The organism is Halobacterium sp. R2-5, assembly GCF_011734195.1.
GTDB lineage: Archaea > Halobacteriota > Halobacteria > Halobacteriales > Halobacteriaceae > Halobacterium.
The window spans coordinates 816,500-1,031,748 of the sequence record NZ_JAANTH010000002.1; the positions used below are offsets into that span (position 1 = coordinate 816,500).

The window sequence follows — 215,249 nt, forward strand, 5'->3', positions numbered from 1 at the left end:
CGAAGGACGTGTCGACGTTCGTCGCGCCGTACGCGCCCGCGGCGGTCACGAGCAGCGTGACGACGAGCACGATGGCGGGCGCCTTCCGGGCGGCCTTCGAGCCGACGGACAGCACCTGACTGAAGCGGCCGCCGCCGGTACCGAACGCGCGCTTCTTGCGGTCCCAGCCGCGGGACTCGAGGAACCCGTCGATTTCGACCTTCAGCGCGGGAATCAGCACGCCGAACACGAGCAGCGCGGCGACGATGCCGACGCTGGAGACGACGCCGAAGTCCCCGATCGGGGGCACCGGGCTCGTGAGGTTCGAGAGGAACCCGATGACGGTGGTGGCGGTCACCCAGACGAGCGCGACGCCGACGCCCGCGAGCGCGACCCGCATCGAGCCGCGGGGGCCGGCGGGCGTGTCGGGGTCGTCGACGGCCGCGAGGCGCTCCTCGCGGTGCCGCATGAAGATGTGGATCGCGTAGTCGATGGAGAGCCCGATGAGGAGCACGGGCACCGCGATCATGATCTGGTTGAACGAGATGTCCGCCCAGCCCATGAACCCGAACGTCCACGTCAGGACGGCGCCGATGCCGAACAGCCCGAGCAGGATGTCGAGCGCGTCGCGGTACGCGACCGCGAGCGCCACGAGCACGAACAGGATGGCCATCGGCCCGACGATGATGAGGCTGTCGGCCATCGAGGAGTCGATCTCGTGGCTGATGATGCCGCTCCCGAACACGAGGTAGTCCTGGGAGCGGTCCTCGCCGATGTCCTGCATCGCGAGCTGGGCGTCGATGATCTCGTCGCTGGTGACCTGCCCGCCCGCGGGCACCTCGCTGTCGGTGTCCTGGGTGACGACGAGCATCGTCGCCTCGGCGGACGTCGACCCGGGCTCGTAGCTCGTCGGCATGAACCCGTAGACGCCGTTGCCGCCGTTCCCGTCGTCGAGGACGGTGCCGACGAGCTCCTCGACCTCGGAGTCGTTCAGCGACTCCAGTTCGGCGAGCTGCTCGTCGAGGCCGGCGTCACTGGCGTTCTCGAACTCGGCCTGCTGGGTCTCGACGTCCTCGCCGAGTTCCTGCAGCCGGTCGGCCTGTGCTTCGAGCTCGCTGGAGCGCTGTTGGAGTGCGCTGTACTCGGCTTCGAGGACGCCCCGTGTGCCGAGCCGGTAGGCGGCCTCGACCTCGGACTCGCTCTGCGCGTTCCGGAGGTCGCTGGCGGCCCGCTCGAACGTCGCGTAGTGGCTGTCGTTCAGTTCCACGGAGGAGTTCGCGCGCACCCGGTCGAAGGCCTCGCCGACGCTCGCGGACGGGTTCTCGCGGAGGTACGTGAGCTCGCCGCGGAGCGCCTCGCTGGTCGCGTTCAGCTCCGCCGAGCGCTGCTCGACGGCCGCGCGCTCGGATTGGACGGTCCGGTTGAGCTGCTCGAACTCCTCGACGGCCGCCTGGAGGTCCGCGCCCTCCTCCTGCTGGAGGGAAGCGGTGGCGACGACGTTCGCGATGCCCGTCGTAGCGCTGTCGCCGGACAGCGTCCCCTCGATCGTCTCGTTCTCGTAGAGGGCTCGCTGGTACTCCAGCGTGTCGACGAGCGCGTCCTTCGTGAGGACGTTGTCGCCGCGCACGACCACCTGGACGGTCGTCGTGTTCTCGTCGCCGGCGGTGAAGTTCTGTTCGATGTAGTCGAGCTTCTGGGACTCGTCGCTCTCGGACTGGAACTGGTCGAGCGACGAGGACTGCTCGACCATCGGCGCGCCGGCGCCGACCAGCACGGTCAACACCAGCATGACGGCGATGGCGGCCTTGCTGTGCTCGGTGACGAGGGCGGCGACGTCGCCGATGCGGCTCACGCCAGCCACCCCTGCGTCGTTGTTGGTAGGATCATACTGACAGTGTGGTTCTCGGGTGGTACTGACAGCTACTGCTTACATAAACACGTCGAAAGGAGCGGACTACTCGCGGCGCTCGCGGTAGTCCGGGAGCGCGTCGTCCTGCATCACGGCCGTCCGTCCACCGTCCACGAGCAGGGACGCGCCCGTCACGAACGCCGCCTCGTCGCTCGCGAGGAACGCCACCGCCGCCGCGACGTCCTCCGGGTCGCCGATGCGGCCCACGGGGTGGATGGACGCGAGGTGCTCTCGGTACTCGTCGTCCATCTCCGCCGTCGTCCGCTCGACGGCGACCCACCCCGGGTTCACCGTGTTCACGCGCACCGACGGCCCGAAGTCCAGCGCCATCGCGCGCGTCATCCCGTCGATGCCCGCCTTCACCGCGTTGTACGGGAACTGTTCGGGCATCGTGAGGCGCGCGTGATTCGAGGACACGTTCACGATTGCCCCGCCGTCCATCGCCGCTACCGCGTGCTTGGCGGCCAGCCAGTACGCCCGGAAGTCCGTCTCGACGACGAACTCCCACTCTTCGGTCGTCGCCTCGTCGGCGGCCGTCTCAGTCTGCACGCCCGCGTTGTTCACGAGCACGTCCAGCCCCCCGAAGCGCTCGACGGCCGCCTCCACGAGCGCCGCTACGTCGTCGGGCTCGCGCACGTCCGCCCGCACGAACACCGCCGAGCCCGCCGCCTCGTCCTCGATGCGCTCCGCGACCGCCTCGCCGTCCGCGGCGGTGCGGCCGGTGACGACGACGTCCGCTCCCTCTGCGGCGAGCCGCCGCGCCACGCCCGCGCCGATGCCCCGCGTCGACCCCGTGACGAGCGCCGCCTCCCCGTCGAAGCGCTCGACTACCACTCCGCGACCCCTCCGTCCTCGTGGCGCCACACGGGGTTGTGCCAGTCCGGCTCCTCGGCGGCGCGAATCGCGTCCTCGTCGACGTCGACGCCGAGTCCCGGCCTGTCCGGGAGTTCGACGTAGCCGTCGTCGTACTCGAAGACCGAGGGGTCCGCGAGGTAGTCCAGCACGTCGCCGCCCTCGTTGTAGTGGATGTCGAGGCTCTGCTCCTGAATCAGCGCGTTCGGCGCCGCCGCGTCCACCTGCACGCAGGCCGCCAGCGCCACCGGCCCGAGCGGGCAGTGCGGCGCCAGCGCCACGTCGTAGGCCTCCGCCATCGACGCGATCTTGTTCACTTCGGTGATGCCGCCGGCGTGCGAGACGTCGGGCTGAACGACGTCCACGCTCCCCTGCTCGAAGACCTCCTTGTAGTCCCACCGCGAGTACATGCGCTCCCCGGTCGCGATGGGCGTCGTCGTCTTCGCTGCGATTTCGGGGAGCACGTCGTTGTGCTCGGGGAGCACGGGCTCCTCCACGAAGAACGGGTCGTACGGTTCGAGGGCCGCCACGAGACGCTTCGCCATCGGCTTCGAGACGCGCCCGTGGAAGTCCACGCCGACGTCCACCTCGTCGCCGACTGCCTCGCGGACCGCCGCGATGCGGTCGACGGCCGCCGCGACGGCCTTCGGGTTGTCCACGCGGCGCAACTCCGGCGTGGCGTTCATCTTCAGCGCCGTAAAGCCCGCCTCGACTTTCTCCGCGGCGGCCTCGCCGACGTCCGCGGGCCGGTCGCCGCCGATCCACTGGTAGACTCGAATCCGGTCCCGCGCCGGGCCGCCCAGCAGCTCGTAGACGGGCGCACCGAGCGTCTTCCCCTTGATGTCCCAGAGCGCCTGGTCGACGCCCGCGATGGCGGACAGCAGGATTGGACCGCCGCGGTAGAACCCGCCGCGGTACATCGCCTGCCAGTGGTCCTCGATTCGCGTCGGGTCCTCCCCCAGGAGGTAGTTCTCGAACAGCTCCTCGACGGCGGTCTCGACCGTCCGCGCGCGCCCCTCGACGACCGGCTCCCCCCAGCCGACGGTGCCGTCGCTGGTCGTGACCTTCAAGAACAGCCACCGCGGCGCCGCGTGGAACAGCTCGTAGTCGGTGACGTGCATTGCCACAACCACGGACCGCGCGTCCGATAGTGGTTCGGGTGACCTGCCGTTCGAACTCCACATCATCTTCGCCACCGACGGCGACGCGCCCGTCACGAACGCCGTCGACCACCTCACCGCCGCGCTGCTCCCGGAGGACGGCGAAGGTCTCTCCGAGGCCACCAGGATTCGAAGGTATCTGCCGCAGGCTGTCAGTCGAGCCGTTCGGCGTACTCGTAGTCCGCGGGGTAGGCGGTCGGCGCGGCGCCGTCGATGGTGATGCGCCAGCCGTCGAGCGCGGACGGGTCCTCAAGCGCGGCTCGCAGCGTCGCGCGGACGTCGTCGACGTCTACGCCGTAGTAGTCGCCCGGAATGCCGTCGAGGTACTGGAGCGCCGTCCGGAAGAGGCTCCGCATGCCGTCGTCGCCGCCGGACTCCGTCCGGCTGCCCGAGGCGTCTCGCGCCTCGCTGTTCTCGAAGTCGTAGTGCTTGTACGCGCCCGCCGCCACCTGCACCATCCCGTGGAGGAACGCCGACTCCGTCTTACCGCTGCCGTAGTTGTACCACTCGTCCTCGAAGCAGTCGTGGGACTCGTGAAACTCGCCGCTGTTGTAGAGGCGGACGCCGTGTTCGGTCGCGCGCCGCAGCGTCGCGTGCTCCCACACCCGGCGCTCCGAATGCCAGCCCGTCGGGTCGCCGAGCGGCGGCGCCACGCTCGGGTCTCGGGTATGGTCGTCCATCACTCCCCAGTTCGGGCTCCCGAGTCGTAACCTCGTCGGCTGCGTCGGCCCGCCGGAACGACAACCCCTATGCATCCGCGTGCGCTACGACGTGACGATGCGAGTCGAACAGCTAGGTGACGGCGAGCCCGAAGTCGCAATCGTCGGGAGCGTCCACGGCGACGAGCCCTGCGGCGCCCGCGCCATCGAGCGGCTGCTCGACGCCGACCTCGACGTCCTCGAACCCGTGAAACTCGTCGTCGCGAACGAGCGCGCGCTCGAAGCGGGCGTGCGCTACCTCGACGCCGACCTCAACCGCTCGTTCGGCGAGGACGTCCCCGAGGACGCCCACGAGGTGGAGCTCGCGCGCCGCCTCGCCGACGAGATCCGCGGCTGCACGGTGCTGTCGATTCACTCCACGCAGTCCCACGCCGACCCGTTCGCCATCACCGCCGGCTTCGACGGCCCCGTCCCGGACGTCGTCACCCGCCTCCCCGTGGTCGCCACCGTCGACACCCACGGGTTCGGCGAGGGGCGGCTGTTCGTCTCGGACGCGGACATCGTCGAAGTCGAGGCCGGCCTCCAGGGCACCGAGACCGCCGCGGAGAACGCGTTCCGGCTCGCCCGCGCGTTCCTCACCGCGGTCGACGTGCTCCCCGGCAGCGCCGTCGAGCGCGAGATCCCCGTCTTCGAGATGGGCGAAGCGATTCCGAAGCCGCCCGCCGACGAGTACGAGGTGTTCGTCGAGAACTTCGAGCGCGTCGAGCGCGGCGAGACGTTCGCCGCCGCCGACGGCGAGAAACTCGTCGCGGACGACCCGTTCTGGCCCGTGCTGCTCTCCCCGTACGGCTACGCCGGCCAGTTCGGCTACCGCGGCCAGCACCGCGGCACGGCCGGTCAGTCCTCCGACGACGCGAACTCCACGAGCGTCAGCTCCCTGTCGAGCGCGCAGTAGTCGTGGGGCGGATCGCCGAGAATCTCCTGAATCTGGTACTCCTCGTCGAACTCCGCACCAGCGGGTTCGCAGTACTCGTGGCTCGGGCACTCCGTGTGCGGACACGGCCCCGCGAGTTTCCCCTTGCTCCCCGCGTACGCGCCCTTCGACGGCACGTTCGCCGTCACTGACGTCGGCTCCACGTCCACAGCCAGCACGCCCTCGTCGTGGACCGCGCAGTCCAGGACCTGCCCGCCCTCCCGGACTTCGGTGACCTCGTAGCGGACCCCTTCCTCCAGCGTCAGGCACTGCTTCCGGTACGGACACCCCTCGCAGGCGGACGCCTCGCCGCGGTAGACGAACTCGGTGCCCGGCTCCGCCAGCCGCGACCCGAGCAACGTGATAGACATACTCGGAGGTTCGGCGCGCGCGTGGTTAAGCCTCCCGCCAGCAGGACGAACTGAGGCCGGAGCAGTTGGCGCTTCTTCTCGCGACACAGCGACATCTGAGAACCCCTCGAAAGCCCCGGCTGGCTTCGGTCGCGCGGCTCGCTGCGCGCTTCGCTCCCTCACTTCGTTCGGTCACTCCAGTGCTTACATCGCCGTGCTTCCCGAAGCCAGCCGCCCCTTTCAATCCGCCCAGATACCGGCTGACCAACCGACTACGGGCAGGATTGAAACGGACGAGGCTGTAGACGAAGGCAGGCGACGGTGAGCCGAACGCAGTGAGGCGAACGTCGGGAGAGCTTGCTCTCCCGGAACAAGCACCGCAGCGATCGTAGTGAGCGAGGCGCGTAGCGAGGCCCGGGAGTCGAGCGAGCAGGGGATTTCTGGGTGTTCTCGGTGCTATCGGCAGAAGCCACTCCTCCAGAACCGAATCCCGTACACCAGAGTAGCAGGACACTTGACGGTCGCCACACTCCACTCGGGTATGCAACTGAAGGAGCGCCGGCAGGTCGAGGGCGGCGGCGAGCGCATCACGCTCGTGCCGGAGAGCCTCGACGACCTCTGGCACCTCGCGTACGTCCTGGAGCCGGGGGACCTCGTGGCGGGGGACACGCACCGCCGCATCCAGCGCAACGACGACCAGATGCGGGACACGGGCGGGGAGCGCGAGCACATGCACGTCACCATCGACGTGGAGGACGTGGAGTTCCACAAGTTCTCGAACCGCCTGCGGGTGGCTGGCACCATCACGGACTGCTCGCGGGAGGACCAGCTCGGGCTCCACCACACGCTGAACGTCGAGGAGCGCGAGGAGATCGAGGTCGAGAAGCACTGGAAACCCGACCAGTTAGAGCGGCTGAACGAGGCCGTGGAGGCGACCGACCAGCCGGACGTCGCCATCGCGACCGTCGAGGAGGGCGAAGCGTACATCCACGTCGTCCAGCAGTACGGCGTCGACGAGTACGGGTCGTTCACGGGCACCACGGGGAAAGGCGAGTACGCGCGCTCTCGCGAGGAGCTGTTCGAGGACGTCGCGAGCGCGCTCTCGCACCTCGACGCGGACGCGATCATCCTCGCGGGTCCCGGGTTCACGAAGCAGGACGCCCTCGACTACATCGAGGAGGAGTACCGGAGCCTCGCCGAGAAAATCACGACCGTGGACACCAGCGCAGTGGGCGGTCGCGGCGTCCACGAAGTCCTCAAGCGCGGCGCCGTCGAGGACGTACAGGAGGAGACGCGCATCGCCGAGGAGTCCGAGCTCATCGACGAGCTCACCGACCAGATAGCGACCGACGGGAAGGCCGCGTACGGCGTCGAGGAAGTCCAGAAGGCCGTGGACTTCGGTGCCGTGGAGACGCTGCTGATTCTCGACGAGCGCCTGCGCAAGGAGCGCGCGGGCGAGGGCGACTGGGACGTCGACGTCAACGACCTCGTCACGCAGGTCGAACAGCAGGGCGGCGACGTCACCGTGTTCAGCCACGAGTTCGCGCCCGGCGAACAGCTCCGGAACCTCGGCGGCGTCGCCGCCGTGCTCCGCTACCGGATGGAGTAGGCCGACTCTCAAATCTTGGAATCGCGGCCAACGCATAAGTAACCGAGTGCGAAACGGCACCTCGATGGCTACTGATAAATCCCCTCGCGTAACCGAAGACGTTCGCGGCGGGGTTGATGGGGACGCGCTCGCAGACCGCATCGGACTGGACGACGACGAGATCGCGTGGCGCAAGGAGTTCACGGGTCTCGACGGCGCGGACGAGGCGGCGCTGGCGGGCGAGTCCGAGCTGTTCGAGGAAGTCGCCGAAGACCTCGTGGACGACTTCTACGACCACCTCCAGGAGTTCGACCGCACGCTCGAGATCTTCGGGCGGTCGACGAAGACCGTCGACCGGCTCAAGCGGACGCAGACGCAGTACCTCGTCGGCCTCGGTAGCGGCGAGTACGACCGCGACTACGTCGAGCAGCGCGCCCGAATCGGGAAAATTCACGACCTCCTCGACCTCGGCCCGGAGGTCTACCTCGGCGCGTACACGCGCTACTACGAGGGCCTGCTGGACGCCCTCGTCGACGACGTCACCGAGGACCGCGGCGAGGAGGCAGCCGACGCCGTCGGCGAACTCGTCGAGCGGTTCCTCCCGATGCTGAAGCTGTTGACGTTCGACCAGCAGGTGGCGATGGACACGTACATCGACTCGTACGCCCAGCGCCTCCAGTCGGAGGTCGAGCGCCGCAGCGAGCTGGCGAACGCGGTCGCGGACGACGTCGAGGAGCCGCTCGCGGACCTCGCGGAGAGCGCCCGGGACGTCGCCGAGCGCGCCGACGAGATGCAGGCGTTCACCGACGAACAGGTCGACCGCACGGAGAGCGTCGCCCGCGAGGTGTCGAGCGTCTCCGCGAGCATCGAGGAGGTCGCCGCGACAGCCGCGGACGTCCGCGAGACCAGCGAGAACGCCGAGGAGCTGGCGGGTCGCGGGGAGGAGGCGGCCGACGACGCCCTCGACGTGATGGCGGACATCGAGGCGGCGACGGACGGCGTCGCCGAGGACGTCGACCAGCTCCGCGAGCGCGCGGGCGACATCGAGGAGGTCACCGCGGTCATCGACGACATCGCCGAGCAGACGAACCTGCTCGCGCTGAACGCGTCGATCGAGGCCGCACGCGCGGGCGAGGCCGGCGACGGGTTCGCGGTGGTCGCCGACGAAGTGAAGGCGCTCGCCGAGGAGTCCCGCGAGCAGTCCACGCGCGTCGAGGAACTCGTCGAGCACATGCAGACGGACACGGAGGCCGCGGTCGAGCGCCTCGACGGGATGAACCGCCAGATCGAGGACGGCGTCGAGCGCGTCGAGGAAGCGATGGAGACGCTCCGGGAGATCACGGAAGCCGTCTCGGAGGCGGCCAGCGGCGTCCAAGAGGTGTCGAAGGCGACCGACGAGCAGGCGACGAGCGTCGAGGAGGTCGCGGAGATGGTCGACGAGGTCGACGACCGCACGGGCGAGGTCGCCGACGCGCTCGACGACATCGCGGACGCCACCGAGCAGCAGCGCCAGACAGTCAACGACGTCCGCGAGACCGTCTCCCGGCTCACCTGACGGCTCTCGACGAGAGGGAGCCGAGCGCCCTACTCGGCTTCGACGACGAGGCCGTCCCGAGCGAACGCGACGTGGCCGTCGAAGTGCTCCTCGATGGACGCCTGCATCTCGCGGTGCTCGCCGTCCGTGTGCGGGTAGAGGTGCGTCAGGTAGAGTTCCTCGACGTCCACGTCCGCGAGTGACTCGCCGAGCTGTGTCGGCGTCGGGTGATTCGAGACGTCCACCTCGTCCGGGAACGAGCAGTCGTGGACGAGCACGGAGCAGCCGTCCGCGAACTCGCCCATCCCCGCGAACGCCTCCGTGTCCGCACTGAACGCGAGTTCGTCGTCGAATCGGTAGGCCAGCCCCTGCATCGAGTGCCGCGTCTCGATGGCGTCCACGTCGAACCCCGCGACCTCGAAGCTCCCCGCCTCCACGTCCCGGAGCGTGAGGTCCACGCGGCCCTGTAGGTAGTCGTGGACCTCCAGCAGGTCGGTCACGAGCTCCTCCGTCCCTGTCGGACCGACCACTGTGAGGTGCTCCTCCCCCGCGAGCCACCGCGCCTTCAACACCGCCAGCAGGTCGCTCACGTGGTCGAGGTGGTGGTGGGTCAGCAGGACGGTGTCCACGCCCTCGTACCCGACGTCGGTGCGCGCGAGCGTGTGCACCACGCCGCTCCCGCAGTCCACGAGCAAGCGGCTGTCGGGCTTTTCGAGCAGCAGGCCGGTCTGCATCCGGTCGCCCGTCGGCATCGCGCTCCCCGTCCCGAGGAACGTCAGTTGCATACCCGAACGCGCGACTGCGAGGCGGTTAACGATTCGGGGTCCGTGTTCGTTGTTTCGTGGACTCGTCTCTCTCGCGAACGCCCGTGACTACGCCTCGAAAGCCCCGAGGCTGTAGACTCGGTGCGCTCGCTGCGCGACCGAAGCCAGCCGGGGCTTTCGAGGTCACGTCGCCAACGCTACTCGCGGAAACTCAGGGACCGCCTGACGTGCGTAGCGGCGTCAGACACTTGACGTGCGTAGCGGCGTCAGACACTTGACGTGCGGGCTCCAAGCGGAGGCGTAGATGGGACCGGAGTCGGAGACGGCGACGCGGTCGGCCGACGGAGAGCCGGGGGCGTCCGACCGGGAGATTCTGGGCGCGCTCGACCCCGCGGTCCGCGAGTGGTGGGTCGACAAGTTCGGGAGTCCCAAGCGAGATGGGGGCTGTCTGACGCCGCCCCAGCGCGAGGCGATTCCGCTCATCCACGAGGGGAGAAACGCGCTCGTGGCGGCGCCGACGGGGTCGGGAAAGACGCTGGCGTCCTTCACGGCGATTCTGAACGAGCTGTTCGAGCGCGAGCAGGCGGGAGGTCTCGACAACGCGGTGTACTGCCTGTACGTGTCGCCGCTGAAGTCGCTCGCGAACGACATCGAGCGCAACCTCGCGGAGCCGCTTTCCGGCATCGCCGACCGGCTCGCCGAGCGCGGCGTGGAGACGGACGTCCGGCAGGCGATCCGCCACGGCGACACCTCCGACTACGAGCGCCAGCAGATGCTCGAAGAGGCCCCGCACATCCTGAACACGACGCCGGAGACGCTCGCGATTCTGCTGAACTCCCCGAAGTTCCGCGAGAAACTCCGGAGCGTCGAGTACGTGGTCGTCGACGAGATTCACAGCCTCGCTGACTCCAAGCGCGGCACCCACCTCTCGGTGAGTCTGGAGCGCCTCCAGCGACTCGCGGGCGAGTTCACGCGAATCGGGTGTTCGGCGACCGTGGAGCCGCTGTCGGACATCGCGCGCTACCTCGTCGGATTTTCGGGGGGAGAAGCTCGCGCGTGTGAAATCGTCGACGCGCGGTTCGCGCGGGACTACGACCTCCAGCTGTCGTGTCCGACGCCGGACCTCGTGAACGCCTCGAAGGGCGCCGTCAACGACGCGTTCTACGAGGAACTCGGCCAGCTCGTCGACGAGAACGACAGCACGCTCGTGTTCACGAACACGCGCTCTGGCGCCGAGCGCGTGCTGGAGAACCTCCGCGAGCGCGGCGTCGTCGGCGACGAGGAGTCAGCGTGCCACCACGGCAGCCTCTCGAAGGAGCGCCGACAGGAGGTCGAACAGCAGCTGAAAGCGGGGTCGCTGTCGGTGACGACGACCTCCACGAGCCTCGAACTCGGCATCGACATGCCGCACATCGACCTCGTGGTGCAGGTGGGGTCGCCGAAGTCCGTCGCGAGCCTGCTCCAGCGCGTCGGCCGCGCGGGCCACCGGCCCGGCAGGACCGTGACGGGCCGCGTCATCGCGCTCGACCGCGACGAGCTCGTGGAGTGTGCAGTGATGCTGCGGCAGGCCGAGCGCGGGTTCGTCGACCGCGTGCACATCCCCGAGCGCGCCCACGACGTCGCCGCACAGCACGTCTACGGGATGGCCATCGAGGGGCCGCTCCCCGAAGCGGAGGTCCGGGAGACGCTGCGGTCGGCGTACCCCTACCGCGAGTACACGGACGACGACTTCGAGTCGCTGTTCCGCTACCTCACGGCGGACTACGACGGCCTCGAAGACCGGAACGTCTACGCGAAGGTCTGGCGCGACGAGAACGACCCGCCGGGCGGCGACGACGGCGACCCCGACGACCCGACGTCGGGCACTCACCACTACCCGGACTTCGCGGTGGGCGAGCGCCTCGTCGGGAAGCGCGGGCGGCTCGCGCGTCCGATTCTCCTCCAGAACCTCGGGACGATTCCGGACTCGTTCACCGTGAACGTCTACGTGCGCGGCGACGACGAGTGGGTCGGCCAGCTCGACGAGGACTACCTCGACACCCTGGAGGCCGGAGACGTGTTCGTGCTCGGCGGCGACCGGTTCGCGTACCGCTACCGGCGCGGGTCGAAGGTGTACGTCGACCGGACGAGCGAGCGCGCGACCGTGCCGTCGTGGTACTCCGAGCGCCTCCCGCTCTCGTACGACCTCGGCCGGGAAATCGCGCGCTTCCAGTCCGAGCTGGTCGCGAAGTACGACGAGGGCGGCGCGGCCGCGGTGCGGCGCTGGCTCCGGGAGTTCCCCGTGGATGCGAACGCCGTGAGAGCGCTCGCGCGAATGTACGACGACCAGATTCAGTACGCGGGCGCGGACAGCGTCAGCACGACCGACCGAATCGCCATCGAGGAGGTCAAAGACCGCGACGAGTACCGGCGCCGCTTCCACGTGCGCACGCCGTACGGCCGCCGGTTCAACGACGGGCTGTCGCGGCTGCTGGCGTACCGCTGCGCGAACGAGGCGAACGCGAACGTCGCCGTCTCCGTCGCGGACAACGGCTTCACGCTCGCGATGCCGCTGAACAGGAAAGTCGACGTCGCGGAGCTGCTCCGGAAGACCGACCCCGGCGACGCCCGGGAGACGCTCCGAGACGCCCTCGACGGCACCGACCTCCTGCAGCGGTACTTCCGCATCGACGCGACGCGCGCGCTGCTCGTGCTGAAGCGGTACAAGGGCCGCGAGAAGTCCGCGAGCAAGCAGCAGGTCGCCAGCGAGATGCTGCTCGGCTTCGCCGAGGACCTGGAGGACTTCGCAGTGCTCGACGAGACCTACCGCGAGCTCGTCGAGGACAAACTCGACCTCGCGGGCGTCCGCGAGGTGCTCGCGGAGGTCCAGTCCGGGGACGTGGCGGTGACGGAGACGACCCTGCAGTCGCCGTCGCCGCTGTCGTTCGGGCTGGCGACGCTGTCGGCGAGCGACGTCGTGCTCGCGGACGACGAGGACGCGGTGCTGCGGGCGTTCCACGAGCGCGTCCGCGAGCAGGTCGACGACTAGCGCCGGGCGTCCGGCGGCCCGGCAGCCGGGTGAGTTTCCTCGCGCGGGCGCTCGCAGCGGTTTCGGGGCCGACGCATTAACGAAGGGGCACCCGAAAGAGCCGGCATGTCGCGGCGCGCTCGCGAGCAGTCGGCCGACGCCGGTGTGCGCGTCTCGGCGTCCGTGAGAGATCTGCCGGGCGACGACGTCGTCATCGAAGTCGCGGACACGGGCGCCGGCATCCCGGACTACGAGCGCCGCATCCTCGACCAGCCGGCGGAGACCACGCTCTCGCACGCCAGCGGGCTGGGGCTGTGGCTCGTCTACTGGACGGCCCGCGAGTCGGGCGGCACCGTCGAGTTCGGGGCGGACTCGGACGGGACGACGGTCCGGTTCAGGCTGCCGGACGCCGACCGACGGGCGAGCCGCTGGGAGCGGCTCGTCGGCCGCCACCGGTGACGCGTCAGCCGAGGTACGGCTTCAGGACGGCGCCGCCCGCGAGCCCCTGCCCGAAGGTGACGTCGACGTCGAAGCCCGCCCCGGGCTGGGCCACCAGTACCGCGGCCGCGACTGCGAGATGCTGCATCGTCGCGGGATTCGGCGCGCGCCGGGATAAGTGCGACCCGTACCACTTTCCGGCCGTCGGCCGAACGTCGACGCGATGCGCGCCGCAGCATTCACCGACCTCGTCGGACCGGACGGCGTCGGCCTCGTCGACAGGCCGGACCCCGAACCGGGCGCCGGCGAGGCCGTCGTCGACGTGGAAGCGTGCGCACTCAACCGCCACGACCTCTGGATTCTGGAGGGCGACTCCGCGATGGTCGCCGCCGACGACCTGCCGTTCGTCAGCGGCCTCGACGTCGCCGGCACCGTGCGCGACGTCGGGGACGGCGTGACGGGCGTCCAGCCCGGGGACCGCGTCGTGCTCTGCCCGAACGAGACGTGCGGGACGTGCCGGTTCTGCCGGGAGGGCCCGGAGAATCTCTGCGAGGAGTTCTCGCTGTTCCACGGCGGCCTCGCCGAGAGAGCGCGGGTGGACGCCAGCCGACTCGTCGCGCTCCCGGACTCAGTGGACGCGACGACCGCGGCAGCCATTCCGACGGCGTACATGACCGCCTACCACATGCTCCGACGCGCCGAGGTCGGCCCCGGCGACCTCGTGTTCGTGCCGGGCGCGACCGGCGGCGTCGGCGTCGCCGCCGTCCAGCTCGCGAGTGTTTTCGGCGCCGAGACGGTCGGTACGTCGTCCTCGCGGGAGAAGCTCGACCGCGTGACCGAGCTCGGGCTCGACCACGCGATTCGGGGGACCGACCCCGCCGACCTCCGGGAGGAAGTGGGCGCGGTCGGTACGCCGGACGCCGTGCTCAACCACCTCGGCGGAGAGTACACGGCGCTCGGGCAGGACGTGCTCCGGCGCGGCGGCCGGATGGTCGTCTGCGGCCGGACCGCGGGCGGGCGCTCGGAAATCGATATTCCGGACCTCTTCCTCGGGCACAAGCGCATCGTCGGCTCCACGATGGGGACGCAGACCGACCTGGAGACGATCGTCGACCTCGTGGCGGCCGGCGACGTCGCGCCCGAGGTCGAGGACACCTACCCGCTCGCGGAGACCGGCGACGCGTTCGCCGCGATGCAGGACCGGGACACGGTCGGGAAGCTCGTCGTCACGCCCTGAGGAATCAGCCGAGCGTCGCCCAGTCGACCATCCGGTCGTACAGCGGCTCCGAGCGCAGCGCCGCCTCGTCGCCGACGAGCACGAGGCTCTTCTTGGCGCGGGTGAGCGCGACGTTCACGCGCCGGTGGTCTTCGAAGATGGGGCCGTCGAGGTCGCCGGTCGCGACGAACGACACGACGACGACCTCCTTCGAGGAGCCCTGGAAGCGGTCGACGGTGTCTACGGCGACGCCGTCCGGGACGCACCGGCCGACTTCCGCGACCTGCGCGCGGAACGGCGCGATGACGCCGATTTCAGCGGGGTCGACGCCCGCGTCGACGTACTCGCGCACGATTTCGCCGACCCGTTCTGCTTCTTCGGGGTCGACGTGCGCGTCGCCGGTGCCCGGGACGTCGTGGAACGTCACGCCGTCGCGGACGACGTTCGCCCGCGACGAGCCCCCGCTCGCGTCGCTCGCGGGGACGCCGTTCTGGACCGAACCTCCGGTTTCGACGCCGAGGTCCGCGAGCGTCTGGCCCGCGACCTCGCCCGCCGCGGGACGGAGCTGGCCGCCGTAGAACTCCGTCGAGGAGAACGCCTGGATGCGCTGGCTCATCCGGTACTGCTGGTCGAGCATCACGGACGCCTCCGGGTGGGTGTCGTGGAGGCGCTCGAACAGCGACGTCGCGAGCCGGCCGCCGGAGCGCACGACCGGCGGGAGCTGTTCGTGGTCGCCGACGAGCACGAACGTGTCGCCGCGGTTGATGGCGGCGAGCGAGTCCGGTTCCGTGAGCTGGCTCGCCTCGTCGACGAGCACCACGTCGAACTCCTGTTCGCGCATCACGCGGGAGCCGCAGGTCGCCGTCGTCGCGGCGACGACGTCGGCGGTCTGGAGCGCCCGCGCGCACTCCGCGGGATCCCCGGACTGGTTCAGCCGGAGGTCCTGCATGTCCTCGCGGACGCCCGTCGAGGTCCCGACGCGCACGATGTCCTCGTGTCCCTGCTCCCGCAGCGCTTCGAGCGCGTTGTCGACGGCGCGGTTCGTGAACGCCGACAGCAGCACGCGGTCGCCGCGGTCGACGAACTCCCGGATCAGCGTCGCGATGGTGTACGTCTTCCCGGTGCCGGGCGGGCCGTGCACGAGCGCGAAGTCCTCGGCGTTCAGCGCCTTGCTGACGGCCTCGTTCTGCGCGTCGTTGTTCTCGATGACCGTATGGTCGTCGTCCGCGAACTCGGGGCTCGCGCGGTCGAAGAGCACGTCCTTGCGGCGCGGCTCGCCCTTCAGCACGGCGTCGTGGAGCGCGGTGAGCATCCGGTCGACGCTCAGCTCCGAGGGGTAGACGTCGAGCCGCCGGAGTTCCACGGGCTCGTCGGTTGTGACGACGACGTGGTCGGGCGCGAGCGTCTCCACGCGTGCCATCTCCGCGGTCCCCGTCACGGGGTCGCCGTCGGAGGCGAGCACGCGGTCCCCCTGCCGAATCTTGGAGGCCGCCGCAGAGGGGCGCTCGGCGGTCAGCCGCCACCGGCCGTCCGGCAGCTCCTCGCGGCCCGCGGGCTCGAGGTCCACGACCGCGCGGTCGTCGTCCGCGCGCTCCTCGGCGGTCTGCTCCCAGAGCTTGCGGTACTCGTCGTGGACCGCCGCGCGCTCGCGCTCGACCGCGGCGTAGATCTCGTCGAAGTACGCGCGCTCCTCCTCGGGGAGCGGCTCGCCGAGCTGGCCGGCCTTCGACTCCTGGTCGAGGCGGCCGGACACCACCATGCAGGTGTCCTGCTCGAAGCAGTACTCGCACTTCGCGTCAGCCTCGAACCCCGTCGGCGGCTCTCCCCGGTGTTCGATGGCGGCGAGGTGGTTGCGCTGGCGGACGACGAAGTCGAGGAAGCCCTTCCCGATGGAGAACTCCTTGGCGGGCGAGAGGTCGCCGGACGCCTCGCTGCGGTCGACGGCAGCGTTCTTCGTGTACAGGAGCGTGCCGGTGTCGGCGTTCACGCCGCGGTCTTCGAGCATTAGCGCGTAGCACGCCGCCTGCACTTTGTCGTGGAAGCGCGGGTCGCGGTTCGTGTTCTTCCCCGTCTTCAGTTCGACGGGCATCCCGCGCCGGATGGCGTCGCAGCGGCCCTTGATGCCGAACGTCTCCGAGATGAGAGTGTACTCCGAGCGCCAGTCGTCGCCCGCGCGCCAGCCCTCCGCCGCCTCGTCGGCCGCAGCATCGGGCGTGCCGCCGTCGCTGGAGAAGTGGCCCTGCCGGAGCCAGCCCTCGATGGCCGAGGCGTTCGCGCGCACGTCCGCCTCGACTTCCTCGCGGTCCTTCCCGAGCAAGCCGAGTTCGAGGCCGGCCTCGTCGACGCGCTCGGCGACTGCGTCGTCGAGGTCCCGGCCGCGGAGCAGGTCGCCGAACACCTCGTGGACGATGGTCCCCTTCGTCACCGGATATTTGAGGGGGAGCCCGGAGAGCTTGTTCAGGTAGTAGAGCCGCGGACACTGCACGAACGACCGGATGTTCGTCACGTCAACGAGGAAGTCCGGCTCCACGACGACCGAGGACTCCTTGCTCGTGGAGTACTGAGTCTCGCCGTTCCACTCGTCCGCTTCGGCGTCCGTGACGAGTAGCTCCATCCCGGGGTCGAGGTAGTCGGCGGTCTCCGTCCACTTTCCCCAGAGCGTCACGCGCACGGACTCCCCGGGGTCGTCGGCGGCCGCGTCGCTGTCCGCGTTCGGCCGGACGTGGACGTCGAGGACGTCGCGGTCGCCGTACTGCGTGTTCACGGACCGCACCTCGTCGACGTCGGTCACCTCGCCCCGTACGTTCACGGGAGACGTGTGGAGCGCACCGCGAAAAACACTGTCGCTCGCCGCGGCCATCCGGACATTCGGTACGTTCTTTCCCGTCACCTGTGAACGCGTAGTCATGAGCGACGACGGCGACGACACCGTGCGCGTGTGGCTGGTCGAGCGCACGTACTCCGACGACGAACAGAACATCATCATCCTCACGTACGCCACGCCGGACGGCGAGCAGTACTTCCGGAAGGAGCGCGCGCTCACCAGCTTCTCGGACGTCCGGGACACGACCGCGGCCGTCGACGCCGACGCGGGCAACCTCGGGCAGACCGGCGACCCCGAACTCGAAGCACAGTACGCCGCTGAAGCCCAGCGGATGCGCGAAGAGCACGACCCCGACGACGTCATCTGAACCGGCGTCGGCGTCAGTCGTCGGCAGGGGCCGCCCGCTCGCTCCCTACTTCGACCCAGACGCCGTCGCCGAGGTCGAGCGCGTCGTTCCACTTCCCGACGACCGTCGACACCGCGAGGTCGCCGGTGACGTTGTTCATCGTGGCGATGCGGCCGAGAATCGGGTCGACGCCCGCGACGAACCCGACGACTTCCAGCGGCAGCCCGACCTGGTTCAGGACGACGGTCAGCATCACGAGGCCGGCGCCCGGCACGCCCGCGGTGCCGATGCTGATGAGGACGGCGACCACGAGCACGAGCACCTGCTCGGCCGGCGCGAGCGGCACCCCGACCACGTTCGCGGCGAAGACGACGGTGATGGCTTGCCGGATCGCCGCGCCGTCCATGTTCGCGGTGGCGCCGACGGGGAGCGCGAACGAGTACACGCGCTCGGAGATTCGGAGGTCCTCCTCGGCGTTGCGCATCGTCACGGGGAGCGTGCCGCTGGACGACCGGGTGGCGAACGCGGTGAGCATCGCGTCCTTCGCGCCCGAGAGGAACGAGAGCGGGGAGACGCCGACGACCAGCCGCATCAGCACGAACAGGTACGTGAACGCGATGTGGACGACCACGGCGATCGCCACCGCGAGCACGAGCTCGCCGAGCGAGGAGAACACGCCGACGCCCTCCGTGCCGATACCCGCGGCCATCAGCGCGAACACGCCGACGACGCCGAACTCGAGGACGCCGCGGACGACGACGAACATCGCCTCCGCGCCGACCTCGAACGCCTCGAACACGGAGTCGACGGTGTCCGAGAGGTCGTCGTCCCGGGCGCGGACGTACGTCAGCGCGATGCCGAAGACGATGACGAAGAAGACGGTCGCGAGGAGGTTGCCGTCGGCCATCGCCGCGACGGGGTTGTTCGGGACGATGCCGAGGACCACGTCGGTCAGCGACGGCGGCGCCTGCGACTGCGCCTCGCCGCCCGTGAACTCGACGCCGCGGCCGGGCTGGAGGACGTTCGCGACGGCCAGCCCGATGAGTCCCGCGAGGGTGGTGGTGACGGCGTACAGGCCGACGGTCACGCCGCCGATTCGCCCGAGTCGTGCGGGCGACAGCTGGCGTATCCCCGTCAGGAGCGTGAACACGATGATGGGGACGACGAGCATGTTGAGCAGCCGCAGGAAGAGGTCGCCGAGCGGCTGCACCACTACCATCCGCTCCCCGAACGCGACGCCCGCCGCGGAGCCGACCACGAACGCGACGAAGATGCGCGCGATGAGCGGAATCGAACGGTACCGGTGCCACGCAGTGCTAACGAGTCCGGTCATACCAGCCGCGAGACGCCCCACTGTCAAAAGGGGGCGACTTCGAGCCCATTTCTGCGGGCATCTGGGAGGGGCGCCAGCCGACGCGTCGCAGACACCGGCAATCAGTTCCGGTTTCTGGCCGGGGGAGCGCCGGTCCGCCCAACGGACAGACCTAACTCGCGGGCGGCCGACGCTCCGAGCATGAGCGACGACAGCGACGAGCACTTCGAGACGCGGGCCATCCACGCCGGGCAGGAGCCCGACGAGGAGACGGGCGCGCTGATGACGCCCATCTACGCGAACTCCACGTACGAGCAGGACGCGCCCGGCGACCACCGCGGCTACGAGTACAGTCGGACCGGGAACCCCACGCGGACCGACCTCGAAGCCAACCTCGCGAGCCTCGAAGGCGGGGAGTACGGCCGGTGTTTCTCCTCGGGGATGGGCGCCATCAACACCGTCCTGAACCTCCTCGAAGCCGGCGACCACGTCGTCGCGGGCAACGACGTCTACGGCGGCACGCACCGCATCTTCACGCAGGTCTACGAGGAGTACGACCTCGAATTCGACTTCGTGGACACCACCGACCACGACGAGGTCCGGGCGGCGATGCGGGACTCCACCGCACTCGTCTGGGTGGAGACGCCGACGAACCCCCTGATGAACGTCAACGACATCGACGCGCTCGCGGACGTCGCCCACGACTACGACGCGCTGTGCGCCGTCGACAACACGTTCGCGACGCCGTACCTCCAGCGCCCGCTCGAACACGGCGCCGATATCGTCTGTCACAGCCTCACGAAGTACCTCGGCGGGCACTCCGACCTCGTCGCCGGCGCGCTCGTCACGGACGACGAGGACCTCGACGAGCGCCTCGCGTTCTACCAGAACTCCGTCGGCGCGACCCCGAGCCCGTTCGACTGCTTCCTCGTGCTGCGCGGGACGAAGAGCCTCGGCGTGCGCATGGACCGCCACTGCGCGAACGCCCAGGAGCTCGCCGAGTGGCTGGACGCCCACGACCGCGTCGAGCACGTCTTCTATCCCGGGCTGGAGAGCCACCCGGACCACGACCTCGCGGCCGAGCAGATGGACGACTTCGGCGGGATGCTCTCCTTCGAGCTGGACGCCAGCCTCGACGAGGCCAGCGAGTTCGTCGCCGAGACGGAGGTGTTCACGCTCGCGGAGTCGCTGGGCGGCGTCGAGTCGCTCATCGAGCAGCCCGCGGCGATGACCCACGCCGCCATCCCCAGAGAAGAACGCGAGGCCGCGGGCCTGACGGACCCGCTCATCCGCGCGAGCATCGGCATCGAGCACGTCGACGACCTGAAAGCCGACCTCCAGCAGGCGCTGGACGCCGTCCTCTAGCGCCTCGGGCGAACACGCTCGAACCGAGCACTCAAGTCGTTCTTTGAGCGCCGAGAAAGCGTTTAACGAGCCCGTCCGTCTGGCCCCGTATGAAGCGACGGACGTACCTCGCCGCGCTGTCGGCCGCAGCGGTCGCTGGCTGTACCGGTGCTCCCGTGACCGGCGGCGGTGACGGCGAGACGACGGCCGGTCCCACCACGACGACAAAGTCCCGGACGTCCAACGGGCCGACGACCGGCGACAGAACGACGAACGAACGCCCGTGGTTCCGGTACGCCATCGACGGCGTTCGCACCGCCGACGCTCCCTTGGAGGAGGTCACGATGGACGCCCGGGTAACGCGTGAGTTCTCGGTCGACCACCCTGCGAGGCTCGAAGTCTCGTTCACGAACACTGCCGACGAGGAACGGACGTTCGTGTTCGGATCGCTCGTCCCGTGGGACGGCCTCTGGGGCCAGCACCAGTCGGCGGACGCGACGATGCTCCTGGCGCCGGACGACGGCGTCGTGCCGGACGGAACGTCCGACGACTGTTGGCAGGCCACCGACGGCGTTGCTCTCCCCGAGGTGATGCGCGAGGAGACAGTCGACCCAGGCGCGACCGTCCGCGGGGAGTTTGCCGTACTCGCCGCCCACGACAGCGACCAGTGCCACCCACACGGCACCTACCGGTTCGAGAAGGACAACTACCTGGAGAGCGGCTGGTGGTTCGAACTGGACCTCGTACCGCTCGTCGAGGGCTGAGCGCATCTAGCGGACGAAAAAACGACTACGAGCATTCGGCGCGCGTGCGGTTCGGACGAACCCGAGCGCGCCGATTCACTGCGCGAGCGTAGCGATCGCAGGCCGACGAGCGACTAAGCGCCGAAGCGCGCTGGAACGGGGAGTGCTCTTTCCGCAAGTTTTTGCCCGAGCGAGACCGGAGGTCTCGCTGGCCGTGCGAACGGGCGTTTCGCGCCCCTGAGCAGACGAGGGCGGCCGCAGGCGCCCCGCAGCGCAAAAAAGTGCCTAGATGCGACCGACTTCTTCGACGGCGACGCTCTCGACGTCGTCGACGTTGGAGAAGGCCTCCTCGACGGCTTCCGTGCCGCCCGCGTCGTCGGGGACGATGACGGTGGTGAGGAGCGCGGTGAGGCCGAACGCGACTTCCTCGGTCTCGACGCCGTTGATCTTCGCGCCCTCGGGGAGGGACTCCGAGAGACGGGACTCGAGGTCGTCGAGGTCGACGTCGGGGCTCTGCGGCATGACCTTGAGGACGGCGGCGACCTTCCCCATTGTTAGGGCCCCCGGAACCCGCAGTCGGGGCACTCGTAGAGGTTGCTCTGCTTGCGGCACTTCGCGCAGCGGTAGATCTGCTGACCGCAGTCCGGGCACTTGAACGCGGCGGCGGTGGTGCCGGAGATGTTGATGCCACAGGACACGCACTTGCGCGCCCGTTTGGCTTCGGATTCGCTCATACACCGTCTTGCGCCCGCACGCGGTTTAACCATTTTCTTTCGGCGGCGCCGGCCGGAACCCTAGCTCCCGGGGAGGATGTCGCCGAGCGCGGCGCCGATGGCCATCGGGAGGACCGCGACGGAGACGGTGGCGACGGCGAGCGCCGGGTCGGTCCACGCGACGCGGCCCCACGCGGTCAGCAGGAGGGTGGCGGTGACGGTGGACGCCGCGAGGACGCCGACGAGCCGTCGGGGAATCACGCCGAAGAACGGGTCGGCGACGCGGACGTCCTGGAACTCCGCGACGTACAGGAGGCCGTAGACGATGGCGACGATGGCGGCGGCGTTCGCGGCGAGTAGCGGGAGGTGGCCGGCGAGGAACTCGCCGGCTTCGTTGGTGCCGCCTTCGACGGCCATCGGGATGCCGAACAGGAGGCTGCCGAGCGCGGCTTCCGCGAGGTCGTTGGCGTCGAACCCGTAGATGACGCGGCCGAACGTGCCGTCGGGCTGCATGTCGGTGGCGAGCTCCTTCACCTCGCGGAGCTGTGCGCGGGCCTCGTCGTCGTCGACGTGGTCGTCGAGGTCTTCGAGCTCGTCGAAGAGGTCCGAGAAGTTCTTCCGGTCCTCTGCGGGCGGAGCGCTCATGGACGGACGGAACCCCGCCGGCACCATAAACGGCCAGCACTGTCTGGAGCCGCGAGCGCGACCAGTCGAGTATGTCCGAGGAACCACCGGAGTACCCCGACCCGGACGAGCTCAAGAAGGGACTGCACGTGTTCATCGAGCAGGGCCACGGGAAGGCGCCGGTCGAGGGCGACATCGACGCAGTGCTCGGCGAGGCGGACCCGAAGGGGGAGCGCGTGAAACTGAAGTCGGGCACGGAGGGCGTCGTCCGGCGCATCGAGCCGAGCGGGGGCGGCGGCCCGCAGCCGACGTAGTCGACCAGCGGAGCGCGGACGCCGACCGCGTGGGTTTAACCCGGCGCGGCGGGTACGCTGGCACATGACCGAACAGGGGTGGTTCGCCGCCGCGGAGGCCGGCGACGCCGACGCGATGGGCGAGGCCGTCCGCGAGGGCGAGGCGGACGCGCCCGCGGACTGGCCGGAGCGAGCGGTCGACGCGGGGTTCGCCGCGGACACCGACGAGTACTACGACTTGCTGCACGAGGCGACGCTCGCGGGGACGCGAGCGGCCGTCCGGGAGCGCGAGGGCGCCGACGACCAGCAGCTGATTCACGCGGTCCGGGCGGCCGCGGACCTCGCTGACGCCGCGAACGAGCTCGCCGAGCGCGGCACGGAGTGGGCGGGCAGCGTCTTCGATGACGTGGACAGCGGCGTCGAGGGCGCGCGAGCGGTCGCGGAGCGCGAGCCCGAGACCATCACCGAGGAGCGCGCGGTCGCGCTCTGCGAGCGCGTCGCGGACCTCGCCGATGAGCGGGACGCGGTCCGCGAGTACGTCGAGCAGCAGGCGCCGACGGTGGCGCCGACCCTCTCGAACCTCGCGGGCGCGATGCTCGCGGCGCGCCTGATCGCGCTCGCGGGCGGGCTGGAGAACCTCGCGAAGCAGCCCAGCGGGACGGTGCAGGTGCTCGGCGCCGAGGACGCGCTGTTCGCGCACCTCCGCGGGCACGCCTCGTCGCCGAAACACGGCGCCATCTACACGCACGACTACGTGCGGAACACCCACCCCGAGCACCGGGGGTCGGCGGCACGCGCGCTCGCCGGGAAGCTCTCCATCGCCGCGCGCATCGACCACTACTCGGGAGACCTGCGGCCCGAACTGGCCGAGGAGCTGGACGAGCGAATCGAGCGCATCCGCGCTCGTGATACGGAATGAGTCTCCCCGACGGCGTCGAGCGCCGGGAGTTCGAGGGCGACGAGGCGCTCGCGACGCGGGGGGAGCCGGTGTACGGCGAGCCGGTAGTCGACGGCTGGCGGCGCTGGGAGCCCCACCGCTCGAAGCTCGGCGCGACGCTCGAAGCCGGCCTCGACACGGGGCTGGCGGGCGGTGACGGCGTGCTCTACCTCGGCGCGGCGAACGGCACGACGGTGAGCCACGTCGCCGACTTCGCGGGACCGACGTACGCCGTCGAGTTCGCGCCGCGGCCGGTCCGCGACCTGCTCGACGTCGCCGAAGTCCGGCCGAACCTCTTCCCGCTGCTGAAGGACGCGCGCAAGCCCGAGACGTACGCGCACGTCGTCGAGAGCGGCTTGGACGCCATCGTGCAGGACGTGGCGACGCGCGGGCAGGCCGACGTGGCGCTCGCGAACCGCGAGTTCCTGCGCGGGGACGGCCGGTTTGTGGGTGCGATCAAGGCGCGCAGCGAGGACGTCACGCGCGAGCCGGCGGCCGTCTTCGAGGACGTGCTGGAGCGACTGCGCGAGGGGTACGAGGTGCTGGAGACGGCGCGGCTGGAGCCGTACCACGACGACCACCTCGCCGTGGTCGCGACGCCGAAATAGGCGCGATAGGTTCGATCGACGGCCGGCTCCCGAGACCCCCGGGAAGTCCGCCGACTTCCAGAACTATTTACGGCCGCCGCGGGAAACTCCCGCCAGCAATGGACGTGGGCTCGCGGGAGGCGTTCACGGAACTGGGGACGCTCGGCGTCGAGGAGGAGTTCTTCGTCGTCGACGACGCGGGCGTCCCGACTGCGGGGACCGACGAGCTGGTCTACGAGGCGGAGCCGCCCGAACTCCTGGAGGGCCGCCTCGACCACGAGCTGTTCAAGTTCGTCGTGGAGACGCAGACGCCGAAGCTCGACGGTCCCGGGGACGCCGCCGAGGCGGTCCGCGACGTGCGCGCGGCGCTGGTCGCGCACGCCGAAGCCAACGGCTACCGCATCGCCGCGGCGGGCCTCCACCCGGGGGCGCGCTGGCGCGAACACGAGCACGCCGAGAAGCCGCGGTACCGCTCCCAGCTGGAGCGTATCCAGTACCCACAGCACCGGAACACGACCGCCGGCCTGCACGTCCACGTCGGCGTCGACGACGCGGACAAGGCCGTGTGGGTGGCGAACCAGCTGCGCTGGCACGTGCCCGTGATGCTGGCGCTGTCGGCGAACTCGCCGTTCTGGAACGGCTTCGACACGGGGCTGGCGTCGGCGCGCGCGAAAATCTTCGAAGGACTGCCCAACACGGGGATTCCGACGGCGTTCGACTCCTACGAGGCGTTCGACCGCTTCGAGCGCCTGATGGTGGAGAACGGCGCCATCGAGGACCGCGGCGAACTCTGGTACGACGTCCGCCCGCACTCCGGGCACGGCACCGTGGAGGTCCGCGCGCCGGACGGCCAGGCCGACCCGGCGACGGTGCTGGCGTTCGTGGAGTACACGCACGCGCTCGTCGTCGACTACGCGGAGCGCTACGAGGACGCCGCCGACCCCGCGGCGGGCGTCTTCGGCGGCGGGGACGCGACGGGCCCGCTCCGCCGGGAAGTCTTGGACGAGAACAAGTGGCGGGCGATGCGGCGCGGCCACGACGCGTCGTTCGTCCTGCGGGACGCCGCCGGCGAGGTGTCGCTGGGCGAGGCGGTCGACCGGGAGTGCGAGCGCCTCGGCGTCTCGGGCATCCGAGACGTCTACGACGCGGAGTCGGGCGCGGCCGCCCAGCGCCGCCGCCTCGACGAAGACGGGGAGCGCGCGCTCTACGAGTCGCTGGTGCTCTGAGGCAGAACCGGGTGAGACCGCGGGGTGCGAAGCCTTTTTCACCCGTTCCGCGCTTTTGACCTGAACGAGACGACGCATGTCAGAGGACACAACCGACGACGTCGAGGGGGACGACCAGTCACCGCGGGAGCGACTCGGGGAGGAGAAAGAGCGCGCGGTCGCCGGCTTCGACCAGGGCGTCGTCGACATACTCTCGTGGGTGCTCGACACGGAGACGCGGGCGCGCATCTTCGTCTACCTGCGCCAGCACCCGTGGAGCACCAGCGAGGAAGTCGCCGACGGCACCGGCCTCTACCCCTCGACCGTGCGGGAGGCGCTCGCCGAGCTCGCCGACGAGGACGTCGTCGAGCGCCGGAAGCGCCAGAGCGAGGGCGCCGGCAACAACCCCTACGAGTACACCGCCATCGCGCCGAGCGAGCTCGTCGGCGGCGTCGTCGGGCGCGTCCAGGACGAACTGAACACCGTGTTCAACCTCGACGCCCACCTCGGCGACGACAGCGAGCCCGAGAACACCGACCAGCCGGTCCGCATCGAAGTCGAGGAAGCCGACGACGGCGGCGACGAGCGGTAGGTCACGAATCCAAACTGGTAAACGCCAAGCGCGCCTCCGCTGGCGTATGAACGTCGCCCTCGGTGGGACGTTCGACCCGATCCACGACGGCCACCGGAAGCTCTTCGAGCGCGCGTTCGAACTCGGTGACGTCACGGTCGGGTTGACCAGCGACGAACTCGCCGCACAGACCCGCAGCGTCGACCGCGAGGTCAGGCCGTTCGAGGCCCGCGAGCGCGACCTGGAGGACGAGCTCGCGGCTATCGCAGAGGGCTACGGCAGCGAGTTCGAGGTCCGGAAGCTGGAGGAGCCCACCGGCATCGCCACGGAACCCAAATTCGACGTGCTCGTGGTCTCGCCCGAGACGAAGGCGACCGGCGAGCGCATCAACGACATCCGCGCCGAGCGCGGCGTCGACCCCCTCGACATCGAGGTCGTCGACCACGTCCGCGCCGACGACGGCGACATCATCTCCTCGACGCGCATCGTCAACGGCGAAATCGACGAGCACGGCAACCTCGTCGAGAGCGACTGAGTGCTACCACGTCGGCGGCTCGAAGCCCGCCTCGTCGAGTAAGTCCTTCCAGCGCTGCTGGATGGCGAGCCGGGAGACGCCGGCGGCGTCCGCGACCGCGGTCTGGGAGCGCTGGTCGCCCGCGATGAGCGCGCCCGCGTAGGCGCTCGCGGCGACCGCCGCGGGCTTCGAGCGCTCGTCGGTGGGGACCGCGGACAGGAAGAGGTCTTTCGCGGTGGTCCGCGCCTCGGCGTCGAGGTCGAGCGCGTCAGCCACGCCGTCGAGGGTCTCCAGCCACTGTTGCTGGTCCAGCTCGTCGCCCGCGCGGTACATACCCGTACGTTCGGCGCGCCGCACGTAAACCTTCGGCGGGCCCCGGAGGAACTCGCGCAAATTCGCGTGAATCCGGCGCGACGGTGTCGACGCTTCAAGGCCGGACGGGCCCTCGAGTCGCGTGCTATGACACCGCTGACGCTCGCAGTCGTGCTCGTGGAACTGCTCGGTGTAGCCGGACCGCCCGCGCAGGCGTCCCCGCTCGGGGACTCGATTATCGTGTTCGCGGGGAGCCTGCTGGTCGGCGGCGTCGCCATCCACGTCGCCGCGAGCTACGTCGCCGGCGCGGGAGAGTACGGGGACGCCGTCATCACCGCGCTGCTGGGCGCGGTCGTGTGGGCGCTCCTCGACGGCGTGCCGCTGGTCGGCGGCCTGCTCGCGCTCGTCGCGTGGGTCGGCGTCATCAAGTGGCGCTACCCCGTCGGCTGGACGCGCGCGGCCATCATCGGCGTCGCCGCGTGGGCCGTCGCGACCGTCGTGCTCGCGGCGCTCGCGCTCCTCGGCGTCGGGTCGCTGAACGCGCTCGGCGTCCCCGGGACGTAACGCAATTCTCATTTGCCTGCCTCGGGTACGTCGGAGTGCGCGCGGGTAGCCAAGCCAGGAAACGGCGCAGCGCTTAGGACGCTGTCCCGTAGGGGTCCGCCGGTTCAAATCCGGTCCCGCGCACGTACCTTTTTGCGCCTCGGGTGTCCTCGCTCACTGCGTTCGCTGCGGGCACCGCTCGGCGCAAAAATCTACGCTAAAAAGGCTGAACGCTCGGCTTCGCCTCGCGTTCAGTGAATCGCGCTCACTGCGTTCGCGCGAATGCTCAACCGCTCTCCTTCTGAGGTGAGCGAGCAATTCTCGCAACGGTTCAAATCCGGTCCCGGGCACTGACTGAGTTTTCGAGCGCAGCGAGAAAACGAAGAAAGGAGCAGGACCGATTTGAACCCGAGGAGTCGCGGCCCGGGAAGCGACCGGAGGGAGCGACCCGGAACGTCTCCGCTCGGTTCAAATCCGGTCCTCCCGTGATACCACCCCGTTCCACTTTCACTCCGGTTGGGTCGCCTTTTTGCGACTACGGGCCGTGGAGTCTGTACGCGCGCTCCAGACCATGTCGTCTAAAACCCAGTTACTCGGCGTTTGCCCGGAGTGTGACGCAGACATACCCCCGGGGGCGGTGCTCGTGGAGTACGAGCGGAACGGCCAGCGGGTGGCGTACGCGGAGTGCCCGGACTGCGTGGAGCCGGTCCGTCCGAAGTAGGCGCTTTTCGAGGTTCTACCGGAGGACGCGTTCGGCGTTCCGAACGCTTTTGACTGACTGGTCAGTAAGTTCTCGTAACGACCAGCATGGGAGAGCCAACTGACGAGATTCTGGAGGCGACGTATCGCGCGCTCTGCGAGCACGGGTTCGCGGACCTCACCGTGCAGGACATCGCGGACCACTCCGAGAAGAGCAAGGCGACGATTCACTACCACTACGACAGCAAGCACGACCTCTTCACGGCGTTCCTGGAGTACCTCTACGACGACTACACCGAGCACGTCGATGCCGTCGACGGCGACACCCATCGCGAGCGCCTGCTCGCGCTCGTGGAGTTCTCGCTGGCGGAGGGCGGCGACGTCCCCGGCATCGACTTCCGGACGGCGATGCTCGAAATCAAGGCCCAGGCGCCCTACGACGACGCGTTCCGCGAGCAGCTCACGCGCTTCGACCGCTACCTCGCAGACCGCATCCGCGAGGTGATCGAAGCGGGCGTCGACGCCGGCGAGTTCCGCGAGGACGTCGACCCGGAGACCACCGCGGAGTTCCTCCTGACGACCATCAAGGGCGCGTACACGCGCCACGTCTCCGTCGACCACCCGCTGGATAGGATCCGGGAGACGCTCGCCGAGTACGTCGAGACGCGGCTCGTCGCGGACCGAGCAGAGGTGGACGCCTGATGGGGCTGCGGAGCCGACTCGACGCGGTGTTCAAGGGCCCCGAGCAGTTCGATTTGACGTCCGGCGGCGTCGGGAAGCCGCTGTTCTTCCTGGCGCTGCCCATCGTCGTGACGAACCTCTTCCAGACCGCGTACAACCTCGCGGACACGTTCTGGCTCGGCCAGTACAGCACGGACTCGCTCGCCGCCATCAGCTTCGGGTTCCCGCTGGTCTTCCTGCTCATTTCCCTCGGGATGGGCGTCTCGGTCGCGGGGAGCGTGCTCGTCGCCCAGCACACGGGCGCGGGCGAAGAGCGCGAGACGGAGTACGCGGCCTCCCAGACGGTGACGTTCGCAGCCATCGCGTCTCTCCTCCTCGGCGGCGTCGGCTACGTCTTCGTCGAGGACCTGCTCCGCCTGCTCGGCGCGTCGACGGACGTCCTCCCGCTGGCCACCAGCTACCTCGAAGTCATCACGCTCGGGCTGGTGTTCATGTTCGGGTTCTTCGTGTTCATCGCGCTGATGCGGGGGTACGGCGACACCATCACGCCGATGCTCGTGATGTTCGGCTCCGTCGTCCTCAACATCGTCATCGACCCGTTCCTCATCTTCGGGTGGTGGGTGTTCCCCGAGATGGGGATTCGGGGCGCGGCCGTCGCGACGGTGTTCTCGCGGGCGCTCGCGCTCGTCGTCGGCCTCGCCATCATGTTCGAGGGGTCCCGTGGCGTCCAGATCAACATCCGCGACATGACCCCGGACCTCGGGTACCTGCGGCGGCTCGCGCGCATCGGCCTCCCGGCGACCGTCGAGGGAACGGGGCGCGCGCTCTCGATGAACCTCCTGCTGGTGGTCGTGGCGCTGTTCCCGGACACCGTGGTCGCGGCGTACGGCATCGGCACGCGGGTGTTCTCGGTCGTCTTCCTGCCCGCCATCGCGGTGGCGCGCGGCGTGGAGACGATGACCGGCCAGAACATCGGCGCCGGCGAGCCCGACCGCGCGGAGGCCGCCGCCGCGCTCGCCGCGAAAGTGCTGTTCGGCGTGCTCTCCGTGCTCGGCGTCGTCGTCTTCGTCGCGCCGGAGCCCATCGTCTCGGTGTTCGTCGGCGCCGGCCAGGAGAACGCCGACCAGGTGGTCTCCGTGGGCGCGGAGTTCCTGCGGTACGTCGCGCTCACGTTCGGGTTCATCGGCATCATGCGGGCGTACACCGGGAGCTTCCGGGGCGCCGGCAAGACGCTCACCGCGGCCGCCATCTCCGTGCTGATGCTCGGCGTCGTCCGGCTCCCGGTCGCGTGGTTCTCCGCGCAGGCCGTCGGCGAGACCGGCATCTGGGTGGCGTTCGCGGTCTCGAACGTGATCGGTGCGGTCGTCGCGTACGCGTGGTACCAGCGCGGCACGTGGCGGGACGCCGACCTCACGGACTCCGAGACCGTCGGTGCGGACGCCGCGGCGACCGACGACTGACGCCCGCAACTACTTGTGGGCACGGGCGGCCGCCGTCCGGACGGCAGAGGGCTGGCCGCCGGGCCGCTAACCTTTTTGCGCGAGGGGTGAGTCTATCCGGCAAATGGCCAGGCCACCGGAACTCCTCGAGGACGTGCTCGACGGCATCGACGCGTTGCTCGTGTTCTCGCCGAGCGGGGCGTACTACGACCGCGTGAAGGACGTCGAGGGCGCGGACGTGGTGGTCGTCGCCACGGAGAACAGCGTCGGTGCGGACACGTTCGTCGAACTGCCGCTGGCGTTCGAGGACGTCAAGGAACGAATCCGGTTCGGCATCGAGGGCGCGCTCACCGAGGGCGTCGTCGACGACGGCGACGAACTCGGGTGTGCCGCGCCACTGTTCGGCGACGACGTCGACATGGTCGCGCGCACGAAAGTCGACGAGTCGCGCCACTCCGGCATCTACGACCTGTTCGCGAACTCGCGAGCGGAGCCCAGCGTCATCCGGGACGTCTTCGAAGTCGCCATCGAGCTCGGGAAGAAGGGCCAGAAGGGCAAGCCCGTCGGCGCGCTGTTCGTCGTCGGGGACGCCGGGAAGGTGATGAACAAGTCCCGGCCGCTGTCGTACAACCCCTTCGAGAAGAGCCACGTCCACGTCGGCGACCCCATCGTGAACGTGATGCTGAAGGAGTTCTCGCGGCTCGACGGCGCGTTCGTCATCAGCGACTCCGGGAAGATCGTCTCCGCGTACCGCTACCTCGAACCCGGCGCTGAGGGCACCGACATCCCGAAGGGACTGGGCGCCCGGCACATGGCCGCCGGCGCGATTACGCGGGACACGACCGCGGTCGCCATCGTCCTCTCGGAGTCCGACGGCCTCGTCCGGGCGTTCAAGAGCGGCGAGCTCGTCCTCGAACTCGACCCCGAGGAGTACTGAGATGCAGATAGACATCAGCCCGCTGCTCAACCCCGAGTTCCGGTACGTGCTCGCCGTCGGCGTACTGATTGCGGGGCTCGTGCTCGGCTACCTCGTCGGCCGCGTGAACGAGCGCCTGCTCGTCGCGCTGGACGTCGACGACGCCGTCGAGGGGACGAGCGTCGAGCGGATGGCCCGCGACATCGGGTTCTCGACGGTGGCGCTCGTGGCGCGGCTGACGTCGTGGATAATCTACGCGTTCGCGGTGCTGGTGGCCCTCGAGGTCGCGCGGCTCACCGTCCAGGACGCCGTCTGGTACCCCGTTGTCAGCTTCCTGCCGTCGGCCGTCGTCGCGCTCGCCGTGCTGTTCGTCGGCGTGCTCGCCGGCGACAAGGCCGAGCTGTACGTCGGCGAGCGCCTGCGCAGCGTGAAGGTGCCGGAGCTCACCGTGCTGCCGAAGGTCGTGAAGTACAGCGTGCTGTTCGTCGCGGTGCTGGTCGCGCTCTCGCAGGTGGGCGTCGCCATCGACGCGCTGCTCGTCCTCCTGCTGGCGTACGTCGGGGCGCTCATCGTGTTCACGGCGGTGGCGACCCATCAGCTGTTGACGTCGGGCGCGGCGGGCGTCTACTTGCTGTTGCGCCAGCCGTACGGCATCGGCGACCGGGTCGCCATCGGTGAGCACGAGGGAATCGTGCAGGAAGTGGACGTGTTCGTGACGCGCATCGAGGACGAGGGCCGCGAGCTCGTGCTCCCGAACCACCTCGTGTTCCGGCGCGGCGTCGTCGTGGTGCGCGAATGACCGTCGCCTCGTCGCTGCTGTCGGTCGCCGGCTGGGTCGCACTGACGGCGGCGGGAAGCGCAACGCTCGCAGACGCGGACCGTCGGGCGCAGGCGCGGGAGCGCAGCACGCGGTGGACGCTCGTGCTCGGCGTGCTCGCGGGTCTCATGGTGGCCGCGGCCGCGGGGCTGTTCTCCGTCTGGGAGCAGGCCGGCGTCTACGTGCTCGCCGTCGCGGGCGTCGTCGCGTACGCGGCCGGCGTGGTTTCGGCGCTCGGCGCGGCGGGGCTGGCGGACGCCGCGACCGGACCGGACGCGTCATTGGCGGGGCGTCTGCAGGCGTTCTGGTGTGCGTCGTCGGTGTACTTCCGCGGGACCCGCGTGGCGTTCGCGGAGGCGTTCCTGGCGTTCGCGCTGGCGGCTATCGTCGCGGGCGTCTCCGTCGACCCGCTGTTGGGCGCGGTCGGCGCGCTCGCGGTCGGCGGCGCGGTCGCGAGCCTCACGGCGCTGGCGGCGGTCGGCGTGTTCGTGCCGGGCGGGTACGGCGACCGGGCGGCCGAGCGCGTCCGCGCGGCGACTCACTCCTCGTAGTCGAGCGGTTCGGCGGGGACGCCCGCGACCGTCTCGCCGGGCGGCACGTCTTCGACGACCAGCGAGTTCGCGGCGACCTGCGCGTCCTCGCCGATGGTGACCCCGGGGAGGACGACGGCGCCCGCGCCGATCATCGCGCGGTCGCCGACGACGACTTCGCCGGTGCGGTACTCCTCCTGGAGGAACTCGTGGCAGAGCAGGGTGGCGTCGTAGCCGACGATGGCGTCTTCGCCGACCGTAATCAGCTCGGGCCAGAAGACGTCCGGCGTGGATTCGAGGCCCCACGAGGCGCCCTCGCCGACGGTGACACCGAGCAGCCCGAGCAGCCAGTTCTTCGCGCGGAGGCTCGGGCAGACGCGGGCGAGCACGACGACGACGTAGTTGAACGCGACCCGCAGCGGGCGCTTGGCGTCCGGCCAGTGGCGCAGCGAGTTCCGGGGGCCGGGCGTCGGGTGACGGTCGAGGCGGTCGTGGCGCGACACGCTCGCCCGTTCGCCGGCGAGCGCCATCAAGCTACGTGTTCCCGGACGTTCGACTACCGTCGAAGGTAGGATTTATTATCGTCGAAGTTCAGTCGGCAAACGACGAATGTCTGCTCGACAACTGCCGACCGGGGTGGAGTCGCCGCGCGGGAAGCTGGTCTACCTCTACCTCTCCACGAACGAGAGCGCCTCGCTGGACGAGCTCCACGGCGAACTCGACGTGCCGAGAATAACGCTGTACAGCGTGCTCAAGACGCTGCGCGGACGGGGCCTGGTCGAACAGGACGGCGACGAGTACGTCGCCGCGCGCCCGCTCTAGGGCTCCTCCACCGGGGCGAACGTGCCGGTGACGTCCCAGGAGTGGACGCAGTAGACGTCACCGACCTCCTCGTCGACGCGCCACGCGCCGGCGTCGTCGTCCCAGCGCTCGGAGCGCCCGCAGTCCGTGCAGGTCCGCTCCTCGGGGGCTCGAATTTCGGCCATCACGCCGACACAGGTGGCCCGCCGGCTTGAGTGTTCTGTCCCCGACACCGCTTCGACGGACGTCGGTCCAAACAGTTACGGCGACGGCGCGTCCCGTCTCTGTCATGCAGTTCGGCATCCTCTCGACGGCGAACATCGGCGACGAATCCGTCGTTCCTGCAATCGAAGCCACCGACCACGAGGTCCGCGCTGTCGCCTCCCGCGACGCGGACGCCGCGGCCGACTACGCCGAGCGCCACGGCATCCCCGAATCCTACGACAGCTACGACGCCCTGCTGGACGCGGACGTCGACGCCGTCTACGTCCCGCTTCCGAACGCCCTCCACGCCGAGTGGACGAAGCGCGCGGCCGACGCCGGCCTCCACGTCCTCTGCGAGAAGCCCCTCGCCGCGGACGCCGAGGAAGCGGTCGACGTGGTCGAGCACTGCGCTGACGCCGGCGTCACCCTCATGGAGGCGTTCATGTACCGCTACCACCCGCGGACGGTGCGCGCGCTCGACGTCGCTCGCGACGAGCTCGGCGACCTCCGGCACGTCCACGCCGCGTTCTCATTCCCGCTCCCGCAGGGCCCGGACGTCCGCGTCGACCCCGACCTCGCTGGCGGCGCGCTGATGGACGTCGGCTGTTACGCCGTCTCCGCCGCCCGCCAGTTCCTCGGCGAACCCGCGCTCGCGGCCGCGACTACCCACGACGGCCGGGACTGCGGCGTCGACACTCAGGTCTCGGGCACCTTCGAGTTCGAGGACGGCGCCACCGCCACGATCGAAGCGGGCTTCGAGACGCGCGTCCACCAGACGTACCGCGTCGAGGGCACGAACGGCTGGCTGGAGGCCGAGAACGCCTACAACCCCGGCGTCGAGGAGACGGTGCTGCGCTGGGGGACCGACGAGAAGACCGTCGAGGAGCGCTTCGACGCCGTCGACGCCTACCGCCTCGAAGTCGAGGAGTTCGCTGCCGCGGTCGACGCCGGTCGCGACCCGCTCACGGACGGCGAGGAAGCCGTCGCGAACATGCGCGCCATCGACGCGCTCTACGAGTCCGACGCGACCGGCGAGACGGTGCCGCTGTAGGGCGTCGCGAGACGGGGATCGTCAGTCGTCGGTAACGGGAACGTCTACGACGACCGGTCCCTCGCGTTCGAGGGCGGTTTCGAGCGTTTCGTCCACCGCCTCGGCCGAATCAGGGCGCATTCCCGTCGCGCCGTGGGCCTCGGCGCTCGCCACCAGGTCGACGGGCGGGTCGAAGTCGAAGCCGACGTACTCGTAGTCGTCGGCGTCGCCGCCCATCAACGCCGCGGTGTTCTCCTTGAGGATACGATAGTTGCCGTTGTCGGGCACGACGACCGTCAGGTCGAGATCGTACCGCGCCGCCGTGTAGAGCGTCTGGGGGTAGTACAGGTACGACCCGTCGCCGATATAGCCGAGGACAGAACGTCCCTCGCCGGTCTGACGTTCGGCCACAGCTGCGCCGACACTGGCCGGGAGGCCGTAGCCGAGGCTGCCGCCTTTGGACCCGAGGAGTTGCGTCGCGTCGAACTCGAACTCGTCGAAGAGCGACGGCGCCGCCGTGACTGACTCGCTGACGACGAGGGCGTCTGGTGCGACTCGGCGGAGCGACCGCGCGAGCCCCGTCTTCGTGAGGGAGCCGTCTTCCGTCTCCACCGGTTCGCGGCCGTGCGCGTCCTCCCACTCGCGTACCTCGCCGAGTCGGCGCTCGCGTTCGTCCTCGTCGACGCGCTCGGCGACCCGGTCTGCGAGCTCGGCGAGGACTTGCCCCGGGTCGCCGAGGACGGCCACGTCGGCCGGGGCGTGCTTGCCGAGCTCCCACGCGTCGTTGGTCACGTGAACGCAGGTCGCGTGCTCGGGGACTAACGTCGTCGACGGGCGGGTGACCGTCGTGTTCGTCGAACAGCCGACGAAGACGAGCGTATCCGTGTCCATCGCACTCGCGGCGCCGGCCGCTTTCGTCGAGAGGACGCCCTGCCACTGGTCGTGCTCCGTCGGAATGTTCACCTCGTACGAGAGGATCTCACCGTGGACCCTCGCGCCGGCGGCCTCCGCGAAACGAACCGCTTCGTCGACGGCCTCCGCCCCGCTCCGAGCGACCTCGTCGCCGAGAACGACGACCGGCTCGTCGGCGTTGGCCACGGCTGCCGCGGCGTCGTCGATGGCCCGTGCATCGCCGCGGCCCGCAGTCGGGATCTGACCGAGCCGAGCCGGTGACTGGTCCGTTTCGGCCTGCTGGACGTCGACGGGGATGGAGAGGAAGACGGGACCCGTCGGCGGTGTTAGCGCAGTGCGAACGGCGCGGCGGAGCATGTCGGGGAGCGCGTCGACGTCTTTGACCTCCGCGCTCCACTTGGTGAACTGGTCGGCCATCGTGACGAGGTCGCCGCCGAGAATCGGCTCCTCGTGTTGGAAGTCGAGACTGTGTGTGCCGGCGGTGAGGAGCAGCGGTGCGCCGGAGACGTCTGCGTTGTAGAGGTTACCGAGACCGTGGGCGAGACCACCGGCGACGTGGACGTTCGCGACGCCCAGTGGAAGCACGTCTGGGTCCTCGTGGCTGTGATACCGCCGTCGCATGGCGTACCCTGCCGCGGCCCCGACGGCGACGTCCTCGTGCAGACCGAGCACGTACTCCAGGTCGCTCTCGACGAGAGACTGCATGAGCGGCAGTTCCGTCGTCCCTGGGTTCCCAAACAGGTGCGTGACGCCGTACGATTCGAGACTGTCGACGAACAGGTCCGCCCCCGAGCGAGTCATAACGCACCTCCTTGTTCGGGGCATTTAAAATTTCATGTGAATTCAAGAAGACTACGTTCTATGGGATTTGCTCCAATACTAATCCACCAATTCGGATTCGAACCGATTCTGTGGGTGTTAGACGGGCGGTCTGCCCGTGACGCCCGGAGAACACTCTATGGTCTCCGGTGACTGAATCGCACCGAATGTCACTCCTCGGCGTGCCCGCTCCAGAACTCGTCTAGCTGGTCGCCGAGGAACTCCGGGGTCATGCGCGTGAACTCCGCCTGCTCGCCGGGGCCGAGGTACTCGAAGACGGAGTGGCGCGCGCCTTCGACGTATCGCCGGCCGACGAGCGCGCGCACGCCGACTTCCTCGGGGCCGCGAATCACGCGCCCGATGGCCTGCCGCGCGCGCCGCACCGCGGGCACCGTGAGCGCGTACTCGAAGGCGTGGTCCTCGCCGAACGCGTCCGCGTACGCCCGCCGGACTGCCCGCACGCGCGGCGACCCGACGTTCACGAGCGGGACGCCGACCACCGCGCACGCCGCGAGTTTCTCGCCGTCGTAGTCGACGCCCTCCGTGAGCGTGCCCCGCGTGCTCGTCACCAGGACTTTGCCGTCGCCGCGGAAGAACCGCCGCTTCAGGTCGTCGGTGGCCTCGTTCGAGGAAGACTCGTCGACGAGCACGTCCTTCTCGACGGCGTCCTCGAGGTAGTCGCCCGCCCACGCGGCCTCCCGGTAGTTCGGCATGCAGACGAGGACGTTCCCCGGCGACCGCGCGATCGTGCGGAGGACGTAGCGGTACTGCTCGCGGGTCCGGTTGTCGTTCTCGCCGGTCGGGTCGCCGCGGTTGTGCGCCGTGAACGGCGTCGCGTCCACGGTGAAGCTCGCGCGGTTCTCCGCGGGGAACCGGAGGTCGTAGCGGCGCTCGACGACGGGCCGCGCTTCGGCGTCGCCGGCGCCCGCTTCGAGCCTGTCGAGGCCCGTCACCTCGCGGAAGACGTCCAGCGGTTCGAGGGTCGCGCTCATCAGCACGCCGCCGCCCAGTCCGGCGAACGTCTCACGGAGCGCCCGCGCCGGCATGCAGTTGTACGTCGTAAGCGCGGGCGTGTACGCCGCCGCCCACGCCGCGCCCGCCCGCCCGGAGTCCTTGGGCGCGTGCTCCAGTTCGATCTCCCGGAAGTACGTCGCGTGGTCGCGCTCCCACCACTGCTGGAGGGTGACGCCGACCGCGCCGCAGACCGCCGAGCGGTCGCCGTCCGCTTCGAGGACGGCCTCGGCGGCGGTGCCGATATCCGCGAGCGACCGCCACAGGCCGCCCGTGTAGCCGTGCTGTTCGGCCCACCGCGTGAGGTCGTCGGGCTCGTCGGTTTCCGGGTCACGGAGCGGAATCTCGTGGTCGTACTCCGGGAGCCCGCGCGGGTTCCGGGGGTCGTGGCCCTCCGTCGCGAGGTACTCCGCGACCCGGTCGTCGAGCCAGTCGAGGACGTCACCGAGGAAGTCGACGGCCTCCTCGACGGCGTCCAGGGAGACCTCGTAGCTCTGCAGTTCGTCCCTGACCTGCTGGCGGTTCGCCTCGCTCTGTTTCGCGGTCGTGAGCAGCTGTCGGAGGTCGTTGCGGGCGCGAGCGAGCGTGTGTCGGCCCACGCGGTCCGAGAGCAGGTCGCGGACGCGCTCCTCCAGGCGGTGGGCCTCGTCGACGACGACGAACGTGCGCTCGTCGAGCAGGTGTTCGGTGAGCCCGCGCGTCTTCGGGTCGAAGAGGTGGTTGTAGTTCCCGACGACGACGTCCGCGTGGTCGAGCAGCACCTGCTGGACGCGGTGCGGGCAGGTGCCGTACTCGACAGCCGCGGGCAGGAAGTCCTCGCTCGTGACGACGCCGTAGTCGCCGACGTCGAAGTCGACCGGCGAGCCCTTGTTCCGGCCGTACCAGTCGGCCTCGAACGGGCAGAACAGCGGCGGGTCGCCGTCCGCGAAGTCCTCCGGCGCGCTCGGCTGCACGGGCACGTACGGCGAGTCCGCGCCGTCCGTCCGAAGCGGGTTCTCGGAGAGCGTGTGGCTGGCGTCCGCGCGAGCGGAGCGCGCGAGGTCGCGGGCCTTCGCGGGGTCCCACCACGGGTCGTCGAGCGCGTCCGCGGCGCGCAGGTCCACGAGCTCCCCGGCGTCCTGCCCGTCGAAACTGCCGCCCTCGCCGTCGGCCTCGACGAGGCCAGCGGTGGACTCGCGGAGGTCCTCGCAGCGGTCGTGGACGCTCGCGTCTCGCGGGAACACGTCCTCGCGGCCGTACGGGCAGAGGTCGCGCTTCCCGACGAGTGCGACGCCGTTCAGGGGGTCGTCGAGCCCCGCGTTCATCTGCCGGAGGTCCGCGACGAACTGCTGGAGCTGCTGTTTCACGGGGGTGACGACGAACACGCGGTCGTAGTCGTCCGTGCGGCGGACGAGCTGGGCGGCCGCGGTGAGCGCGGCCATCGTCTTTCCCGTCCCGCAGGGCCCCTCCATCGCGAGGTAGCCGCCGCGCTCGCCGGCGTCGATTGCCGCCTCGACGGCGTCGGCCTGCTGGTCGTAGGGCCGATCGAACCCGAAGAAGTCGCGCCAGTCGTCGTCGCCCATTCGGTAGACGGTGGGGCGTCACGCGGTATGAACGTACGGATTGCCAGTCGGTGCGCGAGCGCGACGCGGCTAGAACTGCGGGAGCGACAGCGGCACCGACCCCTTCGCGTAGCCGTCGACGGAGCCGTCGGGCCGCACGCGGAAGACGACCGCGGGCCGGTGGCCGACGTCGGGCCGCTCGCCCCGGATGCGGCGCCACTCGTCGTCGGGGAACGACGAGCAGTCCACGAACAGGACCGCGCCGCCGCCGTGGGCCTCCAGCTGGCCGCTGGTCTTCGTCTCCGCGGTCTCCTTGATTGCCCTGACGGGGGTGTTGGCGGCGCGGTCGTTCGTGGGAACGGGGCGCGTGACCTCGACGAGCGTGCCGTGCTCGCCGTCGCGGTCCGCGCGGAAGTCCAGGGAGTGCCCCGTGGTCACCTCGATTTCCGGGGTGATATCGTAGCCGGCCTCGTGGAGCAGCCACGCCGCGTGGAACTCGCTCATCGCGGCGCTCGCGCGCGCCAGGTCGAGGTACTCGGAGGTCCCGAGCTTTCCGGCCATCACGTGCCGCTCGTCGTCGAGGACGCCCGTGTCGAGGAACGACTCGTAGAACGCGAGCGCGTCCTCGCTGTCGGCGTCCGGGAAGCCCGCGGCGTGCTCGCTGAAGAACGCGCGGGTCGTCTCGCGGCCGTCCTTCGACGCGAACACGGGCAGGAAGAACCACGACAGCGTCGGGTAGTCCGCGAGCCACGGGTCCTCGTCGTGGAGCTCCGCGAGGAACTCGCGCTGGGCCCACTCGGAGACGGCTTCGGGGGCCTCGGAGAACGACTGCTTGTCGGTGCGCCAGAGCGCTTCCGGCGTCTCCGTGTTGCCGAGCCACCAGCCGCCGTCGCCGTTCCAGCAGAACAGCGCGGTGTCCCCGTTGTCCATGTCGAAGCGCTGCGCCTCGAAGCCGTCGGGGGGTTTGAACCACGGCGTCGAGGAGCGCGCGCCGAGGTTGTCGTCGAGGTCGCGGTACAGCAGATCGCGGACGCGGTCGGCACTCCAGGATTCGGTCGACCGCCGGAACCGCAACGGTTTCGCCACACTCGGAGTAGGGCCGCCGAACTGATGAGTCTATCGTCGCCGCGTCAGCGGGTTAGCTCCAGTTCTTCGGGGCGGTAGGTGACGGCGTCCCGGCCGTAGTCGTCGAACCGGACGACGACGCGTTCGCCGTCGCTGCCCGGTCGCACGTCGGTCACGACGCCGTCATCGCCGTAGTGGGCGTGGTGTTCGTAGCCGTGGACCGCGAGCTTCGCCTTGTCCGCCGACTGCCTGACGACCCGGACGGGCTGCCCGAGCCTGAGCTTCGACCGCGATTGTGACATACGTTATCATACATCACTATTCGGCAAGTAGCTTTCGGTGGTCTGACGGGAACGAGTTCCCCGTTCGGCGACCGGAATGCGAAGATGTTCGGGGTAGGACACTCCCGGTGTGGCCGCCAAGCCACGCCTGCAATGGCAGCGAAGACTCTGGACCTGCGCGAGGTACCGCCGCCCGAGCGCCACCCGAAGATACACGACGCGTTCGCGGAACTGGACAGCGGCGAGGCGCTCGAACTCGTCAACGACCACGAGCCCAAGCCGCTGTTCTACGAGATGCAGGCGGAAGTCGACTCCTTCGACGCGGACGCCTACGAGGTCGAACAGCGCGGCCCCAGCGAGTTTGTCGCCAAACTCCCAAAAGCGTGAGGTAGGGCATCTTCCCGTCGTTCGTCGTGCCCATTCCCGGCCGGTGCGTTCGCACTGGCACTCCCCTGCCGGCGCATCTGCACCGGTACTCCCGTTCCCATCACCACGCGGCGTCTCTCCCCGCCATCCGCCGCGCTCGACTTCGTTCACCGCGCCGCACACGCTTCGCTATTCGTCTGCGTCCGCCGTGGACTCGTCATCCCCCACCTGTTTCTCCATCGTGACGCGGTGCGGTTCGTAGCCGCGGCGCTCGTAGAGGCGGCGCGCGGCCTCGTTGTCCCACAGTGCTTCGAGCGCGAGCACGTCCGCGCCATCGTCGCGGAGCGCGCGCTCGGCGTAGTCCAAGAGGGCGGAGCCGACGCCCTCGCCGCGAGCCTCGGGTAGCACGTAGACGTTGTCGACGACGCCGCGGGTCGCGTCCGTCTGGAAAAACCCGGATTCGACGTGGAACATCACGAAGCCGACGGGCTGGCCCGCCGCGGCCGCGACGGCACACGCGTCGCTGTGGACGTACTGCGCCACGAGGTCCTGGGCGCGCTGGCGGTTCTCCTCCGCGCGCAGGTGCGAGCCGTGGCCGCGCTGCTCGCGCGCCAGCGACACCCACAGCTCCGCGACGGCCGCGACGTCGTCCCCGGTCGCCGCCGTCACCTCCATCAGTCTCGCCCCGGTCCGGTCACCGCAGCGCCTCCACTGCGGGGAGCGACTCGCCCGTCAGCAGGCGGAGCGCCGCGCCGCCGCCCGTGCTCACGTGGTCGAACCCGGAGAGCCCGAACTTCCGGATCGCCGCCGCCGTGTCGCCGCCGCCGACGATGGTGTAGTCCGCCTCGGTGGCCGCCGAGAACACGCCGCGCGTCCCGTCCGCGAACGTGTCGTCCTCGAAGACGCCCGCCGGCCCGTTCAGGACCGCCGTGCCGCTGTCCGCGAGGACGTCGGCGTACGCCTCCACGGTGTCGCGACCGACGTCCTGGATGGGCTCGTTGCGCTCCGGCGGGAGGGCCGCGACGTCGAGTTCGACGCGCTCGCCGTCCCGCTCGACGGCCACGTCAACGGGCAGGTGGATGCTCTCGCCGTGTGCGTCGAGGAGGTCGCTCGCGCGCTCGATTTCGGTCTCGTAGCCGCGGTCGTGGACGAACTCCGTGCTCGCGCGGCCGATGTCCACGCCGTCCGCCGCAAGGAAGACGTTCGCGACCACGCCGGTCACGAGCACGTCCTCGGCGAGGCCGTTGTTCAGGGCGTGCTCGATGACGGTCACCGAGTCGGGGACTTTCGCGCCGCCGACCGCGTACGTCCGCGGCGTCGGCGTCTCCCCGATGGCGCCGAGCACGTCCAGTTCCGTCTCCATCACGCGGCCCGCGTACGAGTCCAGGAGCTCCGGGAAGCCGACGAGCGACGGCTGCGAGCGGTGCGCGGCCGCGAACGCGTCGTTGACGTACGCGTCCAACACCGGGGAGAGCCGGGAGACGAGGTACGTCTCCGCGGCGCGGTCGGCGTCGAACTCCATGTACTCCTCGCTGTAGAACCGCGTGTTCTCGAGGAGGACCGCCGTGCCGGCGTCGAGCGCGTCGACGGCGTCCCGTGCGTCCTGGGAGAACGTCGCGTCGCAGTACTCGACCGGGAAGTCCAGCAGGTCGCCGAGGCGGTCGGCGTGTGGTTCGAGGCGCGCGAACTCGTCGCCGCCGGGACGCCCCTGGTGGGCGAGAATCGCGACCCGCGCGCCGCGGTCGAGCAGTTCCGAGAGCGTGTCCACGTGCGCTCGCAGTCGCGCGTCGTCCGCGAGCGCGCCGTCGTCGGCCAGCGGGCTGTTGATGTCGACCCGCACCCCGACCGCGGTGTCCGTCGCGTCGAGGTCGTCGAGGGTCCGTATCGCCATGTGGTGGGACCGAAAGACGGCCCGTGCATAGGCGTTTCTGTCCATTCCGGCGAATTACGTGGGGTTCGTGTCCGGCGACGAGCGGCCGCGAGCCCCGGAAATTTGGCGTGGGACCGCCGAATGCGGCGGATAACCGCTCGAAAAGCGACGGGTAACTGGAACGAACCGGCCGCGCACTCGGGGTGCGCGGCCGGGGTTCGCGCTCAGAGACGACTGGCTCGCCGCTGCGCGTCGAGCCGCGTGTGCGTGATTCGTTCAGACCGGCTGGCACTCGGGGCAGAGCAGCTGGCCGTTCACGTCGACGAGCTCGTGGGCGAGTCCGCCGCAGCTCTCGCAGACGCCCTGCTCGGCGTAGCTGTCCGCGGCGTCCGCCTGACCGCTCTCGGTCGGCGGCGCCGACGGTGCGGTGGGGGCGCCGCGGAGCTGCTTCTCGACGGTCGGCGCGACGTCGCGGGCCTCGACGACGCCGTGGACGGCGTCGTCGTCCGAGACGAGCACGTGCGGGTCACCGGTGCGGCCCATCAGGTCGGCGGCGTCCGCGACCGAGGCGTCCAGCGACAGCGACTCCGGCGGGTCGTCCATCACGTCTCCGGCGGTGACCGAGTCGGGGTTGCGGCCGTCGAGCAGGACGTCGAAGACGGTGCCCGCGGTGACGACGCCGACCGGCGCGCTCCCGCGGAGGACGACCGCGCTGTTCGTGTGCTCCTCGCGCATCAGCTCCACCGCGTCGAGGAGTTCGTCGGACTCGCTGACGCCGACGAACTCCCGGGAGAGCACGTCTCTGAGCGATAGCTGTGCCATGAACTCACATAGCACGCTGTCCTGCTAAAAGGTATCCCCAAAACGCGTATGGCGGCCGCGCACCAACTTCTCTGGGGCGAACGCTCCGTGCGTCTCACGGCGGACGGGCCGACACCGACCAGTTCCGTCGCTAGCGTTCCGCTGGCAGCGAGAACCGCCGGGAACGCGGCCGGCAGCGCCCGCGAAACGCTGCATTCAACAACGCTCGCTCCATCCCGTGTAGCAATGACCATCCCGTCGTTCGCTATCGGCATCGCCGGCGGAACGGGCGCCGGCAAGACGACGGTAGCACGCGAGATCACCGACAACGTCGAGGAGGCCGCGACGCTCATCCCCCTCGACAACTACTACAAGGACCTCAGTCACATGGACTTCGAGGAGCGCGAGAGCGTCAACTACGACCACCCCTCCGCGTTCGAGTGGGAGCTCCTCCGCGAGCACCTCGACGCGCTGCTCTCCGGGCAGCCCGTCGAGATGCCCCAGTACGACTTCAACGAACACCTCCGCGAGGAGGAGCGCGTCACCGTCGAACCCACCGACGTCATCGTCCTCGAGGGGATTCTCGCGCTCTACGACGAGGACGTCAACGACATGCTCGACCTCCACATCTACGTCGAGACCGACGCCGACGTCCGCATCCTCCGGCGCATCGAGCGCGACGTCGTCGAGCGCGGCCGCGAACTGGAGGGCGTGATGGACCAGTACCTCTCGACGGTGAAGCCGATGCACGAGCAGTTCATCGAGCCCACGAAGAAGGACGCCGACATCATCATCCCCGAGGGCGCCAACGCCGTCGCGGTCAACCTCCTCGAGGAGAAAGTGCAGGCCGAGAGCTCCGAGATGGCCGCGTGGGCCGCCCGCGGCGACGACGAACGCTACGAGAGCGAGTTCGCGGACTCCGACGAGGGGGTCGTGAGCACGGAGCCCGAACCCCCCCGCGAGTCGGAGTGAGTGCGACGGGAGCAGGCGTCAGTACTGGCTCTTTTTCGGGGGTGTCGCGAATACGGGACGACACCCAGCGCTCGCAGCGTGAGGATTCATCCGTCTCCGGAGCGTCCACTTGTCCGTACAGTTCGAACGACGCTGCGGACGACACCCTCGACACATGGTATCCTCGAACTCAGAGACGGCCGACGCCGAGGCGACGCACGGGAGCGGTGGAACTGACCGAGCGGCCGGCCTGACGGCGTCACTCTCGGAACGCGCGCGGGACGGGACGCTCGCAGCGCTGGTCGGCGGCGTCCTGTTCGCGAACGCCCTTCGAGCGGCGAGGCGGGACAGGCGCCGTGCGGGGCTGTTCGCTCTCGGCGGCGCCGTTCTGGTCGCGCTCGGACTCCGACAGCGGGGGCTACTGCCGACACAGTCTGGCGGAAGCGGCGGCGACGAGGGGGATACGGAGTCCGCAGAGGCCCGCGCGCACCGCGAGCGGGCCGACGTCGAGCACCAGGCGGAGGCGAATCCGCGCGGGGTGTCCGGGGAGCCCGACGTCGAGACGGAGACCGACCCCGACGAGGGCGGCGTCCAGTTCACGACCGAGCGGGACGTCGACGAGGCCGAGCCGAAACCGCACCTCGACGAGGAAGCGGAGGACCCGCGACTCCACGACGAGGACGACCCGGACGTGGACGACGAACACGTCGCCGTCGACCTCTCGGACGCCGGGATGGCCGACGAGGCCAGCGAAGCGACGGGCCCGACCGACGAGCAGGCGTACCCGGCCAGCGAAGGCACCGACCCAGAGCCGATGTCCGACAAGTCTCCCCAGCGGTACGGCGAGGGGGAGCCGCCGGACGAGGGTTCGGACTCCTCGCCGACGGATCGGGACGACGAGGAAACCGAGACTGGCGGGGAAACGCAGGACGACGGGGACGACGAGCAGGAGACCGAGAACGACCGCGAGTAGGCCCCGGACACTTCTTTCGGGGGCACACGCAAGGTCCGGATTCGTACCCCTGGTCGTCGTATGTCAGTACATGGTCGACGTGAGCGGGCACTTCGCGATGGCACTGCTGTTCGCCGCACCGGCGTGGTTCCTGTGGGGGTACCGCGGCGCGCTCGGGTTCACCGGGTTCACGCTCGTCACCGCGATGCTGCCGGACGCCGACCTCGTCCTCCAGCACTACCTCCCCGTAACCCACCACGGCGTGACGCACACGTTCCTGTTCGGCGCCGTCGTGAGCCTCCTCGGGGCCGTCGTCGCCGCGCGCTGGCTCACCGGACCGCTCAACGCCAGCCGGTGGGTCGAGAGCACGGCAATCCCCCGGGAGACGGTGTTCGTCTTCGCGGCGTCCGGGCTGTTCGTCGGCGGCGTGAGCCACATCTTCGCGGACCTGCTGTCCGCGCCGGACATCGCCGCGCCGCTCGCGCCGTTCTGGCCGGTGTACCGGGAGCACGTCGTCGTCGACGTCATCTACTACAACTCGCCCGTCTGGAACTTCGGCCTGCTCGCGGTCGCCGTCGCGCTCCACGTCACGCTCGCGCGCTACGAGAGCTATCCGCTGGACACGCGCTTCCGAATCGGCGAGCGGGACGACCCGCGGACGTGAGAGTCAGCGAGAGAACGCTTCACCCGTCCTGGTAGGGGACGAACTCGTCGTTCCCGCAGGAGCACTGGGCGCCGACGCCGATCGGTCGGAGCCCGCCGTCGCCGTCCGTCTGCGCGGGGTAGACGCCGCCACAGTCCGTACACCGGATGAGGCGCTCGGGCGCGCCCCCAGTGCGGCGGCGTTCACTCATCGCGGCCTCCGGTCGGTGCGTACATGATCAGGGCCAGTCAGCGGGGAGTTCCTCCTGGTTCTCCGCCAGGAGGTCGATGACGGGGCGGATCTCCTCGTAGTTGGGGCCGCGGGAGACGGTGTCGGTCTCGCGGTCCCAGTCGACGAACCCGGCGCTGTCGAGTTTCGGGAGGTGGCCGTGGTAGAGGTGGACGTGAGGGGGTTCGCGCTCGTCGGCGCTCTCGTGGAACGCTTCGTACTCCAGTTCGACGAGCGGCTGTGGCGTGTGCCGGCGGAGCTTCGAGAGGATGTGCCGCCGCGTCGGGTCGCTGAGCGTCCGGAACACGGTCGCCAGCGCGATACCGCTTCCCGTCTCGCCGCGTGTGAGTGTCGACATTCGTGTGCACCCCGGTGTGTTACCCGCAACCTCAGAAACGGCGAGATAGCGAGTAAGCGTTCGGGGTAAACGATTAGGTCAGCGGAGATGGACAGAGACCAGCGAGCGCCATTAGTTCCGACACCACCCCGCCCGAATCGGCGTCCGAACGCCCGGCCCGCGAGCACGCCACCCCTCGTCGTTCGTTCCCGGAGTCGGAACGGCGCCTGTGGCAAAGAATCTACACGTCGCCTCTCGTACGAGCGGCCATGAGCAAGGTGAACGAGAGCGACCTCGGCTGGACGGAAATCGACGACGGCGGGATGCGCGTGCGGCGGAAACAGCTGGGCGAGGCGGCGGCGGGCGAACAGCTCGGCTGCAGCCTCTACGAGCTCCCGCCGGGCGAGCGGTCGTGGCCGTACCACTACCACACCGCCAACGAGGAGGCGTTGTACGTCCTCGCCGGCAAGGGGACGCTCCGGCTCGACGGCGAGACGACGCCGCTCCGGGCGGGCGACTACGTCGCGCTCCCGGCCGACGAGTCCGGCGGCCACAGGGTCGTCAACGACGCCGAGACGACGCTGCGCTACCTCGCCGTCTCCACGATGCGCGAGCCCGACGTGACGGTGTACCCGGACTCGGGGAAGGTCGGCGTGTTCGTCGGCGCGCCGCCGGGCGGACGCGGCGAACGCACGCACCACGGCTACTACGCGACCGAGGACGCCGTCGACTACTGGGACGGCGAGTAGCGGCGCCCGGATTTTACTACGAGGGCGCCGTACACTGCCGTATGGAGTTCACCGTCGTTCAGGGCGACATCGCGGGGATGGCGGCGGACGCGCTCGTGAACGCGGCCGGGACGAGCCTCCAGATGGGGAGCGGGGTCGCCGGCGCGCTGCGCCGCGGCGCGGAGGGCCCCATCAACGAGGAAGCCGTCTCGGAGGGCCCGGTCGACCTCGGCGAGGTCGCGGTCACGGACGCCTACGCGCTCGACGCCGAGTACGTGATTCACGCGGCCGCGATGCCGCACTACGGGGACGGCCGCGCGAGCGAAGCGAGCATCCGGGACGCGACGCGGAACGCGCTGGAGAAGGCCGACGAACTGGGCTGCGAGTCCGTCGTCGTCCCGGTTCTCGGCACCGGGGCCGCGGGCTTCGACTTCGAGACGGGTGCGCGGCTCGTCTGCGAGGCGGTCCGGGACTACGAGCCCGAGACGCTGACCGACGTGCGCGTCGTCGCGTACTCCGACCGCGACTACCGGACGGGCACGGACGTCGCGGACGACGTCCGTTCGGCGTGAGTCGACCGAATACGGCGCGCCGATACGGGCCTACGGCTTGTGCGTGAAGATGAGCGCGCGGTCGTCATCGACGCCGACGCAGAAGTCGAGCTGCCGGGAGAGGTTGAGGCTGGTTGGGTTCTGCTTGCAGACGACGAGGTCGTCGAACGGCTCGTCGCAGGCCGGGCACGCGACCGAGACCGTGTTCTGGTAGGTCTTCAGCGCCTGATTCTCCTCGCGGGGCGTCAGCGACGAGACGAGCTCGTCGAGGTCGACGTCCTCCATACGTGCGGACTGGTGTACTTCCCCATAGTACTAGCGCCGGACGCGGTCCGGGACGCGCGACTCGTCGCCCGCGAAGCGCCGTCGGTGGAACGTCGAACAGTAAAGTGGCTCTGTCGCGGACGTGGTGGTATGAGCGACGCGGACATCGACGACGTGGACACGGCCATCCTGTACGCGCTGCAGGAGGACGCCCGGAACCGGTCGTCCGGAGACATCGCGGAGCGGACCGGGACCTCCGACAGCACCGTCCGCAAGCGCATCGGGCGGCTGGAGTCCGAGGGCGTCATCAAGGGGTACAGCGCCCACGTCGACTACCAGAAGTCGGGGTACCCGCTCCGGATGCTGTTGTTCTGCACGGCGTCGATCGCGGAGCGCGGCGACCTGGTGCCGGACATTCTGGCCATCGACGGCGTCGTCTCCGTCCAGGAGCTGGTGACCGGGGAGTCGAACCTGCTGGTGACCGTGGTGGGGGAGGACGACGACGACATCACGCCGGTCGCCCAGGAGCTCCTGGACATGGGGTTGACGGTCACCGACGAAGTGCTGGTGCGGAGCCACGAGACGACGCCGTTCGGCGAGTTCGCCACCGAGGCGTAGACGCGCGACGACGCCGGTGACGGCGTTGGCGGCCGAAACAGCGCCGTCGCGGTAGCTAGCGGAGTGGTTCTTCCGTCGTTGGTTCCCGTCTCGCGTAGCCGCTGGGACGACTCCGTAAACATAATGTTCTATAATTGGGGTTTAGCCGAACAATTTGGTAATTCAGGCAGACTTAACAACCAAGGCGTTCGATATGGTGGTAGATGCGACCGGGGCGTTGGTCCGGGTGGCGAGTTCCCGGAACGGCGCCGGTCGTGGACAGACAAACGATGGCAGGGAACGAGCAGGCGACGGGCGTGGGACAGCTCCCGAATCCACAGGCGGACGAATCGCGCGCGGCGGCGACGCTGACGCGACTCGCGTGGGCTCTGTGGGTCGCGAGCCTGGGCGTACTCGCAGCCCACGTCTGGACCGGCGAGACGTGGAGTGTCGCGGGCGCCCTCCGTGTCGACGGCCTGACCGTCGTGATGTGGACTGCGGTCACCTTCTTCAGTGGCGTCGTCCACAGCTACTCGCGGCGGTACATGGCCGGGAGCAGGACCATCGACCGGTTCTTCTCCCGCGTGTTCGGATTCACGCTGGCCGTGATGGTGCTGGTCGCCGCCGACAGCCTCGCGCTGTTCGCGGCCGCGTGGCTCCTGATGGGGCTCGCGATGGCCGACCTCGTCGGCACCGCCGAGGAGTGGCCGCAGGCGCAGGCCGCCGCGTCGGTCGCCCGGCGGTACTTCCTCGCGGGGAGCGCGCTGGTCGCCCTCGCGCTCGCGGCGCTGTGGTGGCAGACCGGCGCGACGACCGTCTCCGGCGTCGCGGCCAGCATCAGTGCGCCCGCTTCGCTCGTCGTCCTGCTGGCCGCGGGCGCGCTCCTGCTGGCGGCGATGGTGCAGTCCGCGCTCCTCCCGTTCCACCGGTGGCTGCTCTCGTCGATGACCGCGCCGACGCCCGCGTCGGCGCTGATGCACGCCGGCTTCGTCAACGCCGGCGGCGTGCTGCTCGTGCGGTTCGCGCCTGTCGTGACCGTCGACGCGGCGTTCATGCTCGCGGTCGTCCTCGTCGGCGCGGCGAGCGCGCTCGGCGGGAAGCTCCTGAAGACCGTCCAGACGGACGTCAAGAGCACGCTCGGCTGCTCGACGGTCGGCCAGATGGGGTTCATGATCATGCAGGCCGGCCTCGGGTTCTTCGGCGCCGCCATCACCCACCTCGTCCTCCACGGCTTCTACAAGGCCTACCGGTTCCTCGCGTCGGGCAGCCAGGTCGCCCGCGAGGTCCCGTCGAAGTCGAAGCGAACCGGCGGGATGAGCGCCGCTGACGCGGTCGTCGTCGCCGCCACCGGGCTCGCGGCCGGCGGCCTCTTCGCCGTGCTCACGGGCGAGGGGCTGCACGGCGAGACCGGGCTGCTGCTGGCGGGGCTCGTGGCGCTGACCGCGCTCCACGCCGCCCGCGAGTTCGTCGCGCACGCCTCGCTCCCGACGCCGCTCCGGTACGGCGCCGTGCCGCTCGCGACGCTGGTGGCGGTCGCGATCTACGCCGCCGCCTACGGCGCGATTTCCGGGCTGCTCGCGGGCCTCCCGGCGGTCGGCGACCCGGCGGAGCTGACGGCCGTCCACGGCGTCGTCGCCGCGGCGTTCCTCGCGGCCTACGTCGCCGTCGAGACCGGCGCCTACCGGCGCAGCGAGCGCCTCTACGTGGCGCTGCTGAACGCGAGCCGGCCGGCGTCCGAGACGCTGCTGACCTCCACGGAGGAATACAATGAGTACTGACCACGCAGTCGAGGAGAGCATCGACGCGGCGGCCGACGCGGTCGGCGCGGCCTGGCCGCTGCACTCGTTCGTGACCGCGAACCCGCTGGCCGGCTTCGAGGACCGGCCGTTCCACGAGGCCGTCGCGGACGCCGAGCGAGCGGTCGGCGGCGACGGCTATCCGAGCGCGGACGTGTTCCGCCGCGCGTGGGAGGACGGCCGCATCGACTCCGACGAGCTGCGGAGCCGGCTGCGCGAGCACGGCTACGCTGCCGACCCGGCGGTGACCCTCGACCAGATGGCCGACGCGGAGTCGACCGAGGCCGACGGCGAGGAGACGACGGTCACCGACCGCGTCGATGCCATCGTCTCGAAGTGGCTCGCCGCGTTCCTCGACGAGGGGCGGGCGAAGTGGCCGATGCCGAACCGCGAGAAGGGGTTCTACCGGGCGTTCCAGTCTATCGCTCCCCACGACGGCGACGTGCCGGCCGGTGACGAGATTGCGACGCTCCCGGACGAGCCCGTCGACGCGCTCCGCGAGCTCCTCTCCGAGCGCCCTGTCGGCGAGTGGCGGGACGTCTTCGAGTTCCACCTCACCGCGCTCCCGGGCTGGACGGGCCTCGTGAAGCACCGGGCCGAGGCCGACGACATCTGGCAGTCGACGTACCCCGTCACGCTTGCGGGCTACCTGGCGGTCCGGCTGGCGGTCGCGGACGCCCTCGACGCGCCCGTCGCGCCCGACGGCGAGGAGAACGACGCCGGAGACGGCGTTCCGCTGGCCGAGGTCTGGCTGTCCGCGTGGGAGGCGTCCTACCGGTCGGCGCTGGTCGACGAGCTCACGGCCGCGAGCGCGTCACTTGCCGACGCGGACGAGGACGACGGGCGGCCGGACGCCCAGCTCGTCTTCTGCATCGACACGCGCTCGGAAGTCCTCCGCCGGCACGTCGAGGCCGCCGGCGACTACGAGACCCACGGGTACGCCGGGTTCTTCGGCGTCCCGATGCGCTACACGGGCTACGGCGACGACCGGCCGGTGGACGCGTGTCCGCCGATCGTCGGCGCCGCCCACCGCGTCACGGACCGCCCGACTGCAGCGGCGGCCGACGAGCGCGACCGCCACGACCGCTGGCGCGACGTCCTCGGCGCCGGGACGTCGGTCGTGAAGGCGCTGAAGTCCAACGCCGCGACGGCGTTCAGCTTCGTCGAGGGCACGGGCGTCGGGTACGGCGCGGCGCTGGCCGCCCGGACGCTGCTCCCGGCGCGCGTCCACGACGCCCTCGACGCCGCCGACGACCGCGTGCCCGACGACCACGAGTTCTGCGAGCCCGCGCTCGACCACGGGCCGGGCGCCGACGGCGACCTCCCGGCGGGGCTCACGCTCGAGGAGCAGGTCGAGTACGCCGCGAACGCCTTCGAGCTGATGGGCGTCGAGCAGTTCGCGCGCGTCGTCGTCTTCGCCGGGCACGCCAGCGAGACCGCGAACAACCCCTTCGACGCGAGCCTCGACTGCGGCGCCTGCGCTGGCAACCCCGGCGGTCCGAACGCCCGCGTGCTCGCCGCCATCTGTAACGACGACGCGGTGCAGGCGGAACTCCGCGAGCGCGGCATCGACGTTCCGGAGGACACCGTCTTCCTCGCGGGCGAGCACAACACGACGACCGACGAAGTAGAACTGTACGGGGACGTCCCCGAATCCCACGAGGCCGACGTCGAGCAGTTGCGCGCCGACCTCGAAGTCGCGCGCGCCGGCGCCGCCGCGGAGCGGGCCGGGGACATGGGCGCCGACGTGGACGCCGACGCGGCCGTCCGGGAGACCGAGCGCCGCGCGGCCGACTGGGCGGAGACCCGCCCCGAGTGGGGGCTTGCGGGCAACGCCGGGTTCGTAATCGGGCCGCGCGCGCTCACCGACGACCTCGACCTCGACGCGCGGGCGTTCCTCCACTCCTACGACTGGACGACCGACCCGGACGGCGACGCGATCGAAGCCGTCCTGACCGGGCCGATGGTCGTCACGCAGTGGATCAACGCCCAGTACTACTTCGCGACCGTGGACAACGCGGTCTACGGGAGCGGGTCGAAGGTGACGCACAACCCCGTCGGGAACGTCGGCGTCTACCAGGGGAACGGCGGCGACCTGATGACCGGCCTCCCGCTGCAGTCGCTGACGAGCGCGGACGACCGCCCGTACCACAAGCCGCTCCGGCTCTCGACGGTCGTCCATGCGCCCGTCGACCGGGTCGCCGGCGTCCTCGCCGACCACGACGAACTGACCGAACTGCTGGACAACGACTGGCTGTCGCTGACGGTCGTCGACCCCCAGCAGGACCACCGCGCGTTCCACTACGAGCGCGGCGGCGAGTGGACGGTGATCGCGAACCCGGACGACGAGCTCGCCGCGTCGGCAGTCGCGCCCTCGGTCGCGGACGACTGAGGCGGGAGACGTGACTTCTCAGAGGTACCGCGACATCCGGTGGGCGGCGCCCATCGGGTTCACCGTCGAGAAGCCGGCGCGCTGGTAGAGCCGCTGGGCGTCGCGCTTCCACGCCTCGACGGAGAGCCAGACGTACTCGACGCCCTCGCTGCGGGCGTGGTCGAGGCCGACCGCGAGGAGGTTGGTGCCGATGCCCGCGCGCTGGTACTCCTGGTGGACGAAGATGGCGAGTTCGTGGCGGTCGGTGTCGTCCGGGACGAACATCACGTGCCCGACGACGTCGCCGTCGGCGCGCGCGACCACGTTCGGACCGTCGAGGACGTTCTCGAGCCAGTTCCGGATAGCGTCCTCGGCGAGCGGCGGCGTCCCTTGCGCGCGCTGGGCGGGGTCGAAGTCGTCGTACATCGCGACCAGTCCCTCGAAGTCCCGGTCCTCGTACGGACGGACGTGGACCTCGCGACCCTCGCCGTCCGTGAACGTCAGCGGCGGCGGGGTGAGCGCGATCTGCTGCGGGCGGAACCGGGAGACGAGCCGCCGCGCGAACCCCTTGACGCGCGGCAGCACTCCGCGGGGCGACGACATCGAGCGTGGTATTCACACCCGTCCCACTAATAGGTGGCTGCGAGGGGTAACGAGGAATATTAGTCGTACGACTCCGCGAGCGCGTCGAGGGCCTCGTGGCGTTCGGTGGTATGCGGCGCGGTGAGCGGGGAGACAGAGATGTGGCCGTCGACGACCGCGCGCCGGTCCGTCCCGGTCGGATCCGGGATGTCGCCCTCGTCCATCCGGTCCCACATCCGGTCGTGGAGTGTGACCGTGTCGCCGTTCCGCTCGGCGGTCATGTCGTAGCCGTGCGACGGCCGCGTGACGACCATCTCGCCCGAGGCTTCGGCGTCGGGGTGGGGCGCGTTCACGTTCAGGTAGTCCGCGTGCTCGAAGACGCCCTGGCCGACGGCGTGCTCGACGAGGTAGGCGGTGGCGTCGACGGCCGCCTCGTAGTCCGCGGGCTCCGTGGGGCTCCCGAACGCCTCCGAGGTGAGGAACAGCGACGTCGCGATGGCGGGCACGCCGAAGAACGCCGCCTCGACGGCCGCGCTGACGGTGCCCGAGCGCCCGAGCACGTACATCCCGAGATTCGCGCCCTCGTTCACGCCGGAGACGACGACGTCCGGGTACGGTCCGAGCGCCTCCAGGCCCGCCACCACGCAGTCCGACGGCGTGCCGTCGACGGCGTACCCGAGTTCGTGCTCCTCGACGCCGACCTCCCTGGACATCGCGCGCCCGGTCGCGCTCTTGTCGCTCGCGGGCGCGACCACCGTCACGTTCCCGACTTCCTCGAGGCCCTCGGCGAGCGCGCGAATCCCGGGCGCATCGATACCGTCGTCGTTCGTCACGATGATCTCGGGTTCGTCGCTCACCGCCGACCGACCTCCGGCGCTGTCATTGAGCGAATCGTCGTCGCGGCCCGGAAAAAGCGTGTCGCCGTCAGAACACGAGGCGCTCGACGAGCCGGCGGACGAACCCGGGCTGGCGGGTCTCGTGAGGGTAGACGGTCAGCTCCGTGCAGTCGACGGCAGTCGGCGTGTGCGACCCGCGGCCACCTCTGATGCGGCTGTGGGCGCCCGTCCGAACCACGAGGTCGGGGTCCAGGTCCTCTCCGCCGTCGGTCTGGATCGGTCGGCTGCGCACGGGCGCGGACAGCAGGCCCGCGAGCTCGTCCTGGTAGGCCTGAATCGTCTCCCGGCGCGTCTCCGGCGGGTCGTCCGCGAGCGGGAACAGCAGCGTGACGTAGCCGTCGGTCTCCCCCGCGACCGTGTCGGCGAGCGCGACCGTCGACGGGTCGAACGGCCCGCCGTCGCTCTCCAGGACGACGTGCTGGGGGTCGTCGTAGCCGCGGTTCTCCACGAGCAGCACGTCGCAGTGGGCGTGCCGGACTACCCAGTCGATGGGGTCGCCGAGGACGCGCGAGCGCAGGCGGAGGCGCTCGTGCTCGGCGACGATGGCGTCGACGTCGCGGTGTTTCGAGAAGTTCACGATGGCGTGTTTCGTGTCGTGGCTGACGATCTCGCCGTACTCGACGTCGACGGCGAACTCCTCGGCGAGATCGCCGGTCTGCTCCTCGAAGCGGACGTCCGCGGGCGACTGCACCTCCGCGGCGTGGTCCAGGGGCGCCTGGTCGGGCACCTCGTCGAAGCGCACGGCGACGACGCGGCCGTCCCGGGGCCGCACGAGGTCGGCGGCCATCGACAGCAGCGCGCGCTCTCGCTCGCGGCTCGTGTCCCGGGTGAACGCCACCAGCACCTCGGGGCCGTCGCCGTCGGCGAACTCGACGTCGACGACGTCCTCGGTCTCGGTGAGCACGTCGCGACCGAGCCGGCGGCGGATGACGTCCGTGGCGGCGCCCTCGCGGCGGATGCGCGAGCGCGCGTAGACGAAGTACCAGAGGACGCTCCCGACGGTGATGACGACGGCGCCGACCAGCGGCACCCACCCCATCTGCGTGAGCAACAGGATGCCGCTGACGACGCCGAACGCCTGCATCCACGGGTACAGCGGCGACTCGAAGACGGGGTCGTAGTTCTCGGTCGACCCCTCGCGGAACGCCACTAGCGCGAGATTGATGAGCACGAACACGAGAATCTGGAACGCGCTCGCGAGCTTCGCGATGTCGAGGATGGGGACGAACGCGATGAGCACGAGCACGACGGCGCCCGTGAGCGTGATGGACGTCGTCGGCGTGCCGAAGCGCTCGTGTATCTCCGCGAACGTCGGCGGCGCGAGCTGGTCGCGGCTCATCGCGAACGGGTACCGCGACGAGGAGAGGATGCCGGCGTTCGCCGTGGAGACGAGCGCGAGCAGCGCCGCCGCGATGACCGCGTAGACGCCCCAGTTGCCCAGCGTGACCTCCGCGGCGACCGCGACCGGGGTGGCCGAGCCGGCGACGCTGCCGGCCTCCGTGACGCCGACCATCACGGCGACGATGCCGACGTACAAGAGCGTCGTGAACGCCAGCGACCCGAGGATGCCGATGGGGATGTTCCGGCCGGGGTCCTCGACCTCCTCGGCGACGCTGGCGACCTTCGTGACGCCGGCGTAGGAGACGAACACGAGCCCGGTCGCGGCGAGCAGGCCCTCGACGCCGCCCGCGAAGAAGTTCTCGTAGTTCGCGGCCTGGGTCTTGGTGGCGCTGCCGGCGACGAACCACCCCAGCGCCGCGAGCATCACGGAGACGATGACGACCTGCAGGCGGCCGGTCTGTTTCGCGCCGAGCAAGTTCACGAGGATGAGGAACGCGGCGAGGCCGAGCGCCACGGGCTTCACGGGGAGGTCGAACAGCAACACGAGGTAGGGGACGCCGCCGACGAGCGCGAGCGCGCTCTTGAACGACAGCGAGAACCACGTACCGACGCCCGCGATCGTTCCCAGCACGGGCCCCATGCCGCGCTCGATGTAGAGGTAGGTGCCGCCGGCTTCCGGCATCGCGGTCGCCATCTCGGACTTCGAGAGGGCGGCCGGGACGACGAGCACGCCGGCGAGCAGGTACGCCACGATCACTGCGGGGCCGGCGATGCCGAGCGCGAGCGCCGGGAGGATGAAGATGCCGCTGCCGATCATGGCGCCGACGCTGATGGCGAAGACGGCGCCGAGGCCGAGGTCTCGTTCGAGCGTTTTCATTGGGTCGGTGGTCACAGAGGGGTCGGTCGTCGCGCTACGCTACCGGTCGCTGGCGGGGTCGTCACCACGTCGCGGCCCAACTGGCCGAGGAACGCGACTGCGGTTTACGGTGCGTCCACGGGACGATGCACCGGCTACGCGGACGGCGCGGCCCACCGTGGACGCGGCTCCACGGGGAGTTTTACAGGACGGGAGAGCATAAAGACACGGGGTTTTCTGCGGAGTCGTCAGAATACGGCGCCGATAATCACGAGTCGTCAGTGCCGTCGGCGTCGAAGCGCTCGAACGGCCCGCAGTGGACGCTCCGGATGAGGTCCTCGTCGGCGACTTCCAGCCCGAGGTCGTCGAGGTCGCGGCCGATGCGGCTCAAATCGTCGCTGTCGGTGCCGACAGCGAACACGTGGACGTTCTCCTCGCCGGTCATCACCTCCTCGACGCGGACGACCCCGGGCACGTCGACGGCGGCCTCCGCGAGCTCCTCGCGGCGCGGCACGGGCGCGGTGCAGACGATGAGCGTGTACAGCTGGTGGCCGGCGCGCTCGTAGTCGACGTCCACGTGGTAGCCGCGGATGATGCCGCGCTCCTCGAGGCGCTGAATCCGGTTGCGGACCGTGCTCGGGGAGACGCCGGCCTCGTCGGCGATGGTCTGCGAGGACGTCCGCCGCGCGTCCTGCTGGAGCGCGTAGAGAATCTGTCTGTCCAGGTCGTCGAGCCCCGTCAACGTCATGGGGTGCCCTTGCTGGCCGACCCGCATAAGTACAACTCTCCGCTCGCGGCGACCCCCGAGTCAGACCCGGTCGACGACCGTCTCCTCGTCCACGACGAGGTTGTACGCCTCCTCGTCGTCGTTCCAGAGCACGAGCGCGGACTCCAGGGAGAGCAGGTCGCCGTAGTCCGCTTCGCGGAGGTCGCGGTTGAGGCTCGTCGGCCGGACGAGCACCGCGTAACACTCCTCGCGCTCGCTGCCGTCGCTCACCTTGAACAGGGGGTTCCCGTCTTCGGCGAGGTTCCGGGAGAGCTTCGCGAGCACCGCGTCGACGCGGTCCGTGACGCGGTCGTCGGCGTCCGCGAGCTTCAGCAGCCGGTCGGCGGACAGCGAGACCTCGTGCTGGCGGGCCCCGTCGGTACGCAGCAGCGAGTACGAGAACCGGACGTCGGTGTGCGAGAACTCGGAGGGGCGCTGGCTGGCGTCCGCGAGCCGCTTTTGGAACCCCGGCTGTTCGACCGCGGGACGCTCGTCGAACGTCCAGCCGCGGTCGCTCGGGCGTTCGCCCGGCCACAGCCGCGGCGTCGGGCCGTAGACGGTCGCGCCCCGGGATTCGAGGTCGCGTTCGACCTCGCGGAGGTGCGTGCTCGTGTGCTTGTCCGCGGGTGCGAGCGCGAGGAACGTGCCATCGTCGGCGAGCGCGTCGACGTACCGCTGGGCGGTCTCGACCGGCTCGTCGAGTTCGCTGAGCACGCTGCACGCCATCACGAGGTCGTACTCGCCGTCGGGGTCGAAGTCCTCGGCGGTCTCGCGGTGAATCGTCGGGTGGACGTTCCGCCCGGTCTCGTCGAGCAGTTCGTCGAGGACGTCCGCGGCGTCGCTCGGCTCGACGGCGTGGTACTCCACGAGCGCGTCGTCGGGCAGGAAGTCGAAGAGGCCGAGCGCGGGGCCGCCGACGCCCGCGCCGACGTCCAGCACGCGCAGGTCGTCGGTCAGAAGGCCGCCCTCGGCGAGGTCGTCGAGGACGTACTGGGCCGCGGCGTAGTACGTCGCGAGGTGGTAGACGGCGTACCCGAGCGCGACCTCGTAGTCGTACTCGACGGGGTGCTGGCGGTAGTAGTCCTCCTTGAACCGCCGAATCGTCTCCCGGAGCTCCTTCCCGGAGTCGCCGGTGTGCCAGTCCGCGCCCCAGCGCTCGATCAGCAGGTCCTCGACGACGCGCTCGTACCGCTCGGGGAGCGCGTCCACGCCGTCCCCAGAACGCTCTGCGTTCTGGCGGGCTACGGAAGACGGCTGTGCCGTCTTCCGAACGTCGAACTCGGGGCGTACCGGCTCGCCGCTCGCCGGGACGAAGATGCCGTCCTCGCGCTCCACGAGGCCGAGGTCGGCGGCGTGCTCGCGTAACACCTGCCGCACGACCGCCTCGTGGGGCTGGCTCTCGACGTACTCGCGGAGCTCACCGGGGTCAAGCGGCCGCACGCCCCGGAGGTACTTCGCGGCGTCGAGGACCGCGTCCCTATCGACCGGCATCCTCGTACACCTCCTCGAAGGCCTCGCGGTCGGCGTCGGCGAGCCGCCGGGCGGCCGCCGCGACGTCGTCGGCGCCGCCGAACGCGGCCTGGATGTCGGCGTACACGCGGGCGTTCCCGCCGGTCACGCGGTCGGCGAGCGCCGCGAGGTCCTCGTAGACGGGGGTCGCCAGTTCGTCGGGCACGTCCTCGGCGGCGAGCGCGAACGCCAGCACTGCGGCGTGCGCGCGTCCCTGAATCGTCACCATCGCGTCGTCGTGCTCGCTCGCGCCCACGTCCACGAGGTCGTTGCCGGCGGCTTCGAGCCACTCGCGGACGTGGCCGGTCGCCGGCCCGGGCGCGCTCTCGGAGACCGCGACCCGGCCGGGAGCGTGCTCGGGCGCGAACAGCGGGTGGAAGCTCACGCGCTCGCGGGCCGGCGCGTGCTCGGCCATCGCGGTCAGCGGCGCCACCATCTCCCCCGTGAAGTCCACGACGGCCTGCTCGGCGCTCGCGGCGTGCGCTTCGACGGCGGCGACGGCGGCACCCATCGGCACCGCCACCGCGACGACGCCGAACGACTCCTCGGTGTCCAGCGGGACCGCCCTCGCGCGGCCGTCGTGGGCCGCCGCAGCGGCCTCTGCGCGGCTCTCGTCGACGTCCGCGAACGCCACCGGCGCGTCCGCGAGGTCCGCGAACCAGCGGCCGACGTCGCCGGCGCCCACCACGAGTACGTCCATCGAGTCCGGATAGCGTCCGCCCCGGCAAAAACGTTCGCTCACGGGACTGTCGCGCCGGCCGCGATTTCCGTCGTTGATAACGCCGGACGCAGATTTTTGTACCCCGACGCGAACCCCGCGGTGTATGCCGACGCTCGCGACTCGGTCGGCCGACCGACGCCCCCGCCGCGACTGGCTGGTCGCGGCGCTCGGAGCCGCGCTCACGGCGGCCGCCGTCGCCCACTTCGGCAGCCACGGCCACGCCGAGCCGATGGTCGTCGCGACGACGGTGCTGCCCGCGGTCGCGGTGTTCGGCTACGGCGCGTGGTTCTGGACCCGCGGCCCGGACGCGGTCCGCGGCGACGCCGTCTTCGCGTGGGCGGTCGCGGGCGCCGGCGTCGTGCTCGCGCTCGACCTCTGGGCGATACGGGCGGGGGCGTACGGTACCGGCGCGGCGGTCGACCACGTGTTCGTCCAGCACACGAGCGTCGGCGCGCTCGGCGCGGCGCTCGCCGGCACGTACAGCGAGCAGGGCCGCGAGCACGCTCGCGCGCAGACTCGACTCAAGCACGCCCTCGACGCCGCGATGGACGGGGTCGCTGTCCTCGACGCCGAGCGCCAGGTGGTGTACGCGAACGCCGCGTTCCGCGAGGACTACCGGGCCGACGGCGGCGTCCTCGGCACGCACTGGGGAGAGTACTACCCCCCGGACGTCGAGAACCGGCTCTCGAACGTGCTCGACGACCTGGACGGGAACGGCGACAGCGACGACTACTGGCACGGACAGGTGCTCGCGCGCCGCGGTGGCGGCCACACGTACCCCCAGGAGCTGTCCGTGACGGCGCTGGCGAACGGCGGCTACGTCTGGGTGTCCCGGGACGTGACGCGCCGCGAGGAGCGCGACCAGCGGCTGCGCGTGCTGAACCGCGTGCTCCGGCACAACGTGCGGAACTCGCTGAACGTCGTGCTCGGGCGCGCCGAGCGCTTCGAGGAGCGCAACGACGAGGACATCGACAACATCGTCACCGCTGCGGAGGACCTGCTCGCGGTCAGCGAGAAGGCCCGCGTCGTCGAGCGCGTGCTCGACGAGACCGACGCCGCGTCCGCGCCGCTGGCCGACCTCGTCCGCGCGGAGGTCGAGCAGGCGCGCTCCCAGTACCCCGACGCGGTCTTCGACGTGTCCGTCGATGTCCGTCGGGGCATCGAGGTGGACTCGCGGCTGCGGCTGGCCGTCCGGGAGCTGCTGGCGAACGCCGTCGAGCACAACGACGCCGAGACGCCGTACGTGTCCGTCACTGCCACCGGCGGCGGCCCCGCGGAAGTCAGGGTCGCCGACGACGGTCCCGGCATCCCCGAGCACGAGCGCCGCGCGCTCGACGGCGTCGCCGAGCAGTCCCTCGAACACGGCTCCGGCATCGGCCTGTGGGCGGTCTACTGGCTCACCCGCCACTGCGAGGCCGAGGTCGCCGTCCCCGACGGGAACACCGTCGTCGTGCGCGTGTCAACCGACAGTAATTAATATCGCGCCGGGAAAGAGTTAAACGAACTGACTGACTTGGTCAGACCGAAATGAGGGAGCCGGCGACCGTCCTCGTCGTCGAGGACGAGCGCGAACTCGCGGCCCTGTTCGCGGACTGGCTGTCCGACAGCTACGACGTCCGGACGGCGTACAGCGCCGCGGCCGCGCTGGACGAGCTCGACGAGGACGTGAACGTGGTGTTGCTCGACCGCCGGCTCCCCGAGCAGTCCGGGGACGACGTGCTCGCGGAGGTCCGCGAGCGGGACCTCGACTGCCAGGTGGCGATGGTGACCGCCGTCGACCCCGACTTCGACGCGCTCGAACTCGGCTTCGACACGTACGTCGTCAAGCCCGTCGAGCGCGACGAGCTCGAAGACCTCGTGAAACAGCTGCTCGCGCGGTCGCTGTACAACGACGACGTCCAGGAGTACTTCGCGCTCGCGTCGAAGCGCGCGACCATCGAGACCACGAAGAGCGCGGCGGAGCTCGCCGACGACGACCGCTACCAGCGGCTCTGCGACGAAATCCGCGAGCTCCGGTCGCGGCTCGACCAGCGCGTCGCCGACCTCGACGAGGAGGACTTCCTGGCCGTGTTCCACGACCTCCAGACCGGAGACGGGGCCACAAGTAACTAACCGGAGCACGGACCTATCCCCGAGTAGCTTCTCGACATGGGCGACCAGATGCACGTCCTGTTCGTCGGCGAGGACGCGCGAACACGCGCCGCAGTCGAGCGCGCGCTCTCCGAGTACGCGGCGCTGACGGTGACGCCGCTGTCGACGGCCGCGGACGCCCTCGACGTGCTCTCCCGGCAGACCGTCGACTGCATCGCGACCGAGCACGCCGCCGACGGCACCGACGGCCTGCAGGTGCTCCGGCTCGTCCGAGACACCGACCCCGCGGTCCCGGTCGTCGTCTACGAGGCCGCGGGCGCCGACTCCATCGCGAGCGAGGCCGTCTCCCTCGACGTAACCGAGTACGTCCGCCACGGCGACGAGGCCGACCCGCTCGCGGCGCTCGCGGAAGCGTGTCGGGACGCTGCGAGGTCGTACCGCGCCGAGCAGGACGTCGCGATGCTGAACGACCTCGCGCGCAACGTCTACGAGCGCATCACGGACGGCTTCTTCGCGCTCGACCGCGACTGGCGGTTCACGTACCTGAACGAGGCCGCCGAGGAGATTCTGGACGTCGAGGCCGAGGAAGTCATCGGGCGGAACGTCTGGGACGCGTTCCCCGAGGCCGTCGGTACCGAGTTCTACACGGAGTACCACCGCGCGATGGCCGCCCAGGAGCCGGTGACGTTCCGCGAGCACTTCCAGCCCCTGGAGAAGACCTTCGAGGTGCGCGCGTTCCCCTCCGAGGACGGACTCTCCGTGCACTTCCGGACGGTCGTCGACGGCGAGGACGCCCAGCGCAGCGACCACCTCCTCGAACTCACGAACGTGCTATCCTCGGACCTCGTCGAGTCCATCGACGTGCTCCGCGAGGACCTCGAGGCCACGCGGGAGACCGCCGGCGACAGCCCAGAGATAGCGGAGGCGCTGGAGTCCCTCGACCGGATGGAGGCGCTCGTGAACTACTCGATTCGGCTGGCGAGCGAGCGCCCGACCCGGCAGACACCGCCCGAGACGTGAAGACGGTCAGCCGGTCAGCGAGATCTCGTAGTCGGTGAGGTTCTCGTACCCGTCCTCGGTGACGACGACGATGTCCTCGATGCGGACGCCGCCAACGTCGGGGTCGTAGAGCCCGGGCTCGACGGTGACGACGTGGCCGGGACGGAGCTCCGGGCCGCCGTGGGAGAGCGCGGGCTGCTCGTGGACGTCGAGGCCGACGCCGTGGCCGGTCGAGTGGATGAACCCGGTCTCGGTCTCCGGGTCGGTGTAGATGGTCGGATAACCGTGGTCGTCGTAGACGTCGACGACCGCCTGATTGACCGCTTCGCCCGTCGCACCGGGTTCGACGACGTCGAGCGCCGCGTGGAGGGCCTCCTCGGTGACGTCGTACCACTCGCGCTGGGTGTCGCTGGGCTCGCCGTTGAGGAACGTCCGCGTCATGTCCGCGTGGTACTTCGAGTCCTTGTCCCGCGGGAAGATGTCCACGATGACGAACTCGCCGGCCGAGAGCGGGCCGCTGCCGCGGTCGTGGGGGTCGGCGGCGTCCTGCCCGCACGCGACGATGGTCTCGTCGAGCGCGCAGCCGTGCCGCAGCAGCTCGATTTCGATCTCCTGCTTGACGGCCTCGCTGGTGAGCACGTCGCCGTCGGAGACGAGCTCGCCGGCGTCGTTCGGCTCGGCGCCTCGAATCAGCTCCTCGGCGCGCGCCATCGCGGCCTCGTTGGCCTTCTGGGCGTCGCGGACGTGCTCGATCTCCGTGTCGGTCTTGGTCGCGCGCACGTCCGTGACGACGCCGTCGGCGTCGGGCTCGACGGTGACGCCCTGCTCGCGGAGCACGTCCGCGAGCCCGACCGGGAACTCGTCCTGGACGGCGACCCGCTCGCAGCCGAGGTCCGCGAGGAACTCCGCCGCCATGCGCGCCCGCGCTCCCGTCAGGCCGTGCGCCTCGCGTTTCTCCCGGAAGTCGTAGTCGGTGTGTCGCTTCACGACGTCCGCGCGGCTCTCCTTGTTCGCGCGGCCGTACTCCATCGAGGAGACGAGCACTCCCGTCCGCTCGGGCGTGTAGACGGCGAAGAAGGCGTCCGGCGCCGAGAACTGGGTGACGTAGTAGAGGTCGCTGTTCGAGGCGTCGTCCTCGAAGGCGTACCCGTCGAGCCCGTTCTCGTCGAGGTACTCGTCGAGCCGCGAGAAGTCGGGGTCCATGCACGCGACTCCGCGCGGCCGCCGCAAAGTCCTACCGCCACCGGTCGTTCGGCACGGGTACTGGGTGGCCGGACAACCTGCTGATTTGGCGAACAGGTGTTTCCCCCACCTACGCAACCGGCTCGCCTGGTGGATTGAAAGGGAGAGGGCGTCTGCGGGAACCCCGGCGAAGCAAGCACCGCAGGAGCGAGCGCTGCGAGCGACGAGGAGCACAGCGAGTCGCGGGACCGCAGACGCCCGAGGGCTTTCGAGGGGAAGTACCAACTACGTCCACGGAAGCACGCTCAGAAACAACTCGTACTAGTCGCCGTCGTCGGAACCCTGATGCCGGGCCCCGCCGTCGCCGTACGCATGGACGTCACTGTCGCGAATTCGCGGGTCGCGGGCGCCGCTCGCGCCCCGCCGTCGAAGAGCTACACGCACCGCGCGCTCCTCGCTGCGGGCTACGCCGGGGGTGCGCTCGTGCGGAACCCGCTGGTGAGCGCGGACACGAAGGCGACCGCTCGCGCCGTCGAGCACTTCGGCGGGGACGCCGAGCGAGCGGGCGAAGACTGGGAGATTACGGGGTTCCGCGGCGAGCCCGCCGTGCCAGCGGACGTCGTGGACTGCGCGAACTCCGGGACGACGATGCGGTTGGTCTCCGGGGCCGCCGCGCTCGCGGACGGGACGACCGTACTCACTGGGGACGAGTCGCTGCGCTCGCGGCCGCAGGGACCGCTGCTGGACGCCATCGCGGACCTCGGCGGCGCGGCGCGCTCGACCCGCGGGAACGGGCAGGCGCCCCTCATCGTCGACGGCCCGATCGAGGGCGGGCGCGTGGAGATGCCGGGGGACGTCTCCTCGCAGTTCGTCACGTCGCTGTTGATGGCGGGCGCGCTCACCGACGACGGCGTCGAAATCGAGCTCACGACGGAGCTGAAGTCCGCGCCGTACGTCGACATCACGCTCGACGTGCTGGAGTCGTTCGGCGTCGACGCCGCGGAGCAGTCGAACGGGTACCGCGTGCCGGGCGGCCAGACGTACGAACCGGAAGGCGGCGAGTACGCGGTGCCCGGGGACTTCTCGTCGGCGTCGTACCTGCTGGCGGCGGGCGCGCTCGCGGGCGGCGACGAGGTCGTCGTGGAGGGCGCGCACCCGAGCGCGCAGGGCGACGCTGCAATCGTGGACGTGCTCCGCGAGATGGGCGCCGAAATCGAGTGGCGGAAAGACGTCGGGGAAATCGTCGTCGGGCAGTCCTCGCTCGACGGTATCACGGTCGGCGTCGCGGACACCCCGGACCTCCTGCCGACGATTGCGGTGCTGGGGGCGGCGGCGGACGGCACGACGACGATCACGGACGCCGAGCACGTCCGCTACAAGGAGACCGACCGCGTCGCCGCGATGGCCGAAGAACTCGCGAAATTCGGGGTGTCTGTCGAGGAGCGCCCCGACGAACTCGTCGTGCACGGCGGTGACAGCGACCTCTCGGGGGCGCGCGTGGACGGTCGCGGCGACCACCGCATCGTGATGTCGCTCGCGGTCGCCGCGCTCGTCGCGGACGGCGAGACCGTCATCGAGGGCGGCGAGCACGTCGACGTCTCCTTCCCGGAGTTCTTCGACTCGCTGGCAGCCCTCGGCGCGGCCGTCGAGCGGTAGGCGTCAGAACGGCGCGTCGACGTCGCCGGGGTCGGCGGACTGCGGGTCGTCTGTGCCGGCACGGCCGACGAGCACACGGAACTCGCCCGGGTCGCGGGCGCGGTACTTCCAGCGGAACTCGGGGCCGGCCTCGGCCTCGAACTGGTGGTACAGCGGCTTCGGGTCGTGGTCGTTGACGAGCACGAATCCCTCCCCCGATTCGAGGCCGTCGTAGGCGTCGAAGATGGCCTCGTGGCGCTCCGCGATGCAGCGTGACCGGTCCCCGTTGCGTGGACTGCAAGTCATAAGCCCCTCGGGACGTATGCTCCGGTAATGAACGGCAATCGGTTCGGACGGTTGTTCCAGGTGACGACGTACGGCGAGAGCCACGGTCCGGGGATGGGCGTCGTCGTCTCGGGCTGTCCCGCGGGACTGGAACTGGACGAGGAGACGATTCAGCGTGAACTCGACCGCCGGAAGCCCGGCCAGTCGATGATCACGACCTCGCGAGGTGAGCCCGACGAGGTGACTATCAACTCCGGGATTCAGGACGGCTACACGACGGGCACTCCCATCGGGATGACCATCCAGAACAAGGACGCCCAGTCCGGGAAGTACGAGCCGTTCGTCACCGCGCCGCGACCGTCGCACGGCGACTTCACGTACTCCGCGAAGTTCGGCACGCGCAACTGGGGCGGCGGCGGGCGCTCCTCCGCGCGCGAGACCGTGAACTGGGTCGCCGCGGGCGCAATCGCGCAGGAGATTCTCGAGCGGGAGGGCGTGCAGGTGAAAGCCCACGTGAACCAGATCGGCGACGTCGAGGCGCCCGAGGTGTCCTTCGAGGAGATGCTCGAGCACACCGAGGACAACGACGTGCGCTGCGCGCACCCCGAGACCGCCGAAGAGATGCAGGAACTCATCGAGGACTACCAGGAGCGCGGCGACTCCATCGGCGGGTCCATCTACTTCGAGGTGCGGGGGGCGCCCCGCGGACTCGGCGCGCCGCGGTTCGACTCCGTGGAGTCCCGCCTCGGTCAGGCGATGATGTCGGTGCCCGCGAGCACGGCCTTCGAATTCGGGCTGGGGAAGGAGGCGCGCACCTACGCCGGGAAGGAGCGCAACGACGACTGGGAGTTCGACGACGAGGGGGAGCCGGTCCCCGCCGAGAACGACCACGGCGGCCTGCAGGGCGGTATCACCACCGGCGAGCCGATCTACGGCGAGCTCACGCTACACGCGCCCACGTCGATTCCGAAGAAACAGCAGACGGTCGACTGGGAGACCGGCGAGGAGAAGGAAGCCCAGGTCGTCGGTCGCCACGACCCCGTGCTGCCGCCGCGTGGCGTCCCGGTCGTCGAGGCGATGCTGAGCGTCACCATCCTTGACTTCATGCTGCTCGGTGGTCGCATCAACCCGGACCGGCTGGACGGCCAGCCCGGCGAGTACGACACGGATTACCACCCGAGCAGCCCGCGCAACGAGTGAGCGCGCTCCGAGTGGCGGGGTAGGGACGGACACAAGGGCCGTCGCTGCCTACGATTCCACGATGGACGCACACCAGCAGGGAACAAAGAATCCCTACGGGATGGACGAGGACTGCCGGAACTGTCCCGGCCTCTGCGACGTCCGCGAGCGCGTCGTCCACGGCTACGGCGACGTCGGCGCGGACTTCGTGTTCGTCGGCGAGGCGCCGAGTCTGGGCGCCGAAGAGACCGGAGTTCCGTTCACGGGCGACGAGGCCGGCGAGCGCTTCCAGCACATCCTCGGGAGCGTCGGCCTGAACTACTCGCTGCCGGACAGCGACGAGCCAGAACTCGACAACGCCTACCTGACGTACCTGACGCGCTGCCGGCACCCCGACCGCGCGCCCACCGACGAGGAAGTCGTGACCTGCGAGCCGTACCTGAACGCCGACGTGCGCATGATCAACCCCGAGATTCTCGTGCCCGTCGGGCAGCGCGCGCTCACCGAGCTCGGCGAGGAGTACACGACGACGCCCGCCGACGACCTCGACGTCGACGACCTCCACGCGTCGACGGTTCGCGGCCGGGGGTTCGAACTCGCGCCGATGGTCCACCCCGCCGGCCAGACGGACGAGCAGACCGAGGCGTACGTCGAGTTCTTCCTCGACCTGCTCGACACCGATTACCGGCAGACGAAGGGGCGGCGCGGTCGGTGACGGTTCGTCGGAGAGACCGAGGAGCGTCGGTGGCGTGTTACCAGTACGGCGTCCGCGTGCCGCCGCGTCCGCTGCCGCCGTCGACGCCGGCGCCGACGACGGCGAGCACCACGAGCGCGACGAGGAGTGCTGCGGCCACGCCGACGATGTCTTCGAACCCCGACGCCAGTGAGGCGACGGAGCCGACCGCTACGACTGCGACGACCGCGAGCGCGAGGCCCGCGAGTGGCTTCAACACGTCCATGGGGACACACTCGTAGGGACGCGTTCGACTTAGGCGGTTCGGCGGTGTGCCAAGTTTAGGACGAGGACTGCGGGCGCCGTATCGCGGCGTTCAAGCGTCCCGCGGACACACGCTCACGTATGACTGTCGTCGCCGTCATGGTCGACCCGCCGCGGGAGGGCCTCGTGCTCCCCGAGCTCGCCGCCACGTCGCCGCTGACCGAGGCCGAAGCCGCGACCCTCTACGAGGCGATGGCCGCCGACGCGTTCCACGCGGCCGCCGACAGCGGCGGTGACCTCCTCGTGAACTACCGCCCGGACGACGAACTCCCGGACGAGCACGTCCCCGAGGGTGCGGACGCGGAGCGGGAGGTTCGGGATCTCGTCGAGGACGCCCTCGACGAGGACCAGGTCGAGGAGGCCCGCGTCGAGGTGCAGGTCGGGTCCTCGAAGCACGCGCGCGTCGGGAACACGGTCACGCACCTGCTCGACAACGAGGAGGTGGCGTCGGTCGGCGTGCTCGAACCGGACGCGCCGCTGGTCGCGCGGAAGGACGTCGACAGCGCCGCGATGAAGCTCCGGCGGAACCCCGTCGTTCTCGGGCCGTCCCGGGGCGGGCGCGTCTACTTCGCGGGGTTCCGCGAGCCCGTCGACTTCGAGGGTGCGTGGGACGCGCCGGAAGTCGAGAGCGTGACCGCGCGCGGCGTGGACGCGGGCTGGGACGTCGACTTCCTCCCACAGCAGGTCCGCGTCCGGACCGGCGACGACCTCGTCTCACTGGTCGCCGAGTTGCGCGCGCGGCGCGCGGCGGGCCGGTTCGTCCCGGCGTACACGACCGCGTACGTCGAAGACCTCGGCCTGCACGTCGTCGGAGAAGACGGCGAGCGCGTGCTCGCCCGGGACTGACTTCGCAGAGTCGCACCCGGAACGACAGACGGGCACCCCTGTTTGCAAGTGTTGTGAACGCGCCAATGGGAGTGTGTGGCGGTCGAAGGCCCCCACCCCGGTTTTCAAATGAAACCGATCGAGGTGAGCGAGAGGAGACAGCCGAGGGTTGTGAGACAGCACCCCACCCCGAATTTCGAGTGTTCTGACTATAGCTGCCGGTCCGTTCCGGACGCCCGAATGCGGATTACTCGGTCTCGTCGGCCATCGCTTCCTCGACCATCTGGGCGTCGACATCGAGCTCGTACTCGAAGAACTGGCCGCCGCCGCGGCCGTAGTTGCGGTCGTGCTGGCGGAGGAATCCGAGCATCGAGAGGTCGTTGAGGTGGTCGTGGACGCTGCGCTGGCTGAGCGGCTCGGAGGCGTACTCCGCAGCGACCTCCTCGTAGACCTCGTAGAGCTCCTTCGCGCGGGCCGGCGTCTCGCCACTGACCGCCATCTCCGTCACCGCGAGGAGGACGTACTGGCCGTGGGTCGTGAGGTCCTTGATGGAGTCCTTGATGCGGCCGCGCTCGACGCGCTCGACGGCCGTGTCGACGTCCTCCTCGGAGACGACCTCGCGGCCGTCCTCGACGGCGACGTTGACGGCCTCCCGGAGGAGGTCGATGGCTTGGCGCGCGCTCCCGCGGTCGCGGGCGGCGAGCGCCGCGCACTGCGGAATGACGCCGTCTTCGAGGACGTCCCCGCGGAGCCCGCGCTCCGCGCGGTCCGTGAGAATCGTGACGAGCTCGTTGGCGTCGTACGGCGGGAACTTGATCTCGCGCTCGCAGAGTGTGTCCTGGACCTTCGGCGAGAGGTCGTTCCGGAACGTGTAGTCGTTCGAGATGCCGACGACCGCGACCTGCGAGTCCTCGATGTTGCCGTTCGTCTTCGCGCGCGGCAGCTGGTAGAGGAGCATGTCGTCGTCGCCGAGGTTGTCGATCTCGTCGAGCACGATGAGCACGGTGCCCTCGCGCGCCTCGATCTCGTCGAACAGGGCGTTCAGGACGTCCGACGTCGACAGCCCCGTCGTGAGCGGATCGCGATCGGTGTCCGAGCGGAGCTCGTTCACGAGCGCGATCGCCGCCTGGTACGAGGACGGGTGGTGGTGGCAGTTGACCTCGACGCTCACCACGTCGTCGACGCCCTCACGCTCCTCGGCCTCGAACTCGAGGGCGTCCATCATGTACCGCGTCACCGCGGTCTTCCCGACGCCAGTCTTCCCGTAGACGAAGACGTTGTCCGGCTCCCAGCCGTCGACAACGTCCTGGAGGGCGTTGGCGTACTGGTCGATCTCCTCGTCGCGTTCGAGAATCTCCTCGGGCTCGTAGTGGTCCTTGAGGACGTCCTTGTTGGTGAACAGCTCGACGCGGTCGCGGAACGGCGTCTTCATCGCTGCTGGCATCGTTTCGACTCCCCCGACATAATACCTCTGGTTCTTCTGTTTCCAGAGTTTCGTGTGTTCGCTCGGTTCGACCGCCCCCACCCGTCCTCGAGGCGTCCCCAATCGTCGTCTAGGGTGTTCTCCTCTGCCGCGCGGTAAACGCTCCGATACTCACGCGGGAACACTTGCAAAACGGGGTGGGAGTGTACGGTGAACCGTGTCCCGATAATCACCGCTAGCTCGTCTCGTTTCTTCGACGGCCTGGAACCACTTCCACCGTCGTTATCACTGACGCTCCACATCTCCTGCAGAACACTCGAAAATCGGGGTCGGGGGTGCGCACTCGCCCGACAACGACAGTTTCAACCGTCCACTCGTCGTACGACCGTCCGCGCGGTGAGGTGGCAGAGCGGCCCAATGCGCCGGTCTTGAAAACCGGTGGCGTCACGCCTCATGGGTTCAAATCCCATCCTCACCGTAGACCTTTTGCGCTGTGGGCCGGCTTCGCCAGCCCGCGGCAAAAGCTCCGTCAAAAGCCCCGTCGGACCCCCTCAGGGTCCTCGGGGCCAGCGCGCGTGGCGTGCTGTGAATCGCGGACCTCGGACCCATTCGAGCCATTCGGTCCGCGAACGCTCGGTACCAACTTTCAGGTTTACTCGCTCGGCCCCCCGAAATTCCGGCGCCGATTGAGAAACGGTTTTGGGGCCCGCGCGGAACAGTCCCAGTATGGCAGAGATGGAAGACCCCTCGGGGCGGGACTGGGTCCACGACCCCGACGGCGAGAAGGGCAGCGAGGGCGGCCGCAACTACGACATGGCGGTCCTCTCGAAGATGACCGACGAGGACGACGACTTCCCGCTGGAGGCGTCCGAGTTCCTCGACGAGTTCGGCGACTGGCCTGTCCGCGTCAACCACGAGAAGGTGCTGTCCGTCTCGGAGATCTTCGAGCACGTCGAGGAGGACAGCTTCGAGACGAAAGTCGACTTCCACAAGGCCGTCGGCGACGGCCTGCGGCGCGCGAACGTCTGGGACTACCACCCGCCGGAGAAGTAGCTCTCCGTCAGTCGGCGTCTGCTACTCCGCTACTGATTCTGCTCTCTCATCGGCGCCCGCGCACGTCCCGAACCGCTTCGACGGAACCAACATCGACGTCTGCCAGCCACCCCGATCGGACGTCCCCGTGTTTGGCCGTCGCGTCGTCAGCCTCGTCGCCGGAATCGGCCCAGTCCGGTGGCGTCGCGTCACATCCACATCGCTTGCTCTGGGGCGGAGTAGTCACAAACATCTTCACCGGTCGTCAGTTTTTGTTCGTATGGTTGACCGCCCTCGTGGTTCCCTCCATGCTGTACTACTGGCCGCGGTCGTACTGCTAGCTGGCTGTTCGGGTCTGCCTTCCACAGACCAACAGAGTTCCACTCCTCAACCGACCGTGGAGAACTTTTCGTACCCTTCGGGGTGGTCTCAAGCGGGGATTACCGACGCTCGAAACCTTACTGTCGTGATGCGGACGCACGACGAGACTCTGAAAAACGCCTCTCGGACGAGTCGGTTAGTCACCACTGGCGGGGACTCGAATCGCACGATGGTCAGAACAGTAGACACCGATGCTGGCACCGGTTCGCTACGCTTCATCGACACGGCGCTCGGCATCGATATTCACGTCTACTACAGTCCCGAGGGCGTGTTCGAGTACAATCGGATAACAGGGGAACTGAGTCGGATGCCCGACGAAAACTGGACAACAGCAGGTGTAGCCACACAGCCGGAACTGGACCGACCACTCCGGAATCTCGAGATGAACGCGACTGAGACTGTGACCGTCGGAGGTGAGACGGCCGTCAGATACACCGTGACTGGAATCAGGGACCCTGACTCCGTCCCGTCGGATACCGCGACCGGACACGTCACTGTCGCCGAAGCAGGATTCATCGCGGAGTACGACGTCACGAGAGGCAACGACGAGTTCACGCGCCAGACGCGGTACAACCTCTCCGCGTTGGAGACTGCGACGGTTACACGGCCAGCGTGGCTGCCCGACGAGTAGCCACACTCGCCTGTCGGATCTGCCGTGTCGACAGCTGTGCGAACACGCTGAGATCTGTGACTACGAACGTCCTGTGTGACAAGCAGCGGTGCTGAGTGGACCGCTCAACAGATATCTCGCCCACTCACCAAACCAGCTGTGCAGCTGTACGCAGCGAGATTTGGTCGTCCCCTCTGAATTCGGGATATTGCACGAAATCCTCGCGGCTGCGTGTACAACGTACACAGAGTGTCGCTGGAGGCTCTGAAGCAGCCCTTCCCCGTCTACCGGTTCTCCCGCTGCTCGACCTCGTTCAGATAGGCGAATTCTACCATACAACGTGTTGAATCGAGACGCTACCGAACTGCCAGTCCTTGACGACAATCTACACTGGTCGTCGTTCTCGTAAAACCAGAAGCCTCGTCTCTACGCGATGAGGTCGCTCGGTTCGACTGCTCCGTTGTCGAGGAGTTCGCCGTCGAACGTAGCGAGCGTGGCATCGAGGTCGTCGGCCAGAGCGAGGAGGACGCAATCGAGCGTGTACAGCAACGTGTCCTGTTGGAGGCTGTACGCCGAAATCTGGTCGCTGATCTCCGGTGCGTAAATATCGACCTGCGCGTAGATGTCGGCGAGTACGTCCTCGACTCTGTCCTGTTCGACTCGTTTCTTCTTCGTCATCACCGACCGGAGCTCCATGAGGTTCAGGATGGACGTACAGAAGTCGTGATCCTGGTTCAGCAGCTCTGTTGCAATGTCTCCACGGGCAGGTTCGTCGGTCAAACTGGCGACGAAGACGTTCGTATCGACCAGAACTTTCATCGGCGCTCGCGCACGTCCCGTACCGCTTCGACGGAGTCGATATCGACATCCGCCAGCCGCCCCGAGAGGAGGTCCCCGAGTTTAGCCGTTGTGTCATCAGCCTCGTCGCCGGAGTCAGTCCAGTCCGGCGGCGTTGCGTAGCTTCCCATGCGTTAGAATAGAGATGACTGACGTAAATTCCTTCGGACGAGTACGGGGGTGGAACTGGTCGTCTCTGCTGAATTCGGGTTGCTTGAACCGGTGGTCGTGGCCCATGCAGCAGACTACCATCAAATATTCCGGCTGCTCATCAAGCCCTGAACAATTGATGGATGACGTTATCCCTCTACTGGCAACTAACCGGCCCCTAGACGTCCTGTAATGGCTGTTTTTGACTACCTGTTCTCCCGCTGTTCGACCTTGTTCAACTCGATGAGCAGCCGGAAGATGGCCTTCACGAGGTTCGGCTCGACGCCGAACGACTCGGCGTTCCGGCCGGCGCGGTCCATCACCGCTTGCTCCTGGCTCTCGTCGGTCGTGGCCATGCCGCGCTCGTCTTTGACCTCCGCGATGGTCTCGGCGACGTACGTGCGTCGCGCGATGAGGTCGACGATCTCGCGGTCGATGGATTCGATTTCCTCGCGCAGTTCCTCCAGGTTCATATCGTCCGGGCCCCGTCCGGCTGTGTCGTCGTCAGCCGGACCGTCCCCGGGTTCTCGTCCCATAGTGGTTTCACCTCTTGTAGTGCGTCTTCCTCGCCGACGGCGACGTAGCTCGGTCCGGTGCCCGAGAGAGACGCCCCGTCGGCGTGCGGGAGCGCGTCCACGATCGGCTCGGTCGGGTGACCGAGCGCCGCCGCGAACGCCAGTCCGTTGACCGTCATCGCGGTACCGTACTCGCCGTCGGCGGCGAGGTCCGCGACGTGCTCGGCGAGCGGCGCCACCTGCCGACAGCGCTCGACGTCCGCGTCCGCGGAGAACGACTGCTCGGGCGGCGTCCACACGAGCGCCGTCCACTCGACTTCCTCGCGGAACAGCAGCTCGTCCTCGCGGTTGTCCGTCATCGTCAGTCCGCCGAGCATGCTCGCCGAGGCATCGTCGAACGCGCCCGTGACGGTGACTCCGACTTCGCGGGCGGCCTCGACGCCGAGCCGCGCCGCGTCCTCGCGAGCGACCTCGTCGGCCAACTCGAGCGCGTCCAGCGTCGCGAGCACGGTCGCGTTCGCCGCCGCGCTCGAACTCTTCAGCCCCGAGGCCAGCGGCACCTCGCTGTCCGTGCGGACTGAGCCGCCCTCGCCGTCGCCGTACCGCTCGGTCACCAGCGACACGCAGCGCTCCACGAGCGCGGTGTCCGCGTCGGGATGGTCGGTGATCTCGCCGGCGACGCCGTCGGCGGCCGCGTCCAGCGTCACCGCTGCTGTCACGTCGAAATCGAGCGCGAACGCCGACCCGATGCCGGTCGCGAGCGCGTTCAACACCGTGCCCGCGGCCGGCGCTGCTGCGCGGCCGTCCATGTGTTCACCTGCCACGGCCCGTACTTACGACTGGCGCTTCTGGCAACCGTAGCGTGACCTCCCTTCGGTTGACCACGCTGCTCACGGCTCCCGCTGGTCGCCGTTCGCGTTAACGTGGCCTCCCTGCGGTCGGCCACGCAAACGGCGGCCTTTTCCACCCCCGCCTGCAACGCTGGAGTATGAGCGGCCGCAACGACGTCCCGCCGAGCACCATCGGCGTCGAACTCGCCGAGGAGGGCGTCTACGTCGAGTACGAGGACGACCGTCGAGCGTTCTACAACGGCGTCCCGGAGAAGGTCTACGGGACGGTGCGGTGTCGTCCCGGGAAGGACGTCCACGTCCTCGTCACGGACCCGACGGAGACCGAGGGCGTCCTCGTCTACGTGAACGACCTGAAGACCGACGACGAGATTCTGGAGTCGACCGGCGTCGGCCGCGTGCTGCTCGACCCGGACGAAGAAGAGGAGCTGTTCCCCGGCGTGACGGTACGAGCGGACGGCTACGCGGTCGAAGTCGAGGCCGACCCCGAGGAGGCGCGCGGTCGCGTGTTCGTCTTCGAGGAGGACGAACTCGGCGAACGCTCGTTCGAACTGTTCGCCGAGTCCGAGGCGTGACGCCGGCTCCGGTAGGCTACTGGAGGTAGGAGGGGTCCTCGGCGTCGCAGTTCTGTTCGTGCTGGGTCGCGTCCCCCTGGTCGTCGAACATCAGCCCGCACTCTTCGCAGCGGTACCAGACCATGTCGTCCCGCTCAGTCTCCTCGACCATGGGAGAGACTGCGTCGCCCGAGCTAAAAACCGTTGCCCCGCTTGAACGACCCCTCCTCATAATGCCTGCCCGCGAGCCGACGGCACTGCGTGTTGCCTTCCGGAGTGCGTGTTCGCTGCACTCGACGACTAGGGGCGCACGCAGCGCTCCGGGTCGAACGGGAGCCCGAGGTGGTCGAAGGCGTTCCGCCACCTCCCGATGTCTCTGTCTTCGATGATGCAGGGCGCGTAGCCGGCGTTCAAGTAGAGCGCGAGCGCGGGGTACCGTTCGGGCCCGACGCCCACCCGGACGCTGTCGTAGCCCGCGTCGAGCAGCCGGCGAGTCGCCGCGGCGGTGAGCGCGCGACCCAGCCCCTCGCGGCGGTGCTCCGGGTCGACGACGAGGTACGCGAGCGCGCCCCCGAACGGGAAGCGGTGCTCGCCCGCGTTCGGCCTGTGGACGGCCGAACACGTCCCCAGGACGGCGTTCGTCGCGCGCTCGACGGCGACGAAGCAGCCGTTCGGGAGCACGCTGTCGCGGAACTCCTCGAAGGAGCCCTCGTCGACTGTCCACCCGCCCGCGTCGAGCAGCGACGCGACGGCCTCGCGGTCCCGGCCCGTCAGCCGGCCGGTGCGGAGCGCGTACCCGTCGGGGGCGTCGACGTCCGGCGGCCGCAGGCCGTCCGGCCAGCAGAGGTAGAGCGTTTCGTCGGTCACGCGTCCGCGTTCGCACCGGGGCGTGGAACGCGTTGCGGTGTGCGGGCGACGCGAGCAGTCACCAGAACGCCTTCGTGCGGGCGTACTCGCGCTCGCGTTCGAGGATGTCCCGGTAGAAGTCCGCCTCGTCCTCGCGGTGGCGGTTGATAACGCGGGCGGCGTTCCGCGGGCCGACGCCGCGCGCGGACAGCGCGACGACGGCCTTCCTGCCGTGGCTCTGGACGAGGCTCGCGTTCCGGAACACGCGCTCCGTGCGGTCCTCCTGCTCGTCGTCCTTCTCGCTGGTCTTGACCGCTGTCACGGCGTCGTCGGCCCACGGCGACAGCGCGGCGATTCGCGTCGACCCGCAGAGCGGGCACTCCGGCTGGTCGCTGACCCTCCGCACTTTCGTCTCGTGTTCCCAGTCCCGACAGTGCGTGCAGAACAGCTTCACGCGGTCGTCCCGGATGCGGTCCCGGACCGCCTGCACGACGCTCGCGTCCGCGTTCTCCGGGGTGAGGAGTTCCGTCCCAGAGGACCGCCCGCCGACGCCGATGGCGGTGCGCTCGCCGACGATGGCGACGTCGAGGTCCCCGGACTGGATGCCGTCGAGCACTTCGCTGGCGCGCTCGACGTCGAGGTCCGTGTGGAACACCTCGCGGATGGCCTCGTCGTAGACCGGCGTGTCTTCGAGCGCGCCCAGCAGCCGGGAGAGCCCGACGCCGTCCCTGCCTTTCCAGCGCTTGAGCGCGCCGAACTTCGCGGCGACCTGCGCGAGCGTGAACTTCAGCGTCTCGGACTGCTTGAGGCTGAGCTCCAGCAGCGGCTCGACGTGGTCGGGGTCCGTATCCCGGAGCAGGTCCACGACGTCGTTCGCGCTGATGCGCGCCGGCACGTCCAGCTCGACGCGGTACGGGCCGACGTCCAGCCCCACGGAGGAGCCGGTGCGCTGGCCGAGTAGGGCCGACAGCAGCCGGCCGATGGTCTCGTTGGCCTCGTGACCGAGCGCCGCGTTCACGACGATCGTCCGGCCCTCCTGCTCGACGACGATGCGATCGTCGCTCGGCACCGGGTTCCCGGAGTCGACGTGGTACTCGACCTGTTCGAGCGCCTCGCTCGCGGTGTAGTCGTCCGTCGGGTAGCGGCCCGTGAACTCCCGTGCGACGCTCTCACGCAGCGCGTGAGAACTCGACGAGCTCTGCTCGTCGGTGGCCTCGCGGGTCGCGCCGGCCTCGAACTGGTCGGCGGCGACCTCGCGCATCTCGCCGACTTCCTGTGCGACGTCGTAGGGCACGGGAATCTCCTGACCCGTCCACGACGGCACCTCGCCGGCGGGGTCCTCGATGGGGGAGACGTTGACCTCCTCCTCCTCCTCGTCGATGTTCGTGATGCGCCACATCTCGCCGCGCTGGACGAACGTCGCGCCGGGTTCGGCGAAGTTCACGACGAAGCGCTCGTCCAGCGTCCCGACCTGCCGGCCCCCGGCCATGTCGTAGACGGCGTACGTCTCCTCGTCGGGAATCATCGAGAGGTTCGCGTAGTAGTACTGCCACGTCCCCCCGGACTTCGAGAGCGTGTCGTCGTCCTCGTCGACGTACACCACGCGGTTGTTGTGCAGTTCCATCGCGACCTCGCGGAACGTCTCCTCGTCGAGGTCCCGGAACGGGTACGCTCGCGTCACGATCTGGTAGGCGTGCCGGGCGCTCGTCTCCCCGAAGTCCATCACCACGCCGACGATCTGGTTCGCGACCGTGTCGAGACTGCCGTGGTGAATCTGCGTGACCTCTACTTCCCCGGCTGCTGCCCGCCGGGCGATGGCGAGCGCCTCGAACGTGTCGTCCGGGCTGCCCGTGATGACCGTGCCGTGGCTGACCTCGTCGCGGCGGTGGCCGGCGCGCCCGACACGCTGCAAGAGCCGAGCGACCTCCCGCGGCGACGAGTACTGCACGACGTGGTCGATGCGGCCCACGTCGATGCCGAGCTCCATCGACGACGTGCAGAGCAGGCCGTCGATTTCTCCGGCTTTGAACCGGTCCTCGACCTCGATGCGCGCGTCCTTCGACAGCGACCCGTGGTGGACGCCGATGTTCGCGTCCAGTTCCTTGAACCGCGACCCCAGCGCCTCCGCGGTCTGGCGGGTGTTCACGAAGATCAGCGTGGAGTCGTGCTCGTCGACGATCTCCTGAATAGCGCGCACGTGGCTCGCCATCGACGGCGACGTCATCAGCTCGTTGCTCAGGCGCTCGTCGCCGTCGGTGACCTCGGGCTCGCGCACCGAGAACTCCACTTTCGACGTGACGTCCACCTCGATGATCTCGCAGCCGCGGCCGCCGGTGAGGAACGCCCCCACCTCCTTCGGGTCGCCGACCGTCGCCGACAGTCCGATGCGCTGGAAGTCCCCCGCGAGTTCCACGAGTCGCTCCATTCCAATCGAGAGCTGGGCGCCGCGCTTCGCGCCCGCGAGCTCGTGGACCTCGTCGACGACGACGTGCTCGACGTCCGTGAGACCGTCCCGGAGCTTCTCCCCGGTGAGCATCGCCTGCAAGGTTTCGGGCGTCGTCACGAGCACGTCCGGCGGGTCGTCGGCCTGCTTCCCGCGCTGGTACTGGGTCGTGTCGCCGTGCCGGACGTCCACGTCGAGGCCGAGCGTCTCCCCCCACCAGTCGAGGCGCTCGCGCATGTCGCGGTTCAGCGCGCGCAGCGGCGTCACGTACAGCGCCGCGAACCCCTCGGGCGCGCCCTCTTCGACGATGCTGTTCAGCACCGGGAGCATCGCCGTCTCCGTCTTCCCCGTGCCCGTGGGCGCGACCACGAGCCCGTTCCTGCCGTCCGCGAGCGCGGGAATCGCGCGGCGCTGTGGCTCCGTCGGCGTCGTGAACCCGCGCTCGGAGAGCGCCGCCCGCACCTCGCTGCCGAGGTGGGCAAACGCGTCCATCCCCCGCGTCTCACTCATCCTCTCGACGTAGGCCCGCGACCCGAATAAGCACGTTGCCGGGAGAAGTCGCCGCCCGGAACGCGACCGTTCAGACGTCGCTGTACCGCCCGAGCCGCGTCCCGTCGAGCAGGTAGAGTTCGGCGTCCGGACACGCCTCGGGGAGGAACGGCGCGAGGAATCCCTGCCCCTCGACGTTCACCCACGTCCCCCCGGAGAGGTCGTTGAACGCCGGGAACACCGCGAGGTCTCCCCTCACGTCCAGCTCCTCACCGTGATACTTCTCGAACGGCGCGGCGTCCAGCGGGCCGCGCAGCCACGCGCGCTCGACGCGCGCCCCGCCGACTTCGTCCTCCAGCCGGACTGTCGGATGCTCGTGACCCACGCAAATCGTCTCCGCTTCCAGCACATCGGGCGCGGGCCACGTGTGGCCGTGCGCGAACCCCACGTCGCCGATGCGCGCGCCCTCCGGCGGCGTCGCGTCGACGTCGAACTCGTCGGCGAGCCCGCCGTCGTGGTTTCCCACCACGAGCGTCACGGGCACGTCGAGCGCGTCGAACAGCGCCGCGAGTTCGTCGTGCTCGTTGCCCTCCGGCGTGCCGATGGCGTGCCCGAGGTCCCCGAGGAAGATGACGCGGTCCGCCCGCGTCTCCCGGACGAGGTCGAGCGCGCGCTCGCGGCGCGCGTCCGCGCGACTCTGGACTTCCAGCCCCTCGCGGCGCAGCGACCGCTCGATGCCCGCGTGGTAGTCCGCCACGACGAGCGCGTGTTCGTCGCCGCTCCCGCCGGAAATATCGGCGACCGCGGCGGGCTCGTCGAGCACCGGCTCGACCAGCGCCATCTAGATGGCTTTCAGGTGGTCGTCGCCGGACTCGTAGCAGCGCCCGCTCATCAGCGCCTCCTGGATGGCGTCCTCGATCTCGCCCTCGTCGGCGTCGCGTTCGTCGGCCGCCGTCGCGACGACGTTCTCGCGGAGCGCGCCGTCGCCGTCGTCGAGCTCGTCCATCAGCTCCACGACGTAGTCCTCGAGGTCGAGGTCCATCGACGCGGCCTCTGAGTCCTCGCTGTCCGACTCGGGCTCGTCGTACTCCTCGGCCGTGAAGTCGTCGAGGTCGTCGGCGTCCTCGTCCTGGGCCTCGTCGAACGCCTCGTCCTCGGCGTCGAAGTCCCCAAGGTCGTCACCGGCTTCGGATTCGGAGTCCGCAGCAGGCTCTTCGTCCGGTTCGGGCGCGTCGATGTCCGACTCGCCCGCGTCCGGCACTTCCGAGCCCGTGGAGAAGCCGACGTCGTAGTTCTCCTTGACCTCCTCGCGCTCCTCCTCGGAGAGCTCGTACATCTCGCCGTCGCCGGCCGCCTCTTCGCCCTCCGGTGCGGCCTCCGCGGCCACTTCGTCGGGTTCGGGGGTCTCCGCCGCCGGACCGGGTTCGGTCTCCGTCTCCGCCTCGGATTCGGACCCTCCGGTCTCGGACTCGGTTTCCGCTCCTGTTCCCGCGGACTCGTCGCCGAATCCCTGCGCTTCGGGTTCGTTCAGCTCCTCGTCGTCAGCGGCGGGCGAGTCGGGCTGCTCGGCGCCGAACCCCTCTGCCTCGGGCTCCGTGGCCGGCTCGGGTTCGCTCTCAGCAGCTGATTCCGCTTCGGCTTCCGCTTCGAGGTCGTCCTCCAGGTCGGCTTCGTCGCCCGCCGGTTCCTCGGGGGACTCGATCTCGACGTCCTCAGACCGCTCTGCGTTCTGATGGGTTGCGGAAGACGACTGCGTCGTCTTCCGAACGCCGAGGTCGGTCGCGAAGTCGAGGGGCGCGTCGCCCTCGTCGGTCGGGGCGACGGAGAGCTCGCCGACCTCGTCGCGCTCGCCGGCGACGACGCGCGCGGCGTCCAGCGCGAGTTCGCGTACCGCGTCGAGGTACGCCGGCGTCGTGCCGTAGTGGTCGAGCGCGAGCGGGATGCCCGCAGCGAGTCCGGGCTGGACGCCCCCGCGTTCGAGCACCTCGCGGAGGGTGTCGCCGCGCTCGACGCGCTCGTGGGCGGCCGCCATCGTCGCCACGCGGTCGACGGTCTGCTCGGCGGTCGACACCACCCAGCGGTCGCGGGTCTCGGCGTCCACCTCGCTGACCTCCTCCGGGCGAATCGACGTGTAGACGACGTCCGCGTCGTCCGGCTGGAACGTTCGGGCCTTCCCCGTCACCGCGACGAACGACGGCGTGTCCGCGGATTCGAGCGCCGCCAGCGCCTCCGGCTGGTACTGGCCGGCGTAGACGACGAACGCGCCCGTCGGGTCGACGACGCGCGCCCGCACCACGTCCTCGCTGACCTGCTCGACCTCCGTGAGCACGCCCACGACGAACACGCGGTTGACGCGCGCGCCGGTCGGCGTCACCACGTAGTTCGGCGCGCGTTCCTCGTCGCTCTCCGCGTAGCTGTAGTCCGCGTCCTCGAACTCCGCCGCGAACAGTCGGTAGGCGACCTCGCGGCGGTTGACCTCCTCGGAGTCGGACGAACTCATGCGTCCACCTCCGCGAGGAAGGCCTGCGCACGCTCGGCGGGGTCGTCGCCGGACTCGCGGAACTCGGTCGTTTCGAGGTTCGCGCCGTAGTCGTCCACGGAGAGGTGGCCGCGGACCGTGTACTCCGCGCCCACGAGCGCCTCCGCGATGGTGTCCGCGACGACCTCCTGGTCCATCGCGTCCCGCGCCTGCTGGCGCGCGTCCTCGATGCCGCCGCCGTACACTTCCTCGGTGAGGTCGCGGTCGAGGATGACCGTGACGGTGTCCGTGCCGTCGTCGAGAATCGCCTTCACGCGCAGGTCGTCCTCGCCCTCGACGTCGCCGTGCTGGCGGCACTGCCCCTTCTGGACGACGCGCCCGCACTCGGGGCAGCGCTGGATGAGCCCGGAGCCGTCCCGGACCTCGATGACGTTCCCGACGAGCTCGACGTCGTACGCGCCGCCGCGCTCGACGGCCTCCCGAATCGCCATCCGCGTCGGCCCGCCGACCTCCACGGGCTCGTCGAGGCTCGCGACCGTCGAGAACTCCGAGACGTTCACCGACGGCACGCCGCGGAACTCGCGGACGTAGACGTCTTCGAGTCGGACGGACGCGCCCTCCGCGAGTTCGGCGTGGGGGTCCCAGTCCGTGAACGGGAGGCGCGCGCTCTCGTCGCCGAGCACGCCGCTCAGAATCTCGGTCTCGCCGTCCCGGCCGTCGATGGTCCGGGTCTCGACCTCGGTCACGCGCACCTCGACGTTCCGCCCCCGGTCGCCCGGCGCGAGGTCGGCGAGGCTGCGGTCGCCGCCCACGTCGTAGGGCACGTCGATGCCCTCGGCCTCGCTCACGGTGGAAGACTCCCCGAAGTTGAGCTCGGGTTCGCCCTCGTACTCGCGCACGCTCGCGTTCCCGATGGTGACCGTGTCGCCGGGTTCGAGCCCGAAGTCCTCCCACGCCGTGTACGAGATCTTCCCGGTCTCGTCGGCGAGTTCGCCCTCGCCGATGACGTGGTCGTCGCCCTGGTAGCGAATCGAGCGCTTCCCCGCGGTCAGCACCTTCGCGGTCACCGTGACGTTCCCCGAGTCGGGGCCGACGTCGGCGATGTCCGCTGCGGTCGGGCCGCCCGAGTCGCCGCCCGAGTCGTCGCCGTACTTCCGACGGAGGCTGCGTTTGGCCTCCTCGACGGGAACGCTGTACTCCACGAGGTTCTGCAGGTTCTCTTTGACCTCCGCTTTGTCTACACCGAGGTCGGAGGCGAGCTCCTCGGCGTGTTCGTCGACGTTCATGCGTCTACAACTCGGGCACCCTCCCCTAAAAGGGTTCCCGCGAGCGGGCGCGCGTGAGAGCGAAACGCGTTTCCCGCGGCCGCCCCGCTTGCCGCGTATGCACGTCGTCGTCAACGCAGCGATGAGCGCGGACGGCAAGCTCTCGACGCGCCGCCGCGAGCAGGTCGCGCTCAGCGGCGAGGCGGACTTCGAGCGCGTCGACGCGCTCCGTGCGAGTGTCGACGCCGTGATGGTCGGTGTCGGCACCGTCCTCGCGGACAACCCCTCGCTGACCGTCGACGACTCCGACCTCGTCGCCGAGCGCGACGCCCGCGGGAACTCCCCCCAGCCCGCCCGCGTCGTCGCCGACTCCCACGCCCGCACGCCACCGGGCGCCCGCGTGCTCGACGGCGCCGCCCAGACGTTCGTCCTCGTCGCCGAGGAGGAGCCGGTCGAGCACCGCCAGTCGCTCGAAGACGCCGGTGCCACCGTCGTCGTCGCGGGCGAAACCCGCGTCGCGCTCCCCGAAGCGTTCGCCGAACTGGAAGCGCACGGCGTCGAAGACCTCATGGTCGAGGGCGGCGGCGAGCTCATCTTCTCGCTGTTCGCCGACGACCTCGTCGACGAGCTCTCCGTCTTCGTCGCGCCGACCATCATCGGCGGCCGCGACGCCCCGACGCTCGCGGACGGTGACGGCTTCGTCTCCGAACTCCCCGAACTCGACCTGGTCGGCGTCGAGCGAGTCGACGACGGCGTCCTCCTCGAGTACGACTGCTAGCCCGGCTCCCTCGGCCGTCTCGACGCCGAAAGCGCTGTGACGCGGCGCGCCCGAAGCAAGAGTGATTTAGGCGGCAGGTGCGGAGACACGCGCCATGAGACGCCGCGTCGGGACGAGCCTCTACGCCGGCCTCCTGTTCACGGTGCTCGGCGTCGTCGCGTGGGCGAGCGGCCAGCCGTTCATCTTCCCGAGCCTCGGCCCCACTGCGTTCGTGCTCGCGTTCGACCGGCGCAGCGAGCGCACGCAGACGTACCGCGTCCTCGCCAGCCACCTCATCGGCGGCGTCGCGGGGCTGCTGGCGTGGTCGCTGATCGCGACCGGCGCGTCGATAACTGCGACCCCGCCGCCGCTCTCCGTCGAGGGGTTCCGGCTCACCGCGAGCGCGACCGCCTCCATCGTGCTGACGAGCTGGGCGATGATCGCGACCGACACGATTCACCCGCCGGCCTGCGCGACGACGCTCATCGTCTCGCTCGGCCTGCTGTCGACGCCGCTGCGCGTCGCCACTATCGTCGTCAGCGTCGCCATCCTCGTCGCGTTCCACGCCGGCGTCCTGCACGTGTTCAAGCGCATCGTCGGCGACTCCCACCCGCTGTATCGGGACGACTGAGCGAGCTGCCGCACAGCCGTCCGGTGCCCTGTCTGGGAGACGGCTCCGTCGCCGCGAATCGCGGCGTGCCCGCTGCCGACGAACAGCGACGACGTCGAAAAGCGTTCTGCGCGCTGTGGCGAGGGGTTAGTGCTGGTGGCCGGTCGCTTCCGCGTACGTCTGCCCGAAGCGCTCCTCGAACTGGTCGAGAGTCGCCTGCTCGACGTCCTGGAGCTCCTCGGTGGGCTCGCCCTGGCTGTGGTGGACGAGCGCGTGCGCTCGCTGCGCGAACGCCATCAGCGCGATGTCGCCGACGACCTGCGCCTCGCTCTCGTCGTCCTCCTCGCTGAAGATTTCGACGAGGCGAGCGGGAATCGTCACTTCGTCGGTGTCTCCGTTCGGGTCCTCGATGGTGAACGTGGCTTCGTCCATACCTCACAGACGGGACCCCGACTAAAAGAGATGTGGAAAGCGGGCTACGCCGCTTCGTCCGTCCACGACGGCTCCTCGACGGTCGTCTCGTTCACGCCCGTCGTCGACAACGACAGCGACGCCGTCGACTCGCCGTCGCCCTCGTCGACGGTCAGCGTCAGCGACAGCGTTCGGACGTACCCGTCGTCGTCGACGACGAGCGTCGCCGACGACTCGGTGACGTCGCTCGCGTCGAAGCTCGTGTCCTCCGAGGACGCGATGCTGTCAGCCTCGAAGCGGTACGCGCCGTCCTCGGTCCCGACGTACTCGAACTCCAGAGCGTCGAAGACGCCACCGGTCGTCCGCAGCCGGGACTGCTGGTCGACGAGCTGTTCGAACTCCCCGCTGGTCACGTTCTGGCTGCCGTACCGGTACTCGCCGTCCGTCCCGGACTGCGAGTACGCCACGCCGTCGGCGACGTACGTGTTCTGGGTCTGCTCGGTCCCGCCACGCGTGGTCGCGATCTGCAGTAGCACGGTCTCCGCGTCCCGGTCCACGAGGACTCTGGACGTCGACTCGGCGCCGCCGTCGCTGGACGTGTTCTGCGCGTACTCGAAGCTAGACGCGTTCGCGATGACGTTCGCGTGGCTCTCCTGGAGCCGCTCGTACGCCACGCTCTCGTTGTCGTCGACCCAGGTCTGTTCGGCGACCGGCGGGAGGTCACTCGTCGCGTCCGAGGACGCGCCGTCGTCGCCGGGAACGCCCCCCGTACAGCCGGCGAGCGCGACGAGCGCGACCACTGCCACTGCAAGTATGCGATTCGACATACTCCCACAGGTGTCACCGCGAAGAAAAACGCACCGACACGCGGTTACGACGCGGCCGTCCGGTCAGTCGTCGGCGGGCGCGGCCTCGGTGCCTTCCGCGGCGCTCGCGCTCGCCTCGCTCTCCAGGTACTCGTCGGCGTCCAGCGCGGCCTTACAGCCCATGCCGGCAGCGGTGACAGCCTGCTGGTAGTGGTAGTCGACGACGTCGCCCGCGCCGAAGATACCGCCGACGTCCGTTCGCGTCTGGCCGCCTCCCTTGCCGCCGCGCGTTATGATGTACCCCTCGTCGTCGAGCTCGACGCCCGTGTCTTCGAGGTAGCCCGTGTTCGGCGTGTGGCCGATGGCGACGAAGAACGCGCCGACGGACAGCGCGAACTGCTCGGTCTCGTCGTCGTCGAGCTTCGCGGTCGGGTGACCCTCGGGGTGGCGCACCAGCGTCACGTCGTCGACGCCGGACTCGGGCGTCCCCTCGATCTCGACGGCCTCCGTGTTCCAGAGCACCTGCATGTCGCCGTTGTCGACGTGCTCCTGGACGCGCTCCTGCCAGTAGTCCTCCGCCCGGAGCTCGTCGCGGCGGTGGACGAGGTAGACTGTATCGGCGAACTTCGTGAGGAAGCTGGCCTCCTCGGCGGCCGCGTCGCCGCCACCGACGACGACCATGTCCTCGCCCTTGAAGAACGCGCCGTCGCAGGTCGCGCACGTCGAGACGCCGTACCCCATCAGCTCGTCCTCACCCGGGATGCCGAGCGTGCGCGCGCTCGCCCCGGACGCCGCGATGACGGCGTCCGCGGTGTAGACGTCGCCGTTCGCCAGCTCCACGCGGAACGGCCGCTGGGAGTCGTCGACGTGCTCCACGACGCCGTGTTCGAGTTCAGCGCCGAAGCGCTTGGCCTGCTCTTTCATGTTGTTGATGAGGTCCGGCCCCGAGATGCCCTCCGGGAACCCGGGGTAGTTCTCGACCTCCGTGGTGAGCGTGAGCTGGCCGCCGGGCTCGTCGCCCTCGAACAGCAGCGGGTCGTTGTTCGACCGCGCCGCGTAGATGCCCGCCGTCAGCGCCGCGATGCCCGTCCCCGTGATGACGAGCTTCCGGTGTTCGACGACGTCGTCGGTGCTGTCGTCCGCGATGCCGAGCTTCTCGTCGAGCTCGCCGCTCTGGTCGAGTTCGTGCGTGTCGTCCCAGCCGCCGATGAGCTCGTCGTCGATGAACACCTCGGGCGCGGTCTCGCGGCCGTCCGCGCGCGCTCTCATCTCCTCGAACAGCTCCTCGTCGCCCGTGACGTTGTACGTCACGTAGTCGACGCCCTTCTCGTCGAAGAGGCCCTTGGCTTTCTCGCAGTACGGACAGTCCGTCTTCGTGTAGATCTCCACCTTCGGGTCCGCGGTCATGCCTACTACTCGACGCCCGCGGCGCTTGTAGGTTGTGTTGACCGGGAAGCGTGCCGCCACCCCGTTCGACACCCCAGCGCTTACGCCGCACGTCCCCCACGTTCCCGTATGCCCGCCGACCTCCACGAGAAGATGGACCGCTACGAGGGCCTGCTGGCGGAGGCGCTCGCGGAAGCCGAAGCCGTTCCGCCCGCCGACACGCCGCTCGGCGAGGCCGCCGCCGAGTACGAGGAGATGGCGCAGTCGTACCTCGACGACGGCCGTCACTTCCGCGAGCACGACGACCCCGTGAACGCGCTCGCGGCGTTCTCCTACGGGCACGCGTGGCTGGACGCCGGTGCCCGTATCGGGCTCTTCGACGTGCCCGAGTCCGGCCACCTGTTCACCGTCTGAGCGCCCGGAAGCCGGCACGCGACGCGGGCTCGGGTGGTTTTACGGGCCTGCGCCGCGTCTCACGAGGCGATGGAGGCCGCGCTCTGGTACGTGTTGACTGGGACGCGCGGCGGCCCGAACCGCGTCCGCATCCTGCGTGCGGTCGCCGAGCGGCCGAGGAACGCGAACCAGCTCGCGGAGGACCTGGACCTCGACTACAAGACGGTCCGCCACCACCTGGACGTGCTCGTCGACAACGACATCGTCGAAGCCAGCGGCGACGACTACGGCGCGGTGTACCTGCCGACGGACGCCGTGAGAGACCACTGGGACACCGTCGAGGAGATCATGGAGGAAGTCGAGTGATGCGCGCTACGAACCGAATATCGGCGGAATTTGGGAAAGTGTATAACTACCGCTCCTCCCAACGGTGGTGTAGATGACCGTCTGGGCGGACGTCACGCGAGCCGCGATGGCGCTCAACGTCCTCGCGCTGCTCGCGCTCTGCAGCGTGTGGGCTCGCAACTACCGCCAGATGCATTCGAAGCACGCGCTCGGCCTCCTCCTGTTCGGCTTGCTGTTACTCGGCGAGAACCTCCTCGGGCTCTACTACTTCGCGATGCACGCCCAGCTGACGGCGTGGTTCAGCGGCCTGCCGTCGATCTCGGCGACGGCGATGATGGCGCTGCGGCTGCTGGAGACCGCTGCTATCGGGTTCCTGTTGTGGGTCACCTGGGACTGAACGGTCCCGAGCCGGCTGCTCGGGCGACGAGACTCGGTACGTTACCGGCAGATTACCCGAGAGTCCGACTGCGCGAGGACCGGCCTCAACCTTTTTCCCCGCAGCCGTCGCAGTTGCGGGCATGGCGCACGAGGCGTACGTGCAGTTATCCTGTCCTGAATGCCAGAAACGGTGGGAGAGCACGCCGAGCGAGCTGCCCACGCACGACAAGAACTTCAGTTGTCCGAACTGCCACGCGACGCGGCGGACCGCGGAGTTCATGCGGACCGACCGCGACCTGGAGAACCTGAAACGACTACAGTAGCTTCTACACCGCCGAACGGGCGCCACACGCCTCGCAGTGGAGGCGCTCGGTGTCGTCCTCGACTTCGAGGTTCGTGTCCGGCAGCCCGCACTCCGGGCAGAGGACGTACGTGTCGACGTACTCGTCGAGGACGTCCTCGACGCGGCGCTGGCGGAACTCGCCGGTGAGCCGGGCGCGCCCGCGCTCGTCGATCTGGGCGCTCGTCCCGAGCTCGTTCTGGATGAACTTCAGGACGTGGTCCTCCTCGCGGCCGAGGCGGTCGAGGGTGTCCTGGAAGTTCTCGTAGACGGTGACGTTGCCTTCCTCGCGGACGTTCGGCTCCGGCACCTCGAATCGGCTCTCGCTGCCCGCGACGTCGGACTTGTCCTGCATCGCGCGGTCGAGTTGCTCTTCGTAGTCCATACCGGTTCGAAGTGGCGGCCCGCACAAAAGCCTTTCAAAAACCCGGGTGAGATACGGCGGCCCACGGGAGAGAGAACCGTGGTAACAGGTCTCAGGATAATACTATAACCCCGTGACCGTTAGAATTGGCTGCCATGAAGAAGCAGGAGCTCATCCACCTTCACGGCCTCCTCGCAGAGGTCGGGAACTACTACGAGGAATGTGAATCCGACGAGATTTCCCTCGACGAGTACGAGGACCTCGGCGTACGACCCACATCCATTCACAAATCGAAAACTGACCACAAAGCAGCTGTTTTCGCGCTCGCGGGCGGCATCACTTCGGCGATGGAAGACACCGAAGAACAGGAAGCCGTCCCCGCCCAGGCCGACTAACGTAGCGAAACGCGACGTCTCCTCGCGCGACCCGGAACCGTCTAGCAGCGCCGCTACGCTCCGTCTCCGTCCTCGTCGTCCCTCGCTTCGCTCTCCTCGCCGTTCGCCGCTTCCGCGTTCTCCGCGTCGCTCTCGGCTTCGACTTCCTCCTCGACGTGCAGCACCTCTAGCGGGATGTTCTCCAGGCGCTGGCCGATCTCCTTGCGCGCGATCCGGGAGGCGTGCTCCTCGCGCTCGACGTTGAACACGCTCATCTCCAGTTCGAGCGCGACGAGGCTCTCGTCGGCGGCGACGAACGCGGGGTCGAGGGCTTCCCCGCAGTGCGGGCAGGAGCGCTCGCCCATGTTGATCTCGACGTAGTTCAGGTCCGGGTTCAGCATCTCGCCGGTCTTCGAGATGGCGATGCGGACCGCTTCGTCGGGTGTCTCGACGTCGTAGACGGGGACCGCTGCTTCGACGACCACCCTACAATCCATAGCTACGTGACGTGTTCGCGGGCGACGTAGAAGAAGGTTAGCCCGAAACCGATTGCGTCTTCCCACAGCGCCGCCAAGCCCGCCCGAGATGGAGCGCGGCGCCATTCCGACGGCCGACGTCCCGGGCGCTGTCGACGTGCAGTCGACCCTGGAGAGCGGACAGACGTACCTCTGGTGGCGTCCCGACGGCGCGACCTACGAGACCGACGGCGCGTACGGCGGCGACGCGTGGTACCGCACCGTCGTCGACGGCGACGTCGTCGAAGTCCGCCAGACCACGGACGCGGTCGAGTGGCAGTCCACGACCGACGCCGACCCGCTGGTGCGCGAACTGCTCGGGCTGAACGACGACCTCCACGAGATTCGCGCCGCCGCCGTCGACGACGACCTCACGGCGGCCGCGTGGGACGCCTACGACGGCCTCCGCATCGTCCGCGACCCGTTCTTCGGCTGCCTGGTATCGTTCATCTGCTCGGCGCAGATGCGCGTCGAGCGCATCTTCGCGATGCAGGAGTCCCTCCGCGAACACTACGGCGAGCCGATCGACTACGACGGCGAGACCGTCCACGCGTTCCCCGAGCCGGAAGCCCTCGCGGCCGCCACCGAGGACGACCTCCGCGAGCTGAAACTCGGCTACCGCGCGCCGTACGTCCAGCGGACCGCGGAGATGGTCGCGTCCGGCGAGCTCGCCGAGCGCGACGTCGACGGACGGGCGTACGAACTCGCCCGCGAGGAGCTCACGGGGTTCGTCGGCGTCGGCGACAAGGTCGCGGACTGCGTCCTGCTGTTCTCGCTGGGCTACCTCGAAGCGGTCCCGCTGGACACGTGGATTCGGTCGGCAATCGAGGACCACTACCCGGACTGCGACTGCGGCAACTACGCCGACACCTCCCGCGCTATCCGGCAGCGACTCGGCCCGTACGCCGGCTACACGCAGACCTACCTCTTCCACTACCTCCGTTCGGGCGGCGACGAGTGACCCGCGCGTAGCTTTTTGACGGACGCCGCCCCACTCGGTGACATGAGCGAGCGGACTCGCGCACGGGTGTTCGTCTCCGGGAAGGTACAGGGCGTCTACTACCGCGCGACCACCCGCGAGCAGGCGACCGACCGCGGCGTCGACGGCTGGGTACGGAACCTCCGGGACGGCCGCGTGGAGGCGGTCTTCGAGGGCCTCGAAGACGACGTCGAGGCGATGGTCGAGTGGTGCCACGAGGGCAGCCCCGCGGCGCGCGTCGACGACGTCGAGGTCGAGTACGGCGACCCGGAGGGCTTCGACGGGTTCGAGATCCGCCGGTGATCCCGCACGCGGAGTTTTTACGGCGGCCCCCGCCGAACGTCCGGACATGATCACCAGCGAGCGGATGGCCGCCGTCGACCGGAACGCGGCGGCGGTCGGCGTGCCGCGCAAGCAGCTGATGGAGTCCAGCGGGAACGCCGTCGCGTGTGCCGTCCGCGAGACCGCCGACGCGGGCGCGAGCGTCGCCGTCGTCGCGGGCCGCGGGAACAACGGCGGGGACGCGTTCGTCGCGGCACGCTTCCTCGGCGAGTACGACGTCACCGTCCACCTGCTCGGTCGGCCCGAGACAATCACGACGGACATCAGCCGCGAGAACTGGGCGGCGCTCCAGCAGGCCGAACTCCCCACGGAAGTCGTCAAAGACTCCGAGTCCCTCGACCTCGGCGACCCGGACGTCGTCGTGGACGCCGTGCTCGGCACCGGCGTCTCGGGTGCGCCCCGTGAGCCAGAAGCCACAGCAATCGAAGCGATCAACGGCGCCGACGCGCCGGTCGTCGCCGTCGACGTCCCCTCGGGGATGGACGCCGACACCGGCGAGACGCCCGGCGCCGCCGTCGACGCCGACCGCGTGGTGACGTTCCACGACGTGAAGCCCGCGCTCGCGGACCGCGAGGACGTCACCGTCGCGGACATCGGCATCCCCGACGCGGCGGAACTGTTCGTCGGGCCGGGCGACCTCCAGCAGCTCGAACGCGACCCGCAGGCCCACAAGGGCGACTTCGGGCGCGTGCTCGTCGTCGGCGGCGGTCCCTACACGGGTGCGCCAGCGTTGAGCGCGCGGGCGGCGCTGCGGGCGGGCGCGGACCTCGCGTACCTCGCGGTCCCCGACAGCATCGCGGACACCGTGAAGGGGTACAGCGAGAACCTCATCGTCGACTCGTACGTCGGCACGCGCCTGCTCCCCGAGCACGTCGACGAGATTCTCGACCGCGCCGCGGACGTCGACGTGGTCGTCCTCGGGCCGGGACTCGGCGACGCCAGCGACACGCTCGCAGCGGTCCGAGAGTTCCTCGCCTCGTACGACGGCCGCGCGGTCGTCGACGCCGACGCTCTCCAGGTCGTCCCCGACGTCGAGACGGACGCCGACCTCGTCTGCACGCCCCACCAGGGAGAACTCCGGAAGATGGGCGGTCCCGCGGAAGACGACTGGCGTGAGCGCGCGGACACCGTCGGAGCCTTCGCCGCCGACCTCGGGCAGACGGTCCTCGTGAAGGGCGCCTACGACGTAATTTCGGACGGCGAGACGACGCGCGTGAACCGCACCGGGAACCCGGGAATGACCGTCGGCGGCACCGGCGACGTGCTCGCGGGCGCGACGGCCGCGATGTTCTCGACGCTGGACGCGCTCCCCGCAGCGAGTGTCGGCGCGTACGCGAACGGCGCCGCCGGCGACTACGCCGTCGACGACCACGGCTACGGTCTGCTCGCGACCGACCTGGTGGACGCGCTTCCCGCGGCGCTGTGGGGTGGTTCTGATGACTAGCGACGATCCCGGAGACGACCTCACGCACACGACCGAGGACGGCGACGTGCAGATGGTGGACGTCGGCGACAAGCCCGACACGGCGCGCCGCGCGGTCGCGCGCGGCGAGATTCGCCTCTCGGCGTCGACTGTCGACGCGATTCGCGGCGACGAAATCGGGAAGGGCGACGTGCTCGCGACCGCGCGCGTCGGCGCCGTGCAGGCGGTCAAGCACACGTGGGAGACGATTCCGATGTGCCACCAGATCCCCATCACGAACGTCGAGACGGACTTCGACGTGCGCGAGGACCGCGTGATTCTCGAAGTCGCCGTCGAGACCACCGGGAAGACGGGCTGCGAGATGGAGGCCCTGGAGGGCGTGACGACCGGCCTGAACGTCGTCTGGGACATGGTGAAGGCCGCGGAGAAGGACGACGACGGCCAGTACCCCGGCACCGCTATCGAGGGCGTCGAGGTCGTCAGCAAGGAGAAGCGCGAACTCTAGGCTTCCGCGACGAGGTCGCTGGCCTTCGCGCGGGACTTCTCGACGACTGGGGGGCGCGCCTCGAAGTCGACGACGACCTGCTCGTCGCCGTAGTCGACGTCGCGGACGTGGGCGTGGTCGTGGACCCACGACACCACGCTCATCGTGTCCTCGGTCATCGGGAGGACGAGCGTCTCGCGTTCGCGGGGCGGCAGTTCGTCGTCGATGCGCTCGCGGAGCGCGTCGACGTCGATCCCTTCCCTCCCGCTGACCGCGATGGGGTTCGGCGCGAGCGCGGACAGCGCCTCCTGTTTCTCCGCGAGCTCGTCGTCGTCGACCTTGTCCACCTTGTTGAACACGGTGACGATGGGGGCCTCGTTGCGCTCGTAGAGCGTGTCGTGGCTGGTGACGAGCTTCTCGCGGATGTCGTCGAGGGGCTCGCTGGCGTCCACCACCAGCAGCACGAGGTCGGCCTGGTAGACGGACTCCAGGGTGGACTTGAACGACTCCACGAGCCAGTGCGGGAGGTCGCTGATGAACCCGACCGTGTCCGTCAGCAGGACGTCCCGGCGGTCCATCTCCAGCCGGCGGGTCGTCGTCCCCAGCGTCGTGAACAGCCTGTCCTGGGACTCGGCGGTGGTGTCGAGGTCGGGGTGGAGGTCGTCGTTCTCGTCGACGTCGAGGTCGTCGGCGAGCCGCCGCAGCAGCGTCGACTTCCCGGCGTTCGTGTACCCGGCGAGGGCCACCAGCTCGAAGCCGGACTCGCGGCGGGTCTCCCGGCGCTGCCGTTCGGTCTTCTCGATGCTCTCCAGTTCGTCCCGGATGCGGCTGATCTGGGCCTTGATGTCCTGCTCGCGACTCTCGTCGTACTCGCCGAGGCCCATGAACCCGGGGCGCTCGTCGCGCTTCGCGAGGCTGGTCTTCGCCTCCGCGCGCGGGAGCTCGTAGCGCAGCTCCGCGAGCTCGACCTGCAGCTGGGCCTTCCGCGTCCGAGCGCGCTGGCCGAAGATGTCGAGGATGAGCCGGAAGCGGTCGACGACTTCCGTGTTCTCGGGCAGCCGCTGGCCGAGGTTGTACGTCTGGTAGGGGCCGAGGCGGTTGTCGAAGACGACGCGCTCCGCGCCCGTCTCCGCGACGAGCGCCGCGAGCTCCTCGACTTTCCCCTCGCCGAGCTGGAGCGCGGGGTCGGCGGTACGGGTCTGGGTCACTTCGCCGCCGACCTCGTAGCCCGCGGCTCGGACGAGGTCCCTGATTTCGGCGGTGTCGGCCTCGCCGTCGTCGACGCGCTTGGCCACGACCGCCGTCTTGGTCGCTGTTCCTGTCACTCGACGCGTACTACGCCCCGGCGCTACTTAAGCCCCGGGCGCGGATAACGGCTCCCGGTATCGCCCGGTCAGAACGGGTACTCGCGGGGCTCGTGCTGGACGGAGATCCACTTCGTCTCGGTGATCTCCCGGAGGAACGCGTCGCTGTTGTACTCGCCGACGCCGGACGCGCCGATGCCGCTGAACGGCACGTGAGCCTCGTCGTTGATCGGCTGGTCGTTGATGTGGACGTTCCCGGTCTCCATGCGGTCGGCGATCTCCCGTGCGACCGAGAGGTCGCCCGAGTGCACGGCGCCGGAGAGGCCGTACTCGGTGTCGTTGGCGATTTCGACGGCCTCGTCGACGTCCGAGAACGGGATCACGGGCGCGATGGGACCGAAGTGCTCGTTGCAGGCGGCCGCCATGTCGTTGGTGACGTCCGAGAGCACCGTCGGCTCGACGACCAGCGAATCGTCGACACCGTCGATGTCGGCGGTTTCGCCGCCGGTTTCGAGGGTGGCGCCCGCCTCGACCGTCTCCTCGACGTATTCGAGCATCTCGTCGCGCTGGGACTCGTCGATGATCGGGCCGACGACGGTGCCGCCCTCGTGCGCGCTCCCGACGGCGAGTTCCTCGGCGCGCTCGGTGAGCTTCTCGACGTACTCGTCGTAGACGTCTTCGTGGACGACGTGGCGGTTGATGGAGATACAGACCTGTCCCTGATGGACGAACGAGCCGAACGTCGCCGCGTCGACGGCGCGGTCGAGGTCGGCGTCCTCGGTGACGACGAACGCGTTGTTGCCGCCGAGCTCCATCGCCGGCACCGCGAGGTTCTCGCCCGCGAGCCCGGCGACGTGCTGGCCGACCGACGTGGAGCCGGTGAACGAGACGACGTCGCTCTCGGGGTGGCTGGCGACGCGGTCACCGATCTCCGAGCCCCGGCCCGTCACCACGTTCAGTACGCCGCCGGGGAGGTCGGTCTCTTCGAACAGCTTCGCGAACAGCAGCCCGCCCGTGATGGGGGAGTTCGTCGAGGGCTTCAGCACGACGCTGTTGCCCGCGGCGATGGCGGGGAGGACGGCGCGAGCGCTGAGGTTCAGCGGGAAGTTCCACGGCGAGATGACCGTCACCACGCCCTTCGGCCCGCGCTCGACGATGTTCTCCTTGCCGGGGATGTTCGACTCGGCGTGCTCGCCTTTCATCCGCCGCGGCAGCGTCGCCGCCTCGCCAGCGTGGTCGCTGGCGATCTGGATGGACGTCTCGCCCATGATGGCGGAGCCGCCGACCTCGTGTGCGAGCAGGTCGACGACCTCGTCGCTGTGTGCCTGGAGCGCTTCCAGGAACTGCTGGACGACCGCCGCGCGCTGGGCTGGCGGCGCCTCCGCCCACTCCGTCTGGGCTTCCGCAGCGGCCTCGTAGGCTGCGTTCACGTCGGCTCCCGAAGCGGACGGTACCTCGGCGACGACCTCCCGCGTGGAGGGGTCCTCGACGTCGATTGTCTCGCCGCTCTCGGCGGGCGTCCACTCGCCGTCGACGTACAGTTCGCTCCAGTCGGCGTCTATCGAGAAGTCACTCATCCGTGTTTTACCAGACGGTACAAACACACTAAAGTGCGGAGGACGGGGAGAGTGCCACCGGTTGACGAACGACTCACACGTCCCTCGCCGGCCGCTCGACGCGGCGAGCGCCCCTTCCGACAGCCTTTACCGGCCGGTAAACGAAGTGCGGGGCATGAGACAGCCGCTCCGCCGACCCGACAGCCCCGAGGAGGGAGCCGACCGATGAGTTCGAGCGACCCGAGCCAGCCGGTTCCGGGCCAGACCGTCCGGCACGGCACCGGCGTCAACTCGAACCGCGCGTTCCCGACGAACAGCTTCCCCCGGCACCTCGACCCGTTCGTGCTGTTCGAGCGCTTCTACATCGAGCCCGACGAGGGGTTCCCGATGCACCCCCACGAGGGGTTCGAGATCGTCTCCTACATGCTCGACGGCGGGATGGCCCACGAGGACTCCCTCGGCGTCACCAACACCGCCCGCGAGGGCGAGGCGATGCGCATCACCGCCGGCAGCGGCATCCGTCACTCGGAGTTCCCGGCGGGCGGCCGGGGCTGCAACGGCCTCCAGCTCTGGGTGAACCTCCCGCGCGACCGGAAGGACGCCGACGCCGGCTACGAGGACGCGAGTACCGACGACCTCCCGACGGAGTCCCTCGACGGCGCGACCGTGACGACCGTCGTCGGCGAGGGGTCGCCGCTCTCGCTGTACACGCCGATGGAGTACCTCGACGCGACCGTCACGGACGCGTGGACGTGGTCGCCCCGGGAGGACTGGACCGGCTTCCTCTACGGCGTCGACGGCGAGGGCGCGGTGAACGGCCACGCGTTCGGTGTCGGCGACGTACTCCCCGTCGTCGAAGCCGAGGACGTCGCCGTCGAGAGCGAGGACGCCCTCCGCGCGGTCGCGGTCTCCGGCCGCCCGCACGGCGAGGAGATCCACCAGCGCGGCCCGTTCGTCCGCTGAACTCGTCAGCCGGCCGACTTTTACCGATTGGTAAACTACTTCTGCGAGCCGCTGCTCCACTCGCGTATGGCAGACGTAGCAGTCGTCGGCGGCGGCCCCGCCGGCCTGACCGCGGCACAGTACGCAGCGAAGAACGACCTCGACACCGTCGCCTTCGACACGGGCGAGTCCTGGATGGGGAAGGCCCACCTCTTCAACTACCCCGCGATTCGCAGCATCAGCGGCGACGAGTTCCTCACCATCGCCCGCGGACAGGCCGAGGCCCGCGGCGCGACGCTCCACGAGGCGGAAGTCACGGGCGTCGAGCAGAGCGACGACGGGTTCGTCGTCAGTACCGACGAGGACGAGTACGAGGCGGACTACGTCGTGCTCGCGACCGGCGGCAACCGCGAGCTCGCCGAGGACCTCGGCTGCGAGTTCACCGACGAGGACGTCGTCGACGTGAACGTCGACATGGAGACCAGCGTCGAGGGCGTGTACGCCACCGGCGCGATGGGCCGCGCGGAGAAGTGGCAGGCCGTCATCGCCGCGGGCGACGGCGCGGCCGCGATCCTCGACATCCTCTCGAAGGAGAAAGGCGAGTACTACCACGACTTCGACGTGCCCTCGGACGTCCCCGAGCTCTGAATTTCGGGCGTGTACGCCCGTAGCTCGCGCGTGTCCGCCGTAGTAACTGACTTCAACCTCGCGCGCGAACGGGCACTACGATGAGCGACTCCGACGGGAACGCCGGCTCCACGGACACGCGGGAGGCCATCATGGAGGCGACGTTCCGCGCGCTTCGCGAACACGGCTACAAGGACCTGCGGGTGCGGGACATCGGCGACGAGATGGAGCAGTCACGCCAGCTGATCCACTACCACTTCGACGGCAAGTACGACCTCATGTCGTCGTTTCTCGCGTACGTCATCGACCAGTACGAGGGCAGCGTCGAGGTGGACACGGACGCGGACCCGCGGACGGAACTCGACGCGCGCATCGACCAGTGCCTGTTCGGCCCGGAGCTCGAGGAGTTCGAGCACTGGGACCGCATGAAGGTGTACCACGAGCTGTACGCGTACGCCCAGCACGACGAGCGCCACCGCGAGCTGTTCGACGAGCACTACGACCGCATCCGCGGCAGCATCGTGGCCGTCGTCGAAGACGGCATCGAGGCGGGCGTCTTCCGCGACGTGGACGCCGAGCGCGTCGGCCAGCTCGTCACGGACCTGATTCACGCCGCCCGCGAGCGCCGGCTCTCGCTCGGCCACGAGGACGCGCCCGAGCAGGCGCGGCAAGCCATCGACGAACTCGTGCTGGACTCGCTGACCGCAGAGGACGCGGCCGACGCGTCCGCACTGCGCCAGTAGGGACGGCTTACCGCGTCAGTGCGACCGACAAAAGAGACTTACCGGTAGCCGACCGACGGGCGAGTATGGCAGACATTAATCTGACGACCCTCGGGCTGGAATTCGGGGGTGGCGCCGGCATCGGCGCCGTCATCGGGTTCGCGGCCAAGAAGGTCGCGAAGCTCATCGCGGTCATCGTCGGGCTGGAGCTCGCGCTGTTCAAGTTCCTGGAGTCCCGGGGCATCCTGACGGTCGACTGGGACCGCCTCACGGGCGGGATGCTCGACATCACGCAGGCCGCCAACGGCGCTGCGCCGCCGTCGTGGATGAACACCATCCTCTCGACGCTGTCGGTCAGCGCCGGATTCACGGGGGGGTTCCTGGTCGGCTTCCGGAAAGGATAGCTTACCGCGTGTCGAGTTCGCCTTTGTCCTTCACGATGGTCGTCTCGCCCTCCCCCTCCGAGACCTCGTTGACGAGGTCGTAGAAGTCGTTCTGCATCCCGGCCGGGAACGTCAACACGCCCACCCAGGAGCCGTCGGCCTGCCACTCCTCGCGGTCGAGTTCGCCGAACTCCCGGATCTTGGCCTGCCCGCTGCCCGCGTGGTCCGGCGGCAGATTCACCGCGACGGTGACCTCCTCGAAGCGGATCGGAATCACGGGCCGCAGCGCGTCCAGCGCCTCGTCGACCTGGCTCTCCGCGGGCTCCATCGGGTCCACCGTGAACCCCGCCTCTTCGAGCGCGTTCTCGATGCGCTCGGGCGGGTGGGGCGCGTTGTCCATCTGGGGGTTGACCGCGTTCCGCGTGATGGTGTTGACGAGCTTGCGGCGCTTCTGCTCCTGCATCTCCTCGCGCTGCTCGGCGGTGATCTGGATCTCCCCGCGCTCGATGACGTCGGGGATAATCTCCATCGGCTCGGTCGTCCCGAACACCTCTTCGAGGTCCTCCTCGGCGGGCCGGTCGCCCCGGGAGGCGTTCTCGAAGACGTCCCGCGCGGCGATGACGTCCTCCAGTTCGCCGTCGAACTCGCCGCGCTTCATCGCGAGCGCGGCGTCCGGGTCGACGAGCACTTCGAAGCGCTCCCCGTGGGTTTCGAGGCGAGCCGTCACCGCCTCGTCGAGTGATATCATGCGTGTTGCTTCGGGGAGTGTACTTAAAAGAGCTTTTCCCCGCCGTGGGAGCGGACTACTCCTCGTCTTCGTCGGGGTCCGCTTCGTCGCCGCTGGTCCCGTCGTCGAGCAGGTCGTGCTCGTCGAGGTACTCGCTGATCTCGTCGTTCGACAGCTCGATGAACGCGCCCGTCTCCGCGTCGATGGTGGCGACGCCGACGCCCTCGGGCGCCAGCGAGTCGCGAATCTGGCCGAGCGCGCGCAGCGCCAGCTCCACGCCCTCGTCGAGGGGCAGCGACTCGTCGTAGTTGTCCTCGAGGTACTCCTGGACAGTAGAGCGGTCCTCGCCGATGGCGATGGCCTTCCACTCGTACGGCGTCCCCGACGGGTCCGTCTCGAAGAGGCGGGGCTCGCCGTTCGTGACGCCGCCGATGAGGAGCGCGACGCCGAACGGCCGCGCGCCCCCGACCTGCGTGTACTGCTGGATGTGGTCGGTGATGTCTTTCGTCAGCGTCTCCACGCCGATGGCCTGGTCGTAGCGAAGGCGCTCGACCTGGGCGTCGCGGCGCGCGAAGTCGATGAGTTTCCGGGCGTCGGCGACGTGGCCCGCGCTCGCGATGCCGACGTGGTTGTCGGCCTTGTGTATCTTCTCGACGGACGCCTCCTCCATCAGCGGCGAGCTGATGCGCTTGTCCACGAGGAGGACGACGCCGCCGTCCGTGCGCACCCCGATGCTGGGCGTCCCTCGCTTGACGGCCTCCCGGGCGTACTCCACCTGGTAGAGGCGCCCGTCCGGCGAGAAGATCGTGATACCGCGGTCGTAGGCCTGCTGTTGGTTCTGTCCTTGCATGGTTAGCAGTCGAGGTCCGTCGCGCCCGCGAACCCGTCCTCGCAGTCGACGTCGACGAGGTCGCCCCGGCGGACGGCGCGACGGGTGCCGCCCGCGAACGCGACGCTGGCTTCGTCTCGGGATTCACTCGGCCGGCCTAAATACTTTTCTTCAGCCGCCCGCATCGTGCCCGAGACGCCGCGTACCGCCACCCTGACGGGGTCACCGCGGACCTCGTCGACGCACGCCAGCGCCGCCCGCCCGCGCTCCACTTCGCCGTGGCGAACCCGCACTAACGCCTCGCCGGTGCCGTCGCTGAAGGAGAACTCCAGCACGCGCAGGTCGGCGTCCGCGCTCCCGGCGTCACCGTAGAGGTTCTGCGCGGCGAACCAGACGCTGCGCTGGAAGTCCCCCTGCGAGACGTCGGCGTCCGGCCACGCCTCCAGCTCCACGGCGAGGTAGCGCCACCGCGGCCGGAGGTGCTTCGGGAGGTGTTTCACAGCCGCTCCGCGACGAGCACGCCGACCTGCTCGTGGACCATCTCGACGGCCGTGACCGCGTACCCCGCGTCCGTGAACGCGTCCGCGAGCACGCCCACCGTCGCCGGGTCGTCGACTTCGGGGCTGTAGAACGGCTCCTCGGGGTCCGGTTCCCCGAAGAACATCACGTCCCCGAGCACGATTTTCCGGGGCTCGAGGTCCGCGATGACCGAGACGGTCTCGCGTTTCTCCTCGTCGCTCAGGTGGTGCATCGCGAAGTTCGACGTGACAATGTCCACCTCGCCGTCGTAGTTCGGCTCGCGGAACTGGCCCTGTCCGAACTCGACGTTCTCGATGCCGCGTTCGTCGGCCTTCCGGCGCGCCTCGTCCATCATCCCCTCGCTGATGTCGCGGCCGACGACGCGGCCCGCCGCCTCGGCGAGCCCGAGCGCGATGGCGCCCGTCCCGCAGCCGAGGTCGAGGACCGTGTCGTCGCCGTCCGGGTTCGCGCGTTCGAGGACGAGCGCGACGCACTCGTTGTACTCCGGGGACTTCTCGTCGTCGTAGTCGGCCGCGAGGTCGTCGAAGCGCGCGGCGTGCTCGTCAAGCGTCTTCTTCATACCTGCCGCGTTCGACGCCCTCCGCAATGAACTCCTCGGACGTCCGGTGGCGGTTGCGCGCCGCGAGCTCACCCCACGCCTCCAGGCCCGCCCGGATCCGGTCGCGCTCGAAGCCGATCTCCTCGCCGACGGCGAGCAGTTCCCGGGGCGCGCGCAACTGGAGGTGCGACGTCGGGTCGGCGCTCACGACGTACGGCGCGTCGTAGTGGTCGACGAGCTCGCGGAGCTTCCGCAGGCCGCGCAGCGCCTGCACGCGCTCGCCGCCGCTCGCGCGCAGCACCCGCGAGAAGTCGAACTCCACGTGGACCGCGTTCCGCTTCGCGGCCTTCACGACGACGTGGTTGACGTCGCCGCCCCCCCGCATCGGCCCGGCGAGCACGTCCGCCCGCGCGGACTCCGCGACGAAGCGATTGAGGTCGGGCGTGCCGCCGCGCACCGCCAGCACCGTCGCGTCCTCGCGCAGGTCGCCGATGGCGCCGCTCGCGTGGGACGCGTCCTCGGCGTCGAGCTCTACGCCGGACACCACGTCGACGCCGTACTCCTCGCCGACGGCTTCGTAGTCCACTTCGGGTCGGGCGTCCGAGCGGCTCCGCACCACGACGCCGTCGTAGCCGACGCTCGCGGCCGTCGCGGCGAACCGCGCGACGGTGCTGTCGCCGTCCGGGTGGGCGTGAACGGCCTCGTACACGACTGCTCGTTCGCGGGCGGCCCGTAAAAACGCGTGCGTTCGCGCCGGCTCAGTACGCGAACACGTCCCACGCCCACTCGCCGAGGGAGCGCGACCCGAGCGCGTCCGGCCGGCGCGCGTCCACCGCAGCGCCGGTCTCGACGGTGTAGCTGACGTTCCGAACGAGCCGGGCGCCGTTCACCGTGGCGTTCAAGCGCGCTCGCCCCCCGAGCACGACGCCGCGGTCGGCGTCGACGCGCATCCGTACCCACGCTGTCTCCGCGCTCACGGCTCCGGCGTCAGTCCCCTGGACGGCCTCGAACACCGCCGCGTCGCCGTTCAGTTCGAGCGTCCGCGTGCCGTCGGCTGCGGCCACCGTCGTCCACGTTCCCGTTTGGGCAGCCGGGAGGCCGTACCCGGCGCCGAGGCCGTCCACGAGCGTGTAGTCGCCGCTGGCTTGCCAGTAGCCCGGGAGGGCGCGTGCGGTGTCATCGCCGACACGAGCCGTGCCGAGACTGAAGACGCCGGGAGAGTAGCCGCGGAAGCGGTAGGCGACGCCGCTGTCAGCGTACCCGACGTCGGTCCGGTCGTGACGGCGGAGCGACGCCCGGAACTGGCGCGCGGAGCGTTCGACGACCGTCGTGGCCACGACGCGGTCGCCGTCCAGTCGCTCGGTCGCGACCACCCGGTGGTCGGCCGCAGCCGTCCGGCCTAGCGCCGCCGCGTAGGCCGGGGTCGCGTCCTCGGGGAGCGGCGACGACGCGACGGCGGTCCCGGGGCGGGCGTCAGTGACGCGAACCGCGCTCGCACCGGCTACCAGTCCCGCGACGAGCAGGGCCGCGAGTGCGACACGCCGCACCGGAACGGCACGCGCTTCGGCCGAATCAGACGCGGCGAGTGCGACGTGCAGCGGGTAGACGACTGTCCCGACGAGGACGAGCGTTCCAGCGACCGCGCCGACGGTCGCGAGGAACGCGAGGCGCGCGGCGTCCTGTGTGGCGTAGCGCTCGCCCGCGAGCACCAGCGTAGCGGCGAAGATAGCGGTCACCGCGAGAACGCACGCGAGGTGCAGACCGAGCGCGGCGGCGGCGGTTCGCCGGCGGCCGCCGAGTGCGTGCAGCGGCGCAGCGGACGCCGCGCGGAGTCCGTCGCCGGCGACGACGCGTTCGACGGCCGGCGCGAGCACCGCCCACGCGACGAGTGTTCCGGCGGCGACACCAGCGAGCGGCGCGACCTGGACCGTCGTGGTCGAGAGCGTCGCGCCGGTCGCGTAGACTGCCGCACGGAGTGGCGTGTCGAGGAGGAGGAACGCGGCCGCGCCGAGCGCGAGCGCGACGAGGTGCCCGCCGACGGCGACCGCGAGAAGCCGCGGGCCGCGCTCGCGGAGTGTCGTGGCGACGGTCCACGGCGGTGTCGCGTCGGGACTGGCGACGGCGGCGTCGACTGACGGCGCGGCCGCGCCGAGCACGGGGATAGCGACGACGGGCGGGAACGCAACTGCGAGAACCGGGTGGACCACGGCGAGCGCGAGCCGGACGAGCGCCTCACAGAGGAGCGTCGCGCCGGCGAGTGCGAACACGCGCGGTCGGTTCAGGGCGACGTGGAGGGCGTCGCGGAGCGCGGGAGCCATCGTCCGCACGTGCTCACAGGGACCCCAAAAGACGGTCGGTGGGCGGCTACGACAGCGCTTCGCGGGCGTTCTCGACGGCGGCCTCCTTGTTCGCGGGGTAGGCCTCGACTTTCGCGCGGAGCGCGATGCCGTCGCCGAGCTGGGCGTCCCCGAGGAACGCCTCCTGTTTGTCGAGGTGGACGAACAGCGAGCAGTTGTCGTCGACGCGCTGGTCGAGCTCCTCGCGGATGCGTTCGATGTCCGCGCCGTCGCGGAGCTGGCCGAGCACGTGGCGCATCTCGTCGGCGCGCTCGACGCGCGCGGACAGCACGACGATTCGGTCGCCGAGGTGGCCTTCGCTCTCGGCGCGCTCGAGTTCGACGTCCTCGGGGAGGAAGTGCCGGAGCGCGTCGGCGACGCGGACCTCGTCCTCCGTGCCGTAGCAGAACGCCCGGAGGTCGACGTAGTGGAACGGAACCTCGCTCATTGCCGCGACGTAGCGGGCGCGGCGGTAAAAGCGTCGCCACTGGCGGACGGCGTTCGTTGCGGATCACCGACAGAACTACTTGGGGTGCCGTAGAAGCGCAACTGACAGATGCAGGACCAGCGCTTCCTCGAGTCCGACTGGGACTACTGCGTGGTGCTCGACGCGTGTCGCTACGACGTGTTCAGCGAGCTCTACGACGACTACCTCGACGGCGACCTCGAGAAGCGCTGGAGCACCGGCTCGTCGACCCCCGAGTGGGCGTACCGGACGTTCACGGGCGACCACGACATCGCGTACTTCTCCGGGAACCCGTTCATCAACAGCCTCGGCATCCCGCTGAACGAGCTCAAGTGGGGGGCGAGCTGCGACTACGAGTGGAGCGCCGACGACCACATCAGCGACGTGGTCGACGTCTGGAAGCACGGCTGGGACGACGACCTCGGGACGATTCCGCCGGAGAGCATGGCGGCGTCGTTCCGCGACAACCAGGACCTCGTCGCGGACGCCGAACGCACGGTCGTCCACTACATGCAGCCCCACGCGCCGTACCTCTCGCGGGGGAAGGGCCAGAAGCTCACGCAGATCCAGAAGGGCATCCAGCGACAGGGCGAGCGCGACGAGGACGACGGCGGGCTGCTCGCGAGCGTCGGGGACGCGGTGCGGCCGCGCGTCGAGAGCGTCCTCGACGACAGCAACCTCGCGATGAAGGTCGGGCTCTGGCTGGAGACCGGGCTCGGCGGCGTGGTCACCGACGGCACCCGCGAGACCGCGATGCAGTACTACGAGGAGAACCTCCGCATCGCGCTGGAGGGCGTCGCGGAGCTCACGGAATCGCTCGACGGCGACGTGGTGGTCACCGCCGACCACGGCGAGGCGTTCGGCGAGGAGGGCGTCTGGGAGCACCACATCGAGACCCACATCCCGGCGCTGATGGAAGTGCCGTGGCTGGAGCTCGACTAGTCGGCGCTGGCCGGCGAGTCACTCCCCGACGGGCCGGGCTCGGGGATGTACGACGCCGCGATCTCGGCGATGCGCTTCGCGCCGTTGGCGTGCGGTTCGGGCGCTTCGACGGAGTCGAGGAGCGCCTCCACGCCCGCGATGGAGTCCGCGGCGTAGAATCCGGGCGTGTCCGCGAGCGCGTCCACGACGCCGCGCTGTTCTGACGTCGCCGGCAGCACGATGCAGGGCGTGCCGGCGACGGCGGCCTCCATCACCGTGGAGTAGCCGCTACAGATGACGAGGTCGGCGCCCGCGATGAACGGCTGGAGGGACTCCTGGATCTCCCAGCCGTCGCCGCCGACGAGGGTCACGTCCCGTCCCTTCGCCGCTAAGGCTTCCGCGAGCCCGTCGGCGTCGACGCTGAACTCGCTCGGGACGACGAGCACGTCGACGTCCTCCTCGGGCGCCCCGCCGTCGGGCGCCATCGGCGGCACGTCGACGGCGCCCGGAATCGAGGGGTCGCCGCTCCACACCTTCGGCACGAGGAACTCCTCGGCGCCGCGGCGCGCGATGCGGTTGCGCAGCCACGCCCCAGCGCGCTCGACGGTCGTCGTGTAGAACTCCGCGGGGTCGTGGGAGACATAGACGAACCGCTGGCCGTGGAGGGTGGCGGCGACGGCCGCGGAGATGTCGTCGGTGACCAGAAGGTCTGGGGCTTCCGCGTCGAACCACTCGCGGTACTGGCTGACGCGCTCGTACACCGCGGGCCCGCTGTTCCGGAGGACGTCGAGGAGGCCGCCGCCCTGGAAGTCGCCGACGAAGTCGACGTCGAGGGGCTCGTACTCCGTGTAGCCGTTCGCCTCGACGAACTTCGTGCCGGGGCCACCGCCGGCGAGGACGGTCTCGTAGCCGGCGGCCTGGAGCTCTTCGACGACCGCTAGCATCCGGGTGGCGTGGCCGGCGCCCTCGCAGTAGTGGGCGACGGCGACTTTCGGGGGCTGCCCGCTCATGTCGCGGTCACGTTACGACCCTCTCGGAGCCCGAGCGGTATAAAACACTCCGAACCGGCCCGCTACGAGCGCACGCCGAGCGCGCTGGTGGCGGCGGCGCCGACGGTGCTCGTCAGCAGGTAGCCGCCGACGCTGTGAATCGTCACGACCGCCGCGATAGTCGGCGCGCTCACCGCCGTCAGCAGCGTCAGCAGCGTGACGTTGATGGCTTCCGTGCCGCCGAGGCCGCCGGGCGTCGGGAACACGGAGCCGACCTTCCCGAGCGGCAGCACGAAGAACGGCACGTACAGCGGGACGAACGAGTCGAGCGCGAGAAAGGTCACCCAGAGGCCGAGCGCCTGGAACGCCCACCCGAGCGCCGAGCAGCCGACGGCGGCGGCGAGGCGCTCCCGGGAGACGGCGACCCGGCCGAGCGCGTCCGCGAACCCGCTGACGCGGGCGGCGAGGTCGTCGGCGCTCGGCAGGCTGACGCGGGGAACCACGCTGACGACGCGCGCGAGCGCCGTCGTGGCCGTGGTGCCGAACCGCGCGCGGAGCGGCGCGCGGAACCGCCACGCGAGCAGCGCGGCGAGCGGCAGGGCGACAGCCGCCGTGATGACCGCGAGCGGGAGGACGCCGAGGGGACCGCCGGTCTCCGTGGTGACGTAGTAGAGCGAGCCGACCGCCGCGAACGTCAGCGACGGCACGACGTTGATGGCGTCGAGGCTGGTGATGGAGGCCAGTCCGACCTCGTACTCCGTGTCAGCGGTCTTCGAGAGCAGCCACGCGGTCACGGGCTCGCCGCCCGCCTGCCCGAACGGCGTGACGTGGTTGGCGAACGCGCCCGCGGCGTTCACGAGGACCGCGGTGTGGACGGGCAGCGGGATGTCGAGCGCGCGCACGACGTTCCAGAGCGCGAGCCCCCAGGACACGTTCCACAGCAGTATCGTGCCCGCGACCGCCGCGAGCAACACGGGGTCGGCGCCGCTGGCCGCCCGGAACACCTCGCGGGCGTCGACGATGTAGAACATCAACGCGAACACGAGCGCCGCGCTCGCGAGCCCCGCGACGGTCGCCAGCAGGTCGTCTCGCTGCACGCCTCCGAGTGGCGCGCGGGCGTGAATCAATCCATCGAATCCCGCGGCACGCGACCAGCGGCCGAATGGGAGGTTTTTTGCCCGGCTGGCACTACCGGGTCACCGAGTACCGCCCCGCAATGTTCGAGAAGACTCCGGTGTCCGCCGATGGTTGACGTGCCCGCTCAGGCGGCCAACGTCGCCCGCAACCTCCGCTACCGGGGCGTCGACGCCGTCCGCGAGTTCGCGTCGATGGTGACGCACTCGCTGCGGTCGACGACCGAACCGGACCCCGTGCTGGACGCCGACTGGGACGCCCTCGTGGTGCTTGACGCGTGCCGCGCGGACCTCTTCGCGGAGGTCGCCGCGGACGCCGCCTACGACTTCCTCCCCGAAGACCCGGGCTCGCGGACGTCGCCCGCGAGCTCCTCCGTGGAGTGGATGGAGTCCGTGTTCGGTGGCGCGCCGGAGGGCGCGCTCGCGGACGTCGCGTACGTCACCGGCAACCCCTACTCCGCGTCGAAGTTCGACCACGACCGCTGCCACTCCGTCGAGGAGGTGTGGCGGTACGCGTGGGAGGACGCCCTCGGGACGATTCCGCCCCGGCCCGTCACCGACGCCGCCGTTCGGACCGGCCGCGAGACCGACGCCGACCGGCTACTCGTCCACTACATGCAGCCGCACTTCCCCTCGGTCGCGGAGCGCGAGCGGCGCAGCGACGGCGTCGAACTCGACGAGTTCGGCGACCGGGAAATGTCCGTCTGGGACGACCTCCGGTTCGGCCGCCGCAGCGAGGCCGACGTCTGGCGGGCCTACCGCGGGAACCTGGAGTTGGTCCTCGACGACCTCGAACTACTCTTCGCGAACCTCGACGCCGACCGCGTCGTCGTCACCGCCGACCACGGGAACGCGTTCGGCGAGCACCACCTCTACGGCCACCCGGGCGGCGTCGACGTACCCGTCCTCCGGGAGGTGCCGTGGTGCGAGACGACCGCGGCCGACACCCGCAGCCACGAGCCCGAAGCGGCGGGCCGCGACGACACCGGCGACGACGGCGACGTCATCGAAGCGCGCCTCGAAGACCTCGGCTACCGGACCTGACCATGGACGACACTACCGACACTCCGAACCTCCTGCTGGTCGTGGTGGACTGCCTCCGACAGGACTTCCTGCGCCGGGACGCCGTCGACACGCCGTTCCTCGACGGCCTCCGCGAGCGCGGCGTGGAGTGCACCGAGCTGTACGCCACTGCGACCACGACCACGCCAGCGGTCGCGAGCCTGCTGACGGGCGCGTACGGCGAGCGCAACGGCGTCCAGTCGCTGCGCCGCGGCAGCCTCTCCGAGGACGTCGAGCCGATGGCCGAGATTCTCGGCGACGCCGGCTACCACACCGAAGCGATGGCGACCGGCCCGCTCGTCCCGGAGACCGGCCTCGACAGGGGGTTCGACCGCTACGAGTGCCGGGACCGCGACGAGTCGATGTTCAGCGACTGGCGCGAGGAGGGTCTCGACAGACTGGCGGGCCTGCCGGAGCCGTTCGCGGCGTTCGTCCACCTCTGGGAGATTCACGAGGACGTCCACGTCCCCCGCGAGTACGACAGCCCCGAGTACGGCGAGACGCCGTACGGCCGCGCGTTCTCCGCGCTCGACCGCGAAATCGAGGCGCTCGTCGACGCCGTCCCCGACGATACAGTGGTGGCGGTCGTCGGCGACCACGGCGAGAGCATCACCCACTGGAGCAACCCGATTCGGCTCGCCGTGAAGTCACTGCGGGACGCCGTGAAGTACTACGGCGGCGTCGACACCCGCGGCGTCGTCGAGCGCGTCAATCAGTACTGCGAGCGCTTCGGCCCGGACATCGACGACCACTTCGTCGAGAAGGGGCACGGCGAGAACGTCTTCGACTTCACCACGAACGTCCCGTTCGTGCTCGCGGGCCCCGGTATCGAGTCCGCCACAGTGGACGCCCAGGTCCGACAGATCGACGTGCTGCCGACGCTGCTGGACGCGCTCGGCGTCGACCACGAGACGGACGGCGACCGCATCGAGCCCGGTGTCGAGGACCGCGTCGCGTACATGCGGGCCTGCGGCGCGTCCCTGCACGGCGAACGCAACTGGGCGCGGGCCGTCCGCTACGGCGACGCCAAGTACGTCGAGTACACCGAGCGCGACTGGGAGCCCGGCGTCTACGACCTCGACGAGAACCCCCGGGAGCTGGAGCGCGTCGACGACCCCGACCTCGAAGCCGAGCTCCGCGAGCGCCTGCCCGAGCGCGGCGTCGACCCGACGGACGTCGAGATGCTGGAGATCAACGAGCGCCTCGAAGACCTCGGCTACCTCTGAGCCGCGGGCTACCCGGTCGGAGAAGCAGGAGAGAGAGTGCTACTCTTCGTCTTCGTCGGCGGCTTCGAGGTTGTCCTCGGGGACGCCGGCCTCCTGGCCGTCGTCGAAACTGACCGTGTAGTTGGGCTCGCCGAACATCGTCTCGACGACCTGCGTGACGGTGCCGGTCTCGCCGTCGAACTCGCTGTGCTTGTCGTGGAGGACGACCTCGTCGTCTTCTTCGAAGCTCATACTGACAGATTCCGGCGGCCGACTCAAAAGCGACCCGGTTTCCGCGCTCCGAAACCGTCACCCGTGCGTGCGCCGTAGTCCCGGTATGCCCACCGCTCGCCCCTCTCCCGGCTCGCCCGCCAACCGCACCCGCCCCCGCCAACTCGATGCCCGTCGATGACCTCTGGTTCCTCGCGAGCCGCGCCGAGCAGCGCGCCGAGCGGGCGTACCACGCGCTGACCGACGCCCACGACGGCTTCCTGGAGTTCGACCGGCGGCGCTCGGTGTCCCGCCGCCGCTTCCGCACGCTCGCCGAACGCGTCGAACGCACGGGCGGACCGTACGGCGCCCACACCGCGGTCTACCGTGAGGACGGCGACCTGCTGCTGGTGCGCCACGACGGCGTCGACCTCTGGGTGCCGCCGGGCGGCGGCGTCGACGACGGCGAGTCGTTCCGCGAGGCCGCCGAACGCGAGCTCGCCGAGGAGGCGGGCGTCGGCGCCACCTACTGCGGGCTCGCGATGCTGACCGCTGTCACCTTCGAGTGCGGCGCGTACTCCGCGTGGGGCGTCGTCCCGGTCTTCGAGGCGTGCGCCGACGACACCAGCCTCGCCGTCCGGGACCCGGACGGCGAAATCTCGGACGCGGCGTGGTTCGCGGACCTCCCCGAGGACACCCGCGACCGCGGCCACCTGCGGCGCTGGCGGGAGCGCGCGCTCTCGTAGCGCTTTTCTCGGTCCTCGGCGTCCCTCCGGTAATGGACGTGCGCGTGCCGTCGGACAGCGAGCGAGCGGCGGTCGCCGACCGGCTGCTCCGGCCGGCGTACCGCGCGGCCGAGGCCGTCGACCCCGCGTTCAACGACCTCGACGAGTCGGTCGTCGCCGACGAGGACTGCTCGCGCTGGCTGGACGACGACGGCCGCACGATGTTCGCCGCGTACGACCCCGAGCCCGTCGGCGTCGTCACCGGCGGCGTCTCGTCGTCGCCGGAGCTCTACGCGCGCGGCGACAGCTGCTACGTCGATGGCCTCTACGTCGTCCCCGAGCGCCGCCGCGAGGGCGTCGCTGGCGAACTCCTCGACCGCATGAAAGCGTGGGGTCGCGAGCGCGGCTGCGAGTACGCGCGGCTCTCCGTGCACGTCGACAACCACGCCGCGATGGCGTTCTACGAGGCCCACGGCTTCGAGCCGAAGTTCCGCAGCCTCCGCCGGCGGCTCTAACTGTCCGGTCCGAAGGACTTCCCGTCGCGCTCCTCGGCGTCCATCCGGCGGAGCGCGGCGCGCGCGTTGCTCGCCTCGTACCCGAAGAAGACGCCCTCGGCGTACTCCTCGACGACCTCGGCGGCGTGAATCAGGTTGTCGACGTCGACGTTGACGGCGTACAGCTCCACGCTGAACGGGACGTCGAGGAAGTCAGCGAATCCGGACGCGATGGTCTCCAGCCAGTACGTCGTACCGTAGTTCGTGTCGTACAGCGGCACGACGAACTCGTCGACGTGCTCGGCGAGCGCCTCGACGTCGAGGCCGGAGCGCTCGTAGAGGTGGCCGGGGTAGGGGTCGGGGTAGAGCGTGAGGTACGTCGTCCCCGGAATTCGGTCGGCGGCGTCCGCGACGAACTCCGTGACGACGTCCGCGCGCCAGTCGTACCAGTCGTCGAACTCGGATTCCGCGAACGCGGTCTCGCAGCGCTCGCAGTGGCAGTACTCGGCGCGCGGGAACCCGACGTCGTCGAGGCGGACGTCGCCGTTGACCTCGCCGCAGGTCTCGATGACGGTGAGGAGGCCGTTCCGGTAGTCCTCCGCGAGCGGGCAGATGTACGACCAGTCGAAGTACGGCTGCTCGCGGGTGGCCGCGTTGCCCTCGTCGTCGACGGGCACGAGGTCGGGTTCGGTGCCTGCGGTGGCGTTGTCGCCGAAGCATGACACCATGTTGACGGCGTCCTCCAGCGGGTCGGTGTGACGGCCGGTGACGTCTTTGACCTCGTAGAACGCGCGGTCGAACTCCGGCCACTCGACTTCCTCCGCGTTCCGCGTGACGACGCCGTACATGTCCGCGACTTTGCCGGCGGGCCGCCTAAGTCGTTCGCTCTCGGCACGCGACGGCGAGAAAACGGCGGCAGTTAGCGCGCGAGACGGGGACCGTGTGGCGTGTGGGCGGTCAGTCGATGCGGTCGACTTCCTGCGGGGCCTCCGGGGCCTCGTCGCCCCCGATGACGAACTTCCAGACGAGCGCTACGACGACCAGTGCGGCGACGGCTTTCACGAGTTTCCCTGCCATGGCTGACACTACCGGTGCTGCTGTTAAACGCTTTGCGGGGCCGGCACGAATCCCTGTATTCGCGCCGACACCCTCAGTCCCGGAGGTGGGCGGTGATGTCCTCGCGGACGATCTCCCCGCAGTACTCGCAGCGCAGCCCGTCGTCGAGCACCGCGAACGTCGGGTCGACGGGCTCGCCCGCGTTCGTGATGCACTCGCGGTTCGGACAGACGAGCACGCCGCCGACCTCCTCGGGGCGCTCGACGCGGCGCTTCTCGACGACGTCGTAGTCGCGGATGATGTTGATGGTGGCCTCGGGCGCGATGAGCGAGAGGACTTCCGCCTCCGAGTCGCTGAGTTCGCGGCCCTCGACTTTCACGACGTCCTTGCGGCCGAGCCTGTCGGAGGGAACGTTCATCCCGAGGCTGACCGTCGTGCCCCCGGTGCCGTCGATGCCGAGCAGTTTGAGCACGTGCAGCGCCTCCCCGGCGGAGACGTGGTCGATGACGGTGCCGCTCTGAATCTTCGAGACGCGGAGTTCTGTATCAGTCATCGTTCAGGAGGAGGTCGAGGAGGGCCATCCGCACCGGGACGCCGTTGTGCGCCTGTTCGAAGTACGTCGCGTTCTCCGTCTCGTCGATGGCGCCCGAGATCTCGTCCACGCGGGGCAGCGGGTGCATCACCGCGAGGTCGTCGCTCGCCGCGTCGAGGGTCTCCGGCGTGATGCGGTACTCGCCGGCGACTTCCTCGTACTCGTCCTCGTCGGGGAAGCGCTCGCGCTGGATGCGCGTGACGTACAGCACGTCGAGGTTCGGGAGGACGGCCTCGAGGTCTTCGTGCTCGCGGACCTGCGCGCCGGCCTCGTGGAGGTCGTAGCGCACCGACCGGGGCAGCCGCAGGCTCTCGGGGCTGACGAAGTGCTGGCGGACGTCGAAGTTCGTGAGCGCGTGCGCCAGCGAGTGGACGGTGCGGCCGTACTTCAGGTCGCCCATGATGCCGACGGAGATGTCGTCGAGACCGGCGCGCTCCCGGATCGTGTAGAGGTCCAGCAGCGTCTGGCTCGGGTGGTGGCCGGCGCCGTCCCCGGCGTTCACCACGGGCACGTCGACGTGCTCGCTGGCCATCTTCGCGGCGCCCTGCTTCGGGTGCCGGAGCACGATGCCGTCCGCGTACCCCTCGACGACGCGGACGGTGTCGGCCAGCGATTCGCCCTTCTTCACGGAGGAGGACTCCACGGAGCCCATGTCGACGACGTCGCCGCCGAGGCGCTTCGCGGCCGTCTCGAAGCTCATCTTCGTGCGCGTGCTCGGCTCGAAGAAGCACAGCGCGAGCAGCGTGTCCGCGTACCGCTCGCTGGCGGCCTCCGGGTCGTCGTCGAAGGCGGCCGCCCTGTCGAGGACCGTCTCGATGTCGGCCCGCGAGAGCTGCTTGGCGGTCAGGAGGTGGTCGTGACGCATCGATTCAGTACGCGAGCCCCGGGAGCGTAAAGCTCCCGAAGCGCGACCGAAGCGCGGCGTGCCACCGCGGCGCACGCAGCCCCGCAGTCACGGAGTGTCGGGTGTTCGCCAGCGTTCCCGCTTCGCTCCGCGAAAAACACCCGCTCCCTACTCCATCTGGTTCTCGGCGCGCCGCATCAGCCCGAGCACCGTGTTGATCTCCCGTCCGGTCGGGTGGCTGCGGCCGACCATCCGGCGGAGCATCCGCATCGCCTTGTCGCGTTTCTCGTCGGGGTAGTCGATGGCCGCGAGGAACCCCTCGGCGTGCTCGTAGAACCGGTCGATCTCTTCCTCGTCGGCGCGGTGGCGTTCGACGTCCGGGAGCTGGGTCTCGCTCATCGCGAGGTCGCGGAGCTCGTACAGCGCGACCGTGGCGGCCTGCCCGAGGTTCATCACGGGGTAGTCGTGGTTCGCGGGAATCGACGCCACCTCGTCGATTTGGGCGAGCTCGTCGTTCGTCAGGCCGACGCGCTCGCGACCGAACACGAGCGCGGTGTCCGCCTCGACGTCCGCGAGGCTGTCCGATAGTTCGGCGGGCGTTCGGAACGGGAAGCGCACGTGCTTGGTGGCGTCCTCGTTCGTGATGGCGGTGAACCCGACCGTGTGGAACTCGGAGACGAGCTCGTCGAAGGCGAGCTCGCGCGCGGTCGGGAGCACGTCCTCGCGGGCGTGGCCGGCGAAGCCGTACGCCTCGGAATCCCGGCCAAGGTACGGCGGGTCGACGAGCAGGAGGTCCTCGAACCCGAAGTTCTTCATCGCCCGCGCGATGGTGCCGACGTTCCCCGACGTCTCGGCGTCCACGACGGCGACGGTCGGCTTACTCATCGGCGGTCGGGTACTCGGCGTCCAGTTCCACGTCGAGGTCGTCGGCGTCGATCTCCGGCCGGAGGTCGATGCCCGCCTGTTCGTCCTCCGGGAGCTCGACGTTCTGAATCTCGGGGTCGGGGACGTCCGGGTCCGGCGTCTCCGCGGGGTCGGTGGCGACGTGCTCGGGGCCGTCGTACCACTCCGGGGCGCGCTCGCCGTCCGCGAACCACTCGCGGAACGCCTCCTGTAGTTCTTCCGTGCCGCGGTACTGCTCGCCGCCGTCCTCGAGGAACCAGTAGTAGAAGTCGACCTCGTGGGCGTCGCAGAGCAGCACCTCGGCGCGTGGCTCGCCGTACACCGCGGCGGGCGTGTTCCGCGCCTCGTAGTCCTCGCCGTGCACCAGGTAGCAGGCGTCGCAGGGCCGGTCCATCAGCGTCGGGAGCCGGCGCAGCCGCGCGCTCGCGTCGTCTCCCATCTCCTCGAAGCTCCGGTAGTCGCCGTCCTTGTCGAACACCTCGTCCTCGTCGAAGCGCCACCCCCGGAAGCCGATGCTCACCTTGCTCATTGCCGGCGGCTAGGCGGCCGACCTACAAAAGTCGCCTGAAGCCCGCGCTTGCCGGAGCCGGCCGTCAGTCCCGGAACCGATTGGCCTATGAGCGGCCGGTCCCGCCTTCGAGGCATGCAGACGGTCGACGCCGCCGGCCTCCCCATCGGAGACGGCCACCCGCCCCGCATCATGGGCGTGCTGAACGTCTCGAAGGAATCGCCGTACGACCCGAGCGTCTTCGACGACCCCGACGAGGCGGCCGCGTACGTCGACAAGGCGCTCGTCGGCGAGGGCGCGGACATCGTCGACGTCGGCCTCGAGTCCGCGAACAAGAAGTTCGACGTGCTCTCCGCCGAGCAGGAGTTAGCGCGCCTCGATACGGCCGTCGAGACCATCCAGCGGGTCGACGGCGACGCCGTGTTCTCCATCGAGACGCGGTACGCCGAAGTCGCCGACGAGGCGCTCTCGCGGGGCTTCGACATGGTCAACGACATCTGCGGGTTCGCCGACCCCGAGATGCCCGCGGTCTGCGAGGCCCACGACGTCGCCGTCGCGAAGATGGCGAGCCCGCCGGACCTCGAACGTCCGGGCGCGGTCGAGGACGTCGACGACATCTACGACGCGCTCACGCTGAACGGCTTCACGGACAAGACCATCGTCGACCCCGCGTTCGGCGGGTGGAGCGAGGCCAAGACCCTCGACGACGACCGCGAGACGTTCGACCGGCTCCGTGAGTTCCGCGGGCACGGCCACCCGATTCTGGTCTCGATCAACCGGAAGAACTTCCTCCGGGAGGTCGCCGACCGCTCCACGGCGGAAGCGCTCCCGGTCTCGCTGGCGGCGACGTCGATGGCGGTTGAGCGCGGTGCGCACGTGATCCGGACCCACGACGTCGCGGAGACCCGGGACGCCGCCCTCGTCGGCTACGAGTTCCGCCGGGACCGCCGCGACGACGGCCGCGTCGAGGAGCTCGACGTGACGACAGTCCGGGAGGCCGAGCGCCACGTCTCGCGGCTCGACGGCGACCTCGACGCGGCGGCCGACGCGGCCGCCAGAGCGTACGAAGTACACGGGTTAGGCACCGATGAACGGGCCGCGCTAGCGGACGCGGGGGTCGCCGTCACGGGGGACGACCCGGCGTTCGTCGCGGCGCCCGTGAGCGTCCTCCGGGCGGCCGCGGCGGAACTGGAATCGCGGGACAGCGCGCTCGCCGACCTCTTCTCGGCGTGGTCGGTAAGCGACACGTAACGGGAAAGCTTATACCGACGGGGACTAAATCCCGGATTGGAAGCCGGACCCCCGCTGGGTAGGGGTACTTTGCGGGGCGTCTCGGCTCGAACCAGGAATCCTTTCATTTATTCAGGCCCGTAGCGACAGCCATGGAGTTCGCCGACTGGGCGCCCGTCTACGCCGAGATTCTCGACGACTTCGGGTTCGACAGGGCCGCCGACGAGCGGGCGCGGGACGTGCTCGCCGAGTTCGCGGAGCCGTTCGACGTCTCGCGGCTCGACTGCACCGGCCGGCGGGTCGCTATCGCGGGCGGCGCCCCGTCGCTGGCGGACGAAGCGACCGTCGCGGCCGACGCGGACGTGGTGTTCGCGGCGTCGACGGCCGTGGACGTGCTCGCCGACGACGGCGTCGGCGTCGACCTGATGGTGACCGACCTCGACAAGAACCCGGAGACGGCACGCCGGCTCACCGAGTCCGGGACACCCGTCGCGGCGCACGCCCACGGCGACAACGTTCCAGCCGTCCGCGAGCACGTCCCCGAATTCGACGTCGAGCACGTCCTCGGCACGACCCAGGCCGAACCCACAGATTCGGTCTCCAACTTCGGCGGATTCACGGACGGCGACCGCGCGGCGTTCCTCGCGGACCACCTCGGCGCCGCTGAGCTCGTGTTCCCGGGCTGGGACTTCGACGACCCCGCGGTCGATGCTCAGAAGGCGAAGAAACTGGCGTGGGCCGAACGCCTGCTGTACTGGCTGGAACACCGGCGCGGCGACCGCTTCGACGTGCTCGACGGCCGCCGAGACGCCCTCTCGCTACCGTCTGTCTCCGACTTCTAGGGCTCCAGCACGACCTTCCCCGTGGTCTCGCGGTCCTCGAGCGCGCGGTGGGCCTCCGCGGCGTCCGCGAGGTCGAACGTCTGCCCGACGATCACCTCGAGTTCGCCCTCGCGGAGCAGCCGGGAGAGTTCACCGACAGGCGCGAACACGCGCTCGGGGTCGCTGGCGGCCGCGCGGCCGAGGTGGAAGCCCTCGACGGACTTGTTCCCGAACAGCAGCGTCGCCGTGTCGACCGTGCCGGGTTCGCCGGAGGCGGCGCCGTACGCGACGATGCGGCCGAACGGCGCGAGCGCGTCGACGCTCTCGCGGAACGTCTCGCCGCCCACGCCGTCCAGCACGAGGTCGACGCCCCCGCCGTCCGTCAAATCGTCGACGGCCTCGGCGAAGTCGGTCTCCGTGTAGTTGATGGGGCGGTCGCAGCCGAGCCGTTCGGCCAGTGAGAGCTTCTCCGCGGTGCTCGCGGTGCCGAACACCTCTGCGCCGGCGTGGTCGGCGAGCTGGACCGCGGCCGTGCCGACGCCGCCCGCCGCGGCGTGCACGAGCACGCGCTCGCCGCCCTCGAGGCCGCCCCACTCGTGGAGGCAGTGGTGGGCGGTGAGGAACTGGACGGGGAAGCCGGCGGCCGCCGCAAACGGCATCGACTCCGGGACGTCGAACAGCGAGAGCGCGGGCGCGGTGACGTACTCGGCGTACGCGCCGCCGTCGACCATCGCGACGACGCGGTCGCCGACCTCGCGGTCTGCACCCTCGCCGACCGCGTCGATAGTTCCCGCGGCCTCCATCCCCGGCACGTAGCGGGGCTGTGGGCCGCCGTGGTAGTGGCCGCGGCGCTGCATCACGTCCGCGAAGTTCACGCCGACGGCTTCGACGTCGATGCGGACCTCGCCGGGGCCGGGCTCGGGCTGGTCGCGCTCGACGCGTTCGAGCGTGCTCGCGTCGCCGAATTCGGAGACCTCGATCGCTTGCATACCTCGACAGACGCGAGCGACGCGGAAAAGAGCCAATCAAACCCGGGACAACGCGGCCCGTGTTTCCGCTCACTCGGGCGCGACCGCTTCCAGCGTCTGGTCGATGATCGCGCGGTCCGCGGCCCGCGGGAACGAGACGGCGATGGCGTCGACGCCGTCGACGGCCGCGAAGTCCGACACGCGCTCGCGGACCTCTTCTGGTGTCCCGGCGGCCCCGAGCGCGTCCAGCAGGTCGTCGGAGACGCTGGCGACGGCGCGCTCGCGCTCCTCGTCCTGCCACGCCTCGTAGATGGTCTCGGCGGCGTCCTCGTGGCCCTGCCGGGCGAGCGCGTCCCGGTAGAACGTCCCCATGCCGCCGACGTAGAACGCCAGGTGCTGGCGCACGAGGTCGCGGGCGGCGTCGCCGTCTGGGAGCGCGCAGCACGGCAGCACGAACGTCGTCCGGACGTCTTCGGGGTCGCGGTCGCCGAGTTCGGCGCCGCGCCGCAGGTCCTCGAGGCGGTCCTCGAAGCCGTCCTTCGTGAACATGAGCGCGTGCCAGCCGTCCGCGAACCGGCCCGCGAGTTCGACCGCCTTCGGGCCCATGCCGGTGACGTCGATCTCGGGCGCTGGCTCCGGCGGGCCCTGTCGCAGCCTGAACCCACCTGTCTGGACGATGTCGCCGTCGTAGTCCACGCGTTCGCCAGCGAGCACTTTCCGGACGACGTCGACGTACTCGCGGGTGCGCTTCAGGGGGTTGCCGAACTCCTGGCCGTGCCAGCCCTCCACGACCGCGGGACCGCTCGGGCCGAGGCCGAGGCGGAAGCGGCCGCCCGAGTGCTCCTGGAGCGTGGCGGCGGTCTGGCCGAGCAGCGCGGCGCTCCGCGAGTACGTGTTCACGATGCTGGTGCCGAGGCCGATGGAGTCGGTGCGGTCGGCGAGCGCGGACAGCGTCGTGACCGCGTCCCGGCCCCACGTCTCGGGAAACCACGCGCGGTCGTAGCCGAGCTCCTCGGCGTGCTCGCCGATGCCGACGACGTCGTCGAGGGAGTCCTGCGCGGCGACGGGCAGGTGGACGGTGCGGTCGGTCACGGCGACGGCACCTCCTCGCCCTGCGGGACGCCGCCAGCCGTCACCGTCTCGCCCACGACGAACGACGCGGCGGGGCTGGCGAGGAACCGCGCCACGTCTGCGATCTCCCCGCTGACGCCGATGCGGCGGTCCACGTCCTCACGGTCGATGTCGTCCGCGGAGACACCCATCTGGGATTCGAGGCCGGGCGTCGCGACGAACCCGGGCGCGATGCAGTTCACGCGCACGTCCTCGGGCGCCCACTCCGCGGCGAGCGTCCGCGTGAGGTTGATGACGGCGGCCTTCGCGGCGGCGTAGTGGCTCATGTAGGGAGCGCCCTCCTGCCCGGCGACGCTCGCGACGTTCACCACCGCGCCGCCGCCGTCCTTGAGGTGGTCGGCAGCGGCCTGCGTGCAGTGATAGGTGCCACCGAGGTTCACGTCGAGGATGGTGTCCCAGCCGTTCGGCGAGATGTCCTCGAAGCCCGCGACGAAGCTCGCGCCCGCGTTGTTCACGAGCACGTCGAGGCCGCCGAACTCCTCGACGGTCGCCTCGACTAAGGCGTCGACGGCGTCCCGGTCGGTGACGTCGCACTCGACGGCGAGTGCGCTGCCGCCGTCCTCGCGGATGCCCTCGGCGACGGGGTCGACGTTCGCCTGCTCGCGCGAGCACACCACGACGTCCGCGCCGTCGGCGGCGAACCGCTCCGCGATGGCGCGCCCGATGCCGCTCGACGCGCCCGTGACGACGGCCGTCCCGGACACCGAGAATCTGTCTGGCATACCCGCCGATTCTGCGGCTCGGCGCATAAAACTGTGTCAACGGCTGACAACCCGAAGCGGGTTGCCGCCAGGGGGTCTGCCCGCTACCCCTCGACGAGTTCGAACTTCTGGACCTTCCCGGTGGTCGTCCGCGGGAGCTCGTCGACGAACTCGACCTCCCGGGGGTGCTTGTACTCCGCGAGGCGGTCGAGGCAGAACTGCTTGAGTTCCTCGCCGGTCACGTCGGCGTCCGGCGCCTTCACGACGAACGCCTTCACGGTCTCGCCCCGGCGGTCGTCCGGCACGCCGACGACAGCGACGTCCGCGACCGCCTCGTGCTCGAAGAGGAGCTCCTCGACTTCGCGGGGGTAGACGTTGTACCCCGCCGTGTTTATCATGTGCTTCTTGCGGTCGACGACGTAGAAGTAGCCGTCCTCGTCGTGGTAGCCGAGGTCGCCCGTGTGGAACCAGCGCTTTCCGTCCGCTTCGGTGAACGCTTCCTCGTTGGCATCGGGCAGCCCCGAGTAGCCTTTCATCACGTTCGGCCCGGAGACGACGAGTTCGCCCGTGATGTCGTCCATGTCGGCGTCGTCCTCGTCTACCGGTCCCTCCTCGATTGGCGGCACGTCCTCGAAGTCCGGCGTGACGATGCGCGCGTCGACGCCCTCCAGGGGCTTCCCGATGGAACCGACGCGTCGCCCCCAGTTCGGGCTGTTGAAGTGCGTGACGGGGCTGGTCTCCGTGAGCCCGTAGCCCTCGTAGATTTTCACGGGGTAGAGCTCCTCGAAGCGCCGCAGCACCTCGATGGGGATGCCGGAGCCGCCGACCGTGCACTGCCGCAGCGAGGAGAGGTCGAACTCCTCGGCGTTCGGCTGATTGATGACGTCGTTGTACATCGCGGGCACGCCGTCGAACAGCGTGATGTCGGCGTCAGCGACCAGCCCCATCGCCTGCTGGGCGTCCCACTTCGGCAGCGGGTAGAACGACGCGCCCGCGAACAGCGCGGCGTTCATCCCCACCGTCATGCCGTAGATGTGGAATAAGGGGAGGACGCCGAGCTTGCGGTCCTCGGGGTCCACGCCGTCGGGCACGATGTCGATGGACTGCCGGGTGTTCGTCGCGAGGTTGTGGTGGGTGAGCTGGACGCCCTTCGGCTTCCCGGTCGTCCCGGAGGTGTACGGCTGGACGGCGACGTCGTCGTCCCCGCGTTCGGCGACGGTGTCGTCGCCGTCGGTGAGGAACTCGCGGAACGGCGTCCCCGAGTCGGCGTCGCCCCCTACTGTGACGACGCGTTCGACGTTCGTGTCCTCGCGTACCTCCTCGACGAACGGCACGACGTCGGCGAGCGCGACCACCGTCTCCGCCCCCGAGTCGGAGAGCAGGTGCTCGATCTCCCGGCTCTTGTACTGGGGGTTCATCGGTACGACCCTGCAGCCGGCGCGGAGCGCGCCGTGGAACGCGACGACGAACTGCGGGAGGTTCGGCAGGTAGACCCCCACGGCGTCGCCGGCATCGACGCCCGCGTCGCGGAGCGCGGCGGCGAACTGCCCGGTCTGCGCCCAGAACTCCCCGTACGAGATCTCGGTGTCCTCGTAGACCACTGCGGGTCGCTCGGCCTGCTCGTCGACGACTTCCTCGATGTGTCGGACTAGATTCGTCACGGCTACCACGCACCAAGGGAGTCTATCATCAATAATACTGGTGTTGGTTGAGTGGTGACTCGGTGGGCTTTTCCACGCCGACCGCGCATCCCTCGACATGACCGCGTTCGACGCCGACGACGTGCAGGCGTTCATCCAGTCGTACGTCGACGACCACGGCTTCCTCTCCTTCCTCGACCTGCGCGTCGAGGAGGTCACCGACGGCGAGATGACGCTGCGCATCCCGTACGACGAGAAGCTCACGAACCACGGCGCCGGCGAGGGGAACGTCCACGGCGGCATCGCCGCCACCATCATCGACACCGCAGGCGGGCTCGCCATTCGCACGACCCTCGACGAGCCCGTGACGGCGGGCGTCGCCACCATCGACCTGAACGTCTCCTACCTCCGCCCCGCTCGCGGCGACCTCGTCGCTGAAGCGGACGTGATTCGCGTCGGCTCCACCGTCGGCGTCGCCGAGGTCACTGTCACCTGCGAGAACGAGGACGGCGAGCGCGTGGAGGTCGCGGTCGGCCGCGGGTCGTTCCGCGTGTTCCAGTAGCGGTACCTTTTCGCGGCACGCCGCCCACGAGTCGGGCATGCAGCTGTTCTGGCACCGCCGGGACCTCCGCGCGGCGGACAATCTGGGGCTCGCGGCGGCCGCCGATTCGGGGGAAGTCGTGCCCGTGTTCTGCTTCGACGACGAAGTCCTCGATCACGCGAGCCCGCCGCGCGTGGCGTTCGTGCTGGACGCGCTCGCCCACCTCCGGGCGCGCTACCGCGACCTCGGCAGCGACCTCCTGATTCGCCACGGCGACCCGTCCGCGGTGCTGCTCGACCTCGCCGAGGAGTACAACGCCGACCGCGTCGTCTGGAACCACGACTACTCGGGGCTCGCCCGCGAGCGCGACGAGGCCGTGCGTGCCGCGCTCGGTGACGCGGGCTACGCCCACGAGCAGTTCCACGACGCCGTCTTCCACGAGCCCGGCGCGATTCGCACGAACGCCGGCGACCCCTACTCCGTGTACACGTACTTCTGGAAGAAGTGGCGGGACCGCGAGAAGCCCGCGCCCGTCCCCGAGCCCGACGCCGACAGTCTCGCCGACGTCTCGGGCGACGAACTGCCCACCTCGTCGGACCTCGGGTTCGCAGAGCCCGACGCCGACCTGCCGAAAGCGGGCACGGAAGCCGCTCGCGACCGCCTCGACGCGTTCTGCGAGGAAGACGTCTTCCGCTACGAGGAGGCCCGGGACTACCCCGCCGAGGGGGCGACGTCGCGGCTCTCCCAGGACCTCAAGTTCGGGACCATCGGCGTCCGCGAGGTGTACGAGCGCACCGAGGACGCGATGGAGCGAGCGGACGGCGACGAGGAGCGAGAGAGCGTTCGGGAGTTCCGTCAGCAGCTCGCGTGGCGGGAGTTCTACGCGCAAGTGCTGTACTTCACCCCCGGGGTGGTCGCGGCGAACTACAAGGAGTACGCGAACCCCATCGAGTGGCGCGAGGACGACGACGAACTGCGGGCGTGGAAGCGCGGGGAGACCGGCTACCCCATCGTGGACGCCGGGATGCGACAGCTCCGCGAGGAAGCCTACGTGCACAACCGCGTGCGGATGCTCGTCGCGTCGTTTCTCACGAAGGACCTCCTGCAGGACTGGCGCGAGGGGTACGACCACTTCCGGCAGCGCCTCGTCGACCACGACACCGCCAACGACAACGGCGGCTGGCAGTGGGCGGCCTCGACGGGCACGGACGCCCAGCCGTACTTCCGCGTGTTCAACCCGACGACGCAGGGCGAGCGCTACGACCCGGACGCCGAGTACATCACCGAGTACGTCCCCGAGCTACGCGGTGTGCCGGCCGAGAAGATTCACGCGTGGCCGGACCTCGACGCCGACGAGCGCGAGCGTCTCGCGCCAGACTACCCCGACCCGATAGTGGACCACGGGGAGCGCCGCGAGGCGGCTATCGCGATGTTCGAGGCGGCGCGCGGCGACGACTAGGACTGCTGGGCGACCCGCGTCCAGACGACGACGGCGCCGACGGCGGTGACGGCGGCGGCGAGCGTCCACGCGACGTCGTAGCTGAAGCCGTCGACGACGAACCCGAACAGCGGCGGCGCAGTGATTCCCCCGAGATTCAGCACTGTCTGGCCGCCCGCGGTGGCGGCGCCGACCTCGTCGTCGTCGACGATGGCGGTCATCGTGGCGTAGTAGACGCCCGGGAAGCCGAGGATGAACAGGCCGAGCAGCGCGAACGCGACGGCCGACGTCCACGGCGTGTTCGCGACGGTGACGCCGAGGAAGCAGACTGCGGCGAGGACGCCCTGCGCGGTCAGCACGAGCGCGGGGCCGCGGGCCGGCGCGCCGCCCATGCGGTCCGAGAGCGCGCCGCCGACGAGCCGGCCGACGCTCCCCGTGACCTGGACGCTCGCGAGCACGGCGCCCGCGAAGCCGGCGGCGACGGCGACCGACTCGGTCATGTGGAGGACGACGTAGCCGGTCGTCGTGAACACCGCGGCGCCGAGGAAGAGGCCGGCGACGACGAGGCCGCGGTACGCGGGGTCGTCCAGCAGGCCGCGGACGTCCGGCATCGAGAGCGTGCCGGAGCCCGTCGTCCCCTCGTAGCCGACGGCGAACGCGGCGGCGACGACGACGCCGATGCCGGCGACGACGAGGAAGCCGGCGCGCCAGCCGAACCGGGTGGCGGCGATGCCGGTGACGAGGAGCGCGCCGAGTCCGGAGCCGCCGGTGACGCCCACCTGCTTGACGTTCATCGCGAGGTTCCGGCTGCCTTCCGGGGAGACGGCGACGATGGCGCGGTTGGTCGCGGGCATCGCGGTGGCGTACGCGAACCCGAGCACGACCAGCGACGCGAGCAGCAGCGGGAACGAGGGGGCGAACGCGACGCCGACGCAGCCGACGGCCGTACCGAGGAGGCCGGCGATCATCACGGGGCGCTCGCCGTAGCCGTCGACGGCGGCACCCGTCCCGAACAGGAGGACGGTGTACCCGAGCATGATGGCGGTGATGGTGGTGCCGGTGACCGCCCTGGAGACGCCGAAATCGTTGCGCACGAACGCCGTCGACGCGAAGATAGCGTAGAACGCCAGACTCGCCGTGAACTGCCAGCCGGTCACGAGGCCGACGCCGCGCCACGAACCCATACATCACCCCGTCGTACGTCCCGACGTATGTGCCCATCGCTGCCCGCAGACGGCGGCTATTGCCGGTTTCCGTGTTAATTGTTGCCACGGACGCCACAAACGTTTAACACGAACCGCAACGATTGTTCTCACGGTGATAGCACAATGAGTGACTACGAACTCCCACCGCTGCCGTACGACTACGACGCTCTCGAACCGCACGTCTCCGAGCAGGTGCTGACGTGGCACCACGACACCCACCACCAGGGCTACGTCAACGGCTGGAACTCCGCCGAGGAGACCCTCCAGTCCAACCGCGAGGACGGTGACTTCGCCTCCTCGTCGGGCGCCATCCGGAACGTCACGCACAACGGCTCCGGGCACATCCTGCACTCCATCTTCTGGAACAACATGAGCCCGAACGGCGGCGGCGAGCCCGAGGGCGACCTCCGGGAGCGCATCGAGGAGGACTTCGGCTCCTACGAAGCGTGGGAGGGTGAATTCCGCGCGGCCGCCTCCGCTGCCGGGGGCTGGGCGCTGCTCGTCTACGACAGCCACTCCGAGCAGCTCCGCAACGTCGTCGTCGACAAGCACGACCAGGGCGCCCTCTGGGGATCCCACCCGATTCTGGCCCTCGACGTCTGGGAGCACTCCTACTACTACGACTACGGCCCCGACCGCGGCGACTTCGTCGACAACTTCTTCGAGGTCGTCGACTGGGACGACGTCGCAGAGCGCTACGACGAAGCCGTCTCGCTGTTCGAGTAACGGGGTCCACCCACCGGTTTTTCTTCGCGCTACGCCTCCCCGGGAGCCACGGGTGCGAACGCCGAGACGCCGTGCTCGACGCCGAGGTCCTGGACCGTGTCAGTGAGCGCGCCGAAGTCGTAGCTCCTGCCGTCCGCGTCGACGCCGACGAGCACACCGACCCGGCGGTCGTCGCCGACGAGGAACGTCCGGAACAGCTCCCACGTGTCGAACCCGCGGTGCGTGTACCGGAACTCGGAGTAGTGGAGGCGGTCGTAGGTCTCCCGCGTGACGAAGCCGTAGCGCTCGTTGTCGAGGTGTTTCTCCACCTCGACGTCCTCGATCTGCTCGGCGACGTCCTCGCGGAGGAACAGCGGCTGCTGGGAGTGCTCGTCGAGCACCCAGACGTCCCGGAGGCGTTCCCCGAGGGCGTCCCGGAGCGCCGCCACCAGCGCCGCCTTCCCGTCGTCGATACCCGACTGCGGCTGCGTGTCGTACGTTGTCATGCGACCGCGTACCGTGGGATGTGCGAGTCGCTCGGATAAGCGTTCCCCAATCGGCGACCGGCCACCGGGGGTTTTTTCGGCGCCACGCGCGCACGTCAGGTATGCCCGTTCCGAAGGACGACTTCGACGCGCTCCACCCGTGCGACTTCTACACGCCCGCGGAGCTGCTCGACGACGACCGGATGTACACCGTCTACGAGATCGCCCGGCTCCTCCAGGACCTCGACGCCGACGAGGAACTCGACCCGGAGACGGAGAACGTCCTCCTCGACTGGGCGATCCCGTGGATCATGTTCCACAGCGAGGACCTCGTCGTCGCCGAACCCCGGGACGAGGAGGAGCCCGGCTACTACGGCGTCGCCGAAGCGTAACTACCGCTGCCGGGCGGCCTGCGCCGCGAACTCGATGTTCTCCACCGCGTTGCTCGTGACGCTCGGGCCGTGGCCCGTGTGCATCACGTCGAGGTCGCCGTCCACGACGTCGAGCACGCGCTCGATGCTCTCGACGAGCGTCCCGCGGTCGCCGCCTTCGAGGTCCGTGCGGCCGAAGCTCCCGTTCGCGAACACGAGGTCCGCGGCGAACAGCACGCCCGCGTCCCGCGAGTAGAAACACAGGTGGTGTGGCTCGTGGCCGGGCGTGTGCAGTGCCTCGTACTCGTCGTCGCCGATAGTGACGGTGTCGCCGTCCGCGAGTTCGTGGTCGATGCCGTCGTGGCTCGCGTCGAACCCCCACGCGTCCACGCCGAACGCATCTTTGATGTCGTCGAGGTTCCCGACGTGGTCCGGGTGCGGGTGCGTCACCAGCACCGCGTCCAGACTGTCGACGTGCTCCCTGAGCGCGCCGACGGCGTCGAAGTTCGCGCCCGGGTCGACGAGCACGGTGCGCTCGCCGCCCACGAGGAACGCGTTGCTCGTGAACGCCTGCACGCCAGCGGCGATGTTCGTGACCATGCGTCGCCTACGGCAGCCCGCACTTAGGCGTTGGCGGGACGATGCGAGCCTACGCGTCCCGCGGCGCGCCGACGAGCACGAGCTCGGAGTAGTGGTCGCGGTTCAGAATCTGGCGGCTCTCCTGGGAGTCGATTCGAATCGCCTCGCGTTCGCCCAGGGAGACCGTCTCCCCGTCGAACGCCACGTCCACGCCGCCCTCCGCGACGTAGTACACCTCCTCCTGGCCGTCGCCGCCGTGGTCGTGTTCCATCCCCTCGGCGTTCGGCTCCATCGTGAACACCGTGAACGCCACCTCGTCCGTGTCGAGAGCGTCCTTCATGCGGAACATCTCGGCGCGAGCGTCGTCTGGGAGCGGCGATTCCGCGTCGGCGATCGTCCCCTTCTGGTAGGGCATACGAGACGGTTCGGCGGACTCGCCCTTCTGATTACTGGCCGTTCGTTCGGAGCGCTTTTGTCCGCGGCGCGAGCATCCACGGCCAACATGCGAGTACGTCTCCTCGACGCGACCGACGACCCCGAAGAGCTCATCTGCCGGGGCGCGCGCAACGACTACATGAGCGGCTGGGTCGCCGAACAGGACTTCCGGGAAGTGATGGACGGCGTCGAGGGCGACGACGTAGAAGCCCAGAAAGCGAACTTCCTCGCGAAGCTCCTCAAACGCGGCCACTACGGGCCCTTCGAGCACCCGAGCGCGACGTTCGCCATCGAGGGGATGAGCCGCTCCTGTATGGCCCAGCTCACCCGCCACCGCCACGCGAGCTTCGACGTGCAGTCGATGCGCTACGTCGCCTTCGACGACGTCGACCCCGCGGACGTCGAGGACGGAGAGATGGTCGTCACGCCGCCGTCGGCGACCGACCCGGACTGGATCGGCCGCAACCAGAAGAACGCCGACGTCGACGACGAGACGGTCGAGAAACGCGAGGAAGTCTTCCGGAAGTCGGTCCGCCAGTCCGTCGAGGACTACCAGGAACTCCTCGACCTCGGCATGCCGCCCGAGGACGCGCGCTTCGTCCTCCCCATCGGCACCGAAGTGAACGTCGTCGTCACCCTGAACCCGCGCTCGCTGATGCACATCGCGGACATGCGCGCCGCCGCCGACGCCCAGTGGGAGATCCGTGACCTCACCGAGCAGCTGCTCGACCTCGCAGCCGAGTGGTGCCCGCACACCTTCGACTACTACGAGGCCGAGATGAAACACCGGAAGAACCGCCTCGCGCCCTGACGCCCGCTGGTGGAACGCGGCCTCCGCTACGACGTGGCACACCGCTCCCGAGACGAAACCGTTATTTGTACCCCTCGGCTACGAAAGAGTGGACGCGCTCCGTTGGTGTAGTCCGGCCAATCATCTTGCCCTCTCACGGCAAGGACTAGGGTTCAAATCCCTGACGGAGCATTCCAACTTCCTGCCGTCCGGTAGTTCTCTCCCGTAGCCGAGGGTGTATTTCCCGAGCGTCTCGGCCTGTTTGCTGCCTCGTATCCGCGTGAAACTGCGGATTGGCGCCGAAGGTGTCCTCTCTGGCTCGTTACCACATCTCGACAAAACGCCAGGTCTATGCGAGTTACTTCGAGGGTAGTTACTCTGCGTTTTGCGGGCCGGCCGCGGAGTCAGACTCTGATTCGGTATCTGCTGACTCACCTGGTGACGTCATCTCCTTCAGTTCGTTCTCGACTTCAGAGCGACCTTTCTGGAATTCGCCAGTTGCTTTCCCCGATGAACGTGCGAGCTCTGGCAGTTTCTGAGCGCCGAACAGGAGGATGATGACCCCGGCGATGATGGCGAGTTCGACGCCACCGAGACCGCCGAGAAACAGCGGGAGTGTCCTCAGGAACGTGGAAGTTGTCCGATTGAAACACGCCTCTCGGGGCAGAGCGAGGTCACGAAGCGCTCGATCAGAGGCTACTCGTCGACGAGCGCGTCGACGAGCGTGTCGTACTCGAAGTCGTTGATGGGGTGGGATTCGTCTTTCACTCGGGTGATGGCGAATCGGGAACTCGTCCGCGTGATCTCGTCGATCGCCTCGTAGTCCCCGATGAGCGATTCGGCCATCTCCCGATCGACGACGTGGGTGATGACGATGAAGTCTGTATCGCCGATCGTGAAGTACACCTGATTGACGCCCTCGATGTCGGCGATCTTCTCGCCGACCGTCTCGTGGTAGTCTTCGCCGAACTCCGCGTACACCTCCGTGATGAGCGTGATCGACAGTCCCAGCTCGGCGAGATCCATGTCCGACAGGTCGTTTTTCAGAACGCCGTCCTCTCGGAGCTGGTTCAACCGATAGTGGACGGTGGACTTCGGGATGTCCGTGTGTTGCTCTATCTTCTCCGGACTGTTGGTGCCTTCCTCTGCAACCGTCGTCAGAATCTGGATGTCTTTTTCGTCCATGGATTCCCTCGTGTTTCGAACTGTATCGAGTGTGAGAAACTACCAACCAATCACAGATATATCTTTACTATTTTCGAACTACGTTCAGAAAAACATCCGAATATGGGAGGGTAGTCAAACACGACCGGCGCGGGCCCGACTGAGAGGGCGACGACTCCCCTGCGAAAACCACCCGCTCGTGGGATGGAGCAGTCCACTATGCGGACCTCTGTCTGTTGTGGAGAGGACGTTGCAGCCGACGTAAAAAGAAGCCGCGGTCAGCGAGTCTCCTCGTCGAGCGCGTCCTCGATCGCGGTGACGGTGCGTTCGAGTTGGTCTCGGGAAATCGAGAGCGGGGGCTGGAAGCGGAGGACGTTCGAGTAGAACCCGCCGACGCCCATCACAATCCCGTCCTCCCGGAGCTGCTCGCCGACGCGTTTTGCGAGTTTGGCGTCCGGTGCCGGCGCGACGTTCATCGGACCGTCCCCCGACGGGTCGACCAATTCGACGCCCTGCATCAGCCCGAGCCCCCGGGTGTCGCCGACGACGTCGTAGGCGGCTTCGAGCTCGGCTAGCCGGTCGTCGAGCCAGGCGCCCTGGTCGCGCGCGTTCGCGACGAGACCGTCCTGGAGCTCGCCGATGGTCGCCTGGGCTGCTGCGCAGGAGACCGGGTTCCCGCCGAACGTCGAGAGGTGGTCGCCGGACTCGAAGGCGTCGGCGATCTCCTCGCGGGCGGTAAACGCGCCGAGCGGGAGGCCGTTCGCGATGCCTTTCGCCTGCGGCATGATGTCCGGGACGACGTCGAAGTGGTCGCTCGCCCACATCTCGCCGGTCCGCCCGTAGCCCGTCTGTACCTCGTCGACGATCAGCAAGCCACCGTGCTCGTGGGTGATCTCCTGGATTCGTTCGAGCCAGCCCTCCGGCGGCACGATAATCCCGCCCTCGCCCATCACGGGCTCGACGATGACGCCGGCGAGGTCGCCGGACGTGTGCGTATCGATGATGTGTTCGAGCTGGTTCGCGCAGTCGGCCGTACAGGACTCACCATCACAGCGTGGACACCGGTAGCTGTACGGCGGGGCGACGTGTGCGACGTCGTTCAGCGTCGGCGCCATCTCGTCCTTGTAGGCCTTGTTTCCGGTGAGCGAGAGGGAGCCGAGGGTTCGGCCGTGGAAGGACATCTCTAAGGCGATCACTTCCTTCGAGCCGGTGTACTTCCGAGCGAGTTTCACGGCGCCTTCGACGGCTTCTGTCCCCGAATTCGCGAAGAACGTTTTCTGCAGGTCGCCGGGCGTTACTTCGGCTAGTTTCTCGGCGAGGTCCGCAGCCGGCTGGTGCGGGTGCAGGTACGTACAGCCGTGGACGAACTCGTCGAGTTGGTCTTTGGCAGCTTCGACGACGGCTTCCTCCCGGTGTCCAGCGTTAGTCACCGAGATGCCCGAGAAGACGTCGAGGTATTCGTTGCCGTCGAAGTCCTCGACGGTACAGCCTTCGGCCCGCTTGATGGGGACGTTGAGGCTCTTCCAGATCGGCATGAGGTACTGTTCGTACTGGTTCTCGATCGCCGCGTTGCCCACCGGCGAAGATTGCTCTTGGGTCATAGGCGCCTCTACATCGATGGATTAAATCCTATGCCTTAACACTTTCTCAGACTAAATTCGGTCTATCTATAATAACGTGAACGTAGTTCGAACTACGCGGCTCGGGAGGTGTATTCAGATATTAAAACGGCCCAGCGCGTGCTTTCCGAAATCGGTTCGAAGACGTTCCTCGACACGTAGAACGGCTTTCCCCGCACCAAACTGATGCATACACCGTATCGCCGACGGTTCGCGAGAATTCGTTCCGGATACGCGAGGAGTTCGTGGTGGCGCCGTCAGGAATTTTTGTATAGTGGAATGTGATTTACAAGTTCTCTTTCAGAGGTTCCGTGACCTTATCGACAGCATCCCGCACAGGCGGCAGGCAGAACATCGCCTCGTCGTCGCCGTCGGGCAATCTGACCCGGCCGTTCGAGAAACGAGACTACTGCGGTCTCTCCGTCGAAGCAGTTGTAGCCGGCAGTCCGTGTCTTCGCTGCTGCACCGTGTCCAGGTCGCCAGACGGGGCGTCTCGGGCCGAGTTCGCAGGTCTCCTCTCGACAGCAGTGTCCTGCCGTTGCAGAGTTAGATTCCCCCGGAATGCGGAACCTCGTCGAGCGACGATCGAGTACCGCCCCCGTGGGTTGAAGGAGCAGACGTCGTCTACCAACTGAGCTTCGATGAGGTGGAGAGTCTGTCGAACGGGTAGCGGGGAAGTTCGCCTATCGGGATTGACTTGCTGAAGCCGTCGGCCGTTCAAGGGGACTACCGTTCTCCCGGGGGCGAACGAGTTCCTCGAACGTAGTCCACACGTTCGAGAGACCGAAGAGTACGGTGAGCGACTGGGCGGAGCTGAACCCGGGGGATGACAGCAGGGCACCGTCTTCGTTTCGTGACTCGACCCGCTGCCGGAGGTGCTGTATACTGTAGCTGGATTAGGAAGGTAATCTGACTACACTATGCAAATACTCGGCCTCTAAACACCGCTGTTTGGTGCTTCTAATCGGATTAGTCTACTAACCCAGCTACAGTACCCCAACTGTTAACCCCCCAGTGGGAGACGCTCGTAGTACCATGAGCGACGACGTGAAACTCAACGTCACCGTTCCCGAACACCAACGCGACGTCTACGACGACGAAGCCCGCGAAATGGGGTTCAGTAGTCGCTCCGCGTACGTCCGCGCGATGGTCAACGCTGGACGCCGGGATTTCGGCCTCAACCCCCAGGGGTCGGACGGCGAAAACACCACTCTAGCCGATTTCATCGAAGACCGCATCGTCACCACCATCGAGAACGAGGACGGCGTCGGCCGTGACGAGGTCGTCGACGAAGTCGCTGGCGACGTCGAAGCCACCGTCACTGACTGCCTCGGCCGGCTCGACGAGACCGGACGGATCGACTACGACATCAAGCGCGACGGTCTCGTCGTCCGCGAAGACGGTGACTGACTGTGGGGCAGTCCACCACCGCCGCCAGCGACGATCCGATCGCGACGTTCATCGACGAAATCGAGCTGTACGGCCGGTCGGCGACCACCATCAGTGACTACGAGACGACCCTCGGACAGTTCCGCCGACACCTCGAAGACCGGGGCGTCACCGTCGCGGAGGCCACCAGACAGGACTGCCTGCGGTGGATCCAGTCCCTGCGCGATTCCGGATACGCGGACGGGTCGATTCGCACGAAAGCCGTCCACGTGAACCGGTTCTACGGGTACATGGTCCAGGCCGGCGCGTTCGACGAGAACCCGATGATGGTCGTGATGGAGGAGATGAGCGAACGCGGCGACTCGGCACCGACGCGCCGGCGAGTCAGCGTTCCCGAGATGCAGGCGTTCATCGACGACATCCGCAACCCCCTCCACCGGGCGATCGTGTTGACGCTGGCGAAAACGGGGATTCGCGTCGGCGAGCTCTGCAACCTCGACCTGCGAGACGTCCACCTCGACCATCCCGCGAGCACCGAGTACTACGGCGTCCAGCCGCGGGCCGCGGTGCGGGACCGTTCCAATACGCTGTTCGTCGCTAGCGACATCGACGTCGGCGACGTGGTGAACGGCGGGGAGCGAACGGAAGGGAACAAACGCCACCGGGACACGCGGATTCCCGTCGACGAGGAGTTACAGCGAGCACTCGTGGAGTGGTTGGCCGTCCGTCCGGACGTTCCCGGGGACGGCGAGCCGCTGTTCGTGAACATCTCCACCGCGTACGGGGAGCGACTGACGAGTGGCATGGTGCGGTCGTACGTCACCGCGTTGGCGAGAGAACGCGGCTGGTACACGACCGGCGCGGGCGTCGAGGAGAACGTCACCCCCCACTACTTCCGGCACTTCTTCACGACGCAGATGCGGCGTCGCACTGGCGAGGGGTACCTCGTGAAGTACCTCCGCGGGGACGTCGGTGACGTGATGGACCGGTACACGCACAACTGGGAAGAGCTGGTTCGAGAGCCGTACCTCGAACACTCCTTCCGGTTGTCCGAGTGATTCGATACTGCTCGGTGCGAAATTTGTAAACTCTATTCTAGGATATAGACTGCGTCCATCGCGTTTCGACCTCCGGACGAACGGTGGTCCTCGTCGCGTTCTACGTGTACCGCTCGAGAACACGATTCCAGAATCTGGATTTCAGCACGTCAGTCGACGATCTTCGTCGCTACTCGGTCACTCGCTCGGGTCGTCGGTGACCCGGAGCGAGCGCTCGTAGTAGGTGTCTTCGTACTGTATCATCTCCGGCTCGTTCGCCTGGACGCCGGCGTCTTTCCGGACGTTCCCGTCGATGAAGGGGCGCCTGTCGAGCGCGCGAAGCAGTTCCTCGTAGGCGTCCGAGAACGGGTGGGTTTCACTGTAGCCGTCGGCTCTGGCTTCGGTGAGTATCCGCCGGGCGTCGGTCGAGAGGTCCGCCTGTGAGACTCGCGCGCCGACGAACGTGGCTCTGAGAATCGCCTCCATTCGGCCGGGGTCTCCGGCGACTGGTTCGGCCGTCGGGCGGTAGACGGCCTCGTGGAACTGCTCGTGAGTGAGTTCGACCTCGTAGGTGGTGTCCCGGTAGGTGACGTAGTCGGGGCCGTCTTCGGCGAGCAGTTCGCTCTCCTCGCGGGCCGCATCGCTTCGATAGACGTACCCGCCGCGCTGGACCAGCCCCACCGGGTAGCCGCCCTCGTTGCCCCGGGCCCGCGCAGCGAAGTGGGCGACACGGACCGCTCGCTGGTCGCCGTCGGGCAGGGCTCCGTCTTCGCTCCCGTCGACGGGTGTCGCGGTCGAACCTTCGGCCTCGAACAGTCGGAGCACCGGATGGGTTTCGGTGACCTCGTCGACGACGACCGAGCCCAGTTGGTAGTAGGTCTCCTCGTGGAGGACGTAGGCGGGGTCGTCGGGACTCGCGAAGAAGGGTCTGCGGTGCTGGGTCGTGTACCGCTCGTCGTTCAGCGCGGCGTCGAGCGCCTGGTCGTCCCAGGTGTCGTCGGGGTCGTCGCGCTCGTGGACGTACCTGTTCCGGAGCGGGCCGTCGATTCGCGCGAGCGACAGTGTGAGCTCTATCCCAGTGTCCTCACTCGCGGTGTCGTCGCTGAATCCGAGACAGCCCGCGGACGCCGTGATTCCGGCGGCCAGTCCGCTCGCGAGGAGGGCCCGGCGAGAGAGCGAGAAGTCGCGCATATCGTGTCCTCGGCACAGTCACGCAAAGTAGTTCTCCAGACTCAAGTCGCCGTTTGAGCAACCGTTCGCGGACGCTCGTTCGTACGACGTCGAGACTCCTACTCGAGCGGTTCTATCTTGTCGGACGGCCGGATAACTCCGCCTTCGAGGATGTCCGCGCGAAGCCCGCCGCGGTGAGCCAGTGGCTCCAAGACGTCCTTCTCGGTGACGCGCTGCAGGTACCCGCAGGGCTCACACAGCCGGTCGCCGCGACAGACGACCTCGCCGACGCGGAAGCGCTCGCCGACGAGGTGGTTCAGCGCGGCGTCCCGGGTGACGATGTTCCGGCGGTGCTCCCCGGGCGCGAGTTCGATACCCGCCTCGCGCTCGATCCCCTCGATGGCTTCCCGCTCGATGAGCGTCAGATCGTAGCCACCGGGGCGCTGCTCGTCCGGCCCCCACTCGACGAACGTTCCGGTCTCGATCTCGTGGAAGTACCGGTCCCCACGGAGGCCGCCAGGGACGGCCTCGACGTCGCTCCGTTCGACCATCTCGGCTTCGGCCGCCGGAGCAGTGAAGATACGCTCGACAGTTCCCGCGCCGTTCATACTACAGCGTCTCACTACGTCGGCAAATCTCTTGCGTGAGGCGCTATCGGAGCGCCGCTACGTGTTCACTCGAGCCGGCCGTCTAAGACCGGACTCACGCGTCCGCCGACTTCGACGTCGATTCCGTCTGGCGAGCTTGCCGCTCGAAGGTGGAGGAGCGAAGGACGGTCCATCTCGTAGCCCTGTTCGACAGTGACCGCGATCTCGTCCGTGTCGAGGTAGTCGTGCTCGACGAGGTAGGCGGCGAGACAACCGTTCGAGGAGCCCGTCGCGGGGTCTTCTGGGACCCCGGAACAGTCGGCGAACACACGGACGTGCAGGTCGTTGTCCTCGACCGTCTCGGGAGCGAACACGAGCACGTTGAGGTTGCCGTAGTCGTCGATGAGTCGGTCGTAGTACGGCTCCGGTTGCGTCTCGGCTCGCTGGACGGCGTCAAGGGAGGTCAAGGGGACGACGACCGTGGGGAGACCCGTCGAGACGAGCCTGATCGGGTGGGAGTCGTCGATATCCGCCGTGTCGAGGCCGAGGATGTCCGCGAACAGCTCCGGGGAGAACTCGTCGTCGAAGGTCGGCTGAATCTGGCGCATCCAGTAGGTCTCCTCGCCGTCGTGGTCTTCGACCCAGACGGGAATCTGGCCGACGCCGAGGTCGAGCACCACTTCCTCCGGGCGGTCGTCTCGGAGGTACTCTCGAATGACGAACGCCGTCCCGAGTGTCGGATGGCCGGCGAACGGAATCTCCTCGGCGGGGTCGAAGATCCGGACGTCGTAGCCCCCGACTGTCGCGTCGGCTGATTCGACGAACGTCGCTTCGGAGAAGTTCGTCTCGCGGGTGAACGCGAGCATCTCGTCGGTAGCGAGGTTCGACGCGTCACGGACGACTGCCAGCTGGTTTCCCGTGTACTTCCCCTGCGCGAACACGTCCACGAAGTGAACTCGATTTGTCGACATTTGCGCCTACCAACTCGCGGCCGGCGAATATTTGTAGCGGTTCTGACGGGGACGAGTCGTAGTGGCTCCGGGAATCGTTTCTCGGACTCGGTGCAGCCTCAGCTTCGACAGGACGCACAACAGACCGTCTCGTCGTCGAGCCGGAGCGGGTTCTCCCCCGACAGCCTCGACCCGCAGCGCTCACAGGCCAGTGATTCGACGGGGTCGTACTCCTCGAGGAGGTCGAGGTAGATCGCCTATTCGCCGCGGGTGTTGTCCTGAATGATGCCGTAGATCTCCTGGACGACCTCCTTCGCGGTCATCGGCTCCTCGCCGCGGCGGACCTCGCCGTGGTGTTTGGAGTACTCCTGGAAGCACTCCCCCATCTCGATGACGCCGATGTCGCCGTCTTTCAGTTCGCGGTTCTCCTCGAGGACTTCCCGGGTCTCCTCGGCGGTGCGGACGATGCGGCGCCGCAGGGCGTTCCAGGAGATCGGCTGCCGGTCGTCGGTGGGTCTGGCGACGATGACGGTGTCGAAGGAGACGGCTTCCCGTGCCTCTTGGAACTTGTTCAGGTCGGAGTTTATCGGGTACGTGGCGGTGACCTCGAACCCGGTCTCGCAGAGCGACTCCAGTAGCTCGCCCCACGACTCCTCGTCGCTGTGGTGGTACGTGAACGCCAGCACGCCGTCGTCGACGAGCGCCGTGTGGATCGTGTCGAACGCCTCGCCGATCTCGCGCTCGAAGTCCTCGACCGTCTTGTTCTGGGCGGGGTTAGTGACGATGCTCCCGTCGCGGGGCGTCGCGTCGTCGTCGAACGCATCGTAGGTGTCCGACAGCAGGAGCCGGAGCCAGACGTAGAAGTAGTCCGCCAGCTCCGAGTACATCACGTTGTTGTAGTACGGCGGGTCGGTGATCACCGCGTCGTACTCGTCCTCGTCGGTGATCGACCGCATGTCGCCCCGGCTGATCGACGCGTTCTCCCCGATGGGTTGGGCGAACGGCGCCGACTCCCGGGAGTGGCCGTCCTCGTCCACGTAGCGCTCGGTCGGGCTGTTGGCGTACTCGACTCCGGACAAGACCATGTCGACGCTGTTCTCGAACGTGCCGCGTCCCGCTCGCGTCCCCCAGACGTTGTTCTCGACGATCTCGGTCTGGGGGACGAACGCGTTCAGCCGGAAGATGCCCTCGATCTTGTTCGCCGGCATGTTGTAGATCGAGAACGTGTTCTGGAACATCAGCGCGTCCGAGAACGCGAGCAGCAGGTACTCCCGGGCGTCCTCGTCGTCCACGTCGTCGATGGCCCGCAGGAGCGCGCTCAGGCACCGCAACTGACGGGGGTTGTAGAGGTCGGTCCAGCGCTCGTAGCCGTGCTCGAAGATGTCGTGTGCGCCCGGCGCCGAGCCGCTGAACTGGGTCGAGGCCGTGTACCACCCGGCGGGAATCTCCCTGTCGGGCACGTACTCCCGGAGGTCCTCGGACGCCTCCCACGCCCGCTCGGCGGCGTCGATCCGCTCGCGGTCGGCCGGGCTGATCGACTTGTACCCCTTGTACACGTTCCTGTCGCGGCCCTCGTCGTCGCAGTGGTGGCAGTAGTACTCGATGGCGTACGGCCGGAGGTCGAAGTCAGACCGCTCCTCGATGGCGTCGGCGACGCCGTACTTCTGCCCGCAGTCCGGGCAGGTGTACTTGCCCCGCGAGACGTTCCCGTTCTCGGGCACGTACTCGTGGCCGCAGTCCGCACACTCGGTCTCGGTGTGCCAGTCCTCGGTCAGCGAGACGGTGCCGCAGTCCGGACAGCAGACGTTGTACTTGTCGCTGTTCCCGTACCGGCCCTTCGCGACGCGGTAGTCCTTGAACAGCGAGACGGTGTGCCCGCAGGAGACGCAGTCGAGTTCCTTCACCCAGAAGGTGTACATCACGTCCGCCTCGTGGTCCCCGTGGGGACAGGGCGTCCGGTAGTACTCCTGGATCTCCTCGGCGACGGCTTCCCGCACCTGTTCGAAGGCCGTCGCTACGTCCTCGGCGTCGGTCCGGCCGGCGTCGAGTTCCTTCTTCGTGACGAACCACGCCACCGGATTGAGGTCCATCCCCACCGTCTCCGCGCCGAAGCGGGAGGCCTCGACGAGGGAGGTGCCGCCGCCCATGAACGGGTCCAGAACTTTCTTGTCGTCGATGCGGACGTCCTTCGGGTAGAACTCCCAGAGCGACTCGGGATCACCTGAGTCCACTTCGGAGACCGCCTTCAGGCGGTCCGCTTCGTCGACGCCGTTCGCACCGGGGGGCTGGTTCTGCCCGGGTTCGTACACAGAGACGTCCGACGCGTCGGTGTCCTCGTCGAGCAGCGAGTACAGCGAGATCGCGCGGAACAGACACCCCGGCCGCCGCGCCCACCACTTGTGCATCGTGTAGACGGGGCGGTAGTGCTGCTTGGCCCGGCTCTCCTTTTCCGCGATATCGTTCACGTGCTCGATCGGGAATCCGTTCTCGATGGGGAGTTCGGGGCGGTCGCCCGACTGGTCGCCCCGTGGATTCCGAGACATCTACTACCCGCAGAGTGTCCGCTCTCTGTGAAAAGCCGTCCGGTTCGGCCGGGTGAGAGCGTGCGCTGGAAGAACCCGATTCGCGCGAGAGCCTGGACAGAGCACTTCCACCGGGGAAGTACGCAGCCCGCGAACTCTCGCACGCTGCGAGCGCTCGGGACACCCCCTCGTACAGAGACACCCACACCGATCCTCCCTTCGGTCGAACCTACCAGCGTCTGCCACTCCCTCCCACTGGCCGTCCCCTTCTGGAGGGGTTTCGCTATTCGCGGCGCTGCCGGTGCTGTTCCCGCAGCTCTCGCTTCCGGTCGTCGATCGCGTACCGGATGCACTGTTTCGTCTGGCCGGTCGCCTCGCTGAGCGCGGCTTCGAGTTTACGGAGCGTGTCGTCGCCCTCGTAGACCGCGGCGAAGTCGGAAGAACGGCCGGTCACACGAACGGAAGGCGTCCACGAGGGGTAAGGACTGCGCTTGTCGTGAACGGTGGCTCTCGCCCTCGACGGTTAGCGCTCGGAATCACCCACGGTAGCGCCGGCGAGGTCCCGTAGCTGTGTGGCCGAGTGCGGGCCGACATTGACTCTCTTCCGTCGGGGACACGGGTGCGCTGGGACGGGCAATCGACCGCAAACGCTGGAACGGGAGCGCTCTCTCGTCGCGACGAGCGCCAGAACGCGGACCGTCCGGATGAGCCCTCCGCGAGCGTACCGGGAGCGTAGCGTCGACAGTGCGGTGTCCGTGTGCGTTCGCTAGTAGCCGGTGCAGCCCGCGTGCGTAGCCGACGACGAGAAGATGCTTAGTAGGACGAGGGGCCACCAGCCCCATCCATCCCGCCGTCCATTCCACGGGAGTGACCGCCGCCGTACTGCGCGGAACCGACCCCGGAAAATGCGGTCGACAGGACGGAGTCCGCGGTACTACGAACGACGGTGGTCGTGAACTCGGAGGTTCACGGGGCAGATTGTTCCTGTGTACCCGTCGCTGGAGCGGCCGATTCGCCCGACTCCTGGAGCGTTTCGAGGAACTCCTCGGCGTCGAGCGCGGCCATGCTGCCGGTGCCGGCGGACGTGACGGCCTGCCGGTAGCGGGGGTCAGCGACGTCGCCAGCAGCGAACACCCCGTCGACTGCCGTCCGGGCCGTGGGCCGACCAGCGTCGTCGGTCTGCGTGAAGATGTAGCCGCTCTCGTCCCGTTCGACGCCAGTGCCGTTGAGGAACCGCGTGTTCGGCGTGTGGCCCACGGCGTAGAACACGCCGCCGACGTCGACGGTCTCCCGTTCGACGTCGATCCCGGCCTCGGCCTTCTCCCGGGGATACCCCTCGGGATGAGCGACGAGCGTGGCACCGGTAACGCCCTCCGCTTGCGAGCCGTGGATGGCTTCGAGTTCCGTGTTCCAGCGGAACTGGACGTCGTCGTGTTCGCGGGCGCGGTCGGCCATGATCTCGGACGCACGCAGCTCCTCGCGGCGGTGGACGACCGTCACGGAGTCGGCGAACTTCGCGAGGAACAACGCTTCCTCCATCGCGCTGTCGCCGCCGCCGACGACGAGGACGTCGTCGCCGCGGTGGAACGCGCCGTCACAGGTCGCACACGTCGACAGCCCGTGACCCATCAGTTCGTCTTCGTTCTCGGCGCCGACCCAGCGTGCGCTGGCGCCGGTCGCGACGATAAGCGACCGCGTGTAGATCGTATCGCCGGACGATAGCGACAGCTCCATGGGCTGTCCATCCACAACCGCGTCCTCGATACGACCGTGTTGGAACTCCGCGCCGAACTGTTCGGCCTGCTCCTTCCCGCGCTGGACGAGGTCCATGCCGCCGACGCCGTCGGGGAAGCCGAGGTAGTTCTCGACGTCGGTCGTCAGCGTGAGCTGGCCGCCCGGCTCGTCGCCCTCGAGCACGAGGGGGTCGAGGTCGGCACGCGCGGCGTAGACCGCCGCCGAGAGGCCGGCGACGCCCGAACCAGCGACGACGAGGTCGTGGATGTCCTCGGTCATCTATTCGGTGTAGGTCTCGATGAGCGTTCGGAGTCCGTCTTCTCCCTTGAGACCGACGACTTCCTCGACCTGTTCACCGTCGGCGAACAGGATCAGCGTGGGGACGCCCTGGACGCCGTAGGCAGCGGCGAGCTGCTGGTTGGCGTCGACGTCGACTTTGGCCACGGTCGCGTCGGTCTCGGCAGCCAGCGTCTCGACGGTGGGTTCGAGCATCTGGCAGGGGCCACACCAGTCGGCGTAGAAGTCCGTGAGGACGACGTCGTGTTCTGCGACGACGTCGTCGAGCTGGGACTGCCCGTCGACGTGGAGCGGTTCGTTCGTGGACGCGGTGCCAGCGTCGGATGCAGTATCAGTTGCCATCACCAGTACGTATGCGCCAGCGCTAATTAAGGGTTTTGGAGAATATGTACAATACTACCCAATACAGGGTGCCGGCGGGAAAGAGTGGTCCCAGCGCTGTAGCACGCGAGAATCTGCTTCCCGAGGAGTGTCAGAACCCGAGAGAGAGAAGAGAGAAACGTTAGCTTTCGGCGGCCGAGGGCGCAGTCTCGGACTGTTCGTACTTGGTCTCGAACTCCTGAATGAGCTGGCCCATCTTCGCGTACCAGTCGTTGAGCAGGCGCTGCATGTCGTCGGCGATCTTCGAGGGATCCGTCGGCGAGTAGACGTGGTAGTAGCCGCCCTGGTCGTAGTTGATCTGGTCCTTCTCGATGAAACCGGTCTGCAGCAGCCGCTGGACGGCGCGGTAGGCGGTCGAGCGTTCGCGGTCTACTGCGTCGGCGATTTCGTCGACAGTCAGCGGTTCTTCGGCCTCGACGAGCGCCTGGAAGCACTCCTTGTCGAGCTCTTTGAGGCCGTGGAAGCACTCCAGCAGCCCCTCGCACTCCATGTCCCGGCGGAGTTGTTCAGACATCGAATCTGGCATTAGTATCACTGGATCGTAGGGGCTGTGCGGTTATAAGATTTTTGTATGGATTGCACAATTTCGTGCTATGGCGGGCTGAGAGCCGATGACGTGATCTCCCCGCGGCAGAGAGTTACGTCGCCGACAGGCGGCACCAGAAGCCAGTGTTGTCGTCGCGAAGCTGGCACACCGCGGCCAACAGGATCGCACCACTCACGACGACGGTCGCGCCGAAGATGAGCGCGATACTCACGGTGTTGAGTACGCCGATGTCGTAGGCGGTGCCGACGCGTTTGGCGGCGACGGCGACGCTACCGGCGAGTAGCATCGTCGCGAAGTACCCCTTGATGTCGTCCTCGTCGACGATGTTCGAGACGCCCGCGCCGATGCGCGCGCCGAGGGCACTCCCGGCGAGCAACGTCGCCACCACCGGAATCGCGACGAACCCGTCGCGGGCGTAGACGAAGGCGCCGAAAGCACCCGAAATCGTGATTTGGAGGATGTCCGTCCCGACGGCGATGGCGGCCGGCACGCCCAGACCGTACATCATTGCGGGCATCAGCAGGAAGCCGCCGCCGACGCCGAGGAGGCCGGAGAGGACGCCGACGACCAGACCGATGCCGAAGATGATACTCGCGGACACTCGGACGTCACCGCGGAGCGTCACCATCGGTGGGATTTCCAGTGCTTGTACGCGCTCGGAGAGGTCGACACTCGTTGTGGTGTCAGTACTGCGGGCGTCGCGTAGCGTGAACAACCCGACCGTTGCCAGCAGGCCGACGTACGCGACGCTGATGACGAGATCGGCGTTCCCTGCCGCGTGGAGGGCGTCGACGGCGCGCTTGCCGGCTTCGATGCCGAGCGTCATCGCGACGGTCATGATGACTGCGAGTTTGTAGTCGACGTGGCCGTGGTCGCGGTGGCGGAGCGCGCCGATGACGCTCGTCCCGAACACGAACGCGAGCCCGCTACCGACGGCGACCCGCGACGGGTAGCCCATCACGAGAAGGGCGGGCGTGACGAGGAACGACCCGCCCATCCCGAAGAAGCCGAACAGGATACCGATGAGCAGCCCGAATCCGACGAAGAAACCGACGAGCAGCAGACTCATCCCGAGCAGTTCCACAGCTTACTCACCTCCGAGCGCTCGCTTCACGTTCGGACCGAGCGCCTTCGTGACGACGCCGTAGCCGACGTGGAGGACCATCGCTTCGAGCAACACGGCGCCGATCAGTCCGGCTGCTTGTACGGTCGGCGGGAGCGACAGCGTGTCGATCATCTCCGCGCTCCACCTACTCGATACGGGTTTGTGCGAATCATACTTTTCTGCACGTGCACTCGTAGCCGACAGCGTGTATTAACGCTTTTGGGACGACTACACAATACTATTTCCGACAGTGTTCCATAACTTATCGATGAAACACGAGTAAGTAAACAGCGAAGTGAGGGGGCGGAGGAAATCGTAGATACCGTCGAAAGCGGGGGCCTTCGACAGTTCAGTTCAATCGGAGGCCGCAGGCGCGGGCGGCTCGTGAGTGCCGAAGTCGGGGTGGGTTTCCTCCATCCAGAGATACACCACAGCGCCGGAGACGAACATCAGGCCGGCGGTCACGTAGAACGCGGCTGCCGCGTTCACGAACTCCATCGAGAGTCCGATCAGGATCGCGCCGACGGCGTAGCCGGAGTCACGCCACATCCGGTAGACGCCCATCCCAGCCGACCGCCACGTCGGGTGGGCGGCGTCGCTCGGAACCGTCATCAGGTTCGGGTACAGCAGCGCCATGCCGAGCCCGGAGGTGCCAGCCAAGACGGCCCACGGGAGGTAGCTATCGACGAGCACCATCCCGAGGACGCCCGCGCCGGCGAGGAACATCCCGGCGATGACGGGCGGACGGCGACCGATGCGGTCCGCGAGCCCGCCGGTCGCGATCTGGAGGAAGTACATCGCGCTGTGGACGCCGACGACGACCCCGACCGCCGCGATGCCGAGGCCCTGACTCGTCAGGTACAGCGGGACGGCGATCCAGAACAGCGTGTCGACGAAGTTCTCGATGTGGCCGGCCTGCGCCGCCGCGAACAGCGTCCGGTCGCCGTACGTCGCGCGCTTCAGCACCGCCTCGAACGGCAGATTCGCGTCGTGGTGGTCGTCGTCACCTTCGGCCTGCGCGTACTGGACGGTCTCCTTGATCAGGAAGATCGAGATGAGGAACGCCAGCACGACGACCACGGCGAGGAAGTAGAACGGCTCCGGCCGCAGATTCCACTGGCCGGCGATGACGCCCGTGATCCAGGCGCCGACGGCGACGCCAGTGTAGCCGAACGCCTCGTCGATGCCGACCGCGAGGCCCCGCTGGTCGGGGCCCGCGAGGTCGATCTTCGCGTTGATCGCCATACTCCAGGTCAGCGCCTGGTTGATTCCCAGCAGGACGTTCCCGACGGTGATCCAGCCCCAGCTGGGAGCGAAGATCAGGATGATCGGCAGCGGGAGCGCCGTCGCCCACCCGGCGACGAGGACAGGCTTGCGGCCGTACTCCTCGCCCCACTTGCCGGCGTAGAGGTTGAGGATCGACTTCACGATGCCGAACGAGACGACGAACGAGCCGATCACGAGGAACGACTCGACGCCGAGGACGTCCTCCCCTAGCACGGGGACGACGGTGCGCTCGGAGCCGATGGTCAGGCCGGTCGCGAAGACGAGCAGGACGTGCAGCGAGAACTGGCCGAGGTGTTCGCGGATGCCCTGTTTGAGGTCAGTCGTCGTACTCATCGATTCACTCCGCCGCGCAGTTGTTCGGACCCAGTTCCAGTTCGGCCAGTTCGTCCTCGGGGACAGATTCCTGCCCGACGTTCGTCTGCTTGACGCGCTCGAAGTTCGGCGGGTGGTCCGGGATGTCGGACGCGAGGTCCTCGACGAACTCGTCGCGGTCGCGCCCGAGGTCGGTGTTCCGTTCTCTGACCTCCGCGAGAGTGGCGGTCACCGGGGGTTCGGGCGAGCCGGGGTCGTGTGCTGGGAGGACTAACGCGTCGTCCGGCCGGTCAAGTAGGCGCTGGAGGCTCTCGTAGAGCGTCGCGGCGTTCTGCTCGACGTCGGAGTCCTCGATGCCGGCTTCGACGCCGAGTTCGACGCGGCCGACGCTGTCGTGGAAAAGCGTATCGCCGGTGAGCAGCGCCGCGCCCTCGACGTCGAAGGAGACGCTCCCCTCGCTGTGGCCGGGCGTGTGGACGACCTCGATATCGAGACTGCCGACGGTCACGGTCTGTCCGTCTTCGATCGGCGTCGCGTCGATAGCGAGCGCGTCCTTCTGGTGGAGGTAGTAGGGAACGTCGTGGCGGTCGGCGAGGTCCGCGGCACCCGAGACGTGGTCGGCGTGGGCGTGCGTGTCGAAGACGCCGACGAGGTCGGCGTCGTACTCGTCGAGAATCGTCTCGTACTCGTCGAGATAGTGTGACGGGTCGAAGACGGCGGCCTCGCCGTCCGAGACGAGGACGTGCGAGAGACAGCCTTTCCCCGGACGCGCGACCTGGACGAGCGTGCCGTCGACGTCGACGGGGACCTCGGCGTGGCGGTGGACGCGGCTCCAGCCGTTCATTCCGTCCGTCAGCGTCACCGCGTCGTAGTCCAGTTCTCGGAGTACTTCCGTCGCAGTCTGTGAGACGACGCCCGCCGCACAGACGGTGACGATCTGTTCGCCGTCGGGGAGGTCGGAGAGCGGTTCTATGGCCTGTTCCGGGTCGTCGGTCAATTCGTCGTAGACGTCGACGCTACGGCTGCCCGGAATGTGCCACTCCTCGAAGTCTTCCTCGTGGCGAATGTCCAGGACGAGTGGGTCCTCGTCGTCGTCCTGTAACTGTTCGCCGAGCTCCTCTGGCGAGAGTTCCTGCATCGGTGTTCCCGAATAGCACCGGTGTCTCCATATGGGTACTGCCGGACATGACCGGCACTGCTAACTGCGTCGAGTCCGAAACTACCCGTATGGGACTGTACGAGGCGTCGATTCGCGTCAAACACGAGTGCCCGTACCGGAAGCTCTCGGAGCGATACCCGGACCTGACGATACGCGAGTGGCCGCTGAGCGACTGCCAGGTGCTCGAGATCACGACGGAGACGACGCCGACCGACGAACTACTCGACGAGATCGACGAGATCGGCACTGTACTGTACGAGTCGGCGGACGACGGCGGGTACCACGTCGTCACCCAGTCCTGTCTCTGTTCGCTCGAAGAGTCCGTCATCGACCGCTTCGAGGAGCACAACTGCCTGTACCAGTCGCCGACGATCTACCGCCAGGGCTGGGAGCACTACACGGTCGTCGCGTTCGACGGCGAGGACGTGCGCGAACTGCTCGAAGAGCTCCGTTCCGACAGGGAGATCGAACTCCTCTCGAAGACGTCGATCTCGGAGACACAGATTCCACACAGTATGCTGGCGCCGGCGAACCAGCTGTTCGAAGACATCACTGACCGGCAGCTAGCCGCACTCCAGTTCGCCCTCGAAAGCGGCTACTACGAACAACCCCGGAAGACGTCGCTCCGCGACCTCGCCGAACAAACCGCCGTCGCTCGCTCGACGTACGAAGAACACCTCCGGAAGGCGGAGAACAAACTCCTCACGAACGCGGGCCAGTTCCTCCGGCTGGTCACCGCGACCTCGACGGCCGACCCACTGGGCGTCGAGGGCGGTCGGCGTACCGAACAGGCCGCCGACTAACGACTGCCGGCAGCGGCTACAACAGCAGAGCGCCGGCGGCGTACGCGAGGGCGAACGAGAGGAGGAACGACCCCGCCCACGCCCCCACTGTCACGAGAATCTTTCTGGCGTCCACCGCCTCCCGGCCGCCGACAGCGGCGCCGCTCCCGATGATGGCGCTGACGACGATCTCGTTGAACGAGACCGGGACGCCCAGCAGGACTGCCAGCTGTGCGATCAGGAACGACGGCACGAGCGCCGAGATGGAGCGCCGCGGCCCGAGCGACGAGTAGTCCTGCGCCAGCGACTTGATCATCCGCGGCGCACCCGTCCACGAGCCGACGAGCATTCCGAGGCCACCACCGACGAGCACGGCGAACGTCGACACCATCCCCACCTCGTCGAGCAGCGGCAGCAGCGGCCCGACGGCGAGCCCGACCTGACTCCCGCCCGCGGAGAACGCCACGAGCGACCCGAGCGCCAGCAGTACCCGACGCAAGCCGCCGCGTTCGTCGCGTCTGACGTCCCACCAGACGACGACCGCGACGGCCAGCGCCGCGAGGCCGGTAACCCCGACCGCCGACGCGAGTCCGTCGACGCCCAGCGTCTGCTGTCCGAGACCGCGGACGGTTCCCGCTGCGTTCCCCTCACCCAGGAAGTTGAACTGGACGTTCACGAGGACGGCGCCGACGAGGCCGGTGAGAACGGAGATACTGTACCGTTCGGGGACGTCGGGACGCGGGAGGAGGCTCGCGATGGTGAACGCGATGCCACCGCCGACGAACGGCGTCAGTACCCAGACGGCGGCGATCTGCCGGTACTTCGGCCAGACCGGTGTTCCGCCGAGGGCGAGGCCGACGCCGATGACGGCGCCGGTCACGGTGAACGCAGTCGCGATCGGGTAGCCGGTCGTGATGCCGACCGCCATCAGCCCCGCGCCCAACACGAGCACGAGGATGACGCCGGCGACGGGCAGGCTGATGCCCCCGACGAGGCCGCTGCCGATGGCTTCCGAGACGTTGCCGCCCTGGGTGACGGCGCCAGCGAAGCCGAAAATGCCGACGAGGAGGGCGGCGCGCATCGTCGTGATGGCGTTCGCGCCGACGGCAGGGGCGTACGGCGTGGCGCCGCTCGAGCCGGCACCGATGACCCACGCCATGAACAGGCTCGCGAGTGCGGCACCGACGAAGAGGGCGACGAGAGCGGGGTCCATAGAAGTGAGTTAGTCTGCGCGCGTCGCGGCGGTGTCACGCGCCTGGCTGCGGCTCCGCCAGTAGCCCTGCGCGTACGCGCCGAGGAACATCCCGGCGAGCGCCCAGAGGATGGTGACGTTGCCGATGCCGAGGCTCGCGTACGCCGCGCCCGGGCAGATGCCGGAGAGCCCCCAGCCGACGCCGAAGATGGCGCCGCCGACGAGGACGTTCCGGTCGAAGGACTTCAAGCGGCGCTCGAAGCTGTCGCCGGTCAGCGGCGCGCGGCCCAACAGCCGCGGCGCGACGAAGAACGTCAGCCCCGTCACCGCGGCGCCGCCGAACATCACGAACACCAGCCCGAAGTCCTCGAACTGGAGGAAGTTCAGGACGACCTCGGGCCGGGCCATCTGGCTGTACGCGAGCCCGAAGCCGAAGACGAGCCCGCCGACGAGGATCAACGGCATGAACGCGGGATGCCGGTCACTCATCAGGGGCTCACCCCCAGTGCGGCGACTACCTGTGCGGTCACGATGGCGACGGTGAGGAACGTGAGGACGCCCACGATGGACGTCTTCGACGCCGAGCCGACGCCACAGACGCCGTGACCCGACGTACACCCCTTCCCGACGCGCGTGCCGATACCGACGAAGACGCCGCCGACGAGCAGCCGCCACGGCTGGACGTCGGTCGTCCACGCGCCGCCCTGGTAGACGACTGCGTACACGGCTGCGCCGAGGACGATGCCGAGCGTGAACACGAGCCGCCAGTCCCGCGAGGCGACGTACTGCTGGAAGCAGGACCGGTCGGAGACGTACGACAGCGTCGACTCCAGGAACGTGCTCGCGCCGGCGCTGATGCCGGTCCCGAGGTAGATGACGGTGACACCGAGGCCGACGAGCAGCCCGCCGACGGCGTACCGGCTGATTCCGTTCGGGAACAGCTCGGCGCCAACCTGTAGCGGGAGTGCCTCAATCACCATTGGCGTCGTTAGTCACCCGCGAGCGAGTCCTGGCTGGCGGCGCAGTTGTTCGGCCCGAGTTCCAGGGTGAACGCCTCCTCGTCGTCGACGGCGTTCTGGCCGAGGTTCGTCGCGATGATGTCCTCGTAGTTGGCCGGCCGCGGCGGCATGTCCGAGAGGATCAGGTCGACGAACGCCTGTTCGTCCATCGTGAGCGCGTCCATCTCGTCGACGAGCTCGCCGATCGGTGCGGTGTAGGTGCCGTCGGCGGCGGGCTCGGCGGCGTCGCTGAAGTGCGCGCCACCGACGAGCGTGTCGTCGGGCAGCGTGAGGACGCGCTCCTGCAGGGACTCGTAGAGCATGCGCGCGGCGTCGGGCGCACCGTCGTCGCCCTCTTCGAGGTCGGGGCGGGCGACGCTCTCGACGAACAGCCCGTCGCCGGTCGCGAGCAGGCTGTCGTCGACGAGGTACGAGGTCATCCCGGTCGTGTGGCCGGGCGTGTAGACGGCCTCGATGGTGGCGTCACCGACGTCGAAGGTGTCGCCGTCGGTAGCGGTCGTCAGTTCGTCCGCGTAGGTGACGCCGCGGTCGACTGCGGCCTCGGGGATGACGCCCTCGACGCCGTCGTCGTCGAGCTCGCGCACGCCCGAGATGTGGTCGGCGTGGACGTGGGTGTCCAGCGCGTACTGCAGCTCGACACCGAGGTCGTCTGCGTCCTCGAGGTAGCGGTCGGTGAACGCGCGCAGCGGGTCGATGATCGCGGCTTCGCCGTCGTCGTAGAGGAGGTAGCCGAGGCAGCCCGAAGAGGGGCGCTGGTACTGGAGGAGCGTGCCGGCGCCGTCGTAGCGCTCGACCTCGACGGCCTCGTAGATGCTCGCCCAGCCGTTCATGCCGTCTTCGAGGTGGTCGACGTCGTAGCCGCGCTCCGCGAGCGTGCCCGCGACGTACTCGCTGGCGCCGCCCTTCGCGCACAGGACGGTCACCTCGCGGTCGTCGGGGATCTGGTCGAGGACGTCGTCGTCGATGTCGTCCTCGAGGAATTCGAAGTACGGGACGTTGATCGACGTGACGTTCTCTCCGTCGATACGCCACTCGTCGTAGTCTGATTGCATGCGCGCGTCGAGGAGCGTGACGTCCTCGCCGGCGTCGATGCGGTCTTTGAGCGACTCCGGGTCGACGGATTCCACGTCGACGTCCGGAGTCGGGAAGTCGTCGGCGTTCATGTGTGCAGTCCCTTCTACTGGGTGGACGCACAAAAGCATTTGCATAGTAGTTCCCTGTACGAACAATACTGTGGCGGCCGTTTCCCGTATCGGACCAACTAGACCGGGTTTGAGGGCTCTGAAACGACTTCAGAGTCTAATTCCGGTCCAACAGTAGTTAGTGGTCTCCACAAGAATCGACAATCTTTTACTTGGGCAGGGGGTATTGTGCGATAGCTCCAATACAGACTCACGGAGCAGATAACCAATGAGTGCTGAATTCGACATTACAGAGACGCTCGACGTGAAAGGCGCATCGTGTCCCATGCCAGTGGTGAAGACGAAGACGGCTATCGACGACCTCTCCGAGGGTGAAATCCTCGAAGTGCTGGCGACCGACTCCGGAAGCATGAGCGACATCGACGGCTGGGCCGACGGCACCGAGGGCGTCGAACTCGTCGAACAGGAGGAAGGCGACGGCGTGTACAAACACTACGTTCGCAAGACGGAGTAACGATGAGCACGGACACACCCGACGCGTCGGCCGACGACGCGCCCTCGCGTGCGGATCTGGCCGCGCGCGTCGACGAACTCGAGGACGCGCTCGCCGAAGCCACCAGTGAGGACGACGGCAAGAAGATGAGCATCATCGCGACGAAGGGCACGCTCGACATGGCGTACCCGCCGCTCATCCTCGCCAGCACCGCCGCTGCGTTCGGCTACGAGGTGACCGTCTTCCACACGTTCTGGGGGCTGGAAATCCTCCACGAGGAGCGCTCGAAGAACCTCAAACTCAGCTCCGTCGGCAACCCCAACATGCCCGTCCCGAACGCCGTCGCCGCGCTCCCGGGCATGGACCGCGTGACGACGAAGATGATGGAGAAGAAGATCTCGGACAACGACACCGCCACCATCGAGGAGCTCATCGAGACGAGCCTCGACATGGGTGTGGAGTTCCAGGCCTGTCAGATGACCATCGACCTCATGGACTACGACGAGGACGACTTCTACGACGGTGTCACCACGGGCGTCGGCGCGGCGACCGCCCTCCAGGACATGGCCGACGCCGACATCCAGCTCCTCGTCTGATCCCCCATGAACGAACTCGAGGACCCCATCTCCAAGGTCGTCGATGCTGTCGCGGAGGCAGAGGGCGTCGAGCCAGTCACACTCGACCCGCCGCTAGCCGGGGTCGTCGATCCGGACGCAGTAGAAACGCTGATCGAGGACCCGACAGCGTCTGACCTCGAGATTCGGTTCGCGTATCGCGGTCACGACGTCGTCGTCGACGAGAGCGGTCGCGTACAGGTCGACTAAAACAGCCCGGTATCTCTCCCGGACGCAGTATCCCACCGACGGCTACTCCAGCAGCGCCGTCCGATTTCAACGAGTAGACTCTGAGAGACTGTCGTCGCGGGGTGCGGCGGAGAACGGTGGTCGCGTCAGGCCCACTCCGGTTCGAGGGCGTCCAGCAGCCGCTCGACCTCAGCGTGAGTGTTGACCGCGTGGACCGACGCGCGGACGGCGTCCGGCGTCGGCAAAGCGCGGACGACGATTCCCTCCGACGCGAGTCGGTCGACCGTCGCTTCGGGGTCGCCCACGTCGATCGTCACGAGTCCCGACTCCGGTTCGATCGGACTGAGAAGCCGGTCGTCGGGGACGCCATCGGCCAGCCGGCCGGCCAACTCCTGGATACGGTCAGCGATACGGTCGACTCCGACCTCGTCGATCGCATCGACGGCCTCCGCCAGAGCGACGTGCGGAGCGGGATTGGACGACCCCACCTCGAACCGTCGGGCGCCAGCCGCGAACTCGTAGGGGTCTGCAGTCGGCGTTTCGACGCTTCGGTAGCCGACTGTGGCGGGCGCGAGCGTTTCGGCGGCGTCGCGGTCGACGTAGAGAAAGCCGCCGCCCCACAGCCCTAGCAGCCACTTGTGGCCGGCCGCCGCGACGGCGTCCGCACCCCACTCGTCGACGTCCATCGGGAGCTGTCCCGGCACCTGCACGGCGTCGACGAGCGCGAACGCGCCGGCCTCGTGGGCGATGTCGACGAGGTCGCCGACGGGTAACCGGGTGCCGTGCGTCCACGTCACCGCACTGAAACACGCCAACTGCGCGCCGTCGACGGCCTCGGCGAAGGCGTCGAGGTCGACGCGGCCGTCCTCGGTCTCGACGACGCGGACGTCGACGCCCTTCTGTTCCAGGCGTTGCCACGGGAGCGTCCCGGCCGGGTGTTCGAGGTCGGTTCGAACGACGGTGTCGCCGGGCTCCCAGTCGATGGCGTTCGCGACGGCGTTGATGCCCGCCGTCGTGCTCTCCGTGAGCGCGATCTCGTCGCCGTCCGCACCGACGAAGGCGGCGACGCGCTCGCGAACACGGTCGTACGCGTCGAACGCCACCTCGTAGGGGTCGTTTCGAGTACTCGTCTCGTACTCGTGTGACCGCACGAACTCGTCTGCGGCTTCGACGACGTACCGCGGGCTCGGCCCGTGAGCGCCGAAGTTCAGGTAGACGTCCTCGTGCAGGGCGGGCGTGTCGGCGCGAAGTTCTCTGGGGTTCATCTCGTTCTCGGTGGATTAGTCGCGATACCGGGCGATCAGGTCGCGGAGTGCCTGTTCGTTCTGGCCGCCGCGAAGCTGTTTCACCGGTTGACCGTCGGCGAACAGGACGAACGTGGGCGTGCTCTGGGCACCGAACTCGACAGCCGTTTCGAGATTCGATTCGATGTCGATCGTCAGGACTGTCGCCTCGGTGTCTGCCGCGAGCGCTTCGAGAGTCGGCTCCATTCGTTTGCAGGTGTCACACCACTCCGTGTAGAACTCCACGAGCGCGACGTGGCTGTCTCCGACGACCGTTTCGAGGTCGTCGTCACCCAGCGAAACCACGCTGTCCGTCTTCGCCGTCTGTATTGCCATTACCAGGCCCTACGCACTGGGCGTTTAATAGTCTTGGTCTAACTATGCAATACACCTCGATGCGGTCGGTCCACCGTCGACATCGAGTCGGAGAGTGAAACGAACCGGAGGTCGCCCGCTAGCGTGATTCGCCGGTGGTCTGCTCATGGCCGACCGCGCCTGCGAGCGCCAGCAGGTAGCCCAGCCCGTACTGTACGTCCGGATCACGCAGTCCGCGGAGCAGGCCGACGGCCCCGACCTGCTCGGGCGGTTCCCGCTCCGCTTCACCGACCCCCTCCAGCAGCGTCTCGATGCCGTCACGAGTGTCGTCGTCGGACGCCGTCTGCGCGATCTCGCCGAGCGCGGCGCCGGTGCCGGCCAGCGACGTGACCATCTCGTCGTCGAGCGCCGCGGTCGCCAGCGACCCGACCTCCGCGAGTTCGGCCAGTTCGTCGAGCGTGCCGCTCCGCTGGAGCGCGAGCACCGTGTCGAGTGCCTCCCGCAGGTCGTCGCCGTTCTCCCCGACCGTCTCGGCCAGCGCCACGGTCTCGTCGGTCGCCAGCCCGTCCGCAGACTCCGCCAGCGTCGACCCCGTGGCCGAGAGCTCGCGGACCATCTCGTCGTCGAGCGCGCTCTCGCCCAGCGAGAGCACGTCCAGTAGCTCGTTGACGGCGTCGAGGTGCTCCACGAACTCGGCGACCGCCTCGGGGTTCTGCTCGATCGCCGCTTCGAGGTCGGTCGGCGCGGTAGCCTGGTTCTCGGACATGGTCAGAGCAGTCCCCGCGCGGTGAGCCAGTAGGACTCGTTGTACGCCAGCTTCGACCAGTGGAGCTTCTCCGAGGGCAGCGCCGGCGACGGCGGGTTCTCGTAGTCGAACTCGACGAACGACGCCGCGTCCATCCCCGTCTCGATGAAGCACAGCGTCTTCCCGTCGTAGGTCGCGGTCGCCGGGCGGCCGCGAATCTCGCTGGCGAGGCGCTGCCCGACGACGCCGGCCTGGTAGTGGGCGACGCTGCCCGCGTTCGGGACGCCGGTGTCGGCGGTGTCGCCGAGCGCGTAGACGTCCTCGGCGGCCTCGGCTTCCAGCGTGTGCTTGTCGACGTCGACCCAGCCGCCGTCGCCGAGCCCCGCCTCCTCGATCAGGTCGACGCCGCCGTGGGGCGGAATCGTCACGAGGAGGTCGTAGTCGAGTTCGGTCCCCTCCATCGACGTGACGGTCTCCGCCTCGGGGTCGACCGACTCGGCGTTGAAGAACGTCTCCACCTGGATGTCCCGTTCCTCCATGATGGGGCGGGCCCACTCGGCGATGTGGGGGTTGCCGTGGACGCGCTGAATCGGGTACGTGTAGGTGATGTCGACGTCCTCCCGTAGGCCGCGCTCGCGGAGCCAGTCGTCGGCCATGAAGACGAACTCCAGCGGCGCCGCCGGACACATGTGCGGGGTCCCGATGACGCTCAATACGAGGTCGCCCTCGGTGAACTCCAGGAGTTCGTCGCGCAGGTCGGTCGCGCCCGACTCGCTGTAGTAGTTGTGACCGCCCTCCGTGAGGCCGGGGATTCGGTCGGGCTCCAGCGTCGACCCGGTCGCCAGGACGAGATAGTCGTAGCCGACTGACGGGGCGCTACCGTGGAACTGGAGCCGCTGGGACTCGGTGTCGATGTCGGACACGCGGTCGATCCGGAGGTCGACGGCGTCGTCGACGAGGTCGTCGAGCGGGCGGCGTCCGTCGTCCGGCTCGCGTTGGCCGAACGGCACGTACAGCCAGACCGGTTTGTAGACGTGGTCGGAGTCGTCGTTGACCAGCGTGACGCGGACGTCGCCGGCGTCGAGTTCGGGTTCGAGTCGGTCGGCGAGGTCGTTCGCGAGGACGGTGCCGCCGGTCCCGCCACCGACGATGACGACGTGCTCAGTCATGCTTTCTCCACGTAGAACGCGTTGTGGTCGTCGCGTTCCTCGACCGCGAGTAGTTCGTTGCCGGCTTCCTCGGCCCACTCGGGGACGTCGGTGAGCGACTGGTTGTTGTCGCTCAGCAGGCGGATCACGTCCCCCGACTCGGCGCCTCGAATCCTCCCGATGAGGTCCATCAGCGGACCGGGGCACGCTGCGCCTCTGGCGTCGACGGTATCGTCGGGCTCGATGTCAGTCATAGATAGCTCACAGGCGGCAGTTGGAACCCTTCCGTATTAGTATTGTGTGCGAGTTCCAAGATTCTGAAAACCTATAGGCTGGGATAGGCCACCGGGAAGTAAGCTCGGAATCGAAGACTGGGAGCGCTTACCGCTCGAATACGACCGCGTAGTGGTACGGCGGTAGCTCGACCCGCCGGTCGACCTCGAACGCTGCGACCGGCAGCACGGCGTCTTCGGTTTCCTTCGGCGTCATCCGAAGCTCCGTCGGAGGCCCCCGCGGTTCAGCTCCGACAGTCGTCGTCTCACGCGGGCGCTCGTGCCAGTTGACGACGATCAGGCTCCCGCCAGGTTCGATCGCGCGGAACGCCTGTTCGACTAACCCGGACTGGTCGTCGACGCCGTGGAACGTGTTCGCCACTACGAGCGTGGTGACCGGTTCGGGGAGGACGTCAGTCAGGTTCCGTGCGTCACCGTGAATCGGGACGACGTTCTCGATGTCCTGCTGTTCGGCGAGGTCGTCGAGTTCATCGAGCAGTGACGCGTCCAGGTCGATCGCGTACACTGGCTCGGGTTCGACGATACGGGCGGCTGGAAGCGCGAAGTAGCCGCTCCCACAGCCGACCTCGGCGACCGACTCGCCGGATTCGAGGCCGAGTTCCCGGAGCGTCGCACCGGGTGTCGGCCAGAGTCTGCTCCACCAGTCCCAGTCGGGCTGGCCGGTGTTCTGGAATCGGTCCATCCCTACCGGGACCCCGACGTGTCCACGCCCAGCAGGCGGTACAGGAGACAGACCCGGACGAGTCCAGTCCCGACGAGAACGAGGCCCAGCGAGGTCAGAACTGCGCCGGCCACCGTCCCGAGTCCGAGCAGACCAGCGAGTGAGGTCGAGCCGACGACCGCCAAGGCCAGCCCGATACCGATGCGGGTTCGTCTGTCCGCCGCACCAATATTGCTCTCCATACCCACGAATACACTATACTGGCACCTAAGCCTTTCCGACGACTCCCCTACCCGCCGAGCGACCCGGCGCAAACGTCAGCCTAAAGGCCGCTACTAGTCGATCTGGGACTGCCACCTCGCCGGGAGCTGAGCGTAGACGACGGCGTTGTCGACGAGCACGTCGACCGGGACGTACTCGTCCGGCGCGTGGACCGTGTCGGTTCCGAGCGCGAACTCGACGGTCGGGACGCCCGCATTCCGGAGTTTCTTGGCGTCACCGCCACCCGTCGCGCTCCGTCTGAAGACGCGCTCGCCCGTGACGTCCGCCGCTGTCGACGCGACGGCTTCGACGAGGGGGCTGCCGGGGGCTTCCGCGGTACCGACGCTCCAGGAGACGTCGGCGATCGTGATCCCTTCGCAGTCGGCGACGCACTCCCGGATTCCCGCGAGCACGTCGGGCGTGTGGACGCCCGCCGTCAGTCGTACGTCGACTTCGGCGCGCGCAGACTGCGGGACGGTGTTGATCGCGTCGCCGCCCTCGAGGACGCCGAGATTGATCGAGGGGTACCAGAACAGGTCTCGCGCGGTGGCTTCGCCCATCGAGGGAGCGTAGTACTCGACGGACTCCTCGACGATCGGTGCCACGTCAGCGTCGATCTCGAGTCGCCTGGTGCCGAACCGTTCGCGCATGGTTTCGACGGCGTCGTAGAGCCGGTCGATGGCGTTGACGCCGAGCACCGGTCGGGAGCCGTGGGCCCCTTCGCCGCTAGCTTCGAGCGTCAGCCAGATGCTGCCCCGGTCCGCGACTGTGACTGAGTGGCGGCCTTCCTCGCACGTCGGCTCCCCGATGACGCAAGCGTCGGCGTCGAGGCGTCCGGCCTCGAGCAGCGCGGACAGGCCGGCGTCACCGCCGACCTCCTCGTCGCTCACGAACGCGAACTGGAGGTCGACGGGCGGAACAGTGTCGGTGGCCGCGAAGGCCCGAATTGCGAACAGCATCGACGCCACGGCGCCCTTCATATCGGTCGCGCCGCGGCCGTAGACGCGCTCGCCGACGCGCTCGCCGAGCGGGTCGCGAGCCCACGCGTCGGTGTCGAACGGGACGGTGTCGAGGTGGCCGTTGTAGAGCAGCGTCCCGTCCGACGCTCCGGGGACTCGAACGAGGAGGTTCGGCTTCGCCGGGTCGACCGCGAAGCGCTCGACGTCCACCGGGAGCGGCTCGAGGAACCGCTCGACCGCCGCGGCGATTTCGCGCGTGTCGCCGGGCGGGTTCGACGTGTCGATGCCAAGCAGGTCGAGGGCGAGCTCGACTAGTTCCACGCGGTGCGCGCGAACGTACTCGGCCGGCGTCTCGTCGCTCATGCGTGGTCGGGGGTGCCGTCGAGGACGTTCGCCCCCTTGAGAGCCGGATCCCGGGCGGGGCTGAACGGCGGTGAGTCGGATCCTCGCGCTCGGTCGTGCTCGCGGCGTTCGTCACCGCCGACGACCACGGACGTGTCGCTCATATCTCGCCGTTGGAGCGGTAGAATCAAAAGTATTTCGTAGAATACACAATACTGTTGCCCCCTCGTGGCTCAGAACGACCTCACTCGGAGAGCGATTCTGCGGCTGGGCCAGTCACGGGAGCCCGCGACGTCAGTGCCGTCCAGAGGTCGACAACGAGGAACGCCCAGGCGACGGCGATCAGCAGGTAGCCGACGAGCGTCAGCGAGGCCGCGAGCCCCTCGAGTGGCGGCATCGCCGTGCCCCAGAGTGCGAGCATTCCGAGGTTGACGCTCGCAATCTGGATCCAGGACGGCCGGCCGACGGTCTCGACGCCCACATCCAGCAGGGAGACGACGTCCTGCGTCTCGCTCCCGAGGGAAACCGCGACGGCGGGCAGGAACGCCATCGCCAACTGGAGCATCCAGCCGAACACGAGGCCGTCGATCGCCGCTAGCTCGATCGCCGCCCCGGGAACCGTTTCGGGGAACAGCAACACGAGCGGGGCCCACGGGACCGGAAACGCCAGCCAGAGATACGCTCCGAGAACGAGAGCGAGCCGCCGAGTGCGAGTCCGGTCACCGGCGCGGTACGTCCCGACGACGTTCGCCAGCAGCGCCCCCGTTCCGACGACATACACAGCCAGTCCGCCCATCGTGAGCTCGTGGCGCGCGAGCCACGGGCCGGCGACGAGTCCCGCCGCTCCGGAAGTGATTCCCCAGTAGGTGACGCTGCGGAGGCGCGGGTACCGGAGGTCGGCTCCGAACAGGTGCGGGATCGACACGAGGAGTGCGCCGGCCGCGACGAGCGCGAGGAACCCCCAGACGTTGGCGTGCACGTGTGCCTCGATCGACCCGAAGTACCCGCCGGGCCCGTGACGGTTCAACAGCATCCCGAACGCGGCGAGGACGCCGACGACCAGGAACCACGGCGCGGTCCTGAAGAATCGGGTTCTGTGGTCGCCGGCCGCGCTCGCCCGGAAGACCGTCACCAGCAGCCCGCCGAGCGCCACGAGGACGAGCGTCGCACCGACAACGGCGGTCGTCGTGTCGCCGGTCGCCATCCCGATCAGGACGAGCGGATACCCCGCGTTCAGGGAGGCCCACTGGAACCACCGATTCCGGGTAGCCGCCGTCGCGGACGCAGAACTCACGAGCGCGGGAAGCGCGCCGAACAGCGCCTGCGTCAGCCCTCCGATCGTGACGAAGTGGATCGTCAACCATCGGAGCCGCGGCAACGCGTCGATCGCGCCGAATTCGACGCCGAGCTTTCCGACGACGGCCAGCAAGCCGACTGAGAGATACAGGCCGGCCACGAGGAGAAACGGGTCGGTTCGTGTTTGCATCGTCGTGAACACCTGCCCGAGAGTCGTCGTTCGTCCCGGGTACCAGTTCGTCCGAACTTGTCGGGCGTGTTCGAACATGTTGGCCTCACGCGAACTTGTCGGGCGTGTTCGAACATGTTGGCCTCACGCGAACTTGTCGGGCGTGTTCGAACATGTTGGCCTCACGCGAACTTGTCGGGCGTGTTCGAACATGTTGGCCTCACGCGAACTTGTCAGGGCATAGTTCAAGGCGTCCCGGCGGCGACGTTCCGGTGTGCCTCGAGCCCGACTCTCCATCTCGCTTCCTCCGGACGTCTGGATGCGCGAACTATCGACGACTCACGACGCCACGGCGTTCGAAGTCGTGACAGCGCTTGCGGGCGAGAACGCCGGAATCGCACTCCTCCGGATCGAGAGCGACGACCTCCTCGACATCCTCGCAGACGTTCGGAGCCGACCGGACGTCGGCGACGTCGACTTGCTCTGGAAGCGCGAGCTGACCGCGCTCGTCCAGGTCGAGACCACGAGCCCGCCGCTCCTCTTCCCCCTGTGGCAGGCGGGCGTCCCCGTCAAGATGCCGTTCACCGTGCTCGACGGGAGCGCGACGTGGGAACTGACAACGTCGTCGGACCGGCTGTCCGAACTCCGCGAGCACCTCGACGAGGCGGGCATCGAATACGACCTCGAGTCCGTCGTCGAGATCGGCTCCTCGGAGGCCGACCGACTGCTGACGCCTCGACAGCGCGAGGTACTGGCCGTCGCTATCGACGCGGGATACTACGCCGTTCCGCGCGAAGCGACGCTCACCGACGTTGCAGAGACGCTGGGCGTCTCGAAGTCGACGTGCAGCGACATCCTCCACCGCTGTGAGAGCAGCATCGTCACCTGGTTCGCCGAAGAACAGTTCACGCAGCCCTGACGAGTGCCGCCGGACTGCGTCAGGATTCGCTGCCGTCCGGCGCGCCGCACCCACAGCCCGAGCGGAACCGGTAGACGACACCGACCACACCCACCGTCAGCACGGTCACGAGGACTCTGACGAGCCCGCCACCGAGTGCGGCCGCCGTTCCCCCGGCAGCGGCGGCGCCGGCCGTCGGCGCAGCGAAGAGACAGCAGAGACTCAACGCGCCGCCAACACCGAGTAACCGCCATGGCGGTGTCGACGCGTCCGCGGCACTCGCGTCCTCGTCCGAATCAGTCATCGGTTCGTGTTTCGTCTACTCGACTGACGCAAGTGTGTTTGGGCCGTCGAAGCTGTCGGTCGCACGGTCAGCACACCTCGCAACGCCGGCGCTGGTAGACCAGGAGACCGGCGGAGAACACCACGCTCGCGACGCCGAGTACCGGTCGGAGCGGGTCGAAGTACGTCATGAGCGCCGACGAGCTGAACAGCGCGAGCAGCACGGCGTTACAGATCGGGCAGCCGAACGCCAGGAACCCGCCGACGATTCCGCCGGCGGCGAACCGGTCGCCGATCGGCTCTTCGGCCAGCGAGCGCTGGTAGACGAACGCGCCGGCGAAGACGGCTGTGGCGACGAGAAACAGGTAGTCCGCCGGGGTCCGGTCGATCATCCGGACGTAGACCGGGTTCGGCAGCAGGCCGGTCACCGCCCCGAACAGGACGAACACCCCGACGCTCACGCCGACACTCCGGAGCAGACGAGGGCGTGGCAGCGACGTCACGCACGCACACCTCCGTCGACCGAACACGTCCGTGGGTCGCCGGCGCGACCGAGGAAGAAGAGGAGCAGCCCGATCCCACCGATTCGCAGGAGGTTGCCGTCGAACGGCAGCGCCGCCATCGCGCCGACGAAGCCCAGCGCTCCGAGCACGCCCGCGCCACAGCTCGCACAGCCGGCGGCGAGCAGTCCGGGGAGCACGCCGACGATCGTCGACGCACCCCGTCGACGCGCACGGCGGACCTGCGCGAGCGCGTTCGCCACCGCGACGCCAGTCAGTACCGCGTACGCGGCGACCAGCGCGAGTCCGAGGTAGCCGGTAGTCAGGTACACTTCACGCGTGAGGGCGGTGACCGCGTAGCCGACCTCGGTCGGGTCGTTCGCGAGCACCTGGAACGAGAACTGGGGGAACGAGCTCAACACCAGGACGACGTACGTGCCGACCGTCACGACGGCGGCCGACAGCAACCGCACGTCCGACGTGAGCGGGAAGGCGAGTGCGTCCCGGAGGTCGCGAGCCCAGTCGCGACTCGCGGCGGCGCGGTCCCCGGTCACGCCTGCATCACCTGGTCGATTCTGTCGGCGAAGTTCTCGTAGGGGTGGGCGCCGACGAGTTTCCCGGCCGCCCCGGAGTCGCGGTTGTAGAGTACGAACCCCGGCGTCCCCCGGATTCTCGCCTCCCGGGCGACGTCGACGTTCGGCTCCATGCTCTCGCGAATCGACGCGCCGCGTTCCTCGCGGCAGGCCTCGACCGCGGACAGGTCCACGCCGTCCGTCTGTTCGGTGACCGACGCGAACGCCTCGTCGTCGGCCCAGTCCGTGCCGGAGTCGGGTTGTTCGGCGAAGGCCGCCGCGTGCCAGTTCCAGAAGGCGTCCGGATTGCTGTCGGCGACCTGCGACCACACGCAGCGGCCCCAGACCGCCGCTGGCGCAGAGTATGCCCCGATGTTCGGGTAGGGCAGGACGGCCAGACGAGCGTCGCCGGTGTCGAGGTACGTGCGACCGAGCTCCGGCAGCGTCTCCGTCTCGAACTGCTTGCAGAACGGGCACAGGTAGTCAGTCCAGTAGTAGATGTCCACCGCCGCGTCGCGTTCGCCGGCGATGGGGCGCCCGGTGAGGTCGACGCCGAACCCGGTCGTCTCGGTACCGGCGTGTGTGGTGTTCGGGACGTAGTGCTGCCCGCTCGCTCCGGACTGTGACCCGATGTAGGCGACACCACCGCCGAACGCGAGAACCGCGCCGCCGGCGACGAGTGCTCTCCGGCGAGTGATATTGCCCTCTTCGTCCATCTTTGTGCAATATCACCGCCCATTCGCTGATAGACGTTGTGGTCCCAGTGAGACCCACGGCCGTCCTCCCTGGACACCTACACCGCGTTTTCGACTGTCCCGACTATCGAATACGGGTCGTGTGAGCCATCATTCCGCACCACGACGACGAACCCGGTCGTCTCCTCGACTGGCACCACGACGGTGGCCAGCGTATCGTACACGCGAACGGTCGCACGCAGCGGCTCTCCGTGATAATCCTCGTAGACCGAGGTGCCAATCGCCTCCAGCTGAATGTGCTCCAGGATCGCCCGGATGTCCGACGCAGTGTACTGTGCGGACGCCGCCTCGTCCCGGTAGACGACGTCGTACTCGCCGTCCTCGTAAGAAGCGAGGCCGACCAGCGTCTCACCGAGGTCGTTCTTCAGTGACGATTCGAGGGGGCCAGCGACAGCCGCGAGTGAGCGGTCGTTCGAGTGGCGTCCATCCGCGTCAGCAGACCCACCAGTCATCGTCGGCTCACGCGTGTGTTTCGATCACGGAGCGAAGCTGAGCTTCGTCCTGCATTCCGACGAGTCGTTCCGCCGGCTGTCCGTCAGCGAACAGGACGAGCGTCGGAACCCCACGGACACCGTACTCGGCGGCGAGTTGCTGGTTCGCGTCGATATCGATCTTCGCCACGGTCGCACCGGTATCGGCCGCGATCGTTTCGACGATCGGCTCGAGCATCTGGCAGGGGCCACACCAGTCGGCGTAGAAGTCGGCCAGCACGAGGTCGTACTCGGCGACAGTCTCGGATAGCTCGGCGTCGCCGTTGACGTGGATCGGCTCGGACGGACTCTCCGGGGCTGCCTCCTCAGCACCGCCCGTTTCGGCCCGGTTTCGAAGCTCCGCCAGTTTCTGTCGTCGGATCTCCTCGATGTCTTCGGCCATTAGTTACCCGTTCGAACCGCACCGACTTATGTATTTGCATAAAGTGCACAATACTGGGTGGGAGAATCCGAGCTAACAGGGTTCAGGAACGGGGCCGAATCGGCTGCTGCTCTCGGTCGCCCGAGCCTCGGCCGTACCGGTCTTCGAACCCCCGGATGAGCTGTCCGATGGCCGCATACCAGTCGTTGAGCAACCGCTGCATTTCGTGCGCGACTTCCTCGGGCGTCCGCGGACGATACACGTAGTAGTACCCGCCGTGGTCGTAGTTCACTTGCCGCTGTTCGACGACGCCGGCCTCGAGGAGCCGGGAGATCGAGCGATACGCCGTCGACCGCTCACAGTCCAGTCGGTCGGCCACGTCGTCGACGGCGAGTCCCTCTTCTGCCCGCTGTAGCACCTGAAAGACCAGCTGATCCCGCTCGTTGAGCCCGTGAATGCAACCAAGAAGGTCGAGACACTCCATGTCGCGCTCGAGGTCCTCACGCACCGAAGTGGTCACCATATCGGAGAATAGGGTGGTAGAGGCGATTAAAGTTGTTCCCGAACACCACAATACCGACCCGGCCGAGAAGGGGCCGGGCCGATTCTACCACCAGATACTGCGCTCTCTCTATCGGATACCCGAAGAGATTTTGTCCCGAAGGCCCAAGATAGTGCACGAATGACGCTCCCGATCGACCCGAGCCAGATCGACCCTGCAGACATCGGCGAAGAACAGGCGACCCTCGAGATGAGCCACGAAGACGCCATCGAACACGTCCGCGACGTGTTCACCGACGCCGGGTTCGGCGTCCCCGTCGAGTTCTCCCCCTCCGAGATGCTCAACGAGAAGGTCGACGCGGGCCGCGACCCCTACTACGTGCTCGGCGCGTGCAACCCCGAGGTCGCCGACCGCGCGCTCGACGCGACCGACAACAAACTCGGTGCTCTGATGGCCTGTAACGTCGTCATCTGGGAGGAGGAGCCCGGCAAGCAGGTCGTCTATCACGTCTCCATCATGCGCATCGCCCGCCTGGTCGGGATGGCGCCCGACGACGAAGAGATGGCAGACATCGTCGCCCAGACCGGCGAACTCGTCGACGAGGCGTTCGCGAACCTCTGACATGGGGCATCACACCTTCGACGCCGACCGCGCCGACAAACTCGAAGAGGCACAGCGGCGGTACCGGTTCCTCTCCGCGGAGGAACTGCTCTGGGCGCTGTCACCAGACGGCGACGAAACAGTGGCGGACCTCGGGAGCGGGACCGGGTTCTACACCGACGACGTCGCACCGGCCGTCGACCACGTGTACGCCGTCGACATCCAGGAGGCGATGCACGACTACTACCGGGAGAAAGGCGTCCCCGAGAACGTCGACCTCGTGACGAGTGGCGTCGACGACCTCCCACTCGATACTGGCAGTCTCGACGCTGCGTTCTCGACGATGACCTACCACGAGTTCGCGAGCGATTCCGCGTTGAGCGAACTCAGTCGCGTGCTCGCGTCACAGGGAACGCTCGTCATCGTCGACTGGGCAGCCTCCGGAAGTGGGGACCACGGTCCACCCGTCGACGAACGGTTCTCCGTCACCGAGACGGTGAGCGCACTCCGTCAGCACGGGTTCACAGTCGAATTCGAAGCGGTGCGGCCAGAAACGTTTCTGGTGACGGCAACCGCCCAATAACTAGTGTCCGTACGGCAGACAGAGAGACACTCGAGTCCGGGACGTTCGCCGCACTGACGTCCGAACCGCTCGCGCAGCGCCGGGTACACTGGTACGTAGCACTCAAGATTCTCGCTCTCGTAGGGGAGCGCAGTGAGCCAGGACGTCGTTGCGGTTCTCTTCGGCGACCCGTTCGCGGTGATGAATACGATCGGGCTCGTTGCGTTCGCGCTCGTCGGGTCGTCGAAGGCTATCCGTGAGGAGTTCGACGTGTTCGGCATCGCCATCGTCGGGCTAGCGATGGCGTTCGTCGGCGGTGCCACCCGCGATCTGCTCGTCACTCGCGTGCCGTTAGTACTCCAGTCCCCGATCGAGATCGCGCTGGGGTTACTCGGCGTCGGATTAGCAATCGCACTGAGCGTCGTGTTGGAATCGCCCGACACACACCCAGTCACGCTCGTCGCGGACGCGATCGGCCTCGCCGCCTTCGCGACGACCGGCGCGATCGTCGCCACCGAAGCGGGCGTCTCGGCGTTCGGTGTCGTTGCAGTTGCGACGATCAACGCCGTCGGCGGCGGCGCGTTCGCGGACATCCTCCTCGACAGAGCGCCGTTCATCCTCTTCGAGGATTTCTACGCGAGCTGCGCCGTCCTCGGCGGAGCCGTATACTGGGTAGCGGGAACGGTCGGTGCGAGTGGCAGCACCGCTGCCGCGGGATGTGCGGTCGTGACTGTCGGCACACGGTTAGTCGCCGTAACCTACGACTGGCACCTCCCGACCGTCCAGAAATTAGCACTGCGCCGAGAGTAGCCGGGACTGCGGAGTTAGGGCCAGAGCCCACGGGTATCGTGGGCTTCCGCGATCCGTGAGAGCGCCACGATGTACGCCGCGTCGCGCCACGTCACGTCGCGTGTCTCGAATTCAGCTTGGACGTCCTGCCAGGCCGCCAGCATCTCCGTTTCCAGCTCGTTGTTGACGCGTTCGAGCGACCACGCGCGACGATTGATGTCCTGGAGCCACTCGAAGTAACTCACCGTCACGCCGCCAGCGTTGGCCAGAATGTCCGGAATTACCGGGACGCCTCGTTCGGCGAAAGTCGCGCTCGCCGCGCTCGTCGTCGGTCCGTTGGCGCCCTCGATGACGATATCGGCAGCGACGTCGTCCGCGTTAGCTTCCGTGAGAACGTTTCCGATCGCCGCCGGAATCACCACATCGACGTCGAGCTCCAGTAACTCGTCGTTGGTCACCGTCTCCGGCGCCTCGTGAGTCATCACTGCCTCCGGTTCCTCGTGGTGAGAGGGGATCGCGTGCGTATCGAGGCCGTTCGGGTCGTAGATGCCGCCGTTGACGTCACTCACGGCGACGACGTTCGCGCCCCAGTCGTCGAGTAGTTTCGCCGCGTTCGAGCCGACGCTCCCGAAGCCCTGCACCGCAACCGAGGTCTCTCTGATGTCCTTGTCGTAGTAGTCGATCGCTTCGCGGGCGATGATCGCGACGCTCCGGCCCGGGGCCGCGTCCCGGCCTTTGCTGCCGCCGACGATGGGTGGCTTCCCGGTGACGACTCCGGGAACCGTTTCGCCTTCCTGCATCGAGTAGGCGTCCATCAGCCACGCCATCGTCTGCGGGTCCGTCCCCATGTCGGGAGCCGGAATATCCGTCGTCGGTCCGATGACGGACCGGATTTCGTCGGCGAACCGTCGCGTCAACTGTTCTTTCTCGTCCTCGGTGAGGTCCTTGGGGTTGACGGCGATGCCGCCTTTCGCGCCGCCGAAGGGGATGTCCATCACGGCGCACTTCCACGTCATCCACATCCCGAGGCCGACGCACTCCTCACGCGTTACATCGGGATGGTACCGGAGCCCGCCTTTGAACGGGCCGCGGACGCTGTCGTGTTGGGCGCGATACCCGGTGTAGACCTCGACGTCCCCGTTCTCGCGTTCGATCGGAACGGTGACTTCGTGGACTTTCTTGGGGTGTTTGAGTCGCTCGACGATGTTCGGGTCGATATCGAGGTGGTCGGCAGCGTGCTGGAGCTGTCGACGCGCGGTCTGCAGCGCGGACTCCGGCTCGCTCGATTCTTCGGGCGGGTCGTCGTGGGAAGTCGATGTCGAGGCCATTATCACTCGATCGGTGTACGTCGGTTTCGCATGTCCCCACCGCAGTCCGGGCACTGACCCGGGTTGTCCTCCGCGAGCACGACGTTCCCGCACTCGAAGCACTCGTACGGCGATTCCTCGGTCGAATTCTGGTTGACGTCCCTCATGTATTAGCGAGCGGCCCGACAGCGCTCTGCGGGGTACTCTACACAGGCATAATGAGGATATAAGGGAATATTCGGTAGTTGAGTACCGAACCACGAGACGCTGAGGGTGGTTTACTATTCAGGCATTACAGGGACCCGTCCTCTGAGGAGTCTCAATCGCCGCTAGCGCGAGTCCTCATTCGGGGGGAGGCTGGGACTCGAACGACCGTCGGCGCGTCGAGATTCGAGTCGATCGAGGCCTCGTCCAAATCGAGTGTGAAGACGCTGCCGCCGTCTGTAGCACGACCGAGCGTGGTCACGTGACCTGGACGAACTTCGCCGCTCCGCTCTGCTCGACGGTGATGCGGTAGCCGGCGTACGTGAACTCGACTCCTATCTGGGCCTCTGGTGCTGGCGGATCCGAGTACAGCTCCGCGAGCATCCCGTCGATGCACATATCGTCGGCAACTCGTCGGCGTCCCGGTTCTCGATGTCCGCCACGGCTTCGGCGACCGCGACGCCGGGGTTCTCCCTGTCGGTGTCTAGTTCCCGGTGGATAATCGTGTTCTCGTGCGTCTCAACCATATCGGTGTGCTACGCTCGGGAGTTGGTTAACTCTGGCCGCTGGATACCGACCCGAGAGTGGCGAACAAATTATATTATCGTCTCAGAGTCGGCTGTAGCCAACGCTGACGCCCCAAACGCACTCTTTGGCCGGTCAGGTCACCGAGTGCCGCTTCCGGCTTGCGGAGTGTCTCGTCAGTTTCGTAGACTCCGGACAAGGAGCGGGACGAGGGTTCACACGAACCCGGGAGTAGAGAAACCGGACTGGCGACTACTGGTACGGACGAACACCTGCTAACGCACTTCGAGCGAGAGTCAGTCCGCCCGTCGAGTGACCACCGGCACGTGGTCGTCGATCAGCGCCGCGAATAGCTTCCGTTGGACGGTTCGGATGTGCTGGTAGAACGCCTGTGGTGAGATGTCCAGCGACTCCGCGACGGCTTCACCGGTCACCGTCCGCGGCGACTCGAAGAACCCACTGTAGTACGCCGTCTCCAGGACCTCGAGTTGTCTGTCGGTCAGGCTATCGAGCACTGACGCGTAGAATCCGTGTTCGGACGCCTGTTCGCGCGTCTGCTTCGACGCCAGCTCGACGTCGTCGAAGCGCTGGGTGACGAACTGCGTGACGCTCCGCGCCTCGCCTCCCCCGGGGACATCGATGACGAGTTCCGTTTCCACCGGCGATGCCGTCGCACTCTGGAGGACGGCGCCGTGGTCGGCCAGTTCCGTCGCGAGAAACGGCTCAGTCAACTGGAGCCGCAGCACACCGCCGGTGTCACCACCTCGGATTCGCTGGACGTTCTCGACCACACGGAGGTCAGCCGCCGTCTCGACGACCGCGTCGAGCGGTGCGCCCTCGACGGTGACGAACACGTAGTTCCCGCTGGCAGTCTGCTGGACGCCGCCCTCGTAGGTGACCGTGCAGTCGGCGGCGTGAGCCAGTTGCGCGAGCACGAACGACGGGTCAGTGACCGTGTACTCGACGCGGGTCATCGACGTCGTGAGCAGCGCGCGCTTGCGCTCGCTGGCGCTAATGGCGGAGGCGATGGTCTCACCGAGCTCCGCGAGCACTGTCTGGATCGTTTCGTCGAAGGCGTCCGGCGTCTCCGCGTACACCGTCAGGACGCCGTACGAGAGGTCGTTGTACACGAGCGGGATGCTCAACACGGACAGCAGGTCGCGCGAAATCGCGTCCTTGCGCCACGAGGCCGCCCGGAGGTCGGCTGCGACGTTCGAGACGAGCGTCACCTCGCCCGACGCCGCAGTTCGCCCTGCCGGTTCGACACCCTCGGCGGCGACCGGGAAGGATTGCGTATCGAGGTAGCCGTGGTCCGTCCCCGCCCACGCCTGCGGGAGGAGTGTCTCCGTCGTGCTATCGGGAGTGCCGATCCAGGCGAACTGGAAGCGCCCGTCGGCAGTCAGCCGTTCGCAGACCGTGTGGTCGATCTCTTCGCGAGTCTCCGACTGGACGATCGCCTGGTCGATCTCGCGGATGGTCTCGTTGATCTGGTTGAGCGTGGTGAGCTGGTCGTTCTGTCGCTGGAGTTCGCGGTCCTGCTCGCGGAGCTGGGACTCCCGGTCGACGCGGTCCAGCGCCGCCTCCGCCGTCGCCGCGAGGAGGTCAGCGAGCTCCCGCGTCACCTCGTCGAAGGCGTCGACGTCGGTCGACCCCGCAACGAAGACGCCGTGGTTCCCGAGTGGAATGTACGCGGCACTCCGGAGGCCGGTCGCCGGATTGGTGAGCCGGTCAGCGTCGTGGACGTCCTCGAAGAATAGCGGTTCGTTTTCCACGAAGCTGTGACTGGTGAGGTCGCGGCCGTCCGCGTGGACATCCGGAAGGGGGCCGTGGGCGTCCCGCATCACCTGTGAGTAGGCGGCCGGCTGGAGGTGGTTGTCGTCGGCATCGAAGAGGTAGACGGCACTCGCGTCGAGGTCGAGAACGTCGGGAGCGTCGTCGACGACGTGCTGGGCAATCTCCCGGTGAGTCTCAGCGTACAGGAAGTCCCGAGCGGTCTCCTGCAGCGTCGCGAGTGCCCGTTCGCGCTGCTTGCGCTTCGTGATGTCACGACAGCTGTACAGCAGCGTCCCGTCCTGAATCGAGACTTCGCGCACGTTCACCAGCAGCGTGTGTTCCCGGCCGGCTTTGTCCGTGGCCGTGGTCTCGATGTTCTTCAGGACGCCGTCTTCGGCGAGGTCCTCGCGGTCGAAGAGGTCGTCGCCGAGCAGGGCCTCGATCGTCCCGAGCTCCCTGATCTCCTCGGCGGTGTACCCGAAGATGAAGTGGACGTTCGGGCAGACGTACGTGTACTCGCCGTCCTCGTCGGTCATGAGGACGGTGTCGGTCATGTTGTTGAGCGTGACGCGGTGGAGTTCCTCGGACTGCCGGAGCTCCCGTTCGAGGTCGACACGGTCGGTGATATCGACGCTGTCGACGATAATCGAGACGAGGTCGCCGCGTTCGTCAGCGACCGGCTGTACCGAGAGTTCCAGCACTCGCTCCCCAGCCACGGCACCCCGCGTGACGACGGCGCGTCCGAACTCGCCGCGGCTCGCCGTTTCGACGAGGCGACGGATGTCAGCGCTCGTCTGGTTCTCGTCGGGCCACCAGGGAAGCGTCCAGAAGGGGTCGCCGACGACGACGTCGGCATCCACGTCGATCATGTCGCGGGCGGTCTGGTTCACGCGTTTGAGCGCGCCGTCAGGGTCGAGCACCCAGGTTGCGGATCGAGTGTCGTGGAACGTGGCGTCGAACTGTCGTGCGCGTTCGCGCTGTGTCATCGACCGTTGGGCGTCTCGTAGTGCCTGCTCGGTTCGCTGCAGGGCGTCGGTGACGGTGTCGTCTAACGGGTCAGTAACGGCGATGTAGTCGGTAACGCCGGCTTCGATAGCTGTACTAGCGATCGTCTCGCTTCCGTCGGCCGTCCCCAGAATAACCGGGAGCGTTTCGGTCGTGGCTCGAACGTCGCGAACGAGAGCGACCCCCGTCGTCTCGGGGAGGGTGTGATCGGTAACGACGCAATCGATAGCTGTCTGTCCGAGCGTCTCTCGGGCCGTCGCTGCTGTCGAGACGCGATGAACGGTCGCGTCGGACTGTTCTCGGAGCGCGTCGGCGTACGCGGTTATCCACGCTGTGTCGCCGACAGCGACGATCGCGGACGAGTCGAGGACACAGTTCGAGTGAGGATTCATGGGTGGAGTGGCCAGCACTGGTCACAGAACACGAAACGGCACGCGTGGGGCGTTGATACATCAACTACTTACTACACACGCAAAACGTCCCCCATTTACTATTCAACCACTCCGAGGGGCGTGTCCGAATCCGGGACTGGTTCGTCTCCTCAAAGCGTGCGCTGTCCGACCGGCTGTTCCGTGTGTCGCGCTGATGGATGTGCGGACTGTCCTTCGACCCCCTCTCAGAAGGGATCGACTCGTTCGACTCTCTCGGGTCTCGCTACCGCCCATCAGATTACAGTAGTTTGGCGTGATTGAATGCGATTTCCCTTACGAATCGGAACGGTGGCTCACGGAGCGTGTGGCGGTTTGCTGGATTCCTCGCTCGTTCTACTAGCCCTCTCCCGGTGGCGAGCTTAGAATCCCGAATTACTGCCGTCCCGATAGTGGGCATCTTCTAGGGGGAACTGCAATAGACGACCCCTGCAATGATACAACTATGCAGGTGGCGATACTCGACGGCGTTCTCGAATCCCTCCGCATCGGGTTCGGGTTCCTCTGGACGGCGGCGTGGGCGATCATCATGGGACTCACGGTCACGAGTCTCGTCCAGGTCTACGTCTCGAAGGAGCGGATGGCACAGGTGCTGGGCGACGGCGACCTGAACGGACTCGTCAAGGCGACCGCGTTCGGCGCGGCGAGCAGCGGCTGTAGTTTCGGGGCCGTCGCCATCGCGAAGGGGTTGTTCAAGAAGGGCGCACACGCGGTGAACTTCCTCGCGTTCATGTTCGCGTCGACGAATCTCATCGTCGAACTCGGGCTGATGATCCTGATCCTGCTGGGCTGGGAGTTCCTCGTCGCCGAGTTACTCGGCGGCCTCGTCCTCATCGCCGTGATGGCGGTCATCGTCCACCTGACGCTCCCCGAGACCCTCTTCGACGAGGTCCGGGAGGCCATGAACGAGCGCGACCGCGAGTCGGGTGTCAGCGAGGATCCGACCTGCGGGATGGAGGGGAAAGACGAGTACACGCTCACGACCGACGGCGGCGAGACGCTGAAATTCTGCTCGGAGGGCTGTATGGAGACCTACCGCCAGGAGACGTCGAGTAGCGGCGGGTGGCGCGAGGAGTTGCTGTCGTGGGGCGGCTGGTACAAGGTCGGGAACCAGTACCGCAAGGAGTGGTCGATGATCTGGACGGACGTCGTCGCGGGCTTCCTGATCTCGGGGTTCGTCATCGTCTTCGTCCCGCAGTGGGTCTGGAACACGCTGTTCGTCCAGGGGGACGGCTTGCTCGTGACCGCAGAGAACGCGGTCATGGGCGTCGCTATCGCCGTCCTCAGTTTCGTCGGGAGCATGGGCAACGTCCCGTTCGCCGTCGCGCTCTGGGGCGGCGGCATCAGCTTCGCGGGCGTCATCGCGTTCGTCTACGCCGACCTCATCACGATTCCCGTGTTGAACGTCTACCGGAAGTACTACGGCTGGAAGATCATGCTGTACATCCTCGGCGTCTTCTTCGTGACGATGGCGTTCACCGGCTTCCTCATGGAGCTGCTGTTCGACGCGCTCGGCATCGTCCCGGACCTGGCCGGCGGCGAGACGGCGACCGAGCAGACGTACTTCGAGCTCAACTACACGTTCTACCTCAATATTATCGCCTTCGCGGTCTCCGGGTTCCTCCTGTACGTGTACCGCCGCGGCCTCGGCGCGCCCGGCCAGTACCGCGACCCCGTCTGTGGCATGCGGACCGACGACAGCGAGCCGGCGGCGACACACGACGGCGAGACGTACTACTTCTGCTCGCAGACCTGCAAGGAGACCTTCGAGGAAGACCCCGACGAGTACGCCACCGGACACCCGATGGTGATGGACGACCACGACCACTGAGCGGCAGTCGCTCCACGTGCACCGCACGGCGGACGCCGTCGTTCACTCGGTGGCCGTGATCCGCCTGCATCCTGCCCGGTGGTAATCAGAGGGCGGTTTTATTGGGGAGGGCTCGCGACGTCAAGTCGAATGTACGACAAGATTCTGCTCTCGACCGACGGCACAGTCGCGTCCGAACAGGCCGAATCGCACGCCATCGACCTCGCGAACGCCCACGGCGCTGTCCTGCACGTCCTCTACGTCGTCGACGAGGACGTCGTGACCGCGTACAGCGGCGACGAGTACGTCGACGAAGCCGAGGGGCCCGAGCACGGCCTCGAAGAACACGGCGAGGAGACGCTCGCGGAACTCCGCGAGCGCGCGTCGGAACAGGGCATCGACGTCGAGACGGCGATACAGCACGGTCAGCCCGCGGAGGCGATCGTCGAAGTCGCCGACGAGCAGGACGCGGACCTGCTCGTACTCGGCACCAAGCGGCGGCCGGACGAGTACCGGGCGCTCCTCGGGAGCGTCACCGACCGCGTCCTCCGGCTGACGACCCGGCCGGCGACTGTCGTGAAAACGGAAGTCAGCGAGTAGCGAAGCGGGGTCAGCGGCTCTCGTCGTCCGCGAGCCGCGAGCGCCGGCGTTCGAACTCTTCGTCGTCGACCTCGCCGCGGGCGTACTGCTCCCGGAGGACGGCGAGTGCGCCGTCCTCGCTACGGCTCCCGCCAGCAGAGCGCGTCGCCAGCCGGTAGACGAGATAGGCAGGAATCGCGAGGAGAACAGTCATCCAGAGGAGCCCGAAGAACAGCATCCCCCAGCCTGGTAGGCCCCACCCGGACATGTGGCCGTCGGTCCACGTACCGCCGGCGTGCCACATCCCCCTTCCCGGCATCGCCCCGTGCGTCAGGGCGACGCCGGCGACGGTCGCGAGCGCGAGCGCTCCGACGGCAACGAGGACGAGGGGGCCGAGACCGCGTGTACGAAGTAGGTTAGTCATGGGTATGCGGGAGGGGCGGTGCCTCGGCGTTCAGCCGAGGACGTATTCGAGGACGGGGTAGCGCTCGACGAGCGCTTCGCCGCCGACCTCGTACTGTTCGATGTACTGGTCGAGCCCGAGGATGCGGCCCGCGGCGAACGCGGCGACCGCGAGGAACACGAGCATGTACGCGAAGTCCCCGTTGATGAACCCGTGACTCACGTCCCAGTTCCCGAAGTAGAACATGAGCATCATGAGCGCGCCGAAGAACGCCGCGAGGCGGACGAGCGCGCCGACGAGCAGGCCCAGACCGATGAACAGCTCGCCCCACGGCACGGCGACGTTCGCGAACTCGACGAACCACGGCGTCGACCCCATCCACGCGAACACGCCCGCGAGCGGGTTGCCGTTCGTCGCCGCGACGTTCGAGAGGTAGCCGCCGGCGCCGAACTCGCCGGTGATCTTCGTGAACCCGGAGTACGCGAACGCGTACCCCATCATGAGACGGAGCGCGAGCACGAACCACGCGCTGAGGCTGTGGACTTTCCCGCCGACGGTCAGTCCGCCGACTCTGCTCTCGAGCTGGTTCATGCCTGAATCGAGTGTGGACATAGTTATTGCACCTTCAACTAACAGTAGGCGGGTAGCGACGATATAGTAGTGAGTCGCTGTTCTGGGTGGGAAAACCGGGGGGCTATATTACCCCGCCTGCGCGAGTACTGGCGTGTGACCGAGGAGTCCGACCCGTCGGAGATCTTCGCCACCCTCGACGACGAGTACGCCCGCGACATCCTCGTGGCGACGAAGACCGACCGACTGTCCGCGAAGGAACTCAGCGAGGAATGTGACATGTCACGCCCGACCGTCTCGCGCCGTGTCACCCGCCTCGTCGAGCAGGGGTTCCTCGAGGAGTACACGCACGTCGATCCCGGCGGACGGCATTACAGCGAGTACGAGGCGTGCCTCGAACGCGTCGAAGTCCGCCTCGAGGCAGGGGGCTTCGACGTCCAGATCGACGTCCGGGCGGACCCCGCCGACCGGATCACGACTATCTTCGAGGAGATGCGGGGGGACTGACTCATGGAACACACGCTATTCGTCATCGGCAAACTGTTCACGACCGCGCTGGCACTGGTCGTCGCCTATCAGGCCTACCGCGGATACCGACGACACCACACCCAGTTACTGCTGTACGTCGCGGTCGGCTTCGCATTAGTCGGGCTCGGCGGCCTCCTCGAGGGCGTGCTCTTCGAGGTCCTCCAGGTGTCGATATTCCAGGCGGGGTTCGTCGCGGCGCTCGTCACCGCAGCAGGGATGCTGTCCATCTTGTACGCCCTCTACGCCCCCAACCCCTGAGTCTCCGGCCCGAGTGCGCTACGGAACCAGGCCGCCCGTAACTCGGTCGCGACCGACGCTACTCGTCACCGCTCGCCTGCGGGCTGCCACCAGTCTGCGCTCCTTCGGCGTCACCCCAGCCGCCCGCGTCGACGACTCCGAACAGCTTCTCCCAGCTCTCGTCCGCGGGGAGTTGGTCGCGGAGCTGGCGGAAGTCCGACGCCGGCACCTGGGTCTCGACGAAGTCGACGACGACCTGCGCGTGGTAGGCGGCGTCGGTACGGTCGGCTCCCTCGATGTCGCTGACCCGGGTGACGAACTCCTGCCAGTCGAAGCGCTGACCGTGCTCGTCGACGGGACCGGTGAGATACCACTTGATCTCCATCGGCAGCGAGCCCGCGAGGTCGGCGGCGTTCCCCTCGGGGATGCGCTGGCCGAGCGTCGATAGCGTCGCGCGAATCGCGCGCACGGTCTCGCCGGTGTCGGAGAACTCGAGGCGATGCTGGAGTTCGCCGGTGAATTCGTCGAAGTTCATACCAGAAACTACTACCTGACCGTGTATAGTTATAGGGGCGTAGCGCGACGCCGAACGCGGCCCGAGGGGCGACGCCGGTTCAATAGGCGAGAACGATCACTCGTCGTGAGTGACCGTTATCACGGGGACTGGCGCCGTACGCACCGTCTGCTCGGCGACGCTGCCGAGGAGAATCCGCCCGACCCCCTGGCGGCCAGTCGTTCCCATCACGACGACGTCCGTATCGAGGTCGTCGATGGCCGACGCGATGGTGTCCGCAGGCGCGCCGTGTTCGACGTGCGTGTGGACGGCGGGGACGTCGTAGCTCTCGGCCACTCCGGCGACGTCGGCGATGGCGTCGCGCGCAGGCTGTTCGAGTTCCGCCGTCGACAGCACGGACCGGATATCGGGCCCCAGTGACCTGTCGTCGACGACCGAGAGGACGTGAACGGCCGCGTCGAGCGAGGCCGCGAGCTCTAGCGCGTGTCTGGCGGCGTGCAGCGCCGCGTCGCTCCCGTCCGTTGGCACGAGGACGCGCTCGTAGGGGAACGTGAGCCGGTCGGTGGCTCGCAGCCGCGCCGTGAGCACGGGCACGCTGGACAGCCGCACGACTTTCTCCGTGACGCTCCCCAGAAGGTACCGTGAGAGGCCGCTGCGAGCGTGCGTCGGCAACACGATCAGCTCGTAGTCGTTCCGTTCGGCGTACTCCACGATGGTTTCGGCCGGACTCCCCCGAACGACGTCGGTCCCGTAGTCGACACCCCGCGACGCGAACGTGCTCGCGACGTCGTCGACGATACCCTCCCCCTCTCGTTCCAGCGCACCGACGACGTCCGCGGTGGTACTCTTGCGGGTCGTGTCCGCGACGAACAACACCTGTACGGTGGCTCCGGTCTCCTGCGCGAGCGCGGCCGCGTGCCTGTGGATTTCGGTCACCGATTCGCTGTCGTCGATTGGGAGCAGAATCCGGTCGTACATCCTCGTGGATCGAACTTCGGTAGACGACAGCATAGTAGTTTACACGACGTACCGCCAGACGCACACACACCACGTCGACCGGAGCGCCTTCGTGTGGCGCTCGAAGCGAGCCACAGCGAAGGCGTACAGTCACCGGACCTACTGGTTCCGGCGGGAGAGCTACGCGCCCGTGGCTGCCGCCTCACTACGGACGAATAGATAGATTCCGAGCGCGACGAACCCCACCGCGACGATCCCGGTGCGAACACCGACGAGAAAGTAGTCCATCCCCGAAAGCGACCAGAGGACACCCAGGTACACAGCGAGGCTAGCGCCTAACAGGTAGAGAATGGGGCGCCAGTACGACGTCCAGTAGAGCAGCGGACCGACGAGGAGAGCGAGCGCGATTACGGTGAACTGGATGGCGCGCCCGCCCGGGGTGAACGGGGCGAATACACCCAGATAGAGGTGGATGCCTGCGAGGGTGAGACTCAGTACGAGAAACACGAGCCGTGACGGATCTAGCGACTCCCGGGAGCTATCCGTCATGGCTTACCTCGGCAGATTCCGTTGGGCACCGCATTGTGAGGATGACTCATGTCGTGTTAGTGAAACGGGGTCTCCCCGGCAGGCCCAAGCCATTCAATTCGTCTCCTGTATTCGGCGATTCTTTCATGACTCTGCGTGTCGGACCGCTGGATTGCTAAACTCACTCTGATTGGCGAACCGTCATCACGGGTACTGGTGACGTACGCACCGTTTTCTCCGTAACACTCCCGAGGAGGTATCTCTCGATGCCACTGCGGCCGTGCGTCCCCATCGTGACGAGATCGATACCGTGTTCGTCTACGTACGAGTGGATCGCCCGGTATGGATTCCCGTGTTCGACCGCGGTTTCGACTCCGGCGATGGATGCTCTGGCAGCCTGCTCTTCGACGGTTTCCACGGCGTCCCGGGCTGCTTCTTCGAGTGATTCGAGGACCGTCTCGGAACGCACGTCGACGCCCAGCGACGCCGTCTCGACGACGGAGAGCGCGTGTATACGGGAACCGTATTTACTGGCGACGTCGACGGCGGGCCCGATAGCAGCCGCAGCCCCCTCGCTCCCGTCCGTCGGGACTAGGATGTCCGTGTAGGGGTACGTGACTGCGTCATTTGCCGCGCTCACCGTCAACACTGGCACGTCCGAGAGCCGGACGACTTTCTCGGTGACGCTCCCGAGGAGGTACCGTTCGACACCGGTCCGGCCGTGCGTTCCCATCACGACGAGGTCGATGTCCTGTTCGGTTACGTACTGTAGAATCGCCTTGTGAGGGACGTCGGTGAGGACGACCGGCTTCGCCGATAGACCACCAGAAGAGAGTTCCGCAGACGTGTTCTCCGCGACTTCCGTGTGTTCTCTCTTCACGTCGTCGTAGTGCGGGCCGTGCTCTATCGTCCGTGGATCGACCACGCACAACGCGTGTACAGTGGCGCCGTAGCGCGCCCCCAGGTCTTCGGCGTAGCCGACGGCCGTTTCGGCACAGTCGCTGCCGTCGGTCGGAACGAGGATGTTGTCGAACATCGCAGCTGGCCTACAATTCGGCCGCGACCCACATCAAGGGGTGGTACGCATCCCCCTCCAACTGAGCGTGTGGCAACTGTATCGAACGTTCGAATCACGCCTCGAAGCCGAAACCGGAACAGCCCACCCTACAGCCACCAGAACGTCGCGCCGACCGGAGCGTCCCGGAAAACGTGAAGAGAGTGGGCGTCGAATCTCGAGAGCATGTACGACCGGATCGTGGTCCCCGTCGATGGAAGTGACGAGGCCAGGCACGCAGCGAGGCGTGGTCTCGAACTCGCCCGAGTCTTCGACGCGACTGTCCACGTGCTTCACGTGGTCGAACGGAAAGCGCTGCGGCTGACAGAAACCGCCAGTGAGAAAACACGACTCGGAGAGCGGGGCGAGGAGCTCCTGAGCGAAATCGCGGACCTCGCAGCGGAGTTCGACCGCCCCGTGACCACGCATCTGACTGACGGCAAGCCCGGGGTCGAAATTAGTGAGTTTGCGGACGAACAGAACGCCGACCTGATCGTCGTTGGGCGACAGGGCTTGACCGGACTCGGGAAGCGACTCCTGGGTGGCGTCACCGAACACGTCCTCCACCGGAGTGACGTCCCCGTGTTCGTCGTCCCCCGTGAGAACCACGAGTCCGAGAAGCGCGCGGGCTACTCCCGGGTACTCGTCCCGACGGATGGAAGTGAGAGCGCCGAGGCGGCTACCCCGCACGGCGTGGCGATCGCACGTCACTTCGACTCGACGATTCACGTCCTCAACGTCATAGACCTACAGGCTGCGGGAGGCGCGTTTAACGCGGGCGGCCTAGACAAAGCGTTCATCGAACGGCTGGAGACGAGGGGGCGAGACGCTGTCGGCAGGGTCGCCGACGAGATCAGCAGAACTGCCACGGACGTCGAGGTACAGACCGCCGTCGAACGGACCACGTCGTACAAGGGCGCCGCTGCGGGCGTTCAGGACTACGTGAAGAACGACGAGATCGACGTCGTCGTGATGAGTTCCCACGGCCGGTCCAACCTCGAACGCCAGCTCATCGGAAGCGTCGCTTCGACCGTTCTTCGGACAGTCGATGTCCCGGTGTTGGTCGTCAAGCGGCCTTCGTGACGTTGGCAATCCGGCCGTGGAACCGATCGTGTACCCTCCGGAGTCTTTGCTCTGGCCCCTGTAGTGACCGCTATGTACGACCACATCCTCGTTGCGACCGACGGAAGCGCCACTGCACAGCGAGCGTCGGCCCACGCGGTCGAGTTAGCCGGGCAAGCCGGAGCGGACCTCCACGCCGTGTACGTCATCGAGACGAGAACGGGCTACGACAACGCGATCGTCGATCCCGAAGTCGTCCGTCAAAACTTCCAAGAGGAAGGCGAAGCGGCTCTGGCCGCTATCGAAGACCAGGCCGGTCCGGCCCTCGCCGTGACGACCGCGATTCGAGAAGGCGTCCCCCACGAGGAGGTCCTCGCGCACGTCGACGAGAACGACGTCGGGCTCGTGGTCGTGGGGTCGAAAGGGCGTTCGGCATTCAAGACCCGGTTGCTCGGCAGCACGGCGGAAGCGGTCTTACACTCGGCCCGTGTGCCGGTCTTAGTGGTCAACGACAACGTCCCCTAGACGCTCCGCGACCGGCCGACCTCACTCCGTCCATCGGACCTCGTACTCGAGTTCGTAGCGTTGCTCACCGGTCTCCGAATCCGTGAGCCGCTCGAGTTCGACCTCGAACTGGGGTTCCTCCGGGACAGTAACGGTTTGCTCTCCGGTGTCACTCACTAACTCGACAGGCCCCGATTCGATTTGATCCGCGGCGTCGCGTAACGCCTCGGCGATCCCCGTTCTCGTGGCCGATTTCTCCGTTTTGAAGAGCACTTCTTCTGGCATCAGTGCTCAGTACGTCGTCGACCCCGATATAGCCGGAGGGGGGTTCGGGGTGGGCGCTCCCGTCTCGATTCGATGCGCTCTCCCGGGCGCACCGACGTGCGGCCCTTCCGAGTTGCGGAACCTCGCGTTCGCGTACCACGGCCGCCTACTCGATGGTTTTTCGACCGATAACGGCCTCCATCGCGAGATCGTATACGGAGAAATCGACGCTCTCGATGGCTTCGTCGAACACGCGAAACGGCGGAAACCAGTCGTTGAGCGTGGCCTCGTCGACGTCCCCCTCCCACTCCCGGACTCGCCCACGAACGTGAATGCTCCACGACTCGTTCGTCGACGCCTCGTAACACACGAACGTGGCAGTCTCCGTCGATTCGAGGAACCGCCCCTTCTCGCTCTCATCGTCGTGCTCGCTCACTCGGAGCAGGAACCGCTCGCCGTCGTAGTGATAGCTCAGCGGAACCGCGTACGCATCGTTGTCGCTCGCTAACCCCAGCACACCGTGTTCGCCCGCCCGCAGGTGGTCGTCGACTTCCGGCTCGGTCATGCCGCTGGTGTATACGTACTCGACGTGCTCCATAGAGAACGACACGTGACGGAAACCCAAATAGGCTCCTCGGCGACGAGGTCCGATCGACCGGCTTCCCGCCCGACACCTCGAACGCCGGCACGTTTCGACCCGGGTCGCACCTGCTACTATCGCCTTCACGCGACCGAACGCACAGCCGCGTGCTGCGACCCCCGGAGACTGTAGGATGATTTATAAGACGCTCGCCGGAATAGCGACGCCATGAACGCGAGACCCGCGGCAGCAGCGCTCGGCGCTGGCATCACGGCCTTCCTCATCGTCGCCGTCGCCGTTATCGAACTGTTGCCCGTCGAGTTCTCGGCACTCGTCGGCCTCCCGGTCGGCCTGCTCGCCGGAGGCGCGATCTTCGCGGTCGTCGCCAGCAGATACGGCGCCCTCACCACGAAGTCCCGATACGCGGTGGACGCGGCGGCAGCGTTCGGACTCGCCGTCGCCGTCACTCTGGCGGTCAGTTACGTGAACCTCGCCGGCCTCCGCTCCGACCTCTCAGTCGAGGTGACCGTCGTCGTCGGTGTGCTCGCAGCGATCCTGTCTGTGCTGGTCAACTGGCGAACGTAGTGCCACGACGACCCAGGCCGCCCCCTCGTCCCGAATCTCTATCCACCCTCGGCTATCACGAACGTATGTTCGTGCGGTTCCACGACACTGAGGCGACATCGGCACGGGCGGTGGTGAGCTGACGTGGCAGCGACTCGTTCGACGGTTTCCTCGTTGTGGCTGTCGTGGTGACCGCACTGGTCGTCTCCGTCCCGATTCCAGGGCTGTCCACGGCGGGGTCGTTCGCGCTCGCTACCACGGCGTTCGCCGCGATTATCCCTCCGGCGGGAGGCCGGCGGATTCGCGGCCCGGCGGCTCGCGGTTCGCCAGCCGCTGCGGTCCGTAGACGACGACGAGGAGGAGCGCGATCAGCACGAGCGGTACGGCACCGGTGAGTTCGGCGAGGAGGTTCAGCCACGGGTCGGGGACGCCGTTCGGGACGAGCGCGTCCGGGTCAGCGGGGTGGTAGATACCCATCGCGTTGATGCCGGCGTGGAAGACGGCGACGGCGAGGACGCTCCCGCCGGTGCTGTTGTACATCCACGTCCAGAGGACCGACCCGGCGAGAATCGAGACCATCCAGAGGAGCTGCTGGGAGAGCGGCCATCCGCCGTGGGTCGTCGTGGCGTTGAGGAACAGCGGGAGGTGCCAGCCGGCCCACGTGACCCCGACGAGGAGGCTGGCGGCGAGCGCGCTGTACCGTTCCTGGAGCACGGGGAGCATGAATCCGCGCCAGCCGAGGTCTTCCTGTCCGCCGCCCCAGACGGTCCCCCACGCTATCGCGAACAGGTAGATGAACGGCGACTCCATCGAGGAGAAGTCGACCGGCCCGCCGGCGAGCACGAACAGGACGACGACGAGGGCGAGCACGGCGAACGGCAGCAGAATCGCGACGGCCCACCACTTCGCGCCGATCCGCCACTTGAACATCTGTGAGACCCACGTTCGGAGGCTACCGCCGCTCGCCCAGACGACGACTGCCGCACCGGCTGGCGGGCCGAACCCGCCGAATCCGATGAGGATGGAGTGCGTCCACGACGCTTCCATCCCGGAGTATGCGAGACCGCCCTGGATGACCCACGTGAACGAATAGGCGATGGCGACGAACGCGGCCACCCGGTGGCGGTCGATCCACGCGCGGGCACCAGCGTCTCGGGTCGATTCCGTCATCGGTGGTCCGTGGGCTTCGGTTCGTGCACGTTCCGCCCGGCGGTGTGAGTGGTCACACTCTGAGTCCGCCCACCGCGCTGAAAAAGTTTGTGTGAAGGATGACATATTGTCGGGGCCGTGGACGCCTGCAGGCCGTCGTCGACGGTCACGTGCAGCGACTCTCCCTCGTCTCGACTGCGACGTGGGCCTCGAACGGGTCGCGCTCTACGGCGGTGCACTCCCAGCTCCAACCGGTCGCTGGGTTGAGTCGATTCACCCGGGATTTATCTCCGCGACGCCCGCCAGTAGACGTACCGCGTTCGACCGTGTCGAAGATGATCTCGGACGAAACCCCGCCGTCGACCTGCACGCTCGCCATCGAGTCGCGCGGCGGCCGGAGCGAATCCGGCGCCCGCGCTCTCGAGCGGGCGCTACAGCGGACAGCCGGGGTCAGCGACGTCGACGCCTCGTTCCGCTCCGGCCAGGTCCGGATCACGTTCGACGGCGACGTCACGTCCGAAGCTGAACTCGCCCGAGCGGTCGAAAACCACGGTGTCTCACTGCGAGACGACACGGATGCCGGTGGCAGCCGAACGCAGTCAGACCTCCGCCGCGAATCGGTGTTCGTCGCGCTGACGTTCGCTGGAATGATCGGCGGGCTGGTCGCAGGGTGGCTCGACGTCCCGAGCGTCGTCTCACAGCTCAGCTACGTCGTCGCGTACGCTTTCGGCGGCTGGTACGGACTCAAGGGCGCTGTCGAGACGCTCCGGCACCGGGCGGTCGACATCGACCTATTGATGATCGTCGCCGCGCTCGGCGCGTTCTCGATCGGCGCACCGTTCGAGGGCGCGATGCTGTTGTTCCTGTTCTCGCTGTCGAACGTCCTCCAGCACTACGCCATCGGGCGGTCGCGGCGGGCGATCAAGTCGCTCGTGGAGATGCGACCCGACACTGCACGGGTGCTCCGCGACGGGGAGGCCGTCACCGTCCCCATCGACGACGTCGCAGTCGACGACGTGTTCGTCGTTCGGCCCGGCGACCGCATCCCGCTCGACGGCACCGTCGAATCCGGCGAGAGCACGGTGGACGAGGCCGCTCTCACGGGCGAGTCGATGCCCGTCCCGAAACAGCCCGGTGACGAGGTCTTCGGCGGGACGATCAACGAGAGCGGCAGTCTCGAAATCCGAGTGACGCGGCAGGCCCACGAGTCGGCGATCACCCGGCTCATCCACATGGTCGAGGAGGCGCAGAGCGAGAAAGCACCGACACAGCGACTCATCGACCGGCTCGAGCAACCGTACGTGCTCGGTGTGTTCGCGCTCACCACCGCGGCCATCGCAGTTCCGCTCGCTCTCGGCGCCGAGTTCACGAGCACGTTCTACCGGGCGATGACGCTCATGGTCGCGGCCTCGCCGTGTGCCGTCATCATCTCCACGCCGGCGGCTGTCCTCTCGGCAATCGCGTCGGGTGGGCGGCAGGGCGTTCTCTTCAAGGGCGGCGAACACGTCGAAGCGGCGGCGACCATCGACGCCGTCGCCTTCGACAAGACGGGGACGCTCACCGAAGGCAACACGCAACTGACTGACGTACTTGTCCGGGACAGTCCGGGGAGCGACTCGCTCGACGAAGCGCAGCTGCTCTCGCTGACTGCGGCCGTCCAGTCGCGGTCGGAACACCACTTGGCCGAGGCGACTGTGGACGCGGCCGCCGAACGAGGAGTCGACGTTCCCGAAGCAACTGGGTTCCAGGCGGCCGCCGGCAAGGGCGTACGGGCGGCCGTCCGGGACGACGTCGTTCACATCGGGAACCGCAGTTACCTCGAGACGGTCCTCGGGGACGCGTCGGTCGACGGGCTAGATGTCGGGCTGGACACGATGGCGGACTTGGAGAACGAGGGGAAGACGAGCGTGGTCGTCGTCCGGGAGACTGACGACCGGGTCCGAGTCCTCGGCTGGCTCGCGTTCACGGACACCGTCCGCCCCGGAGCCGCGGACATGGTCGAGCGGCTCCGAGCGTTGGGCGTCGACCACGTCGTCATGCTGACCGGGGACAACGAGCGCGTCGCCAACCGTGTCGCTGACGAGGTCGGCATCGACGAGGTGCAGGCCGCACTCCTGCCGGAGGAGAAAGTCGACAGCGTCGAGGAGCTGGTGTCTCGCTACGAGAACGTCGCGATGGTCGGCGACGGCGTCAACGACGCGCCGGCACTGGCGACCGCGACACTCGGCATCGCAATGGGCGGCGCCGGGACCGACGTCGCGCTCGAAACGGCCGACGTCGTCCTGATGGGCGACGACATCAGCAAGATCCCCTACGTCCTCGGTCTCGGCCGCAAGACACGCCGGACGCTCACGGTCAACCTCGCGATCGCCTTCGGCGCAATCGCGCTCATGGTCGGCACGATTCTCCTTCGAGGCATCCCGTTACCCCTCGCCGTGGTCGGACACGAAGGTTCGACGGTGCTCGTCTCGCTGAACGGACTGCGACTGCTCGGATTCCGCGAGTAGGAGCGCTGTCGAGGCACGGGCCACGACCACTACGTCCACATCCCGGTTGCGGGACTCCCAGTGACACGGGAGGACACCGCGGGGAGGCGACGATTCATGACCGACAGTACGCCGCGTCGGAGGAAACGCGGCCGGAGAGCGGTCACCCGCTCGGGTCGAAGACCTCCGGGTTCTCCGGACCCTCGGCGGTGACGACCGCCAGCGCTCCCTTGCGTGCGACCCGCGAGAGCGCGTGGTCGACGAGCTTGAAGTCCCCGGGCACGGGGAACGACATCGTCGCGACGCACGCGCTACCCGGGAGCACCGGCGTCGTCTGCACGTACCGGCCGGGTTCGCTCGCGAGCGCGCCCTGCGCCCAGACCTCGTCCCAGACGCTCCCGATGGGGTGGAAGCTCGACAGCAGGTTCGGGCCGCCGACGCCGTAGAACACCCGCGCGGTCTCGCCCGTGCGGACGTTCATCTCGGCGTAGTTCTCCGGCGTGATGGCGTACTTCTCGCCGTTCATCAGCACGTACGTCGGGTCCTCGCGGGCCATCCACCCGAAGTCGAACTCGTGGTGGCCCTCCTGGCCGGTCGCGCCGTTCGTGTAGAGCTCGTGCTGGCCGAGGTAGAACTCGTGGTCGACTTCCGGGAGCCCCTCCTCGGGCTCGACGAGGATGAGACCGAACATCCCGCCGGAGATGTGGTAGTCGACGTTCGCGACCGCGCAGTGGTAGATGAACGCGCCCGGGTACGTCACCTTGAACTGGAGGTGTTTCTCCTCGCCGGGGGCGACGTTCGTGTCCTCGGCGCCGCCGCCGGGCCCGCGGCACGCGTGGAAGTCGACGTTGTGCGTCATCGAGCTGTCCTCGTGGTTCCGGATCGTCAGGTCGACGGTGTCGCCGACGCGCGTGCGGACGAGCGGGCCGGGAATCTGCCCGTCGAAGGTCATGTACGTGAACGTGACGCCGGGCTCGACCTCCGCGACGACCTCGCGGGTCTCCAGTTCGACCTCGACGGTCGCGGGCTCGGACCGCGCGATCGGTCCCGGGATGTCGCGCGGGTCCGCGGCGACGCGGTCGACGTCGACGGCTCTGGCGTCGTCGAGGTCGGGGTCGTCCTGCTGGAGCGGCAGCGGCTCGGTCTGGACGTCGTCCGCCGTCAGCGTGCCGACCGTGCAGCCGGCCAGTGCCATCGTTCCGCCCACGCCGGCCGCCTGCAGTACGCGTCGCCGCGTCGTCGTGTATGTCATGAGTGGCTCCTCTACGTTCCCATAAGAGCACGTACGACATATAGACAGAATACCCTTCTTGGCTTCTAAGAAACAACTTCGCAGGCTATACTACCCCATCACGAATGTGTGACTATGACCGCGAAGACTCCCGGGCGACCGATCGGACGGCGGCGATTCGTGCAGGCCACGACGGCGCTCGCCGTCGGCGGCGCGGCACTGACGACCGCACGCCCCGCGCGAGCGCAGTCCGAGACCGACCTCGAAGCGTGGTTCGAGAACGTCTCGAACTACGACGGCGTCGTCGACGAGCGCGGCGCGAGCACGGTCCCCGTCGCGGTCGGCGCGTCCGGAAACGGCGGCGGGTTCGCGTTCGGTCCGGCCGCCGTCCGCGTCGACCCCGGGACGACGGTCCGCTGGGAGTGGACCGGCGACGGCGGCATGCACAACGTCGCGGCGACCGACGACGCCTACGAGAGCGACCTCGTCGACGCCGAAGGTGAGACCTTCGAGTGGACGTTCGAGGCGGAGGGCGTGTCTCGGTACGTCTGCGTCCCCCACGAGGCGATGGGGATGAAGGGCGCGATTGTCGTCGGCGACGTGGACGTCGGCGTGGAGACGGCCGACCCCGAGTACGTCGCCCGAGAGCCCGACTACGGCGACTGGTTCGACGGCGTCGAGGGCTTCGACGGGACGGTCGACGTGCGCGGCCGCGAGGAGGTCCGCGTTACCGTCGCCGGCGGCGGCTCCGGCGCGTTTTCGCCGCCGGCGGTCCACGTCGACCCCGGCACCCGCGTCGTCTGGGAGTGGGACGGCGACACCGACCACGCCGTCGCAGCGGCCGACGGCAGTTACGAGAGCCCGGAGCAGGCGAGCGGCACGTGGGGGCTCGTCTTCGACGGCACGGGCGTCAGCAGGTACGCGAGCTCCGCGGACGCCGACGCGATGCGCGGGGCCGTCGTCGTCGGCGACGTCTTCGGGAGCGTCCACGAGGTGTCGACGACGCAGCTCGGCGTGCTGGGCGCGGTCGGTGCGGCGCTGCTGTCGCCGCTGGCGTTCGCGGCCTTCCTCTGGTCGCGCGGCCCCGACCTGGACCGCCCGAAGCCGAGGCAGCCGCGACCCCGGCCCTGACGCCGTCCGCTCGCGGAGACGCGACGCGTCGGCCGTTTGGCCGAACCCAACCCGTAGCGGCTGGCTACGCGAGCCCGTCGAACATCCGGTGGTAGTCCTTCGGTTTCACCGGGCCGTCGAGCAGCGGGTCGTCGGTCTCGTGCATCCACCGGCCGAGCTTCGAGCGGAGCCGCTCGCGGACCTGCGCGTACGCCACGTCGCGGGCGACGTTCTCCTGTTCGTCCGGGTCGGCTTCGAGGTCGTAGAGCTCCTCGTAGACGCGTGACGGGCGTCCGTACCGTCCGCGGACCTCACGGCCGGCGCGGCTCGCGTAGACGTCGTTCGGGAGGAACACCCGAGGGACGTGCCAGAACTTCCGGATGTACTTGTACCGTTCCGTGCGGACCGCACGCACCGGGTTGTAGGAGTCGTGCCACGTCATCTCCGCGAACAGCTCCTCGCGGGGGTAGTAGACGCGGTCGTCGAAGATGGGGAGGAGGCTGTGTCCGTCGAGATTCGCCGGCACGTCGCCAGCGACGAGGTCGAGCAGCGTCGGCAGGACGTCGACGTTGCTCACGAGCTGCTCGGGGGCGGCTCCGGCGTCGATCTCCGGCGGGTACCGCAGTATCAGGCAGCCCTCGATGCCGGGGTCGTAGCAGGTGCCTTTCGCTCGCGGGAACGCGATGCCGTGCTCGGTCGTGAACACGACCACCGTGTCGTCGGCGAAGCCGGTGGTTTCGAGCGCGTCGAGAATCGTCCCGACGGCGTCGTCGACGGCGGACACCATCCCGTGCATCGCCGCCAGGTCCTCGCGGACGCCCGGCTCGTCGGGCAGGTAGCTGGGGACGTCGACGCTGTCCGGGTCGTCGCCGTCGTAGCCGTCGCCGAACCCGTAGAGGACGTCGCCCTCCTCGTCGTCTTCGCCGGTCTCGATGCGGTGAGCTTCGAAGAAGCCGATTGACGCGAAGAACGGCGACTCGATGCCGGTATCGAGGTACGACGTGACGATGTCCGCGACGTCCCGCGCGCGGTTGATGGAGTGGATCGCGGGTGAGACGTCCGCCGACAGCGACCCCGCCGTGTGTACTTCGTCGTAGCCGAGTTCGTCCGGCGTCTCCGTGATGTGCTGGAGGCCGAACAGGTGGGTCTCGTAGCCGTACTCGGAGAGCCGGTACGGGAGTATCTGCCTGGTGGTGAGCTCCCAGTCGGTGTGCGCGAGCCCGAGCAGCCCGTGGTTGTGCGGGTAGAGCCCGGTGAAGAGGCTGCCGCGGCTCGGCGAGCACTGCGGCGCGGTCGTGTAGTGGTTCTCGAACCGCGCGCCCTCTTCGGCCAGCCGGTCGACGTTCGGCGTCTCGACGTCGGCGCCGTAACAGCCCAGGTGCTGGCCGAGGTCGTGGCAGTGTACGACGACGACGTTCGGAGGCGGAGCCATAACGACACTACGACGACGACGCCAATAAATCACGTGACGGAACTGACACTCCCGGCCAGTGCCTGTTACTGGGGCGACGAGTCGACGCCTTCGGGGGCGCTGTCGACCGGCGTTCTCTCTCCGAACTCGCTCCCGCTCTTGCCGAAAAAGGAACACCCGTCCGAATGAATCTTCTTCACCGAACCCCCCGGTCTCAACAAGCTTATTAAACTATCTCGCCGATTACAGCGTAAATGGAACGGCTCAGCAGCGCCCCGAAGCCGGCGGACTACCCGGACCCGGAGACAGCCGAACACGTCACCTACAATCCCCCGCTGGAGGCACTCCGCGAGTTCTCCGCGCACGTCGAGACGACGACGGAGTACGGCTCGCCGTCGTACGTCAGCGACTACCGCTCGCGCAGCGCCGACCGGACCGAGAACGCCGTCGACGCCGACTTCGGCGACGACGACCTCGCCGTCTTCGAGGACGGCCTCGACTGGGTGACCGACCCCGACAACGACGTCGTCTGCGTCGACCGCGTGGTCGGCCGCCATCCCGACGCCTCCTACGTCTGCCGGCTGTTCCTCCCCGAGGAGTACGGGCGCATCGCGCTCTCGTGGGCGAAGCTGCTGGAGCCCGCAGCGGGCGCCGACCCCGACTTCGTCACCGTCCAGGTCCCGGACGCCACCGACGAGCCGTGCATCCGCGTCGACCCCGAGACCGGCGTCACGACCGTGCTCGGCAGCGACTACACGGGCGAGGCGAAGAAGTCCTTTCTGCGGCTGTTCATGCTGCGCGCGAAAGAACGGGGCGGGCTCGGCCTCCACGCCGGCAGCAAGCGCGTCACCCTCGACGACGAGGACGGCCGCCGCGACGTCGGCCAGCTCTTCCTCGGACTCTCCGGGACGGGGAAGTCCACGCTGACGAGCCACGGCCTCTGGCTGGACGACCCGGAGGGCGTGGAGATGATTCAGGACGACGTCTGCGGCCTGCTTCCTTCTGGGACGGTCGCGGGCAGCGAGGGCGGCGGCCTCTACATCAAGACCCTCGGACTCGACGCCGACGAACAGCCCGAACTCCACGGCGCCGCCACCGACGAGAGCGCGGTCCTGGAGAACGTCGCGGTCGACGACGACGGCGCCGTCCACTTCGACGAGCCGCGGTACGGTCGCAACGCCCGCGCCGTCGTCCGCCGCGACCACCTCGAGAGTTCCGCTGACGACATCGACCTGGACCGCGTCGACCAGGTGTTCTTCATCACGCGCAACCCCCTGATGCCGCCTATCGCGAAGCTCAGCGACGAGCAGGCCGCCGTCGCGTTCATGCTCGGGGAGTCCATCGAGACCAGCGCCGGTGACCCGTCGCGGGTCGGCGAATCCATCCGCGTCGTCGGTACGAACCCCTTCATCGTCGGCTCCGAGGGCGAGGAGGGCAACCGCTTCCGGGCCCTCATCGACGACCTCGACGTCCAGTGTTACGTCATCAACACCGGCGCCGTCGGCACCGACGACCCCGTCGACGTCGGCGTCGAGGAGACCGTCGCCATCCTCGAAGGCGTCGCTCGCGGCACCGTCGAGTGGGAGCGCGACGACGCCGTCGACCTGACCGTCCCGAGCGACGTGCCGGGTATCGACGTCGAGCAGTTCAGCGTCCCGGACCGCGTCGAGGACTTCGAGGCCGCCCAATCTGAGCTCCGCGAGGAGCGGCTGGCCTACCTCGCGCAGTTCGACGACCTCGACGACGACATCGTCGACGCGACGTACTGACGAAGAGAACTGTTCCGTCGGAACGGTAGTGGTGCGGTGCGGCCGCCCGCGGCTCAGAGGCCGGCTTCGTCCTCGATGGCGTCGGTGAGCGTCTCGATGCTGTCGACGGTGTGCTCGCCCATGTGCCCGATGCGGAACGTGCGCTCGCCGAGCGTGGAGCCGTAGCCGTTCGAGAACACCATGTCGTACTCCTCGGAGACCGCCTCGATGGTCGCCGCGACGTCGATGCCCCGCGTGTTCTCGATGCAGCTCACGGTCTGGGACTCGTAGCCCTCCTCCGGGAAGACGTCGAAGTGCTCGCGCGCCCACTCGCGGGTGTACTCGGCCATCTCGCGGTGGCGCTGGTCGCGGGCGTCGTGGCCCTCCTCGAGCATGTGCTTCATCTGCTTGCGGTACGCCAGCATCACGGGGATCGCGGGCGTCGAGTGCGTCTGGCCCTTGCGGTCGTAGTAGTCGAGCGAGCGCTGGAAGCCGCCGTACCAGGACGCCGACTCGGACTCGACTTCGCGCTCGTAGGCGTCGTCGCTGACGACGCAGACCGCGAGCCCCGGCGGCATCGCGAACGCCTTCTGGACGGACGTGAAGATGACGTCGATGTCGTGTTCGTCGATGTCGACGTAGTCGCCGCCGAGCGCGGAGACGGCGTCCACGACGAACAGCGTCTCCGGGTAGTCCGCGACCACGTCACCGATCTCCTCGATGGGGTTGCGGACGCCGGTCGAGCTCTCGTTCATCACGCACGTCACGACGTCGTAGTCGGCGTCGTCGGCTTCCAGAGCGTCCCGGACGTCGCCGGGCTTGACCGCCTGCCCCCAGTCGTATTCGAGCGTGTCGACGTTCTTCCCGAGCCGTTCGGCGACGTTCGCCTGCCGCTCGCTGAAGCTCCCGCAGGTCGTCACGAGCACGTCCTCGTCGACGAGGTTCAGGAGCGCGCTCTCCATGAACTCCGTCCCGGACGCCGTCAGCACGATGACGTCGTTGTCGGTGCCGAGGAACGTCTTCGTGTCCTCCACGATGGTCGTGTAGAGGTCCGTCATCCGGTCCATGCGGTGGCCGAACATCGGCTGGCTCATCGCGTCGAGGACGTCCTCGCGGACTTCGGTCGGCCCGGGAATGTACAGCGTCTTGTCCGGGTAGTCCCCGGTGTACTCTCGTTTCTGGGTCATGTGAGCGGTCGGATACGGTCCAATTCAGGGCAGGACGGGATGTGTGTTTTGATTAGCGCATACTACGTCGCGACTCCTCGCGGCGGGCCTCGGCCTCAGATGACTTCGGGCTCGCTGACGGGTTCGGCGAACGCCACGGAGTCTTTCACGTCCGTGATCTCGACGTCGACGCGGTCGCCCGGCTGGGTGCCCGGCACGATGACGATGAACCCGCGCTCGACCTTCGCGATGCCGTCGCCCTGGTCGCCGAGCGTGTCGATGGTCACCGACCGGACTGACCCCTCCTCCACGGGCGGGTCGCGGCTCTGCCTGACGCTCGACGAGCGCGCGTCTGCCGACCGCGCGGTCGGCTCCTCGTCCGTCTCCGCCTCGGTGGCAGATTCGGCCGCGTCTGTCGGCGCGTCCAGCAGCGCCACGCGGAACACGTCGCCCGCGTCGACCGAGTTCGCGACGGCGCCCTTCGGAATCGAGACGACGTACTCGTCGCCGCGGTCTTCGAGCTCGGCTTCGTAGAGCAGTCGGAGCGAGTCAGGAATAACAGGCATTGGTCGACGTTGCCGCGCCTCGCTAATGGAGATTGGGATATGTCGCGTGCGTTTACTGCCCGCGGTCCGGGACGCAGAACTCCCGAAATCCGGGGGGTCAGCTACCGGCGGCGACTCGGCGCCGGACGCCGCGACTGTCGGCGAAGCCACCACAAGAGCCTTGCCGGCCCGCTGAAAGCTGTCAGCTATGGGTCGTGAACGAGTCCTCGCTGTCGGCATCGCGGTCGTCGTCCTCGCCGCTGCGGCGGTGATGGTCGCCGTTCCCGGCGTGTTCGCGGACGACGACCCCGAGGACGCTCGCCCGGGATACGCCGACATCGAGGAGGTGACGATCGCTACCGGTGAGGTCTCCGACGGGACAGTCACCCTGTCGGTGACGTCGTACCTCGACCACCGCGGCGGCACCTCGGAGAACGTCAGCGTGCTCGTCCGCGCCGTCGACCTCGAATCCGGCTTCGTCGAGGCGACCCGAGAGACCACCGTCAGCGACATCACCGGGGACCGCGAGGTCGCCGTCCCCACGAACGTCTCCGTCGCCCGCGAGGGCGGCTACCGCGTCGACGCCGTCCTGTACAGCGACGAGCGGCGCGTCGGCTCGGTCTCGAAGACCGTTCGCGGCGTCGGCACCGTGCAGGCCGGCGGTCGCGTCGCGTTCCACGAGTTCGCCGCCGGACTCCCGTCGGTCCAGTACTCGGTCGCCGACGCGGGTCCGAACCGGACGGCGCTGGACGTCTCGACGTACCTCACTAACAGCGGCGCCGAACCCGCGGGCCCCGTGGCCGTCGAGCTGGTCGTTCGGCAGGCGGACTCGAACATCGTGGCGTCCCGAACGACCGTCTCGGTCGCTGACGTCGGGCCCGGGGAGACGATCGCGCCCAACGCGACGGTCACCGTGCCCGCGGGCTACAACTACTACCTCGACGCGGTCCTCCGGAAGGGCGGCGTCGTCGTGGACACGGCGCGCAGCGCGGCGAACCTCGACCCGCAGGAGCGCATCGAGGTCAACACGACCGTCGAGGACGTCGACCTCCGGGTGGAGGACTTCGAACGCACGGGCGGTCAAGAACAGCCGCGGCCGACCGGTGGCGGCGAGAGCGGCGGGGGCGTGCCCGGGTTCGGTCCGGGTGTCGCTGTCGCGGCGTTCGCGCTCGCGGCACTCGTCGCGCGGAGGACACGCTCATGACCAGTAACGACTCCGACACACCACGGGCGGACTCGACGCGAACCGACGCACCGACAGACGACGGGCGTGACGTGCGCACCCTCCTGCTGAAGGGCGCACTGGTCGTGCTCGGCTTGCTCGCGGTCGTCGCGCTCTTCCAGTTCTACACGAGCGCGCTGTCGGCCATCGACCAGTGGATCGGCCGGGAGTACCGAGCGCTGTTCCGCGCCGCGTTCAACCTCGTCGTCCTGCTCGCCGCCGGCATCGGCATCTCGCTCGTCGTCCGCGAACTCACGGCGACGACGAGGTAGCCCTCGGGGCGTCGGTACCGGACGCGCTCAGCCCGCGGGCCCTGAATAGTACTCGAATTGTCTATTACAGAATGTCATATGAATATTGGTAGTTTAGTGTCGGCGAATCCGTCTTTAGAAGGCTATTCACATAAGAAAACAATCAGTAAAATCGGGGGTGGCCGCGGATGTCATCAACCAGAATGCCTAAACAGGGTATAGGGGTGATAGAAGCGATAAAAGAGGGATTCGGTTTGTTCTGGAATCTGGTTCGGCCATCGAATATGGTTCAACCTGATGTGAGTGTAATTCCGGTGAATACGCACTACAAGCCTGTATATCCTGGATTGCCTCGATATCACTCTGCTGGTTCCATGGGGCACACGTATAGATTATATATCATCCTCTGTACTGGGTGATGTGCCAAACAAATCAAATCGTACCAAAATACAATATATTATAGCGAAATGAGCGAAACGGCGTCTACTCGACTCCACCGGCTTCTCCAGCCATCGCGCCAGACGAGAATAACGGAAGTACTGTTGTTATACTAGGGCCGGTGTCGTGAGTGACGGCCCGATCGGCATCTAGGTCGAGACGCGTTATCCATATACGAACAGTGGAGGCGAGGGCCCGTCGAAGAGGTGGATGATAGCCCCCGGCGCGACGGATCGGTGTTCCAGAATCGGCCAAAGTGACGCCTCGCAACCGAGAGATCTTCGAATCGAGGGTGGCGAGGGGAGCGGCGGCTCGACGGCCGACGCCGCCCTCGTTCACTAATGTTGAACTCTCTTGTCGATCACTCCAGTATTCGACGCAGGAGTGAACAGGTTTCGGTATTACCAAACGACGCACTCCAGCTATCGAACGGCGCGTTCGATGGCGTCAGCTGTGGGCGACGTTGAGCTCGATGATGTTGACGGCGTCCCGGAGTGTTCCCGGGACCTCCTCGCGGAACCGCTCGGCGGACATCCGTCGCTTCGGCCCGGAGACGCTCACGGCGCCCAGCGGTTCTCCGTCGCTGTCCAGAATCGGGGACGCCACGCAGCGCAGGCCGTCGAGGCGCTCCTCGTCGTCGAAGGCGACGCCGTTCTCGCGGACCGCCTCCAGTTCGTCGAACAGCTCCCCGCGGTCCGTGATCGTCCGGTCGCTCGTCTGTGGCATCCCGTGGCGGTCCAGGACCGCGTCGACGCGCTCGCGGGGGTAGTGTGCGAGAATCGCCTTCCCGAGGGCGGTGTTGTGGAGGTGGACGCGGTGGCCCGTGTCCGCGTCGACGCGCACCGCGTCCTCGCCCGTCTCTCGGTGGACGTAGACGCCCATCCCGTGCTCCTCGACCATGAGGTTCGCGAGTTCGCCGGTCTCCTCGGCGAGCGTCCGGACCTCGGGCTTCGCGATGTCGCAGACCGGGTGTTTGTTGCGCGCCGTCACGCCGAGCCCGAGAAATCGCAGGCCGACGTGGTACTCGTCGCCTCGCTTCACGACGTACCCGCGCTGGCGGAGCGTGCTGAGGTAGTTGTGGACGCTGCTCTTCGGGAGGTCCAGCCGTTCGGCGAGCGCCGTCACGCGAGCGCCGTCGCTCTCGTCGAGCGCTTCCAGCACGTCGAACGTCGTCAGCGTCGACTTCACCGGGTTCTTCGCCTCGCTGCCGTTCCGTGTCATGCTAGCCCACGTCGAGTTCACTGTACATAAAACCTGTTCGTGAATGTGGAACGGAGGAGTGTTCTCGGGTCGCGTCGCGCTACTCCGCGACGACGTCGTTCTCGAGGACGCCGACCCCCTCGATTTCGGCCTCGACCTCGTCGCCGGGTTCGAGTAGCTCGGGCGGGTCGCGGAAGATGCCGACGCCGCCGGGCGTCCCCGTGGAGACGACGTCGCCGGGGCGCAGCGTCGTGAACCCGCTGATGTACGAGACGAGGTCGGCGACGTCGAAGATGAACTCCTCGGTGTTCGAGGACTGCTTGACGGTGCCGTTCACGCGCAGTTCGACGTCGGCGGCGTTCGCGTCGAAGCCGTCGCCGGCGACGAGCGTCGGGCCCATCGGCGCGAACGTGTCGTAGCTCTTCCCGCGGAAGAACTGGCCGTCGTCGAACTGCGCGTCCCGCGCGCTCACGTCGTTCAAGACGGTGTAGCCGGCGACGTACTCCTCGGCGTCCGCTTTCGGGATGTCGGCGCCGGCCCGGCCGATTACGGCGGCGAGCTCCACCTCGTAGTCCACCTGCTCGACGCCCTCGGGGTGGACGATGGCGTCCCCGGGGTTCGCGACCGCGCTCGGGGACTTCGTGAACAGCATCGGCTTCTCGGGGGGCTCCTCGTTCTGCTCTTCGGCGTGGTCGTGGTAGTTCAGGCCGGCGCAGACGATCTTCCCGGGCGTGGGAACGGGCGCGAGCAGCGAGACCGCCGACGCGTCTTCGGCCGGCAGTACGCCGTTGTCCACGTCGCGCCGAATCGCGCTCCTGACGGCTCCGTCGCCGAGTTCTGACAGAGACGGCGCGCCGCCGGGCCGTGCGTCGAGCGCGTGAATCTGGTCGTCGTCGAGCACGCCCCATCCCGGCGTTCCGCCGGTCGTGTAGCGAACGAACTGCATACTCCAGTGAGCCCGCGCGCCGCCCATAAATCTTCGCGCCGGAACAGGTCAGCCGGTGTGTGAGGGGTACGCACAGATTTATGATAGTGCCAGCGGAACGACGTGAGCATGGGGCCACGAATCACCCGTATCGAGAGCGTCGAGTTCACCTACCCCCTGGAGGACGTGGGCACCGACGAGGCGGGGTTCAACCTCGTCTACGAGCCCGGAGCGACGACCGAGCGCGCCCTCTACGGCCTGAAGGTCCACACGGACACCGGCATCACGGGCGAGTACGTCGGCGGGAACTCCCCGGGCGCCGCCCAGATCAACATGTTCGCGGACTACCTCGTCGGGCAGAACCCCCTGGAGCGCGAGAAGCACTGGAGCGAAATCAAGCGCGCGCTCCGGAAGTACGACCGCATGGGCATCGGTCCGGTGGACATCGCGCTGTGGGACTTCGCGGGGAAGTACTACGACGCGCCGATCCACGAACTCCTCGGCACGTACCGCACCGAACTGGACGCGTACGCGTCGACGTACCACGGCGACGAGCGCGGCGGTCTCGACTCCCCGGAGGCGTTCGCGGACTTCGCCGAGGAGTGCCGGGACCGGGGCTTCGACGGCTACAAGATTCACGGCTGGGGCGGCAGCGACGCCTCCCGGAAGCTCGACCGGGAGATCGAGACGGTGCGCGCGGTCGGCGAGCGCGTCGGCGACGAGATGGACCTGATGCTCGACCCGGCCTGCGAGTACGAGACGTTCGCGGACGCCCTGCAGGTCGGCCGCGCGTGCGACGAGCAGGGCTACTACTGGTACGAGGACCCGTTCCGGGACGCCGGCATCTCCCAGCACGCCCACCGGCAGCTCCGCGAGAAGCTCGACACGCCGATTCTCCAGTCCGAGCACATCCGGGGGCTGGAGTCGCACTCTGACTTCGTCGAATCGGGCGCGACGGACTTCCTGCGCGCGGACCCCGAGTACGACGCGGGCATCACGGGCGCGATGAAGGTTGCCCGGACGGCCGAGGCGTTCGGCATCGACGTGGAGTTCCACGCGCCCGGCCCCGCACAGCGCCACTGCATCGCGTCGTGCCGGAACTCGAACTACTACGAGCTCGCGCTCGTCCACCCCGAATGCGAGAACACCCAGCCCCCGGTCTATCAGGGGGGCTACTCGGACCTCCTCGACGACGTCGAGGACGGACGCGTCCCCGTGCCGGACGGCCCGGGGCTGGGCGTCGACTACGACTGGGGGTACATCGAAGACAACCAGACCGGCAGCGTCCACGTCTACGAATGACCTACACGGCAGGCATCATCGGCACCGGCGGCATCGCGGGCATGGGCATCCTCGGCATGCACGACGAGGAAGCCATCGGCAAGGAGAAGATTCGCGCGAGCCACGCGGGCGGCTACGACGCGACCGAGGGAATCGAACTCGTCGCGGTCGCGGACGTCGACGAGGAGAAACTCGAACGCTTCGGGGACGCGTGGGACATTCCCGAGGACCGCCAGTACCTCGGTCACGAGGCGATGCTCGACAGCGAGGACCTCGACGTCGTCTCGGTCTGCACGCCGTCGTTTCTCCACCACGACCACGTCGTCGACGCCGCGCGCTCGGACGCGTCGCCGTCCGTGATCTGGTGTGAGAAGCCGATCGCGTCGCGCGTGAGCGACGCCAACGAGATGGTCGACGTCTGCGAGGAGACCGACACGGAACTGCTGGTCAACCACTCGTTCCGGTTCACGGAGAAGCTCCAGCGCCTCCGCGAGCTCGTCCACGAGGCGGACATCCTCGGCGAGGTGCACTCCGTGACCGCGCAGTTCCGCATGGAACTGCTGCGGAACGCCACACACCTGCTGGACACGCTCGTCTACCTGCTTGACGCCCGTGCGGACACCATCAGCGGCCACGTCACGGGCGAGAACGAGGCCGTCGAATCGCTGGACGCCGACCAGGAGGTCGACGACGCGGGCGGCGGCGGCTTCGTCGTGATGGACGACGGCACGTTCGCGACCGTCGACTGCACGATTCCGCGTGCGGACTCCTCCATGACGTTCCAGTTCGTCGGGTCGAACGGCAAACTCTACATGAACAACGACGACGGCGAGTGGCGGTACTGGCGTCTCGAAGACGGCGAGCACGTCGAGGAATCGCTGCCCGGTATCGAGGGGTCGTGGACGTGGGACGACGACTACGAGGCGTCGTTCGCGAACGCCGCGGGCCACGTCCTCGACCTCCTGAACGGGGACGCCGAGAACCACTCCACGGGCGCCGAGGCGACGCGCTCGCTGGAGATCATCGTGGGGTTCTACCTCTCGCATTACACCGGCGGGCAGGTCGACGTCCCGCTGGAGCGCCCGCTCCGGGACGTCAACATCACGTCCTGGTAGCTGGGCGCCGGGAAACTGTTTTGGGGCTGGTAGACGGTGGTGTACCCGATGGATTACCGACAACTCGGCGACACCGGCACGCGCGTCTCCGAACTCTGCTTCGGCACGTGGCGCTTCGGCCGCGAGACCAACGGCGTCACGGAGACGGACCGCGAGCGCGCCCACGAACTCCTGGACACCGCACACGAGGAAGGCATCAACTTCATCGACACCGCGAACGTCTACGGCACGCCGAACGGCCGCAGCGAGCGGTTCGTCGGCGAGTGGCTGGAGGACCACGACCGCGAGGAGTTCGTGCTCGCGTCGAAGGTGTACTTCCCGTTCGACGAGGACGACCCGAACGGCCGGGGGCTCTCCCGCAAGCACATCCTCGACCAAGTGGAGGGGACGCTGGACCGCCTCGGCACGGACTACCTCGACGTCTACTACCTCCACCGGTGGGACGAGCACACGCCGATCGAGGAGACGCTTCGCGCCCTGAACTACCTCGTCGAGGCGGGGAAAGTCCACTACCTCGGCGCGTCCACGATGGCCGCGTGGCAGCTCACGAAAGCCCAGCTGACCGCCGAGAAGGAGGGGCTAGCGACGTTCGACGTGACCCAGCCGCTCCACCACGCGGGCTACTACGAGGACGTCAGCGACTACCTCGACGTCTGCGCGGACCAGGACCTCGCCGTCTGCAACTACTCGCCGCTCGCCGGCGGCTTCCTCACCGGGAAGTACGAGCGCGCCGACCCCGACGACCCGGAGGCGGTGGTCGCGCCCGACGACTCCCGGGGGAGCTTCGACGACCTGTTCGGCGACTACTACGCCTCCGAGCGCGGCTGGGAGGTCCTCGACGAGGTGCGGTCTGTCGCCGACGAGGTGGACGCGACGCCCGCGCAGGTCGCGCTCGCGTGGCTGATGGACTGGGACGAGTTCGCCTGCGTCCCCATCGTCGGCGCGCGGACGCCCGACCAGCTCCGCGAGAACGCCGCCGCCACGGAGGTCTCGCTGACCGGCGACCAGTGGGACCGCATCATGGACGCCCGCTACCGCGACGACGGCACGCTCTGGGGGCACTGACGCCCCGGCCCGCTACCCGGTGTTCGTCATGCCGCCGTCGACGACGAGCGACTCGCCGTTGACGTACGACGAGCGGTCGCTCGCGAGGTAGAGCGCGGCGTCGGCGATCTCCTCGGGCCGGCCGAAGCGCCCGGACGGAATCAGCTGGCGGAACGACTCGCCGCTCTCGCCGCCGACGATGGGGACGTCCTCGGTCGTCATCCGGGTCTCGATGAGTCCCGGATGGATCGCGTTCACGCGAACGTCCTCGGGGCCGAGTTCGGCGGCGAGCGCGTACGTCATCAGGCGGATCGCGCCCTTCGTGGTGCAGTACGTGACGAACCCCGCGCTCCCCTCGAGGCCGGCGACGCTGGACATGTTGATGATGTTCCCGCCGTCGCTGTCGACCATCTTCCGGGCGGCGTACTGGGAGCCGAAGTAGACGCCCTTCACGTTGATGTCCAGCATCCTGTCGAACTCGTCCTCGCCGACCTCGGTGAACGCCTGCTGGCGGAAGATGCCGGCGTTGTTCACCATCACGTCGACGCCGCCGAACTCGTCCGCCGCGTCGACGGCGGCTTCGAGGTCGTCGAGGTCGGAGACGTCGCAGTCGACGTACGTCGCGCCGACACCGTACTGGTCGGCGACGACCTCGTGGGTCGGCGAGCCGCCCTCTCGAGGCCCCTCTTGGATGTCGGCGACGACGACGTTCGCGCCCTCCTCGGCGAACCGCTCGGCGGTAGTTCGCCCGATGCCGCTCGACGCGCCCGTAATCACGGCCGTTTTTCCGTCCAGTTGCTGGTCCGACATGGTGTGCGGACTGTGTGCACACGTCACCGTAAAAGTTGCTCGCGCTCGGCCACTACCGTGTGCCGCGCTAGCACGAAACTTTTTGACAGTACGCGCTCGTGTGAGCGTATGCAGTACTTCAGAGTCAGCGCCGCCGACGGCGACAGGCTCGTCGTCCGGGCGGACCGCGAGTCCGAGGCGTACGACGTGACGGCGGCGAAACCGGGGCTGCGGACGTACGGCGACCTGCTCGCGGCGACAGACGTCACGCAGACCGACCCCGACGAGGTCGTCCGCTCGCTGCGTCCGGACGCCGAACCCGTAGCGGGCGAACGACTCGATGTGGACGCCGAACGCCCGCTCGACCCGCAGGAGGTCTGGGGCGCGGGCGTGACCTACCGCATCAGCGAGGACGCCCGCGAGGCCGAGAGCGGGACGCCGGACATCTACGTCGACGTCTACGACAGCGAGCGCCCGGAGATCTTCTTCAAGGCGACGCCGAGCCGAACAGTCGGCCCGGGAGCGGCCGTCGGCGTCCGCGGCGACTCGACGTGGGACGTCCCCGAGCCGGAGCTCGCGCTCGTGCTCTACGACGGCGAAATTGTGGGATACACCGTCGGCAACGACGTCTCCAGTCGCGACATCGAGGGGGCGAACCCGCTGTACCTCCCGCAGGCGAAGGTGTACGACCGGTGCTGCGCCATCGGCCCCTGCGTCGCGTCCGCGGCGGACGTCGACCCCGGTGACCTCGACGTCTCGCTGACGATCGAGCGCGACGGCGAGAGCGTCTACGACGGCTCCACGTCGACCGCCGAGATGGTGCGCTCGTACGACGAACTCGCCTCGTACTTCCGGCGGCACAACGCCGTTCCCGAACTGGCGGTGCTCCTCACCGGAACGACGCTCGTCCCCGACGAGGAGTTCACGCTCCGGCCCGGAGACACCACGCGCATCGAAATCGAGGGTATCGGCGTCCTCGAGAACTCCGTCGTCGAAGTCTGAGGCTCTTCGGAATCGCGGCGTCTTGCCCAGCCCACTCGTGTTCTCGGCCCCGGGTCGGCGCTCCACTGTCAGTCGTTCCCGCTCGGACGCCACCAGCAACGCCGTTTGGCGATGCCGAACCTGATCCTCGGCTGCCGGAACCGAGTTCGAGCGAGTTACGCTGCCAGCGAACCGCTCGCGGAGTCACTACCGTAGTATAGGCGTAATTACCGTTCTCCCGGAGCAATTCTCGGAAGGAGGGTGACGACGATACTGCGTCTGTTTCCGGCTGTACGAGAACTCTATCGACGTATTTGGAATTACCAAATTATTCGCGTCCGTCCGTCGCCGGTATCGTCGAATACGTGGCGAATTGGCCGTTCTCCGGCGCGAGTGCGGCTCCCTACCTGGGAGACTAGTTTGGAGACGCCGAACGAGAACGCGACTGGCAGTTGGGGTTCGCAGTGGTTCCGGGGGCGGCTCACTCGGTGATGGTGTGGACGTTCACCTCGGCGATGTTCGACGCCCGGATGACCGATTCGGCGAGGTCGGTCTCGGCCTCGTCGGCGTTCAGCCGGCTCGTCGGCCCGGAGACCGAGATGGCGCCGAGCACGTCGCCGCCGCTGGTCGTCACCGGCGCGCCGACCGCGCGGATGCCCACCATCTGCTCCTCGTCGTTGACGGAGTACCCCTGCTCGCGCACCCGCTCTAAGTCCTCGAAGAGCTCCTCGCGCGTGGTCATCGTCTGGGGCGTCCGCTGAACCATCCCGTGGCGGTCGACGATCGCTTCGACGCGCTCCTCGTCGAGCTGCGAGAGTATCGCCTTGCCGACCGCCGTGCAGTGGTGGTGCGAGATCGGCTCCTCGCGCTTCCGCGTGTGGTACTCCGTCCCGACGGCGTTCTCGCCGAACGTCTCGTACAGCGTCACTAGCCGCCCGTCGTGCTCGACGACGAGGTGCGCGCACTCCCCCGTCTCCTCGGCGAGCCTGTCGACCTCCTCCTCGGCCGCCCGGTAGATGCGGCTCTTGTTCCGGACGTGCTCGCCGAGCGGGAGCAGCAGCGGCCCCAGCCGGTACTCGTCGCCGTCCTGGACGACGTAGCCGCGCTGCTTGAGCGTCGTCAGGTGCGTGTGGACCGACCCCGGCGACAGCGTCGAGTACTCCGCGACCTCGGAGACGGTCGCCTCGTTGACGTCCCGGAGGTACTCCAGGATCTCGAAGGCGTTCTCCACCGACTTCACCGTGCGAACGCGGGTTTCCTCTGTCATGGTAGACCAACCCACGCCAGCCCACTCATAGTTTTTGGTAAAACCAAACGCGGGGCGCTCGGCGCGAGCGACTGTCACACGGGCGCTCCCACCAAAAACTTATCCGGATATCGGTGCTTCTCGTGAACGATGACTGCCAACCGCCAGCGCGGCCTCTACGTCGACGGGGAGTGGCGCACCGACACCGGCGATGACATCGAGAGCGCGAACCCGGCCGACGCCGCGGAAGTCGTCGGCGTCGTCGCGAAGGGCGACAGGGACACCGCGGTCGAAGCCATCGACGCCGCGAACGACGCACAGGACGCGTGGCGCGGCCTCTCCGCACACGACCGCGGAGCGTACCTCCACGACGCCGCCGACGTCGTCGAGTCCCGGTTCGACGAGCTGACCGAACTCGTCTCCCGCGAGATGGGCAAGACCAGGGGCGCGGCGAGCGGCGAACTCCAGCGCACCGTCGACCTGCTCAACTACTACGCCGAGGTCGCACGGGACGCGGGCGGCATCGCGCCGCCGAGCGCGAGCGACGACACGGTCGCGTACACCACCCGCGAGCCGTGGGGGACGGCCGCGATAATCACGCCGTGGAACTACCCCATCGCGATTCCGACGTGGAAGATCGCGCCCGCGCTCGTCGCCGGCAACGCGGTCGTGTTCAAGCCCGCCTCGCAGACGCCGACGGTCGCCGGCGAACTCGTCGCGGCGTTCGACGAGGCCGGCCTCCCGGACGGCGTGCTGAACTTCGTCCCGGGGTCGGGCAGCGAGGTCGGTGACGAACTCACGACGAACGACGGCGTCGACGTCGTCTCGTTCACCGGGAGCTACGAGGTCGGCAGCAGCGTCGAGCAGGCCGCCGCGGACGCCGGCAAGCGCGTGCAGTGCGAGATGGGCGGGAAGAACCCCCTGATCGTCGACGAGACCGCGGACCTCGACCTCGCCGTCGACCTCACCGTACAGGGCGGACTCAGCGGGCTCTCCGGGCAGGCGTGCACGGCGACGAGCCGCGTGCTCGTCTTCGAGGACGTCGCCGACGACTACCTCGACCGCCTGCTCGACCGCGTCGACTCCCTCGAAGTCGGTGACCCCCTGGACGACGTTGACATGGGTCCGAAGTCCTCGGAGGCCGAGATGGACAGCGACCTCGAGTACATCGACATCGCGGAGGACGAGGGCGCGACGCTCGCGGCGGGCGGCGGGCGCCTCACCGGCGACGGCTACGACGACGGCTACTTCGTCGAGCCGACCATCTTCACGGACGTCGACCCCGAGATGCGCATCGCCCAGGAGGAGGTGTTCGGTCCCGTCGTCTCCGTCATCGAAGTCTCGGACTACGAGGAGGCCGTGGAGGTCGCGAACGGCGTCGACTACGGCCTCTCGGCGTCCATCTGCACGAACCGCCTCGACCGCGCCAAGGAGTTCGTCGGCGACGTCGAGACCGGCCTCGTGAAGGTCAACCAGACGACCACGGGCGTCGAGATGCAGATGCCGTTCGGCGGCCGCAAGCACTCCAGCACGGAGACGTTCAAAGAACAGGGTCGGCAGGCGCTGGACTTCTACACCCACGAGAAGGCCGTCTACGTCACGCACTACGACGGCGAATAGACCCCCTCCTACTCGTCGAAGGCGCTGTTGGCGAACCCGCCGTCGACGGTGAGCACCTCGCCCGTAGTATAGGACGCGGCGTCGCTGGCGAGGTAGATGGCGGCGCCGACGAGCTCCTCTGGCTCACCGATGCGCCCAGTCTCGGTCTTCGCTTCGACCGCCCGGCGGCGCTCGGTGCCCTCGGCGTACGCGTCGGCGGTCTGGGGTGTCAGGATGAACCCGGGTCGAATCGCGTTCACACGGATCTCCGGGCCGAACTCCTTGGCGGCGACGCGCGTGTACGAGTCGGTGCCGCCCTTCGCCGCGGAGTACGCCGCGGTTTCGGGCATCGCGAGCGTCGCGCCCATCGAGGAGATGGTCACGATGCTTCCGGAGTCCATCGCGGACTGGAACACCTGGCACGCGCGGTGGACGCCCGTCAACTGGACGTCGAGGACGTGGCCCCAGTCGCTCTCGGAGACCGACGCGATGGGTTCCCGGGCGATGGCGCTCGGGGACGCGACCAGCACGTCCACGCCGCCCAGTTCCTCGACGGTGCGCTCGCGCAGTTCGACCAGGGACTCGCGGTCGGTCACGTCGCAGGTCTCGACGACCGTCTCGGCACCGCGCTCGCGGAGTTCCGCGGCCGTCTCCTCGACCGCGGACGCTGTCCGGCTCGATGCCACGACGTCGGCGCCGTCCGCGGCGAACCCGAGCGCGATGGCACGGCCGATGCCGCTCGTCCCTCCGATGACGACCGCTCGCTTCCCCTCGACCGTCACCGGACTGCTGGCGCTCCCGTCAGTCATACCGCCAGATGTCGCGTGACTCCACTTAGTTCGTTGGGTGGGCGAGCAGGAACGCGCTGGACTCAGAGGTTCGACGAGCCCGCTCCGCCGTCGATGGTCACCGTCTCGCCGTTGATGTAGCCGGCCTGCGGCGACGAGAGGAACGCGACGGTGCGCCCGAGCTCCATCGGGTCGCCCGTCCGTCCGACGGGAATCCCGGTCCGGTGGTCTTCGAGGCCGTCCTGATAGTCCTCGTAGTCGCCGCGCTCGACGCCCTGCTCGATGACTTCCTCGACGCGCGGCGTCTCGTGGACCCCCGGGAGCACGGCGTTCGCGCGCACGTCGGGCGCGAGTTCCTTCGAGAGCGTCTTCTCGAGGCCGATGACACTCATGCGGACGGAGTTCGAGAGGACGAGGCCGTCGATGGCTTCCTTCACGCTGCTGGACGCGATGTTGACGATGGTGCCGCCGCCGTCCTGGAGGGACTCGGCAGCCTCGTGGACGAGGCGGACGACGCTCATCACGAGCAGGTCGTAGGCGTCGTACCAGTCGCCCTCCGTCTTCTCGAGGAACGGCCCGCTCGGCGGGCCGCCGGCGTTCGTCACGAGGTGGTCGACGGTCCCGAACTCCTCGACCGTTCGCTCGACGAGCGCCTCGATGTCCGAAGGCTCGGTGAGGTCGCCCACCTGGCCGACGACGTCGCCGTCGGCGTCCTCGCGGACGTCTTCGACGGCTGCCTGGAGGCGGGCCTCGTCGCGGCTGTTCATCACGACGTTCGCGCCCTCCTGTGCGAGCGCCCTCGCGGACGCCTTCCCGAGGCCGCTGCTCGACGCCGTTACCAGTGCTGCGTCGCCCTGGAGTTGCAAGTCCATAGCTACCAATCCACTCGGACGGCGTATAAATATTCACCCCGGGCGTTCCGAGAACGAGCCGCGTGGTCGGTTACAGCGCGTTCCGGTAGATCTGCACGACGTCGTCGCGGTCGAGGTCGCGGGGGTTGCGGTCGATGTTGTGCTGGGAGTACTCGAAGGCGATGTCCGTGAACGACTCCAGTTCCGCCTCGTCGAGGTCGCCGAGGTGGCCGATGGAGGTCGGGATGCCGACGTCCTCGGTGAGCTCGAAGACGGCGTCGACGCTCGCGTACGCCCGGTCGAGCGTCGACCCCTCGGCGTCCGCGCCGAGCAGGTCGGCGACGTCCGCGAAGCGCTCGGTCTCGGCGGGGACGTTGTACTCCATCACGTGCGGGAGCAGCATCGCGTTCGCGCGGCCGTGGCCGACGCCGTACTCGGAGCCCAGCGGGTACGTGAGCGCGTGGACAGCGCCGAGCCCGGAGTTCACGAACGCCTGGCCGGCGACCGTGGCTGCGAGGCTCATCTGGTAGCGCGCCTCGTCGTTGTTCCCGCCCTGGAGGACCGCGCCGCGGAGGTTCGAGCCGATCATCCGGATGGCTTCCCGCGCGAGGATGTCCGAGTACGGCGTCCGCAGCGTGGAGACGTAGCTCTCGACGGCGTGCGTGAGCGCGTCCAGGCCCGTCGCGGCGGCGACCGGCTTCGGCAGCGAGCGCGTGAGTTCGGGGTCGACGACGGCGAGGTCCGCGAACAGCGCCGCGTCGTAGACGACGCGCTTGACGCCCTCGCTGTCGGAGAACACGCCGATGTGCGTCACCTCGCTGCCGGTGCCGGCGGTCGTCGGGACGAGCGCGAGCGGGCGGCCCGCGCCGGGGACGTTACCCATCCCGAGCGTGTCCGTGATGGGGACGTCGTGCTCCGCGAGCGCGGAGGAGAGCTTCGCCGTGTCGAGGACGCTCCCGCCGCCCACCCCTACCACGACGTCGTGGCCACCGTCTCGGAGCACGTCCGCGGCGTCCTCGACCATCGAGAGCTTCGGCTCGGGCTTCACGTCGGTGAAGAAGTCGACTGAGGCGCCGGCGTCCTCCAGCGCCGCGACGACCGGGTCGGTCACGCCCGCGCCGACGATGTTCTCGTCGGAGACGACGAGCGCGCTGTCGGCGTCGGCGGCGAACGCCGTCAGCTCCGCGGTGGCGTCGAACCCGTACGCGATGCGGTCTGGACTCTGGACGTCGTAGGTGCTGCTGCGGGAGGCTAACCCATCGAGCATGATTCGGTAATCCAGCTAACCGGAAATATAAGTTGCGGCACGCGGTACCACGATACTGGTTACCACTCCTATGCCTTCGTCGAACCCCGACGTCGTCGTGCTTCGCGGAACGGCCCACGGGATGTCCAGCGAGCGCGCCGCCCGGCGGCTGCGCGAGCACTTCCCGGAGAAAGACGTTCGCCTCGCGGGGACGCCCCGGGAGGAGCGAGAACTCGTGAACGCAGCGCCCGTCGCGACCGGCCTCAGGCTCGACCCGGAGGTGCTCGCGAACGCGGACTCGCTGCGGCTGTTCGCCGCGGCGTCGGCGGGCGTCGACCACCTGCCGCTGGACGAGCTCGCGGAGAGGGGCGTCGCCGTGACGAACGCCTCCGGCGTCCACGCACCGAACATGGCCGAACAGGTGCTCGGGGACGTTCTGGTGTTCGCGCGGAACCTCCACGAGGGGTGGCGCCGGCAGTCGAACAGCGAGTGGCGCCACTTCCGCGGCGGCGAACTCAACGGGAGCACCGTCACCGTCGTCGGGATGGGCCCCATCGGCGAACGCACGCTGGAACTCCTCGCCCCGTTCGACGTCGAACGCGTGGGCGTCCGGTACACGCCCGAGAAGGGCGGGCCGGCCGACGAGGTTCTGGGGTACGACGACGACCTCCACGAGGTGTTCTCGCGGTCGGACTACGTCGTGCTCGCGTGCCCGCTCACCGACACCACGGCGGGCCTCGTCGACGAGCAGGTGTTCCGGACGCTGCCGCCGGACGCCGTCGTCGTGAACGTCGCGCGCGGCGGCGTCGTCGACACGGAGGCGCTCGTCGCGGCGCTGCGCGGGAACAAGATCCGGGGTGCGGCCCTCGACGTCACCGACCCCGAACCGCTACCCGAGGACCACCCGCTCTGGACGCTGGAGAACGCGCTCGTCACGCCGCACAACGCCGGCGGCACCGACGAGTACTGGGAGCGCCACGCCGACATCCTCGCGCGGAACCTCGAACGCGTCGACGAGACCGGCTCGTACGCCGACCTCGAGAACCAGGTGGTCGCGCCCGACGACTGAGGCACCTCGTCACACACTGACACACCACAACCTATTTTTCCGTCGTTCGTGATTCCCCCACCATGGCAAAGTGGACCGAATCACGACCCGACGAGGACTTCTCCCGGGTGCTCGCGCCGGACGGCACGCTGTCCGGGGAGGCGCCCGTCGACGAGGCGACGGCGCTACGGATGTACGAGACGATGAAGCTCTCCCGGCGTTACGACGAGAAGATGCTGAGCCTCCAGCGCCGCGGCGAGATCAGCATCCTCTCGCGGAGCTGGGGCGAGGAGGCGATTCCCGTCGGGAGCGCGGCCGCCCTCGAGGCGGGCGACTGGTGTTTCCCGACGTACCGGCAGACCCCGAGCAAGCTCTACTGGGGCGGCCCGCTCGACCGCGCGGTCGCGGGCCTGATGGGCCACGAGCCCGAGACCATCGAGGAACACCTCCCGCTCGACGAGGCCGACGAGCCGGCGGTGAACTTCTCGCCCATCTACATCCCGCTGGCCGCGAACGTCACGAACGCCGTCGGCTCCGCGATGGCCGACAAGTTCGAGGACGGGAACACGGTGACGCTGTCGTACATCGGCGACGGGTCGACCAGTCAGGGGGACTTCTACGAGGCGCTGAACTTCGCGGGCGTCTTCGACGCGCCCGCGGTCACCATCTGTCACAACAACCAGTGGGCCATCTCCGTGCCCTCGCACCGCCAGACCGCCGCGGACACGTTCGCGCAGAAGGCCGAGGCGGCGGGGATGCCCCACGAGCGCGTCGACGGCAACGACGTGTTCGCGGTGTACGCGGCGACCCAGCGCGCCGTCGAGCGCGCTCGGAGCGGCGAGGGACCGACGCTGCTGGAGTGCGTGACCTACCGCGTCGACGACCACAACACCGCCGACGACGCGGGCGCGTACCGCGACGAATCCGAGCAGGAGTTCTGGGCGGAGCGCGACCCGGTCGACCGCCTCGAAGCCTACCTCCGCTCGGAGGACGCCCTCGACGACGAGGCCATCGAGGCCATCGAGGCGGACGCCGACGAGCGCGTCGAGGAAGCGGTCGACCGCGCCCGCGACGTCCCCGAGGACGACCCCGAGCGCATCTTCGACAACCACCTGCAGTCCGAGTCGTGGAACGAGCGCCACCAGCGCGAGGAGCTCCGGGCCGAGCAGCGCGGCGAGAACCCCTTCACGGACTTCACGGGTGATGGGCTGTGAGCGCCGACTACGCCGACGGCGAGACCAGCGAGGTGAACCTCGTGACCGCCGTCCGCGACACGCTCGCCCAGGAGATGCGCCGCGACGAGAACGTCCGCCTGCTGGGCTACGACATGGGTCCCATCGGCGGCGTGTTCCGCGCGACGGAGGACCTCTACGAGGAGTTCGGCGAGGACCGCGTCATCGACACGCCGCTCTCCGAGAACGGGATTCTGGGCGCGGCCGCGGGGATGGCGATGCGCGGCCAGCGCGTCGTCCCCGAGATCCAGTTCCTCGGGTTCTTCTACCCCGCGTTCGGCCAGTTCATGTACACCATCTCGAAGATGCACGAGCGCTCCGGCGGCGCGTTCGAGATGCCACTGACCGTGCGGATTCCGTACGGCGGCGGCATCAAGTCCAGCGAGTACCACTCCGAGTCCACGGAGAGCTTCTTCGTCCACACGCCCGGCGTCCGCGTGGTCTGCCCGAGCACGCCCGCGGAGACGAAGGGCCTGCTCGCCGCGTCCATCCGCAGCGACGACCCGGTGATGTTCCTCGAACCGAAGGCCGTCTACCGCACCGGCACGCAGGAGGTCCCGGAGGCGGAGTACACGCTCCCGCTGGACGAGTCCCGGACGGTCCGTGAGGGCTCGGACGTCACCGTGCTGACGTGGGGCGCGATGGTCCGGCACGCGGAGACGGCGGCAGACCAGGTGGACGCTGACGTCGAGATTCTCGACCTGCGGACGCTGTCGCCGCTGCCCGTCGACGCCGTCCTCGACTCGGTGAAGAAGACGGGGCGCTGCGTCGTCTTCCACGAGGCGCGCCGCACGCTCGGCCTCGGCGCAGAGCTCTCGGCGCTCGTCAACGAGTACGCCATCGACCACCTGAAGGCGCCCATCAAGCGCGCGACGGGCTACGACGTCCACTTCCCGAGCCACCAGACCGAGGAAGCGTACCTGCCGGACGAGCAGCGCGCCGCCCACGCCATCGAGGCCGTCACGTCCTACGAGTACTAGGCCGGCGCCCGCTGTCGGGGCAAGCTATTTTCTCCGCGGCCCGGATGGTGAGGGTATGCCCGAGTACACGTACGAAATCGAACTGGAGCCCCAGTACCGCGACCTCGATCCGAACGGCCACGTGAACCAGGCGGTGTACGCGAGCTACTGCGAGCAGGCGCGCGCGAACTACTGGGCGGACGTCATCGGCCAGCGCCACGACCGCGCGGAGCTCGTGATGGTGCAAAGCGAGATGGAGTTCGCGGCGGAGATCCGCCTCGGGCAGACCGTCACCGTCCGCCAGCGAATCGGCGAGCTCGGGGACACCAGCATCCCCATCGACTACGAGGTGCGCGTGGACGGCGAGCCCGCCGCGACCGGCTCCGTGGTGTTGCTGTCCTACGACCGCGACGCCCGCGAGCCAGCCCCGATTCCCGACGAGTGGCGGACCGCTATCGAGGAACACGAGGGCCACGACGCGTGAGCGGACGGAGAAGGAGGGAAACGGCGGCTACGCCCTGTTGAACCGCTCGGCGATGAACGGCGTGAACAGCGACAGCGCCGCCAGCAGGAGGATCCCCATCGCGAGCGGGCTGGTGTAGAAGATGTCCAGCGAGCCGCCCGAGAGCTGCAGCGACCGCCGGAGGTTGTTCTCCGCGATGGGTCCGAGAATCAACCCCAGCACGATTGGCGCGAGCGGGTAGTCCTCCATGCGCAACACGAACCCGATGATGCCGGCGATGATCATCGTCCAGACGTCGATGACGTTGCCGTTCAGCGCGAACGAGCCGACGACACAGAGCACGATGATGACCGGCCAGAGGTACTCCGGCGGGAAGTTGATGACCCGCACCCAGAGGTGCGCGCCGAGCAGCCCCGCGACGAGGATGACGACGTACACGAGGAAGAACCCGACGAAGATGGAGAACACGAGCCCGGTCTCGTCCTCGAACAGCCCCGGCCCGGGGCGGATGCCGTGGACGAGCAGCGCGCCGATGAGGATGGCGGTCACGGAGTCCCCGGGGATGCCGAGGGTGAGCGTCGGCACGAGCGCGCCGCCCGTGCTCGCGTTGTTCCCCGCTTCGGCGGCGGCGACGCCGCGGACGTTCCCCTCGCCGAACGGCGGCTTCGCCTTGCTCGCCCAGCGCTTGGCCTCGTTGTACGTGACGAACGACGCGATGTCGCCGCCCGCGCCGGGCAGCGCGCCGACGAACGTCCCGATGAGGCTGGAGCTCACCGTGACGTTCCGGATCTCGTTCACGTCGCCGAACGAGGGGACGATGCTAGAGAGCTCCTGCTCGACGGAGATCTCGGAGATCCCCTCGCGGTAGCGGTTGAACGCCTCCGCGAGTCCGAACAGCCCGATCATCACGGCGATGAACTGGATGCCGGAGGTCAGCGCCGGGACGCCGAACGAGAACCGCGGGTAGCCGGTCGTCGGGTCGATGCCGACGGTGGCGATGAGCATCCCGAGCAGCCCGGTTATCATGCCCTTCGTGATGGAGTCGCCGCTGACGTTCGCGATGATGGTGAGCCCGAAGAACGCGAGCGCGAAGTACTCCGGCGACCGGAACTCCAGCGCGAACTGCGCGATCTGCGGGGAGATGAACGTGATGAGGATGATGCTGATTGCGCCGCCGACGAACGACGCGAGCGTCGCGATGCCGATGGCGCGGCCCGCCTGCCCCTGCTGGGACAGCGGGAACCCGTCGAAGATGGTCGCCGCGGCGCTCGGCGTGCCGGGCGTCCGAATCAGGATGGCGGGAATCGACCCCGCGAACAGCGCGCCGCCGTAGATGCCGAGCAGGAGCATCATCCCCTCCGTGGGGTTCATCCCGAACGTGAACGAGACGAGCACGCCGACGGTCATCGTCGCGGTCATCCCGGGAATCGCGCCCATCACGATGCCGATGAACACGCCGAACACGATGAGCGCGAGCGGCAGCGGCTGGAAGACGAGCGCGGCGCCCTCGACGATACCCGCGAAGATGTTCATCGCGGCACCTCCGCGCGGAGGCGCGGCGTCACGCGAGTCCCACCCCGGTGAGTAGCCCGGGTAGCAGCCGGCTGATCGGGAGAATCGCGCTCTCTGGGAGGGGGACGCGCAGGAACTGCACGAAGATGTAGTAGAGCGCGATGGCGACGCCGATGGACACGGGTATCGACGTCCGGAACCCGTCGACGCCCGAGAAGTGCATACTCAGGAGGAGAAAGACGACGGTGCCGGCGAGGAAGCCGAAGTACGGCATCGTGAGCACGTAGCCGACGACGAGCGCGGCGGCGACGGCGACGGTCTTCACGGTCGACCGCGAGATCTCCACCGTGCGCGGTTCACCCTTCCGCGTCGCTTTCACCAACTGGACGAGCGCGAACACCGACATCAGGCCGACGATGACTCGCGGGAAGAACGCGGGCCCGGTCGCGCCGTAGCCGGCGGGGAAGTCCGTCGTGAGGTAGAAGGTGGCGGCGGTCAGCACGAAGACGAGCCCGCTGGCGACCTTGTCGGTATGGCTGAGCTTGAGGGTCATGTGGAGTTCATTGGAAAGATGGGGGAGATTTGCGGCGGTTCGACGGGGTCAGACGTCGACGTTGTCCGTAATCTCGTCGAAGCTCTCGTAGGACTGCTGCATGAAGTCCCCGAACTCCTCGATGTCGCGGTGGACGAGGCCGAAGCCGCTCTCCTGCATCCACGACTGGAAGTCGTCGGACTCGTACACGTCGTAGTAGCCCTCGTACAGCTGGTCGATGACGTCGTCGGGCGTGTCGTTCGGGACGCCGAGGCCGCGCCACGCGCCCATGGTGAAGTCGACGTCCTGCTCCTGGAGCGTCGGGACGTCGGGCATGATGTCGACGCGCTCCTCGCCGAAGACGGCCAGCGTCGTCAGCGGGCCGTCCTCGACCTGCCCGAGCACCTCGGGGGCGCTCGACGTCGTCGCTTCGACCTCGCCGTTGACGACGGCCTGCGTCGCCGGGGCGCCGCCGTCGTAGCCGACGTGTTCGAGTTCGATGCCGGCTTCCTGGGCGAACCCGACGGCCGACAGGTGCCAGATGCCGCCCGGACCGGAGTTCGAGACGCTGATCTCGCCGGGGTTGTCGTTCGCGTAGTCGATGAACTCCCCGAGGGTGCTGTAGGGGGCGTCCTCGTGGACGGTGAGCGCCGCCGGGTCGAAGTTGTACTGCATCACGGGCTTGACGTCCTCGTGGTTCACGTCGGCGATGCCGAGGTGCGAGATGGTGGTGATCTCGACCGTGAGTACGCCGACCGTGTAGCCGTCGGGTTCCGCGTTCGCGATGGCGTTGAACCCGACGCTGCCGGTGCCGCCCGTCTGGTTCTCGACGTACGCGTCGACGTCCCAGGTTTCGCTGAGCCCGCTGGCCAGCTGCCGTCCCGTCTGGTCCGTCCCGCCGCCTTCGGCCCACGGACAGATCATCCGGATGTCCTCGTTGGGGAAGTTCTGGCTGCCGCCACCGCCGCCGGACAGCGAGTTACAGCCGGCGAGTCCGGCCATGGTGACTGCCGATCCTGCGCCCGCTGCTTTCACGAAATCGCGCCTGCTTAACACGGTATCTCTTACCATACGAGACTTCGATTCACACTAATGTTAATTAAGCTTTTCCCACATCCGAGTCGGGGCCGCTACCGGTCGATTCGGGACGAAGCCGGAATTTCGTACAAACGATTTATGGTCGGATGGCGTGAATCGGGGGGTATGCCAGTCGTCGTAGCCATCGACCGCTCCGACAGCGTCGAGAACCTCGTCGCGGAGGCGGCGAAGCTGAGCGACCGCTTCGACACCGAGCTCCACGTCGTCCACGTGGCCGGCCAGTACGAGACCACCGAGCGCGTGCGCCTGGAAGCCATCGACGGGTCCACAGACCCCGTGGAGATGGACGACGAGGAACGCGCCCGGACGCACGCGGAGAGCGTCGCCGCCGCGGTCACGGACTCGTTCACGCCCGTCGGCCTCGTCGGCTACCCGGAGAACGAGATTCTCCGCTACGCCGACGAACACGACGCGGAGTACATCGTCATCGGCGGCCGGAAGCGCTCGCCGATCGGGAAAGCCCTCTTCGGGAGCACCGCCCAGGCCATCCTGCTGGACGCCGACCGTCCCATCGTGACGGTCCCGCCGGTCGGGGACGCCGAGGACTGACCCCCAACTACTTGTGGAGTTCCACCAATGACTAGGCGAACGCGCCCCCCGGAGAGACACCCATGAGAGCTATCGTCCAGACCGGAACGAGGGAAGTCGAGGTACAGCAGCGCGACAAGCCGACGCCGGACGCCGACCAGGTGCTCGTCGAGGTGCACAGCGCGGGCCTCTGCGGCAGCGACGCCCACGCCTACACGTACGAGGACGGCTACAAGTGGATTCCAATCCCGCGCGTCATGGGCCACGAGTACGCCGGCACCGTCGTCGAAGTCGGCGACGGCGTCACCGGGCTCTCGGTCGGCGACAACGTCGTCGAGGAGCCGATTCACAGCTGCGGCGAGTGCTTCCAGTGCAAGAACGGCCAGCCGAACGTCTGCCAGAACTTCTCCATCACGGGCATGCACCGCGACGGCGCGTACGCGGAGTACGTCGCCGTCGACGCGTCGTCCGTCCACCGCATCCCGGACTCGGTCCCGCTCGAACACGCGGCCATCACGGAACCGACGAGCATCGCGACCCGCGCCGTGTTCACGCAGTCCTCGGTGACCCCCGGGGACAACGTTCTCGTCGAGGGCCCGGGCCCGATTGGCGTCCTGACCGCCGTCGTCGCCGACTCGATGGGCGCGAACGTCCTCGTCTCCGGGCTCGAAGCGGACACGCGGTACCGCCTCCCCCTCCTGGCGGACATCGGTGTCGACACCGTCAACGTCCAAGACGGGGACCTCGACGACCGCCGCGAGGCGTTCACGGACGGCATCGGCTTCGACGCGGTCTTCGACACGACCGGCCACCAGTCCGGCGTCGAGATGGCCGTCGACCACGTCCGGAAGGGCGGCGAGGTAGTCGTCGTCGGCCTCCCCGGAGCGCCCAGCGAGGTGTTCATGACGCCCGTCGTCCGCGGCGAAATCACCGTCCAGACGTCGTACGGCTCCGCGTGGCGGAACTTCGAGCAGGCAATTCGCCTGATGGAGAACGGCGCCGTCGACGTCGACGCCATCGTCGACCGCTCCTACAGCGTCGACGACCCGACCGCCGCCTTCGAGGGGTTCCTGAACTCCGAGACCTGCAAGCCCGTGTTCACGTTCGCCTAGTTCCGCCAGCGCGCGTACTCGCGGTCGATGATGCGGTGCTCGCGCTCGATGCCGTCGATTCTCTCGACGTCTTCGCCGTCGAGGTCGAGGTCGCGGGCCGCGAGGTTGTCCCGCATGTGCGCCTCGCTGGACGCCTTCGGGATGGCAGCGACGTTCTCCTTGGAGAGCAGCCACGCCAGCGACACCTGCGCGGGCGAGGCGTCGTGCTTCTCCGCGACCGCCTGAACCTCCGGCACGTCGAAGACCTCGCCCTGCGCGAGCGGGCAGAACGCGACGACCCAGTGGTCGTGCTCGCGGGCGTACTCGCGGAGCTCCTCCTGCTGGAGGAGCGGGTGGCACTCGATCTGGTTCGCGGCGATCGGCGCGTCCAGCACCTCGCGGGCGGTGTCCAGCGTCTCCGGCTCGAAGTTCGAGACGCCGACGTGCTCGATCTTCCCGTCGTCGTAGAGCTCCTGGAACGCCCCCAGCGTCGTCTCCGGGTCGTACGGGTCGGCGGGCCAGTGGACGTACAGGAGGTCGACGTAGTCCGTCCGCAGCCTGTCGAGGCTGCCGTCGACCATCGAGAGCACGTCCTCGCGCTCCGGCACGGGCGAGTCCGGGTGGGCGACCTTCGTCGCGAGGAACACGTCGTCGCGGTCGACGCTCGCGGCCTCCAGGCCGGCGCCGACGTACTGCTCGTTGTCGTACGCCTCCGCGGTGTCGACGTGCCGGTAGCCCGCTTCGAGCGCCGTTCTCACGTTGTCCTCCCACTGGTCCTTGTCGGTGTCCGAGTAGGTGCCGAGCCCGACACGCGGGATGTTGACAGTCATACTACCAGTCGCGGCGGCGGTTCTGTTAAGTGTAGCGGTGAGCGCGGCGCTGGCGGGCGCTCAGTTGTACCGGGAGTCGGACTGCCACGGGTCCGGGTTCGGGCCGAGCGCTTCCTTCAGGTCCGCGGTCGCGTCGTCGAGGTCGGCCAGCAGGTCCTCGGAGAGCGAGACGTCCGCGGCCGCCGCGTTCGCCCGCGCGTGCTCCGGCGAACTCGCGCCCGCGAGCACGGCGGTCACACCCGGCTGGTGGAGCGGCCACGCGAGCGCCACCTCGACCATGTCGCGGTCGTACTCCGCGCAGAGGTCCCGGATTCGCTCGACCGCCGCGAACGTCTCCGCCTCGGCGCCAGCCTCGCCGTGGCGCGCCCCCGGGCGGTCCCCCGAGAAGTGCCGCGTCCGCATCCGGCCCGTCGGGTACTCCTCGATCGACTCGTACTCGCCGGTGAGCAGGCCCTGCGCGAGCGGGCTGTACGCGACCAGGTCCACGTCCTCGTCCCGAGAGGCGTCCGCGACCCCGTACTCGATGGCGCGCCACAGGAGGTTGTACGGCACCTGATTCGCCTCCACGCGGCCCTCCGCGAGGGTCGCGTCGAGGTCTGCCGGCCCCGTGTTCGAGACGGCCGGCACCCGGATTTTCCCCTCCTCCTGCAGTTCCTTCATCGCGCGCATCGTCTCCGAAACCGGAATCTCGGGGTGCTGGTAGTGAACGTAGTAGACGTCCACGTAGTCCGTGCCGAGCCTGTCGAGGCTCGCCTCGCAGGCCGCCTTCAGGTCGTCGTACGCGAGGTTGTCCTGCCACACCTTGCTCGCGACCACGACGTCGTCGCGGTCGAGGCCGTCGAGGGCCTCCCCCAGCACTTCCTCGGAGTAGCCGTCGCCGTACGCCTCCGCCGTGTCGAAGAACGTGACGCCGCTGTCGTACGCCTCGTGGATGGTCTCGATGGCCTGGTCCTCGTCGGTCTTCTCCCAGTCGGAGCCGCCGCTGATGTTCCAGAGTCCGAGGCCGACGCGGCTCACCTCTACGTCCGTCTGTCCGAGCGTCTCGTACTGCATCGCCCGGTACTTGTCAATCGTCACCGATTAACGTTCGGGTGGGTTCTTACAGCGGCTCGTCGCCGTCGATGATGCGCTCGGCCCGGGACGCCAGCCCCGGGACGCGCTCCTCCATCGCGGGGTACATCGGGTCGTCGGCGTTCCCCGTGAGGTAGCGCCGGAAGAACATCTCCCCGAGTCCGGCGAGCTTGTAGACGGCGAGCGCGCGGTAGAAGCGCTCGTGCTCGAACGTCAGTCCCGTCTGGGACTCCCAGCGCTCGACGAGGTCGGTTCTGGTGGGGTAGCCCTCGCGCTCCATGAACCGCGTGACGAGCTCCGGAATCTCCGGGTCGGGGTCCTTGGGGTCCCGCCAGTAGCTCAGCATCCACCCGAGGTCCGCGCGCGGGTCGCCGAGCGTCGCCATCTCCCAGTCGAAGA

The 215,249-nt window shown here is 68.4% G+C and carries 241 protein-coding genes, 3 tRNA genes and 2 pseudogenes (2 of these 246 running past the window's edge); 105 read left to right on the forward strand and 141 right to left on the reverse strand.

Annotated features, from left to right (window positions below; all coding sequences use genetic code 11):
* The 4 genes from G9C83_RS12980 to G9C83_RS12995 form a co-directional block, all read right to left on the reverse strand.
* Positions 1-1,831, reverse strand: partial view of an MMPL family transporter gene (locus tag G9C83_RS12980; protein WP_167246560.1) — the 5' portion only. 1,679 nt of this gene lie to the left of the window's left edge; 1,831 of the gene's 3,510 nt are visible here — the first part of the coding sequence; it begins with the start codon at positions 1,829-1,831; its stop codon lies beyond the left edge, outside the window.
* Positions 1,832-1,933: 102 nt separating this feature from the next.
* Positions 1,934-2,722 carry an SDR family oxidoreductase gene (locus G9C83_RS12985; RefSeq protein WP_347877802.1) on the reverse strand — a complete coding sequence of 263 codons (789 nt, stop codon included), beginning with the start codon at positions 2,720-2,722 and terminating at the stop codon, positions 1,934-1,936.
* Positions 2,716-3,861 carry a galactonate dehydratase gene (gene dgoD / locus G9C83_RS12990; RefSeq protein ID WP_167246564.1) on the reverse strand — a complete coding sequence of 382 codons (1,146 nt, stop codon included), beginning with the start codon at positions 3,859-3,861 and terminating at the stop codon, positions 2,716-2,718. Before dgoD ends, G9C83_RS12985 begins: the two co-directional genes overlap by 7 nt.
* 191 nt (positions 3,862-4,052) lie before the next feature.
* Positions 4,053-4,580, reverse strand: a complete 528-nt coding sequence (locus tag G9C83_RS12995; protein ID WP_167246566.1) for a DUF309 domain-containing protein — start codon at positions 4,578-4,580, stop codon at positions 4,053-4,055.
* A gap of 97 nt (positions 4,581-4,677) precedes the next feature.
* Here G9C83_RS12995 and G9C83_RS13000 point away from each other — a divergent pair, with 97 nt between their 5' ends.
* Entirely contained in the window at positions 4,678-5,514 is an 837-nt protein-coding gene (locus G9C83_RS13000; RefSeq protein ID WP_167246568.1) for a succinylglutamate desuccinylase/aspartoacylase family protein, read from the forward strand.
* Here G9C83_RS13000 and G9C83_RS13005 read toward each other — a convergent pair.
* A complete protein-coding gene (locus G9C83_RS13005) occupies positions 5,457-5,903 on the reverse strand; it encodes a UPF0179 family protein (protein ID WP_167246570.1) in 447 nt (148 codons plus the stop codon). The two genes, G9C83_RS13000 and G9C83_RS13005, sit on opposite strands and share 58 nt — an antisense overlap.
* 520 nt (positions 5,904-6,423) lie before the next feature.
* Between G9C83_RS13005 and G9C83_RS13010 the strand changes: the two genes are divergently transcribed.
* On the forward strand, positions 6,424-7,491 hold the full coding sequence (locus G9C83_RS13010; RefSeq protein WP_167246572.1) for an mRNA surveillance protein pelota: 1,068 nt from the start codon (positions 6,424-6,426) through the stop codon (positions 7,489-7,491).
* Positions 7,492-7,555: 64 nt separating this feature from the next.
* Positions 7,556-9,025, forward strand: a complete 1,470-nt coding sequence (locus G9C83_RS13015; protein ID WP_167246574.1) for a globin-coupled sensor protein — start codon at positions 7,556-7,558, stop codon at positions 9,023-9,025.
* Positions 9,026-9,054: 29 nt separating this feature from the next.
* Here the strand turns inward: G9C83_RS13015 and G9C83_RS13020 are convergent, their stop codons facing one another.
* Positions 9,055-9,789 (reverse strand): MBL fold metallo-hydrolase, encoded by a 735-nt coding sequence (locus G9C83_RS13020; protein WP_167246576.1) that lies wholly within the window; start codon positions 9,787-9,789, stop codon positions 9,055-9,057.
* A gap of 283 nt (positions 9,790-10,072) precedes the next feature.
* Here G9C83_RS13020 and G9C83_RS13025 point away from each other — a divergent pair, with 283 nt between their 5' ends.
* Both G9C83_RS13025 and G9C83_RS13030 read left to right on the forward strand, forming a co-directional pair.
* Positions 10,073-12,796, forward strand: coding sequence for an ATP-dependent helicase (locus G9C83_RS13025; protein WP_167246578.1), 2,724 nt, complete (start codon positions 10,073-10,075; stop codon positions 12,794-12,796).
* 105 nt (positions 12,797-12,901) lie between these two features.
* The gene (locus tag G9C83_RS13030; protein WP_167246580.1) at positions 12,902-13,234 is read left to right on the forward strand and encodes an ATP-binding protein; all 333 of its coding nucleotides are present in this window, start codon (positions 12,902-12,904) and stop codon (positions 13,232-13,234) included.
* Between the two features lie 4 nt (positions 13,235-13,238).
* On the opposite strand, the gene G9C83_RS16195 is transcribed toward G9C83_RS13030, so the two are convergent.
* Positions 13,239-13,361, reverse strand: coding sequence for a hypothetical protein (locus tag G9C83_RS16195; protein ID WP_279587190.1), 123 nt, complete (start codon positions 13,359-13,361; stop codon positions 13,239-13,241).
* 75 nt (positions 13,362-13,436) lie between these two features.
* Between G9C83_RS16195 and G9C83_RS13035 the strand changes: the two genes are divergently transcribed.
* On the forward strand, positions 13,437-14,450 hold the full coding sequence (locus G9C83_RS13035; RefSeq protein WP_167246582.1) for a zinc-binding dehydrogenase: 1,014 nt from the start codon (positions 13,437-13,439) through the stop codon (positions 14,448-14,450).
* A gap of 4 nt (positions 14,451-14,454) precedes the next feature.
* Here G9C83_RS13035 and G9C83_RS13040 read toward each other — a convergent pair whose 3' ends face one another.
* Complete coding sequence (locus G9C83_RS13040) at positions 14,455-17,238, reverse strand: ATP-dependent helicase (RefSeq protein WP_167246584.1); 2,784 nt, start codon at positions 17,236-17,238, stop codon at positions 14,455-14,457.
* Between the two features lie 97 nt (positions 17,239-17,335).
* On the opposite strand from G9C83_RS13040, the gene G9C83_RS13045 reads away from it, so the two are divergent.
* A complete protein-coding gene (locus tag G9C83_RS13045) occupies positions 17,336-17,620 on the forward strand; it encodes a hypothetical protein (RefSeq protein ID WP_167246587.1) in 285 nt (94 codons plus the stop codon).
* 13 nt (positions 17,621-17,633) lie between these two features.
* Here the strand turns inward: G9C83_RS13045 and G9C83_RS13050 are convergent, their stop codons facing one another.
* On the reverse strand, positions 17,634-18,932 hold the full coding sequence (locus G9C83_RS13050) for a dicarboxylate/amino acid:cation symporter (protein WP_167246589.1): 1,299 nt from the start codon (positions 18,930-18,932) through the stop codon (positions 17,634-17,636).
* Positions 18,933-19,112: 180 nt separating this feature from the next.
* Here G9C83_RS13050 and G9C83_RS13055 point away from each other — a divergent pair, with 180 nt between their 5' ends.
* Complete coding sequence (locus G9C83_RS13055) at positions 19,113-20,276, forward strand: cystathionine gamma-synthase (RefSeq protein ID WP_167246591.1); 1,164 nt, start codon at positions 19,113-19,115, stop codon at positions 20,274-20,276.
* 89 nt (positions 20,277-20,365) lie between these two features.
* Complete coding sequence (locus G9C83_RS13060; RefSeq protein WP_167246593.1) at positions 20,366-21,019, forward strand: hypothetical protein; 654 nt, start codon at positions 20,366-20,368, stop codon at positions 21,017-21,019.
* Positions 21,020-21,283: 264 nt separating this feature from the next.
* Here the strand turns inward: G9C83_RS13060 and G9C83_RS13065 are convergent, their stop codons facing one another.
* From G9C83_RS13065 to G9C83_RS13075, 3 genes are read right to left on the reverse strand one after another with little or no spacing between them, the layout of a single operon-like run.
* Positions 21,284-21,550: an elongation factor 1-beta gene (locus G9C83_RS13065; protein ID WP_167246595.1), complete on the reverse strand. Its 267-nt coding sequence runs from the start codon at positions 21,548-21,550 to the stop codon at positions 21,284-21,286.
* A gap of 2 nt (positions 21,551-21,552) precedes the next feature.
* Positions 21,553-21,732 (reverse strand): HVO_2753 family zinc finger protein, encoded by a 180-nt coding sequence (locus G9C83_RS13070; RefSeq protein ID WP_167246597.1) that lies wholly within the window; start codon positions 21,730-21,732, stop codon positions 21,553-21,555.
* A 60-nt stretch (positions 21,733-21,792) separates the two neighbouring features.
* Positions 21,793-22,356, reverse strand: a complete 564-nt coding sequence (locus G9C83_RS13075; RefSeq protein ID WP_167246599.1) for a DUF2391 family protein — start codon at positions 22,354-22,356, stop codon at positions 21,793-21,795.
* Positions 22,357-22,427: 71 nt separating this feature from the next.
* On the opposite strand from G9C83_RS13075, the gene G9C83_RS13080 reads away from it, so the two are divergent.
* The 6 genes from G9C83_RS13080 to G9C83_RS13105 all read left to right on the forward strand — a co-directional run bounded on the left by G9C83_RS13080 (position 22,428) and on the right by G9C83_RS13105 (position 26,463).
* Positions 22,428-22,649, forward strand: coding sequence for a hypothetical protein (locus G9C83_RS13080; RefSeq protein WP_167246601.1), 222 nt, complete (start codon positions 22,428-22,430; stop codon positions 22,647-22,649).
* A 64-nt stretch (positions 22,650-22,713) separates the two neighbouring features.
* Entirely contained in the window at positions 22,714-23,547 is an 834-nt protein-coding gene (locus G9C83_RS13085) for an NOP5/NOP56 family protein (RefSeq protein ID WP_167246603.1), read from the forward strand.
* Positions 23,544-24,173 carry a fibrillarin-like rRNA/tRNA 2'-O-methyltransferase gene (locus tag G9C83_RS13090; protein ID WP_167246605.1) on the forward strand — a complete coding sequence of 210 codons (630 nt, stop codon included), beginning with the start codon at positions 23,544-23,546 and terminating at the stop codon, positions 24,171-24,173. Before G9C83_RS13085 ends, G9C83_RS13090 begins: the two co-directional genes overlap by 4 nt.
* A gap of 98 nt (positions 24,174-24,271) precedes the next feature.
* Positions 24,272-25,378 carry a glutamate--cysteine ligase gene (locus G9C83_RS13095; protein WP_167246607.1) on the forward strand — a complete coding sequence of 369 codons (1,107 nt, stop codon included), beginning with the start codon at positions 24,272-24,274 and terminating at the stop codon, positions 25,376-25,378.
* A 76-nt stretch (positions 25,379-25,454) separates the two neighbouring features.
* A complete protein-coding gene (locus G9C83_RS13100) occupies positions 25,455-25,949 on the forward strand; it encodes a winged helix-turn-helix domain-containing protein (protein ID WP_167246609.1) in 495 nt (164 codons plus the stop codon).
* A gap of 46 nt (positions 25,950-25,995) precedes the next feature.
* On the forward strand, positions 25,996-26,463 hold the full coding sequence (locus G9C83_RS13105) for a phosphopantetheine adenylyltransferase (RefSeq protein WP_167246611.1): 468 nt from the start codon (positions 25,996-25,998) through the stop codon (positions 26,461-26,463).
* Between the two features lie 3 nt (positions 26,464-26,466).
* Here the strand turns inward: G9C83_RS13105 and G9C83_RS13110 are convergent, their stop codons facing one another.
* Positions 26,467-26,775, reverse strand: a complete 309-nt coding sequence (locus G9C83_RS13110; RefSeq protein WP_167246613.1) for a transcription initiation factor IIB family protein — start codon at positions 26,773-26,775, stop codon at positions 26,467-26,469.
* Between the two features lie 126 nt (positions 26,776-26,901).
* Between G9C83_RS13110 and G9C83_RS13115 the strand changes: the two genes are divergently transcribed.
* The 7 genes from G9C83_RS13115 to G9C83_RS13145 all read left to right on the forward strand — a co-directional run bounded on the left by G9C83_RS13115 (position 26,902) and on the right by G9C83_RS13145 (position 32,400).
* Entirely contained in the window at positions 26,902-27,318 is a 417-nt protein-coding gene (locus G9C83_RS13115) for a hypothetical protein (protein ID WP_243838032.1), read from the forward strand.
* A 39-nt stretch (positions 27,319-27,357) separates the two neighbouring features.
* Positions 27,358-27,441, forward strand: a tRNA-Leu gene (locus tag G9C83_RS13120).
* A 663-nt stretch (positions 27,442-28,104) separates the two neighbouring features.
* Positions 28,105-28,698 carry a TetR/AcrR family transcriptional regulator gene (locus G9C83_RS13125; RefSeq protein ID WP_167246615.1) on the forward strand — a complete coding sequence of 198 codons (594 nt, stop codon included), beginning with the start codon at positions 28,105-28,107 and terminating at the stop codon, positions 28,696-28,698.
* On the forward strand, positions 28,698-30,137 hold the full coding sequence (locus G9C83_RS13130) for an MATE family efflux transporter (RefSeq protein WP_167246617.1): 1,440 nt from the start codon (positions 28,698-28,700) through the stop codon (positions 30,135-30,137). Before G9C83_RS13125 ends, G9C83_RS13130 begins: the two co-directional genes overlap by 1 nt.
* A gap of 103 nt (positions 30,138-30,240) precedes the next feature.
* Positions 30,241-31,053, forward strand: a complete 813-nt coding sequence (gene dacZ, locus G9C83_RS13135) for a diadenylate cyclase DacZ (RefSeq protein ID WP_167246619.1) — start codon at positions 30,241-30,243, stop codon at positions 31,051-31,053.
* A gap of 1 nt (position 31,054) precedes the next feature.
* The gene (locus G9C83_RS13140; RefSeq protein WP_167246621.1) at positions 31,055-31,831 is read left to right on the forward strand and encodes a mechanosensitive ion channel domain-containing protein; all 777 of its coding nucleotides are present in this window, start codon (positions 31,055-31,057) and stop codon (positions 31,829-31,831) included.
* Positions 31,828-32,400, forward strand: a complete 573-nt coding sequence (locus G9C83_RS13145) for a hypothetical protein (RefSeq protein ID WP_167246623.1) — start codon at positions 31,828-31,830, stop codon at positions 32,398-32,400. The genes G9C83_RS13140 and G9C83_RS13145 overlap by 4 nt, the downstream gene beginning before the upstream one ends.
* Here G9C83_RS13145 and G9C83_RS13150 read toward each other — a convergent pair.
* On the reverse strand, positions 32,388-32,909 hold the full coding sequence (locus G9C83_RS13150; protein ID WP_167246625.1) for an acyltransferase: 522 nt from the start codon (positions 32,907-32,909) through the stop codon (positions 32,388-32,390). The two genes, G9C83_RS13145 and G9C83_RS13150, sit on opposite strands and share 13 nt — an antisense overlap.
* 79 nt (positions 32,910-32,988) lie before the next feature.
* Here G9C83_RS13150 and G9C83_RS13155 point away from each other — a divergent pair, with 79 nt between their 5' ends.
* Entirely contained in the window at positions 32,989-33,201 is a 213-nt protein-coding gene (locus G9C83_RS13155; RefSeq protein WP_167246627.1) for a TrmB family transcriptional regulator, read from the forward strand.
* Here G9C83_RS13155 and G9C83_RS13160 read toward each other — a convergent pair.
* Positions 33,198-33,365, reverse strand: coding sequence for an HEWD family protein (locus tag G9C83_RS13160; RefSeq protein WP_167246629.1), 168 nt, complete (start codon positions 33,363-33,365; stop codon positions 33,198-33,200). The two genes, G9C83_RS13155 and G9C83_RS13160, sit on opposite strands and share 4 nt — an antisense overlap.
* 104 nt (positions 33,366-33,469) lie before the next feature.
* Here G9C83_RS13160 and G9C83_RS13165 point away from each other — a divergent pair, with 104 nt between their 5' ends.
* Positions 33,470-34,435 carry a Gfo/Idh/MocA family oxidoreductase gene (locus G9C83_RS13165; protein ID WP_167246631.1) on the forward strand — a complete coding sequence of 322 codons (966 nt, stop codon included), beginning with the start codon at positions 33,470-33,472 and terminating at the stop codon, positions 34,433-34,435.
* A 21-nt stretch (positions 34,436-34,456) separates the two neighbouring features.
* On the opposite strand, the gene G9C83_RS13170 is transcribed toward G9C83_RS13165, so the two are convergent.
* From G9C83_RS13170 to G9C83_RS13185, 4 genes are all read right to left on the reverse strand, one after another.
* Complete coding sequence (locus tag G9C83_RS13170) at positions 34,457-36,127, reverse strand: thiamine pyrophosphate-binding protein (RefSeq protein WP_167246633.1); 1,671 nt, start codon at positions 36,125-36,127, stop codon at positions 34,457-34,459.
* Between the two features lie 188 nt (positions 36,128-36,315).
* Positions 36,316-38,718: an ATP-dependent DNA helicase gene (locus tag G9C83_RS13175; protein WP_167246635.1), complete on the reverse strand. Its 2,403-nt coding sequence runs from the start codon at positions 38,716-38,718 to the stop codon at positions 36,316-36,318.
* A 69-nt stretch (positions 38,719-38,787) separates the two neighbouring features.
* Positions 38,788-39,783, reverse strand: a complete 996-nt coding sequence (locus tag G9C83_RS13180) for a DUF5784 family protein (RefSeq protein ID WP_167246637.1) — start codon at positions 39,781-39,783, stop codon at positions 38,788-38,790.
* Between the two features lie 44 nt (positions 39,784-39,827).
* Positions 39,828-40,064, reverse strand: coding sequence for a hypothetical protein (locus G9C83_RS13185; protein WP_167246639.1), 237 nt, complete (start codon positions 40,062-40,064; stop codon positions 39,828-39,830).
* 132 nt (positions 40,065-40,196) lie between these two features.
* Here G9C83_RS13185 and G9C83_RS13190 point away from each other — a divergent pair, with 132 nt between their 5' ends.
* On the forward strand, positions 40,197-40,430 hold the full coding sequence (locus tag G9C83_RS13190) for a DUF2249 domain-containing protein (RefSeq protein WP_167246641.1): 234 nt from the start codon (positions 40,197-40,199) through the stop codon (positions 40,428-40,430).
* 168 nt (positions 40,431-40,598) lie between these two features.
* On the opposite strand, the gene G9C83_RS13195 is transcribed toward G9C83_RS13190, so the two are convergent.
* The 3 genes from G9C83_RS13195 to G9C83_RS13205 all read right to left on the reverse strand — a co-directional run bounded on the left by G9C83_RS13195 (position 40,599) and on the right by G9C83_RS13205 (position 43,101).
* Positions 40,599-41,084 (reverse strand): GNAT family N-acetyltransferase, encoded by a 486-nt coding sequence (locus G9C83_RS13195; RefSeq protein WP_167246642.1) that lies wholly within the window; start codon positions 41,082-41,084, stop codon positions 40,599-40,601.
* A 19-nt stretch (positions 41,085-41,103) separates the two neighbouring features.
* Complete coding sequence (gene pgk / locus G9C83_RS13200) at positions 41,104-42,300, reverse strand: phosphoglycerate kinase (RefSeq protein ID WP_167246644.1); 1,197 nt, start codon at positions 42,298-42,300, stop codon at positions 41,104-41,106.
* A 255-nt stretch (positions 42,301-42,555) separates the two neighbouring features.
* Positions 42,556-43,101 carry a CBS domain-containing protein gene (locus G9C83_RS13205; protein ID WP_167246646.1) on the reverse strand — a complete coding sequence of 182 codons (546 nt, stop codon included), beginning with the start codon at positions 43,099-43,101 and terminating at the stop codon, positions 42,556-42,558.
* A 225-nt stretch (positions 43,102-43,326) separates the two neighbouring features.
* Between G9C83_RS13205 and udk the strand changes: the two genes are divergently transcribed.
* The 3 genes from udk to G9C83_RS13220 all read left to right on the forward strand — a co-directional run bounded on the left by udk (position 43,327) and on the right by G9C83_RS13220 (position 45,647).
* A complete protein-coding gene (gene udk, locus G9C83_RS13210; RefSeq protein ID WP_167246648.1) occupies positions 43,327-44,052 on the forward strand; it encodes a uridine kinase in 726 nt (241 codons plus the stop codon).
* Between the two features lie 154 nt (positions 44,053-44,206).
* The gene (locus G9C83_RS13215; protein WP_167246651.1) at positions 44,207-45,004 is read left to right on the forward strand and encodes a hypothetical protein; all 798 of its coding nucleotides are present in this window, start codon (positions 44,207-44,209) and stop codon (positions 45,002-45,004) included.
* A 70-nt stretch (positions 45,005-45,074) separates the two neighbouring features.
* Positions 45,075-45,647 carry a metal-dependent hydrolase gene (locus tag G9C83_RS13220; RefSeq protein ID WP_167246653.1) on the forward strand — a complete coding sequence of 191 codons (573 nt, stop codon included), beginning with the start codon at positions 45,075-45,077 and terminating at the stop codon, positions 45,645-45,647.
* Between the two features lie 19 nt (positions 45,648-45,666).
* On the opposite strand, the gene G9C83_RS13225 is transcribed toward G9C83_RS13220, so the two are convergent.
* Positions 45,667-45,837 carry a hypothetical protein gene (locus tag G9C83_RS13225; RefSeq protein WP_167246655.1) on the reverse strand — a complete coding sequence of 57 codons (171 nt, stop codon included), beginning with the start codon at positions 45,835-45,837 and terminating at the stop codon, positions 45,667-45,669.
* Positions 45,838-45,864: 27 nt separating this feature from the next.
* Positions 45,865-46,212: a helix-turn-helix transcriptional regulator gene (locus G9C83_RS13230; protein ID WP_167246657.1), complete on the reverse strand. Its 348-nt coding sequence runs from the start codon at positions 46,210-46,212 to the stop codon at positions 45,865-45,867.
* A gap of 248 nt (positions 46,213-46,460) precedes the next feature.
* Between G9C83_RS13230 and G9C83_RS13235 the strand changes: the two genes are divergently transcribed.
* Together G9C83_RS13235 and G9C83_RS13240 are read left to right on the forward strand one after the other, a co-directional pair.
* Positions 46,461-46,940, forward strand: coding sequence for a cupin domain-containing protein (locus G9C83_RS13235; protein ID WP_167246659.1), 480 nt, complete (start codon positions 46,461-46,463; stop codon positions 46,938-46,940).
* A gap of 41 nt (positions 46,941-46,981) precedes the next feature.
* Positions 46,982-47,491: a macro domain-containing protein gene (locus G9C83_RS13240; protein WP_167246661.1), complete on the forward strand. Its 510-nt coding sequence runs from the start codon at positions 46,982-46,984 to the stop codon at positions 47,489-47,491.
* Positions 47,492-47,521: 30 nt separating this feature from the next.
* Here the strand turns inward: G9C83_RS13240 and G9C83_RS13245 are convergent, their stop codons facing one another.
* On the reverse strand, positions 47,522-47,755 hold the full coding sequence (locus tag G9C83_RS13245; protein WP_167246663.1) for a hypothetical protein: 234 nt from the start codon (positions 47,753-47,755) through the stop codon (positions 47,522-47,524).
* 129 nt (positions 47,756-47,884) lie between these two features.
* On the opposite strand from G9C83_RS13245, the gene G9C83_RS13250 reads away from it, so the two are divergent.
* The 3 genes from G9C83_RS13250 (at position 47,885) to G9C83_RS13260 (ending at position 52,519) form a co-directional block, all read left to right on the forward strand.
* Positions 47,885-48,352, forward strand: a complete 468-nt coding sequence (locus G9C83_RS13250; protein ID WP_167246665.1) for an Lrp/AsnC family transcriptional regulator — start codon at positions 47,885-47,887, stop codon at positions 48,350-48,352.
* A 269-nt stretch (positions 48,353-48,621) separates the two neighbouring features.
* Positions 48,622-50,109, forward strand: coding sequence for a proton-conducting transporter membrane subunit (locus tag G9C83_RS13255; RefSeq protein WP_167246667.1), 1,488 nt, complete (start codon positions 48,622-48,624; stop codon positions 50,107-50,109).
* Complete coding sequence (locus G9C83_RS13260) at positions 50,099-52,519, forward strand: DUF2309 domain-containing protein (RefSeq protein WP_167246669.1); 2,421 nt, start codon at positions 50,099-50,101, stop codon at positions 52,517-52,519. Before G9C83_RS13255 ends, G9C83_RS13260 begins: the two co-directional genes overlap by 11 nt.
* Positions 52,520-52,537: 18 nt before the next feature.
* Here G9C83_RS13260 and G9C83_RS13265 read toward each other — a convergent pair whose 3' ends face one another.
* The 6 genes from G9C83_RS13265 to G9C83_RS13290 all read right to left on the reverse strand — a co-directional run bounded on the left by G9C83_RS13265 (position 52,538) and on the right by G9C83_RS13290 (position 59,148).
* Positions 52,538-53,101 (reverse strand): GNAT family N-acetyltransferase, encoded by a 564-nt coding sequence (locus G9C83_RS13265; protein ID WP_167246671.1) that lies wholly within the window; start codon positions 53,099-53,101, stop codon positions 52,538-52,540.
* Between the two features lie 59 nt (positions 53,102-53,160).
* Positions 53,161-53,937 (reverse strand): 5'/3'-nucleotidase SurE, encoded by a 777-nt coding sequence (surE, locus tag G9C83_RS13270; RefSeq protein ID WP_167246673.1) that lies wholly within the window; start codon positions 53,935-53,937, stop codon positions 53,161-53,163.
* 67 nt (positions 53,938-54,004) lie between these two features.
* The gene (locus G9C83_RS13275) at positions 54,005-56,194 is read right to left on the reverse strand and encodes an amino acid permease (RefSeq protein ID WP_167247231.1); all 2,190 of its coding nucleotides are present in this window, start codon (positions 56,192-56,194) and stop codon (positions 54,005-54,007) included.
* Positions 56,195-56,441: 247 nt separating this feature from the next.
* Positions 56,442-56,921, reverse strand: a complete 480-nt coding sequence (locus tag G9C83_RS13280; RefSeq protein ID WP_167246675.1) for an Lrp/AsnC family transcriptional regulator — start codon at positions 56,919-56,921, stop codon at positions 56,442-56,444.
* 60 nt (positions 56,922-56,981) lie between these two features.
* Entirely contained in the window at positions 56,982-58,430 is a 1,449-nt protein-coding gene (locus G9C83_RS13285) for a methyltransferase (protein ID WP_167246677.1), read from the reverse strand.
* On the reverse strand, positions 58,417-59,148 hold the full coding sequence (locus G9C83_RS13290; RefSeq protein WP_167246680.1) for a prephenate dehydrogenase/arogenate dehydrogenase family protein: 732 nt from the start codon (positions 59,146-59,148) through the stop codon (positions 58,417-58,419). The genes G9C83_RS13285 and G9C83_RS13290 overlap by 14 nt, the downstream gene beginning before the upstream one ends.
* Before the next feature lie 124 nt (positions 59,149-59,272).
* On the opposite strand from G9C83_RS13290, the gene G9C83_RS13295 reads away from it, so the two are divergent.
* Genes G9C83_RS13295 through G9C83_RS13305 form a run of 3 tightly spaced genes read left to right on the forward strand, consistent with a single transcriptional unit; the run spans position 59,273 to position 62,280 of the window.
* Complete coding sequence (locus G9C83_RS13295; RefSeq protein ID WP_167246682.1) at positions 59,273-60,646, forward strand: PAS domain-containing sensor histidine kinase; 1,374 nt, start codon at positions 59,273-59,275, stop codon at positions 60,644-60,646.
* Positions 60,647-60,696: 50 nt separating this feature from the next.
* Positions 60,697-61,281, forward strand: a complete 585-nt coding sequence (locus tag G9C83_RS13300; RefSeq protein WP_167246683.1) for a HalX domain-containing protein — start codon at positions 60,697-60,699, stop codon at positions 61,279-61,281.
* 36 nt (positions 61,282-61,317) lie between these two features.
* Complete coding sequence (locus tag G9C83_RS13305; protein ID WP_167246684.1) at positions 61,318-62,280, forward strand: PAS domain-containing protein; 963 nt, start codon at positions 61,318-61,320, stop codon at positions 62,278-62,280.
* Between the two features lie 6 nt (positions 62,281-62,286).
* On the opposite strand, the gene G9C83_RS13310 is transcribed toward G9C83_RS13305, so the two are convergent.
* The gene (locus G9C83_RS13310; RefSeq protein WP_167246685.1) at positions 62,287-63,462 is read right to left on the reverse strand and encodes a Xaa-Pro peptidase family protein; all 1,176 of its coding nucleotides are present in this window, start codon (positions 63,460-63,462) and stop codon (positions 62,287-62,289) included.
* 351 nt (positions 63,463-63,813) lie between these two features.
* On the opposite strand from G9C83_RS13310, the gene aroA reads away from it, so the two are divergent.
* The gene (aroA, locus tag G9C83_RS13315; protein WP_167246686.1) at positions 63,814-65,097 is read left to right on the forward strand and encodes a 3-phosphoshikimate 1-carboxyvinyltransferase; all 1,284 of its coding nucleotides are present in this window, start codon (positions 63,814-63,816) and stop codon (positions 65,095-65,097) included.
* A 3-nt stretch (positions 65,098-65,100) separates the two neighbouring features.
* On the opposite strand, the pseudogene G9C83_RS13320 reads toward aroA, so the two are convergent.
* Positions 65,101-65,340, reverse strand: a pseudogene (locus tag G9C83_RS13320) (DUF2249 domain-containing protein); the annotation flags it as partial.
* 69 nt (positions 65,341-65,409) lie between these two features.
* Here G9C83_RS13320 and aroC point away from each other — a divergent pair.
* Both aroC and G9C83_RS13330 read left to right on the forward strand, forming a co-directional pair.
* Positions 65,410-66,561, forward strand: a complete 1,152-nt coding sequence (aroC, locus tag G9C83_RS13325) for a chorismate synthase (protein ID WP_167246687.1) — start codon at positions 65,410-65,412, stop codon at positions 66,559-66,561.
* A gap of 61 nt (positions 66,562-66,622) precedes the next feature.
* Complete coding sequence (locus G9C83_RS13330; RefSeq protein ID WP_167246689.1) at positions 66,623-67,255, forward strand: uracil-DNA glycosylase family protein; 633 nt, start codon at positions 66,623-66,625, stop codon at positions 67,253-67,255.
* Positions 67,256-67,292: 37 nt separating this feature from the next.
* Here the strand turns inward: G9C83_RS13330 and G9C83_RS13335 are convergent, their stop codons facing one another.
* On the reverse strand, positions 67,293-67,499 hold the full coding sequence (locus tag G9C83_RS13335) for a hypothetical protein (RefSeq protein WP_167246691.1): 207 nt from the start codon (positions 67,497-67,499) through the stop codon (positions 67,293-67,295).
* A 119-nt stretch (positions 67,500-67,618) separates the two neighbouring features.
* Here G9C83_RS13335 and G9C83_RS13340 point away from each other — a divergent pair, with 119 nt between their 5' ends.
* Positions 67,619-68,383: a hypothetical protein gene (locus G9C83_RS13340; protein WP_167246693.1), complete on the forward strand. Its 765-nt coding sequence runs from the start codon at positions 67,619-67,621 to the stop codon at positions 68,381-68,383.
* Between the two features lie 226 nt (positions 68,384-68,609).
* On the opposite strand, the gene G9C83_RS13345 is transcribed toward G9C83_RS13340, so the two are convergent.
* Positions 68,610-69,794, reverse strand: coding sequence for an orc1/cdc6 family replication initiation protein (locus G9C83_RS13345; RefSeq protein ID WP_167247233.1), 1,185 nt, complete (start codon positions 69,792-69,794; stop codon positions 68,610-68,612).
* Positions 69,795-70,180: 386 nt separating this feature from the next.
* Here G9C83_RS13345 and G9C83_RS13350 point away from each other — a divergent pair.
* From G9C83_RS13350 to G9C83_RS13360, 3 genes are all read left to right on the forward strand, one after another.
* Positions 70,181-70,263: transfer RNA gene (locus G9C83_RS13350), tRNA-Ser, on the forward strand.
* 248 nt (positions 70,264-70,511) lie between these two features.
* Complete coding sequence (locus G9C83_RS13355) at positions 70,512-70,838, forward strand: DUF5785 family protein (protein WP_208288727.1); 327 nt, start codon at positions 70,512-70,514, stop codon at positions 70,836-70,838.
* A gap of 448 nt (positions 70,839-71,286) precedes the next feature.
* Positions 71,287-71,829: a hypothetical protein gene (locus tag G9C83_RS13360; RefSeq protein WP_243838033.1), complete on the forward strand. Its 543-nt coding sequence runs from the start codon at positions 71,287-71,289 to the stop codon at positions 71,827-71,829.
* A 405-nt stretch (positions 71,830-72,234) separates the two neighbouring features.
* Here G9C83_RS13360 and G9C83_RS13365 read toward each other — a convergent pair whose 3' ends face one another.
* The 4 genes from G9C83_RS13365 to G9C83_RS13380 form a co-directional block, all read right to left on the reverse strand.
* Positions 72,235-72,627: a type II toxin-antitoxin system VapC family toxin gene (locus G9C83_RS13365; protein WP_167246697.1), complete on the reverse strand. Its 393-nt coding sequence runs from the start codon at positions 72,625-72,627 to the stop codon at positions 72,235-72,237.
* Positions 72,624-72,776: a hypothetical protein gene (locus G9C83_RS13370; RefSeq protein WP_167246699.1), complete on the reverse strand. Its 153-nt coding sequence runs from the start codon at positions 72,774-72,776 to the stop codon at positions 72,624-72,626. The genes G9C83_RS13365 and G9C83_RS13370 overlap by 4 nt, the downstream gene beginning before the upstream one ends.
* Positions 72,777-73,001: 225 nt before the next feature.
* Positions 73,002-73,331 (reverse strand): chorismate mutase, encoded by a 330-nt coding sequence (locus G9C83_RS13375; RefSeq protein WP_167246701.1) that lies wholly within the window; start codon positions 73,329-73,331, stop codon positions 73,002-73,004.
* Complete coding sequence (locus G9C83_RS13380) at positions 73,265-74,119, reverse strand: shikimate kinase (RefSeq protein ID WP_167246703.1); 855 nt, start codon at positions 74,117-74,119, stop codon at positions 73,265-73,267. The genes G9C83_RS13375 and G9C83_RS13380 overlap by 67 nt, the downstream gene beginning before the upstream one ends.
* Before the next feature lie 179 nt (positions 74,120-74,298).
* Between G9C83_RS13380 and G9C83_RS13385 the strand changes: the two genes are divergently transcribed.
* The gene (locus G9C83_RS13385) at positions 74,299-74,733 is read left to right on the forward strand and encodes a DUF5796 family protein (RefSeq protein ID WP_167246705.1); all 435 of its coding nucleotides are present in this window, start codon (positions 74,299-74,301) and stop codon (positions 74,731-74,733) included.
* Between the two features lie 16 nt (positions 74,734-74,749).
* On the opposite strand, the gene G9C83_RS16200 is transcribed toward G9C83_RS13385, so the two are convergent.
* From G9C83_RS16200 to G9C83_RS13410, 6 genes are all read right to left on the reverse strand, one after another.
* Positions 74,750-74,884 carry a hypothetical protein gene (locus G9C83_RS16200; RefSeq protein ID WP_279587191.1) on the reverse strand — a complete coding sequence of 45 codons (135 nt, stop codon included), beginning with the start codon at positions 74,882-74,884 and terminating at the stop codon, positions 74,750-74,752.
* Positions 74,885-75,012: 128 nt separating this feature from the next.
* Positions 75,013-75,579 (reverse strand): GNAT family N-acetyltransferase, encoded by a 567-nt coding sequence (locus G9C83_RS13390; RefSeq protein WP_167246707.1) that lies wholly within the window; start codon positions 75,577-75,579, stop codon positions 75,013-75,015.
* Between the two features lie 58 nt (positions 75,580-75,637).
* Positions 75,638-78,511, reverse strand: a complete 2,874-nt coding sequence (locus G9C83_RS13395) for a DEAD/DEAH box helicase (RefSeq protein ID WP_167246709.1) — start codon at positions 78,509-78,511, stop codon at positions 75,638-75,640.
* Between the two features lie 70 nt (positions 78,512-78,581).
* Entirely contained in the window at positions 78,582-79,331 is a 750-nt protein-coding gene (locus tag G9C83_RS13400; protein ID WP_167246711.1) for a metallophosphoesterase, read from the reverse strand.
* Entirely contained in the window at positions 79,332-80,990 is a 1,659-nt protein-coding gene (locus G9C83_RS13405) for a hypothetical protein (protein ID WP_167246713.1), read from the reverse strand. It lies immediately after the preceding gene.
* On the reverse strand, positions 80,987-82,255 hold the full coding sequence (locus tag G9C83_RS13410; RefSeq protein WP_167246715.1) for a Single-stranded DNA binding protein: 1,269 nt from the start codon (positions 82,253-82,255) through the stop codon (positions 80,987-80,989). The genes G9C83_RS13405 and G9C83_RS13410 overlap by 4 nt, the downstream gene beginning before the upstream one ends.
* Positions 82,256-82,352: 97 nt before the next feature.
* On the opposite strand from G9C83_RS13410, the gene G9C83_RS13415 reads away from it, so the two are divergent.
* On the forward strand, positions 82,353-83,012 hold the full coding sequence (locus G9C83_RS13415; protein ID WP_167246717.1) for a 2,5-diamino-6-(ribosylamino)-4(3H)-pyrimidinone 5'-phosphate reductase: 660 nt from the start codon (positions 82,353-82,355) through the stop codon (positions 83,010-83,012).
* Between the two features lie 94 nt (positions 83,013-83,106).
* Positions 83,107-83,622, forward strand: a complete 516-nt coding sequence (locus tag G9C83_RS13420) for an HPP family protein (protein ID WP_167246719.1) — start codon at positions 83,107-83,109, stop codon at positions 83,620-83,622.
* A gap of 126 nt (positions 83,623-83,748) precedes the next feature.
* Here the strand turns inward: G9C83_RS13420 and G9C83_RS13425 are convergent, their stop codons facing one another.
* From G9C83_RS13425 to G9C83_RS13435, 3 genes are all read right to left on the reverse strand, one after another.
* The gene (locus tag G9C83_RS13425; RefSeq protein ID WP_167246721.1) at positions 83,749-84,033 is read right to left on the reverse strand and encodes a hypothetical protein; all 285 of its coding nucleotides are present in this window, start codon (positions 84,031-84,033) and stop codon (positions 83,749-83,751) included.
* Between the two features lie 44 nt (positions 84,034-84,077).
* A complete protein-coding gene (locus tag G9C83_RS13430; protein WP_167246723.1) occupies positions 84,078-84,839 on the reverse strand; it encodes a hypothetical protein in 762 nt (253 codons plus the stop codon).
* Positions 84,840-84,902: 63 nt separating this feature from the next.
* Entirely contained in the window at positions 84,903-86,225 is a 1,323-nt protein-coding gene (locus G9C83_RS13435) for an FAD-dependent oxidoreductase (RefSeq protein WP_167246725.1), read from the reverse strand.
* 108 nt (positions 86,226-86,333) lie between these two features.
* On the opposite strand from G9C83_RS13435, the gene G9C83_RS13440 reads away from it, so the two are divergent.
* The 4 genes from G9C83_RS13440 (at position 86,334) to G9C83_RS13455 (ending at position 87,643) form a co-directional block, all read left to right on the forward strand.
* A complete protein-coding gene (locus G9C83_RS13440) occupies positions 86,334-86,618 on the forward strand; it encodes a DUF357 domain-containing protein (RefSeq protein ID WP_167246728.1) in 285 nt (94 codons plus the stop codon).
* Between the two features lie 69 nt (positions 86,619-86,687).
* Positions 86,688-86,963: a winged helix-turn-helix domain-containing protein gene (locus G9C83_RS13445; RefSeq protein WP_167246730.1), complete on the forward strand. Its 276-nt coding sequence runs from the start codon at positions 86,688-86,690 to the stop codon at positions 86,961-86,963.
* Between the two features lie 73 nt (positions 86,964-87,036).
* Positions 87,037-87,339 carry a hypothetical protein gene (locus G9C83_RS13450; RefSeq protein ID WP_167246732.1) on the forward strand — a complete coding sequence of 101 codons (303 nt, stop codon included), beginning with the start codon at positions 87,037-87,039 and terminating at the stop codon, positions 87,337-87,339.
* Between the two features lie 121 nt (positions 87,340-87,460).
* The gene (locus G9C83_RS13455; RefSeq protein ID WP_167246734.1) at positions 87,461-87,643 is read left to right on the forward strand and encodes a hypothetical protein; all 183 of its coding nucleotides are present in this window, start codon (positions 87,461-87,463) and stop codon (positions 87,641-87,643) included.
* Positions 87,644-87,646: 3 nt separating this feature from the next.
* Here the strand turns inward: G9C83_RS13455 and G9C83_RS13460 are convergent, their stop codons facing one another.
* Positions 87,647-88,045, reverse strand: a complete 399-nt coding sequence (locus tag G9C83_RS13460) for a translation initiation factor IF-2 subunit beta (protein ID WP_167246736.1) — start codon at positions 88,043-88,045, stop codon at positions 87,647-87,649.
* Positions 88,046-88,179: 134 nt separating this feature from the next.
* Here G9C83_RS13460 and G9C83_RS13465 point away from each other — a divergent pair, with 134 nt between their 5' ends.
* Positions 88,180-88,419 (forward strand): UPF0058 family protein, encoded by a 240-nt coding sequence (locus tag G9C83_RS13465; RefSeq protein WP_167246738.1) that lies wholly within the window; start codon positions 88,180-88,182, stop codon positions 88,417-88,419.
* Positions 88,420-88,472: 53 nt separating this feature from the next.
* On the opposite strand, the gene G9C83_RS13470 is transcribed toward G9C83_RS13465, so the two are convergent.
* Positions 88,473-88,895: a DUF555 domain-containing protein gene (locus G9C83_RS13470; protein ID WP_167246740.1), complete on the reverse strand. Its 423-nt coding sequence runs from the start codon at positions 88,893-88,895 to the stop codon at positions 88,473-88,475.
* Between the two features lie 88 nt (positions 88,896-88,983).
* Here G9C83_RS13470 and G9C83_RS13475 point away from each other — a divergent pair, with 88 nt between their 5' ends.
* The 4 genes from G9C83_RS13475 to moaC are packed head-to-tail and all read left to right on the forward strand — an operon-like array spanning position 88,984 to position 92,162.
* On the forward strand, positions 88,984-89,874 hold the full coding sequence (locus tag G9C83_RS13475) for a DNA-3-methyladenine glycosylase (RefSeq protein ID WP_167246742.1): 891 nt from the start codon (positions 88,984-88,986) through the stop codon (positions 89,872-89,874).
* Positions 89,875-89,916: 42 nt separating this feature from the next.
* Positions 89,917-90,195 carry an acylphosphatase gene (locus G9C83_RS13480; RefSeq protein WP_167246744.1) on the forward strand — a complete coding sequence of 93 codons (279 nt, stop codon included), beginning with the start codon at positions 89,917-89,919 and terminating at the stop codon, positions 90,193-90,195.
* A gap of 46 nt (positions 90,196-90,241) precedes the next feature.
* Complete coding sequence (locus G9C83_RS13485) at positions 90,242-91,678, forward strand: NAD(P)H-hydrate dehydratase (protein WP_167246746.1); 1,437 nt, start codon at positions 90,242-90,244, stop codon at positions 91,676-91,678.
* Positions 91,671-92,162 carry a cyclic pyranopterin monophosphate synthase MoaC gene (moaC, locus tag G9C83_RS13490; protein ID WP_167246748.1) on the forward strand — a complete coding sequence of 164 codons (492 nt, stop codon included), beginning with the start codon at positions 91,671-91,673 and terminating at the stop codon, positions 92,160-92,162. The genes G9C83_RS13485 and moaC overlap by 8 nt, the downstream gene beginning before the upstream one ends.
* On the opposite strand, the gene hflX is transcribed toward moaC, so the two are convergent.
* Together hflX and G9C83_RS13500 are read right to left on the reverse strand one after the other, a co-directional pair.
* A complete protein-coding gene (hflX, locus tag G9C83_RS13495; RefSeq protein ID WP_167246750.1) occupies positions 92,159-93,466 on the reverse strand; it encodes a GTPase HflX in 1,308 nt (435 codons plus the stop codon). The genes moaC and hflX overlap by 4 nt on opposite strands.
* Before the next feature lie 68 nt (positions 93,467-93,534).
* A complete protein-coding gene (locus tag G9C83_RS13500) occupies positions 93,535-95,022 on the reverse strand; it encodes an aldehyde dehydrogenase family protein (RefSeq protein ID WP_167246752.1) in 1,488 nt (495 codons plus the stop codon).
* A gap of 204 nt (positions 95,023-95,226) precedes the next feature.
* On the opposite strand from G9C83_RS13500, the gene G9C83_RS13505 reads away from it, so the two are divergent.
* The 4 genes from G9C83_RS13505 (at position 95,227) to G9C83_RS13520 (ending at position 97,696) form a co-directional block, all read left to right on the forward strand.
* On the forward strand, positions 95,227-95,964 hold the full coding sequence (locus G9C83_RS13505) for a pirin family protein (RefSeq protein WP_167246754.1): 738 nt from the start codon (positions 95,227-95,229) through the stop codon (positions 95,962-95,964).
* 51 nt (positions 95,965-96,015) lie between these two features.
* A complete protein-coding gene (locus tag G9C83_RS13510) occupies positions 96,016-96,591 on the forward strand; it encodes an NAD(P)/FAD-dependent oxidoreductase (RefSeq protein WP_279587201.1) in 576 nt (191 codons plus the stop codon).
* A gap of 80 nt (positions 96,592-96,671) precedes the next feature.
* Positions 96,672-97,313, forward strand: a complete 642-nt coding sequence (locus G9C83_RS13515; protein ID WP_167246758.1) for a TetR/AcrR family transcriptional regulator — start codon at positions 96,672-96,674, stop codon at positions 97,311-97,313.
* Positions 97,314-97,378: 65 nt separating this feature from the next.
* Positions 97,379-97,696 (forward strand): FUN14 domain-containing protein, encoded by a 318-nt coding sequence (locus G9C83_RS13520; protein ID WP_167246760.1) that lies wholly within the window; start codon positions 97,379-97,381, stop codon positions 97,694-97,696.
* 1 nt (position 97,697) lies between these two features.
* On the opposite strand, the gene G9C83_RS13525 is transcribed toward G9C83_RS13520, so the two are convergent.
* Genes G9C83_RS13525 through G9C83_RS13555 form a run of 7 tightly spaced genes read right to left on the reverse strand, consistent with a single transcriptional unit; the run spans position 97,698 to position 103,093 of the window.
* Positions 97,698-98,423, reverse strand: coding sequence for a ribosome assembly factor SBDS (locus G9C83_RS13525; protein WP_167246762.1), 726 nt, complete (start codon positions 98,421-98,423; stop codon positions 97,698-97,700).
* Between the two features lie 55 nt (positions 98,424-98,478).
* Positions 98,479-99,252 carry an archaeal proteasome endopeptidase complex subunit alpha gene (gene psmA / locus G9C83_RS13530; RefSeq protein WP_167246764.1) on the reverse strand — a complete coding sequence of 258 codons (774 nt, stop codon included), beginning with the start codon at positions 99,250-99,252 and terminating at the stop codon, positions 98,479-98,481.
* Between the two features lie 2 nt (positions 99,253-99,254).
* A complete protein-coding gene (locus tag G9C83_RS13535) occupies positions 99,255-99,731 on the reverse strand; it encodes an Rpp14/Pop5 family protein (protein WP_167246766.1) in 477 nt (158 codons plus the stop codon).
* The gene (locus tag G9C83_RS13540; RefSeq protein ID WP_167246768.1) at positions 99,728-100,330 is read right to left on the reverse strand and encodes a class I SAM-dependent methyltransferase; all 603 of its coding nucleotides are present in this window, start codon (positions 100,328-100,330) and stop codon (positions 99,728-99,730) included. The genes G9C83_RS13535 and G9C83_RS13540 overlap by 4 nt, the downstream gene beginning before the upstream one ends.
* Complete coding sequence (locus G9C83_RS13545) at positions 100,314-101,018, reverse strand: RNase P subunit p30 family protein (RefSeq protein WP_167246770.1); 705 nt, start codon at positions 101,016-101,018, stop codon at positions 100,314-100,316. Before G9C83_RS13545 ends, G9C83_RS13540 begins: the two co-directional genes overlap by 17 nt.
* 49 nt (positions 101,019-101,067) lie before the next feature.
* Complete coding sequence (locus G9C83_RS13550) at positions 101,068-102,627, reverse strand: hypothetical protein (protein ID WP_167246773.1); 1,560 nt, start codon at positions 102,625-102,627, stop codon at positions 101,068-101,070.
* Positions 102,628-102,673: 46 nt separating this feature from the next.
* Positions 102,674-103,093: an RNA-binding protein gene (locus tag G9C83_RS13555; RefSeq protein WP_167246775.1), complete on the reverse strand. Its 420-nt coding sequence runs from the start codon at positions 103,091-103,093 to the stop codon at positions 102,674-102,676.
* Between the two features lie 108 nt (positions 103,094-103,201).
* Here G9C83_RS13555 and G9C83_RS13560 point away from each other — a divergent pair, with 108 nt between their 5' ends.
* Positions 103,202-104,053 (forward strand): hypothetical protein, encoded by an 852-nt coding sequence (locus G9C83_RS13560; RefSeq protein ID WP_167246777.1) that lies wholly within the window; start codon positions 103,202-103,204, stop codon positions 104,051-104,053.
* Here G9C83_RS13560 and G9C83_RS13565 read toward each other — a convergent pair.
* Positions 104,050-105,042 (reverse strand): glycosyltransferase, encoded by a 993-nt coding sequence (locus G9C83_RS13565; protein WP_167246779.1) that lies wholly within the window; start codon positions 105,040-105,042, stop codon positions 104,050-104,052. The two genes, G9C83_RS13560 and G9C83_RS13565, sit on opposite strands and share 4 nt — an antisense overlap.
* A gap of 62 nt (positions 105,043-105,104) precedes the next feature.
* Positions 105,105-106,118: a lysylphosphatidylglycerol synthase transmembrane domain-containing protein gene (locus G9C83_RS13570; protein WP_167246781.1), complete on the reverse strand. Its 1,014-nt coding sequence runs from the start codon at positions 106,116-106,118 to the stop codon at positions 105,105-105,107.
* A 147-nt stretch (positions 106,119-106,265) separates the two neighbouring features.
* Between G9C83_RS13570 and G9C83_RS13575 the strand changes: the two genes are divergently transcribed.
* Together G9C83_RS13575 and G9C83_RS13580 are read left to right on the forward strand one after the other, a co-directional pair.
* On the forward strand, positions 106,266-107,198 hold the full coding sequence (locus G9C83_RS13575; protein ID WP_167246783.1) for a hypothetical protein: 933 nt from the start codon (positions 106,266-106,268) through the stop codon (positions 107,196-107,198).
* Between the two features lie 2 nt (positions 107,199-107,200).
* Positions 107,201-108,442: a sulfatase-like hydrolase/transferase gene (locus G9C83_RS13580; protein WP_167246785.1), complete on the forward strand. Its 1,242-nt coding sequence runs from the start codon at positions 107,201-107,203 to the stop codon at positions 108,440-108,442.
* Between the two features lie 39 nt (positions 108,443-108,481).
* On the opposite strand, the gene G9C83_RS13585 is transcribed toward G9C83_RS13580, so the two are convergent.
* The gene (locus G9C83_RS13585) at positions 108,482-108,673 is read right to left on the reverse strand and encodes a DUF1918 domain-containing protein (RefSeq protein WP_167246787.1); all 192 of its coding nucleotides are present in this window, start codon (positions 108,671-108,673) and stop codon (positions 108,482-108,484) included.
* 146 nt (positions 108,674-108,819) lie between these two features.
* On the opposite strand from G9C83_RS13585, the gene G9C83_RS13590 reads away from it, so the two are divergent.
* Positions 108,820-109,377: an NUDIX domain-containing protein gene (locus tag G9C83_RS13590; protein ID WP_167246789.1), complete on the forward strand. Its 558-nt coding sequence runs from the start codon at positions 108,820-108,822 to the stop codon at positions 109,375-109,377.
* A 32-nt stretch (positions 109,378-109,409) separates the two neighbouring features.
* Positions 109,410-109,871 carry a GNAT family N-acetyltransferase gene (locus G9C83_RS13595; protein WP_167246791.1) on the forward strand — a complete coding sequence of 154 codons (462 nt, stop codon included), beginning with the start codon at positions 109,410-109,412 and terminating at the stop codon, positions 109,869-109,871.
* Here the strand turns inward: G9C83_RS13595 and G9C83_RS13600 are convergent.
* From G9C83_RS13600 to G9C83_RS13620, 5 genes are all read right to left on the reverse strand, one after another.
* Positions 109,868-110,698: a hypothetical protein gene (locus G9C83_RS13600; protein ID WP_167246793.1), complete on the reverse strand. Its 831-nt coding sequence runs from the start codon at positions 110,696-110,698 to the stop codon at positions 109,868-109,870. The genes G9C83_RS13595 and G9C83_RS13600 overlap by 4 nt on opposite strands.
* Positions 110,699-111,000: 302 nt before the next feature.
* On the reverse strand, positions 111,001-111,459 hold the full coding sequence (pyrI, locus tag G9C83_RS13605; protein ID WP_167246795.1) for an aspartate carbamoyltransferase regulatory subunit: 459 nt from the start codon (positions 111,457-111,459) through the stop codon (positions 111,001-111,003).
* A complete protein-coding gene (gene pyrB, locus G9C83_RS13610; RefSeq protein WP_167246797.1) occupies positions 111,452-112,363 on the reverse strand; it encodes an aspartate carbamoyltransferase in 912 nt (303 codons plus the stop codon). Before pyrB ends, pyrI begins: the two co-directional genes overlap by 8 nt.
* 147 nt (positions 112,364-112,510) lie before the next feature.
* A complete protein-coding gene (locus G9C83_RS13615) occupies positions 112,511-113,227 on the reverse strand; it encodes an RNA methyltransferase (RefSeq protein ID WP_167246799.1) in 717 nt (238 codons plus the stop codon).
* Positions 113,220-113,774, reverse strand: a complete 555-nt coding sequence (locus tag G9C83_RS13620; RefSeq protein WP_167246801.1) for a hypothetical protein — start codon at positions 113,772-113,774, stop codon at positions 113,220-113,222. Before G9C83_RS13620 ends, G9C83_RS13615 begins: the two co-directional genes overlap by 8 nt.
* A gap of 114 nt (positions 113,775-113,888) precedes the next feature.
* On the opposite strand from G9C83_RS13620, the gene G9C83_RS13625 reads away from it, so the two are divergent.
* Positions 113,889-115,004 (forward strand): dihydropteroate synthase, encoded by a 1,116-nt coding sequence (locus G9C83_RS13625; protein WP_167246803.1) that lies wholly within the window; start codon positions 113,889-113,891, stop codon positions 115,002-115,004.
* A gap of 131 nt (positions 115,005-115,135) precedes the next feature.
* Complete coding sequence (locus G9C83_RS13630; protein ID WP_167246805.1) at positions 115,136-115,825, forward strand: 6-hydroxymethylpterin diphosphokinase MptE-like protein; 690 nt, start codon at positions 115,136-115,138, stop codon at positions 115,823-115,825.
* On the opposite strand, the gene G9C83_RS13635 is transcribed toward G9C83_RS13630, so the two are convergent.
* The 4 genes from G9C83_RS13635 to G9C83_RS13650 all read right to left on the reverse strand — a co-directional run bounded on the left by G9C83_RS13635 (position 115,822) and on the right by G9C83_RS13650 (position 120,265).
* Positions 115,822-116,793, reverse strand: coding sequence for an NADPH:quinone oxidoreductase family protein (locus G9C83_RS13635; protein ID WP_167246807.1), 972 nt, complete (start codon positions 116,791-116,793; stop codon positions 115,822-115,824). The two genes, G9C83_RS13630 and G9C83_RS13635, sit on opposite strands and share 4 nt — an antisense overlap.
* 69 nt (positions 116,794-116,862) lie before the next feature.
* Entirely contained in the window at positions 116,863-117,864 is a 1,002-nt protein-coding gene (locus G9C83_RS13640) for a TIGR04024 family LLM class F420-dependent oxidoreductase (RefSeq protein ID WP_167246809.1), read from the reverse strand.
* Positions 117,861-118,625: an SDR family NAD(P)-dependent oxidoreductase gene (locus G9C83_RS13645; protein WP_167246811.1), complete on the reverse strand. Its 765-nt coding sequence runs from the start codon at positions 118,623-118,625 to the stop codon at positions 117,861-117,863. Before G9C83_RS13645 ends, G9C83_RS13640 begins: the two co-directional genes overlap by 4 nt.
* An 83-nt stretch (positions 118,626-118,708) precedes the next feature.
* Positions 118,709-120,265: a long-chain fatty acid--CoA ligase gene (locus G9C83_RS13650; protein ID WP_167246813.1), complete on the reverse strand. Its 1,557-nt coding sequence runs from the start codon at positions 120,263-120,265 to the stop codon at positions 118,709-118,711.
* Between the two features lie 97 nt (positions 120,266-120,362).
* On the opposite strand from G9C83_RS13650, the gene G9C83_RS13655 reads away from it, so the two are divergent.
* Complete coding sequence (locus G9C83_RS13655; RefSeq protein ID WP_167246815.1) at positions 120,363-120,806, forward strand: PaaI family thioesterase; 444 nt, start codon at positions 120,363-120,365, stop codon at positions 120,804-120,806.
* Positions 120,807-120,843: 37 nt separating this feature from the next.
* Positions 120,844-122,244: a deoxyribodipyrimidine photo-lyase gene (locus tag G9C83_RS13660; RefSeq protein ID WP_167246817.1), complete on the forward strand. Its 1,401-nt coding sequence runs from the start codon at positions 120,844-120,846 to the stop codon at positions 122,242-122,244.
* Here the strand turns inward: G9C83_RS13660 and G9C83_RS13665 are convergent.
* Positions 122,241-123,407: an MFS transporter gene (locus tag G9C83_RS13665; RefSeq protein ID WP_167246819.1), complete on the reverse strand. Its 1,167-nt coding sequence runs from the start codon at positions 123,405-123,407 to the stop codon at positions 122,241-122,243. The genes G9C83_RS13660 and G9C83_RS13665 overlap by 4 nt on opposite strands.
* A gap of 144 nt (positions 123,408-123,551) precedes the next feature.
* Between G9C83_RS13665 and sod the strand changes: the two genes are divergently transcribed.
* Positions 123,552-124,154, forward strand: a complete 603-nt coding sequence (sod, locus tag G9C83_RS13670) for a superoxide dismutase (RefSeq protein ID WP_167246821.1) — start codon at positions 123,552-123,554, stop codon at positions 124,152-124,154.
* A gap of 29 nt (positions 124,155-124,183) precedes the next feature.
* On the opposite strand, the gene G9C83_RS13675 is transcribed toward sod, so the two are convergent.
* Positions 124,184-124,639, reverse strand: a complete 456-nt coding sequence (locus G9C83_RS13675; protein ID WP_208288732.1) for a hypothetical protein — start codon at positions 124,637-124,639, stop codon at positions 124,184-124,186.
* A 101-nt stretch (positions 124,640-124,740) separates the two neighbouring features.
* Between G9C83_RS13675 and G9C83_RS13680 the strand changes: the two genes are divergently transcribed.
* The gene (locus G9C83_RS13680; RefSeq protein WP_167246823.1) at positions 124,741-125,010 is read left to right on the forward strand and encodes a DUF5827 family protein; all 270 of its coding nucleotides are present in this window, start codon (positions 124,741-124,743) and stop codon (positions 125,008-125,010) included.
* Here G9C83_RS13680 and G9C83_RS13685 read toward each other — a convergent pair whose 3' ends face one another.
* Both G9C83_RS13685 and G9C83_RS13690 read right to left on the reverse strand, forming a co-directional pair.
* Positions 125,011-125,589, reverse strand: a complete 579-nt coding sequence (locus tag G9C83_RS13685; RefSeq protein WP_167246825.1) for an MBL fold metallo-hydrolase — start codon at positions 125,587-125,589, stop codon at positions 125,011-125,013.
* 49 nt (positions 125,590-125,638) lie between these two features.
* Complete coding sequence (locus G9C83_RS13690; RefSeq protein ID WP_167246827.1) at positions 125,639-125,983, reverse strand: cupin domain-containing protein; 345 nt, start codon at positions 125,981-125,983, stop codon at positions 125,639-125,641.
* An 87-nt stretch (positions 125,984-126,070) separates the two neighbouring features.
* On the opposite strand from G9C83_RS13690, the gene thyX reads away from it, so the two are divergent.
* A complete protein-coding gene (gene thyX / locus G9C83_RS13695) occupies positions 126,071-126,814 on the forward strand; it encodes an FAD-dependent thymidylate synthase (protein ID WP_167246829.1) in 744 nt (247 codons plus the stop codon).
* A gap of 96 nt (positions 126,815-126,910) precedes the next feature.
* Positions 126,911-126,985: transfer RNA gene (locus tag G9C83_RS13700), tRNA-Glu, on the forward strand.
* A gap of 181 nt (positions 126,986-127,166) precedes the next feature.
* On the opposite strand, the gene G9C83_RS13705 is transcribed toward G9C83_RS13700, so the two are convergent.
* The 3 genes from G9C83_RS13705 to G9C83_RS13715 form a co-directional block, all read right to left on the reverse strand.
* A complete protein-coding gene (locus tag G9C83_RS13705) occupies positions 127,167-127,577 on the reverse strand; it encodes a twin-arginine translocase TatA/TatE family subunit (RefSeq protein ID WP_347877809.1) in 411 nt (136 codons plus the stop codon).
* Positions 127,490-127,978: an Lrp/AsnC family transcriptional regulator gene (locus G9C83_RS13710; RefSeq protein ID WP_167246831.1), complete on the reverse strand. Its 489-nt coding sequence runs from the start codon at positions 127,976-127,978 to the stop codon at positions 127,490-127,492. The genes G9C83_RS13705 and G9C83_RS13710 overlap by 88 nt, the downstream gene beginning before the upstream one ends.
* Before the next feature lie 257 nt (positions 127,979-128,235).
* Positions 128,236-129,558 (reverse strand): aspartate aminotransferase family protein, encoded by a 1,323-nt coding sequence (locus G9C83_RS13715; RefSeq protein WP_167246833.1) that lies wholly within the window; start codon positions 129,556-129,558, stop codon positions 128,236-128,238.
* 1,053 nt (positions 129,559-130,611) lie between these two features.
* Between G9C83_RS13715 and G9C83_RS13720 the strand changes: the two genes are divergently transcribed.
* Together G9C83_RS13720 and G9C83_RS13725 are read left to right on the forward strand one after the other, a co-directional pair.
* A complete protein-coding gene (locus tag G9C83_RS13720) occupies positions 130,612-130,986 on the forward strand; it encodes a DUF5805 domain-containing protein (RefSeq protein WP_167246835.1) in 375 nt (124 codons plus the stop codon).
* A 2-nt stretch (positions 130,987-130,988) separates the two neighbouring features.
* The gene (locus G9C83_RS13725) at positions 130,989-132,023 is read left to right on the forward strand and encodes a tyrosine-type recombinase/integrase (protein WP_167246837.1); all 1,035 of its coding nucleotides are present in this window, start codon (positions 130,989-130,991) and stop codon (positions 132,021-132,023) included.
* A 177-nt stretch (positions 132,024-132,200) separates the two neighbouring features.
* Here the strand turns inward: G9C83_RS13725 and G9C83_RS13730 are convergent, their stop codons facing one another.
* From G9C83_RS13730 to G9C83_RS13785, 12 genes are all read right to left on the reverse strand, one after another.
* Positions 132,201-133,193 (reverse strand): hypothetical protein, encoded by a 993-nt coding sequence (locus tag G9C83_RS13730; protein WP_167246839.1) that lies wholly within the window; start codon positions 133,191-133,193, stop codon positions 132,201-132,203.
* 98 nt (positions 133,194-133,291) lie between these two features.
* The gene (locus tag G9C83_RS13735; RefSeq protein ID WP_167246841.1) at positions 133,292-133,780 is read right to left on the reverse strand and encodes an MOSC domain-containing protein; all 489 of its coding nucleotides are present in this window, start codon (positions 133,778-133,780) and stop codon (positions 133,292-133,294) included.
* 65 nt (positions 133,781-133,845) lie between these two features.
* Positions 133,846-134,730, reverse strand: coding sequence for a PhzF family phenazine biosynthesis protein (locus G9C83_RS13740; RefSeq protein ID WP_167246843.1), 885 nt, complete (start codon positions 134,728-134,730; stop codon positions 133,846-133,848).
* A gap of 236 nt (positions 134,731-134,966) precedes the next feature.
* Positions 134,967-137,252, reverse strand: coding sequence for a DUF1156 domain-containing protein (locus G9C83_RS13745; protein ID WP_167246846.1), 2,286 nt, complete (start codon positions 137,250-137,252; stop codon positions 134,967-134,969).
* A 262-nt stretch (positions 137,253-137,514) separates the two neighbouring features.
* Positions 137,515-137,685 (reverse strand): hypothetical protein, encoded by a 171-nt coding sequence (locus tag G9C83_RS13750; RefSeq protein WP_167246848.1) that lies wholly within the window; start codon positions 137,683-137,685, stop codon positions 137,515-137,517.
* A gap of 512 nt (positions 137,686-138,197) precedes the next feature.
* Complete coding sequence (locus G9C83_RS13755) at positions 138,198-139,244, reverse strand: FAD-dependent oxidoreductase (protein ID WP_167246850.1); 1,047 nt, start codon at positions 139,242-139,244, stop codon at positions 138,198-138,200.
* The gene (gene trxA, locus G9C83_RS13760; protein WP_167246852.1) at positions 139,245-139,604 is read right to left on the reverse strand and encodes a thioredoxin; all 360 of its coding nucleotides are present in this window, start codon (positions 139,602-139,604) and stop codon (positions 139,245-139,247) included.
* A 160-nt stretch (positions 139,605-139,764) separates the two neighbouring features.
* Positions 139,765-140,169 carry a helix-turn-helix domain-containing protein gene (locus G9C83_RS13765; RefSeq protein WP_167246854.1) on the reverse strand — a complete coding sequence of 135 codons (405 nt, stop codon included), beginning with the start codon at positions 140,167-140,169 and terminating at the stop codon, positions 139,765-139,767.
* A 112-nt stretch (positions 140,170-140,281) separates the two neighbouring features.
* A complete protein-coding gene (locus G9C83_RS13770) occupies positions 140,282-141,259 on the reverse strand; it encodes a sulfite exporter TauE/SafE family protein (RefSeq protein WP_167247241.1) in 978 nt (325 codons plus the stop codon).
* A gap of 18 nt (positions 141,260-141,277) precedes the next feature.
* Positions 141,278-141,427 (reverse strand): hypothetical protein, encoded by a 150-nt coding sequence (locus tag G9C83_RS13775; RefSeq protein ID WP_167246856.1) that lies wholly within the window; start codon positions 141,425-141,427, stop codon positions 141,278-141,280.
* 222 nt (positions 141,428-141,649) lie between these two features.
* Positions 141,650-142,915, reverse strand: a complete 1,266-nt coding sequence (locus G9C83_RS13780) for an MFS transporter (RefSeq protein ID WP_167246858.1) — start codon at positions 142,913-142,915, stop codon at positions 141,650-141,652.
* 4 nt (positions 142,916-142,919) lie between these two features.
* Positions 142,920-144,032, reverse strand: coding sequence for an MBL fold metallo-hydrolase (locus tag G9C83_RS13785; RefSeq protein ID WP_167246860.1), 1,113 nt, complete (start codon positions 144,030-144,032; stop codon positions 142,920-142,922).
* A gap of 89 nt (positions 144,033-144,121) precedes the next feature.
* Here G9C83_RS13785 and G9C83_RS13790 point away from each other — a divergent pair, with 89 nt between their 5' ends.
* On the forward strand, positions 144,122-144,856 hold the full coding sequence (locus G9C83_RS13790) for a helix-turn-helix domain-containing protein (protein WP_167246862.1): 735 nt from the start codon (positions 144,122-144,124) through the stop codon (positions 144,854-144,856).
* Positions 144,857-144,872: 16 nt separating this feature from the next.
* On the opposite strand, the gene G9C83_RS13795 is transcribed toward G9C83_RS13790, so the two are convergent.
* The 4 genes from G9C83_RS13795 to G9C83_RS13810 are packed head-to-tail and all read right to left on the reverse strand — an operon-like array spanning position 144,873 to position 148,209.
* A complete protein-coding gene (locus tag G9C83_RS13795; RefSeq protein WP_167246864.1) occupies positions 144,873-146,048 on the reverse strand; it encodes an inorganic phosphate transporter in 1,176 nt (391 codons plus the stop codon).
* Positions 146,049-146,057: 9 nt separating this feature from the next.
* Positions 146,058-146,516 carry a YeeE/YedE family protein gene (locus G9C83_RS13800; RefSeq protein WP_167246866.1) on the reverse strand — a complete coding sequence of 153 codons (459 nt, stop codon included), beginning with the start codon at positions 146,514-146,516 and terminating at the stop codon, positions 146,058-146,060.
* Positions 146,516-147,007: a YeeE/YedE family protein gene (locus G9C83_RS13805; protein WP_167246868.1), complete on the reverse strand. Its 492-nt coding sequence runs from the start codon at positions 147,005-147,007 to the stop codon at positions 146,516-146,518. The genes G9C83_RS13800 and G9C83_RS13805 overlap by 1 nt, the downstream gene beginning before the upstream one ends.
* Before the next feature lie 8 nt (positions 147,008-147,015).
* Positions 147,016-148,209, reverse strand: coding sequence for an MBL fold metallo-hydrolase (locus G9C83_RS13810; RefSeq protein ID WP_167246870.1), 1,194 nt, complete (start codon positions 148,207-148,209; stop codon positions 147,016-147,018).
* 247 nt (positions 148,210-148,456) lie between these two features.
* Between G9C83_RS13810 and G9C83_RS13815 the strand changes: the two genes are divergently transcribed.
* Genes G9C83_RS13815 through G9C83_RS13825 form a run of 3 tightly spaced genes read left to right on the forward strand, consistent with a single transcriptional unit; the run spans position 148,457 to position 149,505 of the window.
* Positions 148,457-148,702: a sulfurtransferase TusA family protein gene (locus tag G9C83_RS13815; protein ID WP_167246873.1), complete on the forward strand. Its 246-nt coding sequence runs from the start codon at positions 148,457-148,459 to the stop codon at positions 148,700-148,702.
* A gap of 2 nt (positions 148,703-148,704) precedes the next feature.
* Positions 148,705-149,277, forward strand: coding sequence for a DsrE/DsrF/DrsH-like family protein (locus G9C83_RS13820; RefSeq protein ID WP_167246875.1), 573 nt, complete (start codon positions 148,705-148,707; stop codon positions 149,275-149,277).
* A gap of 6 nt (positions 149,278-149,283) precedes the next feature.
* Entirely contained in the window at positions 149,284-149,505 is a 222-nt protein-coding gene (locus G9C83_RS13825) for a HalOD1 output domain-containing protein (RefSeq protein ID WP_167246877.1), read from the forward strand.
* A gap of 125 nt (positions 149,506-149,630) precedes the next feature.
* Here G9C83_RS13825 and G9C83_RS13830 read toward each other — a convergent pair whose 3' ends face one another.
* The 10 genes from G9C83_RS13830 to G9C83_RS13875 all read right to left on the reverse strand — a co-directional run bounded on the left by G9C83_RS13830 (position 149,631) and on the right by G9C83_RS13875 (position 156,977).
* Positions 149,631-150,749, reverse strand: coding sequence for an aminotransferase class V-fold PLP-dependent enzyme (locus G9C83_RS13830; RefSeq protein WP_167246879.1), 1,119 nt, complete (start codon positions 150,747-150,749; stop codon positions 149,631-149,633).
* 15 nt (positions 150,750-150,764) lie between these two features.
* Positions 150,765-151,103, reverse strand: coding sequence for a thioredoxin family protein (locus G9C83_RS13835; protein WP_208288736.1), 339 nt, complete (start codon positions 151,101-151,103; stop codon positions 150,765-150,767).
* A 118-nt stretch (positions 151,104-151,221) separates the two neighbouring features.
* Positions 151,222-151,848 (reverse strand): DUF1641 domain-containing protein, encoded by a 627-nt coding sequence (locus G9C83_RS13840; RefSeq protein WP_167246881.1) that lies wholly within the window; start codon positions 151,846-151,848, stop codon positions 151,222-151,224.
* 2 nt (positions 151,849-151,850) lie between these two features.
* Positions 151,851-152,996 (reverse strand): FAD/NAD(P)-binding oxidoreductase, encoded by a 1,146-nt coding sequence (locus G9C83_RS13845; protein WP_167246883.1) that lies wholly within the window; start codon positions 152,994-152,996, stop codon positions 151,851-151,853.
* Positions 152,993-153,229, reverse strand: a complete 237-nt coding sequence (locus G9C83_RS13850) for a sulfurtransferase TusA family protein (RefSeq protein WP_167246885.1) — start codon at positions 153,227-153,229, stop codon at positions 152,993-152,995. Before G9C83_RS13850 ends, G9C83_RS13845 begins: the two co-directional genes overlap by 4 nt.
* A 127-nt stretch (positions 153,230-153,356) precedes the next feature.
* Positions 153,357-153,950, reverse strand: a complete 594-nt coding sequence (locus tag G9C83_RS13855; protein WP_167246887.1) for a class I SAM-dependent methyltransferase — start codon at positions 153,948-153,950, stop codon at positions 153,357-153,359.
* 2 nt (positions 153,951-153,952) lie between these two features.
* A complete protein-coding gene (locus tag G9C83_RS13860) occupies positions 153,953-154,171 on the reverse strand; it encodes a DUF2892 domain-containing protein (RefSeq protein ID WP_208288739.1) in 219 nt (72 codons plus the stop codon).
* A gap of 93 nt (positions 154,172-154,264) precedes the next feature.
* Entirely contained in the window at positions 154,265-155,512 is a 1,248-nt protein-coding gene (locus tag G9C83_RS13865; protein ID WP_167246891.1) for a M20/M25/M40 family metallo-hydrolase, read from the reverse strand.
* Positions 155,509-155,655, reverse strand: a complete 147-nt coding sequence (locus G9C83_RS13870) for a hypothetical protein (RefSeq protein ID WP_167246893.1) — start codon at positions 155,653-155,655, stop codon at positions 155,509-155,511. Before G9C83_RS13870 ends, G9C83_RS13865 begins: the two co-directional genes overlap by 4 nt.
* An 80-nt stretch (positions 155,656-155,735) precedes the next feature.
* Positions 155,736-156,977 (reverse strand): hypothetical protein, encoded by a 1,242-nt coding sequence (locus G9C83_RS13875; RefSeq protein WP_167246895.1) that lies wholly within the window; start codon positions 156,975-156,977, stop codon positions 155,736-155,738.
* 253 nt (positions 156,978-157,230) lie between these two features.
* Here G9C83_RS13875 and G9C83_RS16295 point away from each other — a divergent pair, with 253 nt between their 5' ends.
* Positions 157,231-157,875: a helix-turn-helix domain-containing protein gene (locus G9C83_RS16295; protein WP_167246897.1), complete on the forward strand. Its 645-nt coding sequence runs from the start codon at positions 157,231-157,233 to the stop codon at positions 157,873-157,875.
* A gap of 19 nt (positions 157,876-157,894) precedes the next feature.
* On the opposite strand, the gene G9C83_RS13885 is transcribed toward G9C83_RS16295, so the two are convergent.
* The 7 genes from G9C83_RS13885 to G9C83_RS13915 all read right to left on the reverse strand — a co-directional run bounded on the left by G9C83_RS13885 (position 157,895) and on the right by G9C83_RS13915 (position 161,338).
* Positions 157,895-158,158: a hypothetical protein gene (locus G9C83_RS13885; RefSeq protein ID WP_167246899.1), complete on the reverse strand. Its 264-nt coding sequence runs from the start codon at positions 158,156-158,158 to the stop codon at positions 157,895-157,897.
* Positions 158,159-158,225: 67 nt separating this feature from the next.
* Positions 158,226-158,597, reverse strand: coding sequence for a hypothetical protein (locus G9C83_RS13890; RefSeq protein WP_347877803.1), 372 nt, complete (start codon positions 158,595-158,597; stop codon positions 158,226-158,228).
* A 38-nt stretch (positions 158,598-158,635) separates the two neighbouring features.
* Positions 158,636-159,190 carry a hypothetical protein gene (locus tag G9C83_RS13895; RefSeq protein ID WP_167246901.1) on the reverse strand — a complete coding sequence of 185 codons (555 nt, stop codon included), beginning with the start codon at positions 159,188-159,190 and terminating at the stop codon, positions 158,636-158,638.
* A complete protein-coding gene (locus G9C83_RS13900) occupies positions 159,187-159,924 on the reverse strand; it encodes a thioredoxin domain-containing protein (protein ID WP_167246903.1) in 738 nt (245 codons plus the stop codon). The genes G9C83_RS13895 and G9C83_RS13900 overlap by 4 nt, the downstream gene beginning before the upstream one ends.
* Positions 159,925-160,001: 77 nt before the next feature.
* Positions 160,002-160,415: a hypothetical protein gene (locus tag G9C83_RS13905; protein ID WP_167246905.1), complete on the reverse strand. Its 414-nt coding sequence runs from the start codon at positions 160,413-160,415 to the stop codon at positions 160,002-160,004.
* Positions 160,416-160,422: 7 nt separating this feature from the next.
* The gene (gene trxA / locus G9C83_RS13910) at positions 160,423-160,836 is read right to left on the reverse strand and encodes a thioredoxin (RefSeq protein WP_167246907.1); all 414 of its coding nucleotides are present in this window, start codon (positions 160,834-160,836) and stop codon (positions 160,423-160,425) included.
* Positions 160,837-160,918: 82 nt separating this feature from the next.
* The gene (locus tag G9C83_RS13915) at positions 160,919-161,338 is read right to left on the reverse strand and encodes a helix-turn-helix domain-containing protein (protein ID WP_208288741.1); all 420 of its coding nucleotides are present in this window, start codon (positions 161,336-161,338) and stop codon (positions 160,919-160,921) included.
* Between the two features lie 159 nt (positions 161,339-161,497).
* On the opposite strand from G9C83_RS13915, the gene G9C83_RS13920 reads away from it, so the two are divergent.
* From G9C83_RS13920 to G9C83_RS13930, 3 genes are all read left to right on the forward strand, one after another.
* Positions 161,498-161,938: a DUF302 domain-containing protein gene (locus tag G9C83_RS13920; RefSeq protein ID WP_167246909.1), complete on the forward strand. Its 441-nt coding sequence runs from the start codon at positions 161,498-161,500 to the stop codon at positions 161,936-161,938.
* A gap of 1 nt (position 161,939) precedes the next feature.
* A complete protein-coding gene (locus tag G9C83_RS13925) occupies positions 161,940-162,500 on the forward strand; it encodes a class I SAM-dependent methyltransferase (protein ID WP_167246911.1) in 561 nt (186 codons plus the stop codon).
* Positions 162,501-162,632: 132 nt separating this feature from the next.
* Positions 162,633-163,289: a TRIC cation channel family protein gene (locus G9C83_RS13930; protein WP_167246913.1), complete on the forward strand. Its 657-nt coding sequence runs from the start codon at positions 162,633-162,635 to the stop codon at positions 163,287-163,289.
* 14 nt (positions 163,290-163,303) lie between these two features.
* Here G9C83_RS13930 and gdhB read toward each other — a convergent pair whose 3' ends face one another.
* The 4 genes and pseudogenes from gdhB to G9C83_RS13950 form a co-directional block, all read right to left on the reverse strand.
* Complete coding sequence (gene gdhB / locus G9C83_RS13935; protein ID WP_167246915.1) at positions 163,304-164,596, reverse strand: glutamate dehydrogenase GdhB; 1,293 nt, start codon at positions 164,594-164,596, stop codon at positions 163,304-163,306.
* A 2-nt stretch (positions 164,597-164,598) separates the two neighbouring features.
* Positions 164,599-164,742, reverse strand: a complete 144-nt coding sequence (locus tag G9C83_RS13940; RefSeq protein WP_167246917.1) for a rubrerythrin-like domain-containing protein — start codon at positions 164,740-164,742, stop codon at positions 164,599-164,601.
* A 295-nt stretch (positions 164,743-165,037) separates the two neighbouring features.
* A pseudogene (locus tag G9C83_RS16300) lies at positions 165,038-165,306 on the reverse strand (HalOD1 output domain-containing protein).
* Between the two features lie 294 nt (positions 165,307-165,600).
* On the reverse strand, positions 165,601-168,474 hold the full coding sequence (locus G9C83_RS13950) for a bacterio-opsin activator domain-containing protein (protein ID WP_167246919.1): 2,874 nt from the start codon (positions 168,472-168,474) through the stop codon (positions 165,601-165,603).
* Between the two features lie 481 nt (positions 168,475-168,955).
* On the opposite strand from G9C83_RS13950, the gene G9C83_RS13955 reads away from it, so the two are divergent.
* A complete protein-coding gene (locus tag G9C83_RS13955; RefSeq protein ID WP_167246921.1) occupies positions 168,956-170,341 on the forward strand; it encodes a permease in 1,386 nt (461 codons plus the stop codon).
* Positions 170,342-170,470: 129 nt separating this feature from the next.
* Positions 170,471-170,920 carry a universal stress protein gene (locus G9C83_RS13960; RefSeq protein ID WP_167246923.1) on the forward strand — a complete coding sequence of 150 codons (450 nt, stop codon included), beginning with the start codon at positions 170,471-170,473 and terminating at the stop codon, positions 170,918-170,920.
* Between the two features lie 10 nt (positions 170,921-170,930).
* On the opposite strand, the gene G9C83_RS13965 is transcribed toward G9C83_RS13960, so the two are convergent.
* Positions 170,931-171,323: an SHOCT domain-containing protein gene (locus G9C83_RS13965; protein WP_167246925.1), complete on the reverse strand. Its 393-nt coding sequence runs from the start codon at positions 171,321-171,323 to the stop codon at positions 170,931-170,933.
* Between the two features lie 30 nt (positions 171,324-171,353).
* The gene (locus G9C83_RS13970; RefSeq protein WP_167246927.1) at positions 171,354-171,914 is read right to left on the reverse strand and encodes a DoxX family protein; all 561 of its coding nucleotides are present in this window, start codon (positions 171,912-171,914) and stop codon (positions 171,354-171,356) included.
* Between the two features lie 114 nt (positions 171,915-172,028).
* On the opposite strand from G9C83_RS13970, the gene G9C83_RS13975 reads away from it, so the two are divergent.
* Both G9C83_RS13975 and G9C83_RS13980 read left to right on the forward strand, forming a co-directional pair.
* Positions 172,029-172,379, forward strand: coding sequence for a winged helix-turn-helix domain-containing protein (locus G9C83_RS13975; protein ID WP_167246929.1), 351 nt, complete (start codon positions 172,029-172,031; stop codon positions 172,377-172,379).
* Between the two features lie 3 nt (positions 172,380-172,382).
* Positions 172,383-172,658, forward strand: coding sequence for a hypothetical protein (locus tag G9C83_RS13980; RefSeq protein WP_167246931.1), 276 nt, complete (start codon positions 172,383-172,385; stop codon positions 172,656-172,658).
* 58 nt (positions 172,659-172,716) lie between these two features.
* Here G9C83_RS13980 and G9C83_RS13985 read toward each other — a convergent pair whose 3' ends face one another.
* The 4 genes from G9C83_RS13985 to G9C83_RS14000 form a co-directional block, all read right to left on the reverse strand.
* Entirely contained in the window at positions 172,717-173,172 is a 456-nt protein-coding gene (locus G9C83_RS13985; protein ID WP_167246933.1) for a DUF2267 domain-containing protein, read from the reverse strand.
* A gap of 96 nt (positions 173,173-173,268) precedes the next feature.
* A complete protein-coding gene (locus G9C83_RS13990) occupies positions 173,269-174,129 on the reverse strand; it encodes a universal stress protein (protein ID WP_167246935.1) in 861 nt (286 codons plus the stop codon).
* Between the two features lie 159 nt (positions 174,130-174,288).
* Positions 174,289-174,657: a hypothetical protein gene (locus tag G9C83_RS13995; protein WP_167246937.1), complete on the reverse strand. Its 369-nt coding sequence runs from the start codon at positions 174,655-174,657 to the stop codon at positions 174,289-174,291.
* 160 nt (positions 174,658-174,817) lie between these two features.
* The gene (locus G9C83_RS14000) at positions 174,818-175,672 is read right to left on the reverse strand and encodes a universal stress protein (RefSeq protein WP_167246939.1); all 855 of its coding nucleotides are present in this window, start codon (positions 175,670-175,672) and stop codon (positions 174,818-174,820) included.
* A gap of 204 nt (positions 175,673-175,876) precedes the next feature.
* On the opposite strand from G9C83_RS14000, the gene G9C83_RS14005 reads away from it, so the two are divergent.
* Both G9C83_RS14005 and G9C83_RS14010 read left to right on the forward strand, forming a co-directional pair.
* Positions 175,877-176,773, forward strand: a complete 897-nt coding sequence (locus G9C83_RS14005; protein WP_167246941.1) for a universal stress protein — start codon at positions 175,877-175,879, stop codon at positions 176,771-176,773.
* Between the two features lie 72 nt (positions 176,774-176,845).
* On the forward strand, positions 176,846-177,277 hold the full coding sequence (locus G9C83_RS14010; RefSeq protein WP_167246943.1) for a universal stress protein: 432 nt from the start codon (positions 176,846-176,848) through the stop codon (positions 177,275-177,277).
* 21 nt (positions 177,278-177,298) lie between these two features.
* Here G9C83_RS14010 and G9C83_RS14015 read toward each other — a convergent pair whose 3' ends face one another.
* On the reverse strand, positions 177,299-177,541 hold the full coding sequence (locus G9C83_RS14015; protein ID WP_167246945.1) for an amphi-Trp domain-containing protein: 243 nt from the start codon (positions 177,539-177,541) through the stop codon (positions 177,299-177,301).
* A gap of 145 nt (positions 177,542-177,686) precedes the next feature.
* Positions 177,687-178,118, reverse strand: a complete 432-nt coding sequence (locus G9C83_RS14020) for a pyridoxamine 5'-phosphate oxidase family protein (RefSeq protein WP_167246947.1) — start codon at positions 178,116-178,118, stop codon at positions 177,687-177,689.
* 210 nt (positions 178,119-178,328) lie between these two features.
* On the opposite strand from G9C83_RS14020, the gene G9C83_RS14025 reads away from it, so the two are divergent.
* Entirely contained in the window at positions 178,329-178,685 is a 357-nt protein-coding gene (locus G9C83_RS14025; protein ID WP_167245713.1) for a hypothetical protein, read from the forward strand.
* Positions 178,686-178,937: 252 nt separating this feature from the next.
* Here the strand turns inward: G9C83_RS14025 and G9C83_RS14030 are convergent, their stop codons facing one another.
* A complete protein-coding gene (locus tag G9C83_RS14030; RefSeq protein WP_167246949.1) occupies positions 178,938-179,834 on the reverse strand; it encodes a type II CAAX endopeptidase family protein in 897 nt (298 codons plus the stop codon).
* Positions 179,835-180,148: 314 nt separating this feature from the next.
* Between G9C83_RS14030 and G9C83_RS14035 the strand changes: the two genes are divergently transcribed.
* Positions 180,149-182,320 carry a heavy metal translocating P-type ATPase gene (locus tag G9C83_RS14035; protein WP_167246951.1) on the forward strand — a complete coding sequence of 724 codons (2,172 nt, stop codon included), beginning with the start codon at positions 180,149-180,151 and terminating at the stop codon, positions 182,318-182,320.
* A gap of 142 nt (positions 182,321-182,462) precedes the next feature.
* On the opposite strand, the gene nirK is transcribed toward G9C83_RS14035, so the two are convergent.
* The gene (gene nirK / locus G9C83_RS14040) at positions 182,463-183,551 is read right to left on the reverse strand and encodes a copper-containing nitrite reductase (protein ID WP_167246953.1); all 1,089 of its coding nucleotides are present in this window, start codon (positions 183,549-183,551) and stop codon (positions 182,463-182,465) included.
* 159 nt (positions 183,552-183,710) lie between these two features.
* Between nirK and G9C83_RS14045 the strand changes: the two genes are divergently transcribed.
* A complete protein-coding gene (locus tag G9C83_RS14045; RefSeq protein ID WP_208288744.1) occupies positions 183,711-184,661 on the forward strand; it encodes a halocyanin domain-containing protein in 951 nt (316 codons plus the stop codon).
* A gap of 64 nt (positions 184,662-184,725) precedes the next feature.
* On the opposite strand, the gene G9C83_RS14050 is transcribed toward G9C83_RS14045, so the two are convergent.
* A complete protein-coding gene (locus G9C83_RS14050; RefSeq protein WP_167246957.1) occupies positions 184,726-186,072 on the reverse strand; it encodes a sulfatase in 1,347 nt (448 codons plus the stop codon).
* Between the two features lie 233 nt (positions 186,073-186,305).
* On the opposite strand from G9C83_RS14050, the gene G9C83_RS14055 reads away from it, so the two are divergent.
* Positions 186,306-187,820 (forward strand): phosphoenolpyruvate carboxykinase (ATP), encoded by a 1,515-nt coding sequence (locus tag G9C83_RS14055; protein ID WP_167246959.1) that lies wholly within the window; start codon positions 186,306-186,308, stop codon positions 187,818-187,820.
* A gap of 53 nt (positions 187,821-187,873) precedes the next feature.
* Here G9C83_RS14055 and G9C83_RS14060 read toward each other — a convergent pair whose 3' ends face one another.
* A complete protein-coding gene (locus G9C83_RS14060; RefSeq protein ID WP_167246961.1) occupies positions 187,874-188,986 on the reverse strand; it encodes an alanine--glyoxylate aminotransferase family protein in 1,113 nt (370 codons plus the stop codon).
* Between the two features lie 95 nt (positions 188,987-189,081).
* A complete protein-coding gene (locus tag G9C83_RS14065) occupies positions 189,082-189,531 on the reverse strand; it encodes a TRAM domain-containing protein (protein WP_167246963.1) in 450 nt (149 codons plus the stop codon).
* Positions 189,532-189,718: 187 nt separating this feature from the next.
* Between G9C83_RS14065 and G9C83_RS14070 the strand changes: the two genes are divergently transcribed.
* Positions 189,719-190,714 carry a hypothetical protein gene (locus tag G9C83_RS14070; RefSeq protein ID WP_167246965.1) on the forward strand — a complete coding sequence of 332 codons (996 nt, stop codon included), beginning with the start codon at positions 189,719-189,721 and terminating at the stop codon, positions 190,712-190,714.
* Positions 190,711-191,004 (forward strand): hypothetical protein, encoded by a 294-nt coding sequence (locus G9C83_RS14075; RefSeq protein WP_243838035.1) that lies wholly within the window; start codon positions 190,711-190,713, stop codon positions 191,002-191,004. The genes G9C83_RS14070 and G9C83_RS14075 overlap by 4 nt, the downstream gene beginning before the upstream one ends.
* Before the next feature lie 864 nt (positions 191,005-191,868).
* Here G9C83_RS14075 and G9C83_RS14080 read toward each other — a convergent pair.
* Both G9C83_RS14080 and G9C83_RS14085 read right to left on the reverse strand, forming a co-directional pair.
* Positions 191,869-192,642, reverse strand: coding sequence for an IclR family transcriptional regulator (locus tag G9C83_RS14080; protein WP_167246967.1), 774 nt, complete (start codon positions 192,640-192,642; stop codon positions 191,869-191,871).
* Positions 192,643-192,721: 79 nt separating this feature from the next.
* Positions 192,722-193,567 (reverse strand): fumarylacetoacetate hydrolase family protein, encoded by an 846-nt coding sequence (locus G9C83_RS14085; RefSeq protein WP_167246969.1) that lies wholly within the window; start codon positions 193,565-193,567, stop codon positions 192,722-192,724.
* Between the two features lie 108 nt (positions 193,568-193,675).
* On the opposite strand from G9C83_RS14085, the gene G9C83_RS14090 reads away from it, so the two are divergent.
* The 3 genes from G9C83_RS14090 to G9C83_RS14100 are packed head-to-tail and all read left to right on the forward strand — an operon-like array spanning position 193,676 to position 197,007.
* A complete protein-coding gene (locus G9C83_RS14090; protein ID WP_167246971.1) occupies positions 193,676-194,848 on the forward strand; it encodes an enolase C-terminal domain-like protein in 1,173 nt (390 codons plus the stop codon).
* Positions 194,845-195,942, forward strand: coding sequence for a Gfo/Idh/MocA family oxidoreductase (locus G9C83_RS14095; protein WP_167246973.1), 1,098 nt, complete (start codon positions 194,845-194,847; stop codon positions 195,940-195,942). The genes G9C83_RS14090 and G9C83_RS14095 overlap by 4 nt, the downstream gene beginning before the upstream one ends.
* Before the next feature lie 48 nt (positions 195,943-195,990).
* Entirely contained in the window at positions 195,991-197,007 is a 1,017-nt protein-coding gene (locus tag G9C83_RS14100; RefSeq protein ID WP_167246975.1) for an aldo/keto reductase, read from the forward strand.
* A gap of 12 nt (positions 197,008-197,019) precedes the next feature.
* Here G9C83_RS14100 and G9C83_RS14105 read toward each other — a convergent pair whose 3' ends face one another.
* On the reverse strand, positions 197,020-197,796 hold the full coding sequence (locus G9C83_RS14105; RefSeq protein ID WP_167246977.1) for an SDR family oxidoreductase: 777 nt from the start codon (positions 197,794-197,796) through the stop codon (positions 197,020-197,022).
* A 108-nt stretch (positions 197,797-197,904) separates the two neighbouring features.
* Here G9C83_RS14105 and G9C83_RS14110 point away from each other — a divergent pair, with 108 nt between their 5' ends.
* A complete protein-coding gene (locus G9C83_RS14110; protein WP_167246979.1) occupies positions 197,905-198,777 on the forward strand; it encodes a fumarylacetoacetate hydrolase family protein in 873 nt (290 codons plus the stop codon).
* A gap of 460 nt (positions 198,778-199,237) precedes the next feature.
* Here G9C83_RS14110 and G9C83_RS14115 read toward each other — a convergent pair whose 3' ends face one another.
* Positions 199,238-200,023 carry an IclR family transcriptional regulator gene (locus G9C83_RS14115; RefSeq protein ID WP_167246981.1) on the reverse strand — a complete coding sequence of 262 codons (786 nt, stop codon included), beginning with the start codon at positions 200,021-200,023 and terminating at the stop codon, positions 199,238-199,240.
* Positions 200,024-200,152: 129 nt separating this feature from the next.
* Between G9C83_RS14115 and G9C83_RS14120 the strand changes: the two genes are divergently transcribed.
* Positions 200,153-201,622, forward strand: coding sequence for an aldehyde dehydrogenase family protein (locus G9C83_RS14120; protein WP_167246983.1), 1,470 nt, complete (start codon positions 200,153-200,155; stop codon positions 201,620-201,622).
* An 8-nt stretch (positions 201,623-201,630) separates the two neighbouring features.
* On the opposite strand, the gene G9C83_RS14125 is transcribed toward G9C83_RS14120, so the two are convergent.
* From G9C83_RS14125 to G9C83_RS14135, 3 genes are all read right to left on the reverse strand, one after another.
* A complete protein-coding gene (locus G9C83_RS14125) occupies positions 201,631-202,410 on the reverse strand; it encodes an SDR family oxidoreductase (RefSeq protein ID WP_167246985.1) in 780 nt (259 codons plus the stop codon).
* Positions 202,411-202,472: 62 nt separating this feature from the next.
* Positions 202,473-203,261 carry an SDR family oxidoreductase gene (locus G9C83_RS14130; protein WP_167246987.1) on the reverse strand — a complete coding sequence of 263 codons (789 nt, stop codon included), beginning with the start codon at positions 203,259-203,261 and terminating at the stop codon, positions 202,473-202,475.
* 70 nt (positions 203,262-203,331) lie between these two features.
* On the reverse strand, positions 203,332-204,507 hold the full coding sequence (locus G9C83_RS14135) for an iron-containing alcohol dehydrogenase (RefSeq protein WP_167246989.1): 1,176 nt from the start codon (positions 204,505-204,507) through the stop codon (positions 203,332-203,334).
* Positions 204,508-204,577: 70 nt separating this feature from the next.
* Between G9C83_RS14135 and G9C83_RS14140 the strand changes: the two genes are divergently transcribed.
* The 4 genes from G9C83_RS14140 (at position 204,578) to G9C83_RS14155 (ending at position 208,209) form a co-directional block, all read left to right on the forward strand.
* On the forward strand, positions 204,578-205,555 hold the full coding sequence (locus G9C83_RS14140; RefSeq protein WP_167246991.1) for a D-2-hydroxyacid dehydrogenase: 978 nt from the start codon (positions 204,578-204,580) through the stop codon (positions 205,553-205,555).
* A gap of 62 nt (positions 205,556-205,617) precedes the next feature.
* Positions 205,618-206,748, forward strand: a complete 1,131-nt coding sequence (locus tag G9C83_RS14145) for a thiamine pyrophosphate-dependent enzyme (protein ID WP_167246993.1) — start codon at positions 205,618-205,620, stop codon at positions 206,746-206,748.
* Positions 206,745-207,746: an alpha-ketoacid dehydrogenase subunit beta gene (locus G9C83_RS14150; RefSeq protein ID WP_167246995.1), complete on the forward strand. Its 1,002-nt coding sequence runs from the start codon at positions 206,745-206,747 to the stop codon at positions 207,744-207,746. The genes G9C83_RS14145 and G9C83_RS14150 overlap by 4 nt, the downstream gene beginning before the upstream one ends.
* A 55-nt stretch (positions 207,747-207,801) precedes the next feature.
* Positions 207,802-208,209, forward strand: coding sequence for a thioesterase family protein (locus tag G9C83_RS14155; RefSeq protein ID WP_167246997.1), 408 nt, complete (start codon positions 207,802-207,804; stop codon positions 208,207-208,209).
* A 27-nt stretch (positions 208,210-208,236) separates the two neighbouring features.
* On the opposite strand, the gene G9C83_RS14160 is transcribed toward G9C83_RS14155, so the two are convergent.
* Genes G9C83_RS14160 through G9C83_RS14170 form a run of 3 tightly spaced genes read right to left on the reverse strand, consistent with a single transcriptional unit; the run spans position 208,237 to position 211,234 of the window.
* Positions 208,237-209,721 (reverse strand): tripartite tricarboxylate transporter permease, encoded by a 1,485-nt coding sequence (locus G9C83_RS14160; protein WP_167246999.1) that lies wholly within the window; start codon positions 209,719-209,721, stop codon positions 208,237-208,239.
* Positions 209,722-209,749: 28 nt separating this feature from the next.
* Positions 209,750-210,253: a tripartite tricarboxylate transporter TctB family protein gene (locus tag G9C83_RS14165; RefSeq protein WP_167247001.1), complete on the reverse strand. Its 504-nt coding sequence runs from the start codon at positions 210,251-210,253 to the stop codon at positions 209,750-209,752.
* Positions 210,254-210,301: 48 nt separating this feature from the next.
* Positions 210,302-211,234, reverse strand: a complete 933-nt coding sequence (locus tag G9C83_RS14170; protein ID WP_167247003.1) for a tripartite tricarboxylate transporter substrate binding protein — start codon at positions 211,232-211,234, stop codon at positions 210,302-210,304.
* 201 nt (positions 211,235-211,435) lie between these two features.
* Between G9C83_RS14170 and G9C83_RS14175 the strand changes: the two genes are divergently transcribed.
* Both G9C83_RS14175 and G9C83_RS14180 read left to right on the forward strand, forming a co-directional pair.
* A complete protein-coding gene (locus G9C83_RS14175; RefSeq protein WP_167247006.1) occupies positions 211,436-211,879 on the forward strand; it encodes a universal stress protein in 444 nt (147 codons plus the stop codon).
* 62 nt (positions 211,880-211,941) lie between these two features.
* Positions 211,942-212,970 (forward strand): alcohol dehydrogenase catalytic domain-containing protein, encoded by a 1,029-nt coding sequence (locus G9C83_RS14180; protein WP_167247008.1) that lies wholly within the window; start codon positions 211,942-211,944, stop codon positions 212,968-212,970.
* Here G9C83_RS14180 and G9C83_RS14185 read toward each other — a convergent pair.
* The 3 genes in view from G9C83_RS14185 to G9C83_RS14195 are tightly spaced (at most 60 nt apart) and all read right to left on the reverse strand, a layout consistent with a single transcriptional unit that may run on beyond the window.
* Positions 212,967-213,779, reverse strand: a complete 813-nt coding sequence (locus tag G9C83_RS14185; protein ID WP_167247010.1) for an aldo/keto reductase — start codon at positions 213,777-213,779, stop codon at positions 212,967-212,969. The two genes, G9C83_RS14180 and G9C83_RS14185, sit on opposite strands and share 4 nt — an antisense overlap.
* A gap of 60 nt (positions 213,780-213,839) precedes the next feature.
* On the reverse strand, positions 213,840-214,856 hold the full coding sequence (locus tag G9C83_RS14190) for an aldo/keto reductase (protein WP_167247012.1): 1,017 nt from the start codon (positions 214,854-214,856) through the stop codon (positions 213,840-213,842).
* Between the two features lie 22 nt (positions 214,857-214,878).
* Positions 214,879-215,249, reverse strand: partial view of a phosphotransferase family protein gene (locus G9C83_RS14195; protein WP_167247014.1) — the final stretch only. 700 nt of this gene lie beyond the right edge of the window; the window shows 371 of its 1,071 coding nt (coding positions 701-1,071); its start codon lies off the right edge, out of view; it ends in the stop codon at positions 214,879-214,881.

What these genes read in the sequence shown, in the direction of transcription:
- G9C83_RS13150 (WP_167246625.1), bottom strand. Translation starts at nt 32,909, where the DNA reads ATGGCGCTCGCCGGCGAACGGGCGAGCGTGTCGCGCCACGACCGCCTC.
- G9C83_RS13905 (WP_167246905.1), bottom strand. Translation starts at nt 160,415, where the DNA reads ATGACTGGTGGGTCTGCTGACGCGGATGGACGCCACTCGAACGACCGC.
- G9C83_RS13960 (WP_167246923.1), top strand. Translation starts at nt 170,471, where the DNA reads ATGTACGACAAGATTCTGCTCTCGACCGACGGCACAGTCGCGTCCGAA.
- G9C83_RS13185 (WP_167246639.1), bottom strand. Translation starts at nt 40,064, where the DNA reads ATGTCACAATCGCGGTCGAAGCTCAGGCTCGGGCAGCCCGTCCGGGTC.
- G9C83_RS13340 (WP_167246693.1), top strand. Translation starts at nt 67,619, where the DNA reads ATGACTGTCGTCGCCGTCATGGTCGACCCGCCGCGGGAGGGCCTCGTG.
- G9C83_RS13445 (WP_167246730.1), top strand. Translation starts at nt 86,688, where the DNA reads ATGGAGGCCGCGCTCTGGTACGTGTTGACTGGGACGCGCGGCGGCCCG.
- G9C83_RS13125 (WP_167246615.1), top strand. Translation starts at nt 28,105, where the DNA reads ATGGGAGAGCCAACTGACGAGATTCTGGAGGCGACGTATCGCGCGCTC.
- G9C83_RS13035 (WP_167246582.1), top strand. Translation starts at nt 13,437, where the DNA reads ATGCGCGCCGCAGCATTCACCGACCTCGTCGGACCGGACGGCGTCGGC.
- G9C83_RS13205 (WP_167246646.1), bottom strand. Translation starts at nt 43,101, where the DNA reads ATGGCACAGCTATCGCTCAGAGACGTGCTCTCCCGGGAGTTCGTCGGC.
- G9C83_RS13720 (WP_167246835.1), top strand. Translation starts at nt 130,612, where the DNA reads ATGAGCGACGACGTGAAACTCAACGTCACCGTTCCCGAACACCAACGC.
- G9C83_RS13020 (WP_167246576.1), bottom strand. Translation starts at nt 9,789, where the DNA reads ATGCAACTGACGTTCCTCGGGACGGGGAGCGCGATGCCGACGGGCGAC.
- G9C83_RS13015 (WP_167246574.1), top strand. Translation starts at nt 7,556, where the DNA reads ATGGCTACTGATAAATCCCCTCGCGTAACCGAAGACGTTCGCGGCGGG.
- G9C83_RS13675 (WP_208288732.1), bottom strand. Translation starts at nt 124,639, where the DNA reads ATGACAACGTACGACACGCAGCCGCAGTCGGGTATCGACGACGGGAAG.
- G9C83_RS14185 (WP_167247010.1), bottom strand. Translation starts at nt 213,779, where the DNA reads ATGACTGTCAACATCCCGCGTGTCGGGCTCGGCACCTACTCGGACACC.
- G9C83_RS13840 (WP_167246881.1), bottom strand. Translation starts at nt 151,848, where the DNA reads ATGTCCGAGAACCAGGCTACCGCGCCGACCGACCTCGAAGCGGCGATC.
- G9C83_RS13145 (WP_167246623.1), top strand. Translation starts at nt 31,828, where the DNA reads ATGACCGTCGCCTCGTCGCTGCTGTCGGTCGCCGGCTGGGTCGCACTG.
- G9C83_RS13580 (WP_167246785.1), top strand. Translation starts at nt 107,201, where the DNA reads ATGGACGACACTACCGACACTCCGAACCTCCTGCTGGTCGTGGTGGAC.
- aroA (WP_167246686.1), top strand. Translation starts at nt 63,814, where the DNA reads ATGGACGTCACTGTCGCGAATTCGCGGGTCGCGGGCGCCGCTCGCGCC.
- G9C83_RS13630 (WP_167246805.1), top strand. Translation starts at nt 115,136, where the DNA reads ATGGAGTTCGCCGACTGGGCGCCCGTCTACGCCGAGATTCTCGACGAC.
- G9C83_RS13265 (WP_167246671.1), bottom strand. Translation starts at nt 53,101, where the DNA reads ATGTCGTCGCCCCGCGGAGTGCTGCCGCGCGTCAAGGGGTTCGCGCGG.
- G9C83_RS14180 (WP_167247008.1), top strand. Translation starts at nt 211,942, where the DNA reads ATGAGAGCTATCGTCCAGACCGGAACGAGGGAAGTCGAGGTACAGCAG.
- G9C83_RS13310 (WP_167246685.1), bottom strand. Translation starts at nt 63,462, where the DNA reads ATGGACCCCGACTTCTCGCGGCTCGACGAGTACCTCGACGAGAACGGG.
- G9C83_RS14145 (WP_167246993.1), top strand. Translation starts at nt 205,618, where the DNA reads ATGGCAAAGTGGACCGAATCACGACCCGACGAGGACTTCTCCCGGGTG.
- G9C83_RS13620 (WP_167246801.1), bottom strand. Translation starts at nt 113,774, where the DNA reads ATGAGCAAGGTGAGCATCGGCTTCCGGGGGTGGCGCTTCGACGAGGAC.
- G9C83_RS14155 (WP_167246997.1), top strand. Translation starts at nt 207,802, where the DNA reads ATGCCCGAGTACACGTACGAAATCGAACTGGAGCCCCAGTACCGCGAC.
- G9C83_RS13920 (WP_167246909.1), top strand. Translation starts at nt 161,498, where the DNA reads ATGACGCTCCCGATCGACCCGAGCCAGATCGACCCTGCAGACATCGGC.
- G9C83_RS13400 (WP_167246711.1), bottom strand. Translation starts at nt 79,331, where the DNA reads ATGGCGCTGGTCGAGCCGGTGCTCGACGAGCCCGCCGCGGTCGCCGAT.
- G9C83_RS13260 (WP_167246669.1), top strand. Translation starts at nt 50,099, where the DNA reads ATGAGTACTGACCACGCAGTCGAGGAGAGCATCGACGCGGCGGCCGAC.
- G9C83_RS13590 (WP_167246789.1), top strand. Translation starts at nt 108,820, where the DNA reads ATGCCCGTCGATGACCTCTGGTTCCTCGCGAGCCGCGCCGAGCAGCGC.
- G9C83_RS13645 (WP_167246811.1), bottom strand. Translation starts at nt 118,625, where the DNA reads ATGCCAGACAGATTCTCGGTGTCCGGGACGGCCGTCGTCACGGGCGCG.
- G9C83_RS14050 (WP_167246957.1), bottom strand. Translation starts at nt 186,072, where the DNA reads ATGGCTCCGCCTCCGAACGTCGTCGTCGTACACTGCCACGACCTCGGC.
- G9C83_RS12995 (WP_167246566.1), bottom strand. Translation starts at nt 4,580, where the DNA reads ATGGACGACCATACCCGAGACCCGAGCGTGGCGCCGCCGCTCGGCGAC.
- G9C83_RS13280 (WP_167246675.1), bottom strand. Translation starts at nt 56,921, where the DNA reads ATGACGTTGACGGGGCTCGACGACCTGGACAGACAGATTCTCTACGCG.
- G9C83_RS13110 (WP_167246613.1), bottom strand. Translation starts at nt 26,775, where the DNA reads ATGTACCGCGCGGGCGACGAGCTGGACCAGCAACAGTGGCTGGAGACC.
- G9C83_RS13030 (WP_167246580.1), top strand. Translation starts at nt 12,902, where the DNA reads ATGTCGCGGCGCGCTCGCGAGCAGTCGGCCGACGCCGGTGTGCGCGTC.
- G9C83_RS13940 (WP_167246917.1), bottom strand. Translation starts at nt 164,742, where the DNA reads ATGAGGGACGTCAACCAGAATTCGACCGAGGAATCGCCGTACGAGTGC.
- G9C83_RS13430 (WP_167246723.1), bottom strand. Translation starts at nt 84,839, where the DNA reads ATGTCGAATCGCATACTTGCAGTGGCAGTGGTCGCGCTCGTCGCGCTC.
- G9C83_RS13575 (WP_167246783.1), top strand. Translation starts at nt 106,266, where the DNA reads ATGGTTGACGTGCCCGCTCAGGCGGCCAACGTCGCCCGCAACCTCCGC.
- G9C83_RS13410 (WP_167246715.1), bottom strand. Translation starts at nt 82,255, where the DNA reads ATGAACGTCGACGAACACGCCGAGGAGCTCGCCTCCGACCTCGGTGTA.
- G9C83_RS13845 (WP_167246883.1), bottom strand. Translation starts at nt 152,996, where the DNA reads ATGACTGAGCACGTCGTCATCGTCGGTGGCGGGACCGGCGGCACCGTC.
- G9C83_RS13950 (WP_167246919.1), bottom strand. Translation starts at nt 168,474, where the DNA reads ATGAATCCTCACTCGAACTGTGTCCTCGACTCGTCCGCGATCGTCGCT.
- G9C83_RS13075 (WP_167246599.1), bottom strand. Translation starts at nt 22,356, where the DNA reads ATGAGCGCTCCGCCCGCAGAGGACCGGAAGAACTTCTCGGACCTCTTC.
- G9C83_RS13240 (WP_167246661.1), top strand. Translation starts at nt 46,982, where the DNA reads ATGGAGTTCACCGTCGTTCAGGGCGACATCGCGGGGATGGCGGCGGAC.
- G9C83_RS13540 (WP_167246768.1), bottom strand. Translation starts at nt 100,330, where the DNA reads ATGAAGAAGACGCTTGACGAGCACGCCGCGCGCTTCGACGACCTCGCG.
- G9C83_RS14055 (WP_167246959.1), top strand. Translation starts at nt 186,306, where the DNA reads ATGGAACGGCTCAGCAGCGCCCCGAAGCCGGCGGACTACCCGGACCCG.
- G9C83_RS13175 (WP_167246635.1), bottom strand. Translation starts at nt 38,718, where the DNA reads ATGGGCGACGACGACTGGCGCGACTTCTTCGGGTTCGATCGGCCCTAC.
- G9C83_RS14115 (WP_167246981.1), bottom strand. Translation starts at nt 200,023, where the DNA reads ATGACAGAGGAAACCCGCGTTCGCACGGTGAAGTCGGTGGAGAACGCC.
- G9C83_RS13345 (WP_167247233.1), bottom strand. Translation starts at nt 69,794, where the DNA reads ATGAAGACGCCGTTCCGCGACCGCGTCGAGCTGTTCACCAACAAGGAC.
- G9C83_RS13355 (WP_208288727.1), top strand. Translation starts at nt 70,512, where the DNA reads ATGGCAGAGATGGAAGACCCCTCGGGGCGGGACTGGGTCCACGACCCC.
- G9C83_RS13050 (WP_167246589.1), bottom strand. Translation starts at nt 18,932, where the DNA reads ATGACCGGACTCGTTAGCACTGCGTGGCACCGGTACCGTTCGATTCCG.
- G9C83_RS13485 (WP_167246746.1), top strand. Translation starts at nt 90,242, where the DNA reads ATGATCACCAGCGAGCGGATGGCCGCCGTCGACCGGAACGCGGCGGCG.
- G9C83_RS13405 (WP_167246713.1), bottom strand. Translation starts at nt 80,990, where the DNA reads ATGAGTTCGTCCGACTCCGAGGAGGTCAACCGCCGCGAGGTCGCCTAC.
- G9C83_RS13780 (WP_167246858.1), bottom strand. Translation starts at nt 142,915, where the DNA reads ATGAGTACGACGACTGACCTCAAACAGGGCATCCGCGAACACCTCGGC.
- G9C83_RS13415 (WP_167246717.1), top strand. Translation starts at nt 82,353, where the DNA reads ATGCACGTCGTCGTCAACGCAGCGATGAGCGCGGACGGCAAGCTCTCG.
- G9C83_RS14160 (WP_167246999.1), bottom strand. Translation starts at nt 209,721, where the DNA reads ATGAACATCTTCGCGGGTATCGTCGAGGGCGCCGCGCTCGTCTTCCAG.
- G9C83_RS14090 (WP_167246971.1), top strand. Translation starts at nt 193,676, where the DNA reads ATGGGGCCACGAATCACCCGTATCGAGAGCGTCGAGTTCACCTACCCC.
- G9C83_RS13850 (WP_167246885.1), bottom strand. Translation starts at nt 153,229, where the DNA reads ATGACTGACATCGAGCCCGACGATACCGTCGACGCCAGAGGCGCAGCG.
- G9C83_RS13115 (WP_243838032.1), top strand. Translation starts at nt 26,902, where the DNA reads ATGACACCGCTGACGCTCGCAGTCGTGCTCGTGGAACTGCTCGGTGTA.
- G9C83_RS13915 (WP_208288741.1), bottom strand. Translation starts at nt 161,338, where the DNA reads ATGGTGACCACTTCGGTGCGTGAGGACCTCGAGCGCGACATGGAGTGT.
- G9C83_RS14175 (WP_167247006.1), top strand. Translation starts at nt 211,436, where the DNA reads ATGCCAGTCGTCGTAGCCATCGACCGCTCCGACAGCGTCGAGAACCTC.
- G9C83_RS13160 (WP_167246629.1), bottom strand. Translation starts at nt 33,365, where the DNA reads ATGGCCGAAATTCGAGCCCCCGAGGAGCGGACCTGCACGGACTGCGGG.
- trxA (WP_167246907.1), bottom strand. Translation starts at nt 160,836, where the DNA reads ATGGCCGAAGACATCGAGGAGATCCGACGACAGAAACTGGCGGAGCTT.
- G9C83_RS13300 (WP_167246683.1), top strand. Translation starts at nt 60,697, where the DNA reads ATGAGGGAGCCGGCGACCGTCCTCGTCGTCGAGGACGAGCGCGAACTC.
- G9C83_RS13295 (WP_167246682.1), top strand. Translation starts at nt 59,273, where the DNA reads ATGCCGACGCTCGCGACTCGGTCGGCCGACCGACGCCCCCGCCGCGAC.
- G9C83_RS13170 (WP_167246633.1), bottom strand. Translation starts at nt 36,127, where the DNA reads ATGACTCGCTCGGGGGCGGACCTGTTCGTCGACAGTCTCGAATCGTAC.
- G9C83_RS13220 (WP_167246653.1), top strand. Translation starts at nt 45,075, where the DNA reads ATGGTCGACGTGAGCGGGCACTTCGCGATGGCACTGCTGTTCGCCGCA.
- G9C83_RS13190 (WP_167246641.1), top strand. Translation starts at nt 40,197, where the DNA reads ATGGCAGCGAAGACTCTGGACCTGCGCGAGGTACCGCCGCCCGAGCGC.
- G9C83_RS13990 (WP_167246935.1), bottom strand. Translation starts at nt 174,129, where the DNA reads ATGTACGACCGGATTCTGCTCCCAATCGACGACAGCGAATCGGTGACC.
- G9C83_RS13745 (WP_167246846.1), bottom strand. Translation starts at nt 137,252, where the DNA reads ATGTCTCGGAATCCACGGGGCGACCAGTCGGGCGACCGCCCCGAACTC.
- G9C83_RS13660 (WP_167246817.1), top strand. Translation starts at nt 120,844, where the DNA reads ATGCAGCTGTTCTGGCACCGCCGGGACCTCCGCGCGGCGGACAATCTG.
- G9C83_RS13730 (WP_167246839.1), bottom strand. Translation starts at nt 133,193, where the DNA reads ATGCGCGACTTCTCGCTCTCTCGCCGGGCCCTCCTCGCGAGCGGACTG.
- aroC (WP_167246687.1), top strand. Translation starts at nt 65,410, where the DNA reads ATGAACGGCAATCGGTTCGGACGGTTGTTCCAGGTGACGACGTACGGC.
- G9C83_RS13225 (WP_167246655.1), bottom strand. Translation starts at nt 45,837, where the DNA reads ATGAGTGAACGCCGCCGCACTGGGGGCGCGCCCGAGCGCCTCATCCGG.
- gdhB (WP_167246915.1), bottom strand. Translation starts at nt 164,596, where the DNA reads ATGGCCTCGACATCGACTTCCCACGACGACCCGCCCGAAGAATCGAGC.
- G9C83_RS13865 (WP_167246891.1), bottom strand. Translation starts at nt 155,512, where the DNA reads ATGAGCGACGAGACGCCGGCCGAGTACGTTCGCGCGCACCGCGTGGAA.
- G9C83_RS13625 (WP_167246803.1), top strand. Translation starts at nt 113,889, where the DNA reads ATGCAGACGGTCGACGCCGCCGGCCTCCCCATCGGAGACGGCCACCCG.
- G9C83_RS13140 (WP_167246621.1), top strand. Translation starts at nt 31,055, where the DNA reads ATGCAGATAGACATCAGCCCGCTGCTCAACCCCGAGTTCCGGTACGTG.
- G9C83_RS13420 (WP_167246719.1), top strand. Translation starts at nt 83,107, where the DNA reads ATGAGACGCCGCGTCGGGACGAGCCTCTACGCCGGCCTCCTGTTCACG.
- G9C83_RS13000 (WP_167246568.1), top strand. Translation starts at nt 4,678, where the DNA reads ATGCGAGTCGAACAGCTAGGTGACGGCGAGCCCGAAGTCGCAATCGTC.
- G9C83_RS14085 (WP_167246969.1), bottom strand. Translation starts at nt 193,567, where the DNA reads ATGCAGTTCGTTCGCTACACGACCGGCGGAACGCCGGGATGGGGCGTG.
- G9C83_RS13465 (WP_167246738.1), top strand. Translation starts at nt 88,180, where the DNA reads ATGAAGAAGCAGGAGCTCATCCACCTTCACGGCCTCCTCGCAGAGGTC.
- G9C83_RS13655 (WP_167246815.1), top strand. Translation starts at nt 120,363, where the DNA reads ATGACCGCGTTCGACGCCGACGACGTGCAGGCGTTCATCCAGTCGTAC.
- G9C83_RS13985 (WP_167246933.1), bottom strand. Translation starts at nt 173,172, where the DNA reads ATGAACTTCGACGAATTCACCGGCGAACTCCAGCATCGCCTCGAGTTC.
- moaC (WP_167246748.1), top strand. Translation starts at nt 91,671, where the DNA reads ATGACTAGCGACGATCCCGGAGACGACCTCACGCACACGACCGAGGAC.
- G9C83_RS13460 (WP_167246736.1), bottom strand. Translation starts at nt 88,045, where the DNA reads ATGGACTACGAAGAGCAACTCGACCGCGCGATGCAGGACAAGTCCGAC.
- G9C83_RS13525 (WP_167246762.1), bottom strand. Translation starts at nt 98,423, where the DNA reads ATGATATCACTCGACGAGGCGGTGACGGCTCGCCTCGAAACCCACGGG.
- G9C83_RS13820 (WP_167246875.1), top strand. Translation starts at nt 148,705, where the DNA reads ATGAGCACGGACACACCCGACGCGTCGGCCGACGACGCGCCCTCGCGT.
- G9C83_RS13830 (WP_167246879.1), bottom strand. Translation starts at nt 150,749, where the DNA reads ATGAACCCCAGAGAACTTCGCGCCGACACGCCCGCCCTGCACGAGGAC.
- G9C83_RS14135 (WP_167246989.1), bottom strand. Translation starts at nt 204,507, where the DNA reads ATGCTCGATGGGTTAGCCTCCCGCAGCAGCACCTACGACGTCCAGAGT.
- G9C83_RS13250 (WP_167246665.1), top strand. Translation starts at nt 47,885, where the DNA reads ATGAGCGACGCGGACATCGACGACGTGGACACGGCCATCCTGTACGCG.
- G9C83_RS13515 (WP_167246758.1), top strand. Translation starts at nt 96,672, where the DNA reads ATGAGCGACTCCGACGGGAACGCCGGCTCCACGGACACGCGGGAGGCC.
- G9C83_RS14010 (WP_167246943.1), top strand. Translation starts at nt 176,846, where the DNA reads ATGTACGACCACATCCTCGTTGCGACCGACGGAAGCGCCACTGCACAG.
- G9C83_RS14065 (WP_167246963.1), bottom strand. Translation starts at nt 189,531, where the DNA reads ATGCCTGTTATTCCTGACTCGCTCCGACTGCTCTACGAAGCCGAGCTC.
- G9C83_RS13005 (WP_167246570.1), bottom strand. Translation starts at nt 5,903, where the DNA reads ATGTCTATCACGTTGCTCGGGTCGCGGCTGGCGGAGCCGGGCACCGAG.
- G9C83_RS13955 (WP_167246921.1), top strand. Translation starts at nt 168,956, where the DNA reads ATGCAGGTGGCGATACTCGACGGCGTTCTCGAATCCCTCCGCATCGGG.
- G9C83_RS13440 (WP_167246728.1), top strand. Translation starts at nt 86,334, where the DNA reads ATGCCCGCCGACCTCCACGAGAAGATGGACCGCTACGAGGGCCTGCTG.
- G9C83_RS13685 (WP_167246825.1), bottom strand. Translation starts at nt 125,589, where the DNA reads ATGGTCACGAACATCGCCGCTGGCGTGCAGGCGTTCACGAGCAACGCG.
- G9C83_RS14120 (WP_167246983.1), top strand. Translation starts at nt 200,153, where the DNA reads ATGACTGCCAACCGCCAGCGCGGCCTCTACGTCGACGGGGAGTGGCGC.
- G9C83_RS14005 (WP_167246941.1), top strand. Translation starts at nt 175,877, where the DNA reads ATGTACGACCGGATCGTGGTCCCCGTCGATGGAAGTGACGAGGCCAGG.
- G9C83_RS13375 (WP_167246701.1), bottom strand. Translation starts at nt 73,331, where the DNA reads ATGGGACGAGAACCCGGGGACGGTCCGGCTGACGACGACACAGCCGGA.
- G9C83_RS13980 (WP_167246931.1), top strand. Translation starts at nt 172,383, where the DNA reads ATGGAACACACGCTATTCGTCATCGGCAAACTGTTCACGACCGCGCTG.
- nirK (WP_167246953.1), bottom strand. Translation starts at nt 183,551, where the DNA reads ATGACATACACGACGACGCGGCGACGCGTACTGCAGGCGGCCGGCGTG.
- G9C83_RS13195 (WP_167246642.1), bottom strand. Translation starts at nt 41,084, where the DNA reads ATGGAGGTGACGGCGGCGACCGGGGACGACGTCGCGGCCGTCGCGGAG.
- G9C83_RS14025 (WP_167245713.1), top strand. Translation starts at nt 178,329, where the DNA reads ATGAACGCGAGACCCGCGGCAGCAGCGCTCGGCGCTGGCATCACGGCC.
- G9C83_RS13045 (WP_167246587.1), top strand. Translation starts at nt 17,336, where the DNA reads ATGAGCGACGACGGCGACGACACCGTGCGCGTGTGGCTGGTCGAGCGC.
- G9C83_RS13795 (WP_167246864.1), bottom strand. Translation starts at nt 146,048, where the DNA reads ATGGACCCCGCTCTCGTCGCCCTCTTCGTCGGTGCCGCACTCGCGAGC.
- G9C83_RS14105 (WP_167246977.1), bottom strand. Translation starts at nt 197,796, where the DNA reads ATGTCGGACCAGCAACTGGACGGAAAAACGGCCGTGATTACGGGCGCG.
- G9C83_RS13010 (WP_167246572.1), top strand. Translation starts at nt 6,424, where the DNA reads ATGCAACTGAAGGAGCGCCGGCAGGTCGAGGGCGGCGGCGAGCGCATC.
- G9C83_RS13130 (WP_167246617.1), top strand. Translation starts at nt 28,698, where the DNA reads ATGGGGCTGCGGAGCCGACTCGACGCGGTGTTCAAGGGCCCCGAGCAG.
- dgoD (WP_167246564.1), bottom strand. Translation starts at nt 3,861, where the DNA reads ATGCACGTCACCGACTACGAGCTGTTCCACGCGGCGCCGCGGTGGCTG.
- G9C83_RS14140 (WP_167246991.1), top strand. Translation starts at nt 204,578, where the DNA reads ATGCCTTCGTCGAACCCCGACGTCGTCGTGCTTCGCGGAACGGCCCAC.
- G9C83_RS13290 (WP_167246680.1), bottom strand. Translation starts at nt 59,148, where the DNA reads ATGGACGTACTCGTGGTGGGCGCCGGCGACGTCGGCCGCTGGTTCGCG.
- G9C83_RS13715 (WP_167246833.1), bottom strand. Translation starts at nt 129,558, where the DNA reads ATGACCCAAGAGCAATCTTCGCCGGTGGGCAACGCGGCGATCGAGAAC.
- G9C83_RS13925 (WP_167246911.1), top strand. Translation starts at nt 161,940, where the DNA reads ATGGGGCATCACACCTTCGACGCCGACCGCGCCGACAAACTCGAAGAG.
- G9C83_RS13805 (WP_167246868.1), bottom strand. Translation starts at nt 147,007, where the DNA reads ATGGTGATTGAGGCACTCCCGCTACAGGTTGGCGCCGAGCTGTTCCCG.
- G9C83_RS13275 (WP_167247231.1), bottom strand. Translation starts at nt 56,194, where the DNA reads ATGAAAACGCTCGAACGAGACCTCGGCCTCGGCGCCGTCTTCGCCATC.
- G9C83_RS13435 (WP_167246725.1), bottom strand. Translation starts at nt 86,225, where the DNA reads ATGACCGCGGACCCGAAGGTGGAGATCTACACGAAGACGGACTGTCCG.
- G9C83_RS13505 (WP_167246754.1), top strand. Translation starts at nt 95,227, where the DNA reads ATGAGTTCGAGCGACCCGAGCCAGCCGGTTCCGGGCCAGACCGTCCGG.
- G9C83_RS13370 (WP_167246699.1), bottom strand. Translation starts at nt 72,776, where the DNA reads ATGGGAAGCTACGCAACGCCGCCGGACTGGACTGACTCCGGCGACGAG.
- dacZ (WP_167246619.1), top strand. Translation starts at nt 30,241, where the DNA reads ATGGCCAGGCCACCGGAACTCCTCGAGGACGTGCTCGACGGCATCGAC.
- G9C83_RS13365 (WP_167246697.1), bottom strand. Translation starts at nt 72,627, where the DNA reads ATGAAAGTTCTGGTCGATACGAACGTCTTCGTCGCCAGTTTGACCGAC.
- G9C83_RS13395 (WP_167246709.1), bottom strand. Translation starts at nt 78,511, where the DNA reads ATGAGTGAGACGCGGGGGATGGACGCGTTTGCCCACCTCGGCAGCGAG.
- G9C83_RS13215 (WP_167246651.1), top strand. Translation starts at nt 44,207, where the DNA reads ATGGTATCCTCGAACTCAGAGACGGCCGACGCCGAGGCGACGCACGGG.
- G9C83_RS13360 (WP_243838033.1), top strand. Translation starts at nt 71,287, where the DNA reads ATGCGGACGCACGACGAGACTCTGAAAAACGCCTCTCGGACGAGTCGG.
- G9C83_RS13635 (WP_167246807.1), bottom strand. Translation starts at nt 116,793, where the DNA reads ATGCAAGCGATCGAGGTCTCCGAATTCGGCGACGCGAGCACGCTCGAA.
- G9C83_RS14100 (WP_167246975.1), top strand. Translation starts at nt 195,991, where the DNA reads ATGGATTACCGACAACTCGGCGACACCGGCACGCGCGTCTCCGAACTC.
- G9C83_RS13560 (WP_167246777.1), top strand. Translation starts at nt 103,202, where the DNA reads ATGCAGGACCAGCGCTTCCTCGAGTCCGACTGGGACTACTGCGTGGTG.
- G9C83_RS13450 (WP_167246732.1), top strand. Translation starts at nt 87,037, where the DNA reads ATGACCGTCTGGGCGGACGTCACGCGAGCCGCGATGGCGCTCAACGTC.
- G9C83_RS13080 (WP_167246601.1), top strand. Translation starts at nt 22,428, where the DNA reads ATGTCCGAGGAACCACCGGAGTACCCCGACCCGGACGAGCTCAAGAAG.
- G9C83_RS13070 (WP_167246597.1), bottom strand. Translation starts at nt 21,732, where the DNA reads ATGAGCGAATCCGAAGCCAAACGGGCGCGCAAGTGCGTGTCCTGTGGC.
- G9C83_RS13285 (WP_167246677.1), bottom strand. Translation starts at nt 58,430, where the DNA reads ATGCCGGTCGATAGGGACGCGGTCCTCGACGCCGCGAAGTACCTCCGG.
- G9C83_RS13330 (WP_167246689.1), top strand. Translation starts at nt 66,623, where the DNA reads ATGGACGCACACCAGCAGGGAACAAAGAATCCCTACGGGATGGACGAG.
- G9C83_RS13235 (WP_167246659.1), top strand. Translation starts at nt 46,461, where the DNA reads ATGAGCAAGGTGAACGAGAGCGACCTCGGCTGGACGGAAATCGACGAC.
- G9C83_RS13885 (WP_167246899.1), bottom strand. Translation starts at nt 158,158, where the DNA reads ATGACTGATTCGGACGAGGACGCGAGTGCCGCGGACGCGTCGACACCG.
- thyX (WP_167246829.1), top strand. Translation starts at nt 126,071, where the DNA reads ATGCGAGTACGTCTCCTCGACGCGACCGACGACCCCGAAGAGCTCATC.
- G9C83_RS13090 (WP_167246605.1), top strand. Translation starts at nt 23,544, where the DNA reads ATGAGTCTCCCCGACGGCGTCGAGCGCCGGGAGTTCGAGGGCGACGAG.
- G9C83_RS14035 (WP_167246951.1), top strand. Translation starts at nt 180,149, where the DNA reads ATGATCTCGGACGAAACCCCGCCGTCGACCTGCACGCTCGCCATCGAG.
- G9C83_RS13555 (WP_167246775.1), bottom strand. Translation starts at nt 103,093, where the DNA reads ATGAGCGAGGTTCCGTTCCACTACGTCGACCTCCGGGCGTTCTGCTAC.
- G9C83_RS14165 (WP_167247001.1), bottom strand. Translation starts at nt 210,253, where the DNA reads ATGACCCTCAAGCTCAGCCATACCGACAAGGTCGCCAGCGGGCTCGTC.
- G9C83_RS14000 (WP_167246939.1), bottom strand. Translation starts at nt 175,672, where the DNA reads ATGTTCGACAACATCCTCGTTCCGACCGACGGCAGCGACTGTGCCGAA.
- G9C83_RS14130 (WP_167246987.1), bottom strand. Translation starts at nt 203,261, where the DNA reads ATGGACTTGCAACTCCAGGGCGACGCAGCACTGGTAACGGCGTCGAGC.
- G9C83_RS13470 (WP_167246740.1), bottom strand. Translation starts at nt 88,895, where the DNA reads ATGGATTGTAGGGTGGTCGTCGAAGCAGCGGTCCCCGTCTACGACGTC.
- G9C83_RS13585 (WP_167246787.1), bottom strand. Translation starts at nt 108,673, where the DNA reads ATGAGCTTCGAAGAAGACGACGAGGTCGTCCTCCACGACAAGCACAGC.
- G9C83_RS13230 (WP_167246657.1), bottom strand. Translation starts at nt 46,212, where the DNA reads ATGTCGACACTCACACGCGGCGAGACGGGAAGCGGTATCGCGCTGGCG.
- G9C83_RS13785 (WP_167246860.1), bottom strand. Translation starts at nt 144,032, where the DNA reads ATGCAGGAACTCTCGCCAGAGGAGCTCGGCGAACAGTTACAGGACGAC.
- G9C83_RS13810 (WP_167246870.1), bottom strand. Translation starts at nt 148,209, where the DNA reads ATGAACGCCGACGACTTCCCGACTCCGGACGTCGACGTGGAATCCGTC.
- G9C83_RS13600 (WP_167246793.1), bottom strand. Translation starts at nt 110,698, where the DNA reads ATGTACGGCGTCGTCACGCGGAACGCGGAGGAAGTCGAGTGGCCGGAG.
- G9C83_RS13665 (WP_167246819.1), bottom strand. Translation starts at nt 123,407, where the DNA reads ATGGGTTCGTGGCGCGGCGTCGGCCTCGTGACCGGCTGGCAGTTCACG.
- G9C83_RS14095 (WP_167246973.1), top strand. Translation starts at nt 194,845, where the DNA reads ATGACCTACACGGCAGGCATCATCGGCACCGGCGGCATCGCGGGCATG.
- G9C83_RS13425 (WP_167246721.1), bottom strand. Translation starts at nt 84,033, where the DNA reads ATGGACGAAGCCACGTTCACCATCGAGGACCCGAACGGAGACACCGAC.
- G9C83_RS13520 (WP_167246760.1), top strand. Translation starts at nt 97,379, where the DNA reads ATGGCAGACATTAATCTGACGACCCTCGGGCTGGAATTCGGGGGTGGC.
- G9C83_RS13740 (WP_167246843.1), bottom strand. Translation starts at nt 134,730, where the DNA reads ATGTCGACAAATCGAGTTCACTTCGTGGACGTGTTCGCGCAGGGGAAG.
- G9C83_RS13765 (WP_167246854.1), bottom strand. Translation starts at nt 140,169, where the DNA reads ATGCCAGATTCGATGTCTGAACAACTCCGCCGGGACATGGAGTGCGAG.
- G9C83_RS13025 (WP_167246578.1), top strand. Translation starts at nt 10,073, where the DNA reads ATGGGACCGGAGTCGGAGACGGCGACGCGGTCGGCCGACGGAGAGCCG.
- G9C83_RS13735 (WP_167246841.1), bottom strand. Translation starts at nt 133,780, where the DNA reads ATGAACGGCGCGGGAACTGTCGAGCGTATCTTCACTGCTCCGGCGGCC.
- G9C83_RS13775 (WP_167246856.1), bottom strand. Translation starts at nt 141,427, where the DNA reads ATGATCGACACGCTGTCGCTCCCGCCGACCGTACAAGCAGCCGGACTG.
- G9C83_RS13965 (WP_167246925.1), bottom strand. Translation starts at nt 171,323, where the DNA reads ATGACTAACCTACTTCGTACACGCGGTCTCGGCCCCCTCGTCCTCGTT.
- pyrB (WP_167246797.1), bottom strand. Translation starts at nt 112,363, where the DNA reads ATGCGTCACGACCACCTCCTGACCGCCAAGCAGCTCTCGCGGGCCGAC.
- trxA (WP_167246852.1), bottom strand. Translation starts at nt 139,604, where the DNA reads ATGGCAACTGATACTGCATCCGACGCTGGCACCGCGTCCACGAACGAA.
- G9C83_RS13085 (WP_167246603.1), top strand. Translation starts at nt 22,714, where the DNA reads ATGACCGAACAGGGGTGGTTCGCCGCCGCGGAGGCCGGCGACGCCGAC.
- G9C83_RS14110 (WP_167246979.1), top strand. Translation starts at nt 197,905, where the DNA reads ATGCAGTACTTCAGAGTCAGCGCCGCCGACGGCGACAGGCTCGTCGTC.
- G9C83_RS13710 (WP_167246831.1), bottom strand. Translation starts at nt 127,978, where the DNA reads ATGGACGAAAAAGACATCCAGATTCTGACGACGGTTGCAGAGGAAGGC.
- G9C83_RS16200 (WP_279587191.1), bottom strand. Translation starts at nt 74,884, where the DNA reads ATGGTCGAGGAGACTGAGCGGGACGACATGGTCTGGTACCGCTGCGAA.
- G9C83_RS14015 (WP_167246945.1), bottom strand. Translation starts at nt 177,541, where the DNA reads ATGCCAGAAGAAGTGCTCTTCAAAACGGAGAAATCGGCCACGAGAACG.
- G9C83_RS13770 (WP_167247241.1), bottom strand. Translation starts at nt 141,259, where the DNA reads ATGAGTCTGCTGCTCGTCGGTTTCTTCGTCGGATTCGGGCTGCTCATC.
- G9C83_RS13055 (WP_167246591.1), top strand. Translation starts at nt 19,113, where the DNA reads ATGAGCGACGACAGCGACGAGCACTTCGAGACGCGGGCCATCCACGCC.
- G9C83_RS13565 (WP_167246779.1), bottom strand. Translation starts at nt 105,042, where the DNA reads ATGAGCGGGCAGCCCCCGAAAGTCGCCGTCGCCCACTACTGCGAGGGC.
- G9C83_RS13455 (WP_167246734.1), top strand. Translation starts at nt 87,461, where the DNA reads ATGGCGCACGAGGCGTACGTGCAGTTATCCTGTCCTGAATGCCAGAAA.
- G9C83_RS13105 (WP_167246611.1), top strand. Translation starts at nt 25,996, where the DNA reads ATGAACGTCGCCCTCGGTGGGACGTTCGACCCGATCCACGACGGCCAC.
- G9C83_RS14125 (WP_167246985.1), bottom strand. Translation starts at nt 202,410, where the DNA reads ATGACTGACGGGAGCGCCAGCAGTCCGGTGACGGTCGAGGGGAAGCGA.
- G9C83_RS13995 (WP_167246937.1), bottom strand. Translation starts at nt 174,657, where the DNA reads ATGACGGATAGCTCCCGGGAGTCGCTAGATCCGTCACGGCTCGTGTTT.
- G9C83_RS16195 (WP_279587190.1), bottom strand. Translation starts at nt 13,361, where the DNA reads ATGCAGCATCTCGCAGTCGCGGCCGCGGTACTGGTGGCCCAGCCCGGG.
- G9C83_RS13680 (WP_167246823.1), top strand. Translation starts at nt 124,741, where the DNA reads ATGCCCGTTCCGAAGGACGACTTCGACGCGCTCCACCCGTGCGACTTC.
- G9C83_RS13595 (WP_167246791.1), top strand. Translation starts at nt 109,410, where the DNA reads ATGGACGTGCGCGTGCCGTCGGACAGCGAGCGAGCGGCGGTCGCCGAC.
- psmA (WP_167246764.1), bottom strand. Translation starts at nt 99,252, where the DNA reads ATGCAAGGACAGAACCAACAGCAGGCCTACGACCGCGGTATCACGATC.
- G9C83_RS13550 (WP_167246773.1), bottom strand. Translation starts at nt 102,627, where the DNA reads ATGGCTCCCGCGCTCCGCGACGCCCTCCACGTCGCCCTGAACCGACCG.
- udk (WP_167246648.1), top strand. Translation starts at nt 43,327, where the DNA reads ATGACCATCCCGTCGTTCGCTATCGGCATCGCCGGCGGAACGGGCGCC.
- G9C83_RS13835 (WP_208288736.1), bottom strand. Translation starts at nt 151,103, where the DNA reads ATGGCAATACAGACGGCGAAGACGGACAGCGTGGTTTCGCTGGGTGAC.
- G9C83_RS13335 (WP_167246691.1), bottom strand. Translation starts at nt 67,499, where the DNA reads ATGGACGTGTTGAAGCCACTCGCGGGCCTCGCGCTCGCGGTCGTCGCA.
- G9C83_RS13860 (WP_208288739.1), bottom strand. Translation starts at nt 154,171, where the DNA reads ATGGAGAGCAATATTGGTGCGGCGGACAGACGAACCCGCATCGGTATC.
- G9C83_RS13155 (WP_167246627.1), top strand. Translation starts at nt 32,989, where the DNA reads ATGTCTGCTCGACAACTGCCGACCGGGGTGGAGTCGCCGCGCGGGAAG.
- G9C83_RS13815 (WP_167246873.1), top strand. Translation starts at nt 148,457, where the DNA reads ATGAGTGCTGAATTCGACATTACAGAGACGCTCGACGTGAAAGGCGCA.
- G9C83_RS13385 (WP_167246705.1), top strand. Translation starts at nt 74,299, where the DNA reads ATGAGCGGCCGCAACGACGTCCCGCCGAGCACCATCGGCGTCGAACTC.
- G9C83_RS13480 (WP_167246744.1), top strand. Translation starts at nt 89,917, where the DNA reads ATGAGCGAGCGGACTCGCGCACGGGTGTTCGTCTCCGGGAAGGTACAG.
- G9C83_RS13825 (WP_167246877.1), top strand. Translation starts at nt 149,284, where the DNA reads ATGAACGAACTCGAGGACCCCATCTCCAAGGTCGTCGATGCTGTCGCG.
- G9C83_RS13790 (WP_167246862.1), top strand. Translation starts at nt 144,122, where the DNA reads ATGGGACTGTACGAGGCGTCGATTCGCGTCAAACACGAGTGCCCGTAC.
- G9C83_RS13970 (WP_167246927.1), bottom strand. Translation starts at nt 171,914, where the DNA reads ATGTCCACACTCGATTCAGGCATGAACCAGCTCGAGAGCAGAGTCGGC.
- G9C83_RS14075 (WP_243838035.1), top strand. Translation starts at nt 190,711, where the DNA reads ATGACCAGTAACGACTCCGACACACCACGGGCGGACTCGACGCGAACC.
- G9C83_RS13255 (WP_167246667.1), top strand. Translation starts at nt 48,622, where the DNA reads ATGGCAGGGAACGAGCAGGCGACGGGCGTGGGACAGCTCCCGAATCCA.
- G9C83_RS14060 (WP_167246961.1), bottom strand. Translation starts at nt 188,986, where the DNA reads ATGACCCAGAAACGAGAGTACACCGGGGACTACCCGGACAAGACGCTG.
- G9C83_RS13095 (WP_167246607.1), top strand. Translation starts at nt 24,272, where the DNA reads ATGGACGTGGGCTCGCGGGAGGCGTTCACGGAACTGGGGACGCTCGGC.
- G9C83_RS14080 (WP_167246967.1), bottom strand. Translation starts at nt 192,642, where the DNA reads ATGACACGGAACGGCAGCGAGGCGAAGAACCCGGTGAAGTCGACGCTG.
- G9C83_RS14170 (WP_167247003.1), bottom strand. Translation starts at nt 211,234, where the DNA reads ATGGCCGGACTCGCCGGCTGTAACTCGCTGTCCGGCGGCGGTGGCGGC.
- G9C83_RS13800 (WP_167246866.1), bottom strand. Translation starts at nt 146,516, where the DNA reads ATGAGTGACCGGCATCCCGCGTTCATGCCGTTGATCCTCGTCGGCGGG.
- G9C83_RS13065 (WP_167246595.1), bottom strand. Translation starts at nt 21,550, where the DNA reads ATGGGGAAGGTCGCCGCCGTCCTCAAGGTCATGCCGCAGAGCCCCGAC.
- G9C83_RS13380 (WP_167246703.1), bottom strand. Translation starts at nt 74,119, where the DNA reads ATGGACGGCCGCGCAGCAGCGCCGGCCGCGGGCACGGTGTTGAACGCG.
- G9C83_RS13100 (WP_167246609.1), top strand. Translation starts at nt 25,455, where the DNA reads ATGTCAGAGGACACAACCGACGACGTCGAGGGGGACGACCAGTCACCG.
- G9C83_RS13060 (WP_167246593.1), top strand. Translation starts at nt 20,366, where the DNA reads ATGAAGCGACGGACGTACCTCGCCGCGCTGTCGGCCGCAGCGGTCGCT.
- G9C83_RS13245 (WP_167246663.1), bottom strand. Translation starts at nt 47,755, where the DNA reads ATGGAGGACGTCGACCTCGACGAGCTCGTCTCGTCGCTGACGCCCCGC.
- G9C83_RS13755 (WP_167246850.1), bottom strand. Translation starts at nt 139,244, where the DNA reads ATGACCGAGGACATCCACGACCTCGTCGTCGCTGGTTCGGGCGTCGCC.
- G9C83_RS13870 (WP_167246893.1), bottom strand. Translation starts at nt 155,655, where the DNA reads ATGAGCGACACGTCCGTGGTCGTCGGCGGTGACGAACGCCGCGAGCAC.
- G9C83_RS14020 (WP_167246947.1), bottom strand. Translation starts at nt 178,118, where the DNA reads ATGGAGCACGTCGAGTACGTATACACCAGCGGCATGACCGAGCCGGAA.
- pgk (WP_167246644.1), bottom strand. Translation starts at nt 42,300, where the DNA reads ATGGCGATACGGACCCTCGACGACCTCGACGCGACGGACACCGCGGTC.
- G9C83_RS14030 (WP_167246949.1), bottom strand. Translation starts at nt 179,834, where the DNA reads ATGACGGAATCGACCCGAGACGCTGGTGCCCGCGCGTGGATCGACCGC.
- G9C83_RS13615 (WP_167246799.1), bottom strand. Translation starts at nt 113,227, where the DNA reads ATGAGTAAGCCGACCGTCGCCGTCGTGGACGCCGAGACGTCGGGGAAC.
- G9C83_RS13165 (WP_167246631.1), top strand. Translation starts at nt 33,470, where the DNA reads ATGCAGTTCGGCATCCTCTCGACGGCGAACATCGGCGACGAATCCGTC.
- G9C83_RS13875 (WP_167246895.1), bottom strand. Translation starts at nt 156,977, where the DNA reads ATGCAAACACGAACCGACCCGTTTCTCCTCGTGGCCGGCCTGTATCTC.
- G9C83_RS14070 (WP_167246965.1), top strand. Translation starts at nt 189,719, where the DNA reads ATGGGTCGTGAACGAGTCCTCGCTGTCGGCATCGCGGTCGTCGTCCTC.
- pyrI (WP_167246795.1), bottom strand. Translation starts at nt 111,459, where the DNA reads ATGACTGATACAGAACTCCGCGTCTCGAAGATTCAGAGCGGCACCGTC.
- G9C83_RS13855 (WP_167246887.1), bottom strand. Translation starts at nt 153,950, where the DNA reads ATGGACCGATTCCAGAACACCGGCCAGCCCGACTGGGACTGGTGGAGC.
- G9C83_RS13690 (WP_167246827.1), bottom strand. Translation starts at nt 125,983, where the DNA reads ATGCCCTACCAGAAGGGGACGATCGCCGACGCGGAATCGCCGCTCCCA.
- sod (WP_167246821.1), top strand. Translation starts at nt 123,552, where the DNA reads ATGAGTGACTACGAACTCCCACCGCTGCCGTACGACTACGACGCTCTC.
- G9C83_RS13305 (WP_167246684.1), top strand. Translation starts at nt 61,318, where the DNA reads ATGGGCGACCAGATGCACGTCCTGTTCGTCGGCGAGGACGCGCGAACA.
- G9C83_RS13900 (WP_167246903.1), bottom strand. Translation starts at nt 159,924, where the DNA reads ATGGACGAAGAGGGCAATATCACTCGCCGGAGAGCACTCGTCGCCGGC.
- G9C83_RS13475 (WP_167246742.1), top strand. Translation starts at nt 88,984, where the DNA reads ATGGAGCGCGGCGCCATTCCGACGGCCGACGTCCCGGGCGCTGTCGAC.
- G9C83_RS13500 (WP_167246752.1), bottom strand. Translation starts at nt 95,022, where the DNA reads ATGAGTGACTTCTCGATAGACGCCGACTGGAGCGAACTGTACGTCGAC.